The sequence below is a fragment of the Alkalihalobacillus sp. FSL W8-0930 genome, from assembly GCA_037965595.1.
Taxonomy (GTDB): Bacteria; Bacillota; Bacilli; order Bacillales; family Bacillaceae_D; genus Alkalicoccobacillus.
In genome coordinates, this window is record CP150183.1 from 3053972 (window position 1) to 3284657 (window position 230686).

Here is a 230686-nt window from a genome sequence, read left to right on the forward strand (position 1 = left end):
TTGTGCTCCTTGATCTAATACGCCTTCTGAATGGTCTAGCCAGTTTTGTGCCTCTGATATGTTTCGTTTAAACTGACTAACTTCTGATGCAGCTTGACGGTGCTGTAACCCCTTCATAGCGATAACTGGATCTTGAGACACACGCGTGATTCGTTTCCCAGTTGTTAATTGGTCCTGTAGCTTCCCTAACTGTGAATATCCTTGATTAATATGCCTCATTGTATTAGCTGAAAGCATCTGTTGAGTGACTCTCATGTAATCTCCCCCTTCCTAGCGTCCGACTACGCCCATTCCATTAATGATTCGATCAAGCATTTCATCCGTAACAGTAATCATTTTTGCTGCAGCATTATAGGCATGTTGCAGCTGAATCATCATTGTTAATTCTTCATCCATCGACACATTACTAACCTCTTGACGACGACTATCAATCGAAAAGAGAAGCAAATCTGAGTTCACATAGTTTTGTGCGGCTTGTTTCCCTTTTGTACCCAGTTGACCAATAAAGTCGCGATAAAACGTACCAATTTGTTTAGACTCTTCGCCAAACGATACTTTTACATCTCGTATAGAAGAGATAAGCTGTGCGTTTGTGTGATTACCTGTAATGGCTTTAGGTACACCGTCCTTGAAATTGGCACCATCATTTAGAAATGCTTGAATGGCAGCATAATCTGCAGGCGATGCATTAAGAAGGCTTTGGTATGCAGATGGATTCTCTAGTGCTTCTACATTTACCCCAAGAGATGCAATGTTGTTGCCATTTGCTAGAATCTCTTGATTCACGGTAAATGTAAACGGCATTCCTTCATCCGAGAAGTCAAAGAAATTTCCACCGAGCTCTATTTGGCCGTTGGCGCTAGGAGATTTGTATCCAATAGAGTGCACTGCATTTACTTCTCGTGCAAAGGCTTGAGCGACTTCAGTTAGTTGATTTAGGGCCCAAACATAGTCTCCCTCTATGGATTCTGCGTCATCTCCCTCACTCACATAACCAAATGCCTTGATCAGTCCCGACCATTCACCTTTTGCAAGATTTTCACCAGTCAGCTTAACGGTTTCCGTGCTTTTTGTAATCGTGATACCCGCAACGGCACCAAACGTAGATTCCGTTTCATATTGAATGGAGACCTCAGCCAAGTCACTAGGGTTGTTATAGGTAACTAGATTTACTTCAGTCCCATCAGCACCTAACATCTTAATGGTTGCCGCACCTTCAGCCACTGGACTAGCTTGACCTCCACTTGGTGAACGGGTCACAGAAATATCCATCAGATTAGATAGTTCATCGATTAGTGCATCCTGTTTGTCATATAAATCATTTGGAATATAACCATGAGGTTCTACACTTCGAATTTGAACGTTGATCTGATTGATGGCATCTAAGAGAGCATTTACTTCTCTTCCAGTCGCATTGATTTCTTCTTTTATTTGATCTCTCGTTTCTACGAGGTCACGAGCAGCCCCGTTAAAGCTTTCTACGATCGTATTCGCTTCCTCTTTCAAAACGCTTTGGTTTTCTTTCCCTGAAGCAAGATCACTCCAAGCATTCCAAAATTGATTAAGCTGCTTTGAAATATTACTAGATTGCGCTTCAAGTTCTGGAGATTTGAATGTCTCATTAAAGATATCTTCCATCCGTTCAAAACTTTTGTACGATGCGTGCCAAAAGCCTGAATCACTAGCCCTGCTTCTGAACTGAACATCTAAAAATTGATCACGAACTCTTTGAACGGACCCACCTTCAACTCCAGTCCCAATTTGTCCTGGAATAGATGGCTGATTCATCCCTGCTGTTGGGAAGGCACTGGTTGGACTTAAATTTACACGCTGTCTTGAATACCCAGGTGTATTAGCGTTTGCAATATTGTGGGCGGTTGTTTGCAGACCGTATCGTTGTGCATTCATTCCACGTTTTGCTGTTTCTAACCCAAAGAATGTAGATGACATACATGCCTCCTGATCTTATGCTTTTGAATCAAATAAAGAGTAGGTTGAACTTTTTTCAAGTTCTTGATGCTTTGCATTATATTGAAAATCCTCTGCAGACGGCGTTAATAAGTCTAATGATAAATGAACGTATTGCAAAGCATCCCCGATAAGCTGTTGATTTTGTTCGTTAACCATTTTCACAGCTGAAAGAACGTCAGCTAATTCATTTGTTAATTCCGTTAACTGTGCTTTTTCATCCCCATTCACATACTTAAGTACGAATGAGAGCGTATCTTTTACTGGTGATACTTGTAATGAATGGAGAAACGCTTTAACCGCTTTTACACGAATCGCCTCACACAGATGAATACTACGCACAATGTTTGATTCATCTTTTACTGCGGCTTGAAGGGTTTTTATATCCTGCTTCACTAAACTTTCTTTTTTCTTTTCAGCAACGAGAATTAATTGATTATGAAGGTCGATTAACTCTTGAATGCGACTCATCAGTTCTTGTATCAACATTACTAGCCACCTTTATTGCTTCCAGTAGTCATGAAAACGTTCCGCTACTTTTTTTGCATCTACTTTGTACTCACCAGACTCAATTTGTTTCTTTAGAGCCTCTACTCGTTCCGCACGTTTCGCTTCTTCCTGCTTACTTACTTGAAGATCCAACGCTTCAGATGAAATTTGAATTTGATCATTCTTTTGGGATTTAGAAGGCATTGAATCATCTTGTCCATTAACTTTTGACTGACGCGTGGCGGATGTTGACTGAATGGATGAATAAGGATTAATTTTCATCGTCAATCCTCCCTTATGTTGAATTGGTATATTTACAGAAACTGGTTTAATCTACTTTGCTGTGCTTGATGATCCGAGTTCTTTTCTTCTTGGTCCTTTTTACTCAATGAAGCAATTTCACCTTCTAATTCTTGTTTGCAGGATCTACATAGTCGATTCATTTGAATTAATGTCCCACACGATTCACAAGGATATCCTAAGTTAGGAAACGATGTAACAATCAAACGTCCCTCTCGTATAAATTGGCGAACTTTCTTCTCAGCTACTCCTGTATGTTCACAGACCTCCACTAACGTTGCCATACGATTTTGCTTTTTTCTCATATATGAAGATACACTTTTATAATCCTCTTCCTGTTTTCGATAACAGGGGGTACAAATGGGTCTTAGATTTTGAACAAATAACGATCCACATTCCGAACAATTCGCTAAGTTATTCACGAAATACACTCCCTACTTACATGTTACCTTGCTACGGTTAAAGATGCGACCGTTTCGACACCTGCTTCTTTTAATGTTTTGGCAGCCTGCCGCACCGTTGTGCCTGTAGTATAAATATCGTCTATTAGGACAACTTTTTTTAATAGGTCTTTTTCAGCGATTTCTTTTACATAAAAAGGACTATGCGAAACAAGAGCAATTCGCTCATTTCTTGTCTTCTTACTTTGCTTGTCACGTTCTGATCGCGATAGCGTAAGCGTTGGACAACGCCAATTCTGAATCATAAGATCCACCTGATTAAAGGTCCGATCCTCTAAGCTCTTTTGACTTAATGGAATAGTAGCTACAGCGTAATTAGCATACTTACTTTTATAGACTTTGTATAGTAGATTTCCGAAGTAGGAAGCGGCAACCGCATCTCCTTTAAACTTAAATTGTGCAAACCATTCTTTTAAAAAGGCATTGTATTCTAGAATGGAATAGTTTTCTTCAAGTAGACCTTTAGTCTCGGTCCCTTTTATCCATCTGATGCAATCAAAGCAAGTACAATCCTTTTGTAATCGTACGCTCAGTCCATCTAATGAACGTGAGCATACCTGGCACCGTTCTCCATTAATCCACCTCAATTCGTTGGAACATTCATAACACAATGGATTGGGGTGCTTCTTCATAACTAACAATGACCAACTTGGTTTGTCAAAATAAGAAGATAAACACTTTAAACATCTATTCAATCGCCAGCCTCCTTAGCATTCATTTGCTTAATATGACGGACTGCGCTTCGCATAGCCTGTGTTTTTCCATAATGGAAAAACACAACATCCCCTGTTGGAAAGTCCTTATGCCTCCCAACTCTCCCGGCCATCTGTACAAGTGCAGCTTCTGTAAATAAATCCGCTTCTGCACCGATCACCGCAATGTCAACCTTTGGAATCGTGATCCCTCGTTCTAAAATTGTTGTAGTAAGGACAATTGGAATTTTGGCTTGTCGGAACGCCTCTACCTGTTTGTGGCGATCAGATGATGCCGAATGTACGGCTGCATGTGAGAGGTTGTGTGTTTGTAGGATAGAGGATACTTGGTGGAGGACTCGTATAGAGGGAACAAAAACGAGTGCCGGAGCATTTCTCCGGTGATGGTCAAGAATCCAACGAAAGATCTGAGAGGGTAACCTTTTTTTCAATACTTTCTTGTGCCATGCTCCACACCATACAAGTCGGGGAACAGGAAGATCATACCCATGATAGCGTCTAGCAATACGTGTTACTTGGAGATTTGGAGTCTCTCTTAATGCTTTAGAGGGGGTGGCACTTAGTAGAATGATCGCTGCGTCCTTTTTCTGCGCTTGTTTTACGCCGTATTGCAAGCTTTCATCATAGGTATATGGAAACGCATCCACCTCGTCTACAATGACCACATCAAACGCCTGGTAGAACCTAAGAACCTGATGAGTGGTGGCAATAATTAATGGCGCTGTAGGATTCACCTTTGTTTGTCCTCCGTATATCGCTGATTGTGCCACCTCTGGAAAGACGTGTTGAAAACGTGGGGCTAACTCTTTTACAACATCTGTGCGGGGCGTCGCAATTAGAACTCGTTTTCCTTCTAATAACGCGGTTTCCACTCCTCGAAAGAGCACTTCGGTTTTGCCTGATCCACAAACTGCCCATACTAATAATGAAGATTGATGTTGAATTGCTTGAATAACTTGATCAGATGCATGTTGTTGTCCTTTGGACAAGGTTCCTTGCCAGGTAAGTGGTTTATTTGGAATGACATAAGTAGGAGGAGAAGCGTTCCAACTATATAAAGAAGTTGTTGAGGAGATTCTTCCTAATGCGAGACAGTGTCTGCAATAGCAAATGGTTGAAGTAAATAAGGGAGATTGGTAGTAACCAAACAGCGAAGCAGTATGGTTGCCACAACGCTTGCATTGCGTGCGCGAGCCTTGTACCAAAATGCCCTGCGAACGTTTGAGGTAACCTGATTGCACGTGTGCTTCGAGAACATCTTCATGAAAGGGGATTTCTTTTTCAGTTAGCCTTCGCCCGGCTAAGTGCCGGCGCAAAGGCTCCCAAGGTACTACGACCTCATGATTTGTAGGGCAAAGGCTTCACACTCCTAGTTTTCGTTTCGCCAACCAATCCCAAGACTACCTTCGCCAAGATGCGTTCCAATAACAGGTCCAAAAAAGCTAATGTTAATCGTAGCTTCAGGGTGTACTTCACGTAACGTATCGCGAATGTCTTCAGCTTTATCTGAACGATTCGCATGAATGACGGTGATTTCTGAAATTCCTTTTTGATCTGCAGATTCTTTTAACAGCTCAAAGATTCGAGAGAGCGCTTTTTTCTCCGTTCGTACTTTTTCAAATGGAACAATTTCTGCATTCTCGAAATGGAGGATCGGTTTAATCTTCAACATATTACCGAGGATCCGTTGAGCTCCACTTAATCGGCCACCTCTATGAAGATGGTTTAGATCATCTACCATGAAATACGCTGATACTTTTTGTTTTAGTTGATCTAAGTGAACGATGATTTCATTAGCAGACTTTCCCTCATTCGCTAGCTTTGCAGCTTCTATCACAAAGTACCCTTGAGGAGAACAACTAATTTCCGTGTCAAACCCAACAACCTGAATCCCGTCTACCATATCTGCAGCACTTAATGCCGTTTGATAGGTTCCACTTATTTTTGAAGATAAATGGATCGTAACAATATCTTCATACCCTTCTGCCTTTAGTTGTTCAAATAACTCAACAAACCGGCCAATTGCAGGCTGTGACGTTGTTGGCAGGGCATCTGTCGCCGCCATTTCTTGATAAAATTGATCTGTACCTAAATCAACAAGCTCCTGATAGGCTTCATTTCCAATCACCACATTTAACGGAATAATATGAATGTCATATTCGTTCACATGTTCTTTTGTGATGTACGCTGTACTATCTGTAACGATCGCTGTTTTTTTCATATGGTTCCTCGCTTTTATTGTGACAATCCTAATCTTATCCTAATGTACCTTGATTTTTCACCTGTTTCAAGACTATCGACAAGAAAAGAGAGAATTCAATGATGCTTGAATTCTCTCTCTACTCCCCTTATCGAACAACAACGTACCCTTTTTTAATCGCTTCTACTACAGCTTGTGTACGGTCATTCACGCTCATCTTTTGTAAGATGTTACTAACGTGGTTTTTGACTGTTTTCTCACTAATATATAATGTCTCACCAATGGCACGGTTACTTTGACCATCTGTCATTAACTGAAGCACTTCACACTCACGACGAGTTAAAATGTGTAAAGGCTTGCGGTATTCAACTTCTCTAAAACCAATGGATTCCTCATGCTCTTCGTCTTCTTTTGCAAGTCTACGATATTCTTTAATGAGGTTATGAGTAACCTTAGGGTGAATATATGCTCCTCCAGAAGCAACGACCTTCACTGCCTCAATTAACGCTTCAGCATCCATTTCTTTTAATAGATATCCGGATGCTCCTGTTTTTAAGACATGAGTGACATACGTTTCATCGTCATGAATGGAAAGGATTAAGACTTTCACATGAGGAAAGGCTTTTACTAAGTCTCTTGTTGCCTCTACACCATTCAGCTTTGGCATATTAATATCCATTAGAATGACATCCGGGCTATGCTGTCTGACTAAAGATACAGCTTCCTCTCCGTCTTCTCCGTCTGCTACAACTTCAAAATTGTTTTCTAGTGCAAGAATACGTTTTACACCTTCTCTAAATAGCTGGTGATCGTCGATAATAACGATTCGTATGTTTTTTTGTTCTGCTTCATTCATTGGTATCACCTCTCTGGAAACCCTCTTTGTAATCGAATCATCTCTTATTTTTGCAATATATGTTGTTTAATTGATTGGAATATGAATAAAAACAGTCGTACCCATCTTTAATTTGGAATGAATCTTAAGTTCACCTTTTAGCATATTCACACGTTCTTTCATTCCAAGTAATCCAAACGATCCTTCTTTTTGCTGATCAGGATCAAATCCAGTTCCATCATCCCGAACAACGATGATCACCATTGTTGGTTTGATTTCAATCTTCACTTGAATTTCTTTAGGACTTGCATGCTTGTAGGCATTTTGAACAGCTTCTTGAACAAGACGGAACATTGCTACTTCAAAGTGCTGAGATAAACGATGTTCCTTCCCGAAATGACGAAAGGTAACAGGAATGTTATGTCGCTCTTCAAATGTAGTAAGGTATTTTGACAAGGTAGGCACTAACCCTAAATCATCAAGTGCCATGGGACGTAAATCATAGATAATCCGTCTAACCTCAGCCAGTGATGCCTTCACCATTTTTCGAAGGTCACGAATCTCAAATAATGCTGCGTCCATACCATCTTCTAAGAAAACTCGTTCCACAAGTTCCGATCGCAAGAGAACATTTGCCATCGTCTGTGCTGGTCCATCATGAATCTCACGAGAAAGTCTTCTTCTCTCTTCCTCCTGAGCTTCTATTATCTGCAAGCCGAAAGCTTGTTTTTCTCTTGCATCCTTAAGCGCTTCCCCAACCTGTTGCAGATCACTTGTTAAAAAGTTATAAACAACCGTCATCTGCACAGCTAGTTGTTCAGCATGCTCAATGGTTTCATTGAGACTAATTAATCTTCGCTCGATATCATCTCTTTTCTCTCTTAACTGCGTTTCTTCTTGATGAAGTACGGCTAATTTCACTTGATACTCATTTGCTTGTTCATAAACAGCTTGAACTTCTTCACTACTATATCGGTTAAATGCTCGACTAACTTCAGCTAATCGATTTCTGGCAAATTTAGAATGCATTTCAGTTTTATCATGCTTCTCTATAATGTCAGCTACTTTTATCCGTACATCTTTTAATTGACTTTGTAATGTCTCATACTCTTGTCTAGACGTCTCACCTATGTTAAAAATCTTTTCACGGCTTGTCCCTACCGAGTCTAATGTATGAGTAATAATGTCATCTAGCATATTTTTATTTGCAATCAGTAGTCTCACTCACCTTTAGCGCTTTAAAGGAAAATCTAGGACCTAGTACCTGACCCATTTCCTTGCGCCCGTCTACATTATTAGCTATCCTTATCATACAACACTAAAGTATAAGTTGTTCTCTTAATTTTTACCAAAAATCGATTATATTAGTCTTTATCTAGTCGATTTAACAGTGTTATCGTAACAGACCATTATTACATGCTGATTTCGGCTATTTGTAAAACTATGAAAAAATGAAAGAGGAGAAGACTGATGCACCCTACTTATCTGACCACACATGATAATAGGTCTCATGAAATCATCATCCAGAAGTCCCGTTTCATCTCACACTTTAAGCATACGCCATCTGAAGCAGAGGCTCAGGATTTTATTTTAGAGATAAAAAAACAACATGCTAGCGCGAATCACAATTGTTCTGCGTACGTAATTGGAGAAAATAACGACCTACAAAAAGCAAACGATGATGGAGAACCTTCGGGTACAGCTGGCGTTCCTATGCTAGAAGTCTTAAAAAAACGAAATGTACGGAATACAACCGTTGTGGTGACCCGTTACTTTGGCGGGATCAAGCTAGGTGCTGGTGGATTAATTCGTGCATATAGTCGATCTGTCAGTGACGGATTAGATGCCGTTGGTATGATTCAACGTCTACTCGTCCACGAAATATCCATTTCATTTGATTATGGTTGGTTGGGAAAGATGGAGAATGAGCTTAGAAACTCATCCTTCCAAATTAAATCCTTTGACTATGCAGATAATGTTCAAGTAACCCTCTATGTTGAGCCATCTGATCTACCTTCTTTTAAAGAGTGGATCATTAACTTAACAAATGCCCAGGCCAAAATAACCGAAGGAACGATGACGTATTTGGACCTGAACTATTCTACGTAAGCTGCTGAATCATAATTCTCACAGCTGTTTCCATTTCTTTCATTGAAAGACTAGGACTTTTTGTTTTGAGTCGCATATCATGGGAATAAGGAATATGCACAAAACCTGCTGGAGAATGTAAGCCGCGTTCTTTTAATGAATGCAACATACTATACATCACTTTATTACAAAGGTACGTTCCGGCAGTGTTTGAAATACTTGCTGGAATGTCTTGCTCACGCAAAGCTTGTACAAAGGTATGAATAGGCAATGTGGAAAAATAACCGGCTGGACCCGATGGTATGATCTCTTCATCTTCTAATTTAACGCCTTTGTTATCAACAGCTCCTCCTTGTACATTAATAGCAATGCGCTCAGGCGTGATACTTGAGCGACCAGCTGCTAGACCTAGCATAATGATTGCATCTGGTGAAAGCTCACTTTCTGTTTCAAGCAGAACTTTAGCCGATTCATCAAATGCGACCGGTAAAATTTTGCTCTTCACATGGTACTTTCCGATTTGCTCGCCATCTAAGGCACGGGCTATAAAATCGGTTGGGTTAGATGGATGATCTAAAAATGGTTCAAAACCTGTTAACAATAAAGTTTTCATAAGCTGAACAATCCTTTCTATCTCTCTGTATGTATGTTTATGTAAGATTGTGAGTATCACCATTCTACGACTCTTTTTAGCTAAAAAGCAAGATATTTTCAGAAACGAAGGATCACGTAAAAACCGCGAGGCAGTAGCACTCGCGGTTTTTAACGTCTTTATGATTTACTGTCAAATGCATCTCGTAATCCATCACCAATAAAGTTAATGGCGAGAACGACTAAAAGGATACTCAATCCTGGTGGTAGCCATGTTTCAGGGTTATTTCGTAAAACCCTAATACTTTGAGCTTCTGAAAGCATATTTCCCCACGTTGGTGTGGGTTGCGGAATTCCTGCTCCTATGAAACTTAAACCAGATTCAATGATGATCATAATTGCCATCATAATCGTCGCATTAACAATAATGGGTCCGACTGCATTTGGAATAAAATGCTTGCGAATAATTCGGAAATCGGAACAACCAATACTTCTAGCACTCATAATGAAATCCTTCTCTCTGATTGAAAGAAAGGTTCCCCTGAGAACTCGAGCAATGTTTGGCCAGTTCGTTAAGGCCATAACTAGAATAAAAATCGTTATACTCATCCGTTCTAAAATTGAAACAACAGTTAACACCATGAGTAGAAACGGAAAGATTAGAATCAAATCTGTTAGGCGCATAATGATTCCATCGATCCATTTACCATAATACCCTGCAATTGCCCCGAGTGTTCCACCTACAATAACCGTAGATAACATCGAGAAGAATCCGATTAATAAGGAAATCCTTGCTCCGTATACGAGCCTGGAAAAGTTATCTCGTCCCGATCCATCTGTACCTAAAATATGTTCAGCGCTCGCTCGCTGTTCAACATTTAATAAGTCTGCTCGAGTTGGATCATGGGTTGCAATGAGGTCTGCAAAAACGGCTACGCACACCATTACGATCATGATAATCACTCCGGCAATGGCAAGCTTGTTCTTCAAAAAGCGCTTTAAGGCTAGCTGAAAGGGACTTAAACTTTTCCCTTCATCAGGTAACTTTTGTTCAACAATAATATCCGGTTGTCTTGATAGTTCAGGCTCCATGAAGATTCACCTCAATCATAACGAATTCGTGGATCAGCCACTGCATATAACACATCAGCAAGCAGGTTCCCAATCAAAGTAGTCATAGCAAGAATTAGATTAATCCCCATAATCACCGGATAATCACGGTTTTGGATGGAGCCTACAAACAATGTACCTAACCCCGGATAGTTAAAAACGGTTTCAACTAGAACGGCCCCACTTAATAATGTACCAAACTCTAAGCCGAGTAATGTAATGATCGGAATAAGGGCATTACGTAGCGTATGTTTATACAAAACAGAACGATTTCCTAAGCCTTTTGCTCGTGCTGTACGAATGAAGTCACTTCCACGAAGCTCTAGCATTTCTGTTCTCATATAGCGCATGTAAATCGCAGTACTCGCCAGTCCCAAAGTAAAGCCTGGTAGAATCATATGTTTTAACTTGCTCGCAATGTAATCTAACCCTTCTAGATTCGGCGCTGAGATCGAACCTTGAGAGGGAAGCCAACCTAAGCCAAATGAAAAAATATAGATTCCAAGTAAGGCTGCAAAGAAATTGGGAATAGCTAGACCAATAAAAGCAAACGTCGTTGCAGAATAGTCTGCGATCGAATATGGTTTCCTACTGGAATAGATTCCAATCGGAATAGAAATGATAATGGTAATAAATAATGAAAAGATAGATAGGTTAAGCGTATTTTCGAGTCTGCCTCCAATTAAATCAGAAACGGATCTTCCGGTATGGTGCATAGACATCCCTAAGTCACCTGTTACCGCACGTTTAGCCCAATTAAAATATTGAATATGTAGGGGGTCATTTAAGCCGAGCGCTTCTCTCCGCTCCTCAAGGACTTCACGAGGAATGTTCGGATCTAAATTTTCACCACTTAATGCATCACCCGGTGCCAGATACGCCATAAAAAACACAACGATACTTGCTAAGATGACCATTGGAATAAATTGAAGCACTCTTCGAATGATATACTTCGTCAATGTTGTTCACCTCTTTTATAATGAGAAGACGTATGGATGAATGCCATACGCCTCTCTGTTGGTGTACTACTCAGTCCACTGCCATAAGTGAGTGTCATCTTTAAACGTAAATGGTTTAATCGTAATTCCATCTAGCTTGCTGTTCCAAGCATGAATTTCATTTTCAGAGTAAACTGGAAGAACTGGTAGTTCGTCTACAAAGTTCTGCGCCCACTCAACGTATTTCTCTTGACGATACTCTTGTTCAAAGGCAAACTCTGGATTAACTGCGTCATCTAGCAACTGATCAGATGCTTCGTTGTCCCATCTTGGGTAGTTGTATGGCGCTGTTGATTTGTAAAGTGAAGCCGGATCCGGGTCACCAGAGCTTAGCGACCAACCAGCTAAGTACAAATCAACTTCAGTGTTATTCATTTCAACTAGCTCAAAGTGAGCCGGTGCCTCACGTGGTGTTTTAAGATCCACTTTTAGGCCAACTTCTTCAAGGTCCTGTTGAATGATTGGAGCCATTTTTTCACGTGTTTCGTTTCCAACTGGGTAATCAAGGTTTAGAACAAGCTCGTTCCCGTCTGGATCTTCACGGAAGCCATCACCGTTTGTATCAACGTACCCTGCTGCTTCTAAAACTTCTTTAGCTTTCTCAGGGCTGTACTCGTACCCTTCGATCGCGTCAGGATTATACGCCCACGAAGCTTCTGGGAACGGTGCATCTAGAACACTTCCACGGCCTCCAAGTAGTCCGTTTCCTTTTTCTGGATCTCCTACAATTCCTTGACGGTTAAAGGCGTAAGCAATCGCTTGTCTTAACTCTTTATTATCAAGCTTTTCGTTTACTTCCCATGTAGATTTGTCAGTAAGTGATTCATCGGGACCATGGTGTAACTTGAAGCCCATGTACTGGTAGCCCAACTGCGCTTGTTCAAAGATTTCTACACCATCAATCTCTTCGATTGTTGCTGCATCTTGTGGTGCTAGATCACGTGGGATGTAATCTAATTCACCATTTTCAAGCATTCCAGCTGCAACCGATTGACCTACAATCTTCCACGTAATCGTGTCTAGATGAGGTGCACCAGCATAGTAATCTTCGTTCGCTTCAAGAATATATTGTTCACCTTCCATATATTCTTTTAATTTAAAGGCACCTGTTCCAATAACAGCTCCACCATCGCGAGATTCAGCTACTTCTGGAATTTCAGCAACAGGAATATCGGCAAACACGTGCTCAGGAATAATGGCAAGAGACGTATCAGCTAATGCTTTTACACTAGCTTCCTTGAATTTGAAAGTGACGGTATAGTCGTCAACCTTTTCAATGCCTTCAAACTCATCAGCTTCACCTGAACTGTACTCTTCGTATCCAACTAAACTATCAACATACTCAACACGTACACCACCAGCTGTGATGTAATCAGGATCTGCTAGACTCGTAAATGTGAAAACAACGTCATCAGCAGTAAAGTCTTCGCCGTCATGCCACTTAACATCCTGACGTAGGTTGTATGTTAGCTCAGTATTGTCGTCACTGAACTCCCAGTCTTCAGCAAGCTTAGGTATAAATCCGAACTCGTTGTCCTGGCTCACAAGTCCTTCGTGGGTAATGTCTAAGATATGTGCATCATATAAAGCCGTATAAAAAATAGGGTTAAATAAATTCTCAGGAGGTGAGAACATAGCAAGATTTACGTTACCGCCTTCAACAGGGCCACCTTGTTCTGTACTATCTCCCCCACCATCAGACGTGCCTCCTCCTGTATCGGAAGGACTATCTACTGTATCACCAGAGCAGGCTCCAAGAATAAGCCCTAAAGAAAGTGCACCACTTATGACGTACCAAGAATGTTTGTTTTTCATCAAATCCCCCTCACTTTTTCGTTACAATATTTTGCGCATACATCGTACGAAACCCTTTAAACCCTCACCTCCTTAAAGCATAACTACCTTGTTAATTAGCCTTCGCTTCTTGGTTGTCAGATGAATACAAATGGCAGGCTGTAAGTTGTCCATTTCCTTGATCAGTGAGTATCGGTCTTTCTTCTCTGCACCGATCGTGAACACGTGGGCAGCGAGTATGGAAGGCACATCCTTTAGGTGGATTAGCCGGACTAGGTAGCTCACCTGCAAGTGCCACTTTTTCCCGTTTTATAGTGACGTCAGTAGATGGTACTGCTGCAATCAAAGCCTGTGTATACGGATGAAGTGGTTGTTTGTAAAGGGTATGCTTATCAGCAATTTCAACGATTCTACCCAAATACATGACAGCTACCCGATCGCTAATATGCTTTACTACGCTTAAATCATGCGCGATGAACATATACGTTAAGTTAAACTCCTTTTGCAGGTCTTGCATTAAATTCAACACCTGTGATTGAACCGATACGTCTAAAGCTGAAACAGGTTCATCACCAATGATAAATTCAGGATTTGTGCTTAGGGCTCTTGCAATGCCAATCCGTTGTCGTTGACCACCAGAGAACTCATGAGGATATTTAGAATACGCTTCTCGAGGCAGACCAACTTTTTCTAATAGCTCTAAGGCTTTCTCTTTTCTACCTTGTTTGCTAGAGATCGTTTTATGTACAAGCAATGGCTCTTCTAAAAGCTCTCCAATACTCATCCGAGGATTCAGAGATGCATAAGGATCTTGAAACACCATTTGCATGTCTCTACGCAACTTCCGAGCTTCCGAATTTTTAATAGTGCTAAAATTCTGTTCATTAAAGATAATTTCGCCCTCAGTAGGATCAATTAGCTTTAGCACCATTCGACCAAGTGTAGACTTGCCGGATCCAGACTCTCCAACGATCCCTAGTGTTTCTCCTTTGTAGATGGTAAAGCTCACATCATCAACGGCTTTTACATCACCTACTTTACGTTGTAAGATACCTTTATTAATAGGGAAGTACTTCTTTAACCCCTTTACCTCTACTAAGGGTTGTTTATCTACTGTCATACTCCCACCGCCTCTTCTTTATAAAGAACACAACGCACTGACCGATGTGGCTCCAAGTCTAGAAGTGGAGGCATGCTTGCTGTACATTCGTCAGTTGCGTGCGGGCACCTCGGAGCAAAACGACATCCTTCTGGAAATCTGTGAGCTGCCGGTACGGTTCCGGGTATCGCATCTAACCGCTCTTTTTGTTCATCATCAATCTTTGGCATACTATTTAAAAGTCCTACCGTGTAAGGATGCTTCGGATTTGTGAAGAGTTCATAGGCTGTTGCTTGTTCAACGACCTGTCCCGCATACATGACCAGCACTCGATCAGCCATTTCTGCAACCACACCTAAGTCATGAGTGATTAACAAGATAGACGATTGAAATTCTTCTTTTACTTTAATCATGAGATCGAGTATTTGCTGTTGAATCGTTACATCTAATGCTGTTGTAGGTTCATCTGCAATGAGAAGCTTTGGGTTACACGCCATGGCTATCGCAATCATGACCCTTTGTCTCATCCCACCTGACAATTGATGTGGAAATTCTTTTAGCATTTCCTCTGCTCGGCCAAAACCAACTAGTTTTAAAAGACGGATGGTTTCTTCCTTAGCTGCTTTCTTGGATATCTTTTTGTGCTTAATTAAGGTCTCAGCAATTTGATTACCTATTGTAAATACCGGATTAAGAGAGGTCATCGGCTCTTGGAAAATCATCGACATTTCATTTCCTCTTATTTGATCAAGCTTCCGATCAGACAACCCAATTAACTCTTCGCCTTCTAGCTTTACAGAACCCTCAATCTTAGCCGGCGGTGAAAATAACAAACCCATGATGGTTAAGGACGTAACACTTTTCCCGCTTCCCGACTCTCCAACAACTGCTAGTGTTTCACCTTTGTTCACATGAAAGCTAATATCATCAACAGCCTTCACCAATCTTGTTTTATTCGGTTCAAAATAGGTTTTTAAATGACTGACTTGAAGAAGTGGCTCTGACATCCTGTCCCCCCTCACATCACATATATTCTACTAATCTGTAATATATGAAAACGAATCCTTATATTGTTTTAATTCAATACTTAAATCGGATGTAATAATTCCACTGATTGATGCTAACTTTTTATTCACAAACTGAATGAGCTCTTCTTTATTCCTAAAATAAGCCTGAACGATGAGATCATACTGTCCAGAGAAAGCTGCTGTAAAACGTACTTCTGGTAGGTTACTTAATTCTTCTGCTACCTGGTCCTGTTGACCAAGCTGAGTCTTTACCCAAATAATGACTTGAACCTCTAGCCCTACACTAGCTGGATCCATATGAATCATAAATTGAAAGTACTTTTTTTCCAACATCTTTTTAACACGCATACGAACTGTTCCTTCACTTACTTGTAAACTGGACGCAATGCGTGTGAAAGCAGATTTTCCGTTTGTTTGTAAGTGCATTAAGATGGCTCGATCCACCGCATCAATCTTTTCCATAAACCCTCCTTTCAGTTAAACCCTTACTCTTTTTAACAAATTCTTGAATTGTTTTTTAAATTATAATAGATTTTCACACAGTACGCAATATTCTTTTTATTTAAATAGTATTTCTTTAGTAAATTTTCTGACAAAATAAATTTTATCTCTTCTTTTTCGTATAATTATAAGTTTTTAGTTACGATTAATTCATCTTGGTTAGTTAGTAATGCGAATTAAATATAAGCAGGCATTCTTAGATATTTTAACAAGATACTAATTCAGTCCATAAAAAATAAGAAAACTATCTTAAAAGATAGTTTTCTTAGACGTAATTATTCAGTTACATAGATATCACTTAAGTTGACTCCAGTTCCATCACCGATCGCGTAATTATTAACACGCTCGTTAACAGCTGTTAAATTAGCTCTGTATAGAGTAGGAATGGCTGGAACTTGTTCAACCATTGCTTCTTGCCATTGATTGTAGATATCAACACGATTTGAAACATCAAATGCTTCTTCCGATAAACCTTGTTTAATTAAATCAGTTGTTTCATCACTAGTCCAACGAGTATAGTTAAACGCTGAATTTTTACCCCAAATTCCATCAGGATCAACGTCGATTCCCACACCCCATGCTGCAGAATACATATCAATATCAGGATCATCAGCTTCTACACGGTCATAGAATGAGTTGAATTCTTGTAAGCGCCCGTCAACAAGGTTTACATTTAGACCGATTTGTTCCCAAGCATCCATATAATAATTCATTAATGGTTCATTGACTGGGTCTCCACTCATTGCTGCAAGATTAATGGACAACTCTTCACCATCTGGAGTCTCTCTAAAACCATCATCATTTGTATCTACATATCCAGCATCATCTAAAAGCTGCTTAGATAATTCAGGATCAAACGGGAAACCTTCATTCGTTTCATCATGGAATTCAGGGTGAGAAGGCGGGATTAATGTTGTTGCTTCCCATCTTAAGCCATAATAGAACTTATCTCCAACTTGGTTATTATCAATCGCATGGGCCATTGCTTTACGTAAGTTTACATCAGCCATTTTGGCATCAGGATCTAAAACATTTTCGCCAGCTTCAGCGTCCCATTTACCTAGTTTGAAACCGATATAGCTATATGCCCGATCTGTTGTACCTAAGAATTCAACGCCTTCCATTTCAGCGTTATCAGGGTAAGAAGAAACCGGAAAGTCTTCTACGATATCAATTTCGCCAGATTCTAAAGATTGTACAATGACATTTGGATTAATAACTCTCAAAGTCACTTGATCTAAATGCGGTGCACCTCTCCAGTAATCTTCATTTTTCGTATAAACTACAGACTCACCTGGAACAATACTATCTACTTTATATGGACCAAATCCAATTGGATTTTGACGAACTTCTGGAGATTCTGCAATAGAGCCTACTTCCATGTCACCAAAAATGTGTTTTGCTAATGGATAGTTCCAAAGGCCTCCTGTAATTAAAGAAGGTGTTGCGTTAATAAATGTAACTTCTAGTGTTTTCTCATCAATCACATTGATACCAGAAATAGAATCAGATTCTCCATCATGGTATTCATTCATACCTTCAACATTAGCGATTGAATCATCATAACGAATACCAGTGTAGTCAGGGTGTCCAATCGTTTCATAAGCAAAAGCCCAATCTTCTGCTGTTACAGGCTCACCATCATGCCAATTTACATTATCACGAATTGTTAGTGTGAATGTTTTATTATCATCTGACACTTCATATGATGCGGCGCCGTCATTTGTATAGACATAGTTTTCATCCCAATCCAGTAATGGATCATCAAACCATTTAAGAACTTCAGCATCAGGGTTACCTTGATAGAAGTTCCAGTTAAGAATACCTTCAAAAGCTGTATCAGTTGCTAAACCATACGTGATCGATCCGCCTTCAACTGGACTGTCTCCGGATTTGATGTTCTCAAAATCATCAATTGAGTAAACATCTCCATTGTCTGTTTCCTCTGCTGAACTCTCGTCGTCACCAGTTGCTTCAGAATTGCTATCCTCGGAATCATTACTGCAAGCAGTAAGTGCTAGAGCCATAGCAAAAGACGGTACTAGGATTCTTTTAGACCAAGTAAATCTTGACATGTTGTTTCCTCCCTTTTTATCCTCTTCTTTGTTTTGAGTCCGTCGCACGTTTTAACGCTTGACCAACATTATTTATACACAGCATCAGTACAAGAATTAATAAAGATGCAGGTAACCAAATCCACCATCTGTTCTCCAATGTTTGGGGATCGGTCGCATAACTAACTAATGTACCCAAACTTGGTGTAGACTCTGGAAAACCAAAGCCTAAGAAAGATAAACCTGACTCGAGCCCAATATTAGCAGCTAACTGCAGAGTCATTGTTACAATAATAATAGAACTTAGATTCGGAAGTACTTGCGTGAACATAATCTTTAAATGAGAAGATCCTAATGTTCTAGAAGCGTGTACGTAATCAAGCTCCTTCTCTTGTAAACACTTGGAGCGAATCAATCTCGCAATCGGCATCCATAAGAAAGCCGTGAATATTGCCGAGAATGAAACCACACCATACGTTGGAACAATAGCAACAAATACAATAACAATCATTAAGAATGGGAGAACCATAAAGAAATCTACAATCCTCATAAAAATATTATCAATTATTCCTCCGAAATAACCTGCAATTAACCCAACAAGAATGCCGATCGTTCCAGAAGCTAATGTAACTAATAAACCTATGGAAATGGAGTTTTTCGCCCCTATGATTAGTTGTCCAAAAACATCTCGTCCACCTTTATCAGTTCCGAGTAACCAATCAGATGAAGGTGGTTTATTAATAGAAAATAAGTCTACTTTAACGACTTGAGCTTGATCTAAAAAGAAAGTGACGCTATAAACGGTTCCTGCTAAAAGGATGACAAGCAGTAATGAGATTAAGGCTACTTTATCTTTTACAATCTCTTTCCATATGACTCGTAATCCTGAAGGACTTTTCTCCTTTTTTTTACTTTCTGTTGCTTCTATTGCAGTTGACAAGATCTTCACCTCTATTTAATCCGAATACGCGGATCTACTATACTGAGTATAATATCTGATAACAATGTACCGATTATAGATGCAACTCCAAATAATAATACTAGAGCTGTTACAACACTATAGTCTCTTAAATTAATGGATTGAAAGAACAACTGTCCCATACCAGGATAGCTATAAATGTTTTCAATAAAGATTGTTCCACCAATTAATCCAGTTATTTCGTAACCAAAAAACGCCGCAATCGGAAGAACAGAATTTCTTAAGATATGTCTGTTATAGACTCTAGACTCTGAAGCTCCTTTTGACCTTACAGTTAATATAAAATCTTTTTGCTTCGTATCAATGATTTCACTTCTTAGATACTGCACAGTCGAAACCGTTGTTAAAACAGCAATAGATAGAGACGGTAAGAATAGATGATTGAATTTATCAATTACGTAGCTAAAGGTACCTGGCGTTGCCCCTGGCGATACACTTCCGCCTGTCGGAAACCAACCTAATTGGAAACCAAACAAGTAAAGGACAAGTAACCCAACAATAAATGTTGGTGCTGCAAACCCTACGTAGGTGTAACCACTGATTAGGCGATCCGCAATTGAATCATTAAATCGACCACTTGTAATGCCTAATGGTATAGCCATTAGATAAGTGAAAATTAAGGAAAGTAAAGAAAGCCAAACGGTATTCCAAAGTTTTTGATCAATTAAATCAGTCACTGGAATCTTATGTCTGAAGGATTGACCAAAATCTCCTTGTATCGCATTGGTAGCCCATCTAGCATACTGCTGATACCAAGGATCATTTAAACCTGCATTTTCCCTCAATTCTGCAATTGTATTAGGGTCAACACTAGGATCAATTAAACCAGTAAACGGATCTCCTGGCATTGCCTTCGCCATAAGAAAGATTAATAAGCTTAATACTATAATTTGCGGGATCATTATTAGAATTCGTCTTACTATAAACTTCCACATATCATTCACCTTTCTCAGGCATTGCCACTAGATGTGTATTAGTAAGAGGTCTTAGATCATACACTTCACCTTCAGGATTAAAGTAATCCTTTAAGGAATCGTTATACTGATCTCTTACTTCAAATCGTAACTTCGCTCTCATATCTCTATTCTCAGGGTTAATATCTGGAATGGCTGCAATTAATCGTTTCGTGTAAATGTGCTGAGGGTTATTAAAGATATCTTCGCTAGTACCTTCTTCTACTAATCTACCTTTATACATAATCCCAATTTTATCGCAGATGTGCTTAATAATTCCTAAGTCATGACTGATAAACAGATAAGTTAGATCTAGTTTACTTTGGATTTCCTGTAAAAAATTTAGAACCTGCGCTTGAACTGAAACATCCAATGCCGATACAGGCTCATCCGCTATAATAAGCTTAGGATTTAATGCAATTGCTCTCGCAATTCCAATTCTTTGTCTCTGGCCACCAGAGAATTGATGAGGGTATTTATATATACTCTCAGGGTTAAGCCCGACTTGTTCTAAAAGGTCCAGAACTCTTTTCTTTTCTTCAACTTTAGAAAGCTTTTCAAAATTTCTAATCGGTTCAGCTATAAGATCGATAATACGTTTTTTTTGATTAAGCGAAGAATAAGGATCTTGAAAGATCATCTGCACATCACGACGCAGATCGAACGTACTTTGCTTTAAGCCTTTCGTAATATCTTGTCCCTCAAACTCAATAGAACCAGATGTGATTGAATTGAGGCCTATAACTGAGCGACCTGTTGTTGTTTTTCCTGATCCTGATTCACCCACCAAGCCATATGTTTGTCCCTTCTCAAGCTTGATACTCACACCATCAACAGCTTTAACATGACCGACTGTTCTTCTGAATAGTCCGCCTTTAATAGGGTAATGAATTTTCAGATCATTCACTTCAAGAATTCCCATGTGCTAACTCCTCCTCCTTAACAACAGTTGGAAATTCAAAGTGTTTATAGCAGCTACAACGCACAAAGTGGCCGTCAGAAACTTCATGTAATTCAGGATTTTCTTCATGCTCTTCGTCTTTTACCCACGGGATTCTAGGCGCAAAACGGCATCCAACTCTAGGCATTTTTTGAAGAGAAGGTACCATCCCCTGAATCACATGTAATTTTGTTTTTACTTCATTTGCGTTCGGTAAAGAATTAAGTAAAGATCGTGTATACGGATGCTTCGGATTATTAAATAGTTCGATAACCGGAGCTATTTCTACTACCTGTCCAGCATACATAACGGCGACTCGATCAGCCATTTCAGCAACCACACCTAAATCGTGAGTAATTAAAATGACACCCGAATTCATTTCATTCTTTAATGTCTTAATAAGATCTAGAATTTGAGACTGTATTGTTACATCCAAAGCAGTTGTCGGTTCATCAGCGATAAGAAACTCAGGATTACATGCAATTGCAATAGCAATAACCACTCTTTGTCTCATTCCTCCAGATAATTCATGAGGAAACTGGTTAAATACATATTCTGGTCGAGGGATACCCACTTGATTTAATAATTCAATGACTTTTTTCTTTCTTTCATTTTTCCCAAGTTTAGTATGCAATAAGAGCATCTCAGAAATCTGATCTCCTACTTGCATAAGCGGATTCAAAGCATTTAATGGATCTTGAAAGATCATCCCAATTTCTTTACCACGAAGTTTATTTAACCTTTTATCAGGAATATTAGCAATATTCTCGCCCTTATAATTTATCTCGCCCTGGATATTGGTATTCAGTTTGTTATGAAGACCCATAATCGAAAAGGCCAATGCACTCTTACCAGAACCAGACTCTCCAACAATTCCTAAAATCTCGTTCTTGTTTACACTAAGCGATACATCATCCACCGCCGCATAGTATTCATCGTTGATACGGAAAGAGGTTGATAGATTCTTAATGTTTAATAATCCGTTATCCAAGTAATCCACCCCGATATTTGTAAATGTGGTTATTTTCAAATAATTTAGCTTCTATTAAGCCATATAAGAGAACGTATCTTTATATTTCTTTAATTCAATACTTACATCTGCTGAAACAATTCCGTCTAGCTTGGCAAGTTCCTTATTCACAAAATGAACAAGGTCTTCGTTACTTTTAAAGTACGCTTGTAGAATTAAGTCATGCCTTCCTGAGAACGCAGCAACAAATCGAACTTCAGGATACTGGTTCAAATGTTTTGCTACAGCTTCCTGCTGTCCAAGCTTCGTTGTAATACCTATAATCGCTTGCACTTGCAAACCTATCGCATCGGGCTCGATATGAATAATAAATTCAAATACCTTGTCCTGAAGCATGCGACTAATCCTAGTACGGATTGTCCCTTCACTCACTTCAATTTGCTTAGCGATTTCTGTATACGGCCTTTTACCGTTTTCTTGCAGTAATTTAAGGATGGCAAAGTCCACGTCATCCAATTTCACCATACGACCACTCACTTTGCACTAATATATTTAGTAGCTTAATACTTTAAAAACTACGTTTAATAGATTTATACGAGAATTTTTTGCAAATTTCGTAATTGGTATTTTTTTATTATAAAAGGTTCGTACAAGGAATGCAATATTCAATCTTTTTAAAATAGTATTTTTTATTGGAAGATTTTCTAACTAGTTATATGAAATCCTAGAAAATCGTACTGCTTTCAAGCATTTTTTGATTATCTTTTCGAATCTGGAGGATTAATTTACATTATGCTACGAATTCACAACATAGAATCTCTACGCAACAAAACACGATATTATACGAGAATAACAATTGCGGTTTTTTGAATTTATTTTACTTGTAACAACGTTTGTTATCGTAAATATCCGTGTTTCTTCATTATAATGTGAAAAATAAATAGTTCATTAAAAATCATAGTAAATTTACTGGGGTATTAGAAACTAGTTAAAAAGAACTATTTTCTAAGATTCGACGATTTTCGAAGGGATATCTCTTAACTTTTTTTCTATAAATACCGATAATAGTCGTAGGGGACTAGTTATATAGGTTCCCTAATTACTATAATTTATGAAGAGGTGAGATTCATTAACATTCGTCATGTTGTCACAGGCACTTCACCCATTGTTTTAGCTTTTATGATGTCTTCAGTACCATTTCAATCTGCCTTAGCTAATTCAACGTATAAAGTCACTCAATACGATCTTGACTTTAACAATGTCGTCGAAAAACAAGTGAAGGCAAACGCCCAAACGGATAAAAACTATGATGTGTTTATTCATTCTGATGGCGTAAACCTCGATGCTGGTGGTAAGTCTGGAACATCTAAGGGAGCTTGGAATGTACGTGGTGGGGCTAATTCACAGTCATGGAAAGTTGGTCAAACAAGTAATGGCCAGAAACTAACGATTCTGGGTAGTAAGAAAGCAAATGATGGATCAACTTGGTATCAAATCAAGTATGATCGCACATGGAAGAATGCGAGTCCAGAGGACGTGGCTCATTATCTTAACCCAAACAACGTAAAACCAGGCACAAGTAACTTTTATCAGTTCTTAAACCTTAGCGAAACGGCAAACTTAAGTGCACAGTCTATTAATAACCAGCTATTAAATGGAAAGGGTTCTTTATCTGGTCAAGGACAAGCCTTTATCGATGCTGCAAAAGCGAACGGAGTAAACGAGATTTATCTTGTTTCTCACGCATTACTTGAAACCGGAAACGGAACTTCTCCACTCGCAAAAGGGATTAGTCACAACGGAAAAACGGTTTATAATATGTACGGAATTGGAGCATATGATGGCAATGCTGAAAAAGCTGGCGCAGCGTATGCCTATAATCAAGGTTGGTTCTCAAAAGAATCTGCTATTATCGGTGGGGCTAAATTTGTTGGTAACAACTACATATCTAAGGGACAGAACACACTTTATAAAATGCGTTGGAACCCTGATGCACCTGCCACACATCAATATGCAACAGACATAGGATGGGCAGAAAAGCAAACGTCCCGAATGGCTAGCATGTACAACTTGGTTGATGATTACACCCTTCATTACGATATCCCTCAATACAAAAATCAACCAGGAACATCCCCTGATTATACGAAGATTGATGACGACCAAAAGAAAGACGGAACCCCTGGTACAACAACTGCAAATTTAAATGTTCGTTCTGAGCCAAGTACAAGCGGTAACCGATTAACGTTACTTCAAAGCGGCACAAAACTAACGATTATTAGCAAAAAAGATGGTTGGTATCAAATCCATGCAAACGGGATCGACGGCTGGGTTTCTGCTGAGTTTGTAAAAGTAAATGCTGAACAACCCGCAAATACACCAAAACCAGGTAACGATCAAGCGGATCCGGTTAAACAACCTGTGATTGGTTCTGGTACAACAACTGCTCGTCTAAATCTTCGTTCTTCAAACAAGATTGAAGCGACTAATATCATCACCACACTCAATCAGAATCAAAAGGTTGATGTCTTAGAGAAAAGTGGTAGCTGGCTAAAAATAAATGCATCTGGTAAAACAGGCTGGGTTTCTGCTCAATATGTAAAAACATCTGAGACTGGCACAGCTAAACCGTCTACACCTAATCAAGAGGCAAAACCTGGAGATAAAGTCATTTCAACTGGAACAACGACTGCTCGCTTAAATCTTCGTTCATCTAATAAAATTGACTCAAAGAATATTGTGACAACACTTAACAATAATCAAAAGGTCGATATTTTAGAGAAAAGCGGTAGCTGGTTAAAAGTGAACGCGGCTGGCAAAACGGGTTGGGTTTCTGCTCAATACGTGAAAACAACTGATACCGGATCAACTAAACCATCTACACCTAATCAAGAGGTGAAACCTGGAGATAAGGTCATTTCAACTGGAACGACGACTGCTCGTTTAAACCTTCGCTCATCTAATAAAATTGACGCAAAGAATATTGTGACAACACTTAATAATAATCAAAAGGTCGATATTTTAGAGAAAAGCGGTAGCTGGTTAAAAGTGAACGCAGCTGGCAAAACAGGGTGGGTTTCTGCTCAGTATGTAAAGACGAGTTCTGCTGCTCCTGCACCTAGTAAGCCTGCTTCTCCTTCGGTGGAAAAAGCTACCGGTACCGGGACAACGACTGCTCGCTTAAACCTTCGCTCTTCTGCTAAGGTAGCGCCTAATAATCTAGTTACAACACTTAATAACAATCAAAAGGTTGATATTTTAGAAAAAAGCGGTAGCTGGTTAAAAGTGAACGCGGCTGGTAAAACAGGTTGGGTTTCTGCTCAGTATGTGAAGACGAGTTCTGCGGCATCTGCACCTAGTAAGCCTGCTTCTCCTTCGGTGGAAAAAGCTACCGGTACCGGAACAACCACTGCTCGTTTGAACCTTCGCTCTTCTGCTAAGGTAGCGCCTAATAATCTAGTTACAACACTTAACAACAATCAGAAGGTTGATATTTTAGAAAAGAGCGGTAGCTGGCTAAAAGTAAATGCAGCTGGTAAAACAGGCTGGGTTTCTGCTCAGTATGTGAAGACGAGTTCTGCTGCTCCTGCACCATCTGCACCAAAACAAGAGACAAAACAAGAAACAAAAGCATCAACTAGTAAGACAGGTACAACAACAGATCGCTTAAACCTTCGTTCTTCTGCCAAGGTCGCTTCAGACAATTTTATTGTTACATTGGCTAAAGATACAAAAGTAGAAATTCTCGAAAAGAAAGGCGATTGGTATCAAGTAAAGGCTGCTGATAAAAAAGGTTGGGTTTCAGCTGAATTTATCAAAGAAAACTAATCCAACATTAAACCCATGCATCTGATGAGATGCGTGGGTTTTTGATTGATGCTCTTTGTTGATTTTGTTCTCTCTTCGTTGATTTCGCTCTCTCTTTGTTGATTCAGACTTCTCTTCGTCGATTTCGCTCTCTCTTTGTTGATTTCGCACTCTCTTCGTCGATTTCGCTCTCTCTTTGTTGATTCCGCCCTCTCTTTGTTGATTTCGCACTCTCTTCGTCGATTTCCTCTTCTCTTCGTCGATTTCGCTCTCTCTTTGTTGATTCCGCTCTCTCTTTGTTGATTTCCACTTCTCTTCGTCGATTCCGACCTCTCTTCGTCGATACTGCCTCCTCCTTCATCGATTCCCACCTTTCCTTCGTCGATTCCGCTCACCTACAAAACAAAAAAAGCCAGGGCGCACGGCACCCTAACCTTTCTCCTCACTCATACTTCTTAACAAGCTGCATTTTTCCCAATGCTTTTCGCAGTGGTTTTCGTTGCTTTCCAATGAGGCCAATTCCTTCAGCAAACATCAAGATTCCGAACAGGATGACGACAAGGAATACGAGAGAAACCCAGTTTGCTGTTTGAGAGAACAGCACCGCCACTCCGCCAAACAAAAACGAAATCCCATAAATAATGAATACGGTTTTCCGATGTCCAAATCCCATGGCAAGCAGACAATGATGAAGATGGCCTTTATCTGGTGTTCCAATGCTTTGATGATTTAGCGTGCGTCGAATGACTGCAAAGGTTGTATCAATTAGTGGCACAGCCAAGATAAGCAAAGGAACGATTAAGCTAAACATAGTGACACTTTTAAATAATCCCATCATCGAGATAACTGCCATTGCATATCCTAAAAACATGGATCCTGTATCTCCCATAAAAATCTTGGCTGGGTAGGAATTATAGAATAAAAATCCAGTTGTACTTCCGAGTATCGATAATGAAAGCACAATGACACTTGCATAAGCAATTGGGTGTCCGAGGGCCATGACTAACATCGTTAATACAGCAATCGTGGTTACACCGGCTGCTAGGCCATCTAAGCCATCAATCAAGTTTACAGAATTAATAATCGCTAAAATCCATAAAACAGTGACAAGAAAACTCAAGAAACCGAACTCTATATTTCCGACAAACGGAATTTCAATATACTCAATTCTAATACCAGAAGACGCTGCACAAATGGCTGCCAGTGTTTGTCCACCAAATTTGGTTTTAGCTCCTATTGCAAACTTGTCGTCTACAAGGCCTACTATTGCAAGAATGAAAGCTCCACCGACTAAAAATAACATGTCATCCTGCGCCTCACCAAGCTGCGGCCAGAGGACCGTCACACCTGCAGCCACTCCTATCATCATCGCAATTCCGCCGATTCTTGGCATATTTCCTTTATGTACTTTCCTATGATCCGGTTTATCAACAAATCCCCATTTTTTAGCGAGTATAATGACGACCGGAACGGTTGCGATTGTTACAAGAAATGCTACGATCAACCCCAGCATATACATCTGCATTCTGATTCACCTCTACCCAATTTTCGAAGCATATTTGATCTTTCATTTGCGATGCCACTCTATACCCAAACAATAGCAAAGCAAATGGGCATTGTGCGCAGATTTACAAACGTTTAACTAAGGGTTTAGAATAGCGTATTTGCCGTTTACAATTTCTTAAAACCGTGCCAAGCATAGCTCGCAAATACATAACATGCTTTCCAAAGAGGGAGACCCTCATTTTCCCTATAAATACTCCAATTTCGCTTAGCTGTTTTAAGCTTGTTACTTGAGATAGAGGTTGAAACCTTCCTATAGCACGCAAGCTCTTCATCAAGCCCATACGCCTGATGTCCACTTTTCAAAATGGTCAGCCACAAAACAAAATCCTGCCTTGTTTTTATTGTTGGCATTTGTACCTTTCCTAACACGTCAATATTTAACATGACCGTTAAACAGCCGATAATCGTGTTTTTTAATAACTGATCATACGTAATGACTTCAGGAGCTGGTACAACCTTATCTCGTAATTCTCCCGATTCCTTCATAATTCGATAACTGGTAAAGCTAAAAACATACTGATTAGCTTCCATAAACATTAGTTGTTTTTCAATCTTTTCCGGCATCCAAAGATCGTCGCTGTCTAAGAAAGCTACATACTTCCCATTTGCACGATTAATTCCTTCATTTCTCGCACCTGCTGCACCTTGATTACTGTTTAATTGAACGACATGAATTCTTGAGTCCTTATTAGCATATGAACGTGCAATCTCTACACTGCTATCAGTTGATCCATCATCAATTAAGAAAAGCTCCCAATATGGGTACGTTTGTTTCTGTACTGATTGAATGGTCTCTTCTAAAAATCTCTCTGAATTATAAACTGGAGTAATAACAGATACTAACTCTTCCATCATCTTACTCCTCTCGAGATGTCCTCTAACAACCATTGGTCACCAGGCTTAGAATACGTAAAATCGTGATGAGAGGTTTTGTTAGGCTCCCATGTAACGGTTACTTCACCCTCTTGAAACTCATCTTCAATGATTGGAGCTTTTGATGTGTTTGTTGTGATCAGTGCATCAATCTCTGAAACATCGGCTCCTTGAAGCCATTGTGTTAAATGATTTATCATGCTTTCACCCATAAATAGCTGGAGCTCTTGTTCTACCTGACTCAATGGTAAATCCCTCTGCTGAAGTTGCTTTACTTTAAACCGTGTCGCCTCATGATTTAATCGGATAGCCATTAGATCATCCTCACTAACTGTGACAGTAGGCAGCTCACCTGGAATCGAATGAACAGAATCCAACCCACGATCTAGAAAGAAGAATCCACTAATGAATAGAAGAACAAGCGGAAGCCAAAGTAACGTGTACCATTTTTTCATCTCTGTTGTTCCCTCCTTTGGTCGTAAAAAAAGGGGATAGAGTACACGAATTTTACGTGTACTCTATCCCCTCACTCACTTATTGATAAAAAGAGTAGGTCTCCCCCAAGCCCTTCTTAATATCCATATGCGGTGTCCAGCCCATTTGAGCTTTTGCTTTATGATTGGTTAAATAACTATGTTTAATATCTCCCTTACGTTCTTCTTTTATTTGTTTCTCTAGTTGGAATCCTGCTACCTGCTCCATTAAGTCAATCGTTTCAAGTAAAGAAGTAGCTTTTCCTGTACTAATATTAAATACATCATTATATGATTCGTCACTTGCTAAAAGATTGGCCTCAACAATATCAGATACATGGACAAAATCTCTTGTCTGCTCGCCATCTCCAAATATCGTAAACAACTGTTTTTTCAAAGCGCTGTTCATCAGGACACAGATTACGCCGCCTTCTCCTTTAGGATCCTGGTATCTTCCGTACACATTCGCATAGCGGAAGATCGTATATGGAATGCCGTATAAAGAAGCATACGTTCTGATGTATTCCTCAGGGTTGTATTTTGAAATTCCATACATGGATAATGGACGAATTGGGTGTTCTTCATCTACTCCCAAATACTCTGGTGTACCATATATCGCTGCAGATGATGGATAGATCAAACGGCATCCAGGTACCGTACGACATGCCTCTAGTACATTAATCGTACCTAGAATATTAATGGATGCATCATTTAACGGATCTTTAATGGCCGATTGTACGTCAATCTGTGCTGCATGGTGATTAATTAGGTCTGGTTTTTCTTTTTTTACGATCTCTATAAATGCTTCCTCGCGTATATCTACACCGTATACTGTACATTCACTTAACCACTTGAACTCTGTGTCTGCGGCTTTTCGATCCACCACAACCACTTGATCACCGCGTTTGAGATAAGCTTCAACTAAGTTTCTGCCGATGAAGCCTGCTCCCCCTGTTAGAAGTACTTTCATAACTCTCTCCCTCTAATTCAATTTTCATACGCCCAATCGAATCATAATAAAAGCCAAGATCCTTCATTACTTGTGGCTCAAACAGATTTCTACCATCTATAACGATCGGCGATGTTAATTCTTGTTTTAACTCTTCTAAGTTTAGATCTTTGAATTCTTTCCAATCTGTGATAAAGATCACAGCGTCCGCGCCACGAACAGCATCGCGCCATGTATCTGAAAACGTGACATGCGGCAAGTAACTAGCTGCCTCTTTCATGGCAATCGGATCATATGCGATGACATTTGCTCCGGCTTCCATGAGCATTGGAATAATATCACGGGCAGGTGCTGAACGCATGTCGTCTGTATTTGGCTTAAATGCCAATCCCAATACGGCAATTTGTTTCCCCTTTAATCCAGCAGCACCAAAGGCACGCTCTGCTTTACGGACCAATCGTTCCCTCTGTTCAAAATTCACTGTCTCAACAGCAGGAACAATTTTGAGTGAATATCCTGCGCGTTCTCCCATTTGGATAAACGCTTGAGTATCTTTTGGGAAACACGATCCGCCGTACCCTATCCCTGCTCCAAGGAACGCCGAGCCAATTCTCGGGTCAAGTCCCATGACTTCTGCAACCTTTGTCACATCAGCATCTAATTGTTCACATACATTCGCCACTTCATTAATAAAACTTATCTTTGTCGCTAAAAAGGCATTTGATGCATATTTGCTCATCTCTGACGTTGCAAGATCGGTAATCACAATTTTTGTGTTAAACGGTTGATGAAGCTCCACCAGCAATTCCTCAGCTCGTTTTGATTCAACTCCAAGTACTGCGCGTTCCATATTCATCGTATCATAAATGGCCGATCCCTCACGTAAAAACTCGGGATTTGACGCAACATCAAATGCCATTTTACCACAATACTCCTGTATCCAGCTTTTAATCTTTTGCCCTGTTCCGACTGGTACTGTACTTTTAGTTACAATCACTTTATATGATGTAAGGTTTGTGCCAATCTCCCTTGCGACCGCTTCTATAAATGAAAGGTTTGCCGATCCATCTTCATTCGCCGGCGTTCCCACAGCAATCACAATCACTTCCGCTTCCTGCATCGCTTCAGCGAGATTGTTTGTAAAGTGCAAACGTCCATTTTGTTGATTTGATAAAAGTAATTCTTCGATACCAGGTTCGTAAATAGGAGAACGTCCCATTTTTAGCTGTTCAACCTTTTTCATGTCCTTGTCTACACATGTTACCTCATGACCTACTTCACTATAGCAGACTCCAGAAACAAGCCCTACATAACCAGTTCCAACGATACAAATCTTCATTGTTTCACCCCAACCTTTCTTGGTCTCAATGATTCATGTGTGAACTCGTCTTTCTCAAGCATCCTGCGCCTCCCAAGCTCTGCACAGAGAATCGTAATCATAACAATCACCCAAAACCGTGGTGAGACAAAGTCAGAACGATAAAGTGATGTAATCCCTAAATGAAACCATAAGATCACTGCGTACTGATAATACACATGGTGATTTCGCTTTTTATATAAGTGGATAAAAAAGAAGATAAATGCGAGAAGAAACGCCCCGCCTCCGAGTATTCCGTGTTCAAATAGTAAGTCTACAAACACATTATTGGATGTTGCACTCAATTTAGAACCGTAGGCGAGAAATTTCGTTTCTGCTAAAAATTCATAGCTACCAGGTCCAAAACCAAAGAGCGCATTCACCCATGAGTAATCAAACATCCATACAAATGGATACACTAACATGTATAAGCGACTATGGTTTGTTACATCAAATAAGACATCAAAGCGCCCGATAATTGGCATTAAAAGCTCTAATACGAGACTCCACTTCCACCAGATAAGTAGTCCTAAAGGAATAAGTGATGCTCCCACTATAGCCACGACTTTCTTCCACTGAATTTTTCTAGACGTAATGACAATCCATAAAGCAAAAAGCCCAACCATTAATAAGTTTGCATATCCACTGATGGAAAAAGAGAAAAATAGAACAAATAGAACAGGTAGTATCCATAGCCATAAGGAGCGTTTTCGTTTAAACAGCATAAAACCAATAATTAATCCGTCCATAAGAAAAGGAACAAGAAAGCTTGGCTCCTCTGTCAGAGACGTTAACCTGAAGTTAACTAAAACCTCAGTCTGTACACTATGTACCGCTGATCTTGTTTGAAGAGCCGGCATCGGATATCCAATGGATAAGTGAAGAAACTGCCAAATACCAAAGAGTACCAAAACTCCAACGCCAGATACATACGCTTTTCCTATCAAATCAAGTTCACTTTTGGTCATCTTTTGTACCAGCAATAGAAACATTAGGATGATTCCAATATAAATGCTTCCATTCACAATTCTTCGCGGCATCGATTGCTGATAGTATTGGACAAACTCTTGTGACAAGATGTACGTCAGATTATACGTGGCTGCACCTACTGCTAACAGAGCAGGTATAAACAGGGCCCACATCACCCAGCTGTTTGGTTCCTTTAATTCTTTTGGTACGTTCTTGGATGGATTCCATTGCGTAAACCAAACAAAAAGGAGTAAACATAAAACGACAAAACTCGTTAAAACAGATGTAGCAATCGGCAACGCTTTTTGATACTGACTAACAACTGCAAACGGGGCAAAGAAAGCCAGAATCAGCAATGCGACCGTTTGTAACTTTAATTGATAAGGTTGTATGGTGTTTTTTAGTTGTGTCATCATAGTCTGGGTTTCCTTGTCTTTTTAGGCTGTCATCATCATAGCACGCCACAATTACCACTTTTGTTAAGTGACCGTAAAGATTACATAAAGATCTCGTCTATATAGGTATAAAATGTCGGTTTCTTTGAAACCTCGTTCACATGAACTATCTATAGCTTTGCCGAAACAAAAGGATTTAACCGTTGCTTCGTGCGCCTTTACCTTCTTTACAAACGAAATGAGGCCAGCTTGCGCGCGTTCAAAAAGTGGGTATACTTATATTCGAACCTAGTATGAAGGGAGCAAGACTGTTGAAATATACAATAGGTATCACGATCCTATCTTCTTTACTCTTCTTAAGCGCATGTGGACAAGAGCCCTTAGTGATTCGAAGTACACTAGAAGGCGACCAATATGTTCGTAATAATATCGAGTCATTTACATCCGATACCTTTAACCAGCTTATGCTGTCTGATCAACCAATCGATGAAACAGCAATTAATCAATTACGAACAATCATTAGTGAGAACGAACAAACGCGTTATACGCGCTACGACGATGAACTCTACCGCTATGACCCTACTGGTGAATTGCTTTACTACACAAAATGGACAGAAGAAAACGGAGAGTATAAGCTAGCTGCTCTTGAATTTCCTGAGTGACGTACAAATAAAGAAAAGGCTGTACATAACTAAAAATCAATACAAAAATGGCGAATGATTCGATTACTGAATCATTCGCCTTTTGTGATTTTATTTGAACAAGCGGAGGGAGAACCCGAGACTCCTGTGGAAAAGTACGTGGTGAAGACACTGTAGCGGCGTTCTTTCCGCGGAAGGGGCTGAGGCCGTACCCACGGAAAGCGAGGGATTCTCCCGCAGCGGATAATATGTTATGTTCGTGTTTTGCTATCCACGTTACTATGTCCCGCCCTCTTCTTTATTTCGCTACTTTTTCAGAAAAGCTTAGTGCCACTGCTTTTGCATAGGTTTGAAGGGGGCGCTTCACGTGGCGTATCTTTTTAGCAAACAATGCAGTGAGTAGAATAAGATCAACCGGCTTTCGGTACAAGGCAGCAAACAATGCGCCTTTACTAATCATCGTTCTCTCATCTAATCGTGACGCTTGAGTCGGCTTCAAGTGATATACAATCACTTCAGGCACATAACTAATCGTGTAGCCGGCTCTGTGCAACGCAAAAAGAAAAATGTTCTCTTCTCCGCTAGGATGCTTCGCTCCAAGACCAAAGCTTTCATTAAAGGATAGATAGTTTTGATCGATTGTTTGCGTATCAACAAAGATCTCGATGGAGGACTTTCGAAATAAGTCTCTTGAACGCACCTGATTCGCTTCCTCAGTTGGATAAGACTTATAGGTCTGATTTGTGGTCGGATCAAAGATTTGAAAACAAACCACCTGTGCCTGATGTTGAGCGAAAAAGCGCTCAACCTTTTTAACAGCATGAGCAGGGTACCAACAATCATCATCTGAAAAGGTCACATAGCGCCCTTTAACAGCTTTTAGTCCCTCGTTCCTCGCATAGGACAAGCCTCGCTTTGATAGCTTTACTTGTTTATGTAAAAACGATCGTTTAGAAAGTAGCTCTGATACAACCTCGTGATGATCCTGTGATACAACAATGACTTCAAATTCAAGGCTCGTCTGATTTTCAAGACTATCAAACAATCGATTTAATTCAGGCACCCTTGTACCAAGTGTTGGAACAATAATACTTAACATATCATATCCCCCATCCATCTTTTAAAATAAACGTTCATATGCCGTCACACAATTCTCTATAGAAAACGTTGATGCTCTTTCCTTTAAAAGCTCCTCTGGTTGCGGATGCGCAAGCGCGTATGTGATCGCATCTGCCATCTCCGCTACCGCTCCGACGGGGACAAGCGTACCAAGTCTTCCCTGCTCAAGAATTTCCGCAGGACCACTTGGACAATCAGTTGCAACAACCGTTGTTCCCATCGCAAACGCTTCAATCAACACATTGCCAAACCCTTCCCATGCAGACGATAAGACAAACAAATCGGCTTGCTTCATATATGGATAGGGATTGTTTTTAAACCCAACAAAATCAACCAAATCGGTCAGTTTAAGCTCTTTCGCAAGTGCCTGGAGTGAGTCCATCTCCTGACCATCTCCAACAAGTAACAGTCGAACCTCCCTCTCATCACTCACCTTTTTAAAAGCATGAAGAAGAGTTGGGTAATCCTTTTGAACATGAAGTCTACCTACTGAAACAAGAACCTGCTTCCCCTCATCAAACCACGGATGATGAACCGTCTTTGCTCCGTTTTCAATTAATTCAGGTGTCACAATGGGATTATAGATAACATGTACCTTTTCACTTGATACACGAGAGACCTTCCGAATATCCTCAGCTACCCCTTTTGACACACAGACGATGTCATCAGCAAACCGATACATAAAAGAGATGCCGCGCTTTACATTGTTAAACTGCGGAAGCCTTCGCGCCTGCTCCGTTATATTCACATGACTACTAACAATGACCTTTGTTTTCACACGTGTTAATTTCTTGGCTGTTAACACAATTAAATTAATGTAGTCCTTCGCAGAAATCAGAACATCTGGTTGGTGCACTTTTAAATAGCCGCGTATGGCTAGCAAGCTTGAACGTAAGTTGGCTTTATCTAGATGAATAAGGTTCACACCGTCTGGAATCTCATCCACATATTCACCCTTTAGCTGAACAACAAGCAAATCAACTTTATATCCTTTATCAAGCAATCCATTTATCAAGTGAAGAGTCAAACGCTCAACTCCTCCCCCATCAAGGGAATATAAAATAAACGCAATCTTCTTCATGTCTCTAGCCTCTTTTCCTGGTGCTTAATCGCTTTTGAACGATCGCTCTCACACCTAATACATCAAATGCCAAGACGAATACTATATAGATAAATAATCCGATTGAAACTTGTACGAATAGCCACACGATTCCTGTCTGCTCCCGCATAAACCAAAGTGCAACCCCCATCACTAGCGATGCACATAAAATCTTAACAAAATCTTTACCCGGGAATGGAAACTCACGAATGGAAAGATTCATAAAAACCAAGCTCAACACAATTGCTACTACATACGCAATCACGGTTGCGATCGCAGCACCACGTAAGCCGAACTCAGGAATAAGCATAATAGTGAACACCACATTGAGCACAGCTGCGAGAAGCACAGGAATGACTTGAATAGACGTTCGTTTATGTAAATGAAAGATAATATCTACAGCGTATAATTTAATTCCTTTCAGAAAAGCCCCTACAGCAATAATCGGCATGATCAGTAAGGCTTCTTCTCGAAATCCTTCTCCTAGCATCAAGCCCACCACGTTTGGAGTAAGAACCAGTAGCCCGACCATCGCAGGCAAAGCAATAAGTAAAAGTAAGCCAGTATTTTCTTTTACTTGAACTAATGCTTCTTTCTCACCCTTCTGTTCCATCGTTCGTACAGCCAGCGGAAATGCGGCTAAATTAATGACTAGCATTAATGTAAAAATCGTTTGTTCCGTTAAATCATACGTTGCTGAATACGTTCCATTTGGACCGACACCAAGCATGGCACTAATGATAAAGCGATCCGAGTTATGAATCACGACACCAAGCAGCAAGGTTAACGCAAGTGGCACACCGTACCCTGCAAAGCCTTTAACAATGCGCGGATCATAGGATGCCGGACGCAGACCCATCCCCCATTTTTTGTAGGTCGGCCAAGCAAGTGTCACAACAAATGCGAGAATTAATCCCCACAGAAGCCCAAGTTCATCAAAGCCAGCTACAATCAGAAGCACCCCAAATGCCAGAGCCAGCACCGAACGTAGGAACGAGAGGTATCCGTAAAGTTTGGGATTAAACTCCGAGCGAAGCAAATTCAAATTCATCTGATACCAGGACTGACACCAAGATAAAACAATTGCTAAGACAATATGAATCCAGCCTAGCCCCTCAAATAAAAAGTAAAGCGGTAATCCGGCCAAAGCTGTGAGAAAGGCCAGTGCCAGAAAGCAAAGCTTGACCGTATCTAAAAACGACCGCTGTCCTTGATACTGAGGGTAATAGCGAAGCAAGCTCACCTTCAGCCATTCGAATACAACCGCATTCACCATTGCTGCAATGGCAAAAACCAGCGCGTACCTTCCATATTCAACGTCCGTTAGCAGCCTCGTATATACAGCAATCGCTGCAAACCCGACCAACGCCGGGATCCCGTGGGAAAGTAAATAAGCAAACGCATGTCTAGCTAACAACCGACTTCCTCCTCCAACAAACAACCTGTATCACCCAGTATGGTCACAAACTGATTGTAGCAGAATCCCCCAACGAAAAAAAAGCACCTCCCAGTTATGGGAGGTGCGCCGTCTTTACAGCATTTACACAGGATTTACAATCCTCATATTCACTTTATATTACGGCTTTAAAATATCCTCAAGCTGAAGATATTCCTTCATTTTCTTAATAAGCTCAGGCTTTAACTCGTCACGTTGCATGGCAAACTCAAGAGTTGTCATAACGAAACCAAGCTTCTCACCCACATCATAACGTTTCCCTTCAAAATCATAGGCGAATACAGGTTGAGCTTCATTTAAACGCTGGATCGCGTCCGTTAATTGAATCTCGCCACCAGCACCTGTTTGTTGATCTTCAAGGTATGTAAAGATCTCAGGCGTAAGCAAATAACGACCTAAAATAGCGAGATTCGATGGAGCCGTTCCAAGCTTCGGCTTCTCTACAAACTGGTTAACCTTGTATAAGCGCCCGTCCTGGCTGATCGGATCAATAATACCGTAACGATCCGTCACATTCTCTGCAACCTGCTGAACGCCAATAATTGAAGAACCAGTCTCATCATATTGCTCAATCAGCTGTTGTAAACAAGGCTTTTGGTTCTGAACAATATCATCACCTAAAAGAACAGCAAACGGCTCATCCCCGATGAACTTACGCGCACACCAAACCGCATGCCCAAGACCCTTCGCTTCTTTTTGACGAATATAATGAATATCAACCTTAGAAGCTTCCTGAACCTTCTCCAAAAGCTCAAACTTTTCCTTCTCAATCAAATTCTGTTCCAACTCAAACGCATGATCAAAATGATCCTCAATCGCACGCTTTCCTTTACCTGTTACGATGATGATGTCTTCGATGCCGGATTGAATCGCTTCTTCAATAATATATTGAATTGTCGGCTTATCGACAATTGGTAGCATTTCTTTCGGCATAGCTTTTGTTGCAGGAAGAAAACGAGTACCAAGTCCCGCAGCAGGAATAATAGCTTTTCTTACTTTTTTCATGGTTTGCCTCCTAGATGATAACAGTTCATTCAATCCTTATCATACCATATTCCTACATTGATAAAATATGGATAGTGTAATTTATTTGAGTATTTTTTTTATTTTTCTTTTTAACTTGCTATAAAATGGGGTTTGCGTACTTCCATTAGCTTTTGTTTTCAGTTTTCTAACTTTTATGGATTGATTCCCATGGCTTGTTGCATAGCTTTCTAGTTCTCTTAACTGATTATTTCTTGATACTTCGAGAGACAAATTTGTTTCTACTTGGCTTGAAACTCTAGCAATGGATGTAAGCTCTCCAACCTTACTAATTAATTTCAGATCATAAATCTCATCTGACAGGTCACGTAGAAAAAAGTCATCTGCTATACGACAGACGAAAAAAGTGGGATTCTTAAGTTCATTAATTTTATCGTTTAAACAAAAGTCATAAGACGATACATTAAGACATATCTCAACTGGTATGAAAAATGAATCCTCTTTATTTCGAGCGATTAGCTCAAGAAATAATTGTTGCGATTCGGGGTTTATATGCGAATGATTAAGAACTCCTTTAGCTAGCAACCCGTCTTCTCTAATTTCAATTCCAGTAATAGCAGCAGTAAAAGTATTTAATTTATGAAAGGATATCCCCTCTACTTGGGCTATCTCTCTGGCTTTAGGGAGACGAGGGAAAACTTTATCATAGTATACCTCCATATTGCTTCCATTTCGCTCATCGTACCAATATGAAATCAGATCATTAATATTACCATACTCTAAAAGTCGAATAAAAATCTTTTCTTGACTTGTAAAAAGCATATAATATGTCTCAAATTGATGCTCGCGAAGCAGTTCTCCGAGTGTATGCATAATGTGCTTCTTATCTTCTAGTAATAGTGGCCGTTTAATAGCCGACTGTAGCTCAACTTGAAAAATTCGACGCCAATATTGATGGTAAATCCTTCTTTTTTTATCTTGAGGAACATTAAGACCTCTTATCGCTTGTAAGCATTCCTTCATAGGACTTACAAAGATTTCACCAGACATCGGTCTTTTAGTTAGCTGCACTCGCCCAGTCGCTTGATAATTAGTCAAATAATAACAATCATAGTCTTTAACAAGCGCGATAGAATTAGAGTAAGCATAAGCCTGTACTAAGAATGTTTGGTCTTCACCTAATGATAAATGCTCTGGAAAGGAAATAAAATGATCCCTTAGCAAGCTAACTCGGAATAATTTTTGGCAGCTAGCAGTACTTAAAGCGTTAGAACCTATAAATTCAAAACATTCTTCATTACGTTTAAATACCGCAGTAGGGACGCTTCGATTAACTCCTACGTATTTACCGATTACGATGTCACTATCATACTTTTGTACTTTCGCGTCCATTCTTTCTAAAGCCTCTAGACCAAGGTAATCATCTGCATCTAAAAAGAAAATATACTCTCCACTCGCAGCTTCGACTGCACGATTTCGTGGACCACTGGGTGAGCCACTATTTTTTTGATGAATAACCTTTAAACATGAGTACTTCGCTTCATACTGATTAAGCATCTCAACACTTTCATCGGTTGAACCATCGTTCACACAAATAATCTCTATTCTATCAAGGCCAATTGTTTGATTGAGTACGCTATGTAAGCACTTATCTAAAGAGCTAGCATCATTAAAGACGGGTATAGCAATAGTGTATTTCAAGAATATCTCAAACTCCTTCATTTTAAGCTAAGAATTTAAATATACCATAAGATTGACCTGAGCGATTAATTGTCCCTTAAAAGGGACACTTTCACATCATTCATCCTTATGTTATGCTGTATTTCGACATATTTTTCAAATATTCTTTATAAAAGTAATTCTCAACTATTATATAGTGCAATTCTAAACATTTTGTAAAATCAATCAAGAAAGGAAGATCATAGGTTGGAGTCTGAAGATTATACACAACAAGAACTACCCAAAATGTCGTATTACTTTATTTCTGGGAATATCCCAGATGAGTTTGGTGGATTAACTAAATCTCTTCTTTTACGATCAAAATTGTTTGGAGAATTAAAAAAAGCGTCTACTCATTTCCTAACGTTCGGATTTGACGCTCATTTTAGAGAAAAAGAAGAGCAATTCTTTCAAGAAGATAGGATTCACCTTGAACAAACAAAACTTGTTAATCTATATGAAACCTTTTTAAGTGACGTCTCCATTGGTAAGCGAACCTATACTGAAAAAATAGATCTTGATAGCTTAATTTCACATAAGAAAAAACCAGTCGTCTTTCAAAAAGTTGGGCAATTGTTTGGTTCTGCGCTCCCCGAATATGAACTCACCGCTTTTAATGATAGTGATCGAATTCAATTCGTTGACTACCCTACCGAACTCAAAAGAGAAGAATACCGGAAAGATGGCTCATTAGCAACTGTATCCTATTATCAATCCGGAACTGAACACCCCTATTTAGTTGAATTTATTAATAGCAATTATCTAGTGTACCTAGATAAGACCTTTACATTGCACCCTGAAAAAGAAGAGTATGTACTTTCTAAGATTAATTGGTATTCAGATCAAGGCTTACTAATGTTTAACCGTGAAGGTGAAATAAGACAACATTGGATTGATACCATTCAAAAGGCTTCAAATGAGCGCAAGCTATTTTTAGTAGACAGTCGTCCTCAAGATCGTTACATTTTTGGGACTAAAAAAGATAAGAACACTTATTATGCTGCAATCATCCATAGTAAGCACTATGGGGAAAATAAGTTCACTATTAAACAACGATTTAAAGAACTTATGTCAAAACGATTATTATTGGATGCTGTTTTCTTTCTAACAAATGAACAATTGAGAGACTTTCAAACCCTTACTGGACCAGACTCTTCATTTTTCTATACGCCTCATACACTCGGTAAGAATTTAGATCCAAATGTCTTGAACATTTCAAGGCCATTTAATAAAGCAGTGATAGTCTCAAGATTAACGAATTCAAAAAACTTGAAGGACTCTATTCATGCTTTTGCAAAAGTAGTTAAAAGCATCCCCGAGGCGACATTAGATATCTACGGTTCCGGTGAAGAAGAAGAAAGTTTGGATTCCTTAATTAAAGAACTTAACCTAGAACAGCACATTACTCTAAAAGGTTATACTAATACACCTGAACTTATTTATCAGGAAGCAACTCTTACATTCTGTACATCAAAATTTGAAGGTTTCGGTTTGTCTAACTTGGAAGCACTGAGCAATGGTTGTCCCGTTGTTACATATGACTATGATTACGGTGCTCAAACCCTAGTACAAGACGGAGAAAATGGTTATATTGTGAAACCAGGTGACATTGATGCTCTCGCAACTAAAATGATCAAAATAATGAACGATGAAAACCTGCGAAAAAGTATGGCCGAACAAGCATTTGAGTCAGCCAATCGATTTACTCCAAATGCTTTTATTAATTTTTGGTGTGAATCACTAAATAAGATGATCGAACAAGCGGATCGTAAGAGAACCCTTATGAACGAATGGAACGACAAAGCTTTTGTACTGAAAAAAACAATAAAAGATGCCAAGCAAATTCAGTTCAGTATTCAACTTGATTCTTTAGTTCACGGATCTGAACATATAACTCTTGTAGGTCTCGATCGAAAATTCAAAAATCAAATTATCAAAGCCTCATTAACACAAAATAATGGTGAATTGTTGGTTTTTTCAAGTCATACTGATACACAAAATATAAAACCCATTCTACCAAATGAACTTGATGTTATCGATTTCTACATTTGTATAAATGACTCTACAGGCGTCATGATACATCAACGATTAAAAAGTGATATCCTGACTTATGAAGAGTTCTCATGGGTTAAAGAAATGACTATCCAGCCATACGAAACTAAGTTCAAGAACTATTCATGGCGAATAAATTAGTTACATACCCAAATTTGTTAAACCCGAAACTAAAATTTCGGGTTTTTAACGATTATTACCAAGACATATTATTACATAATCTTATGCTACTCTAAACTAGCTTTCCTTATATAACTCCTTTAAGATGGAGCAAACAGTTTTTATTTGAAGTATGAAAGGAAGATTTAATTGAACAATAGCAGCACCTATTTACAAACTCATTTGCCTGAAATGAGTTATTATTTTATATCTGGCAACCTTCCTAATCAATATGGCGGATTAACAAAATCCCTTTTGTTGCGTTCAAAGTTGTTTGGAAGTCTCAAACAAACTCAAACGTCCTTTCTTACTTTTGGATTTGATCTTTCTTTCCACAAGAAAGTTGAAGCCCTATATAAGAAAAAAATCATTGATCCTGAATATACAGATGTTATTAATTTATATGAAGATTTCCTAAGTGATGTAGCAACAGGTAAAAGAATCTATGAAGAAAAAAAGAGTACAGAGGAAATTCAGAGGTTAGCTCACCCGAATAAGTTCCTGAATAAATTTAAGGAGCTTTTACGTAGTCCAAAAGAGAAGCTTGATGTTAACTATTATAAAAACAACAAACATATTCGTTCTGTGCGTTACTTAAATCAAGAAGACCAGCTTATTAAGAAAGAAGATTACGAGGAAAACAATCGCATAGCAACGGTCTCCTACTATGAAGCAGGTAGTTCAGATCCTTATCTAATAGAATATTTAAACCATGATCAAATTGTCTATTTAGAAAAAAGGTTCATTAAAGATCCTAATACTAAGGAATCCGCTCTTTCTGTTATTAATTGGTACGCGGATTCAACTGTTCTATCTTTTACAGATGAATCTGATCTTAGACGATACTGGATCCAATCTATTCAAGCTGATTCTGATAAGCCAAAACTCTTTTTGGTGGACAGTCGACCACAGGATAAGCATGTTTTTGAGGTACCAAAAGCTAAGAATAGCTATTATGCTGCCATTATTCATAACAAGCACTATGAAGATCACAAGTCTCATATTAAGGGACGCTACAAAAAGATGATGACTCATCGGTTTGATCTAGATGCTATATTCTTTATTACAAAGGAACAGCTTCATGATTTTACTCAACTGACAGGAAAGCAGTCTAATTATTTCTACACACCTCATACCATAGATCGTGAACTTGATGTGAGCGTACTCTCTAATAATAGAAATCCTAAAAAGGCGGTCATTATTTCAAGACTTGCCAAAATGAAAAATGTAGAAGATGCTGTGAAAGCTTTTGCTTTAGTTGTTAAAGAAATACCATCAGCAGTTCTTGAAATTTATGGTTCTGGTGATCAAGAAAAAGTAATTAAAACGAAAATTGAAGAACTTAATATGCATGGTCATATCTTATTAAAAGGACACACAAGTAATCCAGATGCAGAATTCCAGTCTGCTGCCCTAACAATTTCTACTTCACATTTTGAAGGATTTGGCTTGTCAAATATGGAGGCCCTAGGAAATGGTTGTCCAGTTGTGACGTATGACTATGATTATGGCGCTAGAAGCATGGTCAAAGATGGATATAATGGATATATCGTAGAACAATATAATGTTGAAGCATTAGCAACTAAGATTGTTGAGCTCATGAATGACGAAGCCAAACATGATGAATTCGCTAAAAATGCATTTGATTCAGCATCAGCTTTTACACCAGATCAATATATCACTCATTGGTCTAAAGCCCTTAACAAAATGATTGAGCAGAAACAGAACCGTATAGCTGAAGAATTACAAATGAAAGGACTTTCCATTAAATTAGTTGAGATCCCTACGTCAGAAAATCAAAAAGTACTCTTTAAAATGGAAAGCAACCAACCGATTCTCAATGCTAATATGACCCTAATAGGAATTGACCGTCGATTTAAAGAAGAAGTTATACGTGTCTCAGTTAATGATAACCAAGACCATTTATATGCTCAGATCGAATCAAGCGACATAGGGTGGAAAACTGTTACATCCAATAATGTGAAAAAGATTGATTTTTATGTAGAGATTGAGAATACAGATGGAGTTAAGATACTTAAAAGAGTTTCTTCAAAAGTCGTAAAAGATACTGTTTCATTAATTTTCGAAGATCGAGAACTAGAATCTTACTCAACTAAACATCTAAACTATTCTTGGACTGTATAAACCAACAAAGAAGGTACCCTAGAGGGTACCTTCTTTGTTGGTTATCACTCGATTTATAATTTTTGAAGAAGCATTACCATCGTCTAAATGACAGAACTTTTCATTAAACTTCGATACCAGCTCTTGATACTGAGTATACACTGGATCAATGTCTTCAATCGTTTGAATGACTTCATCAGAGGTCATTAAAACAGGACCCGGTGCTTCTTTTTCAAAATCAATATAAAATCCACGTAGATCATTACGATACTTGTCCAAGTCATACGTATAGAACAGAATAGGACGGTTTAAGTTAGCATAATCAAAGAATACAGACGAATAATCAGTGATTAAAATATCTGAAACCAAATACAGTTCCGCAATATCGTCATAGTCGGAGAAGTTATAAGCGAACCCTTCCAAGCCTTCAACATTAAGATTATCTGCAATAAGGTAGTGCATTCTTAACACAACTACGTACTCATCGCCAAGTCGTTCCTTCATTTCAAACAGGTCTAGCTTGATATCGAACTTATACTCACCCTTACCATAAAATTCGTCGTCACGCCATGTAGGAGCGTACAACACGACCTTCTTATCAGAAGGTAATCCAATGCGTTCCTTAAGTTTCGCAATCGAGGTTGGGTTGTTAATCTCTTCTTTATAGAAAAGATCGTTTCTTGGATAGCCTACATCCAATACATCTTTATTGAAATGGAAGGCCCTCTTAAAAATCTCTGTAGAATAATCATTTGGAGAAACCAAGTAGTCCCATCTTTGAGCTTCTTCATAGAAATTCTTCTTATAAGTGGAAGTAGATGTACCAGGCATATGAACTTCCTTCATATCAGCTGCTAAACGTTTTAAAGGAGTCCCGTGCCACGTTTGAACGTATACCGTTTCATCACGCTTCTTAATGTACTTAGGAACCCGCGCATTAATGACCCAATGTTTTGAGGTAGCCATGTAGTAATAGTATCGCAAGCTCAGTCGTTTAACTTTCTTACCATTCCCTACAATCTCTTTAGAGGACGGATCATTAAAAGCCCATATACATGTGTAGGAAGGATCCACTCGCTGAAGTTCCTCATAGATTGCTCTTGGGCTACAAGAATAGCTTTTCCCTCCAAAACTTTCAAATACAATATTCTTGTTCTTAATAGGCATCTTTGAGAAGATTTGATTACCAATCTGTTTAAACAATTGCTGCTTACTTTTCGTTTTTACTACACTCTTCCACCCTGCCAATGAATGTCTTCTTTTAATCCAACTTAAGGTTTTAGTATAATCATTCTTAAGATGAGCCTTTAACTGTAACGAGCCAATCTTTCCACTTCTAGATAAATGATCATCCTGCAGCCCTTGTAAACATTCTTTTAGCTCTTCAAAAAAAGGACGAAACTCTTCTTCTCTTTCTAATGCTAACGAAGACACATTCTTAAAGTAATATCTTAGAAAAAGAATGTCTAAATAACGAATATTATTAATTGGGGTTGGTTGTAAAGGTTCTTCTTCTAGTTCCTCGCTTACTCGATTATAATGATCTTTTTTAGCCATTAAAGCTAAGAATTCCTTCAGGTGTTTCTCAGTTGCCTCTAGGCTTAGACTTGGTCTTTCAATAGGATCTATACACTCTCCTCGAATATATAAAGGAAGATTCACATAAACTATGTTATCTACCATTTGTGCTGCACGAAGAAGAAAATCCAAGTCAGCATAATATTGATAACGATCATCAAATAAAAACCCATTATCAATTAAGAAAGAACGTTTCATTAATATACTTGCTACTGACTTACGTGAATATATTTTTGTTCTCTTGTTTCTCTTCCACTTAAATGTTCTCACGTTTAAAGTTTCAATAGGCTTTACACGATGTGATCCCTGTACTCTTAATGCAATCATCGGAGAATCACTTACATTATTCATAACCGAAAGCATAGATAAAGCATCTGGAAGAATATAGTCATCTGCATCTAAGAAGAAAATATAATCTCCCGTAGCCTGTTCTAGTCCTTCATTTCTAGCATGAGCTAACCCTTTATTTCTTTCCAAGAATAAGGTTTTTATTTCATTTTCGTTATCCAAAGTCCTTTTAATGATATCCCTACTCATATCAGTAGATCCGTCATCAACAATTATTAATTCAATATTAGAGTAGGTTTGATTTAATACTGAGTGAATGCACCTGCCAACATAATCCTCTTTATTATAAACTGTTACAATTACACTTATTTTATCGATATTTTGCTTCATATAAATTGTCCCACCTATATCGGTCTTATTTAAAAATAGAGGCTCGCGAAAATTCGCGGGCCTCTCCTATTATCCATTATTGGCCATATAGAGTTCATCTTTAATTTGCGAAGTAGAGATTCCCGTTGTTCTAGGCAGATAAACTACTTCACAATGCTCCTTCAAGAAATCAAATTTACCTTCCCAATCGTCACCCATTACAAAAACATCAATATTGTGATTTTTTACATCTTGAATTTTCTGATCCCATGTTTCCTCAGGAATGACTTCATCAACATAACGAATTGCCTCTAGAATCATTTTACGGTTTTCAAAGCTGTGATACGCTTTTTTATTTTTAATTGCATTGAATTCATCAGTAGATATGGCTACAACTACATAGTCCCCCAAATCTTTTGCTCGTTTCAAAAGATTAATATGTCCCCAGTGTAGTAAATCAAACGTGCCATATGTTAGTACTTTTTTCAATGGTATTCCCCCTAATCTTCAATATTTTTTATCATTTATCAATAAAACTTTAATAATCTTTACAACACCCTAACAGTATAACATAAGGATCTTAATAGAATCATGGCATTTTCTACATAAAGTTACGGAACATTCTATGATTCGTTTTTATTCTTGCTTAAAAGTTCTTACTGTTACAATAGCTCTTAATACAACTTTAATTATTAAAAAGATCAGAAACCCGGTAATTAAATATGGAATAATTGTTATATTCATTATTAGCTCTAAAACAGTAAAAATGACTAATAATAGATAAAAACCAGGCAGACCTAATATAAATCCTGAGAACTCAAATAAGAGTGACTTATTTCTAATTTTTTGTACAGGATCCATTTGTTCATGCTTTGCAAATGTTAAATCATAAGATAATGGCAGTAAAAGCGACATGATAATACAGACAATAATCACATACAAAACAACTGATTGAAAAGTGGTTACTGAGAGTAAACCCGTCTGAATAAGTAAAGTTACTAAAAACGAAAGAAATACGGGTAACGTTGCAGCTCTTATTAACATATCAATAAAGTATCCAAGTTTAGACGTCTTTCGCGTTAATCTTGCTAGTTCCCCGTCTACACAATCAAACAAGTACCCTATGTTGTAGGTTATAAAAGCTAAGATAAAGCTTGTCGTTGTACCGAGAATCATGCATAAACCTGACAATAAAACAAAAAAAACACTCATCCAGCTAACTGTATTTGGTGAAAGGTTCAACTTTTTAAAAAGCAGTGTAATATAGATAGACATACGCCTTAGCACATACCATGACCATAAATCTTCCTTTGGACTATACGGTTGTACCTGACGTCTTACTTCAATAATTTGATCTGAATCAAAGAAAAACGTAGTTAACTTTTCTGATGACAAGGTTACAGCTCCTTCTTAATTAATCATGTACAACTTATTTAAATATAGCTTCAACAGATTCTCTTGCTGCCGAGCCATTATCTAGATAATTGAAACGACTAACAAATGGTTTTAGTGAAGAACTAACTTTCTCCTTTTTTAGTTCCTCAATTATTTGTTGAGTATTCATAACTAATGGTCCAGGAGCTTCTTTTTCCAAATCAAAATAAAAACCTCTAATTCTACCACGATATAATTCAATGTCATACGTAAAGAAAAGCATTGGTCTTTTTAAGATTGCATAATCAAAAAATACAGACGAGTAATCTGTTATTAGTACATCACTAATTAAATATAGCTCAGTGATATCGACCCCTCTTGAATAGTCAAAGACAAAACCACGGTATGACTCTAAATCAAAATGTTCTGCTACAAACGAATGCATGCGAAGAATAATCAGATACTCTTCCCCTAGCTCTTTTTTCATTAAGTCTAAATCAAGCTGAAGTTTGAACTTGTACTTTCCAGGTCCATAATACTCATGATCTCTCCAGGTTGGAGCATACAAGATTACTTTTTTATCTACCGGAACTTTATACTTTAACTTTAATGCTAGTATGTCTGTGGTATTGTTTCTCTTAATTAATTCATCGTTTCGGGGATAACCTTTTTCAATAATTTCCCCATGATAATCAAAAGCCCGCTTAAAGATTTCTGTAGAATATTTATTTGGAGAAAGGAGATAATCCCAATTTTTTGCTTCCTTATGGAACCCAGCAATATATTTTTCTCGGTCCGTCCCAGGCATATGCACTTCCTCCATATCTGCTACTAATCGTTTTAATGGAGTTCCATGCCATGTTTGGATATACGTTGTGTGTTTTGGTTTTGGAAGCCATGAAGGCATTCGACTATTCGTTACCCAATAACCAGCCAGAGCCATTTTGAAAAACCATCTTAAAGATAATCTTTCTACATAAGGGATACCTGCTTCATCAAAAGAAGCCTTACTTTGTTTATTTACACTCCAAAGCAATTCGTACTCTTTTTTATGCTCGTCCATATATTCAAACATTGCTTTCGGATTACAGCTATATTGTTTCCCAGAAAAACTTTCAAACATCACCAATTTTTTTTGCGGGGGGAGTAAAGATACTAAAATGAAGAAGCCCTTAGAAAACTTTCTTGCAATAGATGCCTGCTTTAGACGTTTTATAAATAATTTCATGATGTTCTCCTTTAATCTCCTTTTCAAAAAAGAAACCTCTGTCACATTAAAGTAACAAGAGGTTAAAGGCTCTTTAAAAATCTTCTTGCTTCTTAGCGAATATACCCACTTTTTTTGGCTTTTTAACTTCTCCTTCTGATTTAGCCTTGTTAATGACAACAAGAACCGTTCTAAGAAGGATAATGAAATCTAACCAAATGGAGTAATTTCGAATATAGTGCAAATCAAATTTAAGTTTTTTGTCAACATTCGTTGTATACTTACCCATAACCTGAGCATATCCCGTTATACCTGGTTTCACTGTGTTTCGATAATTAAACCACTTATTGTCTTTCTGGAATTGATCAGCGAAGAAGTCTCTCTCAGGTCTTGGACCTACTAAGGACATATCCCCAACAAGAACGTTAATTAATTGTGGAAGTTCATCAATACGTGTTTTTCGCATAAAACGTCCAATTTTCGTAATGCGATTATCTCCAGATTGAGCTAGCGTTGGGCCAGTTTGTTCTTCAGCATTTTCTACCATTGAACGGAATTTTAAAATGTGAAATTGTTTATGGTCCTTACCAATCCGCTCTTGTTTAAAGAAAATGGATCCACCATCTTCAATTTTAATGACAATTGCAGCTATGAATGAGACTGGTAATGTAGCAACTAAAATCGCTAATGATAACACAATGTCAGTAAGACGTTTCATAGCTAACTGAGCCACAGGAAGAGTAAATGGTTTGACTTGCATCACCATTGTGTCGTCAAGTGTTGTGACTGATGTATTCATCACCAGCAATTCATTGACTGTTGGTACAATATAAACAAGCTTATTGTTTTTCATCGCATGGAAGATAATTCTGTTCTTTTTCTCATCTTCAAGAGAGGAACTTAAGAAGATAAAATCATAATTTAGAAGTTGTGTTTTAAGTTGTTGAACATTTGACTTCATATCATAATACTTAGCTCTTCCATTGTTCGAGAGAAACTGAGAAAGGTTATCTTCCATTTCATGGAACTCGGATTCTGCTCCAATAAACATTAGTTTACCTTTTTTTGAGAGTTGATTATATTTCGTATATAATACCTTCCATGTAAGCATCAATCCAAATGCAAACACATGTGCCAAAATAATAACAAGTCGCGGTAGTGCAAACTCTCGAAACAAGAAAGAAGCAGTCATCGTTAGCAACATAATAAATGTCAAAGACACAGCCAGTTTACGTATAATGTCCCAAATATCATACTGCACGAGTCGGTCTACCTCATATATACAGATAAAAACAACACTAATTAACAAGATCCATGGAATAACGGACATAAAAGCTTCAATATTTCGTGGCGCTGTACTTTCGTATCTCACAGTAAAAGCTAAAACATATGCCATAATTATAATGAAAAGATCTATGCAAATCGTGAACCCTCGAGCAAACTTATTGGGAAAGATATTTAGCATATAAATAACCCCTAGATTCATAGTCTAAGGGTTATTTTAACACAGTATTTACAGAAAGCCTCTTCTTTTTTACAATTTCCATTAAAACTTCACAGTTCTATACATCAGGCTATATTCGCCTACTTAGACTCATATAATTCAATCATTTTGTGAATGTCACCCTCATCTTCTACCTTACCTCGGTTTATGACAACAGCTCGATCACATAATTTTTTTAATGGTCCCATGCTATGCGAAACAATAACAATGGTTTTACCAGCTTTTTTCATTTCAAGCATTTTTTCATTACATTTCTTTTTGAAATCTCTATCACCAACAGCTAGTACCTCATCAATCAGAACAATATCTGTTTCAATGTGTACAGCTATTGAAAAACCTAATCGAGCTTTCATACCTGACGAATAAAACTTAACAGGCGTATGAATGAACTCATCAAGTTCTGCAAAGTCAACAATTATAGGTAGGAGCTTTTCAATTTCTTGCTTTTTCAATCCATAAATTGCACAGTTCAAACGTATATTCTCTAGCCCAGATAAATCTCCGCTTAATCCCGCACTTAATTCAATCAGAGGCATTAAGGATCCATTTACTTTAATTTCACCACTATCAGGTACAATCACACCTGAAATCACTTTAAATAAAGTACTTTTCCCAGCACCATTTTTTCCGATGATGGCGTACCCTTCACCCTTCTTAACGCTAAAGGTTACATCTTCTAGTGCTTGGAATTTATCTATTGTTTTTTCTCTTTTAAACAGAGAAATTAATTGTCCCTTTATCGTTTTTTCAGAAGGTTTACGAAAAGCTTTTTTTATATGATTCACTTCAATTGCATTACTCACCTTACATCACCTCTCCAATCTTACGACTCATCACTTTAAAGAAAGCCCAGCCTGCAAAAAAGAGGGTAAATGAAACAATAATTGTATAAGCAATCATTCCAAAAGTTGGCGTAAGCTCTCCCCCATGAAAGATCCATCGGTAAATTGTCAATATTGTAACCATTGGATTCAACTGGAACAGTATGAAATATCCGCCTAATTGTTCCTTAACTTGTAGGAGTGGATACATGACTGCAGATAAATACATCCATCCACGCATAAGTAATCCTACAATAAACTCAACATCTCGGAAGTAAACATTAATACATGAAAAAAGAAATACAATTCCTAGCAAAAGAACTGTTTGTAATAAAATCACAAATGGGAGTACAGCTAAACCTATTAAAGGAATAGATCCATTAATATAAAGTGAATATGCTGCTACTAACAACAAGGAAATAAGTAAATTCACAAGACTCGACGCTGTTACAGTGATAGGAAACAGTTCTCTAGGAAAATAAATTTTCTTAATTAATGAGCCATTCGCTGTAAGACTCTTTGTTCCTCTTGATACTGAATGTTGTGTGTACATAAAAGGAATTAAACCCGAAACTAAAAAAAGAGTATAATTTTCAATTGAAACTCTTGCAATAACCATAAAAACTAAAGTAAAAATCAACATCAGGCCTAATGGTTCTAGTAGTGTCCAGAAATAACCGAAAAATGTATTGCGATACCTAATACGCAGTTCCTTATGCACAAGAAAATATAAAAGTTCTTTATATCGAAAAATTTCTCTCATTAAATCTCAACCTAACTTAGTTTGGAGTTTTTACATACAATGTTATATCATCAATTAAACCTTTTGTCACTTTCCTGCTGGCTTTTCTGATTGATTACCCAATATTCCTTTTTAAAATGGGCTGAAAAACTCCCAAAGCCTCTAAAAAAGTGAAGACAAAAAAATGTGAAGATACCCGGCACAAAATACTTTATTCCATTTTTTTTGGCTAACTCGATCATAGATAAAGCTGCTGCAAACAGATATAGAAGGATCATACTCATAAAACACCATCTAGCTACCGGGTGAAGTATAGCCGCAATCGTGACTAAAACTCCGAATGAGAATGCATACAAAGGTGCTTTATGACGCCGTCTTAAACTTCCCGGACTTACACGGTTAGCCATAATATTCCACACACCATCACCTAAAGATTTTTTTATCAAACCACTAAGAGATGGTCTTACATAATAGGTTGATTGAATAGACGTAGATAGATAAAATTGTCCGCCTTTGTCTTTCATACGTTTATGAAATTCAATATCTTCATTTCGTTTCAGATGCTCATTAAAGTAACCTACTGTCTCAAATACCTCTTTTTTATAGGCTCCATAAGGCACAGTATCAACAAAGCCTTCCCATACGTCTTTTGTCGTACGGAATTTGGAATTGCCAACTCCAAAGCGATGGGAATAAACGTATTGATTGATCTCCCCTTGGAATCCTTCCCCTTTTGATACGATAATTCCACCTACACAATCCACTTCTGGTTTTCTATTAATTAAGTGTATATAGTTCTCGAGAAAATCGTCAGGTACTAATGTATGACCATCTACTCTTAGGATGTAATCTCCTCTAGAGGCTTTAATTCCTAAATTCCAGCCAGGTGGTAATGTTTTCTGCGGGTTCGATATGACCCTTATAAAGTCTTTATTCTTTTTTAGTATGGGTTCTATTACTTCTAGCGTTTTATCCTCTGATTGGCCATCTACAATAATAATCTCATATTGATTCCTGTTTAAGGTCTGATTAATCAGCTTTGTCAATAACTCTTTGATATAATTTTCTTCGTTTCTAGTAACGACTAGAACTGAGATCGTAACATTAGACAAAATCCCTACACCTTCTTTTCTAAAACAATCGCTTTTTAAAACCTTTCTTTAATAGAACGTTAGTTATATAATAAATTAGATCTTTATACTCAGAAAGGAATGTTCATCCTGAAAAATTTAGCATTTGTTTTAACAATTATTTTGTCAATTGGAATTATCGCTTTCGGATACATATCTTATCAAAACAAACTTAATGATTTAGCAACTAATGCCGAAACAGACGTTACTAATAATACCACAAATTCATCAAATGAAATAATAGAGTCAGAAGAAAATCACTCGTTCGGTGGAATACTTGGTGACACGTATGAAAATGTTGATACAAACGAACTCAACATTGTTTTCTTTGGTTCCAGTGCTCTTGAATCTGTTCTAGATGATCCAGCAGATGCTGATATCTGGCCTGATCTTTTAGTTCAAGCCATTGAAAGTAAGAACCATCCAGTCACATATAATATTATTAATGTAGAGAAGCAGTCGACTTTAGATATCTTAAATTCTTCTGACATTGATTTACTTGTTGAATCTAATCCTGATATTGTTTTCTTAGAGTCATTAACTTTAAATGATAATGGTTTACTTCTTATTGAAGAATCTGAGGATAATTTGAATTTACTCTTAACTCAATTAAATGAAGAATTACCTAATAGTAAAATTATTTTATACCCATCTAATCCACTCTTGAACCCGGTACAATATTTATCACAAATCCAGTCTTTAAATCAGTTTGCTGAAGAAAATTCTATTTTATACGCTAATCACTGGGGAACTTTTCCAGAAGTCACAGACCCTCAAATAGAAGAATACTCTAAGAGTGGTATCCTTAGCGAAAAAGGTCATCAGGAGTTAGCCAAATTTATGGAAGAGTTCCTAACTAAGTAATAATCAATCGTATAGATGTCGTTAAATTTAGCTATGAATTTTAGATTCATGGCTTTTTTTGTTGTATACTGTCTCAATTTTTCAAGCTACAAAATGTCCTATAATCCTCCTCCCAAAAGTTTATATTTTTCGACAAAAAGACTTGTCCACATGACAACAACCGACTGTGACGGCTTTTTCGTTCATTTATACACAGGTTGTGTATAATATCTATATATTGTTTTTTTGATGTTTATCTTATACTATATGTGGTATAGTTCTTTAAAGATTGATTGGAAAAGGAACGTGATATGAGATGCAAATCATATACGATTCAAAGACTGGTAATGTGAAACGGTTCGCGGATAAACTTTCTTTTCGGGACAAGCAACCATTACATCAAGATACACACATAGATGAGCCCTTCATCCTCATTACGTATACGACTGGCTTTGGTAATGTGCCAGAGAGTACAGAGGCGTTTCTAGCAAAGAATGCAGACTTCTTGGTAGGTGTTGCAGCAAGCGGGAATCGGATATGGGGGGCCAATTTTGCGAAAAGTGCAGATACAATTTCTGCACGGTACAACATTCCTGTGTTCAGGAAATTTGAGTTAAGCGGCACGTCATCAGACGTAGAAGGATTTACACAGGAGGTCAATCATGCTACTACAAAAACAAAACAGCATTCCACGTTGGGTTGAGTTAAACAACCAAATTATGATTCGCAAGGAAGGGCAATTCCAGTTTGATAAGGACTTAGAGGCTGTACATAGCTATTTTGTTGATTATATCAATCAAAATACAGTCTTTTTCCATGATCTTGAGGAAAAGATTAAGTATCTTGTTGAGAATGACTACTACGAGGCACACATCATTGAGATGTACACAATGGAAGAGATTAAGGAAGTGTATCAGCTTGCTTATGATAAGAAGTTCCGTTTCCCTTCTTTTATGAGTGCATTTAAGTTCTACAATGACTATGCATTAAAAACAAATGATAAGAAGAAGATTCTTGAGCGCTACGAAGACCGCATTTCGATCGTAGCTTTGTTTTTTGCTAAAGGTGATGTGGCCAAAGCGAAGCAATATGTTGAGACAATGATTAATCAAGAATACCAGCCAAGTACGCCTTCATTCTTAAATGCGGGTCGTAAGCGTCGTGGAGAGCTTGTTAGTTGTTTCCTTCTGGAAGTAAATGATTCGTTAAATGATATTTCAAAAGCCATAGATATTTCGATGCAGCTATCTAAGCTAGGTGGCGGTGTGTCTCTGAACCTTTCTAAGCTTCGTGCGAAGGGTGAGGCTATTAAAGATGTTGAGAATGCAACCAAGGGTGTTGTCGGTGTGATGAAGCTTCTTGATAACGCGTTTCGTTATGCCGATCAAATGGGACAGCGACAAGGATCTGGAGCTGCTTATTTAAATGTGTTCCACAGTGATATTAATGATTTCCTTGACACTCGTAAAATCTCCGCGGATGAAGACGTTCGCGTAAAGACTTTATCAATCGGTGTGGTTATTCCTGATAAGTTCGTTGAGCTTGCACGTGAGGACAAGGATGCGTATGTATTCTATCCACACACGATCTACAAGGAATATGGCACTCACATGGACGAGATGGATATGAATGAAATGTACGATCAGCTTGTAGATAACCCGCGCGTTCGTAAGGATAAGATGAACCCACGTCGTTTGTTACAGAAGCTTGCTATCCTTCGTTCTGAGTCAGGCTATCCTTATATTATGTTTGCTGACAATGTGAACAACGCCCATGCAAACAATCATATTAGTAAGGTAAAGTTCTCTAATCTTTGCTCTGAGGTTCTTCAAGCCTCTCAAGTATCAACATATGGTGATTACAATGAAGAGGACGAGATTGGTTTAGATATCTCTTGCAACCTTGGATCCATTAACATCATGAATGTGATGAAAAATAAATCTCTTGAGCAAACTGTAGCCATTGCTACGGATTCTCTAACTCACGTATCTGAAACAACAAACATTCCAAATGCTCCAGCTGTCCTGCGTGCAAATCATGCCATGCGTTCAATTGGACTTGGGGCAATGAACCTTCATGGTTATCTTGCTCAGAATCAAATTGCTTATGAAAGTGAAGAAGCTCGTGATTTTGCGAACACGTTCTTTATGATGATGAACTTCTACTCGATCAAGCGTTCAAATGAGATTGCAAAAGCAACTGGACAAACGTATCATCAGTTTGAGGGATCTACGTATGCTGACGGAAGCTACTTCACTAAGTATCTTGAGAACGACTATTCTCCACAATTCGAGAAGATTGCTACATTATTTGAAGGTATGCATGTTCCAACAAAAGAAGATTGGGCACAGCTTGCAGAGCGTGTAAAGACAGATGGTCTGTATCACAGCTATCGCTTATGTATCGCTCCAACTGGTTCAATTTCTTACGTACAATCTAGTACGGCATCCGTTATGCCAATTATGGAGCGTATGGAGGAGCGTACGTACGGTAACAGTAAAACGTACTACCCGATGCCAGGACTTGCCCCTTCAAACTGGTTCTTCTATAAAGAAGCCTATGATATGGACATGTTCAAGGTAGTCGATATGATTTCAACCATTCAAGAGCACGTTGACCAAGGAATTAGCTTTACCCTATTCCTGAAGGACACCATGACAACTCGTGATTTGAATCGCATCGACTTGTATGCTCACCACAAAGGGATCAAAACGATCTACTATGCAAGAACAAAAGACACTGGCCAAGAAGGCTGCCTATCGTGTGTCGTATAAAATAGAAGCAAATATCCATCAAAGAGGTGGCTCGGTCACCTCTTTTGTTATGTAAAAAGAAATAAAGGAGATACACAATCATGAGCAGAGTATTTGATGCAGCAAACTGGTCGAAGCATGAGGACGACTTTACACAAATGTTCTATAACCAAAACGTAAAGCAGTTCTGGCTTCCTGAGGAAGTCGCGTTAAACGGAGACCTTTTAACGTGGAAGTATCTTGAGGAAACTGAAAAAGATGCGTACATGAAAGTTCTAGCAGGGTTAACCTTGCTTGATACGGAGCAAGGGAACACAGGCATGCCGATTATTGCCGATCATGTTGAAGGTCACCAGCGTAAAGCGGTTCTTAACTTCATGGCAATGATGGAGAATGCGGTGCACGCAAAGTCATACAGTAACATCTTTATGACTCTAGCTCCTACTGAGACGATTAATGAAGTATTTGATTGGGTGAAAGATAATCGTTTCCTTCAGAAAAAAGCAAACATGATTGTTGAAATCTATGAAAACATTCAAGCAAATGATGAGATCTCTCTATATAAAGGGATGGTTGCTTCTGTTTATCTTGAGAGCTTCCTTTTCTATAGTGGATTCTACTATCCTCTTTACTTCTATGGACAAGGGAAATTGATGCAAAGTGGTGAGATCATTAACCTGATCTTACGTGATGAAGCGATTCACGGCGTGTACATTGGTTTACTTGCTCAAGAAATCTACAACAAGCAAACGCCTGAAGTACAGCTTGAGTTACAAGGGTACGCACATGAGCTTCTAAAATCACTTTATGACAACGAGCTAGCTTACACAGAAGATATCTACGATCAAGTTGGACTTTCGTATGATGTGAAAAAGTTCATTCGTTACAATGCAAATAAAGCGCTAATGAACTTAGGCTTTGATGCGTATTTTGAAGAAGAAGAAATCAATCCAATTATCCTAAATGGTTTAGATACAAAAACAAAGTCTCACGATTTCTTCTCGATGAAGGGGAACGGCTACAAGAAAGCAACGGTTGAACCTGTCCGTGATGACGATTTTATGTTTGATACGCAAAAGTAGGCGTTACGCCTTTTTTGCGTCTTACTTTTGTGGATTCAGGAAGGAAGAGTACAGATGGGAAAAATGGACGAGCAAATCCTAGTTGCCCCCAGGGAATCCGTCTTCAATTCTGAGACGTTAACATTCCAAGGGTTAACTGGTGAGAAAACAACAACAGATGCAATCATGAAGCAAATCAAAGAAACCTATAAAGAAATGCGCCGTGGTGACGCGGAGGAAGATCCTAGCTTTAAGCAGCCGATCCCTTATGTCGTCATTCGCCGCGGAGACGAGTTCTTTGCATATGAACGCTTAGCTGGTGGCGGTGAATCTCGCCTGCACAATAAGCTTTCACTCGGGTTTGGTGGTCACATGAACCATATTGAAGCAGATAGCTTTGATGACGTACTGCGAATCAATACAGACCGTGAATTAGATGAAGAGCTTGAGTTAGCTGAGGACGATAAGGTTTCGATTGAAACGATTGGCTTAATTAACGACGATGAATCTGAAGTTGGTCGTGTGCATATTGGAATCCTTTCCGTTTTAGATGTGAAGGATACAGCACAAGTTAGCGTAAAAGAAACCGATCAAATTGCAGGGCACTGGATGAACCTTGAGCAATTAGCGGATGAAGATCAATATGGTCGTATGGAGACATGGTCTCAGTTTGTCGTTGATTTGTTGAAGAAATAAAAAACAAAAGGATCAGATCCCATACTCGGGATCTGATCCTTTTGCTAACTGAATGTTATCTTTTAGGCGCTCTGTATCCAGCACTCTCAGCTTCCGATTCTGAACAAAAATATTGTACTACATTTGTTGTCCGATCATAGTAAGTGCTCCCAGGTACATGGTAAATGCCGCTTTCACTTCCTTTAATATCACAACTTGCAGATTCATCTGAAGGACTCTGACTCTTCTCACTTTTTTCGGTGTTACTAGTTTCTTGAGCGGATGCCTTTGCATCTTTAATCTCAGCTTCCTTCGATTGAATCTCTTTGTTGAGGGTCTCCTTTTCACTTTCAAGCGTTGAAATTTGAGAAACAAGTTCTTTCTTTTCTTCTACTACATTTTCTTTTTCACTTTCTAGGTCCTTGTTTTTGAGTGCTAAGGCTTCAATTTCCTCTTCATACTCCTGAATTTTATCTTCTAATTCTTCGATCGAAGTTTGATTAGCAATCTCTTCCTCAAGCACTTTATATCTCTCTTCTGATTCGTTTACTTTCTCTTTTAGTTCATCGTTCTCTACTCTTAATTCAGTGATTTGTTCATCCTGTTCATCTGTTAAGGTTTGAAGTTCCTCTAAGTTTGGTCCGGCTGATACATTTTGAACTTCTCCACATCCACTCAGCACCATAACTAAAAGTAATGCCGCTAATACAGATTTCCACTTCAGAATTACTTTAGATCCGTTCATTATTATTACGCCCTCATCTCTATGTAATATTTTCTAACAAACACTTATCTATCATAGGGTGTGGGTTGGAAAATGAATATAGATTCGACAAAAGTTGTCATAATTTTCTATATTTATAGTATGAAGTGGTTACTCATAAAACAAAAAAAAGCAAACTACCAGTATTGATAGTTCGCTTCTTACAAGCTGAGTTCTATTAGTCTATTTTTAATTCGCCAATCTCTTCAACACTTCCGCCAACAGCTCAGTCCTCTCGACCAACGTCTCAATCTCCAAGTACTCTCCCTCGTTGTGCTGATTTCCGCCTTTTGGTCCAAGTCCATCAATGGTTGCAATGCCCATCGCTGATGTGAAGGAAGCATCTGAGCCTCCACCGGTTGAGATGTCTGTAATCTCTAGGCCGATTTTTGCACCTACTTCTTTAATCGTCTCAAGCAGCTCGATGGTCTGAGTGTTTTTCTCCATAGGAGGTCGTGTAATTCCGCCCTCTAAGTGAATAGATGTTCCCTCAATATCTGGAATGGAGCAGATTTCTTCGATCTTCTTTGCGAGGGGTTCCGCTTGCTCCATTTTTGTGATACGTATGTCGATCTCAGCTGTAGCTTTAGGGGCGACAGTATTAACAGATGATCCCCCGTTTATAAGACCCACGTTCACACTAATACCATTCTCATGATCAGAGAGCGCGTGAAGCTTGATGACTTTGTGAGAAAGCTCTTCGATTGCACTCCGGCCTTTTTCAGGCTCAATTCCAGAGTGTGCTGCTCGACCACTGACTTCCATTTTATAAAGTCCGCCCCCACGTCGTGATGAGACGAGTGAGCCGTCTGTTCTTGCGGGTTCCATGACTAGAGCGTATTGCATTCCACTTGCATGCTTTTCAATGACTGCTCTTCCAACTGGCGCGCCAATCTCTTCGTCACTTGTAAATAGAACTTTGACTGATTTCAACGCATCGGCATGATCCTGTAGCAAGGCTTTTACCGCAAATAAAGTAGTAACATGACTTCCTTTCATATCAATGACACCTGGCCCGTAGGCGATATTCTCTTTTATTGTAAATGGTCTTTCACCCGCTGTCCCTTTTCCAAAAACGGTATCCATATGTAAAACAAGGAGCGTCGTAGGGTCTGTTGCTTCTTTATGAGTAACGATTAGTTGGTTTCCGAATTCTTTTTCTTCATTCACTTGAGTATCAAAATCTAGTTCGTCAAACTCCTGTTGCAAGATTCGGACGATTTCATCGACACCTTGTTTATTATAGGAGCCACTATCAACGTTCACTAGCTTTTCTAACAGCTCCAGCATGGCTGATTCTTCAGATTGTAGATATTTTTTCACTGTTACCACTCCTATCTATTCTTCTATCATTCTAACATAATAAAAAGAATAGAAAAAAGCTGCCTTACGATCGACCAGTCTCTGTAGACTCATCATTCGTAAGACAGCTTCACTACTTAGAAAAAGCTCAGCGTAATCTTAATCCAACCAACAATTGCAACCCATAACGGCAAACTAAGTAAAGTCCCCCAGAAGACACCTTCAAAGAAATTTCCTTCATGCTCCATCACGACTCCCCCTTTTATAAGGAGTTTAGACAATTATATGCAGCTCTATTCAAATTAGTATAGAAGTTTACGTAGGCTTGTACAGTTTCTCTGGTCTTCCTACCACACCATATGTCACATCACTTTTTGCATCTCCTCGTTCGACTAATGAGGCCAAATACCGTCGTGCTGTGGATCGACTTACACCAAACGCATCTACAACTAGTTCGGTTGTCGCTTCCCCACGTGATTGAATAAAGGTCAATATTTTGTGATAGGTGATTTGATCAATTCCTTTTGCAAAAGGAACTTGGGTATAGTCTTCTTGTTCACTACCAAGAAAGAGCTGATCAATGTTTTTTTGATCTAATTTCTTCTGTTCACTTGCCCAGTGTGTAACGGTGGATCTAAACTGCTTGTAGCGAGTAAGCATCTCTTTAAAGCGCTTGAACATAACAGGCTTTGTTAAATAATCAAAGACACCATATCTTAATGTCTCAACGATCATCTGAACATCTTGTTCTGCGCTAATCATAATGACATCTACTTCCGGATATTCTAATTTAAGTGTAGGTAAAAGCTCTACCCCATTTATATCTGGAAGGTAAATATCTAGAATAACCAGCTGTGGTTCATAGACTTCTAGCAGCGTTTCTATTTCTTCTTTGGAAGTAGCAACACCAACAACACGAAAGTCTCCCACCTTTTCAACGAATCGCTTATTAATTTCTGCTACCTTCAGATCATCTTCAATGATTAATACATCAATTTCTTGAGTATGTTCCATAGGTAAGACTCCTTTCATCCTACATTCTTTTCTAGAGGAATAATGACTTTAATCGTTGTGATTGCGTCACACTTTGATTCAGCAGTTAGCGTTCCGTTTAATTCTCTCACCATTGATTGAACAATCCGCATTCCGTATCCGTGTTTGCCTTCTGTCTTAGAAGAGTATCCAGTCTGAATAATGGATTCAAGAGTGTGCTCACCAAAGCCAGTCCCCCAGTCACTCACTAAGACAACCATTAAATCTTCTTTATACGTAAAAGATACACGGACTTTCTTTTGAAGAGCTTTGGGTTTTAGAACCGAATCGATTGCATTATCGATGACATTACCGAGCAATGTAAGTAATGGGTGGCGTTGTTTTGGGCCCAGTTGAATCGGCTTAGGCGGGAGATCAACGGTCCACTCAATTCCTTTTTCTTCAGCCTGATGCTGTTTTCCGATCAGTAACGCTTGAAGCCAGGCATCACTCTTATTCGCTTTTAATCCACTCAATTTAATTTTGTGAGAGTGCGCTTCCTCATTTATATAATCTATGGCCTCTTGATAGGATTCAAGCTGCAGGAGCCCAGATAACACGTGAAGCTTGTTCGAAAACTCGTGTGTTTGTGCCCTTAATGCATCTGCATAGGCTTCCGTTTGACTTAGTTGTTCGGTTAATTCCAGAAACTCTGACGTATCGCGCAAGCCGAAGACTGTACCCATCCATTCACCTGTTGCATTTTTCATTGGCACTTTCTGAACAACAATTCCTTTCGCAATGGAGATGGCTTCGTGATCTCTCATTGTATCGTCACTTTGAGCTAGCAACTCCGCTAAAACATGAGATTGCATAAGATTTGATAAAGAATGTTCTACATAGGTTTTTGTTGGATCAAGACCCATCAGCTTCTTTGCTCGGCCATTCATTAACGTGATCTCGTTCTTCTCATTGATGGCTACTAACCCCTCGCCAACCGATTCAACGATTGCTTGTTTCTCTTCATAGAGGCGACCGATTTCTTGAGGTTCCATTCCGAGCGTAGCACGCTTTAAACCTTTTGTTATGGCAAATGTACCGAGTGCGCCTAGCCCCAATGTTCCAATTCCTACAAATAAAATAACTCGTTCATAGGCAAGTGCCGTTGTGTTAATACTTTCAGCTAAAAAGCCAACAGATACAAAACCAGTTATTTCTCCGTCAATAAAAACCGGTGCCTTCCCGCGAATAGATAATCCTAAAGAGCCTTCTGCCTTTGAAATAATGGAACGACCTTCAGTTAAAACAGGTTCGTTGTCTCCTCCAACTGCTGGTTTTCCAATTCTGGAGGGGTCGGGATGGTAATACCGTATGCCTTCTTCATTAGCGATTGTTATAAATTCTGCTTCACTTACTTCATAAATGTCATTTACCGTTTGATACATTGCTTCCGCCGGGTTATCCGCTTGAAACGCATCCAGAACTGTTTGATGAATGGCGACGGTTTCAGCCAAGTCTAGCGCTCGTTGCCCTATTTCTTTTTCCAGTGCCTCTTCAATCATTTTCTGAGAGGAAAAACCTAATATACATATAATAATAAGAATAAATGAAAAGATTAATAGCATTAATTTTGTTTGAAAGCGCATAACTAAAACCTCTTTCAGCGACTGAATCATTATGTAATAGTATACCATTCATTAACACATAGCTGGATACATCAAAAAGGAGAGCCCCAAAAGGGACTCTCCTTAAACCTGCTGACGTTACTTCGTCAGACCGCACATGTGCAGGTGGTTCTTCATGCTGCGACGTCTCGCAACAGGGGTAAACCTCGTACAATCAACGTTCACTGAACCACCTCCTTTCGATTGATTTAAGTATACTAATGCTTGTCCTATTTGTAAAGACTTATTTTTCTGAATATTTACATTGTATTCATGTTAAAAAAATGGTTTAAACCGTTCGTAACTTGGGAACTATAGTAATAAGATCAATCGAGGGAACTAATCTCCGACTTGATTAAAGAAAATAAAAAAAGACAAGGTATGTCCCTGTCTTTGTAACGTATGAGTTTAACGTACTAAATGTTAACGAATGCGTTGTAACGAATCATTTACCTCTAACCCTATAATATGAAAATATAGGGCCGAAGTCAACTATTTATTCGTGTTGTTCTATCATTTTCTGACAGAAACAGATTCCACAAGGGGCGTAACCATGTTACGGCCTTTTTCTGTTAGAGCTAAGCTAGGCTTGACTTCTCCGGTTGTTAAGTCCTTATTAATTGTACCGATTAACTTACGGACTTTTAACAAATCGATCAGCTCACTAGCGGAATTTGCCGGAATGGAGAATTTAAGAGAGTATTGATTCCGAAGCCATGGTGCTCCAAGATATAAGTCACTGTCCCCATATTTTTTCTCCCACTCATCAATAAATTGGAGTGACTGATCTACGTATGCATCTAATTCATATTCTTGTTCTTCTAATTTAAGAAATGTTCCTAAATCCTCACTATGATGCGAGTAATTTGTAATATCAGTATGTTTAGGTGCTGCCTCAGATAAATAAAAGAGTTCTACTCGTTTTCCTTTGTACATAAGTCTACTCATAATAGGAACCATATCACTGTCTGCGGTGACAAATACATAGCATGAGATGCTCTCATCCTTAAAGGTACTTTCAATGGCATCAATACAAAGCTCAATGTCAGATGAATTCTTCCTAGAGTCTCCATCTTTATCGTTAGAATAAACATGTTTAATTTGAATACGTTGTTTTTGTAAGTCTGTTAAACTTGAACGAATTCGTTGAAAGTCGGCATATGCGCGAAATGTACGGACGCGGTCCTGGCCGTACCGTTCCCAGAGACATTGAAACAGGTTTTTACTTTTCTCTTCGTGATTTGGATTGTGGTTATAGCGATTCATTAAAGTCCAGTATACATTGTCATAATCGACGAAGATCGCTACATTATCATCTGGTAAGTGTGCATCGTAATTAGAATGTAGTAATGCATCTAGTTTTTTAATAAATTGTTCGTTGGGTTGATCTTTCATTGTTGGTGGTGCTCCCTTCTTGTTCTAGTAACAAGGATTCTGATTTTATAGAGTTATTTCCTGTTAAATGGTTCCAAATCATTGTGTATTTGTGTATGATAAATAGGCTCTAATATCTTGAAAAGGAGAATGATACCTTTGTCTACTTCACGCATTCTTAAATGGATAACTGGTGGTGGTGAGGCAATTTTGGCCATCCCGATTCTCGGTGGTGCTCTAGTTATTTCCAGCTATTATTCCGTCTTACCTCTAATGCTTGCCTTGCACATCACTACATTAATTCTATCCAATAAAGATGGAGGCGATACGTACCCAAGTATTTTAGGGATCGTAACCTCTTGTATTGCCTGGATACCGATTGTTGGGTTTATTATGCACACGATTACGGCCATTTTACTGTTAGTTAACGCGGCTAAACGTGATTCAGCAAGCGTAAAAGAAATGAATGGACCTTTGTAATGTACATAAAGGCTCAAAACGAGACGAATATTCTCTTTGGATATTCGTCTCATTTTCTATCACCCGTGGAATCCTCTATCTTCATTGATTGCAGAGATCTTTCTCATCTCTTCATCTGTCAGACTAAAATCAAAAATATCTGCGTTCGATTCGATTCGCTCTTCTTTACTTGATTTTGGAATTGGAATAATGCCTCTCTGAACGTTCCATCTCAGAATGATTTGAGCCGTTTCCTTGTTGTACTTCTCTGCTATCTCTGAGAGCAGTGGATGTTCTAGTAATCTTCCTCTCATTAGTGGGGACCAGGATTCCAACACAATCTCATGCTCTTTGCAGAACGCTTGTAGACCTTCTTGTGAGAGTAAGGGATGTAGCTCCACTTGATTTAAAACCGGCTTGATGTTGGCTGTTCTAAACAGTTTCTTAAGATCCTCTTCTGAGAAATTACTTACCCCAATCGATCGAATCTTGCCCTCGTTCACAAGCTCTTCAAGAGCTCTCCAGCTCTCTGCATTTTCCTCTTCCGTTCCTGGCCAATGAATGAGAACTAGATCAATCGTCTGTAATCCCAATTTCTCATAGCTTGCAAGCACGGCCTGCCTTGTTTTCTCAAACCCGAGTTCTGTTTTCCATACCTTAGTCGTAATGAAAATCTCATCCTCTGGAATGCCTTGAACTACCGCTTCTCGAATCGCTTCTCCAACTGCTTGTTCATTTTCATACATTGCAGCTGTATCGATTAAGCGATATCCATATCTCAGTGCTTTATGGACTGCCAGAGACGCTTCCTCATCGGTCATTTTATATACACCAAGGCCAAAGATAGGGATCGTGTGACCATCGGATAATGGAATGGTTGATTGTAGCGAAGTCATAGTAGAAGCCACCTTTATTTTTAAAATAGTTTATCTTGTTATGTACGAATACTTTCCTATATACCCGTTATCTAAAAACAGTAACTTAAATACTACTAATTCCATAAAGAAAAGATAATCCCTGCAAAAAAATAACGTTAGGCACATTTGCCCAACGTCATTTCTTACAATTATCCTGTCCAGCCTGTCATTTGCGCATAAATTAGGAACATTGCCCCTACTGCCATATAGATGATAAATAACGGAAGGAAAAAGCGAACCCATTTTGCCCAGCTAATTCCTGCAATAACTAATGCAGCCATAAAGTAGCCAGAGGTAGGAAAAAGAATATGAGCAAAACCATCTCCGAACTGGAATGCTAGAATGGCCGTTTGTCTCGTGACACCTAACATATCAGATAAAGGAGCCATGATTGGCATCGTAACAAGTGCTTGTCCACTGCCTGATGGGATGAAGAAGTTAATCACTAGTTGCACGCCCATCATGCCAATTGCACTTAGCGTACTAGGAAAATGTCCAACAACGGAGCCGAGTGCATAAACGAGTGTATCCATGATTTGGCCGTCCTCAAGCACGATAGCCACAGAGCGAGCAATCCCAATAATGATGGCACCCATTAATACTTCTCGAAATCCTTCCGTATAGGCTTCACATATTTTCGTTAAAGACAGCCCTGCGATCAATCCAACAATAATCCCCATAAAGATAAATAGTCCCGACATCTCAAGCATAAACCACCCTAGCTGTGTAACGCCGTAAAAGACAACAGCAGCAAAGATCGGTAGGGATAGAATAGCAAACAGCTGACGTTTGTTCATATCTTTTAACGGTTGATTTAATGCATCCTTATACGTTCGGCGATTCGTTTTGTCTTCATCGTACGTTAAGCTTTGAGCCGTATCCTTCTTTACCTTTCGCGCATATCTCATCACATAGATGCTTCCGATGATAACAATAACGACTAAGACGATGAGTCGTAATTGAAACCCGGAGTAGATTTCTAACCCAGCGATCTGCTGGGAGATTCCAACTGTACCTGGATTCATCACCGCTGCTGTAAAGCCGAGTGCTGTTGAAATTAAAGCAATCGCCGCCGCAGTCATCGAATCATAGCCTAAGGAAATACATAATGGTATTAAAACAGGTATGTAGACTAATGATAATTCTGGTGTCCCGATTGTAGTAGAGATCATAGCAAACAATGAGATCAGCACAGGAATAACAAGAATACTCTGATTTTTAAAGGTTCGAGCGAGGCGATCTACCCCTATTTCAATGATTTCTGTTCTCCGAAGCACCATAAACGTCCCACCAATAATAAAGGTAAAGAAGATAATTTCACTAGCATCCTGCATGCCTCGGGGGATGGCTAACATAAAATCCATGAATGATAATGGCGATGCGTCAATCTCAGTAAATGAATCAGGATCAATTGATTCCCTTCCATTTGGGCCGGCTACACGCTCAAACGAACCCGCTGGTACAATATACGTTAAAATAGCTGCGACTCCGCTAATTAAAAATAATAGCACGTAGATATGCGGCATGCTCCAACTATTTTTCTTTTTGATCTTTAATGGGGTAACCTTTTGTGGCTCCATCCTCCCACTCCCTTATTTCGAATTATCACTCATTTTAGCTTAGAGGGTTTTATGGCGCATTGGATGGTTCGCACAAAGGGTACGCGCTTCTTTAGTTCATTTATCTAAAAGGTTTGGTAGGGCACCGACCTCCGCTTACCTCAGCCGTATTATACCCGTTAGAAGATCTAACAATAAAAAAAAGAACAAGTCTTTTCATTCAAGACTTGTTCTTAGCGCATTATACCTTCTCAAGAATCAATGGAACCACTTTTCCTGCATTCACATCGATCAAACCGTGATCCGTAATTTTTAATGCCGGGCTCACCGGTAATGATAATGTGCTCATCGACATGATCGGGTTATAGTGCTTATAGCCAAGCTCTCGTAAAGCGACACATAGCTCTTTCACTTGTGCGGCTAGCTGCTCAAGAGGCTCTTCGGTTAGAATTCCTCCAACAGGAAGAGGAACTCTCGCCTGAACTTTCCCTTCCCATACAACACAGATCCCGCCCTGCATTGCAATCACTTCATTGGCAGCCTGCTTCATATCTTCAATGTTTTCCCCCACAACAAGTAAGTTATGATTATCGTGGGAGTAGGTAGTAGCCACAGCACCGTGCTTGATGATATCTCCTGTAATTAAACCATGTGCTCTGGTTCCACCTTTTCCATACCGTTCAAATGTAGCAATTAATAAGTGCTCGGTATCCTGCCATTGTAGCAGACCATTCTGAACGTCGATTGACTCGTGTACTTCGGCTGTAAACGTTGATCCATCTTGCACCTTCATAATTCGGGCCGTGTAGGATCCATCCTCTTTGTTTACATGTACATTAAAGTCTTCTGACGTTAACGTTTCAAGCTGAACACTTTTGTAAAAGTTTTCAGGAAACTGCTTTTCACCGACTTTGGCAGCTTCGTTTTGATTGGCTAAGACGCCTGACTTGTACACAGCCGCAAGTTCAAATTCTTCTAAATTTGAAAGCAAACAAAAGTCAGCTATTTTACCTGGTGCGATCACACCTCGGTCTTGCAATTTCATGCGTTTAGCAGGTGTGTACGTACTGGCATAAATCACATCTTCTGCTTTCATACCCATACTCATTGCTTTTTTGACAATATGATTAAGATGCCCTTTCTCTTCAAGATCATCTGCCATTACGTCATCTGTGATAAAACAGAAATGCTCACTAACGTCATGCTCGCATAAGTATTCAATCACTTCAGGTGTCATTGATTTTTCTTGAATTTCAATAAACATGCCAGCTTCTATTCGAGCTTTCATACCTTCTATTGTTTGATGTGTGTGATCAGAATCCACACCAGCAAAAATCATCCGATGTAAATCTGTATCTAGAAGTTTTGGTACATGCCCTTCAATAATTGTCTCCGGATAATGTGTTCTCATGTGCTTAAGAAGCTGTTTGGTTTTATTGTCGCCCTCTGAGATAACATCTACATAGTTCATAATTTCGCCTAAGCAAATGATCTGATCTAATGTCATTAAATGATCAATATCTTCTATTTCAATAGAACCGCCGGTCGTCTCCATAGAAGTCGCAGGTACGGAGCTCGGAATCGAATAAAACATATCGATTTCACATTGCTTACTAGCTTCAATCATTTCCGTTACACCTGTTACTCCAAACACGTTGGCCATCTCATGCGGTTCAGGAACGATCGTTGTGACGCCATTTTGAATCAATGCACGAGAAAATGTAGCAGGGGTCACCATTGTACTTTCAATGTGAAGATGAATATCAATAAGACCAGGCACCATGTAATAGCCGTGACCATTTACATGCTGCTCTGCTTGAAAGTAACTCGTATCTTTTTCACCGATATACATAAATCTTCCGTCTTTAATTGCAACGTTTGCTGTCTTGAAGCTCTTCTCATAGCTGTTAAACACTTTTACGTGTTCAATGAGTGTATCTATCTGCATGATGCTATCCCTCTCCTCCATTAATCAACTAAGACAAGCTTTTCTTTTGGAAAATGAACGGTTACCTGTTCACCAGAAGTGAGTGTCTGTGCGCTTTCTTGATTAATCGTGAAGTCGCCAAGATCTGTTTGAACAACATACTGGTGGCTGCGGCCAAGGAACGTACTCACTTTAATACGGCCGTTCACCTGGTTTGGAGAAAGTAGCTCCCCTTTAAATGGTAAGATGCTCAGGTAATCTGGACGAATGGCCCCGATCATACTTTGCGGACTGGCTGCCTGCTTCGCCTCAGCCACATGAAAATCCAGCCCTTGAGCCTTCATCACAAATCCACCTTCAGCTTCTTGCTTATCTGAAAATGAAATAAAGTTCTTAAACCCGATGAAATCAGCGATGAACTTCGTTTTTGGATATGAATAGATCGTAGAAGGTTGATCCAGCTGCTCAATTACACCTTTGTTCATGATCGCTACCTGGTCGGAAATGGAGAAGCACTCTTCCTGGTCATGCGACACATACACGGTTGTAATTCCAAGCTCTTGCTGAATGCGACGAATTTCCACTCGCATGCTTTCACGCAAGTTCGCATCTAGGTTACTTAACGGCTCATCAAACAATAGAAGATCCGGTTTAATCACAAGGGCTCTTGCAATGGCCACACGCTGCTTTTGACCACCAGATAACTCCTGTGGGAAGCGTTGCTCAAAGCCTGAAAGGTTTACAATCTCAAGCATTTCCTGGACAAGCTTTTTTGTTTCTGCCGTTGTTTTTTTGCGTAGTCTTAATCCAAAAGCCACATTATCAAACACGGTCATGTGCGGAAACAACGCATAGTTTTGAAAAACAAAGCCAAAGTTTCGTTTACTTACAGGTACACGAGTAAAGTCTTTGTTCTTAAATGTGAATCGACCTTCTTTTGCTTCTAAAAATCCCGCAATCAAACGAAGAGTTGTCGTTTTCCCACAACCACTAGGTCCAAGTAAAGAAATAAGTTTTCCTTCTTCAATATCTAAATGAAAGTCCTTCAAAATGTCTTGTTTTTGATAGGCAACTGAAATTTGATCTAATGTAAGTAAAGCCATTTGATGATTCCTCCAATTATCGTTTTGTAAAGTATGCGACACCCATTAATCGCTCGATGAAGAACATTAAGCCAGCCGTCAAAATCATCAGTAGAACAGACACTGCGGCAATCGTTGGATCAAAGTAATTTTCAACGTACGTCAACATTTGGATCGGTAGCGTACTAAATCCAGGTCCAGTCATAAAGACAGAGATGTCTACGTTGTTAAACGATTCAAGGAATGCGATTAATACGGCTGCAATAATCCCTGAACGAATATTTGGGAGAACAATCTTAAAGAATGTTTCCACATGGCCTGCACCCAAACTTAAAGCCGCTTCTTCAATCGAGAAGTCAAAGTTAGACAAACTGGAAGAAATCACGCGGATAATAAATGGCAACATAATAATCGTATGACCGATGAAAAGACCAGCGTAAACCGGAAGTCCATAAGAAACGATAATGTATCGTAAAAAGGTAAAACCAAGAACAATCCCTGGTATTAATACAGGCGAGATAAAAATGGCATTTAACAGCTGCTTTCCTTTAAAATCATATCTACTTAAGGCATAAGCTGCCGGTATTCCTATAAGCAATGCCATCAAGTTTCCAGCGAGTGAAACAAGAATAGATATTTTAAAGGTTTCTAAAAACATCGAGACTTTAAAGATGTTTTCATACCAATTAAGTGAGAAGCCCTCTGGTGGAAACTTCAAAACACTGCCTGGTTCAAAGGAAGTGATAGAGATGATCACCAGCGGTCCAATTAAAAAGGCAAAAACCAACCACGTAACAAGGGCTAAGACCCAGTTCTTTTTCATCAACCTCTACCCCCTCGGATTTAATTTCAGTGCAATTTTGTTAATGATTAAGATGAATAACACCGTAACAGCGATCATAATGACACTTACAATCGATGCAACATGCCAGTCATTTAACGTCACAGCATTTTGATAAAGGAATGTAGAGATCACGCGCTGATTCCCACCGAGTAAGGCAGGCGTCGTGTATGCTGTAAAGCTCCCTACAAACACAAGTGTGCAGCCAATCATTAGTCCTGGCACACAAAGTGGCAGAAGAATTTTCCGGAAGATCGTGACTTTTGAAGCTCCTAAGCTTTCTGCAGCCTCAAGTAAATTACGGTCAACATTCTCTAAGATCCCAACCAATGTCACAATCATTAATGGTAGAAACAGATGCACCAAACCAATATTCACGGCGATTGGTGTATACATAATCTCGAGTGGCTCTGAACGAATGCCTACTCCGAGTAGAAATTGATTCAGTAGTCCATTTCGACCAAGAATAATCATCCAGCTGAACGAGCGAACGACCGGGCTAACCAATAACGGAAACACAGCTAGTAAAAGCATGAGTGCTTTTGTGCGTGCGCGTAATCCTGAGATATAGTAGGCTGCGGGAAATCCAAGAATAATACAGAAAAGGGTCGTTAATAGACTGACACGAATGGTTGTCCAAAGGATCTCCATAAAGTAAGCATTTTGGAAGAAGTTCAGATACCCTTGAAAGGAAAAGCTTCCTGCATCAGAAAACGTTCCTGCAAACGTTAATGCCAATGGAACGATCATAAACAGAGTTAAGAACAAGACACCCGGTAGCAATAATAAGTAAATATATTTTTTCTTCACGCTGTTCCCTCCTCCATCGGTATGCGGATTGTTTGAATAAACAGGTCAAGAAAAGCATCTGCGTCGACTTCAAGACTGACTCCGACATTAGGTGATTGTCCAAGACGATTTTGAAAATCACATACTGTTTGGCCATCACAGATTCGACTTGTTGTTTCTACATCTACATACAGTTCTTTCTTTTTCACTAGGTTTGGTTGAATCGCTACAGCTACGGCAAGTGGATCGTGCATCGCACATGCTTTTACCCCATTGCGTTCAATGTAACGTTTCATATAATCTGACGTACTTTGTCTGATGTACTCTCCGTACTTTGTTCCATCAAGCTGTTTTAAGTGCGCTTCTGTTAAGAGCGCTTTTCGAGTCACATCAAGCCCCACTTGAGTGAGCTTTTTGAAGCCAGCGTCTAAGACAATCTTAGCTGCCTCAGGATCCACAAACATGTTGTACTCAGCGACTGGTGTAATGTTTCCCATGTCACTCACAACACCACCCATAAAAACAACCTCTTCCACATAGGTTGGAAGCTCGGGACATAGTTGAAGAGCTTCTGCCAAATTCGTTAAGGGTCCGGTCATAATAAAAGTCAAAGGTTTCTCTGACGATTTAGCAAGCTCAATCATATAGCTCGGCGCATAAGCGTGCTCAGGCTTTTTTGTAGGCGTCATGTCTGCTAGCGCCCCACCAATTCCGTCCGCTCCGTGAATCCGGTGCTCAAAATGAGTTGATCTCTTTAAAGGTTGATTCGCACCCGGTACAACCGGGATATGCATCGCACCTGTCATCTCAACAATTTTGCACGTATTTAAGGTTGCCGTCTCAAGTGCTACGTTTCCGTTAACGGTAGTAATCGCTCTGACGTTCATTTCATCTGAATGGATGGCGAGTAATAAACCAAGCGCGTCGTCTACACCTGTATCCACATCAATCAGTACATTCCGAGTCATTTTATTCACCTCTACAAACAAGAAGGCGCCCGACAAGTTGTATCCGGCGCCCTATGTCTTTTTTAGTTACTTCGCAATCTCTTGATTCCAGCGTTCAATCCAGCCTGCGGAGTTTTCGTTTACTTCAGCCATGTCTAGTTGATTTAATCCATCAATCACGTCTTGACCATACGTGATTCCTTCAGCTTCTTCATCCGTTAACTCAACCGTTGTATTAACTGGAGAATCAATTTTTGCTTTAGCCATTGTTTCCTGAATGTCATGACTGAGTTGGAAGTTGATGAATTCTTCAGCCAATTCTTTGTTTTTACTATCCTTTACAATGTTCACAGTGTTCATAACAGCATAGCCGCCTTCACTCGGTGCAACAAATTTAGCAGCTGGAATCGCTTCTTTTAAGTCATTAAAGTACATTTCCATAAATGGTCCTGCTGCGATTTCACCTTGAGAGAACATATTCACAAAGTCAGATGTCTTATCGTATTCTTTTACAATGTTTGGAGTTAGCTCTTCAAGCTTCGCAAACGCTGCATCTTCATTAAACGAATCTTCACCAGCTACTTTAGACGCAGCATCTAAGAACATTGGACCCGTTGTTGTTGTAATGCCTGGGATTGTTAGGTTGTTGGCAAGGTTTGCATCCCAAAGATCTGCCCAAGATGTGATGTCTCCATCTACTTCATCGCTGTTATAAGCAATCCCGAATTGGCCAATCGTATAAGCTGGACCGTAGTCTTCACCAAGTGGTGCTTTTGCAATATCATAGATCTCATCTAGGTTTGGAATGTTGCTGCGATCAATCGTTTCAAATAAATCATCATTAATGGCTTGTTGTGCGTAAAAATCAGACAGATAAACCACATCAATATCAGCTGTTCCTTGGCGAATCTTATTTAAACGCTCTGCGTTATTTCCTATATCTAAAACAATTTCAACGTTATGTTCAGCTTCAAAGGGTGCGTATACTTCTTCTCTAAAAAAGTCTTCAGAGAAACCCCATGTTGAAACAACTAATTTAGTTGGGGAGCCAGTTGAACCTTGTGAATCATCTGAACTTCCACAAGCAGTTAAAGCAATAGTAGATAAAGCAACGATTGTTGATGCACCAAGCAATTTTTTCATTTTTATACCCTCCGAATGATCTAGTTTTGGATTATAAAGAATAGGATTCCCAGCTCAAGCTAAAAGTTCCCATAAAAAAAGAAAAAGACACTCTCGCAGAATAATCGTGCATTCTACAAGAGTCCCTTTTCCTTGTGTACAAAGATTCGGTTACGCTTGTCTAACATATGACGGTTTCTTCTTCAGATAGATCCGAACAAGAAATCCTTATTTTAGAATGATGTTCGTAAATGCCCACTGTGTTCTTGCATCAAAATCACGCAGTACAACATCAATTGGAAAATCAGTCTGTTCATTTAACTTTTGTAAGAGCTTCTTCTTATATAGAAGGGAAAGTTGAAAATCCACTTCTTGTTTTAAACTAGGTACCTCTCCTTCAAGTGCAGTTGAACGGGGTGACCGCCGATGCTTTGCTTGAAAAGTAATAATGTCGTTCTCAATGGTTACCTTGAGTAAGGTGGTTCCCACTCCGAACATTTCCTTTGATACCTCGTTATAAAGATGCGCTAATAACTTCTTTGTTTCATTTGATTGCAATATCACACCATCACCTACTATGAGGATAATGAAAATCACTTACAAGTCATATTATACATAAGATCTGATAGTTCGGCAAGATAATGTTCGGATTTATTCTTCATTTAAAGTCAAAATAAGAGTTTTTACGACTTTTTATACGCAAAAGACGGAAATTGAATGTCATATACATCCATTCGCATTCATATACTATACAGGAAAAAGAAACTTGTACAAATTTTGCAAAAAACATATACAAGTTCCCATGATTTCGCTAGAGTTAGAGGGAATGATGTTAAAAAAGAGAGGTGAATAAGCGAAAACTAAATGGTATCAACCATTCTTATCAAAGATTAGTTTATTGGAGGTATACATATGGGTTATTTTATTGCGTACTTAATCGTGTTCTTACTAGCTGCTACTCCTTTTTTTGAAGCCCCTGCGATCATTCCAGTTGGTTACGTGGCTGGATTAGATCCTTATTTAACATCCATTATTGCGTTCATTGGGAACTTACTAACTGTATTACTAGTTATCGTTTTTGTCGAAGCCATTCAAGGCTGGAGAGAGAGAAGACGAATTAAAAAAGGCAAACCTGAAAAAACCAAAAAAAGCGAGCGTGCACAACGTGTCTTTAATAAGTATGGCTTGCCAGGTTTATGCTTAATCGGTCCAACCGTTGGAAGTCACCTCACTGCGATTATTGCGATGTCGTTAAGTGGAAGCAAAATAAAAACCGCTATATGGATGACCATCTCACTTGTCGTTTGGTGCGTAGGGATGGCTCTGTTCACACACTATGGTTTCTCAAGATTATTTGAAAATAATGATGTAACCAATACGTTACGTGACTTTATTAATAACTATTAAGCGTTTGGAGCAGTGGGTGAGATGTTCAGAGGAACATCTTATCCGCTGTTTTTTTGTGGGTGGATGTATTCCATGCTTGAACCGATGTATTTGCTTTTTTCTCGATGTATTTGATGCTCGAAACGATGTAATTCCCTTTTCCTCGTTGTATTTCATGATTAATCCGATGTATTTGCCCTTTCCTCAATGTATTCCAAACGTATCCCGTTGTATTAAAGCTACCTTTCTTACTATACTCTCTCTTCTACTTGCTACCACTCGCTCAAAGCAAAAAACCTAGCAATAGCTAGGTTGCGCTTACATTCATTTTCAATTTAAAAATCTATTTAAAACAGTCCCATGTACTTTTTCTTTTTCACCCGTAGTGGTTCTTCCGCATAGATGCTGTAGTCATTTATAAGTCGTTGGGCATTTTGCTCAAAGTATGTAGCGCCTGAGCCATCTCCTTGTCTGTACAAGGTATCAAATGCTTTTGTAAAATCGCTACTTCTCGTTTTTGATTGTATTGAGGACGACATTAAAAAGTGCACAAGACGATTAGCAATTAGTTGCTCAGAGAACTTTCGTGTATACCCACTTACTCTTCCAGTAAAGCTAGAGGCATTTAGTTGTGCCAGAGCTCCCGCTTTTACTAGTTTATAGAGTAAATCCGGTTGTTCAATAATCTCTTTATGCCGTTCTGGGTGTGCCAGAATCGGTTTAACTCCTTGTAACTGCAAGTTATATAAAATATCTGAAATGCGGGGATGAAGTCTCTCGCCCCCTAATGTAATAAGCATATACTGAGTATCATTTAATGTAAGGAGTCTACCTTCCGTGTAAGCACTGGAAAGATCATCGTCCAGCTGGATGCTTTGACCCGGGACTACACGAATGGCTAAGTCTTGTTCTTTTGCTACATTATTTAATAAGCTTATTCGTTCTCTTATATCAGCAGGCGAGATTGTATCCTGATGCAATCGTAATATAGGTGCGGCAATTAATGTTTTGACTCCACTTTCTTCAGACTTTTGAAGGAGCTTGACCGCTTCTGTTTCACTTGGTGATTGCTCAGTAAGATCGGGCAATATATTCACTAAGTAATCAATCATAAATCTCTTTATCCCCCTTTTTACTACACTCTTTGGTAGCGTTCACGATCATTTATAAAAGTATGTATAAAATATTATAACGAACAAATCGTTCTTCATCAAGAACATTCAATTACATAATATCTCAGAAAAACAAAATATAGTTCCACTAAAATTTTACTTTACATGATAAAATATGATAAATCATAGAAAAGGAGCTTCAGAATGAAGAAAATCAACCTCATCGCTCGTCTTCTCTTCATCCTAGGTATTATCTCATTATGTGTAGGTGGATTAACTATTCTACTCTTTATGTATCATCTAACAAGTATTGGAGCTATATTTGAGTTTTTTGGTTCATTTTTATTTGCTTTACTATGCCTTGCCTTATCTTTTCTTATTATAGGATTTATTTTGTTTGGGTTAAGTGAACTAATTGAACAGCAATCTATAACAAATCACCTTTTGGCAAAACAGTCAGCGATCGATCTCACACATTTTCATGCGAACTTAATTAGTGAGCACCAAACAAAGTCACAGACCGAAGAACCAGCAGAGGGCTATCATTTTCCTGAGGCAGACGCACCCCCACTTCACCATTCGATCCGTACCAAACGGTTATTGAACGTAGATTGGTACACAGCAGATTCAGATCCGCATTGGATTAGTCATACAATTGATAAATTAGGAGAAACAGTACATACCATTACAGCTCTCCCTCAAAATGATTGGTATGCAGCGACCACTTCAACGAACACACATCTCGTTAAAATTGACCGAGATCGAACGAATGAGGCAGCACGTGTGGAATGGAAGGATTATCCTGACCTACTCGAATGGTGGAACACGTACCAAACGAAGCAATCAGATAACAAATGAAGCAAAAAAACACCCCACTTTATTGGATTTCTCCATAAAATGAGGTGTTTTTTTACGTTAAACCTGTGAAGCAGGTTCCATATCTGATTGTTCTTCTTCTTTTTCCTTTGTAGCGACCTTTTGGTCACGGAAATCTTCTCCGGGCTTACTGCGTTTCATAAAGAATGAAAGCACAAGGGCAATAAGCGCCACAAACACAGTTAATAGAAATGCGTCATTAATTCCTTCAACCGTTGCTTGGTTAACAAGGTCTTGACCAACTAAGCCGGAGCCTGCTAATTCATCAACATGAGTTGTTGTGCGAGTCGACATGATGGTTACAAGTAGTGCGGAACCGATCGCACCTGATACTTGCTGCAATGTATTATTCATGGCTGTGCCGTGTGGATTGTATCGGGCTGGAAGCTGATTTAATCCATTTGTCATAACCGGCATCATCACCATAGACATTCCAAACATTCTCGCTGTATAAAGTAACATCAACGTTGTGTACGTTGTGTCCATCGTTAAACGACTGAACATGTAAGACGTTAGAATCGTAATAGTTAGTCCTGTTACAGCCAGCACTCTTGCTCCATATTTATCAAACAACTTCCCAGTAATCGGAGACATAATACCCATCAGTAAGGCCCCCGGTAATAAAAGAAGCCCTGAATCTAACGGAGAAATTCCACGAATGGTTTGAACATATAATGGAAGTAAAAGCATGGCTCCAAACATAGCCATCGTTAAGGTGATTGAAATGATGGACGACAGAGCAAACATTGGATAACGATAAATTCGGAACTCAAGCATAGGTACTTCCAGCTTTAATTGACGAAGGATAAATACAAGTAATGCAATTCCCCCTACGATCAACGTAAGGTACACTTCTGTCGCACTCCATCCTTTGTCTCCAGCAGATCCAAATCCATAAAGAATTCCACCAAAACCAATACTTGAAAGAACCACCGATAAACCATCCAGCTTAATTGGCATTGATTCTTTCTTATCGTGTAACAAGAAGATCGCCACAACTAAAATAATTAAAGCAATCGGAAATGTTACGTAGAAAAGCATCTTCCATGAATAATGTTCAATTAAGAATCCAGATAACGTTGGACCAATAGCTGGAGCAAAAATCATGACTAGACCAAAGATCCCCATGGCAGCTCCACGTTTTTCAATCGGAAATCCGTTTAACAGGACATTCATGAGCAACGGCATCATGATCGCTGAACCCGAAGCTTGAACCACACGAGCAGATAATAGCACCGGGAAATCCCATGAGATGACGGCCATTAATGTCCCTAGTGTAAACAAGCTAATGGCTGTGAGGAACAAGCCACGTACCGAGAATTTTTGAATCAGAAATGCAGTAATTGGAATTAAGATCCCATTTACAAGCATATAACCTGTAGCCAACCACTGAACCGTTGAAGCTGTTACTTCAAAGTCATTCATAATTGATGGTAGAGCTACGTTTAGCAAGGTTTCATTTAAAAGTGAAATAAAAGCTCCTAATAGCAAAATAACGATAATGCCATAAGGAGGACGTTTTGTTTCTTCTAATGTTGTCATTTATACCCCTCCATAACGACTGTTCATTTTTTTATACCAGCGTTATACTGAACATATATTACTCCTGTCTTTTCTAAAAAGCAACAAGAGATTCTTGCTTTTTTTAGCTAAATCATGGACTCTTATTAATGGAAGAGGTGGTCAAAATGAACAACCGCAGACAAGACGTAATTGAGGGCGCACATCAGGTATTTGCTGAGAAAGGATTTCGCGCAGCTTCCATTCAACACATCCTGGATCGAAGCTCCATTTCTAAAGGGACTTTATATAAATACTTCTCATCTAAAAGTGATATTATTCTAGCCGTCTTTCAATGGCTTAACCATAAGATTGAAGAAGCAAGAAACGAAGTATTGCTCTATCGTAATCCAAAGGACCTTGAAACCTTGAAAGAGCAAGTCATTCTTCAAATTAAGTTATTAGAGGAATATAAGATGTTCGCATTATTTCAGGAAATCTTCTTTTCTGATGACTTAGAGTTAAAGCAGTACATTCGTCAGCATCAATTATATGAGTTGAAATGGATGCACCACCGGCTAAAGGACATATTTGACGAGGAATCCGCTCCATACTTACTCGATTGTGCGGTTATGGTTACGGGTATGTTGTATATGCATTTTAGATATCACAATCATTCACAGGGACAAACGGGGCGAGATCGGGAAGCGGTCGTTTATTATTGCATGAACCGATTAGTGGAATTAGTTTCTCAAGTAACGAAAAGTAAAGAACAGCTGTTAGATCCAGTATTACTTGACAAGTGGGTACCTGAAGCGACAAGGAAGATGGATACATTAAAGGAAAAGGTAGAAAGTGACCTATTTCAATTAAAGCAATCGATTATGAAAAGCTCGAATGAAGACGAACTAAAAAAGCACAAGGAACGCTTGGACTTTCTCAGTGATGAGCTTGTCCAGAACGAACCTCGTACTTTTTTAATTGAGAGTATTATTGAATCACTTACCAACGATTCAAGTCCTACTTGGCAGGAGCAGCTAAGTACGTTTAAACTCTCTGTTTCCGACTATCTTCATGAATGCTTATAAGTCCCAGAAGGTATCAAAATCTACTTTATAGTTCATGTCTTGAAGCGTAATGATGATTCGTCTTGCGCTTCTTACACTTGGCTCCCTGTCTTCTTTGCAAAGTCTACGTACTGTTTCACGACTCACTCCACACATATTAGCCATTCTCTGTTGAGTAATCTCATGTTGAGACAAGAATTCCGCAAAAGGAGTCTCAGGTTGGGTTGTCTGATACATTCAAGCACCTCCAAGTTTTAGTCTGCCAATGAATCTTTATACATTGATTATAACGTGGATTTGCATAAAATGGACGAGCGACCTATGACTTTGTAGTTGGGAAAATGAGCAGACAAGCTACATGGTGTAGCCGAAAAGTATTAGAGAATGTACAAAAAAGAGGGTGTGACAAAACTAAAAATCGACAAAAAATTGGCGAATGAATAGACCGTCTAATCATTCGCCATTCATATTTTGAGAAAACGAGCGTAAGGAGAACCCGAGACTCCTACGGAACAGAACGCGGTGAAGACACTGTAGCGGTGCTTTTTCCGCGAAAGGGGCTGAGGCCGTTCTTGTGGGTGCGAGGGATTCTCCTGTAGCGGATGTGGTGCTATGTTCGTGTTTTTAATCGTCGATTTAAGGTTATGTCTCGCCCTCTTTTCTCTATAAAACCTCTTTAACTTCATTCAGTGTAGGCATACCCGTTTGCGCACCGAATCGCATGACGGATAAGCCCGCGGCTGCGTTTGCAAATTCAATCGCATTCGTTATGTCTGCACCGCTCGCTAATTTGTACGCTAATGCTCCATTAAATGTATCTCCTGCGCCCGTTGTATCAACAACCTCTACCGAGCGACCTTTCACCACTTTAGATTCCTCGTCTTCTTTTTCCATATACTGAACGCCTTCACTTCCTAAAGTCACAATCACACCTTGCAACCCATCACGTAAGAGCGCGTTTATTCCCTCTGTTACACTTGTTTGCTGTGTAAGGTGCATCAGTTCTGTTTCGTTTGGCGTCAGATAATCAACATGGGAAAGTAATGTATCATGTAGTTTGTGAGCCGGTGCCGGGTTTAGGATCACCTTCGCTCCGAAACCTGAAGAAACTTCTGCTGCGTATTCAACAATGTCCATCGGAATCTCAAGCTGAATGACAACTAAATCAGCAGCTTGTATCACTTCTTTTGCTGCATCTATATGACTTTTGGTTATGGAAAAATTTGCTCCTGGAACGATGATAATTTGATTGTCTTCTTCAGCTACCGTGATTTGAGCAATCCCTGTTGTTTCGTTTTTCATCACCTGAATCCAGTCTGTTTGAATGTTTTCATCTTGAAGCTGCTGGAGAAGAATTTTCCCTGTTGCGTCATCACCAACTGCTCCAACCATACTTACTGTTGCTCCAAGTCTTGCACATGCAACAGCCTGATTGGCTCCTTTTCCTCCTGGAAGCTGATAAAAGCTCCCTCCAGAAATCGTTTCACCCTTCTTGGGAAAACGATCGGCCCGCGTGACCATATCCATATTTATACTTCCAATAACTACAACCTTAGGCTGATTTGTTTTCACTTTACGTCACCTGCTTTTTCATTTTTCACCCATAAAGAATACCATACTCTTCTCCCGCCGCCTATTGGCACTTGCGTCATGGGACTGTCACATACATAAACAATCGGCATACGTAAGATCTGATACACTAAGAGGATGTAAATGTAAGAGGTGACTTATGAAACGTAAAATCGCAGTTCTTTGTTTTTTTGTTTTAATTGGTGCACTTGTATATGTGTATCGCCTGAACTTACTTGACTGGGTTCAGGATTATGGTCAGCGGTCGGTGATACTGACGACCATGTCCGCAACTTTATTTGCGTTATTCCCCGTTATTCCTTACCCCATTATTGGAGGAATTCTCGGAGTTATATTCGGACCGGCACTAGGAAGCTTTGTGACTTGGGTGGGTTCTTCCCTTGCGTCTATCCTTATGTTTATCGCCATTCGGTTTGGGTTTAAGGACTGGGGTCGACGGATGCTCTCGCGCTATAAATCAGTTGAGAAGCTAACTGAGATCTTTGAACGAAATGCATTTATGACAATTTTTATAAGTAGATTGATTCCCGTTATTCCTTCCATTGTGGCAAATGCTTATTTTGCTTTAAGCAATGTATCACTCAGGGTCTATGCGCTCGCTTCCACCTTAGGAAAAATTCCATCGATGATTCTTTTCGCCACCGTTGGCAATGCACTCCTTACCAATCCAGGTGACTTATTATTTGTTGGGCTTTACTACGGAGGGTTCTTACTTGTGGTTTATAGCGTCTACCGGATGTGGAGAAGAAGAGGGAAAGAAATCTAGAAAAAAAGGGCGTCACCCTATGTGGTATCGCCCTTTTTGCGTTAAAGTTGTTCTTTCTTATCAAGCGTACGTAACGTTCGATACAAGACAGAGGTTGCTGTTTGCACATCTTCCTTGCTTGTCCATTCTTTTGGGTTATGGCTAATTCCATCCTTAGAGCGAGCAAAGATCATACCCATTGGCCACTTCCCCGTAAATTGCATGCCATCATGACCTGCTCCACTTGGTAATGTCACTGGCTCTATACCTTCCTCAATCAAACTTTCTTTAATCGTCTCCTGAATAGCCTCTGCACAAGGAGCAGGAGAGATCCGTTGTAGCTCTTCAATCTCTAATGTAAGCCCACGCTCTTTTGCAATTTTGTCTGCTGCTTCTCTTATTCTTTCCTCTGCCTGATTGCGTACATCTTCCTTCACATGTCTAAGATCCAGTGTCCATTCACTATAACCTGGAATCACATTTGTCCCACCTGGTTTTACTTGAATTTGACCTACTGTCGCTACTAAATCTGGAGTGGAGCGGGCAATCCGTTCAATCTCAGCAACAATTAAACTGGCTCCTACCAACGCATCACGTCTCTGATTCATTGGTGTTGATCCCGCGTGTCCAGCTTCACCGGTGCATTTTAACCGAAGCCAACAAGGACCTGCAATTCCACTAACAACACCCGCTGCAACACCTGCTTGCTCGAGAATCTTTCCTTGTTCAATATGTAATTCAATATAAGCACGCACTTTATCTAATGTCGCATCCGCAATGGATTCAGGGTGATAGCCTTGTTGTTTCATCGCTTCTTTGATGCTCACTCCATCTGCATCCTTCATCGTAAGCTCATCCAACGTTAAAATGCCAGCAACGGCTCTGCTACCAATCATCCCTAAGCCAAAACGAGATCCTTCTTCATCCTTAAAGGCCATGACTTTGACTGTATGTGTAAGATCGATGCCTTGTTCAGTTAAAGATTCAAGAACTTCAAGCCCCGCTAACACACCAAGCGGTCCATCAAAATTCCCCCCATTTGGCACACTATCAACATGTGAACCAATGAGGATCGTCTCATCACTTTTCCCTTTTTTCACACCGTACAGGTTTCCCACCGAGTCGTACCCCGTTTCAAGACCCGCCTCTTCCATAAAAGACTTAACACGTTCATTCGCTTGTGCTTCAAGATCCGTATAGGAGTATCTTGTGACACCTCCATCCTCTGTTGCTCCGATTTCTGCAAGTGTCATAAGCCTGTCCCAGATTCGTTCCCCGTTCACCTTACTCATGTTCATCATCCCTCTTTCCCACAAACAAAACAAATTATATGAATGTTCAATCTTTCTTTAGTGTAGCATGCTTCGCTTTAATTAGACAAAAAAGCGATTTTCCATCACTCACATAAAACCTGAGACAAAGTGATCAATTAAGAAAGAATGGCGAATGATTCAACGAGAGAATCATTCGCCATTCGATGGTTCACAAAATGAGCGGGTGTGAACCCGACACTCCTACGAAAAAAGTACGTGGTGAAGACACTGTAGCGGCGCCCTTTCCGCGAAGGGGCTGAGGCCGTACCCCGCGGGTGGGAGGGATTCTCCTGGAGCGGATATTGTGCTGTGTTCGTGTTTCACTATCCACATTAATGTTTTGTCATTCTTTCGGAGTAAGCTCATCCTCGCGAAGATGTCCAGAACGACTCACTTTTGTATCTAAGTACTTTTTGTTAAACTCTGACACATCACCCCATAAAGGCATTCTTCCTTTAAGAGGAAGTCCAGCGTTCTTAAGAGCTTCAACCTTTTTGGGGTTATTTGTCATTAACGTCACTGGTTTTGAACGTAGTGTGTGAAGAACCTTGATCACATCATCATAATTTCTAGAGTCATCGACAAATCCAAGGGCATGGTTGGCTTCAACCGTGTCTAACCCTTCTTCCTGTAAAATATAAGCCATAGCTTTGCTGAACAACCCAATGCCGCGTCCTTCATGATTAGCCAGGTAGAATAATGCACCTGTTCCGTGCTCTGCAATCATCTTCATCGATTGTTTTAGCTGGAAGCCGCAATCACATCGCTTGCTGCCAAAAATATCGCCCGTGTGGCAGATTGAATGCATACGAATAATGGCATCCTCGTCAAAAGCAAAGTCTCCATAGGTTAACACACTTGATTGTTGAAATTCAGCCAGGTTATCACCAGAAAGCTTTTCAAGCATCCGGTCAAAATCCTCCGTAACCTCCTGACAATGCAACCAGCAATACCATTGGAATGTGACGGTTTCTCCATATAAATTAACAGGAAGCTGAATCGGTCCAACTAAGTAAATGGCCCCTACTTCCAATGGAATCATTTGAACCTTCTCTTCTATACTTGATAATCCGCGTTTGTCTATTTTAGTGTCACTCATGAGGATGGTGCTCCTTTTTGTTATGATTAGATTGTCTATAATTAGTATGGTGATCAGAATGTACGTTTATCATACTGTATGTCCTGATACCTGACTAGTAGACACTTTTATGAAACCTAGTTTCAACAAAGTGGAGCCCCCAGCGAGTCAAATTGATTGATGTAGGTTGATGATATCCTTTAACGCCGCGCTTGCTGCTCCAACAGGGCTCGACGCTCCTCCTGCTACAACGAGTTCTCCCATTTCCTTTGTCGTAAAGACGATTCCTTTATTTGTACCATGAACGCTGGCCAACGGATGAACATTCGTTAACCACTCAGGCTTCACAGATAGAATAAGTTGATGATCCTCATACGTTGCCCTTGCCACTAAACGAACGGTATACCCTTTTTGAGTGGCGTCCTCCACATCCTCATGTGTCACACTGGTGATTCCTTGAATGGAGACGTCATTCATATAAAATGATCCGTTAAACAAGCTATTCGCAAGGATCACTAATTTACTCGCACTATCAATTCCCTTTATGTCATTGTCCGGATTTGACTCGGCAATCCCAAGTTCTTGAGCCTTTTTAAGCGACTCTGAAAAGGGAAGACCTGAGTCCATCATATGAGACAGCACAAAGTTACTTGTCCCATTTAATACAGCTGCTAACTCTGTAATCGTTGTTCCTGCTAAACAATAATCCGCGATATCGTATGTAGGTAATGCCGCTGCTACGGCGCCACTGAACTTAACCTGTTTGTTTTTGGACGCAGCCAAGCTCATGATTTCCTGAAAATGATAAAGAAGGGCTCCCTTCGATACAGAGACCACGTGTAGTCTATCATGTATCGCCTGCTTGATATATGTATAACCAGGTTCTCCGTGAGCATGATGAGAAGGCGTACACTCAACGAAGAGATCGCCTACAAAGGTATACTCCGTTTGCAGGGAGAGGTCTTTTGATTGAGCATAAGCGAGTATGCCCTTTGACCCAGACTCCTGTTGAAGCAACCCGTTTAAGTCTAAGCCGTTCTGATCTTCGAGTAACCCTTCTCTTGCAATTACACCAACGACCTTCAGATCTAACTCATATTTTGCCTTATACTCACCTTTCTTACTTAGTATGAGTTCTAGTAGAGCGCGACTTACAGAACCAAATCCACTTAAATAGATCTTCATTTGCTCTCCCCTTTTCTTGTTAGAATAAGAAATTAACAATCGATGCACCATTTTACTTGTGATATTTTGCTTCATCGTGGATGATAGACTAAAGAGAGTTCATTATTCAAAAGGAGTTCTACACATGAGTACAACAGTTCCCTCGAATTCGCTTCAGATTCTTCTGCGAGCATCAAAAGAAACCATACCAAAAGCCAGGCAGCATCTTAAGGACTGGAAAGAGGTCGGCAACCAAATTCCTGATCAAGAGATACGAGAACAAGCAACCTGGACAATTAGTGATAAGACCTTTCACTGTGAAGGCGGTAGCATCCTCGGCTTTTTAGCTGGTGAGAACCAGGATGCATACATCAAATTTATGGTTGCTTATCAAAGCATCTGTGACTATTTAGACACGCTTTGTGATAAAAATGATCGGCACAACCAGGACGACTTCCGTTCTATTCATCATGCCTTATTAGACAGTTTGAGTCCAGGAGAGCCCTTCTCTGATTACTATGAGCACCGTCAGCCATTTGACGACGGAGGGTACTTAAAGAAGCTTGTAACGACTTGCCGCGAAACCATTAAAACATTCCCTGGGTTCGTTACTATGCAAGAAGATATGAAAGAAGTCTCTCAATTTTATATTGATTTTCAGGTATATAAGCACGTTGAAAAAAGCTTAAGAGAACCACTTCTTATGCATTTTTATGAAACAAACAAACATCTCGCACCTTCTATGCGTTGGTACGAATTTGCTTGTGGAACAGCCTCGACATTAGGATTATATTGTCTAGCTGCCTACGCGGCAAAAGACGTTCGTACAAAAGAGGAGTCAAAGCAAATCAAAGAAGCTTATTTCCCATGGCTACAAGGACTTCATATTATGCTCGATTATTTTATCGACCAAGAAGAAGACCGGGCCGAGGACGAGATGAACTTTACCAGCTACTATGAAAGCCGAGATGATCTTGTGAACAGAGTTCAATTACTTGATCAGGAGGCGACCTCTAGGTTAAAGAAATTGCCCGATGCCTCCTTCCACCTTTTAATCAAACGTGGGCTTTATGCCATTTATCTTGCTGATTCCAAAGTGAAAGCAAATCCTCGCATGCAGAAGGATGCAAAAGTCTTGCTCAAACTTGGCGGAATGCCGGCTAAATTTTTCTATTATAATAAGTGGATGTTTAAACGCAAGACATAAGAAAAGACGAATCCTCGCAATCGGGGATTCGTCTTTTTGCTTTTTATCCTTATTACTCATTTGGTCCTTCATAGGCATAACGGCCACGATAAGGCTTTGTAATGTATTCATTTTCTTCTACAATTTTATTTAACATCACGTAGAGAGAGCTTTCATTATAAACAATATTATTACGCTCCAGCTCTGCGCCAATTTCTTTTGCATTTAAAGAAAGATTTGAATTTTTTAGAGTTTTTACAATAAATGGTTCGATTATATCTCGTTTTGCGCGTACTGGTCTTTGTTGGTCTCTTGGCAATACATCTGGTTTAATCTCTGAATAAGAAGACGATTCAGAAGTCCCATCACGAAGGTCAAGCTCGCGTAAACGTGTATAAATCACGTTAAACTCTTCTGCGCTTGCTTTTCGTTCTTCAAAAATTTGTTCCATTCGTTGTTTTAATGCATCTCTCTCGGTGTACAAAATGGTTCTATTCTCCCTTCGTTAATCACTTCTTTTATTTTACCTAAAAATAATCGTAAGATAAATATAAAAATAACGAATATTAAATAGAAAAAGTATCCAATTACTTTCAATAAATTGTACAACTATGATGATTTTTTAAAATCTAAACGCTTTACTTCAAGGCTTGTCCCTTTTTTAGACACGACCCAATCATCTGGAATGGATGGAACATAGGCAATCGTATCTTGTAGGATCGTTTCCACAGCTGTGAGCACTAGAGCTGATGTAGCTTTCTCAACGGACTCATGTACCTTCCGCAATGCAAATAACACAGCATTTATCTCAACAACGAACAGAATCTTCTCTTCTTCATTTACAAAAAGGTGCTCTTTTACACGTTCACGTAACTGTTCAATACTCACACAAAGATTTGAAAGGTACTCTTGGTACTCCCTAACCATTTCATAAAGAAACGTACTGGCATTGTCAAAAGATTCTTCATCTCTAGAATAACGTCTCATAAAACTCGCAAACGTCTTCAGAAAATGAGTGTGGCCCTTCGCTTCTGCTAATGCCTTAGCAAGACTGGAAGCAAACGAAAGAGCTTCTTCCCTCATCATCAATTATTACTCCTTTTTCATGTCCAGTTCATACAAAAAAATAGACCTCCTATGTATTTCAAGGTCTATGAACATGGTCAAGTGCTCAACCAGGATTCAGCAAGTATCCCTAATCCCTTCCTCCTTTTTATCGGTTTATAAGAAGGGATTGTTGAGATATGATTCTTGGATGAACGGAATGGAACATTGGTTTTCTATTGTCTTAATTAATATGTCTGCAATATCTGGTAATAGTCTGATTGTGTGTAAAGAGTGAAGAGGAACCCAGACAACACTCGTTTGATATGGATCTGGTTCACTCGGTAAAGAAGGGGTTTGTTCTGATGCCATCTCACAGAGAAAGAATAACTGAAGTGACGGAATATCACCATAACGAAATGAGGCTTGCTGCGGTAGATATTCGTACACAGTTATAAGCTCGCCAACACTCACATCTATACAGGCTTCTTCCTTCACCTCTCTCTTTACTGCATCCTTTATCGATTCACCTGACTCCACTCCACCACCGGGAAGATTATAATGAATCCCTTGTTTATCTTGATATTCGATTAATAAGAGAGCTTGATCATTAACAATGATGGCGCCAGCGCGCGTGCGGAATGGGGTTGGCATGGTGAGGCTCCTTTTTTAGGGTCATCATAAAAAAAACTGTAGAATCCATTAAGATTTACAGTTTTAGGTGAATAGTTCTAATTCAATTTTAGTAATCGCCTTTATCTAGTGAAGAAATGAATGATGTTGTATCTACATCCTGCCCCAATACCACAAGACTCACTGCACTCAATACTACTAGTGTTACGAAAAATTTTCTTTTCATATTAACTCCTCCAATATATTTTTATTTGTTGGTGTTTCTTTATGCTTCTTTAAATACTTAAACGCGTTTTCGAAATCTTTTTTACCCTCAAAGAAATCGGCTATTTCAAGAGCCATCTCGGAATACTCAAAAAATAATTCGTTACTGTAGAGTACTTGTAAGCCTTCTTCTACCATATCCATTCGACTATATTGATAAAGTCCTCTAGTAATCGTAGACTTAGCAATTTGCTCAACCAAGTTATACTCTAAGGCCTTTTCCTCTGCTTGGTCTAAGAGTTTTTTTGCATCCTTAGACTCGCCTAATCTGAACATTGTATTAGCTAGATTGTACTTGTTCTGCACTTCGGTAACTGTGCCACTAATCTCTTTTACTTCTAGACTTTCAAGCAAGAAGTGTTTTGCTTCATTAAATTTCCTTTGTCTAATTCGATTAAGCGCCAATCCTCTGTTTACCATTGTGTGGAGACGAGGATAAGAGTGAGAACATTTAAATATTTCAGTATAAACGTTTTCCGCTTTTTTATAATCTTCTAATTCAGTTGCTATATAAGCAATTAGAAGTTTGGTTTTTAGATATCTTTCCTCAAATTTTCTATTACCCTCGAGTGCCTCTAAGCCTTTTTTTATGAATTTTATAGAATTCTCATAATCATCTAATCTATAATAACAAAACCCATATCTACTATAAAATTCACCTATTTCAAACTTATCATTTGTATGGTTGAGGTAATTGTGAGCTATCTTGAAAATTCTGAGAGCAGATTTAAATCTTGATTTATAGATTTCGTACTGAGCCGTCATATAATAGTATAAGTATTTTAACCTTTGATCTGAAGCTTCTGTTTCAATCTTCATTCTCTCAAGTTCTTCAGGCGATACTTCAGTGTTCAACTTTTTAAGCATCAAGTCGTGGCTCAATAAGATCAGCTTATAATGATTAATTACTGTTTCATGTTCTCTCATTTGAGTAAGCATTTCCTCAGCGATTGTCTTGCTTTCTTCAGCCTGTTCAATGTCATTAGCTACAATGCAACTGTACCATTCAACAAGTTTAGCCCCAACCACTTCGGGTGCTACTAGTGTTTGCATCAACTTCCTCCTTTCTTCCAGATATTATAATCTTTTACGCTCCCAATTTATAGGGTAACTAGACGTTTCCCAACCTACTTAAGGTTAGTTTTTGATTTAGAAGAATCCTTTTTGGAATTCGTAAAAACCCCTAACTAACTCAACTTTTCTACTGCTTTCACAACCTCATCTAAATGTACGCAATTCGTATCAATATCAGGGTTTACTTGATGTGAACCCATCAGAATCGTTCGCATCCCTAAGCTTTTCGACGGTACGATATCCTTAGTGAGATCGTCTCCAACAAAGATTGCTTGTTCAGGGAGCACCTTCAATTTTCCCAACCCATGTAAGAAGATTGCTGGGTCTGGCTTTTTGATACCTAACTCACCCGACGTAACAATGACATCCATATATGTAGTGATACCGAGTGCGTCAATTTTGTCTCGCTGGTAAAAGTCACGACCGTTAGTAATAATCCCCATTTTGTAGTCCCTTCGCTTTAATTCAGAAAGCATACGCGTTAAACCAGGAAAGGCCACACTCTCCTTAGGAAACTGATCATTTAAGTCTTCCAGCATGTCTCTTGATAAGGAATGATGTAATGAAAAATGTAGACACAGTTTTTAATAGACTTCTCTTTTGGGCATGACGATCTCATGTAATCTAGTAAATTCAGTGATAAATGCTTCCTTATCCTCTACATAAGGTGAAAGATTAAAAAGCTTATATTGTCTTGCTGCAAAGGTAAGCAAGGTCTTGTGTTTGTCCAGTAGGGTCTGATCTAAATCGAATAAAATCGTGTTTCTCATCGTGACATCCCTCCAACTCCTTTTACCATATCATGGGTAAAACCGAACAAAAACATTTTCCTTGCTTTTTATTTAGTATAGGGGGTAAACTATCTGCATACATATTAGTTTAGGGGGTGAACTAGTTTGAACAAGCCTAAGCTTTCTGAGGCCATTACACTTTTTTCTGATATTTTATCTTACGGACAGCAGACGCTTTTTAAGGAGATTTCGTCAAAGAATCTTAAAGTACTCTCTGTTGAGCAAATTGATCTATTGAGCCTTCTTGCTTCTCGTGGTCCTTTGAACTCCACTCAAATCGCATCATTTCTCGGGTTGCACAAAAGTGCGATCTCTTCACGACTTAAGAAATTAGAGGAACTCGAGCTCATTACTTTGCGAAAGTCCGACGAGGATTTTAGAGTGAAATTCGCGGAATTAACAAGTGAGGGCGAAGCAGAAATCCAAACCTGCCAAGAGTTGATGCTCGAATACTTTGGCAATCTTTTTAGTGATTTTAAAGAAGAGGATTTAACGTACTTTATCAAGATGCTGGGATTGGTAAAGGATCGTTTATTAACAGAGAATCCAGATCAAAAATAACGATATAGATGAGGAGAACGAATGAAAACCATCTTACGCTTTAAATGGGGAGTAGCTGCCGCACTACTTGTGCTAGCTGTTTTATTATTTATCACTGCACCTCCACTAGCTGATTTAGTGGAGGAAAAAGGTTCTGTTCAGCTGGATGATTCCTATAGCTCAAGTCAGGCTTCGGCTATTCTCGATGCAGCAGGAGAAAATGAACAAACAATTAGTGTCGTCGTTGAGTTCAACGATACGCTAACAGGAAATGAAGAGGCGATTCAATCTTTAATTGATAACATCGAAGCGCGATCATTTGATGCGCCAGTTGAAGTGTTATCCCTCTTTGAATCAGATGAAATCCGTGATCAAGTGGTGTCAGAGGATGAGAGTGTCGCCTTAATCCCCATTACCATCGATGGAACAAATGATGATGTGATTGCGATTGGAGATGAACTAACAGATTTAACAATTGATAACGGGAATGTCTACGTTACTGGAGAAGCGCTTTTAAACCATGATGTAGATGTTACGTCACAAGAGGGCTTAGCAAAAACAGAGCTTATTACAGTCATTCTGATCTTTGTTCTATTGCTTGTTGTCTTTAGAGCCGTTGTCACGCCGCTTGTCCCTTTGCTATCAGTCGGAATTACATATGTCATCAGTCAATCCATTGTTTCCTTTTTAGCTGACTGGTTTGATTTTCCGATCTCGAATTATACGCAAATCTTTTTAGTGGCTGTCCTGTTTGGGATCGGGACAGATTATTGTATTTTACTACTTAGCCGCTACAAAGAAGAGCTGGCTGCAGGTCATGATACGCAAACGGCGATTTTAAACACGTATCGTACAGCAGGAAAAACGCTGTTTTTTAGTGGATTAGCCGTATTTATCGGATTCGCTGCCATTGGTTTTGCTGACTTTACCATCTATCAATCAGCGGTTGGTGTAGCCGTAGGAATTGCCGTTTTACTACTTGTTTTGTATACATTTGTTCCATTTTTAATGGCGGTCTTAAAACAGAAGTTATTCTGGCCTTCTAAAAAGGTTGGATCGCATGCAGATAACAAGCTATGGGGATGGTTAGGCAAGCTGTCGATCTTTAGACCTGTGGTCTCCCTAGTGATTGTAGCTGTTATTACGATTCCTTTTATTTTCATTTATAATGATGACATTTCGTTTAACAACGTAGATGAAATTAGTGCAGATGCTGACTCTGTAAAAGGTCTAAGAGTCATTGAAAGTGGATTTGGAATTGGAAATGCGCTTCCGGTTCAGATCGTTATCAATAGTGAAGAGGATATTGTGACTCCAGACATACTTGCCAACATTGAGGCCCTATCTCGTTTTGTTGCAGGAATGGATGAGGTAGACAAAGTAATCGGAATTACCCGTCCGGCTGGAGAAGAGCTCGAGGATCTGTATGTCGATCATCAACTAGCTCAGCTAGGAGAAGGACTGGATGAAGCCGTAGATGGCACAGACCAGCTTGAGGACGGATTAACACAAGTTTCTGACCAATTACGCCAGATCAGTGAACAAGTATCAGGAAGCACAGGAGAGCAGTCTAATGGCTCTTTAACGGAGGCTGCAACCGGACTTGATCAAATGAACGAACAAATAGGTGGGATCTCACAGCAGCTTCAACAAACACAGGACGTGCAAACGGCTGCTGCTCAGTTAGCTGGTATTCAAGAAGGTCTTACACAGGTAAGCGCAGGTCTAACAAATGGTGCAGCAGAGCTTGAAGGAGCGAGTGCACAAGTAGGTGAGCTTTCTGGAGGATTGGTCCAACTCGCGGATGCTGTGGATGACATCTCAGATGGAGTAGCGGAGCTTCGTACTGGCTTAGAGGAATCTGCGACTTTCGCAAATGACGTTGCTTCTGCTGATTACGTTCGCGGCACAGGAATCTACATTCCAGATGAGCTACTGGAAAACGAGGACTTTGAAGAAGTCATTGATATGTACACCTTCTCGGATCGCCAAGGGCTGACACTTGAAGTGAACCTTAAAGCCGATCCATATTCTATCGAAGGAATTGATGCAACACGAGAAGTAAAAGAAGCAGTTGCCCAGTTTGTACAAGGGACACCTCTTGAGGATATGCAGATTGAGTTTGCTGGTGTATCGAGTATTAATAGCGACTTGGAAGAAATCTCTTCGGCTGACTTTACTCGTACGGTCACAATCATTATGGTTGGGCTTTTCATCACGTTGATGATTCTGCTTCGCTCATGGACACAGCCGATCGTCATCATCGCCGGTTTATTGCTTGCTTACTATACCTCTCTAGGTATTGCTGAACTCGTGTTTGTGCACATCATGGGCTATGCAGGGTTAAGCTGGGCTGTTCCATTCTTTGGCTTTGTAATGCTCGTTGCACTTGGAGTGGATTACTCAATCTTCTTATTCGACCGCTACCAGGAAGAAAAGAAATTGGGGGTGCGCGAAGGATTAATGAAGTCAATGGTGAAAATGGGTTCTGTTATCATCACTGCAGCGATTATTCTTTCCGGAACATTCGGAGCGATGATGCCATCCGGTGTCTTATCACTTATGCAAATCGGAACGGTTGTTGTAAGTGGATTGATGCTGTTTGGCCTAGTGATCCTTCCGTTATTCATTCCAGCTGTTATTAGCTTAGGAGAAGCGAAAGAGAAAAACGTAGAATGAACGTGAAAAACCAGTGAGCGGACGGCTCACTGGTTTTTTTAGTATGTGGTAAATGCGCTAAAGGCCAGAAAGACAAGAAGGATATACCCAACAAAAAATAAAATCATTAAACTCTGTAGAATAATACTAATAATAGCTAATACTCTTGTTACTCCTTTAATACGTGCATATCCAGGATGATCCACATCCTTCACCCATTTTAACGCAATGATTGATAGAATAAATCCAACGATCGCTATAGGCATGGTGCCTACAACCATGACCAGAGCGCCGAGTACTGTAGTGCTTTGTTGTTGCTCGGTTAAGGGAGAAACCGGACCATCATATCTTGTGACTTCTTCTGTTTCTACTTCTTCATATTGGGTCATGTTCACTTACTTCCTTTTCAATTAATTTGAGTTTTGAAAATAAAAATAGGCAACGACAACAACTGCTGCGATGATGGCTAGTATAACGAGTGTACAGCCACATCCCATACCTCCGCCGCCACGTCTGTAACCCCCACCGTATCGATCGTATCCATAGCCACGATTACCTCCGAACATCCCTCCACGGGAGCTCTTACTGCTACCTCCTGTTGTAATACGCTTTGTTCCTCTTGAAGATGGACGTGAAGATGGACGCCGACTGGATGAGCCTCTACTTGACGAACCTCGACTCGATGAACCCCTACTGGAGCCTCTGCTTGAACCCCTACTTGATGAACCTCTGCCTGATGACCTTCTCGACATGCTCCTCACCTCTACAAATGATTTTTAAACGATACCTCGCTTTTTTCTTATAGACTATTTATTGCTGATCAAAACCTCTTTTAGTGAAAAATAAGAATTCTTCTACTTTTTTCCTATAGTTATTTATCTTGTGTACGACTCTACTAGCTATTTGGTTTCAGTTTTTTTCTGTAGCGGACAAAAGACCAGACTTAAGACGAATGATCCTTGGGTCGATCATTCGCCTTCTCACTAACTTATTCCTATGCATGCTGTTTATACAAATTGGCGTAAAACCCTCCTTTAGCGAGGAGTTCATCATGGCTCCCCTGGTCCACAATACTTCCTTGTTCCATCACAAGAATCAAATCAGCATCCCGAATGGTCGAGAGGCGATGAGCAATGATAAAACTTGTACGCCCCTTCATCAAATGAGCCATTGCTTCTTGAATATGGTGTTCCGTTCTAGAATCAACATTCGCTGTTGCTTCATCAAGCACGAGGATGGATGGATTAGAAAGGAGTGCTCGAGCAATTGTCAGGAGTTGTTTCTGCCCTTGAGATATATTGGATCCTAATTCATTCAAGACCGTTTCATATCCATGAGGCAGCGTTCGAATAAAGTGGTCCGCATGTGCAGCACGAGCCGCTTGTACAATCTCATCTTCTGTAGCCTTTTCATTTCCATAGGCAATGTTTGCTTTAACAGTTGAACTAGAGAGCCAAGGCTCTTGCAAGACAAGACCAAATTGCGCGCGTACATCCTCTCGTCTCATTTGCTGAATGTTATTTCCGTCTATAGTTATTTGCCCTTGATCCACATCATAAAAACGAAGCAACAAATTCATTAAGGTTGATTTTCCAGCACCAGTTGATCCAATAATCGCTACCTTCTGTCCTTGACCCACCTTTAAATTAATATTTTGAAGTAAAGGCTGGTTTTCTCGATAAGCAAAAGACACGTCCTCAAATGTTATATTACCTTTCGTGTGTGTATGATTTAGCAAAACATCTAATTCCGATTTTTCTTCTGGTTCATCTAGTATCTCAAAGATTCGTTCTGCTGCGGCAACGGTTGATTGAACCACATTTGTGATATTGGCTACTTTCTGAATTGGTTGAGAAAAGAGCCGTACATACATGATAAATGCTTGGATGTCACCAATTGCCATCCTACCTCCTGCCACAAAGATCGCTCCGATCACACAGACTAACACGTATACAAGATTCCCAACAAAGCTTAAAAATGGTACCATCAGACCCGAAATAAATTGCGCACGCCACGTCGAGTCATACAGTACGGTATTGATCTTCTTGAATCGGTCAATGGATTGTTCTTCCCTACCAAATGTCTTAACAACTTGATGGCCTGTATACATTTCCTCCACATGACCATTCAGAATCCCAAGGACTTGTTGCTGTTTAATAAAGTAATTTTGTGAACGTGTCACTACATGTTTTGTAATCAGAAGGCTTAATGGGAGAATGAGCATAGTGATCAGCGTTAAAAGAGGGCTGATGGTTAACATCATAATGGTAACCCCAATCATTGTAATCAATGACGTGATTAGTTGCGTCAAACTCTGTTGTAAGGTACTACTGACCTTTTCTAAGTCATTAATAGCACGGCTTAGCAGATCTCCCCTAGTCCTTGTATCATAAAATTGCAGGGGTAACCGGTCCAGCTTTTCATTCATTTCCTGTCGCATCATACGAGTAACCCTCTGGGCAATCCCTACCATGACGTATTCTTGAACATAGGTAAAATAACCACTTAGTAGATAGAGCCCACCAAGCACAAGTAAAATTTGCAACACTAGAAAGAAGTTAATCCCATCACCTGTAACACCTTGAAACAACTCTGTAACAGCTAAACCAAGAATTTTCGGACTCAGAATCGTAAAGGCAGTGCCAATGATCGCTGCAACACTTAGAATGGCTAAGCGCCACCTGAATGACCCTACGTAACGAAGAAGCCTTAGAAGACTCCCTTTCGTGTCTTTCGGTTTTTGGGTGGTTTCTCTTTTTTTTGTAGGAGGGATTCGTTGTTTATTGCTCATGCAGTTACCTCCTCTGCCTGCTTAGCTGCGACCATCTCTTGATATACCGTGCAGTGCTCAAGCAATTCTTCATGCGAACCAATCCCTGCAACGGATCCCTCTGATAAGACGACAATCTGATCTGCCTGTTTGATCGATTCCACTTGTTGTGTGGCAATGATTACAGTGGCAGCTTCCGTCTCCTTCTGAAGAGCTTGGCGGAGCAAGGTATGTGTATGAAAATCAAGCGCAGAAAAACTATCATCAAACAAATAGAGTGCGGGTTTTCTCACTAGCGCACGAGCAATAGCTAAACGCTGACGTTGCCCACCGGAAACATTCGTTCCTTGCTGAGCTAAAGTAGAATCATATCCGTCTTTCAATTCTGAGATAAACTCCGTGGCTTGCGCTATGCTAGCTGCATGTTGGACTTCCTCATCTGTAGCTGATTCATAACCATGACGTATGTTTTCGGCAATCGTCCCTTTAAAAACAAAGGATTGTTGAGGCACATACCCTATCTGTGCTCGCACATTCTCATACGGTATATCACGAATGTCTACACCATCTAAGAGAATTGAGCCTGCGTCACCCACAAATAACCGAGGAATGAGCTGAATTAAAGTTGATTTCCCTGCACCTGTTCCTCCTACGATGGCTGTTGTTTCTCCTGGCTTTGCCGTAAACGAAACTTCTTGGATGACAGGTTTCTCCGCTCCTGGATATCGAAACGATACTTGTCTAAATTCAAGCTGACCTTTTCCTGCATCGGTATGCCACGTTTCTCTAGTTCCTTTGCTCTCAGAAACCGTATCTAGTACTTCAAGAATTCGATTTGCAGAAACAGCTGCGCGAGGTATAGCGACTATCATGACGGAGGCGATTGTTACAGCAAACATCATCTGCATCGCATACTGAATAAAAGCCATCAATTCACCGACCATGAGTGAGCCACTCTCAATTCGAAACGCTCCAAACCAAATGAGAAAGATCAACGAGAAGTTTAAGACAAATATCATAATTGGCGTGAGCGAGACCATGAGCTTGTTCGCATTCATCGCTGTATCTGACACATCCACATTCATCTTGTTAAATCGGACCTGCTCCTGATTCACGCGATTAAATGCACGAATTGTTCGAAGCCCTGTTAAACTCTCCCGTAAGACTAATGTGAGTCGGTCATTTTTTTGTTGTAATGATTTAAACAACGGAACCGCCTTCTTGGAGATCAAGAATACAGCTCCAACGATGATTGGTAGTGGTGCTATCAACCACATAGAAAGGACGGGATCAATTGTTAGTGCCAGGGTCACAGCTCCAATAAACATGAGTGGTGCCATTAACATGACCCGCAACAACATGGTCAGCACCTGTTGCACTTTCATGATGTCGTTTGTTGTCCGTGTAACTAACGATGCTGTTCCTAGCTGATAAAAGTCCTGAACCGACATACTCTCTACATGAGTAAAAACTTGATTACGTACCCTTTGTCCAAATCCTGCAGATACTTTTGAAGCATAAAACACACACAGGATTGAGAACACAACACCAACAGCGGAGACACCTAACATCCATCCACCTGTTTGTAGGATAAAAGCACTGTCCCCTTCAACAATACCTACATCTACAATTCTCGCCATTAATGTCGGCAGTACTAATTGTGCTAAAGCCTGTAAAAATGTGAACGCGATAACCCAGACGATCTGGATCCGAAATGGCTTTACATAGGCAAACAACCTCATCATCTCTCTCACCTCCAATACTCTTCAACTATGTATACAACGAATAGAAATAACTATAGCCGGGGCAAATGTAACCCCGGCTACTGCATCAACCTGTATGAAACCGATCGCTTTCACACACATTGTTCCTATTTAAATGGGGTCTCAAACGACTTAAAGCAGGTTACTGACATCAATATCGAGATTGCCAGATTCGTTCCCACTCTCGTTCAGGATATCTCCTAAAATTTGCGTGATATCATTCATCTCTGGTCACCTCCTTATTTTCGTTCAGCTTCTGTTTCAGTTATTCAAGTTATAGCAGGTTGCTGACATCAATATCGAGATTGCCAGATTCGTTCCCGCTCTCGTTCAGGATATCTCCTAAAATTTGCGTGATATCGTTCATCTCTGGTCACCTCCTTATTTTCGTTCAGCCTCTGTTTCAGTTATTCAAGTTATAGCAGGTTGCTGACATCAATATCGAGATTGCCAGATTCGTTCCCGCTCTCGTTCAGGATGTCTCCTAAAATTTGCGTGATATCATTCATCTCTGGTCACCTCCTTATTTTTTTCAGCTTCCGTTTCAATTGTTCAGATTAAAGCAGGTTGCTGACATCAATATCGAGATTGCCAGATTCGTTCCCACTCTCGTTCAGGATGTCTCCTAAAATTTGCGTGATATCGTTCATCTCTGGTCACCTCCTTATTTTCTTCAGCTTCCGTTTCAATTGTTCAGATTAAAGCAGGTTGCTGACATCAATATCGAGATTGCCAGATTCGTTCCCACTCTCGTTCAGGATGTCTCCTAAAATTTGCGTGATATCATTCATCTCTGGTCACCTCCTTATTTTCGTTCAGCTTTTGTTTCAGATGTTTAGATTAAAGCAGGTTGCTGACATCAATGCTAATGTTTGCGGAGTCATTCCCGCTCTCATTTAGAATGTCGCTTAAAAGTTGAGTTACATCAGTCATATCTCTCGCCTCCTTTTTTCCGTTTCATTAAGCTAACGGAAGAATTAGATTCTTGGATCACTTTTTGAGAAACTTTTTTAAAATTTCTTTCGCAATCTATAGCAGACGACTAATCTCTACCTCTAGTTTGCCAAATTCATAGTCTCTCTTACCAAGAGTGTCTTTCAAGATTTGCGTTGCATCAATCATGATGTCGCGCCTCTCTTACTCTTTCATAAAAGCTAACGAAACAATAACGAGATTGGATCACTTTTTTGAGAAACTTTTTTTAATCTTTTTTTTCTAGTAGACTTATAACCGCTGGTGTGTCAGTTCTTTTTTGATCATTTTCTATTCATTATTCGGTAATCTTAGACGGTTCAGACTCTCTCCCCGCTTCATCAACAGACGTGATGTAATAACTATGCCTAGCTGTATCAGCGTCCACAAACGTTTTCCTTTCATTTGCACCTACTCGCCCTACTTCTTCAAATTCATCATTCATCCCAGCACGGTACACCACATAACTCGCAATTCTGTCTTCTCTTACCGCATGCCAGGTCACGAACGTTCCTCTAATCTCCATATTTGTTGGAGAATCAGGCCGTACCTCTTTTTGTTCCTCCATCTGTTCTGTTTGAAGATTTGGCTCAGAAAGTCCGGACGCTCCTTGTTGATCATCGTAGAATTCTTTTGCGTAACCATAAACAGCCCAGAGCGAAAAAAGAGCACATAAGACAAATACCGACATTTTCTTCATCCATCTCACCTCTTATCTATATAATGAAAACGTGAGAATTGCTGACTTAGATCACTTTTAGTGGTGAATTTATTAGGTTTATATTTTTAGGGCGGCATGTAAGAAGTTTTATTTCTTCTTACAAAGGCCAATCATTCATATAGTCCTGCTACTCATTCATTAAAATACTCTTTCAACCAATACTACGAACATTTACACCCAAACAAAAAAAGCCCGCATCAGCGGACTTCCTTAGTAGACTGGCGTTCAACCAGTTTCGGTTCATAGATAATGGACTCAATTGGTTCGGGCTGAGGCAGTCTTTGATTTTCAATTAATTGAATGATCATTTCTGCTGCTTGCTCTCCCATTGCCAGCTTTGGATGCTGGATGGTTGTGAGTTTGACTTCCGTGGCTGTTGCTAGATTTGAGTCATCAAATCCAACGATTGAGATGTCATCAGGCACACTTAATTCGTGCGAACGCAGCACATCCAATAGATCCACAACAAGCTGATCGTTGTAGGCGACAAGACCTGTTGGCTTAGTTGTGCGATCTTTTAGGATACGCTCTAATTCTGCCTTTGGTTTATCTTTCTTTTCTTCTGAATCATAATCGATGATATTATCAGGCGAAATTGGAAGCTGATGGGCTCTATGCGCTTTGATATAACCTTTTTTACGTTTGGCTCCTTGACGGTCATCCGTTTTGAAGAAGCCTAAGATATCTGTATGGCCTTGTTTAATTAAATGCTCGGTTTGCAGGTAGCCACCTTTTTCATCATCTAAAATGAGACAAAGTGGATCAAGCTCATCATAAAATGCATTAATCATCACATACGGTATGTTAGCGCGTTCAAGACTGAAGTAATAATTAATGTTTGGATTCGAGCGAGCACTTTTGGTTGGCTCGATGATGGCTGCATCTACCCCCAACGATAAAATGCTTTCAAGCACCTTTTTCTCTGTTTCTACATTATTATTCGTACTGTACAAGCTGACCTGGTACCCCTTTTCTGCTAAGTAGGGTTCAGCCCCACGAATAATAAGGGGGAAAATATAATCCGAGATATAGGTGGTGATGATTGCAATATTCTTCGGACTATTTATAGTTAATTTCTCAATGGTTCGATCGGCACAGTATGTACCAGAACCTTGAGAGCGGTAAAGCCAACCATCCTTAACTAAGTCCCCTATGGCAATTCGGACTGTGTGACGGCTCACGCCAAATTCCTTCATAAACATACTTTCTGATCCTATCTTTTTATGAGGAATATAGGTGCCATCAAGAATACGTGACTTTACCACTTCTATAATCTTGCTATATTTTGTCTGCATATGGTTGACCTCAATTCTCTGATCACTTATACGAATAGGCTACCATACTTTGTTGATCGGAACAATTCGCTTATCTACTGAATTTAAATGCAAGCTCATTCCACTTCAATTCATTCTCAATGCCCTGGATGGTCGTATTCTCGTTAATCACTACCGCCTCAATTCCAACAAGCTTCGCCCAATCTAGCAATTGCTCTGGTGTAATTTTATACGACATGACCGTATGATGTGCTCCTCCAGCATGAATCCAGGCTTCGGCTGAGGTTTCAAGTGAAGGCTTTGGCTTCCAAAGTACCTTTGCCACAGGCAGTAATGGAGTCTCATGCTCTGATGCTACAGCTGTTACTTCGTTGATGACTAAGCGGAAACGGTCTCCTAAATGAATAAGAGATGCAACTAAGGCTTCTCCTTTAATGCTGTCAAACACCATGCGTGCTGGATCAGATTTCCCTCCAATGGATAGTGGATGAACTTCAATTCTTGGTTTTTCTGAAGAAATTGTCGGACATACCTCAAGCATATGGGAACCGAGAATCATTTCGTTTCCTTCTTCAAAGTGGTAGGTGTAATCCTCCATAAACGACGTTTGTTCATTGTCTGCCATCAGCTTCATCATGCGCAGGAGAGCGGCTGTTTTCCAGTCACCTTCTCCTCCAAATCCGTAGCCTTGCTGCATCAATCGTTGAACAGCGAGACCTGGCAGCTGACTTAGCCCGTGTAATGTATCAAAGTTTGTTGTAAAGCCTCCGAAGTTTCCGTCCACAAGAAACCTTTTTAAGCCAAGCTCAATACGTGCCTGTTCCATGATCGCTTGTTTATCAGCCTCAGGATCAATCTCGTATTCTTGTTCATACACTTTATATAACTCTTCAACCTCTTCGTCCGTAATAGCATCCACCACTTCCACAAGATCCCCAATACCATAACCTTGTACGGACCAACCAAATGTTAGCTGGGCTTCTACCTTGTCTCCTTCAGTGACGGCTACCTCGTTCATGTTATCGCCAAAACGAGCAATACGTATAGATTTGCTTTGAATCGCAGCAGCCGTTGTTCTCATCCACGTACCCATTCTCTCTTGCACTCGTTCATCTGCCCAGTATCCTGCAATGACCTTTCGTGGGAGCTTCATTCTTGCACCAATAAAACCAAATTCACGGTCGCCATGAGCAGATTGATTTAAGTTCATGAAGTCCATATCAATGGAATCCCATGGGATGTCACGGTTAAATTGAGTGTGCAAGTGAAGGAGCGGCTTTGTGAGCAAGTTCAATCCTGCAATCCACATTTTTGCTGGGGAGAATGTATGCATCCATGCAATGATTCCTCCACATGCATCATCAGCATTTGCATCCGCACATAATCTTGTAATTCCCTCTGGATTTGTAGCTACTTCCTTTAACTTTATCGTAAATGCAATGGACGTACTTTCATTTAATGCTTTAACCATTTGTTCGGTATGACTCTGTACCTCTTGAATCGCTTCCTCTCCGTACAAGTGCTGACTCCCTGTCACAAACCAGTATTCAATCGTTTTTTGTTGTGTCATCTTGTTTCCTCCTCAGTTGTTTGAATGTGTAGGTGTTGAATCCTTCTTAGCCTTTAGTGCTTTTAATCGTTTCATGACATCGTTCTCTCCACGACCAAAGTAGTCATGTAGCGTTGAATACTCTTTATATAGTTCAGCATAAGTGGAGACGTTTTCAGGAATAGGTTTAAAGGTCTCATCACGTACCCGACTCATTGATTTTGCAGCGTCCGTAATTGAGTCATATCCCCCATATGTTGCACCCGCTGCCACTGCCGCGAACATCGCAGCACCGAGGGCCGGTGTTTGTGAGGCAGCACTTACCTTAATCTCTACGTTTGTTACATCTGCATAAATCTGCATGAGCAGTTTGTTCTTCTGAGGTAATCCCCCGCATGCATACACTTCATTAATTTCAATTCCATTTGACTGAAAGGCCTCAATGATTTTCTTTGTACCAAAAGCTGTAGCTTCAAGTAATGTTCGATAAATCTCTTCAGGTTTTGAATGTAGAGTTAATCCTACAATGACTCCACTTAACTCTGTATCTACGAGAACCGACCGATTCCCATTCCACCAGTCAAGCGCAAGCAATCCTGTTTCCGCAGGGGCGTAATGCGCTGCCTTTTCTTCTAAATAAGCGTGGATGTTCATTCCTGCTTCCTGCGCTTCTTTCTCCACTTTTTCGGATACCGCATGACCCACAAACCAAGCGAAAATGTCGCCAACTGCTGATTGACCAGCTTCATAGCCAAAGTATCCAGGAATAATCCCGTCTTCAACAACCCCGCACATACCTTCCACTTCTTTTTCTTCTTCACCAAGAACCACATGGCAGATGGACGTTCCCATCGCCATAACCAGCTTCCCTGGTGTGACAACGCCGACACCTGGTGCGGCGGCATGTGCATCTACATTCCCCACTGCAACAGCCGTTCCGGGTACTAAGCCCATTTGTGTAGCCATTTCCTCCGTTAGCCCACCTGCTCTCGTACCGAGTGGAACAATTTCTCCTCGGAGCTTGGTAGATGCTACGTTTTCCAGACGAGGGTCAAGGGCTTTAAAAAAGTCCTCACTTGGAAAGCCGTCTTGTTTATGCCAAATCGCTTTGTAACCAGCTGTGCAACTATTACGAACGATCGTGCCTGTCATTTGTGCGATGACCCAGTCCGTTGCTTCAAGGAACAGATCAGCTTCCTCGTACATCGCTGGATCCTCATTTAATACTTGCCAGATCTTTGCAATCATCCATTCAGACGAGATCTTCCCTCCGTATCGTGCAAGAAAGGCCTCCCCGCGCTCCTCGGCAATTCGATTGATCTCGTTTGCTTCATCCTGTGCTGCGTGATGCTTCCATAGTTTTAGCCAGCTATGCGGACGGTCTTTTAGCTCATCCTTTAAACAAAGGGGTGTTCCTGCTGCGTCAACTGGCAGCATTGTACACGCCGTAAAATCAATGCCTACCCCAATCACATCTTCCGCACTCACCCCAGCTTGCTTTAAGACAGCAGGTACGGAAGTTGTTAATACCTCAATATAGTCACTAGGGTGCTGAAGCGCCCACTCTGATTCAAGCGGCTGATTGGTTGAAGGAAGCGTTCGATCAATCACCCCGTGACGATATGGTGTGACATGTTCGCTCACTTCTGTCCCATCGACCACATTTACTAATACGGCTCGTCCTGACTCTGTTCCAAAATCCAATCCAATTGTATACGTACTCATTGGTATCCTCCTTTAATTTCGCTGTCCATAATAAGCGTCTTTTCCATGCTTTCTGAGAAAATGTTTATCTAAAAGGTCCTGCTGCATATGAGTTGCATTTGGGTTCAATGCAAGTGTATTTGTCGCAATCTTGGCTGTTTCTTCTAACACCACGGCATTATGCAAAGCTTCCATGGCATCCTTGCCCCAAGCAAATGGAGCGTGAGCATGGACAAGCACACCTGGCATCTGGTCATAGCGCTTCTCTGCAAATGTCTCAACAATTACATGCCCCGTCTCAGCTTCATAAGCACCCTTTATTTCTGCTTCTGTCATTGGTCTCGTACATGGAATCTCCCCGTAAAAGTAGTCAGCATGGGTCGTTCCAAATGCCGGGATTCCCCTTCCTGCCTGGGCCCAGCTTGTTGCGTGAGGAGAATGAGTATGCACAATCCCACCAATATCAGGAAAGGCACGATACAACACTACATGGGTTGGTGTATCAGACGAAGGATTCAATTCACCCTCGACAACATTACCCATCAGATCAACAACAACTAAGTCTTCTTTCTTTAGCACGTCATACTCAACGCCACTTGGTTTAATAACCACCAATCCACTTTCACGATCGATTCCACTCACATTTCCCCATGTGAATGTAACCATGCCATGCTTTGGTAGAGCCAGATTGGCTTCAAGTACCTGTTGCTTCAAATCATTCAGCATTCTCTTTCTCCTCCTATCCTTATACGTACAAGTATCTATAATAAGAAACGATCAAGACCGCTTCTTATTCATAATGTCAAAGGCAACTGCCGCTAATAGAACAAGTCCTTTGATTGCTTGCTGCCAATCAATACCTAATCCAAGAATGGACATTCCATTGTTCATAACACCCATAACAAGTCCACCGATGACGGCACCAATGATGGATCCTACACCACCATATGCTGATGCGCCTCCGATAAAACTTGCCGCAATCGCATCAAGTTCAAACAAGTTTCCTGCTCGAGGAGTGGCGGCATTAAGTCTGGCAGCAAAGATCAAACCTGACAGGGCTGCAAGCACCCCCATATTAACAAAGACCATAAAGGTGACACGCTTTGTTTTAATACCAGATAGTGATGCAGCCTTCTCGTTTCCACCTACTGCATAGATGTGTCGACCGATGACTGTCTTTTTCATAACAAAAGAATAAAAGGCTATGAGTACAATCAATAGAATTAGAATATTTGGGATTCCACGATAATCCGCTAGAATGTACGTAAATACTCCAATAACCGCTGCCATCCCAACTATTTTTAATAGAAACAAAGACCTTGGCAGAGCATCAAACCCATTTTTCAACTGTTTTCTTCTTGCTCGTACTTCAAGAAAGACAAGCATCCCTATCAGTACGATTCCAATAACTAGTGATAACAAATGAATGCTAGAGCCGTTCAATACATCTGGTAAAAACCCAGCACTTAATTGCTGAAATGCAGGAGGGAAAGGAGCAATTGATTGTCCTTGTAGCATAATTAATGTAATCCCACGGAAGATTAACATTCCTGCAAGAGTAACGATAAAGGCAGGTATTTTCACATAGGCAACCCAAAACCCTTGCCATGCCCCGACTATCGCTCCCATTAATAAACAAAGAACAACGGTAAAGAAAGGATCCATATTCATTTGAATCATTAGAATGGCAGATAAAGCACCAATAAAGGCTGCGATTGAACCAACAGAAAGATCAATATGTCCTGTGATGATGACTAACACCATGCCAATAGCAAGAATGAGAATGTAGCTATTTTGCAAGATTAGATTCGTTATATTCAGAGGCTGCAACAGAACGCCATCTGTTAGAATTTGAAACAGTAGCATAATAAGAAGCAAAGCAAATGTCATGCTATATTGCCTTATATTATTTTGGACGATTTTCAGAAATGTCTTCATGGAAAGCCACCTCCCGTGTCATCAGCCTCATTAAATCTTCTTGGTTTAACTGTTCACCTTGAACCTCACCAGTAATTCTTCCTTTATTCATGGCATACACTCGACTGCACATTCCGATTAATTCAGGAAGCTCGGAGGAAATGACGAGAATTCCCTTCCCTCTTTGAGCCAGTTCTTGAATGATTGTGTAGATCTCGTATTTAGCACCTACATCAATGCCTCGTGTCGGCTCATCTAGTATTAAAACATCCGGATCAGAGAGTATCCACTTACTCAAAACGACTTTCTGTTGGTTCCCACCACTCAGATTCCCTGTTTCTTGTTGAATGGAAGGTGTTTTGATGTTCATTTTCTTTCTAAAGTCTTCTGCTACCTGTACTTCTTCTGTTCCATTAATCAATATCTTGTTAGACAATTTTTTTAAGCTTGCGAGCGAAATGTTCTCTTTTACATCATTCATTAAAATGAGCCCATATGATTTCCGATCCTCTGTTGCATAGGCCAAACCTGATTGGATAGCTTCACTAACAGAAGAAAAAGAAGTAGGTTTGTTGTTTAAAAGGAGTTCACCACTTATCTTTGAACCGTACGAACCACCAAACATACTCATGGCAAGTTCTGTCCGTCCCGCTCCCATTAATCCTGCGATGCCTACTATTTCTCCTCTTTTTACATGAAACGCTGCATCAAAAATGATCTGACGTTCACGCTGAATCGGATGAAAGACATTCCATTTATTCACTTCAAGAATGGTTTCACCAGGTATACCTGAATACTCTGGATATCTGCTAGAGAGACTTCTACCAACCATTCCGCGAATGATTCGATCCTCATTCACTTCATCTTTTTTCACATCAAGTGTTTCAATGGTTTGCCCATCACGAATAATAGTCACTTGATCGGCAATCTGTTTAATTTCATTTAACTTGTGTGAGATGATTATTGATGTAATTCCCTCTTGCTTGAGCTCAAGTAAAAGCTTTAATAAGTTTTGACTGTCCGTTTCATTTAAGGAAGCGGTCGGTTCATCTAATATAAGGAGCTTCACGTCCTTTGCTAGTGCTTTCGCAATTTCCACTAGCTGTTGCTTTCCTACCCCAATATGCTTAACCTTGGTCTGCACGGGTTCTAGCAGATTCACTCGTTTAAGTAGCTCTTCAGCTAACCTACTTGCTTGATCCCAATCCACTAGCCCGTATTTACCCCGCTCATTCCCTAAAAAAATATTTTCAGAGATTGAAAGCTCCGGGATAAGAGCCAGCTCTTGGTGGATGATTGCAATCCCTTTTTCCTCGCTCTGTCTGACATCTTTAAACTGACAAGGCTCGTCTTGAAAATAAACGTCTCCCTCATAGCTTCCGTACGCATAGACCCCACTTAACACCTTCATTAATGTAGACTTGCCTGCTCCGTTCTCACCACATAACGCGTGAATATCACCTTGTTTCACTTGGAGATTTACATGATCAAGTGCCTTTACACCAGGAAACTGCTTCGTGATATTCTTCATATCTAGAAGAATGTTTGACATGTCCCTCTCTCCCTTTTCTGAGTGAGGGGTTCTACTCTTCTAGAACCCCTCAACGAGTAGGTGCTAATTAAGCTGGTCTGCTGTGTAATAGTCACTATCAATTAGAATTTCTTCGTAATTATCGATATCTACCACAACAGGCGACTCCAGGAATGAAGGAACCACTTTTACATTGTTGTCGTAGGTATCCGTGTCATTCACCTCAGGTTCCTCGTTGTTCAGAACGGACTCAGTCATCTCCACCGCTTTTTCAGCTAAGACCCTTGTATCTTTAAACACGGTCATCGACTGTTCTCCAGCAATAATGGCATTAACGGATGGGATATCTGCATCTTGACCGGTGATAATTGGCATATCATCCGCCGTATATCCAACGCTTTTTAATGAAGCAAGTACACCAATACTTAGAAGATCCGCTGGAGCTAAAACAGCATGTAACTCTTCACCACCACCATAATTTGAGCTTAGTAGATTATCCATTCGACTTTGAGCTGTTGCGCCGTCCCATCGTAGAATAGAGATTTGGTTAAAATCGGTTTGACCACTGCCTACTATTAATTTTCCTTCATCTAAATAAGGTTGAAGAATAGACATTGCACCATTAAAGAAGAAATGAGCATTGTTATCATCAGGTGAACCTGCAAACAATTCAATGTTAAAAGGACCTGCTTCATTTTCTAAATCGAGTTGGTCAACAATGTACTGGCCTTGCATCACTCCAACCTCGTAATTATCGAAGGTCGCATAATAATCAACATGCTCAGAGTTCATGATTAATCGGTCATATGAAATCACTGGGATTTCTTCTGCATTTGCACTTTCCAAAACACTTGTAAGTGCTTCTCCATCAACTGCAGCAATGACTAAAGCATCTACGCCTAACGTAATCATGTTCTCAATTTGAGATACTTGGTTTTCCACTACATCCTCGGCATATTGAAGCTCTGTTTTATACCCTAATTCTTCAAAATAGTTGACCATGTTATCCCCGTCTGCAATCCACCGTTCTGAAGATTGCGTTGGCATGGAAATACCAACTGTTAATTCTTCTTCACCTCCGCCGTCTCCACCAGAACTTCCCTCAGAACAAGCGGCTACCATTAATCCACCGACTACCACTAACCCTACTAAGCCCAGCTTTTTCATAAAACTCATCCCCCTAATTGGTTGTCCTCCAAATGATAGCGCTATCATTTGTACGGACATTATCGATTTAGATTTCGATCGGATTGGTTCTCAACTAAACTAGTACGTACAACTAATATAAATCGAATAGCCAAAAAATACAATAACATCACCTAAAATTTTTTTCGACAGGGTTTCAATATACAAGCTTGATCAACAAATTTTATGAAGCCTTTGGGTAAGTTATTCCATGGTAGCAGTAGAAAAGCCCAATGAATCTGTAACCTGAAGATTCATTGGGCTTCTAGCACGGTGCTTTTTAATCCATTTTTTAAACATTAAGTGTATTGTCTGAACTCTTCCCTCTTTTTTCTTTGATCTCACTTCTAAGAGTAAAGACCACACATGCAATTCCAGCCAGAATAAATAAGGCGGAGATTGGGTTTGTGAAAAAGTCGGCTGCATTTCCTGATGTCATGAGTGCTCTTCTCATATACGTTTCAAGTAAAGGTCCGAGTATAAATCCAAGGATCATTGGAGCAATCGGAAATCCATTTCGAACAAGGAAAAAACCAACAACTCCAAATAAAATCATAACCCAGATATCAAAGATTGAACTATTTGTTGTATAAGCTCCGACTATTGTTAGAACAAAGATGACTGGAAATAGATATTGCTTTGGAACGGTTAGTACACGAGTGAAAAGCTTCATTCCAAACAACTGATACAAGAACACCAATACCATTGCGACAAAAAAGGCAATAAATACGACGTAAACAATATCAGGGTTACTCGTGAAGAACAACGGTCCGGGTTGAAGTCCGTGAATCATAAATCCACCTAAAAGAATCGCCGTTACCGTGTCACCCGGAATCCCAAGTGATAGCATAGGGATAAGCGAGCCGCCGACACTTGCTGTGTTTGCTGATTCCGATGCGTAGATTCCTTCCGGTGCTCCCTTTCCAAATCGTTCTGATGTCTTAGAAGCCTGCTTTGCCTGTGCATACGCAACTAAGTTCGATGTACCACTACCAAGTCCGGGTAAAATACCAAAGGCAATCCCAATGAGTGATGACCGAAGAAGGTTCCACCAGTTCTTGACGATCTCCGTAAGCGAGAAAGCAAAGCCTTTTGCCTTAAGGTCGATATCCTGGCTTTTAGAATCTCCGAGGATCTCAATCAATAGTTGAGAGATTGCGAATAATCCCATAATTAAAGGGAGAAGTTCAAACCCACCCTTTAACTCAAGGATTCCCAGCGTATAGCGCTGCAAGCCATCAATTGGCGCGAAGCCAACAAGCCCTGCCGCGAGTCCAAGAAGTCCGGCTGTTACTCCTTTTAACATACTTCCCTTCGCAAGCACTGCAACAAGTGAAAGGGCAAAGAAGATTAAGGCAAAGAATTCAAATGGCCCCATCTTTACAGCTAGTCTTGAAATAACAGGTGAGATGGTTACAAGAGCGATGAAGCTCAACGCCCCACCCACTAATGATGCAATGACTCCTATTCCAAGCGCACGCAGTGGCTCACCATTTTTAGACATTGGGTACGCATCAAAGGTTGTTGCGATAGAAGAAGGAGTTCCTGGGATCCCAAGCAAGGTGGAGGCAACAAGCCCTCCTGATACACCGCCCAAGTGTAAACAGATTAAAAAGGCGATTCCGGGTACAGGGTCCATTCCAAAGGTAAAGGGTACAAAAAGTGCCATACCCATCGTTGCTGTTAATCCTGGCACTGTTCCAAATATCAATCCAATCAGCACACCTAGTGCCATAAGCAGGATGACGAACGGAGTGAAGGATGCAGATAAACTTTGAATAAATACGTCCATGTTGCTCCTCCTTTATAGAAGCCCTGCAGGTAAAATGACATTCAGTAATTGTGAAAACACCACATATATGATAGCGGTTACAATAAACCCATTAATTAAACTTTTCCAAATGGTTGTTTTGTCTTTCTCATTCGTTAGGTACCATGTTAGAAAACTGAGGAATACAAACGTACTGATGATGTACCCAAGCACATTAAACAACAAAGCATACGCAAGAAGCGCAATAAAGCTGATCACCATTCGTTTGCTGTTCTCGTTTAATTTAAAGGTAAGTTGCCTAGCACCCTCACTTTTATAAAAGGCGAGTCCAACTCCACATACTATGAGTGCAATCGAAACCACTCGAGGCAAAAGTCTTGGACCTGGATCATCCGCTAACATCATAAAAGACATGGCGAATGTATTCAAAAACATGAGTAAACCGAGCCCCGCAATGACTATACCCATGACTCGTTCTTGTGTTAGATTCATTCCCATCACGCCTTATCATTCAATATCTGAAAAAAGTTCATCTGCGATAAGCTGAGCTTTTTCCATTTCTTCTTGAGAAAATAATCGTGCTTCCTCAGCGTCCATTAATGTGTGCTGCTGGAACGTCTTTTCGAGCTCCTCGTTGTAATCCTCATCTTGTGCAAGCTGCTCTGTCGCATCATTCCACTTTTGAACAATCTCATCCGGCATATCCTTAGGACCATATAAGGAATGGACGATAGGGAATTGAACATCATATCCCTGCTCCACTGTTGTCTCAAGCTCAGGAGCCAACTCATCACGTTCGTCCGAGAGTACCCCTAAGGCTCTAAAGTCTCCGGATTCAATGTAATTTAATACATTACCAACACCTGTTACAGCGAGATCGATTTGTCCTCCAAGAAGTCCAGTCATCCGGTCGGACTCACTACCTACATCAAGGATTTTAATTTCCGTATCAGATTCAATGCCTAATAATTCTCCCATAAAGTGTGTGGTTCCTCCGATTTGGGAGCCATAAATGATTTCATTGGGATTTTCCTTCGCATAGTCTACGAGGTCATCAAGTGTTTCGTAAGGTGAATTGGCACTGACAACGAATACCTGATTCACAGATGAATAGGTGCCGATGGCTGTTAATTCATTTGTACTGTACTCGAGCTGACGTACGGCATGACCAGTATGAAGGGCTTGGTGATTAAAGAGGAGACTGTATCCATCCTTATCTGAGGAACGTACATTTTCAAAAGCAAGAGCGCCTCCAGCTGTAGCTTGATTGACAATCACTATGTTTGCTCCAAGGTATTTAGGTAAGTGTTTAGCCATCACACGAGCGGCTGTATCCGTTTGCCCTCCTGGACTTGCCGGCACATACACTTCAATGGTTTTGTTTGGATAGTTGGCGATATCAGCCTCTGTTGCCTGTTTCCCTTCAGAAGAGGAACAGGCAGCGAGGAATAGAAGACCTATTCCAAGTGCTGCCACCTTTCCGTGCTTCCTCATGAGTCTCCCTCCCTATCCTCTCGTTTGGGATGTTCGATCCTGCAGCTGATGAACAGAAACATCGCCCCAGCTTAGATCAGGCACTCGATATTTTTCAATTTTATTCCAATCAAGATCTACCCCAATTCCGGCAATCTTCCTGTCTGGAAGACGAAGGAATCCATTTTCATACTGAATTTTGTCCGTGACAATATCATCAATATATAGCTCTGGACCTGTTGGGTCAGATGTATAATTTAAGTGTGGTAGAGCGCTTCCAAAGTGAGCCATAGCCGATGTTCCAATCGAGAGCTCTTGTGTCGTTCCAATTAAGACACTTTTCCCGGCTACTTCAGCTGCATAGGCTGCTTTTCTAGCTGCTGTCAGTCCACCGATAAAGACTGGAGCAATGTTAAAGATATCAACAGAATCCTTTTTGATCATTTCATATTGCTGTCTTGGGCTCCATACATGCTCACTTACAGGGAACTCGCACTGAAGTCTAAAATGATTTAACCCTTCAAAGTCATTCCAGAATGCCGGACTCTCTACCAATTCAAAGTGATACTTCGAAAGGCGTCTTGTAGCCCGAAGCGCATCCTTCCAATCTAGCAAGTGACTAAAATCTAAGGATTTGATGGTGACTTTTCCAGCAAATTCAGAATAGACACGATCCAGGAATGCTTCATCTGCATCTACGTTTTTCCCAACATAAAGACGGAATGTATCAAACCCTTGTTCAAGTCGGTTTCGTACAATCTCAATATTTTCATCCACTTCATCCATAAAACGATGACGGAAAATTGGGTAGCACACTTTAAATTTCTCGCGTTGACGTCCACCTAATAGATCAGACATCGACACGCCTAAGTATTTTGAACATACATCATATAGTGCTGTATCTACGCCGTTTCGGATAAAACTACCTTTTTCATAATAATAAAGCGCTTGCGGAAAATTTAAGTCGAGCTCGCGATTGATATCTGCTGTATCAAACGGATTCTTACCAATTAAAATGGAATCAAGAGTAGCTTCCAGATCTTTCATATCAACTGAATAACGAGGAAGGTGAGAGAAATCGGACATTTCTCCGATTCCCACCGCTCCTTCATCTGTTTCCAGCTGCACAATCACGTGTTTATTCACAAATCCAGTGTGGCGTGGAACACCAACTGCAGTAAGCTTTACTTTTGAAATCTTCATCTTAAATCCCCCTCATTTATCCTTTGATAAAAACGGTTTTTACTTCTGTAAAGAATTCAATGGCAGCTGTTCCTTGCTCACGAGAGTGCGAGCTCGATTGTTTCATCCCACCAAATGGCGCTTGTAGTTCAACTCCAGCACTTTCCGCATTAATCCGGACAAGTCCTGCATCAATATCTTCAATAAATGTCATCATGCGAGCAATGTTCGTTGTGAAGATCGAAGCACTTAAACCAAACTTCGTATCATTTGCCACTTCAATGGCTTGTTCCAGACCATCTACCTTAATTAGAGCAAGAACTGGTCCAAAAATCTCTTCTTGAGCAATACTCATCTTCGTATCTACTTCATCAAAGATCGCAGGCTCTACATAATACCCGTCAGCAAGCTCTCCATCTTCTAAGCGGCGACCACCGAATAATAGGTTGGCTCCTTCTTCCTTCCCTTTTTCGATGTAAGAAAGTACGGTATCAAGCTGGCCTTCACTGACACTTGGTCCCATCCATGTATCGGAGTCAAGCCCGTCTCCTACTTTTAATTCACTCACTTTTGCAACTAATTTTTCTTTAAATGTTTCATAGACTGCTTGATCGACAATCACTCGACTTGTTGCGGTACACTTTTGTCCAGTTGATTTCAGTCCTCCACTTATCGTGGCATCGACGGCCAGATCTAAGTCTGCATCATCCGCTACGATAACAGGGTTCTTTCCACCCATCTCAAGCTGATACTTTCCACCTCTAGCAAGAACAGCTTGGCCAACCTGCTGACCAACACCATCAGAACCAGTAAATGTGATGCCATCAACCTGCTTGTGATCAGCTAGTCCCTGACCAATAATGGAACCTGAACCCGTAATATAGTTTACGACTCCTTCAGGGAATCCAGCTTCAGCAAAGCACTCTATCACTTTAGCTGCTGTAATAGAAGCTTCTGAGGCCGGTTTAAGGATGACGGTGTTCCCATAGATTAATGCGGGTGCCATCTTCCAAATTGGAATCGCTACAGGGAAGTTCCAAGGTGTAATAACTCCTACAACGCCAAGAGCCTTACGAGTTGTGAACATAAACGCCTCAGCATCGGTTGATGGAATGACGTCTCCAACCTTTCGCATTCCTTCACCAGCATAATATCTTAGAATGGCTACTCCACGAGCGGTTTCGCCTTTTGCCTCAGGGAGGGTTTTACCCATTTCCTTAGTCATAACCTCAGCTACTTCATCTGTTCTTGCTTCAAGAATATCAGCTACTTTATACAGATAAGCACCTCTTGCAGCTCCAGTTAACTTACGCCATTTCTTCAGTGCCACAGCAGCTGATTGTACAGCTTGATCCAAATCCTTCGCCGTTGATTTTTGGAACCGCCCGACCACTTCTTTTGCACGAGCCGGATTCACACTTTCTCCTACTTCTCCGGTCGATCCTTGTATCCACTCACCATTGATAAAATTGCTGTACGTTACTGCTTCTGACATGTTCCACACCATCCTTTATGAATTTTGAGTTGTTTTTAGTCCCCACGTTTCGAGTAGTGCTTCGACTTCTGCATGATCCGATTCATTTAAAGCTGCAACAGGCTCACGTGTTTTACCAGCCGTTAACCCAACTGCTTCCATCGCTTCTTTAATTACAACCACGTTGTTTCCGTTATTGTATTTAGCGCGCAAGTCTTCAAACGGAAGCACATGTTCCCATACGTCCCAGGCCGCCTCTGTATTGTTCGCTCTAAGCGCCTCTAGTAATTCAAATGATTTACTCGGCAGGATGTTGACTAGACCTGAAGTAAATCCAACCGCCCCCGCATTCCAGTAGTACGGTGCCCACTTTTCAGCTGTCCCACATATCCAAGCGACGTTATGTGAAGCTGGTACCTCACGCACAAGTTTAGTAAAACGCGGCAAGTCATTAATTGCATATTTCACACCAACAAGTTTGTCGAGTGGAGCAAGTTCCTTTAAGACGTCATCTGATACATTTGGATCTTTGAAATAAACAATGGCTGGTAAATCAACCTGCTCGATAATGGAGCGGAAATAATTAGCTGCTCCTTTAGAAGTAATATACGGATGGACAGGCATATGAATCATAATGGCATCTGCACCCGCTTCTTTGGCAAAGTTACCAAGCTCCACAGCCGTTGGTACAGCATATCCAACCCCTGCGACAACTAGCGCTCGACCATTTACGTACTCTACAACTCTTCTGGTCTCTTCTTTTGCTTCGTCAATCGATAGAGCGTAGAACTCACTTGTGTTTCCACATGGCACAACAACCTCAAGTTTATTCTCCATTAAGAACTCAATATTTTCCTTAACCCCATCCCAGTTCACACTCAAATCATCATGAAAAGCAGTAATAGGAATGGCTGAAATCGTCTCTAGCTTTTTGGCGAATGTTGTATAATCCATGTCGTCCTCCCTTTTTTGTATGCGTTATCATTTTATTTAATAGAAGCCAAGCTCCTATTGTTCCTTCTGATGAGACAGGATGAATTCTGTCGTTCGTAAAATATGCTGCTTCATTAATTTCTCAGCCAGATCACCATCTCGACTTTTGATCGCTTGGAAGATTGCTGAGTGCTCTTCATATCCCTCAATGATTTCTTTCTGATAGGAAAGAGCTCGTTTTCGAAATGCATGGTCAAATGCTTTGACGTTGTTTAGCATATTCTTAATCATTGCATTCTCGGCAAAATGGACAATCATTTCGTGAAAGGCTGTATTGTGCTGTACTAACGCTTCCGCATCCTCGTTTTCTTTTAATTCCTGCATCGTGTTAATCTGACCTTCTAGCATCTCAAGCTCTGAATCAGTCATTTTCATCGCTGCTAATCGACAGCAAAGTCCTTCAATCGATGCACGAAGCAATAGAATTTCCTCGATTGACGTATTGGCGTATTCTGACACATAGGTTCCTTTTCGCGGAATGGTCTGAACAAATCCCTCATTTCCAAGAATCCGAAATGCCTCTTTAATTGGAGTCGTACTTATTCCCATTAACTGAGACAGCTCACGTTCTTTTAAATGATCTCCAGGCAAAAAATATCCACTTACAATCGCCTCTTTAATTTTCTCTACTGCAATTTCGCGCAAGGACTTAACACTTTCAACTCCTGAACTAAAAAAGTTCGCCGCATCCATCTGCTTTTTCATGATGACTCCTCCAATGATATCTGATATATCAAATACTATCGATGAAGTCTGTACCTGTCAATCTCTCAATTAACGACACTCTTTTTAATAATTAGTCCATCTGATATATCAGATATTATATTTATAATAATTCTGATAATTAGGTGTGTCAATACATAAACAAAAAAGATTATGCGCTTACAAAGAATCTTTAAATCCCTTACAGTGAAAGAAGGATGTCCAAAGGAGTGGCAGAATGACGTTTTTACTTATTTTTACGGGTCTCATATGTCTGATTGGTCTTATCGTTACGATTATTTATGTAAATATAGTTGATCAGAATTACAGCAGTGAAAAAAGTTTTCGAAATTTGTCGTGGATTTATCTGTTGATTATCCCCATTGCGATATTGATTGTAATTGGGTTGGCTTATTTGTTTTTGGCTTGATGAGAACATGTAGTACTTAATCAAATAACCTTAAAAAAGAGGGCGCGACATAACATTAATGTAGCCAGCAAAATACGAATATAGCACCAAATCCGCTACAGGAGAATCCCTCGCTTTCCACGGGAACGGCCTCAGCCCCCTCCGCGGAAAAAGCGCCGCTACAGTGTCTTCACCACGTTCTGTTCCGTAGGAGTCTCGGGTTCTTCCTCCGCTTGTTTAAATTAAATCACGAAAGGCGAATGATTCTGCAATCGAATCATTCGCCTTTTCAAATTGATTTTAAGTTATGTCTCAGCCTCTTTAAATCTTTTTAAGACAAAAACACGGTTTCTACATTTCTTTCAGCAAATAGTGAAATTTATTTCTATCTGGTCGATATATCTCTAGGTAGAAATAACTAATGAATTAGAGGAGATAAAGAAATGAGATTATTCAAAAATATAGGACTTTCATTTAAGATAAATGCTTTAGTTTTGTCCCTGTTAATTATCTTTGGGGGAACATTGGGTGTTGTTGTATATAAAATGGTTACTGACGGGATTAAGGAAATGGCCCTCGAAAAGGCTCATTCTGATCTTTTGTTATCTTTCTATGCAATCGATAAAGAGATACCTGGCGAATGGCAAGTAATCAACGAAAGGCTTTACAAAGGAGAAACGGTTCTAAATAATAATGATGAACTAGTTGATCAAATTGCCGAAATGACTGGCGGCACGGTCACAATTTTCCAAGGTGACACTAGAGTTGCAACAAACGTGAAAGTGAACGGGGAACGGGCTGTTTCAACTCAAGCATCAAACGAAGTAATACAGACTGTACTCAAAAACGGAGACAAATATTTTGGAGAGGCAGATGTCGCAGGGGTAATGACCCAAACTGCATATCAACCAATCAAAAATACTAATGAAGAAATTATAGGAATGTGGTACACAGGCGTTTCTCAAAGACTAGTCGATCAGACAATCTCTTCAATACTACTCAGCCTAAGCGTAATCGTTGTGGTGGGCGTAGTAATCGCTGCACTTATTGTACTTGGGTTCACAGCTCGATTAAAAAGACGATTGAATAATGTAGGACATGCATTAGAAAATGCTGGTCAAGGTACTTTTACTGTTTCACTTAATGATTTTGTTAATGATGAAGTCGGGCAGTTATCTAAATACTATGAACAAATGAGGCTTAACCTTAGTACTCTCGTAAAAGACGTGGTAGTAAAATCTGAACAAATTGCCTCTTCTTCTAATCAGTTATCCGCAGGAGCAAAGCAAACGAACCAAGCAGCTGAAGAAATCACACAGGTCATTCAAGAAGTCGCCGCCGGTTCAGAAATTCAGATGAAACAGACTCATCAGGCTACAAGATCAGCTGAGAACATTGAACAAATGGTTAAATCAATACAAAGTCTTGTAAGTGACGTAGATTATAGTTCAAAAGAAACGAATGAAAAAGCAGAAAACGGTCTAAAAATTGTAAATGACAGTCTATCACAAATGAAATTAATAAAAGATAGAACAGGTGAAGTTTCAACAGTTATTAAACAACTAGGTAATCAATCCACAGAGATTAGCAAAATGATTTTGTTAGTCACCGAAGTTGCAGAGCAAACGAGTCTGCTAGCTTTAAATGCATCAATAGAAGCAGCACGTGCTGGAGAGCAAGGTAAAGGATTTGCAGTTGTTGCTTCTGAAGTACGAAAACTAGCTGAGAGATCTCAAGTATCTGCTAGCCATATTGAACAACTAATAGAACGTATTAACAGTCAAATTAAACTCTCCATTCAAACGTTTGATGACGTAAATACTGCAGTGAATGGTGGAATGAATTTAGTCGATCGTGCAGGTGAGGAATTCACTCAAATTACCGGAGCTGTCAGTAACGTTTCTAGTCAAATAGACGAGGTATCTCAATCATTTACCTACGTTAATGATCATATTATGGATATGGTTGGTAAAATAGAAATCGCAGCAAAATTAGCTACTGATGCATCTAGCCATTCACAACAAGTAGCAGCGGCAGCCGAAGAACAGGGTGCATCAATGGAAGAAGTTGCGAGTGCGTCAACTCACTTAACAAACATTGCGGGGGACTTACAAAACTCTGTAAATAGGTTTAAACTTTAGGGTTTATACAAAAATACTACGTAAAAAGATGATACAAAGTAAAAGCAGCGATGGATTTGTTATGCCAAAGCTGCTTTTTTTAACTAAATATATGAAGCAACAATTTGTTTTCTTTTTATTTATTTTGATACAAACGAATGATTTTCTCCATATGGATTGTCATTTGTTCCTGTGCATGCGTCATTAACGTGCTTAAATGTACTTGTTGGTTTTCTTTCACCATGTCTGCAATTGTGCTCACTGCGGTTAATGAAATTTCCGTGTTAACGTTAATCTTCCGGATGCCATAATCAATCGCTTTTAATACTTGATCCTCTGGCGTACCTGACCCACCGTGTAGTACTAATGGAATTTGAACCTTCTCCGCTATTTCCTCGAGCAAATCAAATTGAAGCTTCGGCTCTCCTTTATACATCCCATGAACCGTTCCAATTGATGCAGCAAGGAAATCGACGCCTGTTTCTGAGACAAAGCGTGCAGCCTCAGTTGGATCTGTTAATCGGCCATCTCCCTCTTCTTCGTCTGAGAAGTCTCCCTTTTCCATTGAACCAATTTCTGCTTCAACATGTACGCCATGCGCATGTGCGAGCTCAACAACCTCTTTTGTTAATCGGATATTTTCTTCTAATGAATGAGGTGAACCATCAAACATCACAGATGTAAAACCGGCTGAGATTGCTCTCTTAATGGTTTCTAATTCATAACTATGATCTAAATGTAGAGCCACTGGAACACGTGCAAGCTCTGCTACTTTAATTGTGAATGCAGCAAACGCTTCCAAATTCATGTAATCCTTATACCGCTCTCCGTATGCAATTAACACTCCTTGATCTGCCTGCTCAGCCGCTTGAATTGCCGCTTGTACCGTTTCCGCGTTATAGCAGTTAAACGCCGCAATCGCCGCTTGTTCTTGCTCCGCTTTTATTAAAAGTTCTTTCGTAGAGATAAACATAAAGACCCCTCCGTTATGTAGTTTTATTACAATAAATCCTATGATAACGCTACATTCGACATAATTCAACTAAATTTATGTAGTAAAACAAACAAAAAGTCTTGTGTAAGCGATTTTATTGTAGTAATATTACTACGAACACGGAGGTGATTAATCGTTGTCCAGTTTTCAACAACGTATTGAATCAAAAAAAGGAACCATTACAGCGTCTGAACGAAAAATTATTAATCAATTGAATCAACATGATAAACCATTCTTACTTTCTATGAATGAGTTATCTCTATTAAGTAACGTAAGTGAGCCCAGTGTCGTGAGACTATATCGCAAGCTTGGTTATGCAAGTTATCAAGAATTAAAGGTTGCTCTCGCTCAAGAGCTCGCTGAGTCTAAAACGAATGCAACCGAAACAAATGATATACAAGTGGGTGATCAAGCAGATGTTGTCTTTGAAAAGATATCCGATCAAATTAGCTCTGCCTTATCAATGACCCAGGATCAAATGAATGTCACAACCATTGAACAAGCGATTCTTGCTCTGCAACAAGCAAAACGCCTTTACTTCTTTGGACAAGGCTTATCAGGGACCATTGCGGAAGATGGTGCTCATAAATTTATGCGTTTAGGTGAGACCACACTTTCTGTGAAAGACCCTCACTATCAAGCCATTTACGCAAGTCATATGAATGAGCAGGATGTTGTTGTAGCGATTTCACATTCGGGTGAAACCGTTGACATTATTGACGTAGTTGAAATAGCTAAGAACAATGGAGCTAAAATCATTGTCATTACATCTAACCGCAATACGACTCTTGCTAGCATGGCGAACTTTCTTCTTCTAACTCAAGCAGCAGAAACAACAAAACGCTCTGATGCCATGGTTTCAAGGATTGTCCAGCTTACGCTCATTGATACATTGTATACACGTATGGTTGCTCTCGGTGGCGAACGATTATCGAGCAGAGTAAACCAGTCAAGGCTCGCCGTAACACGCATGAAAAAATAAGCTTCTAAATGGAAGCGCTCATAAAATGGAAAGTAACTTCAAGAGGTGACACATATGCTTACAGGAACAGGTTTAATTATTGGGTTTATCGTAGCTTTGATTGTGCTTTTTGTTCTTATTATTAAGTTAAAATGGGATGCATTTATTGCGTTACTTGTTGTAGCAATTGGAATTGGACTCATTTCAAATATTGGCGTTCGTGATTTACCTGGAGTCATAGCTGATGGATTTGGAGGAACGTTAGCCGGGGTAGGGATACTAATTGGTCTTGGAATTATCTTCGGCCAATTCCTTGCTGCATCTGGTGCGATTGAAAAGATTGCATCGTCAATGATAAGAGCATTTGGAGTGAAACGATCACCCATTGCGTTATCTGCAACCGCAACCACTGTGGCTATTCCCGTTTTCTTTGATGCAGCCTTTATCATTTTAAATAAATTGGTTCAAAGCTTATCTATCAAAACAAAGATATCACTTGCTACATTTGTTGCCATATTGGCAATTGGATTAATTGTCTCACACAGCTTAATTATTCCAACACCAGGTCCACTGATTGTTGCGGATAATACAGGTTCTGACATCGGTGTGTTCTTCCTTTACGGATTGCTTGTTGCGATTCCTGCCACGCTAGTCGGTGGCGTACTTTATGGTAAATTCATCGGCAAACGAATACCAAACGGAGATCGTCTAAATGATATCACAGAGGAAATCGAAGAAACAGAACCAGTAGCTGGCAGAAAAGAAATGCCGACTTGGCTTGCTTATGCCATGCTTGCCCTACCAATTGTTTTGATTCTATCAAACACGTTAATGAACGTTGTATTTATAGAGAATCCTGAACATATCATTCCTACGTTCTTTGCTTTTATCGGTGATAAGAATACAGCCTTACTTATTAGTGTCATTGTTGCACTCTTTGTTTTTAGGCCTTATTTGAAAGAAGATTCAAAGACTGTTATGACACAAGCTTTTGAATCGTCTGGGATGATCTTATTAATTACAGGTGCAGGTGGTGCATTCGGTAAAGTTGTTCAAGAAACAGGGATTGGTGATTTACTCATTGGTATGATGCAAGGCGTAAATATGCCAGTACTTTTACTTGCTTTCTTATTCGCGCAATTATTACGCGCAGCACTTGGAAGCGCTACCGTAGCCCTAATTACAACGTCAACTATTCTTGGACCAATGGCAGTAGAACTAGGTGCTTCACCAGTGTTACTTGGACTTGCTATTTGTGCAGGTGGTATTGGATTATCACTACCAAATGATTCCGGATTCTGGGTTGTAAGTAAATTCGGACGTCTGACGATGATGGAGACACTCCGTGTATGGAGTTTAGGTGGTTTCATTGCCGGTCTTACAGCATTAGGTTTTATCTACTTCTTAACAATGTTCCAAGCCGTTTTACCAGGTTTATAAAATAAGAGAGAGATTATACAAAAAAGGATGGAGATACACATGAACAAACGCGTTGGATTTATTGGATTAGGTATTATGGGAAGCCCTATGGCACGTAATTTACTTCAAAAAGGATTTCAAGTGACGGTTTTCGATTTAAATCAAGGGGCTGTTGATCAATTAGCAACGGAAGGCGCAACACCTGCAACCTCAGGTAAGGAAGTAGCTCAGAACAGTGACTGCGTTATTACCATGTTACCTAAAGGCGAACATGTTCGTATGGCCGTTTTTGGCGAGAACGGTGTCATGGAGGGTGCATCAAAAGGCTTGGTAATTGTGGATATGAGTTCTGTTTCTCCTGTAGACTCTAAAGAAATGGCCATTCTTGCTGCAGCACAAGGTGTTCACTTCTTAGATGCTCCTGTAAGCGGCGGAGAACCTAAAGCGATTGATGGAACACTCGCTATCATGGTTGGTGGAGAAGAAGCACAGTTTGAAGAAGTAAAGCCTGTGCTTCAAGCGATGGGTTCAGATATCGTATTAGTTGGAGACAGCGGCTGCGGAACAACGGCTAAACTTGCTAATCAAATTATCGTGAACTTAAATATTGCTGCTGTATCGGAAGCTCTGACACTTGCTTCTAAAGCAGGAATTGATATTGATAAAATGTACCAGGCTATCCGTGGAGGACTTGCTGGAAGCACCGTCATGGATGCTAAAATTCCGATGATCCTGGACCGTAACTTTAAAGCAGGCGGACGAGTTGATATTAACTTAAAGGATCTGACAAATGTGATGAATACCGCGCATGAATTATCTGTTCCACTGCCGTTATCAAGTCAGCTCCTTGAGATCTTCCATTCGTTAAAAGCAGATGGAAAGGAAGCCTTGGATCACGCCAGTATTGTCCAGCATTATGAGAAGATGGCAAACGTAACTGTAGAAAGAAAGGAGCAATAATTATGCAAAACCTAAAAGCATCCGAACGATTAGACCAAGTCCCTTCCATAAATAGAGAAGTTGTTCAAGACCTTTTATCAAAAGAACTAGTGGATTCCGCGTATAAAATTGTTGTGTTAGATGATGATCCTACTGGTATTCAAACGGTACACGGGGTATCTGTTTATACGGATTGGACAAAGAGTTCCATTCAAGCGGGATTCCGCGAAGATAACCGTATCTTCTTCCTACTGACAAATTCACGTGGATTCACTTCTGCGGAAACAACAACGGCTCACACTGAGATTGCCCAAAGAGTACAAGCTGTTTCCGATGAGGAAAACGTTCCTTATGTACTGATCAGCCGGGGAGACTCTACGCTACGAGGGCACTACCCACTTGAGACCGTTACATTAAAAGATTCGATTGAAGCTGCTTCTTCCACTCGTTTTGATGGAGAAGTGATCATTCCCTTCTTTAAAGAAGGCGGTCGCCTAACGATTGATAACGTTCATTACGTACAGTACGGAGACGAGCTTGTTCCTGCTGGAGAAACAGAGTTTGCGAAAGATCGTACGTTTGGCTTCCACTCTTCTCACCTCGGAGAATGGGTCGAAGAAAAAACAAAAGGCAAATTCAAGAAGGAAGATTCAATTTATATTTCGCTTGAGACATTAAGAGCAAATGATGTAGAAGCTGTGAAACATCAGCTGCTTGCTGCAACTGATTTTCAAAAAATCATTGTTAATGCAGTGGATTACGTAGATGTTGAAGTCTTTGTTACGGCCTTCCTTCAAGCGTTAAAAGAAGGCAAGAAGTTTCTATGCCGTAGCGCATCTGCCCTAACAAAGGTGATCGGAGGGGTAACAGACAAAGCCCTATTAACGCGTGACGAGTTAATTACAGAAGAGACAAATCACGGCGGACTGATTGTTGTGGGATCTCACGTTCAAAAAACAACCGAGCAACTGAATGAGCTGATTGAAAGCGGACTAGTAGAAGCGATTGAATTTGACGTCCACCTTGTGTTAGATGATGAAGCGTTTGCCAAAGAAGTGGAGCGAGTACGGACAACGATTGAACAATTGATTACATCAGGAAAATCAGTGGTTTATTACACTAGACGCGAGCGATTAGATCTTGGAGAGAACCGTCAAGAAGAAGAGTTACAGCTTTCTGTTAAGATTTCTGATGCCGTGACTAGCATCGTCAGCGATCTATCGGTTCAGCCAAATTACATCGTTGCAAAAGGTGGCATCACCTCTAGTAGCGTCGGTACCGTTGGACTATCCGTCAAGCGTGCGGAAGTTGCCGGTCAAATTAAGCCAGGGATTCCTGTATGGAAAACCGGTCCCGAGAGCAAGTTCCCAGGATGCGCATACATTGTGTTTCCTGGAAATGTCGGACAAGCCGAGACACTTAAAGAAGCTGTAGAAGTGTTGGAAGGGAAATAAAGAGAGGAATGAGGAGAACCGCGGGAGACCGCGGTTCTTTTTTATGTGTGGGGTGCGTATCGATAGCTATCGCATGGATCTTCCCTCTATCACATCCATCCCGCTTCCTATCGCATGGATCTTCTCTCTATCACATCAATATCGACTCCTATCGCATGGATCTTCCCTCTATCACATCAATCCCGCCCCCTATCGCATGGATCTTCCCTCTATCGCATCTATCCCGCTTCCTATCGCATGGACCTTCTCTCTATCGCATCTATCCCGCCCTCTATCGCATGGATCTTCTCTCTATCGCATCTATCCCGCTTCCCATCGCATGGATCTCTCCTCTATCCCATCTATCCCGACTCCTATCGCATGGATCTCTCCTCTATCTCATCTATCCCGACTCCTATCGCATGGATCTCTCCTCTATCCCATCTATCCCGACTTCTATCGCTCCACATCTCAACCGAACAAAAAAACCACCGCCTCATCCAGAAGCAGTGGTTTCAATCTTATAAGGTTCGGTCTTCTTCTAAGTATTGCATCAGTTGTTCAGCCCAAATTCTGTATCCTAAGTCGTTCGGATGTAAGCCGTCCGCCAGAGTCTGCTCAAGGGTTAATCCTTCTTCTTCAAATTCGGTTAACAAGGCACTATACATATCTGCGTAATTCCAGCCTTGGCTGAGGATATAGGCTTCCGTACTTTCAAGATACTCTTGATAATTTAATCCGATGTCATTGTAATCTGTATCAAGCTTTGTTGTGGCCGGGTTTGGTGATGTGAGCAGAATTTTGCTTGTTGGTAGAGCTTGTTGAATCTGCTCCACAGCCAATTGGATTGACTCATTTGTATGGTTTAATGGTTCATTTTTACGATGGCTATTTAAGATTGAACTTTCTATAATGATAAAATTAGGTTCTTCCTCTATCATTTGCTCAAAGCTTCCGTTATCAAGAAGGTTCTGTATCGTCGCTCCGTTTACTCCATAATTACTTATTTTACTTTTTTCTAATACTTTCTGAGATTGTTGAATGGACTGTAGCATGAGGCTAGGCCAATTTTTTGAGGTTGAGCTTGCTCCTTTTCCATTCGTCACACTGCTTCCGATTACTGCAATTTGAACGTGATCATGCGTTAACGCCCAATAGTGTAGATAATCGAGGTAGCTAACTTCTCCGTTCTCAGGATTCAATCGGTCTATTGTTTCAGCTAATTCTTCGTCGTCTGCTGCAACTGCCTGGCCGTCTAGATTCTGAATAATATTAAGAATGAGAAGAGATAGTCCAGCAAAAGCAAGTAACGCAATACCGATTCGTTTCAAGCTGACGCCCCCTTAACACATAGTTTCACATGATTATACCATATTACTCCACGATAATTTGGTTAAAGCTTTGTAAAGATTAGACTTTTTTCTTTTAAATAAACGTTTGTTTAACGATCATTTCTCCTTATCCCAAAGCGTTTTCCCTATTTGGTATTCCTTCTGCATTTGTTCTGCTGGGACCATGCTTCCTCCTGTTGCCCAGACTAGATGAGTGGCGTCAGTTAAGTTGTGTGGTGCATGATCCTTCTGTAATTGTATCATTCCCGCAAGTCCCGCAACGGCCGATGGCTCAAGCTGAATCTTCTCTGTATCCATTAACAAGGCTTGTAGCTTATAGAGCATTGAATCGTCAACGGTCATGATACCTGAGATAAGCGGCTCCATTAGTTTCCCAACGAATCCCGAGGCCCGTCCAACAGCTAGCCCATCAGCTATGGTTTGATTATCGATTCCAAAATCTTGTACTGACACTTGGTCGTGGTAGCCCGTCATCATGCCTAGTACCATACAAGGGGAATGTGTCGGTTCAACAAAAAAGCAGTGAACATGCTCACCAAACTCCTGCTTTAATCCATAGGTGACACCGCCTGGACCACCGCCTACTCCACATGGTAGATAGACAATTAATGGGTGCTCCGCGCTCACTTCAAGCCCTTGCTCTGCAAGCTGGTCCGCAAGCCGCTTAGCCGCTGTCGCATAGCCAACAAAAAGAGTCGTTGAATTCTCATCGTCCACAAAATGAGTGATCGGATCGGCTTCTGCTTGTTTCCTTCCTTCCTCCACTGCTTTGCTATAGTCAGAAGTATATTCAATGACCTCCACTCCACGTGTGCGCAGTAGATCTTTTTTCCACTGCTTTGCATCTGCCGACATATGAACCGTAACCTGAAACCCTAGTTTCGCTCCCATGACACCAATACTTAGCCCTAAGTTCCCGGTAGAACCTACGGCAATTTTGTAGGAAGAGAAAAAAGAACGGAAAGATTCATCCGCAAGGACCGAGTAGTCATCTGTTTCCTTAAGTAGTTCGTGCTTAAGGGCCAGCTCCTCGGCATGGGCTAACACTTCATAGATTCCCCCACGCGCTTTAATCGATCCTGAAATCGGTAATTGGTGATCGCATTTCAGCCACAGCTGTCCGGAAATAGTTAGATCAAACTGTTTTTCAACTTCATTCTCAGCAAGCATCACGCGTTGAATAGGTGACTCAATAATCCCTCGACTTTCTTGTGTCTCTGGAAAGACTTTTGCTAAATAGGGAGCAAAGCGCCTTAAGCGTTGCTCTGCCTCTTCGATATGTAAATGGATTAGCTCATCATCCGTTTTCTTTTGATTTAACCATGTAAGAGGCTCTGTTTTTATTAATTCCTCTAGTTGAGGAAACTCCTTCTTCCATTGTTCTAGATCCTTATCTAAAATCACATGACTCATCGAATCAACCTCCAAAATAAAACTGAAACCACTTTTACCTACATACAGTATATAGGTAGAACACACATTAAGAGAAGGAAGTGGCTTCGTGAAAAAATTAATCATTAGCCTTTGTATACTTGGCTTTGCCTTAACCGGTTGTTCTGATAGTGAACAAGTAGCTGCAGAGTTATCTGATGTTCCTTCAGAGATCGAAGACAAAGTTGATCCTACCTTACGTTTACAACTTATTTATGGAGAAGATCCCGATAATCCGTATGTCATTTATCAAACTGAGTCCCTTGAGGTTGACTATACTGTTGAGATCACTGATGATACGTACATCCTAAAATTAAAGGAAACGTCCGAGCAAGCTCCTGAAGATTCTTTACACATTTATCAGATTAAAACAAGGGATACAGATACTCTAAGAATTTATGTAAATGATAAAGAAGTAGCATTTGATGTTATAGTTTCTTAATACAAAACTAGGAGACTTGGGACATAACTAAAAATCAACTTAAAAAAGCGAATGATTCGATTGCAGAATCATTCGCTTTTCGTGATTTTATTTGAACAAGCGGAGGGAGAACCCGAGACTCCTACGGAACAGAACGCGGTGAAGACACTGTAGCGGCGCTTTTCCCGCGGAGGGGGCTGAGGCCGTTCCCGTGGAAAGCGAGGGATTCTCCTGTAGCGGATACCGTGCTATGTTCAGGTTTTACTCGCTACATTCATGTTATGTCCCGCCTAATTATCCATCACAACTTGTCCGTCATAAAGCTCTACTTTCTCCTCCACGTTTGCCTCTTGTAATCGTGGATTACGAATGGTGATGGCCAGTATAAAGGATACGAAGCAAAGTGCTGCGATGATCATAAATGTTGGGATAAATCCACCCACGATTGTAAATATCATGGACCCTGCTAAAGCACCAATTCCAAAGCCTTGATAAATCACACCATAGTTACGGCTTTGATTTTTCATGCCGAAATAATCGGAAATAATTGCGGGAAAGATCGTAATATTGCCACCAAAGCTAAAGGCAATGACTGCAACACAAGCGAAAAACAATCCAAAGTTTAACTCTGCAAAGCTTAGAACAGCAACTGCCAGAGCTGTGATCAATAGCGTTCCTGCAATAATGTGCATACGTTCCATCTTATCTGAAAGGGCACCGAGCACAACACGACCCGTTGTGTTAAAGATTGCTACTAATGCAACAGCATTAGCCGCCGTTTCTGGACTGAGACCAGCTAAACTTTCGCCTGCGTCTTTTACAACACCAATTAGATACAATCCACTCATACACGCTGTAAAGAAGATGATAAAAAGCATATAGGACTGTTTTGTCTTTAACATGTCTTTTACGGTATAGTCTTTTAATCGTTTATCATTCGCAACAGACGCTACGATCTTTGCTTCTTTTACAAAGACGGCTCCACCTACAATTAAAGCAAGCGCGCATAATCCCCAAAGTAAAAAGGTTTGTGTCACTCCAAACGTGGTTAGAAATGCACCATTCACATATCGGAACAAAAAGCTTCCTGTCCCAAACGCCCCTACTGAAATCCCTGATATCAGGCCTTTTCGTTCTGGAAACCACTTAATTAGATTAGATAAGGAAGAAATATAAGCGGTACCGTTTGCAAAACCAACAACAACTCCTGCTAGAATGTATAGCATCCAAAGTGATGTCACAAACGAGCTTAGGATAAGCCCAAAACCAAGCATAAGTCCTGAGAACATTAAAAGCTTTCGAATCCCGATCTTCTCTTGTATCTTGCTTGAGAATAACGTCGCAAAAGCCAATGCGAAGCTTGTAATAGAAAACGTAACAGTAACTGCATTTAAGTTCCAGCCGTTTAATTCGGCTAATGGTTGATTAAATAAACTCCATGTATAAATCGTTCCGAGTCCCATTTGTACGAGAACGGTTCCAAAAATGATCCATAGTCGGTTAGTCTGTGTTGCGTTCATTCTACGTCCCCTCTTTTCATCCGGTAGTAACATGATCTCTATAGCTAAAGTCTAGCACCGGATGAGCCTTACGTACGCAGATTGGAATGAACTGCACAGAGGGAAGTATGAATGGTTTCTATAGTCGCATCAGCTGTTTGAATTCCTTCGCCTTTCCTCGACTGACAGGAATCTCTGCCTGGAATTGATTAAATTTTAAAAGGTACGTATTGTGGAACCAAGGGACAATCTCATGAATTTTTGTCAGATTCACTGAGTATGAGCGGTGACAGCGATAGAATAATTCCCCTGGCATCTCCGCTTGAAAAACCGAGATGGTTGATGGGATGGAATACACGTCTTCCTTTGTATAAATGAGTGTTTGCTTCTCACTGGCTTCCGCATAATAAATATCCTCGACAGGAATAACATAAATCTTATCGTCTTTCCAGCCATTTATCCGTTGAATAATATTTGTGTGGATTTGCTTTGCAGCCTGCTCATTCTCCTTCAAAAAATGACTTTCCAGCTTTGAAAGCATTGCTGCTACACGTTTTTCACTGTATGGCTTTAGGATGTAATCAAAGGCCTCAAGCTCAAACGCTTTAACCGCATGCTCCTTGTAAGCCGTTGTGAAAATGATCGCAGGTTTTGCTTCAAATTTACTAATATGACCTGCAAGCATCATGCCGTCAAGAGATGGGATATTGATGTCTAAAAAGATGGCATCAGGTTCATGGCCCTGCAAATACTTCAATACTTCAAGCCCATCTTCAAAACAAGCTAGAACCTCAATTTGGCTATGTGTTTCAATTAAGTACTGCAGCTCTTTCTGAGCGGGAATTTCGTCTTCTACGATGATTGCTTTCATTTGGTATCCGTCCTTTTTGCTACATCAAAATAGATTAACGTGCCAGGATTTTGTCTGCGAACCACTAAGCCTTCTCCGTAGATCAGCTTGACTCGCTGATGTACATTGGAAAGCCCAATTGATTTAGCTGAAACCTTGTCTGCATAAAGCTGGTCAATAATTTCTTGATGAATTCCAACCCCGGTATCCATCACAGTGATCCGTACGGTTTCTCCTAGATCCTTCACACGAATCGTAACGTCCCCTTGTTGTTTCCCTTTTTGCACGCCATGATTAATGGCATTCTCAACTAATGGTTGAATTAACAGACTGGGTATCCGTACATCTACTGGATCAATATCATAGTGTACCTTTAGTCGTTCGCCAAACCGTGCTTTTTCAATTTCAACGTAATCTTGTACTTGTTCAAGTGCTGTTGAGATCTCAATCATTTCATCGGTCAGTTCAAGATTATAACGTAAATATCCTGACAGATTTATAATTAGCTCCCTGGCATGACTTGGATCTGTACGTGTTGTCGAGGCAATGGCATTAAGCGCATTAAAAAGAAAATGCGGATTAATCGTTGCTTGAAGGGCCTTTAATTCCGCTTGCTCTGCTCCTGCACGGATTTGTTCGATACGTGAGATTTCCATTAATGTCGAGATGATTTGCGCGAGACCAACTGCCATGGTCTGCAGTGAATCAGTAATTTTGTTCGCTTTTTGATAGTAAATCTTAAGGGAACCCGTAACCTCATTATGCTCTTTAAATGGAATAATGAGCAGACACTGAATCTGTGGTGTATGATGGTCGGCCACCTGATTACGGATTGTGATCTCTCCACTTCGGATCGATTGTTTGGTCAACTCACTGTTAATTTTGCTTCCAGCGGTGTACCGTTCTTCCCCGTAGCCTACATAAGCAAGCACATGATGCGTATCCGTAATCGCAACGGCATCTGCTTCAATGTCATCCTTAATGATTTGACAGATGGTGTGGAGTGAATCGTGATTGATTGACCGGAAATAAGGTAACGTTTTGTTTGCAATCTCAAGCGCCATCTTGGATTGCTCCGCTGCCACACGATCCTTCTCTCCTTCAATATTTAACACAAGCAAAATAATGAGTCCTATACTTACTTCTCCCAAAATCATAGGAAGAGCAATAATTGACACGATTTCGACTCCTAGCTCAAACGGCTCAGCTAAAAGCAGGATTAAGCCCATCGTTAGCATTTCACAGAACATCCCTACAGCAATTCCAACGAGCCACCAGTTTTTCTTCTTTACTTTAAAATGGACGATTCCTGCCATGATCCCTGCAGTAATACTTGTAATTAAGCACGGAATCGCTGTCACTCCACCAATGTCGATTACGTATCGATGTACGCCCGAGACGACACCAGTGATAATCCCGACCCAAGGACCAAAGAGAATTCCTCCGGCTACAATCGCAATCGTCCGCACATTAACAAGGGACCCTTCTACTTCAATGCCAGAGTACGTTCCAAACAAAGCAAACGCACAAAATACAATCGTCACAACCGTTAATTCACGCGGTGAGGATAACTTGTCCTTTTGCAGTAACTCCCGAAAGCCCGGGATCTTCGTCAGAAAGTACAAACAAATTAAGAGTAACGCCGCGCGTTCAAGTAAATGAATAAACATCTCTAGATACGAATTCATGATCGTCTCCTCTAAAACTAATTTAACCAGTTTATCAGATTTTAACTTTGTAAGCCTAATCATTATGGACAGCGCTGTTTGGATCCATATAAAAAAACAGCAAGCATCTCTCAATGCTTACTGCTTTCCTGTTTATTTTGAAGTTGGAGCGAGTTCTACTGCATCCTTATAGGCTGCGATTAGGCTACGCTCGTCTGCAATATTCTTACCCGCAATATCAAATGCAGTTCCATGGTCAACTGATGTACGAATGATTCCACCTTTAAGACCAACTGTGATGTTCACTCCAGCTTCAAGCCCCATAACCTTGATTGGAACGTGACCCTGATCATGATAGCACGCTACCACCATGTCAAAATCTCCACGTACTGCGCGGAAAAATAATGTATCAGCAGGATAAGGGCCTTCTACATTAATCCCTTCCTCTTGCGCTTGTTTGATGGCCGGGATCAGCTTTTCTTCCTCTTCCCCTTCGCCAAACAATCCGTTCTCACCCGCATGAGGATTGATTCCACATACGGCAATTCGTGGGTTTTGTACACCTGCATTTTTTAAAGTTTCATCAGCAAGAGTGATAACCTTGTTCGTACGTTCTGGGTTGATCATATCAATTGCTTTTCGCAATCCTACATGTGTGGTTAAGTGAATCACTTTTAATGTAGGTGCAGATAGCATCATTGAGAAGTCCTTCGTACCTGTTAGCTCAGCTAAAATTTCTGTATGACCCGGATACATATGTCCTGCTTTTTGCATCGCTTCTTTATTAAGTGGTGCCGTACAGATCGCATGAATTTTTGATTCCTTTGCTAACTCAACAGCCTTTTCTACATAACGAAAGGCTGCATTTCCTGCTTCTTCACTCACTTGACCAAAGGGAAGATCCTTTGGAAGAAGCTTGAGATCTAATACTTCAATCGTTCCTGGTTCAAACACACATTCTGTTGGATCCTTCACAGGAACGACGTTTAATTCGGTTTTGGTAATCGCTACAGCACGCTCCATTATTTCGTAATCTCCAATAACTAGTGGACGACCACTTTGAAAAAGCTCGCCGGTAACAAAGGCTTTAGAAATAATTTCGGGTCCAACTCCTGCTGCATCTCCCATAGTAATACCGATAATTGGATTCTTCATTTTATCGCACCCTCCATAAAAAATTGATAAATCTTGCTAAATGTCTGCTCCGTACCAAATGCTCCGGCTTTTGTAATTGCGTAGGTACCCTCAAGAGAACCCGTAAACATAGAGATCGGAATGCCAGTTTCAAACTCATCGATTAGATTGAGCTGACTAATGTCGATTCGTTTACATAGTGCTTTCGCTGTATCTCCACCAGTCATGATGATCGCTTGAAACGAATAGGTTTGAACAAGGTTTTCTCCAACTGCTGCAAGCAGTGCCACAATACGCTTGCTGATGATCGAAAGTGAGATGTTATGCTCTTGCGCATACGCATACACTACATCAATTTCATGTCGCTCTGTCCCAGAATAGATGACAGGAGTTTTCAGATCTTTAAGAGCTGCATGTGCCTCTTTGTTCACTCGTTCGAATTCCGTCGCTCTAACAAACTCATCCTCATCTACTGCTTTTAGGGCATCCATTTTAATACCAACAGCTTGTTCCTGAATCAGTAAATGCTGTACCTGTTTACGGCTAATATCACTCATGCTTCCAATTAGATATAGGATCGGTTGGTTTGGTTGTGTTTGCTTAACCTCACGTTTTCCTCCATTACTTTCGATCGTTAATGCAGAGGAAAGACCTGCCGAGCCTGCGAGAAGAATTTGATCAGTAGATCCTTGTGCAAACTGGGCGATTGTCTTTAAAGTGTGCGAGCTTGTTGCATCACAGATGAAAATACATCCTTTTTCAGAGTGATTTTTCTTAAGCCATGCCTTAATCTTGCTTGGGCTTTTTGTCCATAATTCCTCTGGAACCTCTACAAGCTCTCCTTTAAACTGCCTTCCAATATGATCAGCAATTCGTGAGTCCTTGACCGGGTCAGCCTCATTTAACGCAAATTCTGTTTCACCAATTGGTGTCCCATCTACGTATAAAAGCCCCTCACTAACTGTTCGTCTACTTTCCGGAAAACTAGGAGTTAACAACACATAATCTGGTTGGTTTAGCTTGATTAGCTCAGCAAGCTCCGCTCCAACATTACCTCGTAAAGTCGAATCCACCTTCTTGAATAAAAGCTGCGGTTGATAAGGCTCTAAAACGTGTAAGGATGCTTTTATCGACTCTCGAGCTTCATACTCGCTCATCGCCCGACTATCGGTATCAATCACTACAGCTTCTAACGATTCAAGCGTTTGTTGTTGTACATTATTTAGCCAGACAGCCGTTTTCAGCCCGCTTTTGGCAAGCTGAACCCCGCTATCATTTGCTCCAGTTATATCATCCGCTATAATTGCGACTTTCATTATGTTCACTCCTCTGATGTTACAGGGCCTTGCTTTCTTTCTAATCGTTTAGCTAAAAAGCCAACAAAGATCGGAAGTAAAATGGCCGTTGTTACGACACTGGCTGCTACTTGTACAGTAGCAAGTTCTACGTTGTACGCAAAAGCTGTACTTGCTGTAGCAATGGCGGCTGGAGTGGCAACGGCATTACCTGCTGTTGACCCTTCTGCGGCACCAATAAGTGGGTTCCATTTAAAGATTTTAAATGCCCAGTAGCCGGTAATCCCTGTTATTAAAACAACCAATACACCAAGGAAAATACCAGGTAAGCCACCTTCTACGATAGAAGAGAAGCTGATGTTCATACCTAAGGCGAATGCAAAGAATGGGATAAGCATATCTGCCCCCTTGCCAAGAAAGGTTCTCATATCTCCATCAATATTCCCAAGAATGAAACCAATAAGGATCGGCAAAAGAACACCTATAAAGGCTGTAATTTCGAAAAATCCACCTTGAAGACCAACAGCTCCTAGTACAGATAGCGTTAACATTGTGAACAAAGGTCCATCATTCATCGCAAGCACAGAGTATGCTGCTTTGTCTTCACTTTTACCATACTGCCCTGCGAGCGCAACGTACAATCCACCATTTGAATTTGTCATTGCCGCAATAACAGCGATAGGGGCAAGTCCAAGGAATAGGCCTTCTGCACCGCCTGCCAGAAGGAAAATAATTGCACCAACGGCTCCCCCAAAAATCCATTTAACCATTAATAGCGTGAATCCCTTTCCAAAAGAAACACCAAAACTTTTTACGTTAATTTGAGATCCTGCACATAGAAGAAATAAGGCAATTAGTGTTGAGGCACCGTTTACAAAAAGTGCTTCAGTAAAGTTTCCAATCCGTAACGCTTGGGGCATAACCGTATTAATAAGGGCTCCAAGTAATAGAGGAACAACCATCATTCCACCTGGGATTTTCTCGATTGATTGTTTTAGTCTCATCAGCTTACCAACTTCCTGTTCTATTTTGCAATACTTTTTTCTAGAAAATAATTCAGCAAACGTTTACAGTCATAAATATACACCCAAATTAAAAAAAAACAATAAAAAAACTAAAATAAGTTGCTAAATGCAACACTATTTTAGTTTTCTCCAGATGGTTGTACGATTCACATTAAGTCGTTTAGCCGTTTTAGATTGATTAAATCCTTCCTCTTTTAACACTCGTTGAATGATTTCACTTTCCATTTCATCAAGCGTTTTACTTAGATCTAAACAAATAACGCCATCATGTTCATGGTTTAGCTGTTTCACCTCAAGATGAATATGCGAAGCTTGTGCTTGTTCAACTTCCTGAAAAATAAGGTCTCTGAATGATACAAGTGAGTGCCTTTGAGATAGCTCTTGCATTTCAGCTGCTGTATTTTTCAATCCTATGACTTGTTTGCCAAATCGGCTGTTGGCCCGAGAAATAAACGTACGGATAAAGCTAGGGTCTTGTTCAAGCCTCGCAGTCAGTGACGGCAATTCTAAGATTCTGTCTCTAAACCATTCCTTCTTCACATGATCATCACAAAAGAAAATAACTGGCCCCTTATACCTTGTTGCAGCATCTATCCATTCTTTTTGCTTCGACTCAGGCAATGTATGAAGATGCGACAAAAATAGTGGCATCTGTGTCTGAAATAACTCGCCCATTTCAACCTGTTTTCGCAAGTCACACTCCAACGCCCATCGGTTCGCTAAAATAGCTTCTGTAACACAGCGTTCGCCAGACCCTTCTTCTGCCAGAATAAGAATTGGCTCTTTACTCTCAACCAGTTGGTCAAATCGATTCACCAATTCTGATTTTGTCCCTAGAACTAACGGGAGGGTAAGTCCATCTGTTTGAAACTGACTACAGAAGCTCGGAATCACTTGTTCGATTTCCCGAATGTAGATGATGAAGTAACCTTTTTTCCCTAATGGTTGTACTTTTAATTGATAAGGTTTCTCCTCGTCATATAACGTAAGAGTCACTTCATTTGAAGGCATTTTATTCTCTAACTGCTCAAATAATTGTTTTACTAAATGACTCACATCTACTTGGTGTTCGAGCCATTTTAAAGAGTTATTTTTAAAGCGTATTTCCTTGTCTCTTACCACTAAAAAGGATTCATCCATTTCTGTAGCTAACGCCTTGAACAATTCCTTCTCTTCATCATGAAAAAGATGCACTTGGCGAATGGTCTCAGCCTGTTCAAATGCTTGCTTAACGGATTCAACCCCCGATGTGATTAAAATCCCTTCCACGCCATAACGCTGTGCAAAATCGTTTGTAACTGTGTCTCCTATAATGATCCTACGTCCTGAGGCTTTAGCTTTGATGACGGCCGGTTCAGCTTCAGCGGCAGAATGAATGGACGTAATGGGAACTTCTATTCCAAGCAACTGAGAAATTTCGTTAAAATCACTTGAAATGTTCTCAAAGGCAATGATCTCAGCTTCTTCCTTATCATCCTGAATTAATAACAATGTTCTTAAGATGTCATAGCCTGAGATTGGAATTTCAACGACCTGCTTATCTGTATGAGCTTTAATGACATTAGCTGTTCCTCCACGACTAATATAGAGATCTGTTTTGTCATCTACCTTCTGGATAATTGGAATAGCTTCTTGAAGATCAGCAAGGTACACATTATATGTGAAAGGCTGTTGTTTTTGGATCACGCGTTTGACTGTTTTTTGAAGTCCTTCGTAAGGCGCGATAACGGTTATATGCATGTTTTTCATCTTTATCAACCCCCATTCTTCTTAGTATAGCGAATTCATCGGTAAAGTACGAGAATGTATAAAAGGCGAAACAGGTTTCACCTCGCCTGTTTCGCCTTAATGTTATTGAATCATTCCACTTGCCTTAGATTTCTCTGCTGTGGCTTGGATTCGGTTGTGTAATGGTTTTTTGAGTAATAGTCCAAACGCAATGGCGATGATCCAGAACAGGAACAGAACGCCAATGTTTGTCCAAACGATAGATGGCACAATTCCACCTACTGCTTCTCTTAACAATCCAGCTGCATACGTAAATGGCAGGAACGGGTTTATCATTTGGAAAAATGGTGGGGCCACTTGAATTGGGAAGGTTCCTCCTCCACCTGATAGCTGCAAGACCATTAGAATGATACCGAGCGCCTTACCAATATTTCCGAATACAGAAACAAGCGTATACACAATTGTCATAAACACCTGACTGATCAAAATACCAAACAGGACGTAAAGAAACTTATTATCCACATACGCACCAAGGATAAAGATATTTCCTAGTGTCACAATTAACCCTTGCCCAACACCCACTACAAGGAACGTAACCAGGCGACCGAAATACACATGGACAAAATTAAATCGTTTTTCTGGGTCTTCTACGTCGGCTCTCAACAGGTTTGCCAATAGCAATGCTCCAACCCATAAAGCAAGCGATGTATAGAATGGCGAGCTTGCTGATCCGTAGTTCGGAATTGGAAATTTACGGTCTTCGTTTAGTATGACCGGATCTGCAAAGAACTCACTCTCTGCTTGTACATCGTTCTTTAATAACTCTATGATTTCTCCTAAATCATAGTCTTCATCAAAATCACGTATCCGATCTGCCGCATCCTTCACCGCTTCCTCCATGTCAGGAAGTTGATTCCGGACGACGTCAGCGATCTTATGGACAGATTCTTCTGCTTCTGGCAAACGGTTTTGGACGAGATCTGATAGCTTACGAATCTGATCCTCCGCTCCAGGCAAGTCATTTCGAACAAAATCCGCCGCACGATGAATTTGATCCTCCACATTGCCTAGATCATTTTGCACAAAGTCACTTGCTCGATTAATAACATCGATAGCTCGTGGCAGTTCCTCGTTGATCGCTTGTGCCACTTCATGCACACGCGCACCAATTTCAGGCATCGCCGCACGAATTTGCTGGAGCTCCTCTTGACCATAATCCGCTATGCCAGCTGCATCATTTAAGATTCCTTCTACGTTTGGCAGCATTTCTGTTGCTTCTGTTAGGTTATCGGATGCGGTTTGTGCTGTTTCGCGGATTTGACCAAGCGCTGAATTAATCGTGTCGGCTCCACCTGATTCAAAACGAGAACGAGCGGCTGAACTGCGTTCGTTTGCTGCGTTTGCTCGTTGGTCCAGTTCATTTAATACATCCTCGGCTGGCTGTTCTCCATTTTCAAGTGCGCTTTGCACACGCTGCACGGATTCTTGTGTAGAAACCAGCTCCGTTCGTAGAGACTGCAGCTGACCAATTTGATCCGCTAATGGACTTCCTGGTAAAAATTCCTCAAGCTCTTGATACAGGTTAATCGTTTGATCAAGCATTGAGATGGCAGAGGAAATACGATCATTCAAGTTTGCTGCGCTTTGAATTGCTTCTTCTGATGGCTCAGCCTCGCGTAATGCGCCTGTAAGCTGAGCGGCTGCAGAGGTTGTTTGCTCCACTAGACGCAGGTTTTGTTCAATAGCAGGTGCAATCGCTGCAAACGCCTCATCATTTTCATCTAAAAAGGTCTGGAAGCGATTCACATATCCTAAGCCTTGATCAGCCACATCTTCTACAATCGGCAAGGCAGCCTGTGCCCGTGCGATCACATCCTGTGCTTTTTCAACCTGTTCAAGCGCTGTATCTAGCTCTGTCGCAATCTCATCAAAGCGGCTATCCACTTCTTGAACAGCATTGGCTGCCTGCTGAATCTCAGGTATGCGTTCCTGAAGCTCAAGTACGCGGTCCCCAGCTTGTCTGATTTCTGGGAAACGTTCCTCCAGTTCTAAAATCTGATCGCCTGCTTCATTAATCTCAGGTATCCGCTTCTCAAGATCTACAATTTTTTGACCCTGCTCTCGAATTTCTGGAAGAGCTTCTTCAAGTCGTAACGCCTGATCACCTAATTCGCTGATCTCAGGTAGTCGATTTTCTAATTCAAAAATTTGATTCTCTATATTTCGAATCGTTGGCAGCTCTTGTTCAAGCTGTACGCCAATCTCGTTAAATTCATCGAATATCGCTTCTGTCGCTGTCTGAACGAAATTTTCATTGATGTCTTCGACGATCGTTGAAGCTCCTGCTGATGTCATCTTTGGTGCAATTGCATTAATTTTTTCATTTACACTATAATCAAGCTCCGGTTTTTCCGGCGAGTCAGTCAGAACACTACTAATTTTCTCAGAGAAGTCAGACGGGATGTGGATGCTTGCATAATAATCCCCGTGAATCACACCTCGTTCGGCTTCCTCTTTAGAGACAAATGTCCATCCCAATTTATCATTGTCGGCTAATTGATCAACGAGTTCTTCTCCCACATTAAAGGGTTCTCCGCGGACCTCAGCACCTTCATCCTCATTTGTAACAGCAATAGCGAGTTCAGATGTATTGCCATAAGGATCCCACGTTGCCTTTAAGTTAAACCATGCATATAAAGAAGGTAGTATCATTAATCCAATAAGTAAAAGCATAACAATTGGAGTTCCCTTAATGTTTCTCCAGTCCTGTTTGATCACTTCTAAGATGCGTTTCATACAAGCATTATCCTTTCTTATGTAAGCGAACAATATAAAAAACAGCGCCCAGGATCCTGGCCTTGACGCTATTCATAAATAGTATACGACACTTCTTCCCGCTTACTCATAAAGGGGATTATACCACATGGATACGAGAAGGGAATCCCTTAAAAATTACATATTTTTACGGAAATCGTACATAATTAATGCCATCTATAAAGACATATTGATCTGATCCTGTGTCATAGCCATCTGTCACATTGATCACCACGAGCTCAGGTGTAACGCGCTCAATAAATCCGACGATAAAGTTTGTATCTGTTGCAATTTCCACTCGAGAATCAAGCCTGTTAGCAAGTTCTTGATAAAAATAAGGCTTATACACTAAATTAACCTCCTCTCTACCGTTTTACGTACGGATTGATTCAACTTTAGCGATTCGAACAAAAATCTCTGTATCCAACGCATCCATTAGAACCACATAATCTTTTTTCACACTGACAACACGACCAGATACATATCCAAATGTTGTAAGAACTTCTACGTCCGCTCCTACTAGTAAGGTTAGTAACCTTTTTCTAGTGGTTGTTTTATCGATGGACGATGGCCAAAGCAGGATGATGAAGAATGTTTTAAGCAAGAACCACATACGGATAAAAAACATGCTCTCCCTCCTTTCACAATCTTCTTTAGTAGATGTAAAAGAAGAGAATTTGCTTGTTTCATTGTCCTTGTGGTTCCAAAATTCCATGCTCGCCTGCTTCATATAAGGAGGTCTCTTATTTGGATCAATTGTTAATACTCATTATCTACCGCCCTCCCTTTCATACAGTGTTAGCAACCCTTACTTCCATTCGTGCGCTTTCTAATCAACAACAGTCAATTTGGCTGATCCATACTTCACCAGAAAAGATTCCCTCTCTTCCACATGATGTTCATCTTCTAAAAGTGAAACCGAAGAATCTGGGGCAACAAGTGAATGAACTTCTTCACTCTCAACACCCAACTCATTCTGCATTGATTCTTTACTCAGGTGCACACGCTTCAAACTATGAAGTCTCCACAGTCATGGTTAGCGGTAACGAGGAGCAAGTCTGGCTTCAAAAACAAGCATGGACTCGTTCTCCTTTTCCCGAAACTCGTTATCTCCCATTCAAAGAGGCATTTCTTGCGTATTGGCTGAATCATTTACCGAAGGACATTTCCTTTCACCCTTTAACCAGACTGCCTCCAAATCGATTGCCTACCACAGAGCGAGCAAAGCAGGCGTTTTTGGCAGCATATGAACGTCCTAGGGACCAACTCACTTGTCCAGTGACCGTACTTATGGCTCATTATAATCATGCAGATACAGTGGATGCGGCCATCGCGTCGTGCCTTGTGGGAAGATTTGTTCCGAAGCAAATCATCGTTATTGATGATGCATCAACAGATTCCTCAAGAGAACACCTTGAAGCATGGAAGCACCCAGCCCTTCAGATTCACTTTTTAAAACAAAATGGCGGTAAGGCTTGTGCCTTAAATGAAGGATTAACTCAAATTCGTACGCCGTTCATCTTAGAGCTTGATCCTGATGATTGGCTCGACCCTGATGCGTTTACAAAAATAAGTGAGAGCCTTGTAGCTTGGCCTGAGGATTCACCCCTTCTCTATGGAAACTTCAGAAGATGGAACAGCACCAGCCATGAACTTCAGTACAAAGACATCGCCAAAGGCAAACCGATTGAGTCAAAGGCAGAGCTATTGACCTATCGACACCCGCTTGGTCCACGGTTATATCGCACAGCCTCCTTAAAAAAGATAGGCGGATTTCCGGAACTCACATACGAGGATGGACGATTATACGAGGATGTAGCGGTTTTGTATAGGCTCCTTGAGGTTGGCCCCTTTCATTATGTAGACCAGACTTTCTACAATGTTCGGAACCACCCAGATAGCATCACGCAAAAAAACCATGCCAAGTGGGATGGTTTCTTAAAGCATTTAGAAAATCTAGATCAAGATAAAAGTGAATGATATAACGACACTAACTGGCTCTCCATATGACCCCAGCTATATCGTTCCTCCATAATTCTTCTTCCGTTTCTCCCCGCTCTTAGAATAAGAGAGCGATCTTCGTTCAGTTTCTGGAGCAGTGCTGCATAATCTGTAGCACTCGCCTCTTTTGCATCCATAACAAAGCCACAGTCATGTTCCTGAATAAATTCTTTCATTTGCACACATCGATTGACAATAGGTGGGATGCCACGTTCAAAATAACTGAATAGCTTGTTAGGTAACGAATACTCACGATTAAGTGATGTAGACACATCCACATCAATCCATCCAACATCAACTGTATCAAGGACGGCTGGAAGCTCATCATACGGAACCCAGCCGCTCCAGCTCATACGCTCTGAGTCCATTTGACCAGACGGGCCACCAATGACTTTAATGTGAAGATCCCAAACACGCGTTAACCGATGAATCTCATAAAGCTTTTCCATACTGCCTTTATGCTGATTCATTGCTCCTACATAACCTAACACTAAAGGTGCCCCAGTCGAATCCCCCTCCTGCCAAGGAGAAAGCGGAGGTGCATTGTATAAAACAAGTGTCCGAACATTTGAACACAAGCGTTGGATTTCTAACTCGATCTTTGGCGAAACCGTAATAACCGCATCAACCGTTTGAAACATTTCTCTTAAAAGCTGTTTGAGCTGTTGATGCCTCAGTCGACTGATGGAGCGATCGCGTGGGTCCAAATCTAGCTCATGGCTGTCATAGATGATGCGGCAGTGTTTCTCTTGCTCTTTCAATTTGCGTTTAATCATAATTGCCTCATAACACGAACTTAATTCGTGCGCATGATAGATATCAGCACATTCCCGCGCACCAAGCTCTCTAAGCTTTGAAGAAAATGGATCCACTTGACCTGTTTGAAGGTAATGAAGCTGATGAGCTATGGGCTTAGCAACCGGCTCCTGCTCATACGTAACAAATCGAACGCCTTCATAGACAAAGAATGTTTCTAAAAATGTATCCTCTAGCCATTTTCCACTAGGCTCAAACAAATACCCTTGCTTTCTCGGTACAATAAGTGCGACCTCAAACCCATTTCGCACCAGGCTTTTCGCCTCTTTATAAAAGATTCTTGCGTCCAAAAACGGATGCTCCGACACTAGAAAGCAGACCTTTCCCCTCAATTACAACCATCCTCCTCTAACTTCCTACCCAAGACCCCGAGCAAACGTCGTGGCATGAACAAGCTAGATACATATTATTTATTATCGAATGATAAGTAGAGAAAAATGGTGCGTTCGATAGGAGGATAATATGAAAATACTCACTGTCATCGGGGCACGGCCCCAGTTTGTAAAGGCATGTATGCTATCGATTTGCTTTCAGAATGATCCTGATATGAATGAAATTGTTGTTCATACGGGACAGCATTATGATGCCAACATGTCTGATATCTTTTTTGATCAGCTTCAAATGCAAAAACCGCAATACCATCTTGGTGTTGGCTCAGGAACACACGCGGAACAAACGGGAGCCATGCTTGTTAAGATTGAAGCCATCATACTCAAAGAAAAGCCTGATGCCGTGCTCGTATATGGCGATACAAATTCCACACTAGCTGCAAGTCTGGCTGCTTCAAAGCTACACATCCCCATCATACATGTGGAAGCTGGCCTTAGAAGCTTTAACAGGCGGATGCCCGAGGAAATCAATCGGCTTCTAACCGATCATCTCTCTACATTACTCTTTTGCCCATCGCAGGAAGCTGCTGATCAGCTTACGAAAGAAGGCATTCAAAAAGGCGTTTACACGACAGGCGACATCATGTATGATGCCGTTCTTCACCACCGGTATGAAGCCAATAAACAATCCACAATTCTACTTAAACGAGGACTTATACCGAAGAAATATTATGTTGCGACCATTCATCGAGCGGAAAATACAGACTCACCCCAAAAGCTCACGGCCATTATGAATGCTTTTGCACAGGTAGACCTGCCAGTTATCTTACCTCTTCACCCAAGAACAAAAAAAATGCTAACGGAGCTTAAACTGGCTAAAGCGAAAAATATTCACCTGATTGATCCCCTGCATTATTTTGATATGCTTTCTCTTATGAGTCAGGCTAAAGCGATTTTGACCGATTCTGGCGGGATTCAAAAAGAAGCGTATATGCTTAAAGTCCCGTGTGTGACATTACGAGATGAAACAGAATGGACTGATACTGTTCGAACGGGCTGGAATCAGCTTGTTGATGCAAGCGACGAAAAAGCCATGATTCAAGCAGTGAAGCAAGTGACGGTTCCTCCCACTCACCCACCACTATTTGGGGACGGGCAATCAGCCAAGCAGATGTGTGAGCTTATTAAGAAGCATTTAAATAACTCAATAACTAAAAATAGAGGCGGGGACATAACATTAATGTAGCGAGTAAAACACGAACATAGCACCAAATCCGCTACAGGAGAATCCCTCGCTTTCCACGGGAACGGCCCATAGCCGTCAAGTTAAGTAAAATCGGTTTAACTATAGACGATTCTTCGTTAGGATGGGGGTTTAACCAGTCCTAGGGAGGGATCGTTTGTGTCTTTAAAAGAGGAGTTCAGTACGTTTGCGAAAACCGTGTTGGACGTTTTATCTGTACCGAACCTTCGCCAATCTGCCCGAGATGTTGGGTTTGTACAGCGTCTAAAGAAATTAAAACCTGAGGATTTCCTAAGTATTTGTTCCTTTCTTCCTCAACCCGTCGGTGCGACAGAGTTAACACAGCTTTGCGGGGCTCTTTCACGTGAATCCAATACCCACCTTTCCAAACAAGCCTTACATCAACGCTTCGATGAAAAAGGAGCGGCTTTTTTGAAGCATGTGTTTTTTCAATTGGCGGCCAAACAAGAGTTGATGGCCATGCCACCTCTTCCTGAGACCCCGTTTTCTCGGATCCGCATCTTAGATGCGACTTCATTTGAACGACCAAAGAAAGATGGTACTTCTTCAGATGGAGCGAAAATTCATTTAGAGTATGAGCTATATGAGGGGAAATTTTTGCATACCTTACTTTCCGGTTCAAGAGAAAGTGACCATCACGCCGCCTATGCATTAGCCGATACGATTCAACCAGGTGATTTGATCATCCGTGATCTCGGCTACTTTTCTGGCGACCATTTGAAACAAATCGATCGTGCAGGCGCTTCTTATATCACGCGGACGCCGGCCAATATGACCTATTGGACTAGAGATGATCAAGGGGAACGAATCCAAATCAAACCAGAAGAAGATGCGAAGCAGCTAGAACCGGGAGCGATCAAAGATTATGGGGTCATCCAATTAGGGGTCAAAGGAAAGAACACCCTTCAAACCCGTGTCATCGTGCAACGATTGACAGAGGATCAACAAAACAAGAGGAAAGCCGGTTTACGAAAAAGAAGACGGAAAGGGGGTCATACCCAATCCGCCGACAAAAAGGATCATACCCAAATCCTTGCCACTAACCTAACACAGGAAGAAATGGATGTGCAAGCATTGTATCCGATGTATTCCTTACGCTGGCAAGTCGAGATTCTTTTCAAAACGTGGAAATCCCTTTTCGCCATTGATCACGTGCGCGCGATGAATCCAGATCGGTTTCTCTGCCACATGTATGGGAAACTTATACACATTCTGCTTTCCTCGATGGTGGCGTTTCAATGCCGGTTCTATCTTCATCAAAAGCACCACCTCGAAGGCAGTGAATACAAGTGTATCCATCATGCCAAAAGGGCTATAGAAGAGTCAAAAGGATACGCTCTCTATCATCGTTCTTCATTAGAAGACGTTCTAGAAAATATCTACGAGAGCATTTACCGACATGGACGAAAAGACCATCGCCACCGCCATCAAAGTCCCTATGACATCTTACAGATCGCCTATGAAACACATGCGCGTGTGGAGTAAAACGGTAGAATCCGGTGCAAAAAAAAATAGAAAAAGAGCCAATCTACCCATACGTACCCTGATGGAAAATACTAGATCCACTACAAGAGAAAGGATGAGCTCTTTCTTTTTCCTTTCTTAACTTGACGGCTATGGGCCGTACCCATGGAAAGCGGAGTTCCCACTGCACTGGAGCGGAACCCTTTTTCAATTAAAGATAAAAACTCGGAGACTGCTTTGACAAAAGGGTTTGGTAGATCTGGAGCATTCGTTTCTCCATCTGCTCCCAGCTATATAGTTTTTCCACAACTGCTCGTGCATTTGCACTCATTTGCTCAAGCAGATCTCGATTATGATGTAGGTATAAAACCGCCTCCGCATAATCAGCGCCCGTTGCATGCTGCTTGTTTAACACAATTCCGCATTGATGTGTCTGAATAAATTGTTCCATATCATGTAGCTTATTCACAATGACTGGTATGCCATTGTTCAAGTAACTAAAAAACTTATTTGGCAAGGCATATGAACGGTTTAATGAATGATTCAAATCTTCAAAATCGATCCAGCCAATATCAACGTCGGCCATCTCAGACGCAATCTGCTCAAACGGAACCCAGCCAGTCAGGTGAATATGGTCTTTCACCTCTTCTGGAATGTCTAATGTCTGGTGATGCAGCACACCACCGATGATTTTAAAGGTAAACTCATCGATTTCCTTCGCGGCATTTGCAGTCATTTCAAAGATCTTGTCACTACTTCCTTTTTTCTTATCCGCAATGTGACCCTCATATCCAACTGTCAGCTTTTTATCCTTCTTACCTTTTGGTTTGTACGCTTCATTTAATGGTGGAGAGTTGTATAAAATATCGATCGGAAGAAGAGGCTGCTTTGTAATATAGTAGGCTTTAATAGAAGGTGAGACGGTAATTAGATGGTCAATTTCTTTTAATAAATCATCAAGAAGCTTCCCCATGGCAACCAGTCGTGGGCTCATGTCAAACGGATCAGGAATTAGGTCGTGACTATCAAAGATAAGTGGGACTGACACACCCGTTTGGGCAAGCTTACGTTTAATACCAATCCCTGCAAACAATGAACCCACCTCATGCGCATGATACACATCTGCTTTTTCCTTTAATCCCAGCTCAACAAGCGGGTTCGTAAAAAGCATAGCCGGGTCCTTAATCTGCTCATGCATATGCTCCACAGTTGGTTTAAACGTTTCAAAATCATAGGTGACAATCTCAATTCCCTCATAGGTAAAGCGTTTCTCAAGCAGCTCTGATTCAAATGGCTCCTTGTTCACTTTAAAAAGCTTCCCCTTAATTCGAGGTACAATCATAACCACATCATAGCCATTTTTCTTAAGTGATTTTGCTTCCTTCTGAAAAATACGAGTATCTAAAAAAGAGTGCGTATGAACAAGAATACATACTTTCGGCATGTGATTCCTCCCTCCAATTCGTTAAGTGATAATCTCTTTTATCTCTTTCATTTTTTGAATAAGCTGATTGGCACGAATAGACGTTGTGTGTGTACGGTGAATAAAATCGTACCCGCTTTTCACAATGACTTGTCGCTCTTTCTCATGAGTTACATAATACTCAACTACCGCTTGGACGGTGCTCTCAGTCGCTTCCGCAAAGTGAACTCCTGGCACAAAGCCAAGATCCTCAAGCTCCGTAAAACTAGGTGCCACTAAAAGAGTGCTACTCGCAAGCGCTTCATAATATTTTTTCACTGGATATACATGAATCGAAGGACAGGTGATAAAAAGCTTAGACTGATTGATTAATTGCGCGTAGGAGTGCCCAACCGGTGTAGAGGTCTCAAGGGGAAAATGCTCATACCCTGGATGTGGCCTCGTTGTAAACTCAGGGTGTGTGCGGAAGATCTTCTCTACATGTTGTCTAAATGGATACACCTCGTTAATTTTACCAAGCAAAAGGATACCCAGCTGCTTTTTACATTTTCGATCATAAAAGACGGATGGTTCTACAAAGTGAGGAAACCACTCTGTTCGATTGGCGTATTCAGGGTATGTCTTCATGCAGGCATCCCTTGTCACACTAAACAAAAACGTGTGACGATGCTTTTTTAAAAATAATCTTCTTTCCTCTTTAAACCTGTGAACATCGTTTATAAACACCGCCGAAGGGATGCCTACCTCATGTAACCCGTGAATAATCGGCTCAAAACGGGGACCTATGTCTTGAACGATTAAGATAAAATCAGGCCTCCACGCCAAGCTCTTAAGAATTTGGCGAATGTGACCAGATTGTCTCCACGTAACAAGCTCCACTTTCCTTACAAGCTCCTGTTCAAGATAAAAGTAATTACGATCAAGATACGTGGATGTATCCTTTGCAATCCATAGTACCTTCACAACTCTCCCTCCCAACCAGCCTTATTCATGGTATGTCTATGGTGCTTTTATGGATTCAACCATGACCCTTGTTCACAAAAAAACTCGACATTCAAACGAATGCCGAGTTTTTTATCCATTTCGTTCCAGTTCATCAACGTATCTCTTCGCCTCTGCTAAAGAAATCGGGTGAACGGTACGCAGTTCTTTAATTGCTTTAATCTTTTGTCCCTCACGTAGCAGTTGGCGTAACCGATCATTTAACGGTACGTCTTGCGAGATTCTCCGGTCAGTCTCTTCAGATCGTTCATGAGTGGAGCGATTCGCTTGATTAGCGCGAAGGTTTTTAATCACAATCCATTGAGCGACGACAACAATAGCTAATATAAGAATAATAATCCGTTCCATTTATTCTCACCCTCCCCCTCTTATCGTAGCAAACTTTTGGGCTTACGAGGAAGTGGAAGACTTCTGATCAACCTTCTCGTCAACAAACTGAATCTCTTCCTGAACATCCTGACCAAGCAGTTTCTGCACCCGCGCTCGTGCCTGAGCCTTTGTTGAATCATCTATATAGGCAGCCACTAAAAGAAGTGCACCCGTTAATGCCACCATATCATCGGTATATCCGATGATTGGGGTCATATCTGGAATGAAATCAATTGGCATAATAAAATAACCAAGTGCACCTAGAATCGTAGACCTGGCCTTTAATGGAAGATCCGGTTTTCTAAACGTATAGTAAAGCAAAAAGACAGTATAAATTCCCGCTGCGCCAACCTTTTTTGCATATTTCCTAACCTTCATCCAAAATGACTCTTCCGAAAACTCATCTTGGTATGCCGCAAGATTGTTTGGGTCTTCAAGTTCAGTACGTTTCTTCATTGAAACACACCTCCACATATACTATACCCGCATGAGAACGCGCGAACACATTATAATTCTCGTACACCATGACCAGCTCGACTCACATAAAATTCAGGAATATAGCCGATCTCATCCTTATATTGCTTCTCCACTATTTCACGGAATTCTGTTAGGTTATCTTCGTGCACGAGGCTTATCGTACAACCGCCAAAGCCTGCTCCTGTCATACGAGATCCAATGCAGCCCGGCGTGTTCTGTTGGATGCGAACGAGTGTGTCGAGCTCGAGTCCTGTCACGTCATAATCGGTGGCAAGTGACTGATGTGAAGCATTCATCAGCTTACCAAAGGCATCTAAGTCACCTGAACGTAAAACCTCCCTTGCCTCAACCACTCGTTGATTTTCCATCACAACATGGTTTACACGTTTACTAAGTAGCTCATCCTGTAAAAATTCTCTGCATTCATTCCATGAAGCCGAGGTCAGATCGCTTAAGGTTTCAAGCATCACTCCGTCATTCTGAAGAACACGAAGCGCCCACGCACATTCACTTTGACGTTCATTATATGCGGAATCAGCAAGTGTACGCTGTTTATTTGTATTAGTAATCACCATGTGATACGTTCCAAGGTCCAGAGGCACATGGTCATACGTAAGACTTGCTGTATTTAAAAAAATGGCATGATCTCTTTTTCCCATTCCTACAGAAAATTGATCCATGATCCCACTCTTAACGCCTATAAAATAGTTCTCTACAGCCTGACACACCTTAGCGAGTTCAATCTTAGGCCAGTGAGCACCCGTTATTTCTGAGATTGCGTAGGCAGTTGCCATCTCAAGCGAAGCTGAGGAAGAAAGCCCGGCTCCATTCGGAATGGTTCCTTTAACTAAGATCTCTGCTCCAGGAAGCTGAAATCCTTCTTCCTTAAATGCGGCGAGTACGCCTTTTATATAATTGCCCCATCCATGTGCTTCGTCATAGAGGAGTTCCTTACCACTAAACTCTACTCTTTCTTCAGTGTTTGCACTGGTTAAGTAAAATTGTCCATCTGTCCGAAGTCGAATCGCCATATATGTACCCAGCTCAAGTGCCGCCGGGAAGACAAATCCTCCATTATAATCTGTATGTTCACCAAGTAAGTTCACACGACCAGGCGCGAAGAAGATTCGTTCTGGCGCAAGGCCATTATAGGTCGCCTCAAACTCTCGGTGTAGGTTCATTAGTTCTTGCATCGTTGTCCACTCCTCAACATTCCAATTAAAAAGTAAGCGCTTACCATAATAAGAATATCAAGTTATAATGACAAAAGAAACAGATAAGCTCTGCACGGTTTAAAATAAATAATCGGATTAAATCTCTCTACTTTTGATATACTGTATAAATGCTCTTTTCCCATTTTGTTTTTAGTAGGTGACATATGTTTAAGAATGTACATTGGTTAACGATTTTTTTTGTTGCAGCTGCAACCGCCATCTGCGGCGAGCTTCGCATTGCCCCTTTTGGTACGGAGTTTCGCTTTGGACTTGGGAGTAGTGCATTCTTTTTGCTTCTTTTATTATTTCCTTATCTTCCTTATATCTGGACTGGCTTGGTAACGGGACTTGTCGTTGTTATTTTCCGGACTCTTACTAGCGGCCTATTCATTAATGATCCATCCATGTTCTTTGAAGCATGGACCATCCACTTCTCAGCCTTCTTTTATTATCTTGTGTTTGGGATTGGGATGTTTTTTCTGCCAAAAAAGCTACCTGATAAGAAGCTTTTGTTATTCGGGCTTTTTGTGATTGGTGTGGATGTTTTATCAAATATTGCAGAGATAAATGCTAGATTTTTCTTCCTACAAACGAACCCACTGCTTGCAACCGAGTGGCTAACCCTAGTTGTTGTTGCAGCCATTCGAGTGTACTTTGTACTTGGGCTGTATGGCGGGTTGAAAATGCAACAGATGAGCGCAGTACATGCCGAGCAGCAAAAGCGCTTTGAACAAACGTTAGCTGTCAGCTCCACGTTGTATGGAGAAAGCTTCTATATGAAAAAGATGATGAACGATATTGAATCCATTACTGGTAAGAGTTATCGCTTGTATCAAAAACTCCAAGACCTTAATCTACCAATACCGGCCCGAGAAGCCCTCTTTGTTTCTGAAAATATACATGAGATTAAAAAGGATGCACAACGGGTGACATCAGGGTTAATGAAGCTCCATGATAGTAATAAAATCTTTACTACACTGGATTTGTCTGAGGTCATTCACTATGTGGTACTCGGAAACCAGTCATATAGCACGTGGTTAAATAAAGAAATTACGTTTACAACGGACTTATTAACAGATTATAAAACGGATCAGCACTTAGCTTTACTTAGTGTGTTAAATAATCTTACCTCTAACGCAGTAGAAGCTATTTCTGAGGTGGGCACCATCTTTATTCAAGTTTCGGAAAAAGATGATCAAACGATTTTCACCGTCACAGATGACGGACAGGGCATAAAGGAGCAGGATGTTTCTTTTGTGTTTGAAGCGGGTTACACAACGAAGTATCATATGAACGGCGAAGCCTCTACAGGAATCGGCTTGTCGCATGTGAAACACGTCGCCGCCTCATTTGAAGGAACCATCGATGTGAACTCACCTGTAACGGGAGGAGCACAATTTGTTCTGACTCTCCCAACTTACCGATTAAAACAGGAGGACTCCTCATGATTTCGTACTGTATTATTGACGATCATAAGGCAACCAGGCGTATGATTGAACAAATTATTGAAGATGCAATGCTCGGCACAGTCGTCGGAAGTTCATCAGGTGGATCCGAGGGAATTGAACTGGTGCTGAGCACAAATCCACATATGGTTCTAATTGATCTACTGATGCCAGAACTAGACGGAATTGGAATGATATCCGAGCTTAAAGCGAGAGGGTACAACGGAAAATTTGTGATGATCTCACAAATCGATAACAAGGATATGGTCGGAGAAGCCTACAAGATGGGGGTTGAGTTCTTTATTCATAAGCCGATTAATATGATTGAGGTTGAATCGGTCTTAAACCGGATCAACATGCAGTTCACCGTTGATCGCTCCCTTCTTCAAATTCGTCAATCCCTTGCAAACTTAGAACAAGTACAGCCAATGATGCTTCCATCAACAAAAAGTCATTCTGCCAGAGATACAGCTCAGAATCTATTAATGGATATGGGCCTGCTTGGCGAGCGTGGCTCACAGGATTTACTTGGAGCCATCGAATTGTTGATTAAACTCGAGCTCCCTACCTTCCCTCCGTTAAAAACGCTCTATTCGTTACTTGCCAAGGAACGCGAGCCAGATGTCGATTCAGTTCGTGAGGGCAAAGCGATTGAACAGCGAATCCGTCGGACGGTGACAACCGCATTATCCAATATGGCGTCGGTTGGTTTAACAGACTACGCGAACCCAAGGTTTGAATATTACGCTCCGCTGTTTTTTGACTTTCAGGATGTGCGTTTGCGTATGCAGGAGCTTGAGAGGGAAACCGAACAAAGTCGCGTGAAAATAAACGTAAAGAAATTCATACAAGTACTCTTCTGGGAAACCCAGGAGAAAATGAAAGGAGCTCAAAGCTAAGGCTTTGGCTCCTTTTTTTATACGTATTTGGCTTCAAATCTGCGAGCAATTAATGACAAAGTATAATTCACAATAAAGTACATCATCGCTACAATGAAGAGGACTTCAATAACAATGTTTGATTGCCCACCATAAAGAATACGCGCGTGGTGCATAAGCTCTGGAAGAGTGATAACCACCGCAAGCGAGGTATCCTTAAGTAAAGCGATAAACTGACTGACTGTCGGTGGTACCATTCGTCTTAACGCCTGTGGCAAAATGATATGCCATAAGGTTCTTGTGTAGGATAACCCTGACGAACGAGCGGCTTCAATTTGTCCCTTGTCAATGGAGTTTAATCCACTTCGGACAATCTCTGAAATGAGCGCTCCTTCAAACACAGTTAAACCAACTACTGCTGCAGCCACCACACTCATGTCGATGCCCACTTCAGGCAAAGCAAAATAAATAAAGAATAAGATTAAGAGTAATGGCAGGTTACGAATCGTATCAACCCAAACCGCCACAATTTGTGATAGCACCGGTATCTTCGCATAACGAATCACGGCTAATATAATTCCGGTTATAAAGCTAAAGACAATAGCTAGTCCAGCTACTTGAAGAGTAACAAGGAAGCCCTCGAATAAATAGCTAAGATTGGATGCTGTTAATGCTTCACCAAAATTCATTTATTCCCCTCCTAGTAGCTTCTTGATACTCTTTTTTCTAGGTAACGAACGCCAAAACTAAGTGGAATCGTTAACACCAAGTAAAAGAGACCAACAAAAATATAAGTGCTAAATGCTGCAAATGTCTGGCTATTAATTAAATCGCCATAATACATAAGATCCAATCCCCCAACTACACCGAGGATCGACGAGTTTTTAACAAGGTTTAATGTTTGGTTGCCAAGCGGCGGAATCACCATCTTTACAGCCTGCGGTAAAATAACATGCCACATCGCCTGTAAATAGGTAAGGCCTGATGATCGCGCTGCTTCCATTTGCCCTTTTGCAATCGACTTAATTCCTGCACGGATTGCCTCTGCTATGAATGCTGCCGTGTAAACAATTAATCCAAGTGTTCCTGCCGTAAACCCTCCTAAACGAAAGCCCATGTAGAACACAAAGACAATCAGCAAGAGCGGGATGTTACGAATAAATTCAACATAGATCGCACCAACGAAGTTTAATGGCTTAAATGGAGCAATCCGGAAAATTGCAATAATGGCACCAAGCACAAAGCTCCCGATCAATGCTAAAAAGCTAGCAAAAAGAGTAATCTTAAACCCTTCTAAAAACATATCAAAGTAATTAATGAGAATTGAAAAATTAATCATGACTTAAACCTCCCGCTTGATAAACAAGGTAAGAGCTTCACACTCTCACCTTGTTCAAAAGTCTTATTCGCCCTCAGGAGACTCCCCAATCCACTCTTCATAAATCGCCTCATATTCGCCGGATTCTTTAAGATCCGCTAGGACTTCGTTTACTTTCTCTGTGAACTCGTCATCGCCTTTTTTAATTGCAATACCGTATGGCTCATCCGTGAAGGTTCCACCAACGACCTCGTAGTTATCATCTTGTTCAGCCATACCGTAAAGGATGGAGTTGTCTGTAGTCAGCGCTTGCCCTTGTCCTGCTTTTAGTGCAAGGAATGCTTCCTGGTAGTTTTCAAGCTCAAGAACGGTCGCTTCTGGCTTCAGCTCAAGTAAGTTTGCTCCAGATGTTGCCCCTTTAACAGCAAGAACCGTTGTATCTCCGTCTACATCATCAATGCTTTGAATGTCACTGCCTTTTTCAACAAGTAACGATTGACCCGCTTCAAAGTACACATCAGAGAAGTTAACCTCTTTTGCACGCTCTTCTGAGATCGTCATTGTTGCGATGATCGCATCAATTTTTCCGTTATTTAAAAGTGGAATACGTGTCTTAGACGTAACTTCCACAAATTCAATCTTATCTTCGTCACCTAAAATATCTCCAGCAATGGCTTTAGCGATATCAATATCAAATCCATTGACTTCACCAGAAGCGGGATCCTTTAAACCGAACAGATTCGTATCGAATTTTACACCGACGACAAATTTGTCACGATCTTCAATCTTAGCTAGTGTGCTTTCTCCGTCCTCTGATGCTTCCCCTGAGTTTCCACCACATGCTGCTAATGCGAGTACCATTGCACCTGCTACTGAACCGATCAACCACTTTTTCATATTCATTACCCCTCTCAATAATTAGATTAATGTAATAAACGACTGAGGAAATTGCGTGAACGTTCTTCACGTGGATTTGAGAAAAACTCAGCCGGAGTTGCTTCTTCTACAACGCGCCCTTCATCCATAAAGATGATGCGGTCCGCTACTTCTTTGGCGAATCCCATTTCGTGTGTAACCACAACCATGGTCATTCCTTCTTTAGCCAATGTCTTCATGACTTCAAGTACTTCTCCAATCATCTCTGGATCCAGGGCCGATGTAGGCTCGTCAAACAGCATGACCTGAGGCTTCATCGCAAGACCACGTGCGATCGCCACACGCTGCTGCTGCCCACCTGATAGCTGCGAAGGATAGGATTCTGCTTTTTCAGGAATGCCTACTTTCTTGAGATACTGCATCGCCGTTTGTTTCGCCTCTTGATCGGATTTCTTCAACACTTTTTTCGGAGCTAACGTAATATTCTCAATTATCTTTTTATGAGGATACAAGTTAAAGTGCTGGAACACCATGCCGATGTCACGACGCATTTTGTTGATATTGACTTTTTTATCATGAAGAGCAAACCCATTTACATTAAGCTGCCCGTCAGTAATTAATTCAAGACGATTGATACAACGAAGCATGGTACTTTTACCAGATCCGGATGGACCAAGGACAACCACAACTTCTCCTTTTTCGATCTCGATGTTCACGTCCTTTAACACGTGAAAATCACCATAATACTTGTTCACATTTTTAAAAGAGATCAATACTCTCCCCCCAAACCTTTTATAATGACAAAAAGTTACTTAATGGCATCCTACCGAAATGACTAGTAAATCCTACAGAAACCTACAGAAAAAACACTGTCAGATAATCTAACACACTTTACTTTTTAAGTGCTTTCAAGGTAATAAAAGGATAATTAGCGGATGGAACATTGCAAAAAAACCTATGTTCGGAATTCGAGCTTCGGTCATCGCTACCGGGATGGGGGCACCATGTCCATGGGCGGGCGGTGAACTAAACCGGCTTCGCCAGGTTCATTTCTCCTTTGCCCTTTCCTCCCAAAGGAGTCGGCCTCCCCACCCCGTCCGCTTTTTTTTGAGGATTTACAAAATTTGGGTAGTAGATATAAATAAGAAATGATTTGGTTTGTGCCTGGATTTTGATTTTATCCTCTAGTTGGGTATCTGACTCTTCTTTGTTGATTCTTTTCTCCCTTTGTTGATTCCGTCCTCTCTTCGTTGATTCCGCCTTCTCTTCGCCGATTACGTATTCTCTTCGTCGATTCCGTCCTCTCTTCGTCGATTCTGTCTTCTCTCCGTCGATTCAGTCCTCTCTTTGTTGATCTTTACCCACCAAGCTTTATATCTTCGTTGAAATTAACAGCGTGATGCCACTTTGATTTGTATAAACAGCTGAAGAAGTTGACTGTAGATATGCATACATTCAGTTGGGAAGGCATCAAACGTAATGAGAAAAGAACCTACGCTCAGAGTTCGGGCTTCGACCGTTGCTACCGTGATGGGGGGGCTCGCTTTCCATGGGCGGGCGGTGAACTAAACCGGCTTCGCCTGGTTCATTTCGACCCTGCCCTTTCCTCCCATAGGAGTCGGCCTCCCCATCCCGTCCGCTTTGTTTTGAGGGTTTATGAATACGAGGAGTAGATAAAGAGATTTAAGTCGAGATTGAAAAGCTTATGGTCACTTAGATATTATTGTATTCTTGAACACTCTCAATTACGATAGAGTCACTACGACACAAGGGAGAAAATGGATAACCGAAGAGATTGAAGAATTAGAAGATCAAACTTAGGAGGCTAAACGTGAAAAATATGATAAATAAACATTTTAATTTTCTTTTAAAGAATCCTATTATATTCTCTTTTATCATTGCTGCTGGGGGTGGCTATTTCTATTTTTGTGGTCATTTGCTTATTACAACATATTTATTAGGAAACAATTTTAGATTTATGGATTTTCTAATTAATCCATTACCTTTACCTTATGGACATATAATTGCAGTTGGTGGTTTTATTCTGTTTTTATTGATTACCTTCTTGTGTTTAGCTACTTACTCAGTATACCAATTAGAAAAAAGTAATTTTGAGAAGCCGTTCTTTTTAGTAATCACTATACTAGCTTTATCATTTTTATTAACCAATGCATACACTATTACGACAGATTTAAATTATTTAGGTGTAGCTTTAGGTATTTTAGGATTAATTTTTTTCTTTATGATTCTTACTGTGTTTTATGTAGTTAACAATCTACTAATAGGTGTTAGCGCTTGGTTATACAGCAGTATACTTTACACATTAGCAATTACTTATACGCGGATAACTACACCTGAATTAAACCTTTACTTCTTTTCATCTGCTATTATCATTTACTGGTTGTTAATTCTAATAGTTCATTTTCTCAATAAAACAAATAAGAATAGTTATGCAAACTTGATCGTTGCTCTTCCAATAAATATTATTGGTGCAATGTTAGTTGTCGCCTTTATAAATTTCACGACTCAAATCACCTCTATTATATTGATCTGTTTATTTACAATAATCCTTTCATTCTTATTAAATATCATTACTAAAGACCTCAATCTGAGAATTAGCAAGGTTTTTGTAGAAACAGATGGTCTATTAGCAAAACCTAAAACTTATGTATTAATCTGTGGCTTACTCGTTCTTCTTTTACCAATATTAGTGATTTTATCTGGTAACTTTGCTAGCAATATTACTAATCAACCTGTAAGCACTATTAAAATAGACGGTTCTGTAACAGAAGGAAGATACATTGGAACCAATAATAATATTCATTACTTTATACGAGACCAAACAATAATTCGAACTCAAAAATCAATCGAAATTGAATGAGGATTAAATGATAGATAGCCACGCCCACATTAGAGTTGGCCGGAGCTCTCTATAAGTAGAGCTCTAATCCAGCAACATGAATTTATGCATCATACCAAGCGGACGAGACGAGCGAACGACTCCTAAGAGAGAAAAGGACAAAGCTGAAATGAACCTGGCGCAGCCGGTTTAGTTTAGCGCCCGCCCATGGAAAGCGTGCCCCCATCCAGGTAGCGTTCGCCGAAGCTGCTATCAAACTCCTTCTCCTTCCACAACTCAAAAAAACCGCCACCCTCTCACAAGGTGGCAGTTCCGCAATTCCATCCTATTCATCCAAACCAGCAATAAATCGTTTAAACGCTTTTACCCCTGCTTCGTCTTGCTTAAAGACTCCGCAGTGACTCATTGCTTGAGAGAAGATATGTCCGACTTCCTCTTTTAATAGAGGTAACGCTTCTTCCTTTGATACAGAAGACTGCCTGCTCACTAACTCTCCTACCCACGCAGCATGCTTCGATAGCTCCGGATGCTCGGCAAGCGTTTCATCCACTTTGTCAGCCTCCATCACCTCAGCTAGCTGCAGAAGCTCTTGCTTCAGACGTCCTGGTAAAATCGCTAGTCCCATGACTTCAATTAATCCAATGTTCTCTTTTTTAATCGGGTGCACTTCTGCATGAGGATGGAATAAGCCAAGTGGGTGCTCTTCGGTCGTCCGATTGTTACGTAGCACCAGATCTAGCTCATAATCCTCGCCCCTGCGCCTTGCAATTGGAGTTATCGTGTTATGTGGTTCCCCGTCTGTTTCTTGATCGATCTCAGCTTCAAGATCTGTATACTTCCGCCATTGATCGAGAATATACGCACCCGCCACTTCCAGACGGTGACGGTCACTCGCTTGTAAACGAACCACAGACAACGGCCATTTTAATAGACTCGCTCTTACTTCAGGATAGTAAGGCATGGTAAAGGTATCTAGCTCCTCCGCCCGCGCCATCGGAAACTCGTAGTGCCCCGCTTGATAATGATCATGCGTTAAAATCGATCCTCCTACAATCGGCAGGTCTGCATTGGAACCAATAAAATAATGAGGAAACTTTTCCACAAATTCAAGCAAGCGTCCAAACGTCTGCTGTGTGATTTGCATCGGTCGTTTCTCTTCAGAGAGAACAATCGCGTGTTGATGATAGTACACATAAGGCGAAAACTGCATCAGCCACGATTCTCCTCCAAGCTCAATTGGAACCTGGCGAAGATTTTGCCTAGCCGGGTGATTCAAGCGACCCGCATAGCCCACGTTTTCTTTATGAAGCAATCCATCCGGATACGAACTTGCTGCAAGGGTTCGACTTTTCGCAATGTCACGAGGATCAAGCTCGGGCTTAGACAGATTAATGGTCACCTCAAGCTCGCCATACGGCTGAACGGACGTCCAAGATTCGTTTAAGGCGACCCGGTCCATACGAATGTAATTTGTATCCTTTGACAGCTCATAGAAAGCCGCTGTTGCTTCAGCTGGTCCCTTTGAGTTGTATGTTTCATAAAAAGAGGCTGTCACTACGCTCGGCCACGGGGTCAGACAACCCATCAGCTTTGTATCAAACAAGTCACGCTGAATCACGGTGTCCTCAAGCAACTCATTCTGGATCGCCCACTCTGTGATCGGTGCAAGGATCTCAGCCACTTTCCATTCATCGGAAAAAGCAACGTCTTCCGGTTTCGCTTCATCTAATTCTAATACTTCAAGTAGTCGGTTTCTTGCATATACTCGGTCACCTTTGCCTAGAAGATTCTTCTCTGTTGCGAATGTTAGTAACCGTTCGATTGATTGATGAATCGTCAAGACAAACTCTCCTCTCGCTTTCAATTACGTAAGTTCATGTACCCCTGCACCTGCATCACTGACATAAAATTCAGGAGACAGACCAATTTCTTCCTCGTATTTCGTTGCGACCTCTTTAAAAAAGGCATCGAGTGTATCCTCACGTACCAGGCTGACTGTGCATCCGCCAAAACCAGCACCTGTCATTCTAGACCCAATACAACCGGGTACCTGTTGTTGAACGTGGACCAAGTAATCAAGTTCCCTACCTGTTACCTCATAATCTTCGGCAAGTGATGCGTGAGATTGATCCATTAACGTTCCAAACGCCTCGAGCTCCCCATCCTTTAACACGCGTACTGCTTCTTTCACTCGCTTGTTTTCCGAGATCACGTGAGAGACGCGATTGCGGATGATTGGGTCATCTATTTTATCTTTATGCGCGTGCCATTCTGTTTCTGAACACTCACTTAATGATTCAATCTGAAGGCCAAGCTCCCTCAGTTGTCTTAAGCCTTCCTCACACTCGGAGCGGCGTTCATTATACTTGGAGTCCGCAAGCTCTCTACGCTTATTTGTATTCGTAACAACAACCTTATAATCCCCTAGTATAAGGGGTACTTTTTCATAAGTAAGGGTAGCTGTATCAATAAAGAGGGCATGTTCTTTTTCACCGAGTCCTACGGCAAATTGATCCATTATTCCACTGTTCACACCCATAAACTGATTCTCAACATGCTGACTCAGTTTAGCTAATTCTACGCGCGATAGACCCGCACCAGTTAGCTCGGACACCATAAATGCGGTGACCATTTCAAGAGAAGCTGATGAAGATAACCCTGCCCCGTTCGGAATGTTTCCCGATACATAGAGGTTTACACCCTTTAATGAGTAGCCTTTCTCTTGAAACGCATGAAGAACCCCTTTTATATAGTTCCCCCACGAGTGAGACTCATCGTAAGTGAGATCATCCTCACTAAATTCAACCTCGTTCTCCATGTTTTCGCTAATCAATTTAAAGTTCCCGTCTGTACGTTGCGCAACAGCCATGTAGGTCCCTTGTGTAAGAGCTGCCGGAAACACAAACCCTCCATTATAATCTGTATGTTCCCCAATTAAGTTCACTCGTCCCGGTGCAAAAAAAACACGCTCAGGCTTGTTCCCATCAAAGTGCTCACCAAACGCCTTCACTACTCGTTCCTTCTCAGACAATGAAATCCATCCTTTCATCAATTCAAAGAATGCAGGAGTCATTCGTACTCCCGCATGTCTTTTTTTCTATTTTTTTAAGATCATGTATTGATAAGGTTCCACTGTAAGTGTGCGATGCTCACTTTTATCTGTAAGCATATTTATAAATCTCTCTTCTTGTGGTAAGTCTAGCGTTTGTGGTTGTTCTGTAAAGTTCATGATAAACACATAGTCTGTTTGCCCATCCGTACGTTTTTGAACGCTTACTCCTTCTGGGATCTCTGTGTTTAGTACACGGCTTAACGTTAATTCTTTTGCTAGCTTCTGATAAAAATCATCGTAGAAGCGTTGTTCGTTTGACGAGGCGATGTAGTAAGCCCTTCCATTTCCAACGTTGTTAACGGTTACAGCTGGTCTTTGATCATAACCACCTGATTCAAAACGAGCGAGCACTTCCGCATCATTAGCATGAATACGCTCACAATAATCAGTTACTTGATAGGTTTGGCTATCCGTTTTGAGAACGATATTGTGACTCGGATACAAACTATCAATCTCCTCAGCCCACACACCTAATAGATTCTTTAGCGGACCTGGAAACCCTCCTAAAAAGCATAAATCATTTTCATCAACAATACCACTCCAATATGTTGCGATAAATGTTCCGCCTGCTTTTACAAAGGCTTCAATACGCTTCGCAACACCTGGTTTAATCATATAAAGCATTGGACCGACAAGTACCTTATACGTTGAAAAGTCTTTATCCATTGTAATGATGTCTGTTGGAATACCTTGCTTCCAGAAGCTATGGTAATGAGCCTGACACTGCTCCGAATACTTTTTGTTTACATTATTTAATGCCTGCGCGTCATCAATCGCCCAGTGGTTTTCCCAGTCAAAGATGACAGCTACTTCAGGTTTAATGCTTGTTCCTGCGATCGGTTGAATGCTCTTTAGTTCTGCACCAAGCTTTGAGACTTCTTGGAAAACACGAGTGTGCTCCGTGCCGGAATGATCCACAACCGCCCCGTGGAATTTCTCTGACGCCCCGCGCCCCTGTCTCCACTGGAAGTAAAGAATCGAATCCGCACCGTGTGCGACCGACTGCATCGCCGATAAGGCGTGTACTCCATCTTCTTTTCGTTTATTAATGTCATGCCAATTTACAAGACTCGGTGTATTCTCCATAATCAAAAACGGCTGGCCGTCTTTTAGAGAACGGTATAAGTCATGAATAAACCCTACATCCGATGCTAGTTTTGTTGTTGTCTGTCCTTCAATATGCCAAGGTGGATACGCATCCCATGTGACCACATCCATCTCTTTCGCAAACTTGTTATAATCGATTCCAAGAAACGGTCTCATATGTGGGTAATTCCCCATAAAGTTTGTAGTAACAGGAATACTTGCGTCTGCTGCTCGCAATGGTACGATCTCTTGTTTAAAGAAATCTATTGTTTGATCGCTGACAAATCGGCGCCAATCCAGATTCATGCCGTGAACCATACTCTCACCATGCGGAGCTGGAGATTCAACCTGTGACCATTCGTTAAACCGGTGACTCCAAAATCCAGTCCACCATGCCTGATTCAATTGTTCTAGATCGTTGTTGTATTTCTTTTTCAACCATGTGCGGAAGGCATCCTGACATAAGTCACAATGACACTCTCCTCCGTACTCATTTGAGATATGCCACATGATAAGCGCTGGGTGACTCGCATAGCGTTCAGCCAGCTTTTCATTCATGATCCGGACTTTTTCTCGGTAGACAGGCGACGTGAAGCAGTGGTTATGACGCAACCCATGTAAGTTACGCACACGGTTTTTCTCCACTCGAAGAACTTCTGGATATGTCTCAGACATCCATGCCGGACGTGCTCCACTTGGCGTAGCTAGAATAACGTGGCTGCCTTCCTCCGCTAATCGATCCATAATCTCATCTAACCAACCAAAATCAAATTCTCCCTCTGAACGTTCTATGGCACTCCAACCAAAGATATTTAATGAAAACGTATTTGTATTCGCAAGCTTCATCAGGCGATAATCTTCCTCAATGATCTCCGGCATATGCAGCCATTGATCCGGATTATAATCTCCTCCATGCATAAAGCCCTTTACGTTTTTGTGTACAAGTGGATAACGCATCGTATCACTTCCTATAGTAAAATTCGTTTAACCCTTTGTTCCACCTTGAGTTAAACCTGAGACAAACTGCTTTTGAACAACTAAGAATAAGATCGTAACTGGAAGCGCAATTAGTAACGCACCTGCTGCGAATGTCGTATAGCTTGCACCCATTGGATCAGACACTAAGTTATACAATCCGATTGGCAATGTGTACATTTCGGGCGTACGGACAATCACGCTCGCTAAAATAAAGTCACCAAGTGGACCTGTAAATGAATTAATCGCTACTACCGCGAGTATTGGCTTTGCTAGCGGCATAATAATTTGTAGGAAGATCCTGAAGTGCCCCGCTCCGTCCATACGTGCCGACTCATCCAAATCCTTTGGAATGGAATCCAAATATCCCTTCATTAAATACGTGTTCATTGGAATCTGTCCGCCTGCATAGATCAAGATCAACAAAAAGTGACTGTTGATCAAACCAAGCATTTGAGCAAGTACAAAAATCGCGATTAGTGCTGAGAACTGCGGGATCATTTGCAAAAGCAAGAACAGCATCAAGCCATTTTTTCTTCCCTTAAAACGAAATCGAGAGAACGCATATCCTGTAAAGCTAACGAGAACTAACGTCAACGCCATCGTAGCAAGCCCAATTTTCATTGAGTTAAGATACCACTGTAAGTAGAGAATTCGATTGGATGTAAACAGCTCCACATAGTGTGCGAGCGTTGGATTTTTTGGAATCATAGATGTACTGATCAAGCTGTTCCCTGGATTAAAGGATGCACCAATCGCCCAAAGAAGAGGATATAAGATCGCTACGACAACGACCACAAGTACCGCGTACGTCGCACTCACACGAAGCCTAGTTGATTGTTTAGTATTCATGCTACATCATATCCTCCTCTTTAAATGAATTCGTGCGCTTAAACTGCCACAGGGCAATTGCGATAACAAAGATTGATAGTAGGATCGTAATCGCTGCAGCCAGTGCGTATTGTGAAGACTGCATTGTCAGTTTGTAGATCCAAGAAACGAGAATATCGGTACCACCTGCAGTAGATCCGGATACTGGTGGTCCACCGCCATTAAATAGATAGATAATGTTAAAGTTGTTGAAGTTAAACGTATATTGCGTAATTAAAATCGGCGCAATCGAATACAACACCAGTGGCAGAGTAATTAAGCGAAACTTACTCATCACACCTGCTCCATCAATCGTTGCCGCTTCATATAAGTCCTGCGGGATCGATTGCAGAACCCCTGTAGTCATAATGAATACAAAAGGAAAACCAAGCCAGGTTTGCATAAAGATGAGCGCAACCTTACTCCAGAATGGATCAGTCAGCCACGGCTTAGGATCAATTCCAATAAACGCGAAAATATCATTATTAATCGCTCCGAATGTATCATTGAATAACCCTGCAAAGATCAGGATTGTGACAAACCCAGGAACAGCCCAAGGCAGAATGAGAATTGTACGGAACAAGCTTTTAAGCTTAATTTCCTTCTGGTTTACAAGAACAGCAAGCCAGATTCCAACTGCACATTGCAGTGTTGTCGCAACAAGCGTCCAGATAATGGTCCAGCCAAGTACATCAAAGAACGTAGAACGCCAAATATCCACTGTAAAAATATTTGTAAAGTTTTGCAGCCCAACCCAATCAAACAAATTCGCTGGAGGCGAATGATACAGATCATAGTTTGTAAAAGCTAATGCAAAACTAAATAAAATTGGAAACACTACGGTGAAGATAAGTAGGAAAAAGCCCGGTGTACTCATTAAGTACGGGAAGCCTTGATCTAAAAGCTGATGATACTGCGCACGAACAGAGTTTAGTGGAATACCCTTATCACGATTCCGTCCATTCACGTATGCGTCCTTCATCATGAAGTAATAGATCATAATCCCAATCACTGCAACAATGACAGCAATGATTCCTTCCGCTAATAAGAACACAGAGTTATCTCTAGGTGTTTGAACACCTAGCGTAAATAATCCCCAAAATCCCATATTAAACAAGTCTTTAAACACAATGATAAAGGCAACCCCGAGAACAAAGAACACAGATCCTTTGGCGATTTGCCGATTATAAAACTGTCCGAATCCTGGAATGATGGACAGAGCCAGCGCTCGTTTTCGATGTTTAGTTGAAACCTCGCGTTGAACCTCGTATTCGATCAATTCACACACCTTCTTATATTGGTTTCATGTGAGCAAGAAGACGTAAGTGATCTCACTTACGTCTTACTCCGCCCCTTACATTATCTTGAATGGTTCGCTTCAATCTGTGATTGAATGGTTTCAACGGCTTCATCAAACGCCTGGCTGACATCTCCACGATCCGTTGCGATCAGTCCAAGTGCATTATCAACTGGCGTCCACACTTCTGCCATTTCTGGAATGTTAGGTGTTAATGTTGCATACAAGCTTTGCTCAGACATCGCTGCTGCATTTTCATTATCTGTCACAAGCGGATCCTCCATTAACTCAATAATTGGTGGAATCTCCTGTGTGATTTCAAAACGCTTTTTCGAGTTTTCGAAGTTTGTTAGGAACTCAACAAATTCCTCAGCAAGATCGGTATTTTTTGAATAGGAAGACACATTATAGCTCTTTACGCCAAGGAACGAGCTCATGTTCTCGCCATTGGATAACTTCGGAAGTGGAGCGACTCCATAATCAACCCCCGCCTCTGCATAAGGACCAAACGACCAAGGTCCAGAAATAACAGCCGCTGCTTTTTGTTCAGTGAACAAAGAATCCAACACGTTAATCCCCTGCTCGCCAATAATTCCTGCTGGGAACAGCCCTTCCTCAAAGAATGTCTTAATGTATTCGCCACCTTCAACCGCGCCTTCATTATTTAATCCAATGTCTGTCACGTCATAGCTACCATCAGATTCCTGAGGGAACACATAGCCGCCATATCCCCCAATGACACTTTGCGCGTAGTAGATGCTATCCCATTTCGCAAGGAAGCCATACTGTCCATCCTTTGTCACTTCTGTTGAAAAATCATGCCACTCATCTAACGTTTCAGGAAGATTGCTCTCATCAACAAGCTCCTTGTTATAGAAAAGAACGGACGTTTCAACAGCCTTCGGAAGACCATAAACTTTTCCGTCTACCATTTGTGATAACATCGTTTCCTCTGTAAATGTTGATTTCACCTCATCCGATACCGTTAACTCCTTAAGCAAGCCTTCTGTCACAGCAGTCCCAATCTGATCATGGGGAACAGTGATAACATCCGGGCCACTACCAGACGGACCATCTAACCGTAGATCCTCAATTTGACCCGCATATCCCTTTTCAATCACTTCAATCTCAACATCATGCTCTTTCTCAAACTGCTCCACCGCGTCCGCGATCCCATCAGATTTCTGTATATCTTCCCAAACAATTAATTTATCTGTGCCAGTCGAAGCCGCATCAGTTGTAGTCCCGTCGTCCTCACCAGGTCCACACGCAGTTAAAGCTACTGCCACAGCGGTTAACGCACTCACATGTAGAAATTTATTCTTTTTCATCTTGCATCCCCCTTAAGTCTCTTTAAAGTAAAAAAGAAAACGCTTACTAAATGTAGAATAGCAACTTTTAATAAAATAGTAAACAGTTTTTATTAAATAGTTTAAGTAAAATATTTTACTTATTGAAGTTTGGGTGCGCGCACCTTACTGCGAGCGGCGCGTATTTTTCATCTAACTCGCGCACCTCTTCCCCATTTCCGCGCACTTTCCACCTAACTCGCGCCTTCTTCCCCATTTCCGCGCACTTTCCACCTAACTCGCGCACCAAACTCCCATTCCCGCGCACTCCCCAACTCAGCTCACAAAAAAAGAGCCACCCTCAAAGGGTAGCTCCTTGCTCTAATCGTTCCGTCCTCTCAATCGTGCTCTTTCTAAAAACAGGGCTGGAAGAGATATATACCGTTTTTGCAATTGTTCGCTTATCCACTAGCCTTTCCATCATTAAATCCATCGCTGTTTCACAAAGCACATCTGTATGAATGCGATAGGTGGTTAAAGGTGGCGATACGTATTTTGACACATGACTGTCATTAATACTAAACAGGTTCACCCGCCCAGGCAGGTCAAACCCGCGCTCGTTCAGTGCTTGTAGACAGCCAACTGCAAGGGTATCACTAGCAATGCAAAAGGCAGACGGAAGGTTATCACCGAGTTCGTCTATTGCTTGCTGCATCAGCTTATATCCCTGCTCCACAGAAAACCGGTTTCCAATAAAAATGGCTGATTCCTCGAGCACATCAAATCGATCAGCATAAAGTCTAAAGGCTGTTTCGCGTATATCCGGCAGCCTCATGTTTCGGTCAATATCAAAGTCGTCCCCGCCGATGAAACCAACGGATGCATGTTCATTATCCACATAAAATTCAACCATTCGCTCGATAATGTGCGAGAGATTCGGCTTCACTGAGTCAAATCGTTCTTCATCGGGGGACGTATCAATGAACACAACATTTGGGGCGATCTTGTACAAGTGATCAAGCTCACCTTTCGTAAAACGGCCAATGGCGAGAATTCCTTCTGTAGCCGGGTCTACTGCTTCAATGCCATCTTCAATCGTATAAAGTTTCAGGTTAATACTCCGTGCTTCAGCTTGTTCATGAATGCCTTCGCGTATTTCTTGAAAGTACACATCTTCTAGCTCTTCACGAGCGGTAAACCAATACATAAAGGCAATTTTCTTTAGTGAATGTTTAAATGCCTTCTTTTTGTACCCAAGTTGGTCTGCAGCTTCATAAATTTTTTCACGTGTTTTATCCGTAACTGAAAGATTGGGATCTTGATTTAACACTCTCGAGACTGTAGCGATCGACATTCCTACCTTGTTTGCGATATCTTGAATCGTCACTGCCATTTAAACACCTCACCGCTCTTTTTGATCTCCCCCTATTATAAACATAATATTCATTTAGTAAAATATTTTATTCAATAGAATGCTCCCGCTTCTCACGACTATACGCATAACTCCCTTCATACATCGTCAAGCGTCCATCCTCAAGCCAGCTTGTTTTTGGAAACAGTTTGTTTAAAAAGTAGCGGTCATGCGAAATGCAAAGAATGGTCCCTTCAAATTCAGCTAATGCGTCTTCTAACACTTCCCTTGAATCGATGTCTAGATGGTTCGTTGGCTCATCAAGTAACAAAAGATTGTTCCGGTCGTAAATAAGCTGAGCCATGCGCAGCCTCATCCGCTCTCCACCACTTAAGCTTTTTACTTTTTTAAACACATCCTGACCATAGAAAAGAAACTTGGCAAGCTCTGCTCGTGCCTCGCCTTCGGTCATCACCACATAATCCCGGAAAGCATCAATGACACGTTCATCACCTCCGCCCTCTAACCCGTGCTGAGACAGGTAACCAATCGAGACATTGGCCCCGACTTTACATCTACCTGCATCCGGCTGCAGCTCTTCTAAGATCAACTTAAAAAGAGTTGATTTTCCTGCACCATTTTCACCGACAATCGCTAACCGATCCTGATACGTGAGTGAGAGGTTTACGTCTTTTAATACTTCACGATCCGCAAAGTGTTTTGAAACAGAATCGAGCTGAACAACGTCTGTTCCACTTCTGCTTCCCTGCTCGAAATCAAGCTGTACCTGTTTACGATTCATCACCGGCTTTTTCACACGTTCAATCCGGTTCATCGCCTTTTCCATACTTTTTGCCTGACGGTGCATTCCGGCATTTGGTGGATTGGCGCGGTTGGCCCACTCTTTTAGACGCTTAATCGTCTCACGCATTTTCTTCAGCTTTTTCTGTTGATCCTGATACTGCTGGAATTCAAGAAGAAGTCGTTGCTCCCGCTCCTCCACGAATCCTGAGTAATTCGTCTCGTAAAAGGACAATTCGCCACCGTCCACCTCAATAATTCGTGTCACTGTCTCATCTAAAAAAGCTCGGTCATGCGAAATCACAACAACCGTTCCCGCATATTGATTCACCCAGTCGGTTAACCATTCTGTTGCCCTTAGATCAAGATGGTTGGTCGGTTCATCAAGCAAGAGTAGATCAGGCTTCGTTAACAGAAGCATGGCAAGACCTGCCTTTGTTCGTTCACCTCCACTTAGCTCACTCCACTTACTTGAAAGCAATGACTGTACCCCCAAACCCGCACTGACTCTACGAATATCAGCATCCATTTCATAGCCGCCTTGTTCGGCGAACTCTACCTGAAGTGTTCCGTATTTCTCCAGACAACGCTCTAATGCTTTAGGATCAGTAATCTCTTGAAGCTGTGTCTCCATCTGGCGCATGGACGCTTCCTTTTCGATTAAGCCTGTAAACACCTGCTTTAATTGCTCCTGTAGAGTTCTATCTTCAATGAAATCAGGCTGTTGTTCGAGCGCTCCTTTTGTGACACCTTTTTTCCAACCGACTGATCCACTCGTTGGTTCTGTGATGCCTGCGATAATGTGAAGGAGGCTCGTTTTCCCTTCTCCATTGCGACCAACGAGGCCTACTCGTTCGCCCTGTTTTATTTCAAGCGATAGATTTTCAAAAATCACGTGTACTCCGTATGTTTGAGATACATCCTTCATATAAAAAATAGTCATTTCATTCTCTCCTTCTCTATGAGAAAGAGACAAATGTGCATACCAAAAAAGGTGGCAGAGTCTCTCTGCCACCTTCACCGTCTGTGGGCATATGTCTCTTCCGTTGGGATTTCCTATACAGTTACCTTAGTAAATTGGACAGACTGATCCAATTTTGTAACTGCTGCGGAAAAAAGAGCCCGACAAATCAACAAAAATGCCAAGAAATCAGACTCACTCCCAATCGAACGATTCATACTCCCACCTCCTATCACGTATTTCTTTTATCTTATCGAACCATTGACCCTTTGTAAACAATAACCTTTTCTTAAGAAACCATCCAGTTGACTGTTCCAATAATAAGGCCCCAAAGTGGAATGTTAATGAGAATACCATAGAACAATCCACGGGCAAATCCTCTTTGTTGCACCATCGTGAATCCCTCCTTGTTGCTGTATATCATACCCGAAGATCGAGTCGTTCGAACAAATTAAGGAGGATTTACATGATTTTTTGAGGAGTTTAGTGGTTTATTCCTTGATTTACATACCAATCAATTGTTTCCTTTAATCCACTACGAAAATCACAAACCGGCCGCCACCCAAGCTCTTCTCTGATCTTTGATGCATCAATCGCATATCTTAAATCATGCCCTAACCGGTCAGGTACCCTTGCGATCTGACTCTTTGGAACCTGCATCATAGTAAGAATCTCTTCTACAAGATCCTTGTTGCTCCATTCATTGTTTGCCCCGATATTGTACACACTTCCAGGACTACCTTTATGAAGAACACGATCAATGGCCGTGCAATGATCATATACGTGAAGCCAATCGCGAACGTTCTGCCCCTCCCCATACAAAGGAATTTGCTCTCCATTCATCGCTTGATTAATCACAACTGGAATTAGTTTTTCCGGATATTGATTCGGTCCATAATTGTTGGAACACCGCGTAATCCTTGTATCCATACCATACGTTTCATAGTAGGACCTCACAAAGAAGTCAGCACTAGCCTTACTTGCAGCATAAGGACTGTTTGGGGCGAGCGGTGTTTCTTCTGTAAACAATCCATCGCTCCCAAGTGTGCCGTACACCTCATCCGTCGAGATCTGCACAAAGGTTTTCACATGGTGTGCCCGTGCACATTCAAGTAAATTCTGTGTCCCAAGGACATTGGTCTCCACAAACCTACTCGGTGCATGAATACTTCGATCGACATGCGATTCAGCAGCAAAATGGACCACCGCATCAATCTCGTAGCTTGAGAAAAGCTGTTCCATTTTCTCTCTATCTCGAATGTCCGCGTGGATAAAATTGTATCGATCTGTACTTGCAATGGACGAAAGATTCGCTACGTTTCCCGCATACGTCAATGCATCAACATTTATAATTTGATAGTCAGGATACTCCCTTAACATATACCGAATAAAGTGGCTACCGATAAACCCAGCACCACCTGTTACTAAAAGCTTCATACAATCTTTTCCTCCTCTAACACCTCACGAAGTATCGGCAGCTGTTGATCTTTCTCTGATAAAATAGGCGTAGATGTAGGCCACTTAATCGCTAGCTCCCGATCCGCCCAATTCACCCCGCGCTCCATTTCTCGATTATACAGCTGATCTACTTTATACAAAACCTGTGTATGTGGAGAAAGTGTGCAAAACCCATGCGCAAAACCCTTTGGTACAAGTAATTGTTGATGATCATCTGCCTGAAGTGTCACCGCGATCCATTTTTTAAAGGTAGAAGAAGTTGGCCTAAGATCAACGACTACATCATAGACCGCTCCAGATAAAACGCGGACCAGCTTCGTTTGCGCAGCTTCTCCGATTTGTAAGTGAAGCCCTCTTAACACGCCAGACTGAGAAGAATATGAGTGATTATCTTGAATAAACGTTGTGGAAATTCCTACCTCGTGCCACGCAACTTGTTGATAACTTTCCAAGAAAAAACCACGCTCATCATGGTAGACGGTCGGCTCAATCAGTTTCACGCCCTCTATCTCAAGCTCGATTACCTTCATATTGAGACAATCTCGTAGGATCGACTTAAAATCAAATCAAGATTAATCTCTGCTGCAAGCTGATGTGCCTGAGCTAACGACTCATGAGTTCCTGCGTCAATCCATTCACCCTGCACATACTGGTAGCCAAGCGTTTGCTTTGCCAAATAAGCTAAGTTTACATCCGTGATCTCGAGCTCTCCCCTGGCTGACGGAAGCAAGGTCTCAATGATGTCAAAGACAGAAGGCCGGTAGAGGTAGAGCCCGGTCACCGCATCATTTGATTGAGGCAGCAAAGGCTTCTCATCAATTGATGTCATTACACCATCAACAATTGTCGCCACCCCAAACCGTTCCGGATCCTCCACTTTTTTCAACATCACCATCGCCTCAAAACGTTCATCGTTCTGAAATTGGCGTACCGCACTTGATATTGGCTCAGTAAACAAGTTATCCCCAAGCAAAACGGTCACCCCATCACACCCGACAAAACCTCTCGCTAACCGCAACGCATCCGCGATTCCACCAGGCGACTCCTGCACCTTGTACGTCAGATTCATCCCGTACCGTTTCCCGTTCCCAAGCAAACCAAGAATCTGTGCCCCGTCCCGCTTGCCAACAACGACTAACACATCAAGAATGCCCGCTTCCTTTAACCGTGCAAGCCCATGCATAATCATCGGATATCGCCCAACCGGCAGCATATGCTTATTAATGGACGCCGTCAGCGGAAGCAGCCGCGAACCCGTGCCCCCCGCCAAGATCACACCTTTCATGAAAAGATCCCTCCCAGATTTATACGTTAGTCGTAGTTTATGCAAGTTGGGCACAGAGGGTACGTTAGCAAGAGGATTGATGCCTATATTAAGAAAGGGAGCTCCTTTAGCAAGAGAATCCAGGACATATGTAAGACCTTTTCCTATAATACATCCGTTCACCTCACATTTACATCACGTTCCTCCTCAATAGCAAGACCAATGATTCGTTTACTAAGACGCCACGACATGAAAAAACTCCGACCCAAAAGTCGGAGTTTCCTGCATTTATTTTTTGTATACCGGAACATCAAGGTTCAATGTGTAAGAACCAATGCCCTGATACAGATTGTACATGCTGTGAACCTGCTTAGAAGCCCAACCAATATCTGTTGCATACTGGTGCGACGCACGGCCATTTCGAACCATAGCATCTGGATTCCAACGCATTTTGTATAATGAGTTTTGACCAGATTTCACATAGCTGTTACCAATGAAAGCTGCTCCACCAACGATAGATTTGTAAGGTGTTGTCCAGCCTTGATCGTATGCGTACTTAGTACCACATTCAATTGGACAGCTATCCTTCGCACCAATGCCGTACATGTTGTAAACTGTTACGCCATTATATTTCACGCCTCTAGCAAGGGTAGACGATCCGTTCCCTGTCTCAAGTAATGCGTGAGATAATAAGTACACATCATTAATACCGTGTGTACGTCCAGCATCGATAAATGCTTTACCTTGTCCTGCAAGAATTCCTTTTCCACGCAAGTAATTGTTAAGAGCAGCTTCACTTGCCCCACTTGTTTTAGCTAGGTCTAGGAATTGGAACTGCTGTACTTTATCATTAATAAAGTTATTCGGGTCAAGATAGTACACGATATCTTGTTTCTTAGCATCGACCCAGAACAATTGATACCAGCTACCACTCGTGTTGCGAATAGAAAGTCGCTGACCATTCTTTAATTGTCCAACCACTGGATAATTTGTTCCAGGGCCACTACGAACATTTAGCGCAGAAGCATTAACAACATAATTGTTCCCACTTCTTGTTACGTAGTCCTTATGCACATACTGTGTATAACGATCCGTTTGCGCATTAGCTCCAACCTGCATGTTGGCCGCTTGGTCTAGGGTGATGTTGTAGCTTGTCTTATTATCTTGTTTAGTCGTTAAGTAACTTGAATGAATCCACACCGTACGATTATTTAATGTACCTCTGTACCATGTGTTACTTCCTACTTTTTCAGTTAAGTGAACGCGGAAAACTTCATCTTTATAGTTGGAAAGACTATACACTTTGTCTTTGGATCCGCCCCATGCTTTTGTAAGAGCATCTCCATTACCTTTAATGATGAAAGATTTCTGCTTTTTATCTACACCTTTGTGCGTGCGGGTATTCACTTCAGAAGCTTTTACCCAACCAACTGTTCCTTTTGTTGCACTTGGTTGATTGCTGATTAAGTAGTAGGTTTGACCTAAATACGTAGCTTCCTTCTTAATGTAGTAAACAGCGTCTACTAGTTGAGAAGTGTTAAGAGTTGATGTATCACCTAGCTTTTTATACACCTTTGCACTCTTATATAAGTGTCCGAGCTTACTTGTTGATTTCTCTTTTACATCAAGTGTATCAACGTACGAACTGTGAAGCCATACCGTACGATTATTTAATGTTCCACGGTACCACGTGTTATTTCCTACTTTTTCTGTCAGGTGAACATTAAATACTTGGCCACGATAATCAGATAGTTTGTAAACAACATCGTTGGATCCGCCCCATGCTTTCGTATGGGCATTCCCTACACCTTTAATATAAAAATTCTTACCCTTCTTATCAACACCTGTATGTGTACGAGTGTTGACTTCAGAAGACTTAACCCATCCTAGTGTTCCATTTTTTGCACTTGGTTCTGTACTAATCAGATAATAAGTACTTCCATCATACTGAGCTTGACGCTTAATATAATAGACAGAATTAAGTAATTTAGATGTATCCAGTGTAGATGAACTACCTAACGCATGATATACTTTAGCATTCTTATAAAGATGACCTAAACGACTTGTTGATTGTTCATTCGAAACCGTCACTCTTTCCACAAACGCACTGTGGATCCAAACCGTACGATTGTTTAAGGTTCCTCTATACCAAGTATTGTTTCCAACCTTCTCTGTTAGATGAACATTAAACGTCTTCCCTTTTTGTGAAGAAAGATCGTAAACATGGTCCTTTGATCCGCCCCATGCTTTAGTGTAGGCTTTCCCAGTCCCTTTCACTTGGAACGCGCGTTTTTCACGATCTACACCTTTGTGTGCGTGGGTCGTTAACTCCGAAGACTTAACCCAACCAACAGTACCTTTTGTTGCACTCGGTTCTTTACTAATCAAATAGTAAGTTGCTCCACTATATGACGCCTCTTGTTTAATGTAGTAAACAGCATTCGTATACTGAGACGTATTCAATGTATTAGCATCGCCCAAGTTTTTATAGATCTTAGCATTGCCTTTTAAATGACCCAATCGACTCGTCGACTTTTTTTCAGGCTCTTCTTGAACGACCATCATAGAGAACATCATCATTGGGCTCTCTTCAAGTTCTTCAAGAACAAGTTCGTCTTCTGTAACTTCTGCTGCTGCTTCTTCAGTCACAACATCATCCGCTGCTTCCTCTTCAGTCACAACATCATCCGCTGCTTCTTCTTCGGTCACAACATCATCCGCTGCTTCTTCTTCGGTCACAACATCATCCGCTGCTTCTTCTTCAGTCACAACGTCATCCGCTGCTTCTTCTTCAGTCACAACATCATCCGCTGCTTCTTCTTCAGCTACAACATCATCTGCTGCTTCCTCTTCAGCTACAACATCATCTGCTGCTTCCTCTTCAGTCACAACATCATCTGTTGCTTCTTCTTCCGTTGCAACATCATCCGCTGCTTCCTCTTCAGTCACAACATCATCTGCTGCTTCTTCTTCAGCTCCAACATCATCTGCTGCTTCCTCTTCAGCTATAACATCATCCGCTGCTTCTTCTCCATCTACAGCAGTATCCTCTTCAGTCACCATTTCTTCGTTCGCAGCTTCCTCTTCTTCAAGTTGAAGAAGGGATAAACAGTCCTTAAGAGTGGAAATTTCCTCTTCTGTTAATTCAAGCTGATCCAGATCAAAATCCTCTAAATCATCCTTCTTGATTTCGTCCAAATCGAACATATCTGACAAACAAGCATTCACATGCTCTAGCTCATATGTATCATCTTCAATCTCGATTGGTTCTTCAAAATCATCAGGCGTGCTTGTCACAGTAGACTCTGCAAGCGCAGCATAGGGTGACAAAAGGTTAAACAAAAGCAAAAAAGCAACGAATAAACTCAGTATTTTTTTCATATCAAACCCCTTCCATTACTAGTTAAAAAGATGCATATCTTAGAAACCAGACCAATTATACTACAGAAATTGGCATTTAGTCCGGAAAAATGTGAAAAAAGATCAAAAATAATGTTTGATATTTTAACCATATGTAATATATGCAGTCTATTATTGTATCGGTCGCTTCGCGTACTTCTTTACACCTTAAGGAAAAAAACAGAAAAAAACACAGCTCCACTCAGGAACTGTGTACCTTCTTCTTGCGTGACAACCACCAAATCATCGATAGAATTCCAATTAACCCACCAACCGTATCAATCACTACATCTCCAATTAACCCTTGGCGCTCTGCACTAAAGTATTGTCTCGTCTCATCAATACTCGCATAAATCAAGACCGTAAAAAAAGTAATGAGCGCGGCCACTCTTACTCGAACAAAAAAAGCGAGTAACCGAGTGGCAAGAAATCCAACCAGTGCGAACACTGTTACATGAGAGGCTTTTCGAATGAAAAATTCTAAGAATCCTGCAACGCCATTCGCTTCAATGCTTCTAACCTGATACCCATATGTAAATGAAATTTTGTTTAAAAATGTATCCTCTAACCAGTGAATTGGCAGCTTATTTAATGTAGGTCTAATATCCTGATTCGAATAAGGTTGGGAGGTTGAATAATAAATAAGTCCTATCACCCCAAATAGTAGAACTGCTGTAATGAATAGCTTCGTTCGTTCGTTCAATCGATCACCGTACTTTCTTTATATAAGTCTTACTTATTGTACCAGTAATCATAAAAGGATGGGGAAGAATGACAGAAAACTTCTTAGACATCAAAAAAACCTCGATCCTAGTAGACGAGGTCTGATCCAACCTATTTACCTTGCAATGAGCACGGGGATTTTCGCATGCTTGGCTAATTTATGACTAACACTACCAAGAACAAGTGTCTGCAAGTCGTTTCTGCCACGACTTCCAACAACTAAACAGTCGTAATCATGTTCTTTTAGATAGAGTAGAACCATTCGAGCCGGTTCCCCTCGAAGATAAAAGCTAGATGAAGAAATTCCCTCATGATGCAGATAATCCATACTTTCTGCTACCATTCGTTTGGAGAGCGCGTCTGCTTCTCGGTTATCACTATAACGCAAGATTTGAGAATTATCTTTTACATCGACACAATACACAAGATCAATATGAACCTCAGACTTATACGGTTCAACCATTTTTACTGCTTTTTCTAACCCTTTTCTAGCATGCACTGATCCATCCGTCGCTACCAGTATTCGCTTAAACATTTTACACGCCCCAATCACTTTCATTTTGAAGTTGAATAACTGGTCATACACTTTATGTATACCCGATTTTTTCGTTTTTACACACGAAGAGGTCTGTTACCAAAAAGTATAAGTAAATGAATAAGGTAAAATGCATGATAAATAAGAGACTTAAGACCATATAATGAACCCTATACCAAGACAGAAAAAAAGCACACCAACTACTGTTGATGTGCTCAAAACAAAGGTTTACCCTGTGATAATTGGACCAATTGGACCATCAGCAAAACGATGGAATGTTACGTGTCCTGCACTGTTTGCTTCGTTTGATGCGTTAACAATTGTTACTGGGAACGTGGATAAGTTGTTAATTGTAATCGTGTCACCTGCTGCATAGCTTTGTACACGAACAATCGTTAACTGACCTCCACCAGCATCCGAGTTCGTACCAGGCGCTACTGGTGTAGCCCCACCGTTAACAATTAACGCAAATACCGGGTTAGCCGGTGTTGTCGCTGCAGTGTTAATCGTTACACTCGTGTAATATAGACCTGGTGTCACAATTGTAAAAGTGCCCGTTGCTGCTGTATACATAACACCCGATAATGAAAATGGGTTCAGACCTGTTACAACTCCACCAACTGCAACCGTTTGAGGCTGCATGTTACTGTTAAAAAACGGCTGTAACGTTTATCCGGTTGGACCAGGCGGACCCGTTGGACCTTGTTCTCCTGTATTCATCCGATCATTGGGCAATTCGTCTAACTTACAACCTTACTCCAGATCCCGGACCAACTGGAATTCCAAGTGTATAGAAAAGAATAAGCAACAACGTCATTCCAACTAAAATACATACAGCATACGGAAGAGTAAGTGAAATAAATGATCCAAATCCCGCACCCTTATTGTATTTACGAATAAATTCCAGCGTGATCATCGTATACGCAGACAACGGTGTAATCATACTTGTCGATGAATCCCCCACCCGATACGCCATTTGCGTAAACGCCGGATCGTATCCAAGCTGAATGAACATCGGAATAAAGATTGGCGCAAAGATCGCCCACTGACCCGATCCACTTGTAATCACCAAATTCATTAAAGAAGTCATTTGAATAAATAAAATAATAAGTCCTATTCCTGTAAAATTGACAGCCTCCAAAAAGTCCGTTCCATTAACCGAAACCCACAGACCGATTCCCGACCATTGAAAGAACGCTGTAAACTGACCAATAAAAAACACAAGAACAATGAAGTTACGCATACTGCCAATAGCCTCACCCATATAGTGAGCCACATCTTTCATGCCTTTAATTCGTTTCATTTTTAATCCATATGTAATCCCAATCAAAGCGAACAAGATCAAGAGATACACAACAATCCCATCTAAAAACGGAGAAGGAACCAGTCCCCCTTCTTCATTTAATAAGATACTATTTGGAATAAACATACCGATACCAAGAATCGCAATGTAGATCAAAGCTACCAGACCCGTCAGCTTGAGCGCCTGTGTCTCTTCCTTTGACACCGGCTCCGTCGAATCAACCGCATCACCCGTATAGGCTCCAAGACGCGGCTCCGTTAACTTACGAGTCAGCGTTCCCCCAATGATTGTACACAGAAGCGCACCAGCAACCATGAAATAATAGTTACTAATCGGCGTAACCGTTCCTGTCATATCTAGAACAGCCATCGCCTCATTCGTAATTCCAGCAAGCAACGGCTCATTTGATGTAATCAAAATACCCGTCGCGTACCCACTCGACACCCCAACAAACCCAGTCACCACACCAGCAACCGGATGACGTCCAAGCGAATAATAGATGATTCCTGCAAGCGGAGGTACGATCAAGTAAGCAGAATCAGCCGCCACCGTCGCAAAGTTCCCCATAAAAAAGATCGCATATGGCACAAGCCACACCGGAGCTGCCATCATTAGCTTCTTAATAAAAGCAGATAACAACCCAACGCGTTCAGCCAAACCAATCCCAAGCATAATCGTCAGCACGAGCCCAAGCGGTGCAAATCCCGTAAAGTTCTGCACAAGCGTACCCGTCATAAACGTAACCCCGTCACCACTCAGCAAGCTACGAATCTCTGTAACCTCACCCGTCGCCGGATTTGTCACCGTCACACCAGTCAACGCAAAAACAGTTGATAACACAAACAACAACCCAATCAAGATCAAAAAGATCGTAATCGGTTGCGGTAGCACATTCCCTACCTTCTCCACGCCAGCAAGCGCGCGCTGAAACACCCTCTTCATCATATCAACTGCTCCTCCTCACCCTTGTTAGATAACCTAACATTCTGATAACTCAATCAATAGTTTTCTATTCTAAAGGGAGATGAGGGAGATTGCAAATATTATTCGACACGATTCTAGGAGAATCATAGATAAAAAGAGACTTACCAAGAAAGACGGATCTCTTATCAAGGTGAGACCTCTATTACCAAGGGACAAAGATCGCTTAGTAAGAGGAATGCAGTTAACATTAAGAACGAATTACCCTCTACCAAGAAGCAAACACTTTTTGAGAAAAGGAAACAATTGAAATCGGAATTGAATAGCAATCTAGAAGAATTTTCAAATACATTCGGATGATGGAGGATTTACCAATAAGTTCATAAATGATAATAAGGAAAAAAGACATTTTACTAAGAAACTCAAACCCTCACCAAGAACAATGCAACATTCACTAAGCCCTGAGACATCTCAACCAAGAATAAACCCCTCATACCAAGGAAGAAGGATCTCTTGTCAAGATTAGGCCTTTGTTACCAAGGAGCAAAGCTCGCTTAGTAAGGTGAATGCAGTTAAAACTAAGGACAATCAATGATTAATCAAGAAACTATGAAAGCTTAACTGAAACTCAAGATAGTAAAAACAGAAAAATATGTTCGAAACAACGATAAGAGGATTATAAACTAACATGCAGAAATGAAGAGACTCACGGAGTAATGAAAGAACAGAATGATGATACATTTAATTCGGGTAAAAGAAAACACAATAATGCAATTAAGTAACAATTGTACTTAATATATCTAAAACCTCTTCCATCGTTTCATCCGGCACTTCTTCAATTACCTTTATATACTTTTTTCGTGACCGAACGTTAAGACTTTTAATATGATGGACAAGAATAACTCCTGTCGTTTGAAGAGAATCTGGCAGTTTGACCTCAAAAGGATTGCCTCTAATGGTATTCGTGATAGGACATAATAAGGCAAAAGGGGTGACTGTATTAAATGCTTCAGGGGAAATGACTAATGCAGGAAGATATCCAGCTTGCTCATGTCCACTTTGTGGGTCGAAATTGATCATAATGACGTCACCCCGTTTAAGACTCATTACCACATCTCATCCCCCTCTGGATTTCCCCAATTAAGTTCTTTATGCTCTTTCTCTGGGTCATATTTTTGTAAGAGATCGTCTAATGTCTGTTTTTTTCTAGCCTTTCTGATAACGATGGTGTTATTAACTAACTCGAGATCAAGTATAGTACCATTCTCAATGCCTAATATCTTTTTAAAAGATGCAGGAATCCTGACTCCGGAGCTATTCCCCCATTTTTGCAAAACCGTTAATTCCTTGTTTGGTTGAGTAGCATTCATCATACGCATTTCTTTCCTTCCTTGGGATTTATCGCTCATAAACATAACCTCCTTATTTGTATATCTTTATGTATATACATTATGAAGGGTATCCTTTTATAGTTCAAAGTATAATTGAATGAGTAAACATATCTTGAAAGTGCTTGTATTCCTGTTTGAGCTGCATTCTATATTTATCTTTAGTTGATAGTATACTAAAGTGTTCCTTAAAGTCATTTAGGTTTCGTTCAATTGAAATATATTTATGGGTACCTTCAATGCTTCTCACATACTGAATTTGTCCTAACGTTTTGATGACCTTTTGCTTAAACTCAATAAAATCATTAAAAGTTAAAAAGTCGTAGTCTAGAATATCGAGATAATGCTGATTTATTTGTTTATGGATGGATAGAGGTGCCCTTACTGTTTTCTGCTTTAGAATGACTCCTGTAATCTTCTTATGAGCATGTCTATTATAAAATTGCGTTTTATCGGGGTGGATCGTAAGCTCGTACTGCTGTGCAATTGTAACGATTCGATTTAGAAAAGAAGGGGTAATTTTACGGTTTGAAGAAAAGGTGAGATCATCTACATAGATGCTGAAAGTCATATTTCTTGAAAGAGCCAATGCATTCAACCCATTAAATAAATCAAAATAAACTAAGTAGCTCAAAATAGAGCTTGTCGGAAAGCCCTGTGGTAGCCTCGCTACTTCGTTCTCATCTTTATAAGTGACAAGCAAGGTCATAATCTTTGCCACATCTTCACTCATTTTGAATTTGTCTTTAAAGAACTTGTACACAAAGACTTCAGAAGTGGAAGGGAAGAAGTTCTTAATATCCATCGTGCAAATGTGCGAATGACTGTTATGATAACTAGCATTGCTTAGGGCATTTTTTTGCTTAACTCCAGAATGTAAGTATGGAGGGAAATTAATTATTTGAAGAAGCTGGTTAATTTTTCGGAGGATTCTTTTGTACTGTTTAGAGGGATTCAATAATGTGCGCGTTTTATTATTTTTTGTTAAGGAAAATTCAGTACAAGTAAAATGCAAATCAAGATGCTTAAAAAATGCTGGACTGTCTATCCCGAGAATAGCAGCCAATCTCTTTTTACTCTTTAACTGATAAAAAGCATGATTTTCCGGTATTCTCATGAATATCACCTTATTCTTTTGATATAAAAGATTAGAGATCACAAATTCATATATCATTTTAATTGCGAACCCTAAAACAAAACCTAAAAACATGTCTAGTAATTTAGATACTAGCAATTTCGAAAGTTTACGCAGTCCTTTTAAAAGCTTAGACCTTAACTTTCCTTTTCTCCCATGCTTCTCTTTCCTACACGGTATTGTTTCAAGGTAATGGTTCCGGTCTCTACCAATAGATTTATCATCCATAGGCTAGTTCCTCCTTCCTAACTATGTAAGGTTCAATCATACTGAACCTCCTCTGCTAATTGTTAGTGGAATGAAACTAATTGGGTAACCATTTTTCTCTAATCTTCGTAGCTCTGCGTATCTAGGCATACTTAATCCTATTTGGCAGCATTAATAATAATTGATGATTTGTTTTCTGCCTCTTAGGCATGTGTCGACTGATCAAGTTGAGCCTTACTATATATATGGTGCCTATTTGCTTATCACGTGCTTTAATAAACTCCCGGCAATTCCAATACGTTGTACGGCACGTTCTCGCAAGCATTCAGCCATTCAGTCGGCGCTTCCTAGAGGACATTTCGAACAGTTCATCTCGCTTATCCTAGGAATAAGCTATAATTTCGCAGAATTTTCCCAATTAAATGACCGTAATATGATTCTACCTAAATCTGTATACGATTACAAGCTGTTGACATTTAAAAATAGTGAATCAATACACTTCATCACAAACACATCCAATTAAACCAACAAACGGAAAAAGTTTGATATACTTGTTTGTACAATTACTTACATTGGAGATAAACCATATGACAGACACTTTCTTTCTACAAAAAGTAAAAGACCTTCTACAAATGCACGCTCATGGACTCTTAGGTAGAGAAATCATGCCGGAAGATATTCTCATAGATTCGGTGCAACCAAAAGATCTTTTAAATGTGTTAACACTCTCTATGGCATTAAACTATCAGCGTAATTCCTATAAGCTTTGGGAGTCTGTGGTCCATGCGTATAATTACGTTAAGACCAACTGGATATTTGACCCTTCGATCGTAGTTACAAAAGAGCTAGGTGAAATCCGCGATGCACTCCTTACCCACCGTGTCGGCCTACAACCGAACCGGCACCCAGATATCTGGAAAAGAGTAGCAAGTGGCATAACAAACTCTTCTGAGCGAGGAGACGTGTATGGACTCATTCAATCTGCTAATGCTGATATTTCTATTTTAAAAGAAATGATGCAAGTACATAGAAAAAGTGAGTTTCCATACCTCTCCGGACCGAAGATTTTTAACTACTGGCTTTATGTGATTGAGAGCTACACAGACATTGTCTGGACCTCCCGCCACTTAATAACCATTGCTCCAGATACACACATTCTAAAGGCATCCGTAAAGCTGGGTTTATGCTCGAAAGAAGTTTTAAATGGTCGGGAGATTGACCGAAACACCGTATCCTCCGCTTGGGAGAACGTTCTTTCTGGAAGTGGCCTTGCTCCCATTGATGTTCATACACCCTTGTGGCTATGGAGTCGAGCTGGCTTCCCTCCGATCCAATCATCAATCGACACCACTAGTCATTCCATGTATAGTAAGACGTAACTTACATAAAGGAGGATTGTTAAAGATGATGCCATCCGGAAGATTACGCCAGCAAACGTTGAACAAGAACTAATTAAATCGTTCAATGGCTCTGTTTTCACAAATAGAGTAAACGGGAGTAGTCTGCACATTTTTAATGATCTTCTACCGATTTAAAAAAGGCGGAGTCCATCTGCCTTTTTTCTATACTCGTTTACTCCTCCACAGACTGCGTATGTCTGTGCTTTTATTAACACCAACACTGGAGGACAAACACATGAATACACAAAAACTAAAACAACTAGCAGCAAGCAAAGGGCTTAACATCCTTGAAAGCAGTATCAAACTCAACGAATCAGGAGTCGACTTTCAAGTAGCTTATGCCACCGATCAGCAAGGAATTAAATGGAACCTACGTATACCGCGTCGACCTGAGTCGATGAGACATGCCACTAAGGAGAAAAAAGCATTAGAGATCATTCAAAGCCAAGCAAGCTTCGAAGTGCCTCATTGGCAGATATTTTTTGATGAATTAATCGCCTATAAACAACTAAAAGGCCAACCCACAGCGACGATTGACTTGGAAAAACAACAATATAAATGGACCTTTGATGAAACGAATGTACCAACGGCTTATTATCAATCACTCGGGAAAGCATTAGCAAACTTACATGCTCTAGCTCAAGACTCATTTCAAAAAATTGGTGTGGAGACTCTTCACCCTAGTGAACTTAGAACTTCAATGAAAAAACGAATGGACCGAGTAAACAGCCAATATGAAATTAATCCTGCAAGATGGGAACGTTGGCAAGCATGGTTAGCAAATGATCTAATGTGGCCATCCCACGTCGGAGTAGTGCATGGCGATCTGCACCCAGGTCACCTGATCGTTAACAACCAGCACCAAGTTAAAGGAATTATTGACTGGACGGAAGTAGGAGTCGGCGACATATCTGTGGACTTTTTGTCTCATCAACCTCTATTTGGAAAAGAAGGTCTAGCCAAGTTCATTGATGCTTACGATAACGCAGGCGGACGAACGTGGTCACGGATGGACGAGCATATTGTAGAGCTTTTAACCACGAGCGGGATCACTGTTGCGGAGTATGCGGAGGTGACGGGTGTTCAGGAGATACGGGAGACGGCAGCGTATATATGGCGGAGGGGTACTAAAAGTGGGAAAGATCGTGAAAGTAGTTTAAATAGTCAACATCAAGAGTTTTATCTTCTAAAACTCTTGATGTTACTCTCAAAAGATAATTAAATTTAATATGACATTTGCTGATCCATGATTTCTTGAACAGATAACTTAGAAGACTTTATGATTTCTAAAGACTTAGTAGTTAGTTCGCCATCTTCAGATAAGATAGGTGTGTCAATAATACCTTTTACGACTTGAGCCATTAAAAATGTACGATGGATGATCGCTTTTTGTTCAGCATTATAATCTGCCCAGTTAAGTCCATTTTGAAAGAGTATGTCTTTCATTTTTTCATTGTATTTAATAAAGTGTTTGTTCACGCTTAGTAATGTATCATGAACAATTGCAACTCGATCTTGAATGTTATCTAGATTGATAATAAATAATTTAGCTTCTTCTCTAAATGTCTCTGCTTTAACAAGTGATGCCTTCGCTTCATTTAGTCTTTTCTTAGCAGCAGCTGAGAGAACGGTTCCAGCGACAGCTAATGCTGGTCCGAGAACAAGTCCACCTAATACCAATGTACCTCCTGCTATTCCAGCGCCACCTGTTGCTAGTGCTCCGCCTCCAAGCCAAGCTAATGTTGCGTTCGTTGCTGCCACTCCGCTTAATCCAGTTATAGCAGCTCCTGTTGATGCTGTTCCTAAAGCCATTGTTGCTGAGTAGGCTCCAAAGGCAACGGCTGCACCAGAACCAACAGAAGCAATCCCACCACCAAGTATTTTAGCAAGTTGGACTACACTAAATTCTAATTCAGTTAATAGTTCCTCTGAATCACTTTCTATATTTAGCTCATCTAGGCCTTGAGATGTATCATTTAGTTCAATATTTTTAATCCGTTTGAACACATCGACAAAGCCTCGAATAGAAGTAGAGATGACTTCCATTTTATAGCGCCCATATTCATCAAGTTCATTATTTGCCCTTTCTCTGGAAGCGTGAACATTAGTGTTCCATTCTTCAATAAGATCGTTTGCACTACCAAATACTTCTTTACTTTCTTTAGTCCTGTCTATTGCTTGTTTACCTTTTACAATTCCAACTGCCGCTGTAATTGCTGCTGGCACTAATAATAATGGTAATGGCATGCTTTCCCCTCCAATTTATAAGACAAATGATTGTGTAGAATCATTCATAAATTTATCAAATTCTTTCGATTTCACATATTGAAGTTCAATCTGAAATTGGGCCGCAAGATTCTCCCAACCTTTTATAAAACGGTCATGGTCAGGACTTTCCATTGATTCGGATATTGTATCAATACATTCCATTAATCGATTTGTTTTATCCGCTAAATACTTGTCACACATCTCTTTTAAAGCTTTTTGCCTTTTAATTAGATCTGTTTTCACTTGGTAAGCACGAATCTCTAACTCTTTTAATTGTAGCGTCGAGTCGGTTGCCTCTTTCATGATTTGTTTTACACAAGAGTAAACAGTCGTTCCCACAAAGAATCCCACAGCCCCTGCAACCATTGGTCCTAAGAATGCTGATAACACAAGAGATCCTGCACCACTAGCAAAGGAACCTATGAATCCTGCAACGGTCTTGTCGCTTAAATCAAGAAATAAGTCTCTCAACGTATATTCAGGAGTTCGAATATATTTAATGATCAAGTTAGAAAGTTCTAATAAGGAAGAAGTGACTACACTTGATTTTGAAACAGACTTAACTAATTGATGTTGTGAAGCCGTTAACCAACCTTTTAATAGAGAACTTACATATGTAACGGAGTAGGCTGTACCAAATGCAAAACTAGCTTCCTTCAGTACCACTTTCGCAGCCGCGATATAATCCGGTTTCTCTTGTTTTGATAGCAGGACGGTTTGATGAACTAAAGACGTTAGTGCAGCAATAATGGCAGAATCTCTACCTTGTTTAAAAGCGGCCTGATGCGAAACTTGATTCACTCTTTTAATCGTCTCTTTTAAAGGCTGTTTCCTAAACTGCTCTGCTTGAGCTCTGGTTACTTTACTGTCTCTAAGACGACTTTCAACAGACTCACATCTACCAAGTTGTTCTCTCTTACTAGCAAGTTCTTCTGGCTTATCGAGTTTCTCTAGAACCGAGATCTGGTTTTTCAAATTCTGCTTACGTTGTTTAAGTAAGTCCAGGCTCTCTACAAACTGGTCTGAAGGGATATCTAAGAATTCTGCTTTTTTATATTTATCAAACTCTTTCTTACTTATTAATTTATGAACGTTTGTTTTCGCATTCGCTCTAAATTTCATTTGTGAAGTATTGAGCCATTTCCCATTAGAATCTAGCAAAGGTTGACCATTCAAATCCACAGCCATTTGATCAATGGAGGTATGATTAACGGAACCTATACCATCCGTTCGTCTTACACGATTCGAATTCTTATTCAGAATGTTATCTGCATTTGTTTTAGACTCACTAAAGATTTCAGCCGAAAAACCAGCTTGTTGAAGGATATTTTGATGGCTACTGCTTTTCATCTGTGAAATATCCTTTAATCCTTTCACATGCTTACCATTTAAACCTGTGTATCCTCTGTATCCCTTGATATACTCCGCAATAGCCTCACCATGTCGAGAGGTTCGTTCCTCTGCTAACAACATAAAAGAAACTGACGATGCCAAATCCATCACACTTGTTCGTTTCAATGAACACACTCCTTTAAGAAGTAGTATCTCCATAAAATGCAAAAATAAGGATATACAAGATAAAGAAATAAGACTCCGGAAGAACCGAAGTCTTATAAGTAGGATAAATTATCCAAGAAGTTGAAGTACAGATTGTGGAGCTTGGTTTGCTTGAGCAAGCATAGCTTGAGAAGCTTGAGAAAGAATGTTGTTTTTAGTAAAGCTCATGATTTCTTTAGCCATATCTACGTCACGAACACGTGATTCAGCCGCTTGTAAGTTTTCAGAAGTGTTATTTAGGTTAGAAATTGTGTGCTCAAGACGGTTTTGTACAGCACCTAATTTAGAACGTTCAGATGATACTGTTTCGATAGCATTATTAATTGTAGTGATAGCTGAAGTAGCTTTGTCACCATCGGTAACGTCTAGTGAATCTCCATCAGTACTTCTTAATGAAAGAGCGTCTGCACGCATATCATTGATACCAACTTTGATATTTTGACCACTGTTTGCACCAATCTGGAAGGAAAGAGATTTTCCAAGATCTGTTTGAGCATCTTCAGCTTTTTTGAAACTAATAGTTACACTTTCGCCAACTGCCATATCAGTTAGTCCTTCAATACCGACAGTCGTAGCTCCAGCAATTCCAGCTATTGTTGCTGCAGTCTCATCAAGTGCATTCAGAGCAACAGCTGGTGTACCATCTGGTTTAGAAAGATTAAATTGGGGTTCCCCATCTTCAGTGTTAATACGTGTGATTGTAATAGTACCTGTGTATGAATAGTCCGCACCCGTGTCTAAAGTTAACTTGATATCAGCCTGACTGTTATTTTGAATTGAAGCACTACCAGCAGAAGCAGGTTTTAGTCCTTCTTTCTCACCATTTAAAAGTTTTTGATTGTTAAACTCAGTAGAGTTTGCAATACGATCAATTTCATCTGTTAATTGGCTTAACTCTTTTTGAATTTCATTACGATCAACTTCAGTATTAGTATCATTTGAAGATTGAGTTGCTAGTTCACGCATCCGTTGAAGGATGTTATGAGTCTCAGTAAGAGCTCCCTCAGCCGTTTGGATCAAAGAAATACCATCTTGTGCGTTACGAGAAGCTTGATCCAAGCCACGTACTTGAGCACGCATTTTTTCAGAGATTGCAAGACCTGCAGCGTCATCCCCTGCACGGTTAATACGAAGTCCTGAAGATAGTTTTTCTTGAGATTTTGCACCTGCAGTTTGGTTTGCGCCAAGTTGACGGTGCGCGTTCATTGCGGATAGATTGTGATTAATAATCATGTGTTGTTCCTCCTTGAGTTTTGACCCGTTACACATCCTTGTGTTGGGTTGTTGTTTGGTTGTAACAGCCTGTTACGGCGTGTTCTTATTTTATATCGGACTTATTGTGAGGATGTTTAAGGAATTTTTAATTTTTTTCTTGAAAAAAACACATGAATTGGGTAGTGACTCCAATCCACGTGCTCTTCTTATTTACAGATCCACACTATTCACTGTATCGATTTTCACTAGTTCGTTTAGTAACCAAGTCTCGTTCGTTTCGTCATAGATTGCTTTATATGTTCCAGTAAATGTTTTTTCACTGTCACCATTTTCGGGATGGTAGATTTCATAGACTTCTTTTGTTTGAATGGTGTAGCTTCCGTCTTCGTTTTCTGAAAGGCTTGTTACTTCTGCTTCTTCAAAGCTTTCAGTGATATCACGGTCATAGTAATCAAGAATGGTTTTCTCCAATGATTTTTTGAAATCAGCTGTTCCGACTTCGTCAAGATCATCTGGTTCGCCCCAGTTCACAGCGTATACGTAGTTACGACCGTAGTTTTCCATTAAACTAAGTGCCCCGTTCTCCGACAGTTTGTTCTTTTGCCCTTCTGAGATCGAAGCCTCTGTTGACGAGACTTCATTTTGCTCGTCACGCGTGAAATCAAGTGTTTCGGTTGGCTCGATATAACTTGCATAGCTTTCAGATGTTAGGCTCCAGCCATCTTCACTGTAGACGAGCTCATATTCTGCTTCTTCTTCTTTTGGTTGGATACTTGGTGTGTCGCCTTTATAGTACCAAGACTGCTCCCATACGTTTTTAACGGGCACAGTCGCTTTCCAAATGGTTCCAACTGGAGTCAATCTTGCGTTTTCCCAATCAATCCCAATTTGATTTAAATACCCCGCATAAAAGTAATTATAGTCAATTGAATACTCAAGATCATCTTTGGTTTCTTCCAACAGATCTCCACTTATAAACTCTAATTTGTCTGCATCTAGTTCCTGGAAGGCCGCTCTTCTTGAAAGTAACGCTCCACTGATTGCACTTTTTAATTCCTCTTTCATCTCATCATTAGGTGCGAGAGATGCATAAAATGTTGAATCGTCAATGGCAGCCGATTGACTGGACAAGGTTCCAAATGGCGTATCAGATTCAATACGATAAGATACCGATCCATCTGTCAGTAAAGGTCCAAACTCGAAGTATCCAGAGGTCACATCCAATTCCTTTTCCAGATCTTCTAAAATAAGCTTTGTACCTGAGATATAGTTTTCGGCAATAAGTGTAGCTGTATTTAAGTCAAAACCCATGTAAGGATAAGAACTACTGTACGTATCCATTTCTACTTCTTTTTCATTCACTCCAAAATCATTCTCCACTTCACCGGTAAGCTGGTAGATTCCAGGTAAGTATTCGCCAATCGAGTACTCCCCATTATCATACGACCAATCAACAGTTTCACCGTCAACAGCGAGAGAAAGGTCAGGCGTGTCGCTCTGAACATATACGGGTGATGCTTCCAACACAAACGCATACTTATCAAAGAATAACCACGTTTTCCCTACTTTTTCATAGGTAACCGGGAAGTCTTCATAGTAACTGTAATAATAGTACTCACTTTCTAACTCCCATTTCGATAATGTACCAGATTCCATTTCCCATTTTCCTGCGAGCTCTACCAAAGCATCTTCGTCCTGCTCCATGTAAGCAATCAGAGATCCTGCATGCTGGTCCGTCACCTTTAAATCCTTGTTACTTGAAGCCAGATGCTTCTTCACTTTTGATACGTTACCTTCGTTTAGTGCCTCAACAAAGGAATCAAGCACCTTTTCTTTGTCTGCCATGGCTTTTCCCGTAAAAATAAAAGCCGTTGCCAGAACAACGACACCAACTCCTGTTGCTGCCAAGACGATTGTTTTCTTGCTGATTGGTGTTTTGCCGGTACTCGTTGTAACGGGTTCAGGTAATTTCGTTCCGCATTTACTGCAGAATGTTTGGTTTTTATTTAGATGATTACACTTAGGGCATTTCTGCATGGTGTTCACTCCTGGATGTTAGTTAAAAGATTAGTTTTCCTGCCTTGGTTAATGTGACATCTACGTCCCAGTTAAACCAGCCACTTTGCTGATCCGTCACTTTTTTTATGTAACGTACCCCATTGTCTTGTAATTGAATGGTAATAACGCCAGTGCTGTCACTATGACCTGCAAAATCATATGAAAAGTGAAGCGCGTTATTTTCTAATTTAATTGAATGTTCTTCATATGTTTCTAATTGTTTTCCATAAGGAGTCGCTTCATCGACTCTTACATCAAACAGATCATCTCCAAGATACGTTAATTTTACGGAGTGAAATCCCGTTGGTTGATCTACATAGTCCGTCCAATCATATTCAAAGCTTTGAAGGTCATCTAATGAGACGTTCGTAGGGACGAATGTTTCCATAATGGGATCATTAATATCGTAAGGCTTATCTTCCTCTAATGTTGTCATTTCAGTAGTATCTGCCACGACTAAACCACTGCTCGTCTTCTTTTGTCAGCTCAACTTCCCACACATAAGCAGAGATGTCTTCAAACTGTTCTGGAAGAAAATCTAAAAATGAAACGTGGATAGTGGATTCGTCTTGATTGTTTACTTGAAAACGATTGTCCAATTCATTAGGAACAGAGTAATCTCCTGCACCACAATCACAGGTATAGGCATAGACAGTATCTAAAAATGCATCTGATTGAATAAATGCATCTGAAAGCCCTGTATCAGCCAAATCAGCCTCGGCTTCTGATCGAATCGTTTCTTGAGATACCTCTGGTCTGTAAACAGGGAACTTTTTTTCGTCATACCATTTGTTACGGAATGTATCAAAGATCACTCGCAAGTCATACACTTCACTCGCAACAATCTCCTTCACTTCTCCATCCGTAAGCTCCACAAACTCAGGTTCCGGCTCTTCCTCTTCCAAAACTACCTCTTCCACCAATTCTTCAACTAAGTCTTCTTCTGTCTCAGCAACAGCTTCTTCGCTGGTATCCACGACTTCTTCACTCACTGGTTCTGCCTTTTCGCTTGTCTCACTTTTCCCCGTACATGCACTTAACACAAGTACCAGGGAAAGGAAACTAAGGGTTGCTAGTTTCTTCATCGGTTCACTCCACTCTTTTTATGCAAAGAATTTTTGTTTGATTTGATATCCTGTCCATGCGGCTGCGCCGGCCATAATAGTAGTAAAGATGAAGCCTAGTATAGCCGAAGCTCCAATATCTGCTGTGTTTGATAGGAAATAGATAGAGAACGAAGATAGCCAAATGAAAATCATGTGAATGAGTCCTGCAGAGACTGCATATGCACCAATTGAACGACGCAATGGTACTTGCTGCTTCGCGATCCAGAAGAATCCTGCAAGTCCATGTGCAATGAGAGGAACAATAAACAAGATTCGTGCCATTCCTGCTAATTCATTAATATCTTCTTCTTGAAATTCATCACCGATCGAAGACTTCGCTCCCGTTAATGTGTTATAGCTAATGGAGTAGCTTTCATAATCTGCATTGACATCCGCTGAAATGGTCAGGAAATGACTAACATGCCAGTAGTAAGCGGCAAGTTGCGTCGCTACAACTGGAGTTCCAGCATCACTTGATCCACTATCTGTAGCAGTAGTCAGTCCAGCCACTCCCAAGAGTAGTGCAACACATAAAGCAGAATGGAGCATTGCGCGTTTAAATGCTGCTAGATAACTAAATTCATAGAATTTACGGCCGATTGTTAAACCAATGAGCATAAATAACGCACTGATGACAAAGGCGTGAATGATTGCACTAAAAAATCCATAGGACGCTGTTGCGGACACGGACACAAATCCACCATCCATCACTTCAATCGACCTGGACGCAAATAAACTAAGAACAGCTAGGAGAAGTGAATAGATTGCTGCTGGAATTACGATTGTGCGAGTTAGTTGCACAGGTGGGATTCCTCGAGTCTTCCTCCCTAACAACAAGCCGTTCACTGTAAATACAAGAGCTGGGACGATTAGATAAAGGATAAAACCTCCTTGCATGACAAGAGACACATCTATAAACCCACCGTCTACACTGAACACTGTGCTCACAAAATGAAGAATAAGAAGAATATCTAGGAATGAGAAAATACTTACTCCTAAGCTACCCATCCCAAACAGTTCATCAGCTAGGATTTGATTAAATAATCCTGCTACCATAGCGGAAAGAATACTCAATACAATAAGTGCAACTACAGGGTAAATCGCTAATTTTAAAATTGAAATAGGTTCTGATGTTCTCTGCACAAGAGCTGCATTTGGTGTATGTATAGGCTGAGATTGATGACTAACCGACTCAACCTTCTCCGTCGCCATCCCACAATGGGTGCAATACAGGGCATCACTCGTTATTGAATGGCTGCATGCTGTACAATGAGCCAGTTTTTGCGAGCTAAGAATGGGGCTTTTTGTTTCTTTCACTGAAGTCTCAAGCTCGACTCCATCATGTTGGCAGTACAAGGAACCTGCCGCGTTTTTTGTTCCACATTGTTTACAGTACATAGCTTCCTCCGTATCTTCTTAGATGGTTGTTGAATTTGTTGTAGCCGTTCCGCAGCAAGGGCAGAAGTTAGCCCCGTCTGGCATATCTGTTTTACAGGTTGGGCAAGGTGTAACAGCTGTTGCCAACGGTTGATCCTGCTTTTTCATTTCTGCGCCACATCCGCCGCAGAACGCTGCATTCGCATCATTCTCTTTTTGACACGTTCCACATACAGCAACCTCTGTAGATTGTTCGTTTAATACAGCAAGTTCTTTATTCTTTTGAAAAATGAATGTGTCCTGTTGAACAATCTCAGCGCTTGCATCTTGTAGGTCACGATCATGAACAGATCCCTCGCGTAGCTTTTTGTATGTCAATTGCCCTAGCTTGAGTAAAGCCTCTGCTTTTAACCTTGACTGCTCTTGAATCTCACGTTTGATTTTCATTGACTCTTGAGTCGTTTGGATTTTCTGCTTTCCTTGATCAATTCCACCTTGAACTTTGGAGAGACCTTCCTCCATTTTTTCTTTCCAGCTTGATGACATTTCAATCCAATCCCCTTCCATTTTAAAAACACATTTTTCCATTATACAAAAGGACTGTGTAAAAGTAACCATTTATTTAGTACAGTTTGTAAAATAAAGTGGCAATATGACATTGATTCCAGTTTAATTATGTATCTGGAAAACCTTGATTTTATAGGCGTTGGTAACACTTTCTCATATTACGGTGATACTGTACTTTTGTAATTAAAAAAACCGCACGAGTGGTGTGCGGAATATTGCAATTTTTCATTAACTGTTGCAAGCTATGTGATGAACAACTTGTATTTTTCAGTTGATTAGGCTCAGCTGAACTGGTACTGAAAGCTTGAACACCTTTCAGTTAACGAGAAGTGAGGGCGTGGTACCTCTTACTTCTCGTTTTTCAGTTTTAAACAAAAAACCCGCATGTCACTCATGCGGGTTTTCCAATAGCTACTACGCTGCTTTTATTTCCCCATCGGCGGCGTCCCTAGAACGTCCTGATCAAACCGTTCCGGAATCAACACCTTGTACATCAATACACCAAGATCTCCGTTGTCACTCTCATGACTAAAATAATCCACATACCCTTTCCGCTTATACATATCCAGCAGCCACGGGTGTTTGCGGCCTGAGGTGCCAAGCACATAAGCAGGTACTTTAAATGTGTTGATAAGTAGCTCGTTTTCCACATAATCCATCAGCTTGTTGCCGACTCCTTGTCCACTTAGATCAGGGGCGGTCGCGAACCACCAGACAAAAGGATACCCGGAAACGGGTGTGGTGCTCTCCCACGGGAATCGGATCGTGATCGTTGAGACAAGTCGACCATCGCGTTCGAGCACAACGGCTGTGGATTTTTCTATATTTTCAGTGACCATCTCAAGCGTAGCGCGAGTCGATGGCCAGTCGATGCCCATATCGGCAAGTGGTTTAAAAGCTGTGTTCATTAATTCAAGAAAAGCAGGCGCATCCTCTCTTGTGGCGATGCGGAAAATATCGTTGCTCATGGTAGGTCCTCCAATGTCAAAATACGTACTTATGTATCCTACCAAGTTAGCGTGTCCATCTACAAGAAAAAGCAACCATCCGGGTTGGTGGTTGCTCGGCTTGTTACTGATCGGATTGATTCTTGTCTTGTTGTTTGGCTTCAAAGAGTTGGTAGGCAATCATTAGAAATAAACCGCCATAGATGCAGTATCTTACAACTGGTTCTCCGATTATAGAAATGACGTCTGCAAATTCTAGGATTCCCACTATGAGGATAAGGACTACTAATACGATTCTAGTTGTTGAAAGTTTTCGCATGTGCTCACCTTCTTTTTCTAGATATAGATCTATTCCCCACTGACTTTTCAGTAAAACTAGAGATGGGATAAAGGACTTGAATTTGTTACAAAGATATAATAATAATTAATAATTTATGAATATGGTATGAGGAATTTATTATAGATTAGACATAACAAGACCATTGGAGCGACTTACACCTATGAACAACATCCTCTACTTAAAAAAAGCTCAAGTAACAAATGATCTAATTAGACCAAGGATTGTCTTACCAACACACGCAGTTTCAAAGAAGGAAAAAAGAAAGATGTTCCTGTTAGCGACTCTCCCTTTTTTACTATTTCTTCCTATATCCTTTCATCTTTTCACTCAACAAGGAACACATGCTGCATTATTCGGGTTAGCATCTGTTAGCTCAATTATTATGTATACATATTTCTCAAACGCTGCCCATAACCAGCGAATGAAAACTTCACTTTTAGCCCACTCAGACGAGATCCTTTCAACAAGTACCATCCGATTTAAAAGTAGAAAAATCATGACTAAGTTAGGTCACTTTGATAGATACACAACATCAAGGAAGTGGGTAGTCATTACCGCAAAAGGCATTGAGAGTGTGATTCATGATCCTGTGAATGACCTGCTCTACATCAGTTACTCTGATCAACGCTTCATCTATGCGACAAATTATGAGAACCTAAAGAACTTTTTAGACGGATGGATTGATAAATCGCATCCCTTCTCGAATGACAATATTGAAGAGTTTATCGTCTTACATACACCATTTAGTAAAGTAAGATCAGCGTATGTTGAATTAAAGGACAGCCGTTCATTTATGGTTTATCCAAATTCAAAAGGATACCCTGTTGTGACTGAGCAGACTCATAGTGATTTTATTCCATTAACCTAAAGACTAAAGACATAACCTTCTTTTCCGTTGGAGAGGAAGTTTTTTTTATTTATAAAGCTAGATAATATGCATAATTGCTTTAAAAAACAGCATGCATCTAAAAATTTACCTATACTTTTATAAAAAACAGGGTATACACCTAGTGCATTCTACCTAAACGAGGGAGCTTGAGAATTTGTATGAATAAAAATAAATGAGTTCATTGTCAAATTTTGTGCAAAAAATGTTTTTTAGATCAAGTCGATACATAAAGTAGATTGGCAATGAGAGGATGAACGAAAGATGAATCAATTAGAGCGTTTAGTAGATTCGGCAGAGGATATTCAAACAGTGTTTGGTAAGGATATTCTCATAGCCATTACAGACCGTGAAAAGTTTCTTAAGTTTTTACCTAGTTCTGAAATTGACTTATATATTCCAGTGGGGAGCCCTATTGCAAAGGATGATCCTAATGCCCGGAAGGTTTTCGCTGGAGAGCATACAGCTGAGAACTTGCCGAAAGAGGTATATGGCGTCCCTGTATTTGTGCGCGCCTTTCCTGTTAAAGATGAAACAGGTCAAGTGATTGGACAGTTCGCAGCAGTTCGTTCATTGGAATCAAAACGACAGCTTGATGAGTATATGCATACAATCGGTGGGATTATTGATGGCCTTCAAGAGGCTTCAAAGGTTGTCGCCGATCACTCAAACCAATTAGCTCAATCAAGTGAACAGATTTCGCACCAATCGACTCAGTCATTAACGTTGACAAATCAAACCGTTGTATCAGCAGAAGAAATCACAAACATCCAACGCCAGACGAAGGTGCTGGGCTTAAATGCATCCATCGAAGCGGCTCGAGCTGGAGAAGCCGGAGCAGGGTTTGCCGTTGTTGCAGGAGAAGTACGAAAGCTATCGGATGAAACAACAAAAACAACCGGTAAAATCAATGAATCTCTCGTAGATATACAGAGTCACATGGAGGCACTTGTGTCGAGAGTAGGTAAAATTAAGCAGGCATCTGTTGAGCAGTCAGGACTCGTCACTGACTTTAGCCAGCTGATTAATGACCTTGAGCAGGTGAGTTCAGAGATGAAATCTTATTTTGAGAAAGTGAGTGCGAACTAGATGAGGTGGGCCTTCTCTCCGTTGTGGGGAGGGGGGTTTTTTTGTGGTTGGGGTAGGTAAGATGAGGTGAGGATTTTGAGCAATGAGCATTTCTCGTTTGCCTTCGATTTTGAGCGTTTCTAGCTTTTTTGAGCGGAGAGGCTTCGGTTTTGCTCATTTCTAGCTTTTTTGAGCAGAGTGCCTTCTTTTTTGCGCATTTCTTCCTTTTTTGAGCGGAGAGCTTTCGATTTTGAGCATTTCTTGCTTTTTTGGGCGGAGCCCACTCTCAACTCAGCTTGCGCCAACGTCCTTATTCCCTCGCACTCCAAACTCAAAAAGCCACAACCATCTCTCACAAAAGGTTTTTATCGCTAAAAACAAAACGTGAAGGAGAAATGGTCATGACTTACATTCAGTATAGACTACGTGCGTTCATTCTATACATCTCGCATTCTATTAATTTTAATCTCTTAGTTTAAGCATTTTGGCATACGCATTGCTCATCCCCGCGCACTTCACATCCATCTCGCGCACATCCTCCTCATTCCCGCGCATTTTCACCCCAACTCGCGCACTCCACTCTCATTCCCGCGCACTTTCACCCTCACTCGCGCACCTCACCCTCATTCCCGCGCACTTTCATTCCCACTCGCGCACCTCACCCTCATTCCCGCGCACTTTCACTTCATCTCGCGCACCTCACCCCCATTCCCGCGCACTTTCATTCCCACTCGCGCACCTCCTCTCGCGCTCCCATACCTCATTCCCGCGCACCCACTCCGCACTCCCCCATACCCCACATCCTGCTCCCACCCACAAAACAATAAAAAACCCCGCACCAGCGGGGTCCCCTTCTTCATCTTCATCTTCAACCCTATCTCCCTCACCTTCAACTCACCTTCGTCGGAAAATACCTCCGCTTCAGCCTCGTTGAAGTAAGCTCCAACAACACAGCCACGATCAGTATCGCGTACGTAATGAACCCGACTTCCCTCAGATCAAAGTAAAAGCCTGATGCCATAAACAGCTCGAACCCAATTCCGCCGGCTCCGGCTGCGGCGCCCATGGCGACGGCGACGCCGAAGTTGATTTCGAAGCGGAGGAAGGTCCATGAGAGCAGGTAGGTGAAGGTCTGCGGCAGGACGGCGTGGGTGACGGTTTGCCACCAGCCGGCGCCGGTTGCGCGCAGGGCTTCGATCATGCCTTTGTCTACTTCTTCAAAGGATTCGGAGAACACTTTGACGAGGTAGGCGACGGAGTGGAAGAGCATTCCGAGTATGGCCGCGGCGCTTCCGAGTCCTGCAGCGATCGCGAAGATGAGCACCCAGAGTACGGTGGGCACGGCGCGAATGAATGCGACGAACACTTTGATGAGCTGGGCGACCCATTTTACAGAGAGGTTATCGGCTGACCAGAGTGCAAGAAACAGCGCAATGACGGCTCCGATTACGGTGGAGAGCAAGGCCAAGGCGAGTGTTTGCACAACTTGGTAGGCAGCGTGGCCCCAGCCGAAATGACTTAGGCCTGGCTGGAGGAACATCGTTTTCAGGTTGCTCGCTGTTTCGGTGACCGCACGCACGAACTCAAATCCTCTATAGTCAAAAAAGAAGAAGGCGAGAATCGTTAATAGTCCCAGTACACCGATCGTCCACTGCAAGACGCGGTCCACTTTGTTTCCAACTTTGATATTAATTTTGCCAACACGCGTGCGTTTAATATGTTCGGAGGCGATCATAGTATCACCTTCCTAACTTTATTCGATGTGAGTTCAATACAGATAACGGTAATAATGATTAGCATCGTAATTAAGGTAACAGTTTGATAGTCGAGCATTTTGTAATAGAGATCAAATGAGTAACCGATGCCAGTCCCAGTTAGTAATCCGACCAGTGTGGCGCTGCGAATATTAGTTTCGATCATAAAGAGAATCCAGCTGACCATTTGCGGTAATGTTTGTGGCATCACTGCTTTGCCAACCACTTGGAAGTAGGTTGCGCCTGTGGCTGTGAGTGCTTCATATGCACTAAGTCCGGCTTCATCAATGACTTCGATAAAGGCACGAGTCAACAGTCCAACCGTTCCGATAAAAAGAGCTAGAAATCCTGTGATCGAATTTTGTCCAAATGATAGTAACAGAATGAGTGCCCATGCGACCACTGGGATGTTCCTTGCAACCGAAGCAACAAAGCGAGCGAAACCGCTTAGCAGGGTGTTGCTTGAGGTTGTATTGGACCCGGCAATCCCTAGAAAAAAAGCGACTACTGCCGCGATTGTTGTAGCTGCAATCGACATGAGAATTGTCTCGATTAAGCGATCAAGGATGCCCGGCAAGCGCTCGAGTGTTTCACTTGTGATCCAGAGATTTTCAATGATCCACATAAATGCTGCGGGGATGGTCGTAAATCCTTCAATGAAATTAAAGGCGGTGAGATGAGCGGAAAGCCATGTGATCCCAATAATGATCAGGAAGAACGTAAGGCTTTTCCACTTCCGCCGTTTAAATTGTTGCTCATTCACCAACACACACATCCTTACCCTGTGATTAACTCTTTTGTATCCATCCCGTACACATCACTAATGAAGCTTTGCGTGAGCTGGATAGGCGAACCTTCAAACACCAGTTTTCCACTGTTTAAGCCAATGACCCGGTCGGAGTAGCTTTGCGCGACATCCACCTGATGCAGATTGACGATACATGTAATGCCCATTTCTTCCGTGATCAGTTTTAAATAATCCATAATCACCTTAGAGGAATGAGGGTCTAAGGAAGCAATCGGCTCATCACAGAGAATGAGCTTTGGATTTTGTACAAGCGCACGACAGATTCCCACTCGCTGCTGCTGCCCTCCACTTAGCTGATCACAACGCTTGTACGCGTGCTCCTCAATGCCGAGCTTTTGCAGCAAATAAAAGGCGCGCTCTTTTTCTTCTTCGGTGAAAATGCCTAGCACTCCTTTGAGCGTGGACTTATAACCAAAGCGTCCGTGCAGAACATTTTCAATGACTGTCAGTCTCGGAACTAAATTATAGTGCTGGAACACCATACCGATGTCCGTTCTTGTTTTACGCAGATCTTTGCGATTTAGTGCGCGAATGTCTTTTGAATCAAAGGTAATGTCGCCGGCGTCCGCTTCTATTAAACGGTTTAGGCAACGGAGAAGTGTAGACTTCCCCGCGCCAGAAGGTCCGATCACAGATAGGAACTCTCCCGCCTTTGCCTGAAATTGTATATCATCTAAAACGGTTATATTAGCTTGGTAAGATTTACGAAGTCCTTTTACATCTAAGAGAACCACTGATTGTCACTCCCTTTTACTTGTTTGATAACTCGCGAATCGGGTTAAACCAGTCATCCTCTACAGGAAGAAAGCGTTCGTTTTCTGTTTTGAAAAATAGTGCAGATTCCTCAGAGTCTTCTGGAACAAAAATTTCTTCGTTGTCCGCTACCTCGTCCGTTGAAAAGAACTCTTGCAGCTTGTTAAATGTTTCTTCTCCAAGCATGTCGATGTTCGCAACAAATGGTGCGTTAAGAACTGGAGTGACACTGATTAATACAAATTCGCTACCTGCTACGGTGTTAAACGGCTCAGCAGCATCGTCTTTTACTTTGTAAACTGATCCCGGACGATTATCTTCGCCTTCAACAAGCTCTACATAGTTCTCTACACATGAATCACAGAACGCCGCAACGTCAGCGTTTCCATTTAATAGATTTACAGCAGATCCTTGGTGAGAGTTGCCGAATAGAACTTGAGAAAACAGTGCTCCGCCTTCCATCAGGTCTTCCTCGCTTAAATCTTTATCTTCAAATTGAGCCATGATTCCAGATGCAGGCACCTTGAATCCTGAAGTGGAACTGTTTGATACGAAAGACATTGTCTTATCTTCAAGCTCATCTAAATTGTATTCTTCTCCATCTTTCCATGCGTCCTCGTCATCTACATTGACTGCAAGCCAGCTGTAGTAAACCGCATCGTCGATTGTACCGGATGAACCAGATTGAACGACAAGTGGCTGAATAGAATCACTGCGATCATTGGCCTCTATGTATCCTTGTGCGCCCATGAATGCCATTTCCGCGTTATCGTTAACAAGCGTCTCAATGGCAATCGCATAGTCCGTTGTTAGTTGGTGATTCACTTCACGTCCTGTGGCTTCTTCAATAATCGCGCCAATAGCGTCGCGTGATGAAGTCATGTCTTGTCCAGATTCATTTGGGTACCACACAAAGTTAATCGGATCATCATTGTCTGTACTTGCTGACGCTGATGTGCCGCCTCCTTCATCTCCATCCGAACAAGCTACGAGTCCTGCTGTTAACATTGCAACTGCTGCTAAACCAAATCTCTTTCTAAACACGTTTCATCCACCCTTCGATCAATCGTTTTTTGGCCATGCTATTTGCCACTTCATTTAACCATAATTTTCTTCGTCCTATTGGAAATTTACTTAATTACCAATGTTCTTTCATCTTACGTTTACAAAGTTGAAGAAAACGGTCATCGTTCGACAAATTGGACGCCTCACTTCCGATCGTAACAGGGGTGCCAAAGGAGCCGTGGTAATCCGATCCTCCGGTTAAAAGTAGATCGTAGTCGCGTGCAAGCTCATCAATTTCCGCATGGTCTGTGGAGGAGTGATCAGGGTGATTTCGCTCCACCCCGTCAAGCCCAATTTCCACAAGCTCTGGGATCAGGTCATAGGAATCAAGCTGCCCGGGATGAGCAACAACGGCTAGTCCGCCGTCCTCTTTAATCGCACGAACCGCGTCAAAGGCGTCAGCGTAGATGATGTCACCTGCCGCGGGACCATCTCCTTTAAAAAGAGAGCGGTAAAGAGTTTGGTAGGAGGGGGAGGAAAATGGGGCGTCTGTGAGGTGTGCCATGATGTGCTGTTTGTAGATGGTTTCACTTGGAAGAGCGAGGCGCGCGACCTGCTTATGTTCAACCGAATAACCCGCCTCGGCAATCCGCTCCATTTGCCACAATGAATGGGCATGACGACGGTCTAACAAGGGCTGGCACAACGCCTGAATTGCAGATGCCGCCACGCTGAACGCATAGCCCAGCACGTGCACTTTCCGGTTGCGCTTAAAGTCATATGCCGAGATTTCAATGCCCGAAATGACTTCAATCCCAACCCTCCGACCACGCTCAATCGCCTCCCAAACCCCAGCGACCGTGTCGTGGTCCACAAAGCTCAGGTGCGTAACCCCCTGCTGCTGTGCCTGATTCAGTACCTCTTCTACGGAATCAGAACCATCCGAATAATGGCTGTGAACGTGGAGGTCTGCCTTCATCACAGCGCCCCCACCCTTTCGCTCATATCAAACACGCGATCACATAAGCCGTCCATGAACTCTAGGTCATGAAAAATCCCAACTAAAGTCGTTCCACCGAGCTTAAGCTTTTGCAACAGCTCCCGCACCCGTGCTTTTGATGCTTCGTCCAAGCTTGCGGTTGGTTCATCAAGCAGGAGCAGTCTCGGCTTCTTCACCGATGCAATCGCAATGTTTAAGCGCAGCTTCTCGCCCCCGGAAAAGGTATTCGGGTATGTGTGCCAAAGCTTTTCGTCGAGTTCAAAATGCTGGAGCACCGAGGTAGCTTCCTCGGCTGCCACTTCCGCCGATTCCCCCATTTCAAGCAGAGACTGCTGCACAAGCTCAAGCGAGGTCGTCCGCGGCATCACGGATAAAAATTGTGACACATAGCCAATTTCATGCTTACGTAAATAAATGATCTCCTGTTCGGTCGCTTGGCTTAAGTCGAGGAGACCAAACGCCTCTGAATCAAACCAAATTTCGCCTTCATCTGGCAAATACGTTCGGTACAAACTTTTTAATATAGTTGATTTCCCGCTGCCGGACTTCCCGGTAATGCCAAGAAACTCACCCTTTTCCACAGAAAAATCAATACCACGAACCGCTTGAATGGTCTGCTGTAAATGCGAGATGCCAAATGTTTTACCAAATCCTTCAACGTGTAAAAGGGGTGTCGTCATACTCACACCTCACTCAACGTTGTGCGCGGGTTGTAATACGTTTGCGACGTCACTTGGCCCCGGACGATAGCGGTCGTAACAGTTGGGTGACCATCCGCCAATTTTTCAATAATCAACAGATCCGCCCTGAGACCCGGCTTAATCGTGCCAATCTCATGCTCCATCCCAACAGCTTTTGCTGGATTCCTTGTTACGAGGTGGAATGCCTTATGAAGTTCTAACCCATATTGTTCATGTAACGTAAACACCGCATGAAGCAGGGCAGACGGGTAGTAATCGCTACACAAAATATCCGCGCATCCTTCTTGAATCGCAGTCGCAGCCGAGAGATTACCAGAGTGCGAGCCACCGAGCAGGATGTTTGGCGCGCCAACAACAATGTGCAAGTCGCACTCTTTTGCCTTTTTCGCCACATCTAGCGTAATAGGGAACTCACTAATCGTGGTGCCAATTTCCTTTACGAGGTCAATCTTTTGCACATCATCATCGTCGTGAGAAGCCACACGAATATCATGCTCGCGGGCAAATTCTGACACTTCTTTTAGTCGCTCAAGCGTCAGCACCGGCGTCTGCAAACGCTCCTCCACAATCGAATGCACCTCTTCATCTGTAAGGTCGCGGTAGCCTTTTAATGTATCGCGGTACACCTCAAGATCCCGGTACTGCCCCTGGCCCGGGGTGTGATCCATAAAGGAAAGCAAGTGAACCTTCCCGTCTTGAATGTTCTGTTTCAACCGGTCCACTTCATCCAGATTATCAATCTCAAAACGCGCATGAAGTCGGTGATGAATCAACGTTTCTCGCTCATGAGTCTGATGAATCGCATCAATTAATCGTTGGACATTTTCCGGATAGCGCATCGGCTTATGTGTGAACACGTCCTCACGATATAAGGAAAGGGAGTGATACATCGTTGTAATGCCATTCCCGATTAAAATTCGCTCCGCTTCGCGTAAGCTCATATGAACATCCATCATACTCGTTGGACGTGGCGAAACAATCGACTCAATGTAATCCGAGTGAATGTCTATAAAACCAGGCGTAATGTAGCCGCCTTGCGCATCAATCCACTCATCAGTTGGGTCGTGAACAAGCTCTGAGGCAGGGATCACATCCAGAATTTCATCCCCATTTACCAAAACTGCAAATCCTTCAAGAATCGTTTCCTCTAGCACTAGCTTTCCGTTATGAATCACAAGCATATCGCTGCCCCCTTTTATAGCATGGAATACACAAGCTGCTGCGTATACGCACCCTGTGGATCCTCTAGAATTTGGTCTGTTAAGCCTTGCTCAATGACCTTACCGTTCAGCATTACCAGTGTCCGGTCCGCAAGCATCCGAATGACCGCTAGATCATGCGATACTACCAACATACTGATTCCCAGCTCACGCTGAATCGTTTTGATGAGATCAAGCACCTTTGCCTGTACCGACAAATCAAGCCCCGTTGTTACCTCATCTAAAAAGAGAATTGGCGGATGATTTGAGAGCGCCTTCGCAATTTGTACACGCTGCTGCATTCCACCAGAAAAATGCTTTGGTGCTTCTTTTTTTCGGAACAATGGGATCTGCACATGTTCAAGCAGCTCCTCCGCTCTTGCCTCCATCATGCCGACATTCCGTCCCCCAGCCGCGATTAACTTTTCTGCAATGTTGCCAATCGCTGAATAGTTCATATTGAGTCCGCGGATGGGATTCTGATACACCATGCTAAGAAGATGATTGCGGATGTAGCGCTTTTGCTGGTTTGAAATCGTTAAGCTGTTCAAATGCTCGAAGCCCTCGCGATAGATCAGCATCGCCCCTGAGCTCGCCACTTCATCAAAATAAAGACACTGCATCAGCGTTGATTTCCCGCTGCCACTTTCCCCGACAATCCCTAAAATTTCACCCGGAAAAAGATCAAAGGAAATGTCCTGACACGCGTACACCGTGCCACAGTGAGGGCAATAATTTTTCTCAAGTGCACGCGTAGATTGATCAAAGCAAGACGTACATCCCGCACCGAATTGTTTATTCAGTCCTTGGACTTGTAAAATTGGTTGACTATGCATGCTCCACCTCTCCTTTTTGTGAGGTTTGTGCATTCAGTTGCTCAATACAATAGCTCGTATCGTTGCACTGATAGTCGGTCACACCCGTCACCTCATCATAGATTTCATCTAAAAAGACATCGTCTGCGCCACAAAGCTTGCAGCACTTCCCATCAAATGATTCTGTGGTAAAAGGATAATCCTCAAACGCCAGGGAGCGGACATCGGTATATGGCGGCACCGCATAGATTTTTTTCTCACGACCTGCCCCAAATAAGATGAGCGCTTCCGATTGATGAAGCTTTGCATTATCAAAACGTGGGATCGGGCTTGGTGCCATTACATAGCGATTGTGCACAAACACCGGATGATCCGCGCCAGTTGCCGTCCGCCCATATTTCATCACCTGCTCAAACAACTGAAGCCACGCACCACTGTAGTCCTCTTCTGAGTGTAGAACTCTCGTTTTCGCCTCACTCGCTTCCACGTCCCGGAGCGGCTCAGGTGTTGGCACCTGTAAAACAAGTAGCTGATCTGCCGTGAGTGGAACCTCGGGAATTCGGTGTCTTGACTGGATGAGTGTCGCCTCGGCCGTTGCATCCGTGACCTCCACACCTGTTGTTTGCTGGACTAGCCGTTTAATGCTGACCGCGTTCACCGATTCATCCGAGCCTTGGTCGATCACCTTAAGGCTGTCCGTTTTACCGATGAGTGACAACGTAATCTGCAATCCACCTGTTCCCCAGCCGCGTGCAATCGGCATTTCTCTGGATGAGAATGGTACCTGAAACCCGGGAATTGCCACCGCTTTAAGTAATGCCCGCCTAATTTCCTTTTTCGATCCTTCATCAAAAAATGCAAAATGGTGCTCTGTGTTCACGATTGCTCCTGCTCCTTCCGTACCTCGCGCGCACGATCCAGTTTCGATTGGAACGTCACATAATGCGGCAGTTTTAAATGAGAGATAAAGCCTGAAGCCTCAACCGAATCAATATGTAAGAGCACAAACTCCTCATCATGCGTTGGAAACGGCGCTTCCGGATGGTCCAAACACTGATCTAAAATGCTCATCGCTATCGCCTTCGTCTCGTTTTGCCCGTAACAGAGCCCGTATCCAATCTCAAAATCCAGCGTATCTCCTGACGTGGTTGGTACAAACGACTCCACCTCCGTCACCTCTACCTCACCGATATAATACGGATCATCAGCGTAATGCGGATGCGCAATCGTTAGCGGAACCTGCCCAACGCGAACCTCTCCCACCGTCGGATGCACCTGCCCGTACCCTCTAAGTGATGCGTATCCAAGCGAAGTGACCGCACCCGTCTGCCCTCTTGTCAGCGTTTGAAGCCTCGCACTACGAGGAGCCGGGAAGGTTAAGCTTTGCTTTGTGATGTCAAAAGGAGCCGAGTTGTCGTGTTGGTAGGTTGGGAATAGCCCCTGCTCCCTCAGGTAATCCACCACTTTTGGATAGGTTCGTGCGTTTTCAGATTCAGGTTGGGTTTGCTGGTACTTTGTGATTTTTTCTAGGATGTCCTCGTGTGTTTCCGTTTGAAGCTCGGGGTCGAGAAGCCGGTGCGTGTAATCCGTGGTAGCTCCAAGAATTTGTCCGCCCGGGATGTCTTTGAAGCTCGCCGAAATCCGCCGTGACACACGCATTTGGCTTGTCTCAACCGTCTCCGTATAGTGGAGCCGAGGGAGCGTCGAGCGGTGGGCTCTTAAGATAAAAACTGCCTCCTCCATGCTGCCCTCCGCCTGCTTAATCGCAAGCGCCGCAAGCTCTGGGGCATAAAGACTACTCTCAGACATCACCTGATCCACCAGTGCTTTCATTGCGTGGAGGATGGTCTGAACCTCTAGTAGCTGCCCGCCTTTGATTCGGTTGTATTGTAGCTGTTCGATTGATGCCTTAATTGCGTTAGTCCCTCCTTTTACCGCAACATAGCCCATTTACATAACCTCCTCCATGAGTGTCGTCCGCGGAATTGCCGCAATTTGCCCGGCCGTATCGACGATGATCAAGTCGATGCCGAGCGGGTATTCCTGATTTTTAGCTTGGCGGATTTGGTGAAATGCGGGTGGGAAGTGGAATGTAAGCTGTGTGGTCGATTGGATCCCCGGTCCCTTTAACCGCCATGTTGTTCCTTCTGAAATGTGTGGCGTTTGGATGATGATCGTTGCAGATTGGTGCGGATCGATAAGTGTTCCATTTTTCGCTTCGGTTAGTGCCTCTTGAATGTGGTGTGGCGGGGTGGCGGCTGAAATGAATAGGAAGTCCGCATTGCTTGGATCTACTTGTTGCGCTAGCGTGTGGAGCGCAATCGTTTGTTGGAGTTGCTCGTCGAAGCCCGGGAGCATGTGGTAGCTTACTTCCCGATCTAGAAGTGTGTGCGCCAGCATGGCCGTTGCGTTTTGCGAGTTATGCAAACGGCTAATTTTCCCCGGACGCGCCATCGCATCCAGCACCGTCCGAAATGCTCGTTGCGTATCATGTACCATATCCACCTGCATCTATGTCCGCCTCCTCTATGTACTCATCGTGTCAAAAGACACCTTTGTTTTTAGTAACTGTGCGTGTTCGAGGTTTCTTTTGTGTTTGAGGGTGGCTGCTTCCTCATGTAGACGTTGCGCCCAGGCTATCGTTTCCGGAAGCTCGGCCACAAACGCCGCGTCGATGATTGCCAAGTCGCGTGCCCGTGTTGGTTCCGCCCCTTTAATAAGGCCGATGCCAACACTGCCGTTAATCTCCACCATTGCCTCCGTGATCAGCACCTCACCCATATAAAACAGCGAATTCTTCGCCGACTCCCGCATCTTCATCATCGCGAGCCCCTGCCTCGGTGCCAGTAGCTCAATGACCTCGTACGCTTGAATGATTTCCTCCGCCAACTGGTGCGCAACCTCTGGCGGCGACTCTATTAACACTTCCGTCCGTTTTAGGCGATTCATCATAACCCCTCCTCTACACACTCATCTTAACTTGGCGCCAAGTGGCTGTGTTTTAAGAGGGTTTGAAGGTTTTGTAAATGGGGGTTTACATGTGTAGGGGGATGGGGAGAGTGTTTCACTTTGCGAGGGGATCGTTTCACCTCGGACTCTATCGTTTCACTTTGACAAACACTACCGGCACCCTAATGCTCTAATATCGCTGCTAACGCTCCAATTTCACTTCCTAATGCTCCACTTTTCCTGCTAACGCTCCATTCTCACTTCCTAATGCTCCAATTCTCCCGCTAACGCTCCATTCTCACTTCCTAATGCTCCAATTCTCCTGCTCTGTCACATCGATCCTGCTCCCATCGCATCAATCCCGCGCCCTATCATATCAATCCCTCCTCCATCGCATGGATCCCGCGCCCTATCACATCAATTCTCCCTCTATCCCATGAATCCCGCCCTATCACATCAATCCCTCCTCCATCGCATGGATCCAGTGCCCTATCGCATCAATCCTCCCTCTATCCCATGAATCCCGTGCCCTATCACATCAATCCTTCCTCCATCGCATCAATCTCGTTCCCATCACATCAATCCCGCCCCATCCCCACCAAAAAAACAGCAACCATCCTCACCCCAGATGGTTGCTGCTCACTTAATGATCCAATTCATATGTAAATTTGTCCCCGCGGTACAGTATCTCCGTTCGCTCCAACAGCTCTCCGCTCGCTTCATCCATTGTGCTGCCTGCAAGTTTTATGAGCGGGACAACAGCTGAGCATTTTAGTCGTTCCTGATCGTTAGCCGATGGAAATTGGACGCAAAGCACGGACTTTCCATTTGAAAACGTCGTGTACCCGCACGACTGGTAGTACGCAAAAGTGGATGTAATCCCCGGACCATCTTCCTCAATCTTCGGGAACAACCTTCTACTTATAAACGAGATATGAATGGCAATGGGCTCTCCGTCCAGCACACGCAGGCGAGAGATCTTAAACCACTCATCCGTCGACTCCGTTTCAAATACCTCCGTCCGCAAATTGTACCCAGCCGCAAGCATTTTCTCGGTAAAGCTTTCGCTAGCAGACATGTGCAGCTTCACTTGTTTCGAGGCTTCTTTGACAAAACGTCCTTTTCCTTTTACCGAGATAACATATCCCCTGCTTTCTAGCTGCTCGTAAGCTTTCCGCACGGTTAACCTGGGGACCGCGAACTGTTGGACCAGCTCATGCTCAGACGGCATTTGTCCGCCTGGTTTGATGTTTCCGCTCTCAATCATCACCAGCAATTCGTCATACACCCTCGACTCACTTTTCCCAACCATCCGCGTCCCCTCCTCATGTTTCTATTATACCTATAAAAGCAACACCCCTATTTTAAAAATAGAGGTGTTGCTTCTATTAATCTACTTCATTTGTTTCGTTCAGCTCAGAGATTTTCCACGTTTCATCGCCTTCATCGTAGACAACTTTATAAGAGGCTTCGAACGTTCTCTTTGTGTAGTCGCCGTCCTTTGGGCTAATCTCGTATTCTTCTTTTGTTTCAACTGTATACGAGTCGTCATCGTTCAACGTCACATTTGTTGCTTCCCCTCTACCTAAACGCTGTCTAATTCCACGTTCATTCACATCCTTCATATATGCATCGACTTCCTCTTGATAATCAGAGGTCACCTGGTCCTCTATGTGTGTAGCATCTCCACTATTAATTCCATTCACATAACCACGCACAAAACTTGAAATCAGTCGATCTGCCTCGCTATCCGTCAGTCTAACTTTCACGCCTTCTTCAATCGATGCTTCTGTGGAAGACTCTTCATCCTGCTCATCCCGATCAAATCCAGTTGTTTCTGTTGGTTCGACTTCATTGTACTGGGATTCTCTTGATTCAACCAGCCATTCGCCGTCTTCATACTTTAGCTCGTAGATGGACGAATGATTAACTTCATCAAGGATCGGATCGTCTCCCTCTTCGTACTCCGTTTCTTCCCATTTTTCATAGGCGGGTACTCGAATATTCCAGCCATGATGGGTTTTCTCCAGAGACGTGCGATCCCAGTTAAACCCGGCTTCTAGCAGGTACCCCGCATAAAATGTATCATTTCTCCAGATTGATGTATTTTCAAAACCTGATTCAATGTCCGACTTGATTGAATCAGATGCATACACCAACTTCTCAGTGTCCTTCTCCTGTTTAGCTACACGCCGACTCAATAAATAGTCATGCATTACACTCTCTATCTGCTCCTTCAACTCCTCATTCGGAGTAAACCTCGACGTAAGCTCCAAACCATCAATCGGGGTGGCTTCACTTTGAAGCGTACCAAACTCTTCCGTATCCGCGGCGATATAATAATTCAAACTGCCATCTGTTAAAACCGGACCAAATTCAAAAGGCGTACTTGTCACAGGGAGAGCCTCGTCACTTCCATCCACATGGAGCGTGGTGCCCTCAAGCATATTGTTCACCTCAAGCGAGACCGTCTTAAGATCAAACTCCAAATTAGTAGAAGAGGCACGATACAGATTCACCGTCGACTCCTGTTCATTCGCACCAAATTCATTTTCGACGGCACCCTTTACCTGGTAGGTTGCAGGTAAAAAGTCACCTAAATACAAGTCACTGTCTGATTCCTCAGGTTCAACCGGCTCCTCATTTAACTGAAGAGTTACATCGCTCACGTTCGATCTCACCGTTAATGGCTGTGCCTCCAACACAAACTCGTAGTTATCAAAGAACAACCACTTCTTCCCGTTTTGTTGAAAGGAAACGGGGAACGATTCATATCTTCCATCATAATAAGAAACCGAACGAGCACTATCCATCACATCAGATTCTGCAATCCACTTCTGGATCAGCTCTCCATGTGCCTCACTCGAATTGTCCAGCACATCAAAGAAAGCCTCCACGTGCTCATCATCTACATCCTGATCCGGATGGTTTGAGACCAACTGCTTCTTCACCGCAGCCTGATCCCGCTCCGCTACTGCCTCAAGAAAGGAATCAAGTACATTCTCCTTATCTGCAGCGGCCTGCCCACTAAAGAAAAGGATGCCTCCAAGAACAACTCCACTGCCTCCAATGACATACCACTTTGTTCGACTCGCTTTCGGCCCCTTCGCCTCGCGTGTCTTCCCTCCGTTCAAATTCGCTCCGCACTTTGTACAAAAGCGTGAACTCTCACTTATTTGACCCTGACACTTAGGACATGTTTTCATATGGATCACTCCAGACTCACCCGGTAAATTTGATTCCATTTTTATACCAATTCATTATACTAAATGGCTCTTTATGATCAACCTATATGACGAAAATTGGTAAAAAGGTTATTACTATAGAAATAAATTCTGAGCATTCGACAAAATCCCACCAAACGAAAGTCCTGCCTCATTCTCCAACCAAAGGAGGGGACGGCAGGATCTGCGTATAGTAAAAAAACACCCCTATCTAAATAGAGGTGTCTTCAAACCTTACTCTATCTCAAATCCATTCTGTCTACTTTCTGTACAGTTTGCATAACTATAATCACTGCTACAGCAGCTAGGATCGCCGGTAGATAGAGTAGATTGATAAGCGAGAACTCCGTGCCTAAGGACGAGTTCGTGATCAAAATGATGATCAGGGAGGAGACAATGGTTGCTGGAACGGAGTGTTTGCGCATGCCGAAGTATACGGGCACAAGTGAGGTTCCTGCAGCAACAATATTAAAGAGCATCATACTAAGTAGTTCTGGCCAAATGGATTGGCTGGTTAGATTTAGATGATCAGCAAAACCAAACAACTCATTTAGCCCGATAAAGCTCCCTACAACAACAAGGGTAGAGATCACCATTGCACTCAAGGTCAATGCAAAGATGAGAAGGATCTTTGCGATCATGAGACTTTTCCGATTGATAGGATATGAAAAAAGAACAAGACTGGTGCGGTTCTTAAATTCGTCAATGACTAATTTAGAAATAAGCACTGCGGCGAACACGATGAATGTGGCGCGAATGAGGATGCCACTCGTCATGTAAAAATCACTCGCTGTCCGGTAGACGACCTCACCTTCTAGTTGTTCAACATAAATGAGAAGGATTAGCATGCTAACAATTAGTACGTTTGCAAGAATGGATCCTTTAATGAACCAGGCAATTGGATGTTTTTTTAATTCTAGCTTCATTAAATACTTCATGATTTTACCCCCGGCTTAGCTAGACCCACTCTTTTTATAAAATAGTCCTCAAGTGTAGTTTGTTTCGTTTGAATGGATAGAATGTCGATGTCTTCCATTATCAAGGCTTTGGAGATTTGAGCACGAGTGATCTGAGTCTCAAAGATTCGAATAGCTTGCTGGTCAACCACCTTAAAGTTTGTGATTTTCAGTTGATCATGTAGGGTTAATGCTGCTTTATTTGGTTGATTAGTGACAAGCTCAATATACTCTGTATTTTGTTCCTTCAGTTTTTTCATTGAGGTCTCTTCAAGTAACTTGCCGTCCTTTATTAAACAAATGGTATCGGCAATTTGCTCGATTTCTCCGATAATATGACTAGAAATCAGGATCGTCATTCCGTATTCACGGTTCAGCCGTTGAAAGAGCTGCCTCATTGAATGGATACCTTCTGGGTCCAGGCCATTAATGGGTTCATCTAAAATTAACAGATCCGGCTTGGTGAGAATTGCTCGTGCTACACAGAGTCGTTGCCTCATTCCAAGAGAGAAGTCTTTCGGACGTTTGTCTCGTGCATCCTTTAAACCGACCTGTTCAAGGGCCTCATCAATAGAATGGTTATTGTGGTAACCCATATACGCACAGTGTAGTTCAAGATTTTCATACGCAGTCATTTTCTCATAAAAAATCGGATACTCAATCATGCTACCAATTCGACTTAGATAGGAAAACGATCCTTCTTTAATCATTTCACCAAATACAAAGATCTCTCCACTAGTTGGCTTAATGAGATTCGTCAGCATTTTCATGATCGTGGATTTCCCTGCTCCATTTGAACCAAGAAAGCCATAAATCTCGCCTTTTTTTATGTTTAAAGACATGTCTGATACAACGTTTTGTCCAGCATATCTTTTCGTTACATCTCGTGTTTGCACAATGTATTCCATCTTGTCTCCTCCTTCACTTCTATGAGCTTATTGTAGGGCCTAAGCATTTCATTTCTCTTAAGCAAATCTCACAAAAGTCTCAAGAAAAGAAGGAGCCACCCCGGGTTCGCTTTAATGTGCAAGTAAAGGATGTTTTTTCATACGGAATGGAATGAACAGTAATGCTCCCTTTCATCTGTTCAATCAACCGCTTAGTGATCGTTAATCCAAGCCCACTTCCTTGGAAATCCTTGTTTCTCGATTCCTCCAATGTAAACATCCGCTCAAAGATTAACTCTTGATCTGATTCGCGAATACCCGCACCACGATCAAATAATTCAAGGGAGACGGTGGTTTCAGACTCTATTAGCCGAAGTCCGATGACTCCTCCATCTGCTCCGTAACGCAGCGCATTAGAGATTAAATTATCAAACACCCGTTTTAGTGCGTCTACATTTGCAAGCACATACACGGCGTGGTCTGGAAGATCAAGTTCCACCTCAAGTCCACGGCTTTCAATCATGTCATAAAAACGTAGCAGCTGCTGCTTACAGACCTCCGTCGCATTTACTTCAGCGAGCTCGATCTCAACATCCCCTGCCTCAAGCTTCGCTAGATCAAAAAAGGTTTGAATAAATGCAATCATCTCATTCACTTTTTCTTCCACTTGCGTAAGGATCCGTATACGCTCTGCCTCAGATTGCCCTGGCTGCATTTGCAGCATTTCCACATACCCTGCAATAACGGTTAACGGTGTTTTCACATCGTGTGAAATGTTTGAGAGCATACGTTTCATGGACTGTTCCATCTGAACAAACTGTCCTCTTTGTGCCCTGTTGCTTTCAACAAACTGGTTTAATTGATTTAATAGCTCAATGATCTGTACATCATCGGTTCTTACAAGAAACAGCTGGCTATCGTCGGAGTGAACCGATTCTTCTAGCTGACGAGTGATCTTTGTAAGCTCTCTTCTTCTCATTCGATTTACATAAGATAGATAGAATATAGCCGCAATTAATCCCATGATCACCAAGAGTAGAAAGATAATCATTTGAACTCACCAAGCTTGTAGCCAATTCCCCAAACCGTTTTGATATAAGCTGGTTTAGCAAGATCGTTCTCGATCTTTTCTCGCAATCTGCTTACATGTACATTGATAACATGCTCATCGCCATAATAATGATCGTCCCATACAGCCTGGTAGATTTGCTCCTTGGTCAGCACCCGCTTTTGATTCTCAAGTAACAGCTTTAAGATCTTCCATTCCTTTGATGTAAGTGAAATCTCATCTCCGTTTTTCCTTACGACCAATCCATCCAAGTCCATCTCCAGCTCGTGAACACGAAGGACCGATGGAGTCTGCTCATCACTCTCTTGATACGTTGTAGAACGGCGGATGACTGCTTTTACCCGCGCTACAAGCTCAATCATAGAGAACGGCTTCGTCACATAATCATCCGCTCCAAATCCTAGACCTAACGCCTTATCCGCATCACCATCCTTGGCTGACATAATGATGACTGGTGTATAGCTTTTCTCTCTTAGCTGCTGAAGCACATCCATACCATTTAGCTCAGGTAGCATCAAATCAAGTAAGACTAGATCATAGGATTCTTGTCTCATCTTCATCACAGCCTCAGTTCCTGTAAACGCCGTATTCACACGAAACCCTTCATTCACTAGATACGTTCGAACCATGTCGCTAATCGCTCGGTCATCCTCTACTAACAAAATCTGTCCCATTTCAATAAACGCCTCTTCTCATCATTGTCTGTCTCTTAAAAATAAACCAACCTTCATAACAAAGACAACATAGAGTTTATCCTCTCCTTTTAAACAAACGTTTATTTAGTATTAAAAATAAGATATTGTAAGCGCAACCTCTTAATTCTACGTAAGTGTCATGTCAGACTTAGGATGCACTTTTAAGACCAGATCTCAAAATACCTTTCAATCGTCGTGATGCTTTCGTTATACTTTTCGTGGAAGTGCCCACACATTCTTACAGATCAAACCAAATTTAACCTTACCCTATCAAATACCTAGATTTACTGTTTTTTAAGGAGATGAACCATTATTTTTTATTATCGTTTAACGTTTAACAACGGAAATAAATATTACTTTAAGTCAACTACTTATCTTGAAACCCCGCATCGGATTATCCATTTTGCGATTGATAGTGGATTTATGTACAAAAATGATCGAACGCTCGTTCGAACAGCACGGCGCGTTCGCTCCGATCAAGTCACTGAGCCAGTCAAACGTATTTAAATAAAAACGGGCACTTCCACACATAAAAACCAGCCTATCTCTACATAGGCTGGTTTCTGTTTCCCTTATACGGCTTGCGCTTCCTCAATAATCTCTAAAAGCACACCCTTCACAATTAACCGTTGCTCCCCCGACAACGTGCATGTAATCAATGTAATTTCCGCTTCATCTGAATCATCGAGCACATCTAGTTGAGTAGGCTCAACGATTGAGATGCTGTTCACTTCATACACATACGTTTTTCCATCGGAAGTTAAACGAACTTCATCCCCATCACTTACGTTTGAAAGTTGTCTGAAATGACGATCTCCACGATACCCGCGATGACCGGCAATGCTGAAGTTTCCGTCTCCAGGTGTTTGATTCGGATTGATCTGAGTTAAAGCAAGGGCGAGATTTTCTTCTGTCGTTTCTCCGAGAACATATTGTTTAAGCTCAATAGAAGGAATTTCAAGCGTCTTAACCTCTTTTAATTCTTCCTCTGTCCACTGTGTAGTCAGCTCCTGGCTTGATCCATGGAGAGGATCCACTTCAAGTGAGGCAAGTGCGCCTTCAAGTGCCGATACACCTTTTGTTTGCTGCCACTCATGGTAGAGAGGAATGGAGACAAACACCATTCCTACTACGATGAGAGCAAGCCCGATTAGTGACTTCCCTTTTCTCAAGAGAGCTCCCTACTTTCCGGTTACTTTTCTTGAACGTCTGCTTTGAATCATCACTCCCGCTCCAATCAGAATGAGTAGCACCCCTGCAAAAAGATACATGAGATAAGCTTGCTCTCCTGTTTGAGGAAGAGTACCTGCTTTTGATCCTGACGCCGGAGTGGCTGCTCCTGCTTTCGGACCGTTCACTACAGGAACAATATTGTTCTGACCGTTGTTCCCTGTATTGTTTGATGGAGCTGGTGGCTCAGTAGGTTCACCAGGTGTCCCAGGTGTTTCTGGTGTTTCTGGTGTTTCTGGTGTTTCTGGTGTTTCTGGTGTTTCTGGTGTTTCTGGTGTTTCTGGTGTTTCTGGTGTTTCTGGTGTTTCTGGTGTTTCTGGTGTTTCTGGTGTTTCTGGTGTTTCTGGTGTTTCTGGTGTTTCTGGTGTTTCTGGTGTTTCTGGTGTTTCTGGTTCACACGGATTTCCTGGCTCTCCTGGTTCTCCTGGCTCTCCTGGGTTACCCGGCTCCCCTGGTTCTCCTGGTTCTCCTGGGTTACCCGGCTCTCCTGGCTCTCCTGGTTCTCCTGGGTTACCCGGCTCTCCCGGCTCTCCTGGCTCTCCCGGCTCTCCTGGTTCACACGGATTTTCTGGTTCTACTGGCTCACACGGATTCCCTGGTTCTCCTGGCTCTCCTGGTTCTCCTGGTTCTCCAGGGTTACCCGGTTCCCCTGGTTCTCCCGGTTCTCCTGGCTCTCCCGGTTCTCCTGGATTCCCCGGCACGCAAGGTTCTTCTGGTACTTCTGGTGTACGTGCATTTGTAATGATGCGTTCGATGACTTCGGTGCTGGCCACCCCAACCTCAATCACATGTCGAGTTGGGTCTAGCTCATAACCTGTTGGTGCTTGTGTTTCGATTAACACATAGGTTCCTGGTGCAAGTTGTTCTTGGAATTCTCCATTTTCATCTGTCTGTAAATAGCCTTTAATGATGTTCCCATTTTCATCTTCTAAACGGAAAATCGCTCCTTCGAGTGTACGCTGTTCGTCGTTCTCATCCACTTTAACAATTTTTACCGTTCCCTGTTGTAGTGTGTTTTCAAATGTCTTTTCTACAACGGTTTGCTGGTTCTTCTCAATCGTAAATGTGATTGGTGTTTCGTCTAATTCATAATGCTCTGGTGCTTTGGTTTCCACTAATTGATAGTTTCCTGGTGCAAGCTGATCAAGTTTCAGCTGTCCGTTCTTATCTGTCACTAAGCCTGTTTCAAGCTCAGTACCTTCTCCATCAAGCAATGTAAATTCAGCGCCTGTGAGCGTTACATTAGGATCAACCGAATCTACCTTCTCCAATACAAATGATCCTGGAGTCAGTGTATTTTCCGCTTGCAGCACAAGTGCGGCATCCTGACTTTTCACCACTTCAAATGCAATTGGTGCATCGTCTAGTACATATCCAACTGGTGCTTTCACTTCGACAAACTGATAGCTGCCTGGCTTCAAATCACTTACGGCAATTCGTCCATTCTCATCTGTCGTTAGTGATTCAATGACCACATCTCCATCAGATGTTTCCAATCGGAACTCTGCTCCCTCAAGGGCTGAACCATCAACACTATCGACTTTTTCAAGAACAACGCCGCCCTTCGCAAGTGTGTTCTCTGCCGTAATGACAACCGCTTCTTCTTGCCCTTTTTCTACAACCACTTCATACTCTGATTCTTCTAGCACATAGTGCTCAGGTGCTTTCGTTTCCACAAAATAATACGTGCCTAGAACAAGCCCATCCACCACGATGCGTCCAAACTCATTTGTTACTAGATTTTCGTGGACTGTCTCGCGATCAGCGTTTTCTAACGTAAACTCCGCTCCAGCCAGTGTGACCTCTGGATTGTCAGCATCTACCTTTACAAGCGCCACAGAACCTGGTGCAAGTGTATTGGTAAATGACTTTTCAGCCACGGTTTGCTGACCTTTTTCAATTGTAAAAATGATTGGTGTTTCGTTTAATACATAGTTCGTTGGTGCTTTGGTTTCAACTAATTGATAATCACCCGGAGGTAAGTTCTCAATGGTTAACTGACCATTTTCATCGGTTGTGAGACCTGTTTGAAGCTCTTCACCTGACTCATCAAGTAGCTTGAATTCTGCTCCTGCAAGTGTCAGTGACTCATCAACAGAATCTACTTTAGATAATGTAAATGATCCTGGTGTTAATGTGTTTTCCTTCGTAAGCGTTGGTACCTCAGCTTGACTGCGCTCAACGGTTACTGGAATTGGCGTTGCATCCAGCTCATATCCAAATGGTGCTTCAACTTCCACTACCACGTACTCACCTGGTAATACATTTGCGAAGTTCACTACGCCTTCTTCATTTGTCACTTCTGTAGCGACTATAGCCCCATTTTGATCTTGAAGCTCAAAAACAGCTCCAGGTAGGACGATAGAAGAATTGAGACTGTCGGTTTTCACTAATGACACCTGACCGCGAATCAGTTCATTGGTGACCGGCACTTTTTCTACTGTCGTTGTTTCACTACGTTTAATTTCAAACGGAATTGGTGTTGCATCTACTTCAAAATCCGTTGGTGCTTTTGTTTCAACAAAGTAATAGCTTCCTGGTGCAAGACCTTCCACAACCAGTTTGCCTTCCTCGTTTGTCACAAGATCTTTTTGTACAAGATTACTCTCTGCATCAAACAAGCTAAATGTTGCTCCTGCTAGCGTTTCGCTTGAATCATGTTTGTTCACTTTAATCAATTCAACTGATCCCGGAACGAGCGTGTTTGTTGCTTTAACCACTTTCACTTCTTCTTGACTCTTTATTATTTCAAATGGATATGGTTCATCATTCAGTACATAATCAGCTGGTGCTTTGATCTCTACAAACTGATACGATCCCGGCTTCAGCCCTTCGACTACAATGCGTCCATTCCCATCTGTGACGAGTGTTTCTTCAATTACTCTCCCATCTGATGTTTCTAAGCGGAACTCAGCTCCCGCAAGCTTCTCACCTGATCCATCGTCTTCTTTTTCAAGAACAACAGATCCAGTTTTTAGCTTGTTCTCAGCCGTAAACGTTGCTGCATCCTCTTGGCCTTTTTCGACCTTCACTTCAATCTTTGATGCATCTAGCTCATAATCAGTCGGTGCTTTGGTTTCTACGAAATAGTAGGTACCCGGCGCAAGATCTCCGACCACAATCCGACCGTTCTCATCTGTGACAAGATCTTCTTTAATGACCTCATCATCCGCGTCTACAAGTTTGAATTCTGCTCCAGCTAGCGTAACCGCCTCATCATCAGCATCTACCTTCACTAAAGCAACGGAACCTGGATTTAATGTGTTTGTGACTGGAACAAGTTCAATTTTCACTTGCCCACGATCAATCGTAAACGAGATGTGCTCTCTATTTTCTTGATAAAAATCAGGTGCACTTGTTTCAACAAAGTAATAGTCGCCTGGCTTCAGGTCATGAACCTCAAGCTGCCCATTCTCATCTGTCACAAGCTCAGTTTGAAGCTCTTCTCCACCACTTGTGAATAGGCTAAATACGGCTCCTGCAAGTGCTGTGCCATCCTTGTCATCTGTTTTCTCAAGTAAAACAGATCCCGGTGTCAGGTAGTTCTTCACTGTTTCCTCAAACTGTACCTTAGTCTTTTCACTTGGTTTAATCTCAAATGCAATTGGGTCTTTCAGCTTCTCATAATTCGCAGGTGCTTGCGTTTCAACCAGCTCGTATTTACCTGGTGCAAGGCCTGTAATTTCAAGATGTCCAGCTGCATTGGTTTCAAGTCCTTCGCGTAGCGCGTTGCCCTTTTCATCTAATAGAGTAAACACAGCCCCAGCAAGAGCCGAGTGATCCTCTCCATCTACCTTCTTGATTTTCGCACTACCAGTAATAAGCGTGTTTTTCTTATCTGGTAGCTTCACAGTCTCTGTTTCTCCAGCCTTCACTGTGAAATCAATTGGTGTGTTATCAAGCTGATAGTGTTGTGGTGCCTGTGTTTCAATCAATTGATAGGTGCCCGGTCGAAGATTTGTCAGCTCAACCACACCATTTTCGTTAGACTTCACATCCTCCTGTACCACTTGACCATCTTTCGTAACGAGCTTAAAGACTGCTGCTTCTAGTCCATCGCCAGTCACTGAGTCGATTTTCTTTAGTGTTGCAGATCCTTTTTGAATTTCATTGGTTTTCTGAACCTTTGTTACTTCTGTTTGTTTCTCTTCAATGTTAAATTCAATCGGTTTGTCATCTAATACATAGTCTTGCGGTGCTTTTGTTTCAATGAAGCGGTAAGTCCCTTTTTCAAGATCCTCGTAGAATATTTTTCCCTCTTCTACTTTCAGGTTCCGAGATACGACTTCCCACTTATCACCTTGTTTCTTTTCTAAGGTGAACTCTGCACCATTTAGCGCTTCTTTTGTTTCTTGGTCTACTTTTGTGAGTTCGACGTGTCTAGTAATCTTCTTGTTTTTAACCTTAAATGGTTTTTTTGTATCTTTGGTAAATTCGATGGTTTTTCCATTTTTCTCGTCAATCCCGACCGCATATCCTTCTGGTGCCTGGTCTTCCTTCAGGATATACGTATCGTAACGAAGGTTGTTAAAGCGGACAATGCCATCCTTACCAGTTGTACCAGTGCGCAGAGCGAATTCTCCTGTGCGATCATAAAGAGTAAATGTTGCTTCTGGTAACACTTTACCAGTCTTAGCATCTATCTTCTTCACTTCGATATTTCCGCGTTCTCCGCTTCCCGAACCGCCACCTGTTGTGAGATTTACTTTAATGCTTTTATTTGATTCCACCATCTCATTAGTAATTTGTTCACCATTAAACTTAGCTTTGTTCGTAAGAGTCTCTCCATCAACTGCGTCGATATACGATTGATACTCTAAAATGTAGGCAGATGTCATTCTGTGTTTAAACGAAAGCTCAAAACGTTGCGATCCATCATCTTCTGTTTTGATCACAAGATTGTAATCCTCGCCTTCCTTAAGCACATCGCCCTTAGAAACATTTCCATTCGTATCAACGTTTGTTGCATACAGCTTAAATGATTCCTTCACTAAGCTTTGCTTACTGCTCTGTTCATCACTTACGACAGCATTGGATACAGTTGATTGAGCAAAATTAATATCAATCTTCCAGTTGATCATTGCACCATTCTGTCCGCCGGTCTTGTTGACGTAACTGCCACCATGGTTGATGCTAACACGTGCGTCGAGGTTAAAGACTTGATCTCTACTTGTGACAACGGCACGGTTATCATAGTGACTAACGATTAGTTGTTCATCCAGGCTTGTTTTGTAATCAATCCAATAGGAATCAGATCGTTCACCCGGGAATGTCACAACAAACTCGTTACCTTCTACTTTTAATTGATAGTCTTTACCTTCTGTTAATAAGTCTCCTTTACTAACACCATTTCCACCGCCAGTTAATTTCATTTTATAGACGGTAATCGTTTCAGGAAGTAGCTTTTGACCACCCTGGATTTCATCTCTCACTTCGATATCCTTCAGATTTTTGAGGTCGTAGTTCACACCGACTTCCCAAGAAATTTCTTTGGTTGTGGCGTTGTATCTACCGTTTTTAAAGCCATTGTTACGTGTGTAACGATCCGGGTCAAAACGTGCATGTGCATCCTTCTTTACTGTTTCACCCTTCTCGTTAACCCATGTTACTTTTGCTTGGTTTTCAAACTCCCCGTTTTTATTCGTTAACCCATCATAACGAAAATCTGTTTCATAGGAAATTTCGTAAGGGACTTTAACAGGATCTTTAAAGGTAAGAGTAAACCCTGTATCTTCATTTACAGTAAAGAAATAGTCTTGATCTTTTACTAGGAACTCACCGGTTTCTATTTTTTTAATTCTAATCGTATCTTTGAATTCATCTGTTCTTAACGTTAATCCCTTGTTTAGGAACGTATCGTGAATGACCACTTCTCTCATCTCATAGGAATCACGGTTCAACCCAATGTTCCATCTTGCTGTTTTGTTGGTGTAGTTGATGTGAGAATGCCATTTGTTAATGACTTCTTGGTTGGTCCATTGTCTTCCTGTTCCTGTTTCACCGCCATTGGTTACTGTATTTACAAGTTCTTTTGAATCAATCTGACGTTCTTTTGATTTTGTTTTATACGTGATTTTATATGCATTCTGAATATCTTCGGTAAATTGAAGGTCGAATCCATCATTAGTCGGGATCACAGAGTAGTTTGTTACGACCTTTTTTTCTCCTTCTCCACCGTTTTCGTTAATTGTTACTTCTTCTACTTTTACCGAATCACTTATTAATTCATGTGAATCCGGTAAAACATCTGCCAGCAGTGCATCCTTTTGATTAATGGATCGCTCATTATAGTTGTACATGATTTCCCATGTGACAGTTTGACTGTTCGAGTTATAGCTAGCATTTCGCTTTTCTAAAGCTTTACCACGTCTTGTCTCCACAGTCGCGTGTGCTTTTAACTCACCCTGATCACTAGTCAACACAACATCATTCTTGTACTGTGTCGCCACACGGTCTGTAATGGCCGTTTCATACACCACTCGGTACGCATGCTTTAACTCTTCGTTAAACGAAATCTCAACCTTCTCTTCGTTCACTGTATACTTACTTGAATCAAGCTCTTCACCCTGACTCACGCTACCATCTACGTTTACGTTTAACTTGTAAACTTTCACTGTACCAGGTGAGAGTGTTAGATTTTCTCCCAAAGTATCCTTTAAAGTAGCTTCTTTTAGCGTGGACAGCGACTTATTAAAATCAACGGTCCAACTGATGTTCTGTGCATTGTACGCACGATCCGCTGTTCCTTTTTTACTAAGATCTGCGCCCTTTGGTGTTTCGAATAAAACAGGAATCGTTTTAATCACTTGATCAAAGATTTTAAAGACAATCTCTCGTTCCACCGTACCTTCAAGCTTCTCAGTGATTTTCGTTTGGAAATACAAGGTACCTTTAATATTTGATAATTGTTCAATGGTTTCATTAAATGTGACAACGACTGTGTTATCCATTGCCAGCGTAAATGTACCAACACTGTCTCCATCAAAGTCCAAATTACCAGATACTACGTTAAAGACTTCAAACTCTTCTGGTAATTCAAATGTGAAGGTGGACCCACTCGCGTATCCATGTCCGTTTGGCAGTTCCCAGTTCATATAGATGTTCGCGACACTTCCACGCACTGGACGATAATCCGGATTGTCATCACGGTGAATTGGTTTACCTTCCGCATTTTTCAGTTCAACATTTGTGATGATATTTTCCGTAATCTCAGTCACAACCGCCGCAGCTGCAATGGAGACTTCTTCGTCTTCAGCCTCTTCTGCTTCTTGCTCTTCTTTTGTTGCTTCAGCTGACTCATCGCCTTCAGCTTCTTCCTCTTTCACTTCTTCTTCAGCTGCTTCTTCCTGCTCTTCTTCTTTTACTTTTTCTTCAGCTGCTTCTTCCTGCTCTTCTTCTTTTACTTCCTCTTCAGCTGCTTCTTCTTGCGCTTCCTCTTTTACTTCTTCTTCTTCAGCTGCTTCTTGCTCTTCTTCTTTTACTTCTTCCTCAGCAGCCTCTTCTTCCACTGCTTCTTCCTCAACCACTTCTTCAAACGTAACATTCAACTTTTGTTCATCCGTGCTCCATTTGAATAAAAGGTCTTGTGCGCCGCTAAGCTCTTCTACCTTTTCCTCATTCCACTTGGAGTCTAAGCTGATGACGCCAACAAACGCTGCCTCTTGAGGGAGAATGGTCAATGCAATCTTCTGGTTGACCACTTCATAGGTACCGATGACGGTTCCATCTTCTGTATGTAAATCACCTGATGTTTCCCCTGTTAGAGTCACTTCTTGCGGAACCTCTACTTCTTCTGTCCCGTCGTTCTCACTTGCCTCACTAGAAACGTTAATCAGTGTCTTAAATGCATCTTCTTTTGAGACGGTTTGCTCCTGGAGCGATGTCTCTTCCCCATTCACCAAATCAACCTCTACATTGAGCTCGTTCGGATTGTCTGATTCCTCAGCCAATGCAATGCCCGAGCTTGCAAGTACGGGTTGAAAAACAAAAAGGAGAGCGAGTAGGAGTATCATCCCTTTTTTCTTCATATATCTTCCTCCTTATTAAGTTTTCAGACTTATTATAATTGCACAAATTTCACCAGAATAGCATTACTTTTGAACTTGATGTAATCGGTTACTTAGACCTATTCATTTTTTCGAATCTTAAGTCGATTTGCTTATTACTTCCACATTTCCTCTGCATTTTACAGATCTTACTAATCAGGTACTATAGACCGATACTATATACCCATTTAAGAAAAACATAAAAAAAGAACGAATTCTGATCAGAGAATCCTCGAAATCGGGACCATCCTCTCAAAATTTAGAACCGAATTAATCTATTCATTTTTAAGCCGATATATACCATAATTCGAATTCTTTTTTCGAAGAAACTAAGAGAGAAAGAGAGTGATAGGTGGTTGAGAACGATTAGAGGAAAGTTATTTAGTGTGTTTGGAGCAGTACTTTTATTATTTGCGGGATTATCAGTGTACTTGGTGATTTCCCTGATTCAAACAAATGATCGAATGGAGACGATGCAGGACGTTGACTTTGAACTCGTGGTGCTTCAGGAGCAAATGGCAAGCAGCATGAATGATCGCTTAGCATTGATTAGAGGCTATTTTATGTTTGGAGAAGCTGACTTTTTAGATCGATTTGATGCAGTGAATGAACGAATCGCCGAGACAAAGGAACAACTAGTAGCCTTATCTTCCAATGAACAGCTACTTGCAACCATTGAAAAATCGGACCAATGGCTTGATATCATTGAAAATGAAGTACTACCTTTATACCAATCAGGTGATACGGAAGGCGCAAGTGAAGTGATGCGCAATTCAACAACAATGATCGCACGCGATATCACTAGTAACTTTCAAGAGCTAGCAGAAAATCGCCGTGAGAGTATGGAAGCAAGCTTTGATACAAACAAAGCTGAACTGCAAACCATGCAAACACTAGTGATTACCATTGTCACATTGTCAGTTCTTATTATGATTGTTCTAGTGTTATGGCTAGCACGATCTATTACCAAGCCATTAAAACAATTAGTAGGCGAAGCCAATCTTATTGCTAACGCCGACCTTTCCAGTCCGCCTATCGAGATCCAAACAAAAGATGAGCTCTCTCTACTCGGTTCTTCATTTAACGAAATGAAAGCATCACTTCAACAGCTTATTGGACAAACGAGAAATGTTGCAGAAAATGTTGCTGCTACTTCAGAAGAGCTTTCAGCTAGCTCTGAAGAAACATCTGCAGCCACTAATCAAATTGCAGATACCGTGCAATCGTTAACACATACCGCTGATACAAGCGTCACGTTATCTAGTGAAAGCATGCAGGCATCCACACTAATGGAAGAAAAAGCGCAGCATATTACAAAAGCAACTCAATCTATGAAAGCGGATTCCAAAGAAATGGGTATGCGCTCAAAAGAAGGCCGAGATACGGTCGCACAAGCCATTCAACAAATCGAATCGATTAACCGTACGGTGGCATCGTCATCTAAGACGATGAACCAACTAGATGACCAAGTAACCGAAATTAGCACCATCTTAGAATTAATTACATCTATATCTGATCAAACCAACCTATTATCGTTAAACGCAGCCATCGAAGCCGCTAGAGCTGGCGAAAGTGGCAAAGGCTTTGCCGTTGTGGCTGGAGAAGTCCGTAGCCTAGCCGAGCAATCCAAAGAATCCGTCACAAAAATCGAAGCGATGATCAAAGGCATCCAGCAACAAGCCAAATCAGCCGCAACCGATATGCAAAAAGGAACAAGCGAAGTCGAAAAAGGCACACAGATGATCAAAGGCGTCGACCAATCCTTTGAAGCCATCTCCGCCTCCATCGACAAAGTCACAAACCAGATCCAAACCGTCGCAGGCTCTGCCGAAGACATCGCCAAACAAACCACACAACTGAAAAGTCACATCACCCAAATGAACCAAGCCTCCGAAACCACGCTCGCCGGCACCGAAGACGCCGCCGCAAGCACCGAAGAGCAGCTCGCTGCCATGGAAGAAGTAGCCGCGTCTGCGCAAGGACTCGCCGACTTGGCTGGAGATTTGAGAGATGAGATTTCGAGGTTTAAGGTGTAGTGGAGAAAGAAGTTGGATGGTCCTCCTGCCGTTGTTGGTGGGGGGATTTTTGTGTGGGGGTGGGGGACGTGGATAGTGCGCGGGTTCCTTCAATTGTGTGCGACTTTGGCGTGGGGATGCGCAGAAAAGACAGTTTGGGGTTCACGATGTATTTTCCGCTGAACCGATGTATTCAGGCTTTTCACGATGTATTTCCCCTCAACTCCGATGTATCTCCCCACTTCTTCTTACTATCATCCTTCACTACTCTCAAAACCACTCCCTACACATACGAAAAAGCGCAGATTCACCAATCCACGCCAGTTTAATATATCGTTTTCCCATTCCACCCCATCTAAATCCTATCTATCGCCAATCGCTGTCTTGAGAACGTTCGCCCTTTGAATGATTACTAAGAGGAATAAAAACAAAGAAATATATGAGATTAGACAAAAGTAGGCAAAGGACGAATCCGAAAAATTGAATGGTCATGCCATCACTGGTGAAAGTGACAGGTATGATAAAGTCCTTCTGCAGCAGACTTCCTAATGCCAGCATAACAAAATAAACAAATAGGATGATTGCAAGCTGTGTGAAAAACGTTGATATGCGGACTGTAACCTCTCCTTCCTTAAAAGCTCTACATACATTATATAAAATTCATGATTAAAAACACCATCATACTCGTGATCATCAGGAATTGAGTGGTTCCAAAAGCTATTTTCGTTGCCGAGCCTTGGATTCGCTTATATAACATAAAGCTTAAAATAACCGTGGAACAGAGAAGGAGTAACAATGCAATTACGTAGAGATCAAATATCATACAAACCAATCCACTTACCAAAAAAGCAGCGCAACCCAAGTACTGTTTGTTCAACATGTCTGCCCACCCCATACTAAATCATTTCCTACAATTGTAACAGAAGATCTCCCGCCTCACCGATCTTATCTAATCTCCAACTGGCTCCATCGCTCGCAGCTCCTCTTCTGTAAATTCAACCGTCCAGATGTCATCCGCGTGAAACATCACCATTTCCCCTTGATAAATAAACTCTGCTTGCCATTGTCCAATCGTTTCAATCGTTATGAGACCATCTGAATGTCGCACCACGGGTTCAAGTGACTCGACCCACTCAACTCCACCGCCTCCATTTAAACTAAAGGTCACTCGCACGGGTACAAATTCATCATCTGAAGGCTCAATATCAAAATGTATAACCCGATACAGCTCATAATCAGGAATTTCCCTCTCTGGTGCTTTGAGTAGAATGCTAAAAAAGTCACCCTCCTCTCCATCTGAGTGATGTAAGATCTCAAAATCAGATATGCCCTCTGCCTGATACTCTTCAATATAAGCGAGTAATCCTTCAATCTGATTCTCATCTAGATTTGCAATTCGATCCCCAATGTCTTCAGTGTAGAAGTTTACAGCATAATCCTCTTCAAATTCCTCCAAACTCTTCTGACTGCTACAGCCGATCAATAATACTGATAGTAGTACAACTCCAGACATCTTCTTCATCGAATTCCCCCTTTCACTCCCTCTACCCTTTTATTTATAAATAAACCAATTATTTGTTAACAAGACAGTCTTAACCGCCCGCCACTTCTTAAAAATCTTCCCTTTTTATTTGATCATGTGATTCATTTTTATTACCATTCTAGTTAACAAACCTATGTAAGTGAGGGCACAAAATGAAACATCATAAAAGTCCGATTAAGACAGATAAGTCGCTTGAAAAGAGAGCAGTTAGAGGAAATCTACTCTTGAACATCTTTTTATTCCTTCCTATATTCTTAATGAATCTCGTTGGTGTGTTTGAAAGGTCATTTTTCGCTGATGATCCTATTTATTTTGTTGTTGTCGCAGCACTTGATCTCGTATTAATTCTCTTATTCAGCACAAACGTTACTGGCTCGAAAGGCTTTGAGAAATTCGTATACATGACAATGAGCATTCTTTTAATCTTCTCTCTTATCGGTTGCTCCGTAAATGTCATCCTATATTAACTAGGAGGTCCCAAGTGAAATTCATCAACATTCATTCCCCTAGACTTATACCTCGCATTCACACTCTTTCCATCAGCTTTTCAGTGATCCTCTTAACTTTAAACGCACTGTTTAAAGAATTGTCATTGTCTAAACAAAATTAAGTGCCGTATATAAAAAAGAGGCTAGTATCTGAACTAGTCCTCTTCTCTTCTATTCAAAATTCCAAGCATAAAAAATCCATGGATCATCAAGTTCAAAATGATATTCCCACGTTCCAGCGTAATCCATATCATAAATATAGCCATCAGCCGCAATGAATGCCGTCTCGGGTAATTCATCTGCACTCATACAATATTCCGCCCAGCACACGCCCTCAGCCTTTAAGGGAGCGTATTTGAACGGGCTAGATACTGATTGAATCGTGATATCTGAAAATTTTGTTTCAGGGTCAATGTCTACACCAAGATCTGACCCAAAATACTCCTTCCAAGGTAACCCTTTCCCATCAACCCAACCTTCATAGCCAGGCTCACTTTGTATTGTTCCTGCGTCTTCAGGTTCTGTTGACTCCGTGTCGTCCTCACTCGAATCCGCTTCAGTCATCTCCACATCAACTAACTCTTCATCAACATCGTTTGATTCGCTCGCCTCAGTAGTACTAGTATCTTCCTCTTCCTTAATATTCGTCTCCTCAACCTCGTCACTCGATCCAGCTGATGTTACTAATTCATCAGCACTATCAATCTCTATCTCAATATTTTCTTCTACAGGCACTGCTTCTGCTTCTTCATCCTGATCTTCCTTCACTTCAACAGGCTCTCCTTTCTCAGGTTTGCTTTTGGTCACTTCTGATTGACCTTCTGAGCTACACGCTGCTAATAAGAAAGCACAGATAACAAATAATAATAAATGACTATATAACCTCTTGTGTTTACTCATGATGTTCTCCTCTGTCTAGTAAAATAGCATTACCTTACCATTATAACAGTTAAAATCCATTTATTAGAGATAAATACGTAGATATCCTTCTCTACCTTTTAATTGATCAATTGAATTATGTTCTGTTATGTTTGAATAACTACAAATTCTAGGAGGGGTATGCAAAATGAGTAGATTAAAAGAACTTGGACTTGTTTTTGAGAATTTGGATGGAGTCAGCGGAATAAAGCCAGAACAGATTGGCGGCTTTTATTTAGGTGAACTGAAGACCTTTTATAATCGAGGGAGTCGAATTAGTATTCAAAAGAATTCTAAAGCATCCTCTCTTATTCTGCAGCTCCGATCCGATGTGAACAAACTACCTTTACATATGGAAGGAGGCACTCTTGCAGAAAGAATTATGGAACATCAAGACCTTGTCTATGTTGAAATTACGGATGAGCGAGGAAACAAAGAAGAAATCTACCTTCCTTGGGGTGGACACTCTGATTATACAAATGCCTATCAATCCGTTCATGTAAATCCTGAAACAAACGACCTATACATTGTTATAGATCCTGTGAAATCGGTAGAGGACCTATTCCCCGATCAAATGTACGATACAGACACTAATTTTTGGAGAAGCTACAAAAGTTAATAAAACAGGAGAGTTAAAGTCTTTAAAAAGAACGCATCCCTCACAAGATGCGTTCCTTTTCTTCTTTCTACTCATACTCCACCTAAAAAGGAAAAAAGAAAACCACCAACGCAACCACAAGCAGCCCCAAATACACATAAAAACGAACAGTCTTCTTAAACTCTCTCATCTTCACCACTTTAATTAAGAGAGCAACGGAAACAAGCACTCTAAATAAGAGAGAGGCTACCATATAGGTCGTATCTGTATCAAAGTCATCCCAACTATTTATAGCGGATACAACGGCGAAGGCCGCGTAGACAACAACGATCCCAAACCACAACCAACCCTCCACAAACAAATAACGATCCTTCCTTCTCTCAATCGTCTCTTGTTCCAACGTAGCCACCTCCAACTATTGATTGTCTCGCATCCACTCTCCGTGCGCTTCATCTATGCGATCAATTCGAATGAGGAAGTCCTGGTTGTCATCATCCTCTGAGCCAATGCCGATTGTATCCTCATCTTCAAAATACGCTTCGAACACTCCATTAAATTCGCCTTCTGTTGGATCTAGTAGCTCTAAGATAAATGAACTGTCATCTCCTGAGACGTCAATCTCTAAATCGAAGCCCTCGTCCGTTTCTCTAATCTGATAGTCTTCCTGGCTCTCCGAATCTGGTACTTTATGTACAAGACTAACCGTTTGATCGTCGCTAAAGGTTAAATACCGGTTCTGTTTCTTTCCATCGGAAACAGATTGCCAGGATCCAATAATCTGCTCCTCATAATCTACACCACAAGCAGTGAGTATGCTCATGAGGAACAGACCACCAAGCATTGCGCTCCATCTTTCTCTCATATCAAACGCCCCCAATCATAAGCCTTTCTCTCCCATACCCTTCGATAATCGTCATCAATCTCCATTATTTCCTTTTTATTCATAAAATGAAAAAGCCACCTCAGACTCTGAGATCGCTCCTCACCACGGAAAATATCCTAAAACATACAGGCGGTATCCAATATAACCACCAATTAATAACACAAGTAAGCCCAAAACACCTTTCC

Annotated in this window: 203 protein-coding genes (2 of these 203 cut by a window edge); 37 read left to right on the forward strand and 166 right to left on the reverse strand. The window is 41.2% G+C overall.

The annotated features are described in order from the left end of the window. The 10 genes from flgL (NSQ54_16095) to NSQ54_16140 form a co-directional block, all read right to left on the reverse strand. Nucleotides 1-255, reverse strand: the 5' portion of a protein-coding gene (gene flgL / locus NSQ54_16095) for a flagellar hook-associated protein FlgL (protein ID WYP25826.1). It extends 903 nt beyond the left edge of the window; only the first 255 of its 1158 coding nucleotides appear in the window; it begins with the start codon at nucleotides 253-255; its stop codon lies off the left edge, out of view. Nucleotides 256-270: 15 nt separating this feature from the next. Beyond that, nucleotides 271-1950 carry a flagellar hook-associated protein FlgK gene (gene flgK, locus NSQ54_16100; GenBank protein WYP25827.1) on the reverse strand — a complete coding sequence of 560 codons (1680 nt, stop codon included), beginning with the start codon at nucleotides 1948-1950 and terminating at the stop codon, nucleotides 271-273. Between the two features lie 15 nt (nucleotides 1951-1965). Beyond that, a complete protein-coding gene (locus NSQ54_16105; GenBank protein ID WYP25828.1) occupies nucleotides 1966-2457 on the reverse strand; it encodes a flagellar protein FlgN in 492 nt (163 codons plus the stop codon). A gap of 12 nt (nucleotides 2458-2469) precedes the next feature. Further along, nucleotides 2470-2739: a flagellar biosynthesis anti-sigma factor FlgM gene (gene flgM, locus NSQ54_16110; GenBank protein WYP25829.1), complete on the reverse strand. Its 270-nt coding sequence runs from the start codon at nucleotides 2737-2739 to the stop codon at nucleotides 2470-2472. 32 nt (nucleotides 2740-2771) lie between these two features. Beyond that, entirely contained in the window at nucleotides 2772-3188 is a 417-nt protein-coding gene (locus tag NSQ54_16115) for a TIGR03826 family flagellar region protein (protein ID WYP25830.1), read from the reverse strand. Nucleotides 3189-3202: 14 nt separating this feature from the next. Next, the gene (locus NSQ54_16120) at nucleotides 3203-3913 is read right to left on the reverse strand and encodes a phosphoribosyltransferase family protein (protein ID WYP25831.1); all 711 of its coding nucleotides are present in this window, start codon (nucleotides 3911-3913) and stop codon (nucleotides 3203-3205) included. Further along, nucleotides 3910-4920 carry a DEAD/DEAH box helicase gene (locus NSQ54_16125; protein ID WYP25832.1) on the reverse strand — a complete coding sequence of 337 codons (1011 nt, stop codon included), beginning with the start codon at nucleotides 4918-4920 and terminating at the stop codon, nucleotides 3910-3912. The genes NSQ54_16120 and NSQ54_16125 overlap by 4 nt, the downstream gene beginning before the upstream one ends. A 380-nt stretch (nucleotides 4921-5300) precedes the next feature. Continuing rightward, nucleotides 5301-6152, reverse strand: a complete 852-nt coding sequence (locus NSQ54_16130) for a DegV family protein (GenBank protein WYP25833.1) — start codon at nucleotides 6150-6152, stop codon at nucleotides 5301-5303. A gap of 127 nt (nucleotides 6153-6279) precedes the next feature. Continuing rightward, a complete protein-coding gene (locus NSQ54_16135; protein ID WYP25834.1) occupies nucleotides 6280-6987 on the reverse strand; it encodes a response regulator transcription factor in 708 nt (235 codons plus the stop codon). 66 nt (nucleotides 6988-7053) lie between these two features. Then, on the reverse strand, nucleotides 7054-8178 hold the full coding sequence (locus tag NSQ54_16140) for an ATP-binding protein (protein ID WYP28578.1): 1125 nt from the start codon (nucleotides 8176-8178) through the stop codon (nucleotides 7054-7056). Nucleotides 8179-8433: 255 nt separating this feature from the next. On the opposite strand from NSQ54_16140, the gene NSQ54_16145 reads away from it, so the two are divergent. Continuing rightward, nucleotides 8434-9075 (forward strand): YigZ family protein, encoded by a 642-nt coding sequence (locus NSQ54_16145; GenBank protein WYP28579.1) that lies wholly within the window; start codon nucleotides 8434-8436, stop codon nucleotides 9073-9075. Here the strand turns inward: NSQ54_16145 and pcp are convergent. From pcp to NSQ54_16210, 13 genes are all read right to left on the reverse strand, one after another. Then, nucleotides 9068-9667: a pyroglutamyl-peptidase I gene (gene pcp / locus NSQ54_16150; protein WYP25835.1), complete on the reverse strand. Its 600-nt coding sequence runs from the start codon at nucleotides 9665-9667 to the stop codon at nucleotides 9068-9070. The two genes, NSQ54_16145 and pcp, sit on opposite strands and share 8 nt — an antisense overlap. Nucleotides 9668-9825: 158 nt before the next feature. Beyond that, nucleotides 9826-10737: an oligopeptide ABC transporter permease gene (gene opp4C, locus NSQ54_16155; GenBank protein ID WYP25836.1), complete on the reverse strand. Its 912-nt coding sequence runs from the start codon at nucleotides 10735-10737 to the stop codon at nucleotides 9826-9828. A gap of 11 nt (nucleotides 10738-10748) precedes the next feature. Next, entirely contained in the window at nucleotides 10749-11714 is a 966-nt protein-coding gene (locus tag NSQ54_16160) for an ABC transporter permease (GenBank protein ID WYP25837.1), read from the reverse strand. A gap of 66 nt (nucleotides 11715-11780) precedes the next feature. Then, nucleotides 11781-13568 carry a peptide-binding protein gene (locus NSQ54_16165; protein ID WYP25838.1) on the reverse strand — a complete coding sequence of 596 codons (1788 nt, stop codon included), beginning with the start codon at nucleotides 13566-13568 and terminating at the stop codon, nucleotides 11781-11783. A 91-nt stretch (nucleotides 13569-13659) separates the two neighbouring features. Beyond that, a complete protein-coding gene (locus NSQ54_16170) occupies nucleotides 13660-14667 on the reverse strand; it encodes a dipeptide ABC transporter ATP-binding protein (protein WYP25839.1) in 1008 nt (335 codons plus the stop codon). Beyond that, entirely contained in the window at nucleotides 14664-15653 is a 990-nt protein-coding gene (locus NSQ54_16175) for an ABC transporter ATP-binding protein (GenBank protein WYP25840.1), read from the reverse strand. The genes NSQ54_16170 and NSQ54_16175 overlap by 4 nt, the downstream gene beginning before the upstream one ends. A gap of 30 nt (nucleotides 15654-15683) precedes the next feature. Continuing rightward, complete coding sequence (locus NSQ54_16180) at nucleotides 15684-16136, reverse strand: Lrp/AsnC family transcriptional regulator (GenBank protein WYP25841.1); 453 nt, start codon at nucleotides 16134-16136, stop codon at nucleotides 15684-15686. Between the two features lie 314 nt (nucleotides 16137-16450). Next, nucleotides 16451-18250, reverse strand: a complete 1800-nt coding sequence (gene opp4A / locus NSQ54_16185; GenBank protein WYP25842.1) for an oligopeptide ABC transporter substrate-binding protein — start codon at nucleotides 18248-18250, stop codon at nucleotides 16451-16453. Between the two features lie 16 nt (nucleotides 18251-18266). Continuing rightward, complete coding sequence (locus tag NSQ54_16190; protein WYP25843.1) at nucleotides 18267-19169, reverse strand: ABC transporter permease; 903 nt, start codon at nucleotides 19167-19169, stop codon at nucleotides 18267-18269. Nucleotides 19170-19180: 11 nt separating this feature from the next. After that, on the reverse strand, nucleotides 19181-20143 hold the full coding sequence (gene opp4B / locus NSQ54_16195) for an oligopeptide ABC transporter permease (GenBank protein ID WYP25844.1): 963 nt from the start codon (nucleotides 20141-20143) through the stop codon (nucleotides 19181-19183). Between the two features lies 1 nt (nucleotide 20144). Next, entirely contained in the window at nucleotides 20145-21083 is a 939-nt protein-coding gene (locus NSQ54_16200; protein ID WYP25845.1) for an ATP-binding cassette domain-containing protein, read from the reverse strand. Further along, a complete protein-coding gene (locus tag NSQ54_16205) occupies nucleotides 21070-22092 on the reverse strand; it encodes an ABC transporter ATP-binding protein (protein ID WYP25846.1) in 1023 nt (340 codons plus the stop codon). Before NSQ54_16205 ends, NSQ54_16200 begins: the two co-directional genes overlap by 14 nt. Nucleotides 22093-22146: 54 nt before the next feature. Further along, nucleotides 22147-22596: an Lrp/AsnC family transcriptional regulator gene (locus NSQ54_16210; GenBank protein WYP25847.1), complete on the reverse strand. Its 450-nt coding sequence runs from the start codon at nucleotides 22594-22596 to the stop codon at nucleotides 22147-22149. 594 nt (nucleotides 22597-23190) lie between these two features. On the opposite strand from NSQ54_16210, the gene NSQ54_16215 reads away from it, so the two are divergent. Then, nucleotides 23191-25896: an SH3 domain-containing protein gene (locus NSQ54_16215; GenBank protein ID WYP25848.1), complete on the forward strand. Its 2706-nt coding sequence runs from the start codon at nucleotides 23191-23193 to the stop codon at nucleotides 25894-25896. Nucleotides 25897-25999: 103 nt separating this feature from the next. On the opposite strand, the gene NSQ54_16220 is transcribed toward NSQ54_16215, so the two are convergent. From NSQ54_16220 to NSQ54_16250, 7 genes are all read right to left on the reverse strand, one after another. Continuing rightward, nucleotides 26000-26236 carry a hypothetical protein gene (locus NSQ54_16220; GenBank protein WYP25849.1) on the reverse strand — a complete coding sequence of 79 codons (237 nt, stop codon included), beginning with the start codon at nucleotides 26234-26236 and terminating at the stop codon, nucleotides 26000-26002. An 81-nt stretch (nucleotides 26237-26317) separates the two neighbouring features. Next, nucleotides 26318-27400 carry an MraY family glycosyltransferase gene (locus NSQ54_16225; GenBank protein WYP25850.1) on the reverse strand — a complete coding sequence of 361 codons (1083 nt, stop codon included), beginning with the start codon at nucleotides 27398-27400 and terminating at the stop codon, nucleotides 26318-26320. Between the two features lie 146 nt (nucleotides 27401-27546). Further along, nucleotides 27547-28293, reverse strand: a complete 747-nt coding sequence (locus tag NSQ54_16230; protein WYP25851.1) for a glycosyltransferase family 2 protein — start codon at nucleotides 28291-28293, stop codon at nucleotides 27547-27549. Then, nucleotides 28293-28769, reverse strand: a complete 477-nt coding sequence (locus tag NSQ54_16235; protein ID WYP25852.1) for a hypothetical protein — start codon at nucleotides 28767-28769, stop codon at nucleotides 28293-28295. Before NSQ54_16235 ends, NSQ54_16230 begins: the two co-directional genes overlap by 1 nt. A gap of 79 nt (nucleotides 28770-28848) precedes the next feature. Further along, complete coding sequence (locus NSQ54_16240; protein ID WYP25853.1) at nucleotides 28849-29757, reverse strand: NAD-dependent epimerase/dehydratase family protein; 909 nt, start codon at nucleotides 29755-29757, stop codon at nucleotides 28849-28851. Further along, on the reverse strand, nucleotides 29705-31075 hold the full coding sequence (locus tag NSQ54_16245; protein WYP25854.1) for a UDP-glucose/GDP-mannose dehydrogenase family protein: 1371 nt from the start codon (nucleotides 31073-31075) through the stop codon (nucleotides 29705-29707). The genes NSQ54_16240 and NSQ54_16245 overlap by 53 nt, the downstream gene beginning before the upstream one ends. After that, nucleotides 31072-32478 (reverse strand): hypothetical protein, encoded by a 1407-nt coding sequence (locus tag NSQ54_16250; protein ID WYP25855.1) that lies wholly within the window; start codon nucleotides 32476-32478, stop codon nucleotides 31072-31074. The genes NSQ54_16245 and NSQ54_16250 overlap by 4 nt, the downstream gene beginning before the upstream one ends. 290 nt (nucleotides 32479-32768) lie before the next feature. Here NSQ54_16250 and NSQ54_16255 point away from each other — a divergent pair, with 290 nt between their 5' ends. Next, a complete protein-coding gene (locus NSQ54_16255; GenBank protein ID WYP25856.1) occupies nucleotides 32769-33119 on the forward strand; it encodes a hypothetical protein in 351 nt (116 codons plus the stop codon). A 277-nt stretch (nucleotides 33120-33396) separates the two neighbouring features. Here the strand turns inward: NSQ54_16255 and NSQ54_16260 are convergent, their stop codons facing one another. The 5 genes from NSQ54_16260 to NSQ54_16280 form a co-directional block, all read right to left on the reverse strand. After that, nucleotides 33397-34197 (reverse strand): glycosyltransferase family 2 protein, encoded by an 801-nt coding sequence (locus tag NSQ54_16260; GenBank protein WYP25857.1) that lies wholly within the window; start codon nucleotides 34195-34197, stop codon nucleotides 33397-33399. 21 nt (nucleotides 34198-34218) lie between these two features. Further along, nucleotides 34219-35298 (reverse strand): glycosyltransferase, encoded by a 1080-nt coding sequence (locus tag NSQ54_16265; protein ID WYP25858.1) that lies wholly within the window; start codon nucleotides 35296-35298, stop codon nucleotides 34219-34221. Between the two features lie 4 nt (nucleotides 35299-35302). Next, the gene (locus tag NSQ54_16270; GenBank protein ID WYP25859.1) at nucleotides 35303-36733 is read right to left on the reverse strand and encodes an oligosaccharide flippase family protein; all 1431 of its coding nucleotides are present in this window, start codon (nucleotides 36731-36733) and stop codon (nucleotides 35303-35305) included. A 159-nt stretch (nucleotides 36734-36892) separates the two neighbouring features. Further along, entirely contained in the window at nucleotides 36893-37777 is an 885-nt protein-coding gene (galU, locus tag NSQ54_16275) for a UTP--glucose-1-phosphate uridylyltransferase GalU (GenBank protein ID WYP25860.1), read from the reverse strand. Nucleotides 37778-37858: 81 nt separating this feature from the next. After that, the gene (locus NSQ54_16280) at nucleotides 37859-39457 is read right to left on the reverse strand and encodes a glycosyltransferase family 2 protein (protein WYP25861.1); all 1599 of its coding nucleotides are present in this window, start codon (nucleotides 39455-39457) and stop codon (nucleotides 37859-37861) included. Nucleotides 39458-39682: 225 nt separating this feature from the next. Between NSQ54_16280 and NSQ54_16285 the strand changes: the two genes are divergently transcribed. Both NSQ54_16285 and NSQ54_16290 read left to right on the forward strand, forming a co-directional pair. Further along, nucleotides 39683-41668: an alpha-glucosyltransferase N-terminal domain-containing protein gene (locus NSQ54_16285; GenBank protein WYP25862.1), complete on the forward strand. Its 1986-nt coding sequence runs from the start codon at nucleotides 39683-39685 to the stop codon at nucleotides 41666-41668. A 168-nt stretch (nucleotides 41669-41836) separates the two neighbouring features. Then, nucleotides 41837-43831, forward strand: coding sequence for an alpha-glucosyltransferase N-terminal domain-containing protein (locus tag NSQ54_16290; protein ID WYP25863.1), 1995 nt, complete (start codon nucleotides 41837-41839; stop codon nucleotides 43829-43831). Between the two features lie 18 nt (nucleotides 43832-43849). Here NSQ54_16290 and NSQ54_16295 read toward each other — a convergent pair whose 3' ends face one another. The 8 genes from NSQ54_16295 to NSQ54_16330 all read right to left on the reverse strand — a co-directional run bounded on the left by NSQ54_16295 (nucleotide 43850) and on the right by NSQ54_16330 (nucleotide 52805). Further along, nucleotides 43850-46066 carry a bifunctional glycosyltransferase family 2 protein/CDP-glycerol:glycerophosphate glycerophosphotransferase gene (locus NSQ54_16295; protein WYP25864.1) on the reverse strand — a complete coding sequence of 739 codons (2217 nt, stop codon included), beginning with the start codon at nucleotides 46064-46066 and terminating at the stop codon, nucleotides 43850-43852. 69 nt (nucleotides 46067-46135) lie between these two features. Then, nucleotides 46136-46534 (reverse strand): glycerol-3-phosphate cytidylyltransferase, encoded by a 399-nt coding sequence (gene tagD / locus NSQ54_16300; protein WYP25865.1) that lies wholly within the window; start codon nucleotides 46532-46534, stop codon nucleotides 46136-46138. Between the two features lie 147 nt (nucleotides 46535-46681). Continuing rightward, nucleotides 46682-47440: a CDP-alcohol phosphatidyltransferase family protein gene (locus NSQ54_16305; GenBank protein ID WYP25866.1), complete on the reverse strand. Its 759-nt coding sequence runs from the start codon at nucleotides 47438-47440 to the stop codon at nucleotides 46682-46684. Between the two features lie 34 nt (nucleotides 47441-47474). After that, nucleotides 47475-48647, reverse strand: coding sequence for a CDP-glycerol glycerophosphotransferase family protein (locus tag NSQ54_16310; GenBank protein ID WYP25867.1), 1173 nt, complete (start codon nucleotides 48645-48647; stop codon nucleotides 47475-47477). A 73-nt stretch (nucleotides 48648-48720) separates the two neighbouring features. Beyond that, the gene (locus NSQ54_16315; GenBank protein ID WYP25868.1) at nucleotides 48721-50091 is read right to left on the reverse strand and encodes a sugar transferase; all 1371 of its coding nucleotides are present in this window, start codon (nucleotides 50089-50091) and stop codon (nucleotides 48721-48723) included. Nucleotides 50092-50210: 119 nt separating this feature from the next. Beyond that, nucleotides 50211-50933 (reverse strand): ABC transporter ATP-binding protein, encoded by a 723-nt coding sequence (locus tag NSQ54_16320; GenBank protein WYP25869.1) that lies wholly within the window; start codon nucleotides 50931-50933, stop codon nucleotides 50211-50213. Nucleotide 50934: 1 nt separating this feature from the next. Continuing rightward, complete coding sequence (locus NSQ54_16325; GenBank protein WYP25870.1) at nucleotides 50935-51714, reverse strand: ABC transporter permease; 780 nt, start codon at nucleotides 51712-51714, stop codon at nucleotides 50935-50937. A gap of 50 nt (nucleotides 51715-51764) precedes the next feature. Next, the gene (locus NSQ54_16330; GenBank protein ID WYP25871.1) at nucleotides 51765-52805 is read right to left on the reverse strand and encodes a glycosyltransferase family 2 protein; all 1041 of its coding nucleotides are present in this window, start codon (nucleotides 52803-52805) and stop codon (nucleotides 51765-51767) included. 99 nt (nucleotides 52806-52904) lie between these two features. Between NSQ54_16330 and NSQ54_16335 the strand changes: the two genes are divergently transcribed. The 5 genes from NSQ54_16335 to NSQ54_16355 all read left to right on the forward strand — a co-directional run bounded on the left by NSQ54_16335 (nucleotide 52905) and on the right by NSQ54_16355 (nucleotide 58176). After that, nucleotides 52905-53687, forward strand: coding sequence for an SGNH/GDSL hydrolase family protein (locus NSQ54_16335; protein ID WYP25872.1), 783 nt, complete (start codon nucleotides 52905-52907; stop codon nucleotides 53685-53687). A 295-nt stretch (nucleotides 53688-53982) separates the two neighbouring features. Continuing rightward, nucleotides 53983-54369 carry a class Ib ribonucleoside-diphosphate reductase assembly flavoprotein NrdI gene (nrdI, locus tag NSQ54_16340; GenBank protein WYP25873.1) on the forward strand — a complete coding sequence of 129 codons (387 nt, stop codon included), beginning with the start codon at nucleotides 53983-53985 and terminating at the stop codon, nucleotides 54367-54369. Continuing rightward, nucleotides 54329-56440 (forward strand): class 1b ribonucleoside-diphosphate reductase subunit alpha, encoded by a 2112-nt coding sequence (gene nrdE / locus NSQ54_16345; protein ID WYP25874.1) that lies wholly within the window; start codon nucleotides 54329-54331, stop codon nucleotides 56438-56440. Before nrdI ends, nrdE begins: the two co-directional genes overlap by 41 nt. Before the next feature lie 80 nt (nucleotides 56441-56520). Then, entirely contained in the window at nucleotides 56521-57501 is a 981-nt protein-coding gene (gene nrdF, locus NSQ54_16350; GenBank protein WYP25875.1) for a class 1b ribonucleoside-diphosphate reductase subunit beta, read from the forward strand. A 54-nt stretch (nucleotides 57502-57555) separates the two neighbouring features. Then, nucleotides 57556-58176 (forward strand): hypothetical protein, encoded by a 621-nt coding sequence (locus NSQ54_16355; protein WYP25876.1) that lies wholly within the window; start codon nucleotides 57556-57558, stop codon nucleotides 58174-58176. Nucleotides 58177-58231: 55 nt separating this feature from the next. Here NSQ54_16355 and NSQ54_16360 read toward each other — a convergent pair whose 3' ends face one another. From NSQ54_16360 to NSQ54_16380, 5 genes are all read right to left on the reverse strand, one after another. Continuing rightward, the gene (locus NSQ54_16360; protein WYP25877.1) at nucleotides 58232-58900 is read right to left on the reverse strand and encodes a hypothetical protein; all 669 of its coding nucleotides are present in this window, start codon (nucleotides 58898-58900) and stop codon (nucleotides 58232-58234) included. A gap of 207 nt (nucleotides 58901-59107) precedes the next feature. Next, nucleotides 59108-60241 carry a M20 family metallopeptidase gene (locus NSQ54_16365; protein ID WYP25878.1) on the reverse strand — a complete coding sequence of 378 codons (1134 nt, stop codon included), beginning with the start codon at nucleotides 60239-60241 and terminating at the stop codon, nucleotides 59108-59110. A gap of 294 nt (nucleotides 60242-60535) precedes the next feature. Next, entirely contained in the window at nucleotides 60536-61234 is a 699-nt protein-coding gene (locus NSQ54_16370) for a DUF977 family protein (GenBank protein ID WYP25879.1), read from the reverse strand. A 14-nt stretch (nucleotides 61235-61248) separates the two neighbouring features. Continuing rightward, nucleotides 61249-62838 (reverse strand): sensor histidine kinase, encoded by a 1590-nt coding sequence (locus tag NSQ54_16375; protein WYP25880.1) that lies wholly within the window; start codon nucleotides 62836-62838, stop codon nucleotides 61249-61251. 531 nt (nucleotides 62839-63369) lie between these two features. Next, nucleotides 63370-64251 carry an NYN domain-containing protein gene (locus NSQ54_16380; protein WYP25881.1) on the reverse strand — a complete coding sequence of 294 codons (882 nt, stop codon included), beginning with the start codon at nucleotides 64249-64251 and terminating at the stop codon, nucleotides 63370-63372. A gap of 138 nt (nucleotides 64252-64389) precedes the next feature. On the opposite strand from NSQ54_16380, the gene NSQ54_16385 reads away from it, so the two are divergent. Further along, entirely contained in the window at nucleotides 64390-64710 is a 321-nt protein-coding gene (locus NSQ54_16385; GenBank protein ID WYP25882.1) for a hypothetical protein, read from the forward strand. A gap of 59 nt (nucleotides 64711-64769) precedes the next feature. Here the strand turns inward: NSQ54_16385 and NSQ54_16390 are convergent, their stop codons facing one another. The 9 genes from NSQ54_16390 to NSQ54_16430 all read right to left on the reverse strand — a co-directional run bounded on the left by NSQ54_16390 (nucleotide 64770) and on the right by NSQ54_16430 (nucleotide 74434). Next, entirely contained in the window at nucleotides 64770-65585 is an 816-nt protein-coding gene (locus tag NSQ54_16390; GenBank protein ID WYP25883.1) for an aldo/keto reductase, read from the reverse strand. Between the two features lie 170 nt (nucleotides 65586-65755). Further along, nucleotides 65756-67186 (reverse strand): YfcC family protein, encoded by a 1431-nt coding sequence (locus tag NSQ54_16395; protein WYP25884.1) that lies wholly within the window; start codon nucleotides 67184-67186, stop codon nucleotides 65756-65758. A gap of 220 nt (nucleotides 67187-67406) precedes the next feature. After that, entirely contained in the window at nucleotides 67407-69113 is a 1707-nt protein-coding gene (locus NSQ54_16400) for an adenine deaminase C-terminal domain-containing protein (GenBank protein WYP25885.1), read from the reverse strand. 20 nt (nucleotides 69114-69133) lie between these two features. Further along, nucleotides 69134-70195 (reverse strand): ABC transporter ATP-binding protein, encoded by a 1062-nt coding sequence (locus tag NSQ54_16405; protein ID WYP25886.1) that lies wholly within the window; start codon nucleotides 70193-70195, stop codon nucleotides 69134-69136. A gap of 16 nt (nucleotides 70196-70211) precedes the next feature. Further along, nucleotides 70212-71000 (reverse strand): ABC transporter permease, encoded by a 789-nt coding sequence (locus tag NSQ54_16410; GenBank protein ID WYP25887.1) that lies wholly within the window; start codon nucleotides 70998-71000, stop codon nucleotides 70212-70214. A gap of 3 nt (nucleotides 71001-71003) precedes the next feature. Then, nucleotides 71004-71825, reverse strand: coding sequence for an ABC transporter permease (locus tag NSQ54_16415; protein ID WYP25888.1), 822 nt, complete (start codon nucleotides 71823-71825; stop codon nucleotides 71004-71006). Then, complete coding sequence (locus NSQ54_16420; GenBank protein WYP25889.1) at nucleotides 71822-72772, reverse strand: nucleoside hydrolase; 951 nt, start codon at nucleotides 72770-72772, stop codon at nucleotides 71822-71824. The genes NSQ54_16415 and NSQ54_16420 overlap by 4 nt, the downstream gene beginning before the upstream one ends. 66 nt (nucleotides 72773-72838) lie before the next feature. Continuing rightward, nucleotides 72839-73894 carry an ABC transporter substrate-binding protein gene (locus NSQ54_16425; GenBank protein WYP25890.1) on the reverse strand — a complete coding sequence of 352 codons (1056 nt, stop codon included), beginning with the start codon at nucleotides 73892-73894 and terminating at the stop codon, nucleotides 72839-72841. Between the two features lie 207 nt (nucleotides 73895-74101). Next, the gene (locus tag NSQ54_16430) at nucleotides 74102-74434 is read right to left on the reverse strand and encodes a DUF2294 domain-containing protein (GenBank protein ID WYP28580.1); all 333 of its coding nucleotides are present in this window, start codon (nucleotides 74432-74434) and stop codon (nucleotides 74102-74104) included. 351 nt (nucleotides 74435-74785) lie between these two features. On the opposite strand from NSQ54_16430, the gene NSQ54_16435 reads away from it, so the two are divergent. Next, nucleotides 74786-75280 carry a small multi-drug export protein gene (locus tag NSQ54_16435; protein ID WYP25891.1) on the forward strand — a complete coding sequence of 165 codons (495 nt, stop codon included), beginning with the start codon at nucleotides 74786-74788 and terminating at the stop codon, nucleotides 75278-75280. A gap of 326 nt (nucleotides 75281-75606) precedes the next feature. Here the strand turns inward: NSQ54_16435 and NSQ54_16440 are convergent, their stop codons facing one another. Next, nucleotides 75607-76371 carry a CpsB/CapC family capsule biosynthesis tyrosine phosphatase gene (locus NSQ54_16440; GenBank protein ID WYP25892.1) on the reverse strand — a complete coding sequence of 255 codons (765 nt, stop codon included), beginning with the start codon at nucleotides 76369-76371 and terminating at the stop codon, nucleotides 75607-75609. A 204-nt stretch (nucleotides 76372-76575) separates the two neighbouring features. Between NSQ54_16440 and NSQ54_16445 the strand changes: the two genes are divergently transcribed. After that, on the forward strand, nucleotides 76576-77229 hold the full coding sequence (locus NSQ54_16445) for a hypothetical protein (GenBank protein WYP25893.1): 654 nt from the start codon (nucleotides 76576-76578) through the stop codon (nucleotides 77227-77229). A gap of 57 nt (nucleotides 77230-77286) precedes the next feature. Here NSQ54_16445 and NSQ54_16450 read toward each other — a convergent pair whose 3' ends face one another. Then, nucleotides 77287-78789: a DHA2 family efflux MFS transporter permease subunit gene (locus NSQ54_16450; protein WYP25894.1), complete on the reverse strand. Its 1503-nt coding sequence runs from the start codon at nucleotides 78787-78789 to the stop codon at nucleotides 77287-77289. A 146-nt stretch (nucleotides 78790-78935) separates the two neighbouring features. Between NSQ54_16450 and NSQ54_16455 the strand changes: the two genes are divergently transcribed. Beyond that, complete coding sequence (locus NSQ54_16455) at nucleotides 78936-79835, forward strand: TetR/AcrR family transcriptional regulator (protein WYP25895.1); 900 nt, start codon at nucleotides 78936-78938, stop codon at nucleotides 79833-79835. Here the strand turns inward: NSQ54_16455 and NSQ54_16460 are convergent. Then, nucleotides 79830-80051 carry a helix-turn-helix transcriptional regulator gene (locus NSQ54_16460; protein ID WYP25896.1) on the reverse strand — a complete coding sequence of 74 codons (222 nt, stop codon included), beginning with the start codon at nucleotides 80049-80051 and terminating at the stop codon, nucleotides 79830-79832. The two genes, NSQ54_16455 and NSQ54_16460, sit on opposite strands and share 6 nt — an antisense overlap. A gap of 426 nt (nucleotides 80052-80477) precedes the next feature. Continuing rightward, nucleotides 80478-81386: a ribokinase gene (gene rbsK, locus NSQ54_16465; protein ID WYP25897.1), complete on the reverse strand. Its 909-nt coding sequence runs from the start codon at nucleotides 81384-81386 to the stop codon at nucleotides 80478-80480. 157 nt (nucleotides 81387-81543) lie between these two features. On the opposite strand from rbsK, the gene NSQ54_16470 reads away from it, so the two are divergent. Next, nucleotides 81544-82170, forward strand: coding sequence for a TVP38/TMEM64 family protein (locus NSQ54_16470; protein ID WYP25898.1), 627 nt, complete (start codon nucleotides 81544-81546; stop codon nucleotides 82168-82170). A gap of 41 nt (nucleotides 82171-82211) precedes the next feature. Here NSQ54_16470 and NSQ54_16475 read toward each other — a convergent pair whose 3' ends face one another. From NSQ54_16475 to NSQ54_16485, 3 genes are all read right to left on the reverse strand, one after another. Beyond that, nucleotides 82212-83441: a Zn-dependent hydrolase gene (locus NSQ54_16475; protein ID WYP25899.1), complete on the reverse strand. Its 1230-nt coding sequence runs from the start codon at nucleotides 83439-83441 to the stop codon at nucleotides 82212-82214. 364 nt (nucleotides 83442-83805) lie between these two features. Beyond that, nucleotides 83806-84561, reverse strand: a complete 756-nt coding sequence (locus tag NSQ54_16480) for a GTP cyclohydrolase II (GenBank protein WYP25900.1) — start codon at nucleotides 84559-84561, stop codon at nucleotides 83806-83808. Nucleotides 84562-84708: 147 nt separating this feature from the next. Beyond that, the gene (locus NSQ54_16485; GenBank protein ID WYP25901.1) at nucleotides 84709-85725 is read right to left on the reverse strand and encodes a homoserine dehydrogenase; all 1017 of its coding nucleotides are present in this window, start codon (nucleotides 85723-85725) and stop codon (nucleotides 84709-84711) included. A 124-nt stretch (nucleotides 85726-85849) separates the two neighbouring features. Here NSQ54_16485 and NSQ54_16490 point away from each other — a divergent pair, with 124 nt between their 5' ends. Then, entirely contained in the window at nucleotides 85850-86911 is a 1062-nt protein-coding gene (locus tag NSQ54_16490) for a tetraprenyl-beta-curcumene synthase family protein (protein ID WYP25902.1), read from the forward strand. A 52-nt stretch (nucleotides 86912-86963) separates the two neighbouring features. Here the strand turns inward: NSQ54_16490 and NSQ54_16495 are convergent, their stop codons facing one another. The 6 genes from NSQ54_16495 to NSQ54_16520 form a co-directional block, all read right to left on the reverse strand. Next, nucleotides 86964-87374: a hypothetical protein gene (locus tag NSQ54_16495; GenBank protein ID WYP25903.1), complete on the reverse strand. Its 411-nt coding sequence runs from the start codon at nucleotides 87372-87374 to the stop codon at nucleotides 86964-86966. Nucleotides 87375-87499: 125 nt separating this feature from the next. Continuing rightward, nucleotides 87500-87976, reverse strand: a complete 477-nt coding sequence (locus tag NSQ54_16500; protein WYP25904.1) for a hypothetical protein — start codon at nucleotides 87974-87976, stop codon at nucleotides 87500-87502. Nucleotides 87977-88111: 135 nt separating this feature from the next. Further along, a complete protein-coding gene (locus tag NSQ54_16505) occupies nucleotides 88112-88588 on the reverse strand; it encodes an NUDIX domain-containing protein (protein ID WYP25905.1) in 477 nt (158 codons plus the stop codon). Between the two features lie 201 nt (nucleotides 88589-88789). After that, a complete protein-coding gene (locus tag NSQ54_16510) occupies nucleotides 88790-89884 on the reverse strand; it encodes a hypothetical protein (protein ID WYP25906.1) in 1095 nt (364 codons plus the stop codon). Nucleotides 89885-90018: 134 nt separating this feature from the next. After that, a complete protein-coding gene (locus tag NSQ54_16515; GenBank protein WYP25907.1) occupies nucleotides 90019-90444 on the reverse strand; it encodes an HAD-IA family hydrolase in 426 nt (141 codons plus the stop codon). A gap of 45 nt (nucleotides 90445-90489) precedes the next feature. Next, complete coding sequence (locus tag NSQ54_16520; GenBank protein ID WYP25908.1) at nucleotides 90490-90675, reverse strand: hypothetical protein; 186 nt, start codon at nucleotides 90673-90675, stop codon at nucleotides 90490-90492. Nucleotides 90676-90801: 126 nt separating this feature from the next. On the opposite strand from NSQ54_16520, the gene NSQ54_16525 reads away from it, so the two are divergent. Continuing rightward, nucleotides 90802-91257, forward strand: a complete 456-nt coding sequence (locus NSQ54_16525) for a MarR family transcriptional regulator (protein ID WYP25909.1) — start codon at nucleotides 90802-90804, stop codon at nucleotides 91255-91257. 21 nt (nucleotides 91258-91278) lie between these two features. Continuing rightward, nucleotides 91279-93915 carry an MMPL family transporter gene (locus NSQ54_16530; protein ID WYP25910.1) on the forward strand — a complete coding sequence of 879 codons (2637 nt, stop codon included), beginning with the start codon at nucleotides 91279-91281 and terminating at the stop codon, nucleotides 93913-93915. Nucleotides 93916-93953: 38 nt separating this feature from the next. Here the strand turns inward: NSQ54_16530 and NSQ54_16535 are convergent, their stop codons facing one another. From NSQ54_16535 to NSQ54_16625, 19 genes are all read right to left on the reverse strand, one after another. Further along, nucleotides 93954-94283 (reverse strand): hypothetical protein, encoded by a 330-nt coding sequence (locus NSQ54_16535; protein ID WYP25911.1) that lies wholly within the window; start codon nucleotides 94281-94283, stop codon nucleotides 93954-93956. A 21-nt stretch (nucleotides 94284-94304) separates the two neighbouring features. After that, nucleotides 94305-94460, reverse strand: a complete 156-nt coding sequence (locus NSQ54_16540) for a sporulation protein YjcZ (protein ID WYP25912.1) — start codon at nucleotides 94458-94460, stop codon at nucleotides 94305-94307. A 428-nt stretch (nucleotides 94461-94888) separates the two neighbouring features. Beyond that, nucleotides 94889-96685, reverse strand: coding sequence for an ABC transporter ATP-binding protein (locus NSQ54_16545; GenBank protein WYP25913.1), 1797 nt, complete (start codon nucleotides 96683-96685; stop codon nucleotides 94889-94891). Next, nucleotides 96682-98409, reverse strand: coding sequence for an ABC transporter ATP-binding protein (locus NSQ54_16550; protein WYP25914.1), 1728 nt, complete (start codon nucleotides 98407-98409; stop codon nucleotides 96682-96684). Before NSQ54_16550 ends, NSQ54_16545 begins: the two co-directional genes overlap by 4 nt. Before the next feature lie 1288 nt (nucleotides 98410-99697). After that, nucleotides 99698-100099 (reverse strand): hypothetical protein, encoded by a 402-nt coding sequence (locus NSQ54_16555; GenBank protein ID WYP25915.1) that lies wholly within the window; start codon nucleotides 100097-100099, stop codon nucleotides 99698-99700. Between the two features lie 218 nt (nucleotides 100100-100317). Continuing rightward, nucleotides 100318-101415: a GntR family transcriptional regulator gene (locus NSQ54_16560; GenBank protein WYP25916.1), complete on the reverse strand. Its 1098-nt coding sequence runs from the start codon at nucleotides 101413-101415 to the stop codon at nucleotides 100318-100320. Nucleotides 101416-101485: 70 nt separating this feature from the next. Continuing rightward, nucleotides 101486-102964 carry an L-arabinose isomerase gene (gene araA, locus NSQ54_16565; protein ID WYP25917.1) on the reverse strand — a complete coding sequence of 493 codons (1479 nt, stop codon included), beginning with the start codon at nucleotides 102962-102964 and terminating at the stop codon, nucleotides 101486-101488. A gap of 12 nt (nucleotides 102965-102976) precedes the next feature. Next, nucleotides 102977-104668: a ribulokinase gene (locus NSQ54_16570; GenBank protein WYP25918.1), complete on the reverse strand. Its 1692-nt coding sequence runs from the start codon at nucleotides 104666-104668 to the stop codon at nucleotides 102977-102979. 12 nt (nucleotides 104669-104680) lie between these two features. Continuing rightward, nucleotides 104681-105373, reverse strand: a complete 693-nt coding sequence (gene araD / locus NSQ54_16575; protein ID WYP25919.1) for an L-ribulose-5-phosphate 4-epimerase — start codon at nucleotides 105371-105373, stop codon at nucleotides 104681-104683. Between the two features lie 51 nt (nucleotides 105374-105424). Continuing rightward, a complete protein-coding gene (mmsB, locus tag NSQ54_16580) occupies nucleotides 105425-106585 on the reverse strand; it encodes a multiple monosaccharide ABC transporter permease (GenBank protein ID WYP25920.1) in 1161 nt (386 codons plus the stop codon). Continuing rightward, nucleotides 106554-108116: a multiple monosaccharide ABC transporter ATP-binding protein gene (gene mmsA, locus NSQ54_16585; protein WYP25921.1), complete on the reverse strand. Its 1563-nt coding sequence runs from the start codon at nucleotides 108114-108116 to the stop codon at nucleotides 106554-106556. The genes mmsB and mmsA overlap by 32 nt, the downstream gene beginning before the upstream one ends. A 63-nt stretch (nucleotides 108117-108179) precedes the next feature. Beyond that, entirely contained in the window at nucleotides 108180-109262 is a 1083-nt protein-coding gene (chvE, locus tag NSQ54_16590; protein WYP25922.1) for a multiple monosaccharide ABC transporter substrate-binding protein, read from the reverse strand. 310 nt (nucleotides 109263-109572) lie between these two features. Then, nucleotides 109573-111072 (reverse strand): tripartite tricarboxylate transporter permease, encoded by a 1500-nt coding sequence (locus tag NSQ54_16595; GenBank protein WYP25923.1) that lies wholly within the window; start codon nucleotides 111070-111072, stop codon nucleotides 109573-109575. Between the two features lie 12 nt (nucleotides 111073-111084). Beyond that, nucleotides 111085-111543, reverse strand: a complete 459-nt coding sequence (locus NSQ54_16600) for a tripartite tricarboxylate transporter TctB family protein (protein WYP25924.1) — start codon at nucleotides 111541-111543, stop codon at nucleotides 111085-111087. A 15-nt stretch (nucleotides 111544-111558) separates the two neighbouring features. After that, nucleotides 111559-112545, reverse strand: a complete 987-nt coding sequence (locus NSQ54_16605; protein WYP25925.1) for a tripartite tricarboxylate transporter substrate binding protein — start codon at nucleotides 112543-112545, stop codon at nucleotides 111559-111561. Nucleotides 112546-112557: 12 nt separating this feature from the next. Next, nucleotides 112558-113727, reverse strand: a complete 1170-nt coding sequence (locus NSQ54_16610) for an enolase C-terminal domain-like protein (protein WYP25926.1) — start codon at nucleotides 113725-113727, stop codon at nucleotides 112558-112560. Between the two features lie 16 nt (nucleotides 113728-113743). After that, entirely contained in the window at nucleotides 113744-115201 is a 1458-nt protein-coding gene (gucD, locus tag NSQ54_16615; protein ID WYP25927.1) for an alpha-ketoglutaric semialdehyde dehydrogenase GucD, read from the reverse strand. Nucleotides 115202-115216: 15 nt separating this feature from the next. Beyond that, nucleotides 115217-116134, reverse strand: coding sequence for a dihydrodipicolinate synthase family protein (locus tag NSQ54_16620; GenBank protein ID WYP25928.1), 918 nt, complete (start codon nucleotides 116132-116134; stop codon nucleotides 115217-115219). A 54-nt stretch (nucleotides 116135-116188) separates the two neighbouring features. Then, entirely contained in the window at nucleotides 116189-116878 is a 690-nt protein-coding gene (locus NSQ54_16625; GenBank protein WYP25929.1) for a GntR family transcriptional regulator, read from the reverse strand. A 930-nt stretch (nucleotides 116879-117808) separates the two neighbouring features. Here NSQ54_16625 and NSQ54_16630 point away from each other — a divergent pair. Beyond that, on the forward strand, nucleotides 117809-119425 hold the full coding sequence (locus NSQ54_16630; GenBank protein ID WYP25930.1) for a methyl-accepting chemotaxis protein: 1617 nt from the start codon (nucleotides 117809-117811) through the stop codon (nucleotides 119423-119425). A gap of 115 nt (nucleotides 119426-119540) precedes the next feature. Here NSQ54_16630 and NSQ54_16635 read toward each other — a convergent pair whose 3' ends face one another. Continuing rightward, nucleotides 119541-120377 (reverse strand): class II fructose-bisphosphate aldolase, encoded by an 837-nt coding sequence (locus NSQ54_16635; GenBank protein WYP25931.1) that lies wholly within the window; start codon nucleotides 120375-120377, stop codon nucleotides 119541-119543. A 157-nt stretch (nucleotides 120378-120534) separates the two neighbouring features. On the opposite strand from NSQ54_16635, the gene NSQ54_16640 reads away from it, so the two are divergent. Genes NSQ54_16640 through NSQ54_16655 form a run of 4 tightly spaced genes read left to right on the forward strand, consistent with a single transcriptional unit; the run spans nucleotide 120535 to nucleotide 125171 of the window. After that, nucleotides 120535-121380, forward strand: a complete 846-nt coding sequence (locus NSQ54_16640; protein WYP25932.1) for a MurR/RpiR family transcriptional regulator — start codon at nucleotides 120535-120537, stop codon at nucleotides 121378-121380. A 54-nt stretch (nucleotides 121381-121434) separates the two neighbouring features. Next, nucleotides 121435-122799 (forward strand): gluconate:H+ symporter, encoded by a 1365-nt coding sequence (locus tag NSQ54_16645; protein ID WYP25933.1) that lies wholly within the window; start codon nucleotides 121435-121437, stop codon nucleotides 122797-122799. A 39-nt stretch (nucleotides 122800-122838) separates the two neighbouring features. Then, entirely contained in the window at nucleotides 122839-123738 is a 900-nt protein-coding gene (gene garR / locus NSQ54_16650) for a 2-hydroxy-3-oxopropionate reductase (GenBank protein WYP25934.1), read from the forward strand. Between the two features lie 2 nt (nucleotides 123739-123740). Then, nucleotides 123741-125171, forward strand: a complete 1431-nt coding sequence (locus NSQ54_16655) for a four-carbon acid sugar kinase family protein (protein ID WYP25935.1) — start codon at nucleotides 123741-123743, stop codon at nucleotides 125169-125171. Between the two features lie 500 nt (nucleotides 125172-125671). Here NSQ54_16655 and NSQ54_16660 read toward each other — a convergent pair whose 3' ends face one another. Then, nucleotides 125672-126481: an SGNH/GDSL hydrolase family protein gene (locus NSQ54_16660; protein WYP25936.1), complete on the reverse strand. Its 810-nt coding sequence runs from the start codon at nucleotides 126479-126481 to the stop codon at nucleotides 125672-125674. A gap of 117 nt (nucleotides 126482-126598) precedes the next feature. After that, nucleotides 126599-127915 carry a D-serine ammonia-lyase gene (locus tag NSQ54_16665; GenBank protein WYP25937.1) on the reverse strand — a complete coding sequence of 439 codons (1317 nt, stop codon included), beginning with the start codon at nucleotides 127913-127915 and terminating at the stop codon, nucleotides 126599-126601. An 88-nt stretch (nucleotides 127916-128003) separates the two neighbouring features. Here NSQ54_16665 and NSQ54_16670 point away from each other — a divergent pair, with 88 nt between their 5' ends. Beyond that, the gene (locus NSQ54_16670; protein WYP25938.1) at nucleotides 128004-128375 is read left to right on the forward strand and encodes a hypothetical protein; all 372 of its coding nucleotides are present in this window, start codon (nucleotides 128004-128006) and stop codon (nucleotides 128373-128375) included. 269 nt (nucleotides 128376-128644) lie between these two features. Here the strand turns inward: NSQ54_16670 and NSQ54_16675 are convergent, their stop codons facing one another. The 10 genes from NSQ54_16675 to NSQ54_16720 form a co-directional block, all read right to left on the reverse strand. After that, nucleotides 128645-129874 (reverse strand): OFA family MFS transporter, encoded by a 1230-nt coding sequence (locus NSQ54_16675; protein ID WYP25939.1) that lies wholly within the window; start codon nucleotides 129872-129874, stop codon nucleotides 128645-128647. Nucleotides 129875-129992: 118 nt separating this feature from the next. Further along, nucleotides 129993-130724: a LytTR family DNA-binding domain-containing protein gene (locus NSQ54_16680; GenBank protein WYP25940.1), complete on the reverse strand. Its 732-nt coding sequence runs from the start codon at nucleotides 130722-130724 to the stop codon at nucleotides 129993-129995. Beyond that, a complete protein-coding gene (locus tag NSQ54_16685) occupies nucleotides 130721-132391 on the reverse strand; it encodes a sensor histidine kinase (GenBank protein WYP25941.1) in 1671 nt (556 codons plus the stop codon). The genes NSQ54_16680 and NSQ54_16685 overlap by 4 nt, the downstream gene beginning before the upstream one ends. 132 nt (nucleotides 132392-132523) lie before the next feature. Further along, complete coding sequence (gene pdxA, locus NSQ54_16690; GenBank protein ID WYP25942.1) at nucleotides 132524-133525, reverse strand: 4-hydroxythreonine-4-phosphate dehydrogenase PdxA; 1002 nt, start codon at nucleotides 133523-133525, stop codon at nucleotides 132524-132526. After that, nucleotides 133522-134820 (reverse strand): four-carbon acid sugar kinase family protein, encoded by a 1299-nt coding sequence (locus tag NSQ54_16695; GenBank protein WYP25943.1) that lies wholly within the window; start codon nucleotides 134818-134820, stop codon nucleotides 133522-133524. The genes pdxA and NSQ54_16695 overlap by 4 nt, the downstream gene beginning before the upstream one ends. 5 nt (nucleotides 134821-134825) lie before the next feature. Continuing rightward, a complete protein-coding gene (locus tag NSQ54_16700; GenBank protein ID WYP25944.1) occupies nucleotides 134826-135803 on the reverse strand; it encodes a 2-keto-3-deoxygluconate permease in 978 nt (325 codons plus the stop codon). Between the two features lie 135 nt (nucleotides 135804-135938). Further along, nucleotides 135939-137573: a PrpR N-terminal domain-containing protein gene (locus NSQ54_16705; GenBank protein ID WYP25945.1), complete on the reverse strand. Its 1635-nt coding sequence runs from the start codon at nucleotides 137571-137573 to the stop codon at nucleotides 135939-135941. A gap of 102 nt (nucleotides 137574-137675) precedes the next feature. After that, nucleotides 137676-140348, reverse strand: a complete 2673-nt coding sequence (locus tag NSQ54_16710; GenBank protein WYP25946.1) for a YhgE/Pip domain-containing protein — start codon at nucleotides 140346-140348, stop codon at nucleotides 137676-137678. 166 nt (nucleotides 140349-140514) lie between these two features. Further along, complete coding sequence (locus NSQ54_16715; GenBank protein ID WYP25947.1) at nucleotides 140515-140715, reverse strand: DUF2642 domain-containing protein; 201 nt, start codon at nucleotides 140713-140715, stop codon at nucleotides 140515-140517. 24 nt (nucleotides 140716-140739) lie between these two features. After that, on the reverse strand, nucleotides 140740-140994 hold the full coding sequence (locus tag NSQ54_16720; GenBank protein ID WYP25948.1) for a DUF2642 domain-containing protein: 255 nt from the start codon (nucleotides 140992-140994) through the stop codon (nucleotides 140740-140742). Between the two features lie 119 nt (nucleotides 140995-141113). Here NSQ54_16720 and NSQ54_16725 point away from each other — a divergent pair, with 119 nt between their 5' ends. Then, nucleotides 141114-142346, forward strand: coding sequence for a glycosyltransferase family A protein (locus NSQ54_16725; GenBank protein WYP25949.1), 1233 nt, complete (start codon nucleotides 141114-141116; stop codon nucleotides 142344-142346). Here the strand turns inward: NSQ54_16725 and NSQ54_16730 are convergent. Then, complete coding sequence (locus NSQ54_16730) at nucleotides 142328-143473, reverse strand: glycosyltransferase (protein ID WYP25950.1); 1146 nt, start codon at nucleotides 143471-143473, stop codon at nucleotides 142328-142330. The two genes, NSQ54_16725 and NSQ54_16730, sit on opposite strands and share 19 nt — an antisense overlap. 172 nt (nucleotides 143474-143645) lie before the next feature. Between NSQ54_16730 and wecB the strand changes: the two genes are divergently transcribed. Together wecB and NSQ54_16740 are read left to right on the forward strand one after the other, a co-directional pair. After that, on the forward strand, nucleotides 143646-144758 hold the full coding sequence (wecB, locus tag NSQ54_16735) for a UDP-N-acetylglucosamine 2-epimerase (non-hydrolyzing) (protein ID WYP25951.1): 1113 nt from the start codon (nucleotides 143646-143648) through the stop codon (nucleotides 144756-144758). A gap of 156 nt (nucleotides 144759-144914) precedes the next feature. Beyond that, the gene (locus NSQ54_16740) at nucleotides 144915-146261 is read left to right on the forward strand and encodes an IS4 family transposase (protein WYP25952.1); all 1347 of its coding nucleotides are present in this window, start codon (nucleotides 144915-144917) and stop codon (nucleotides 146259-146261) included. 190 nt (nucleotides 146262-146451) lie between these two features. On the opposite strand, the gene NSQ54_16745 is transcribed toward NSQ54_16740, so the two are convergent. From NSQ54_16745 to NSQ54_16765, 5 genes are all read right to left on the reverse strand, one after another. Continuing rightward, a complete protein-coding gene (locus NSQ54_16745) occupies nucleotides 146452-147684 on the reverse strand; it encodes a glycosyltransferase (GenBank protein WYP25953.1) in 1233 nt (410 codons plus the stop codon). A gap of 21 nt (nucleotides 147685-147705) precedes the next feature. Further along, a complete protein-coding gene (locus NSQ54_16750) occupies nucleotides 147706-148626 on the reverse strand; it encodes a glycosyltransferase (protein ID WYP25954.1) in 921 nt (306 codons plus the stop codon). 111 nt (nucleotides 148627-148737) lie between these two features. Continuing rightward, the gene (locus NSQ54_16755) at nucleotides 148738-149013 is read right to left on the reverse strand and encodes a hypothetical protein (protein ID WYP25955.1); all 276 of its coding nucleotides are present in this window, start codon (nucleotides 149011-149013) and stop codon (nucleotides 148738-148740) included. A gap of 42 nt (nucleotides 149014-149055) precedes the next feature. Further along, nucleotides 149056-149490 carry a YkvA family protein gene (locus NSQ54_16760; protein ID WYP25956.1) on the reverse strand — a complete coding sequence of 145 codons (435 nt, stop codon included), beginning with the start codon at nucleotides 149488-149490 and terminating at the stop codon, nucleotides 149056-149058. 50 nt (nucleotides 149491-149540) lie between these two features. Next, nucleotides 149541-150704 (reverse strand): galactokinase, encoded by a 1164-nt coding sequence (locus NSQ54_16765; protein WYP25957.1) that lies wholly within the window; start codon nucleotides 150702-150704, stop codon nucleotides 149541-149543. A gap of 185 nt (nucleotides 150705-150889) precedes the next feature. On the opposite strand from NSQ54_16765, the gene NSQ54_16770 reads away from it, so the two are divergent. Together NSQ54_16770 and NSQ54_16775 are read left to right on the forward strand one after the other, a co-directional pair. Then, nucleotides 150890-152173 (forward strand): sensor histidine kinase, encoded by a 1284-nt coding sequence (locus NSQ54_16770; protein ID WYP25958.1) that lies wholly within the window; start codon nucleotides 150890-150892, stop codon nucleotides 152171-152173. Continuing rightward, on the forward strand, nucleotides 152170-153069 hold the full coding sequence (locus NSQ54_16775) for a response regulator (protein ID WYP25959.1): 900 nt from the start codon (nucleotides 152170-152172) through the stop codon (nucleotides 153067-153069). Before NSQ54_16770 ends, NSQ54_16775 begins: the two co-directional genes overlap by 4 nt. A gap of 17 nt (nucleotides 153070-153086) precedes the next feature. On the opposite strand, the gene NSQ54_16780 is transcribed toward NSQ54_16775, so the two are convergent. The 4 genes from NSQ54_16780 to NSQ54_16795 all read right to left on the reverse strand — a co-directional run bounded on the left by NSQ54_16780 (nucleotide 153087) and on the right by NSQ54_16795 (nucleotide 156015). After that, entirely contained in the window at nucleotides 153087-153737 is a 651-nt protein-coding gene (locus NSQ54_16780) for an amino acid ABC transporter permease (protein ID WYP25960.1), read from the reverse strand. Nucleotides 153738-153748: 11 nt separating this feature from the next. Beyond that, a complete protein-coding gene (locus tag NSQ54_16785; GenBank protein WYP25961.1) occupies nucleotides 153749-154387 on the reverse strand; it encodes an amino acid ABC transporter permease in 639 nt (212 codons plus the stop codon). A 63-nt stretch (nucleotides 154388-154450) separates the two neighbouring features. Next, nucleotides 154451-155263: a transporter substrate-binding domain-containing protein gene (locus NSQ54_16790; protein ID WYP25962.1), complete on the reverse strand. Its 813-nt coding sequence runs from the start codon at nucleotides 155261-155263 to the stop codon at nucleotides 154451-154453. 26 nt (nucleotides 155264-155289) lie between these two features. After that, entirely contained in the window at nucleotides 155290-156015 is a 726-nt protein-coding gene (locus NSQ54_16795) for an amino acid ABC transporter ATP-binding protein (GenBank protein WYP25963.1), read from the reverse strand. A gap of 1058 nt (nucleotides 156016-157073) precedes the next feature. Here NSQ54_16795 and NSQ54_16800 point away from each other — a divergent pair. Next, entirely contained in the window at nucleotides 157074-158123 is a 1050-nt protein-coding gene (locus tag NSQ54_16800) for a hypothetical protein (protein WYP25964.1), read from the forward strand. A 304-nt stretch (nucleotides 158124-158427) separates the two neighbouring features. Here NSQ54_16800 and NSQ54_16805 read toward each other — a convergent pair whose 3' ends face one another. The 19 genes from NSQ54_16805 to NSQ54_16895 form a co-directional block, all read right to left on the reverse strand. After that, on the reverse strand, nucleotides 158428-159942 hold the full coding sequence (locus NSQ54_16805; protein ID WYP25965.1) for a UDP-glucose--hexose-1-phosphate uridylyltransferase: 1515 nt from the start codon (nucleotides 159940-159942) through the stop codon (nucleotides 158428-158430). 24 nt (nucleotides 159943-159966) lie between these two features. Beyond that, a complete protein-coding gene (locus NSQ54_16810; protein ID WYP25966.1) occupies nucleotides 159967-161175 on the reverse strand; it encodes a galactokinase in 1209 nt (402 codons plus the stop codon). 24 nt (nucleotides 161176-161199) lie between these two features. Beyond that, a complete protein-coding gene (locus tag NSQ54_16815; protein WYP25967.1) occupies nucleotides 161200-163257 on the reverse strand; it encodes a beta-galactosidase in 2058 nt (685 codons plus the stop codon). Nucleotides 163258-163284: 27 nt separating this feature from the next. Next, nucleotides 163285-164127, reverse strand: a complete 843-nt coding sequence (locus NSQ54_16820; protein WYP25968.1) for a sugar ABC transporter permease — start codon at nucleotides 164125-164127, stop codon at nucleotides 163285-163287. Nucleotide 164128: 1 nt separating this feature from the next. Beyond that, complete coding sequence (locus NSQ54_16825) at nucleotides 164129-165421, reverse strand: sugar ABC transporter permease (GenBank protein ID WYP28581.1); 1293 nt, start codon at nucleotides 165419-165421, stop codon at nucleotides 164129-164131. A gap of 83 nt (nucleotides 165422-165504) precedes the next feature. Then, entirely contained in the window at nucleotides 165505-166773 is a 1269-nt protein-coding gene (locus NSQ54_16830) for an extracellular solute-binding protein (GenBank protein WYP25969.1), read from the reverse strand. A gap of 319 nt (nucleotides 166774-167092) precedes the next feature. Beyond that, a complete protein-coding gene (locus tag NSQ54_16835) occupies nucleotides 167093-168124 on the reverse strand; it encodes a LacI family DNA-binding transcriptional regulator (GenBank protein WYP25970.1) in 1032 nt (343 codons plus the stop codon). Nucleotides 168125-168191: 67 nt separating this feature from the next. Beyond that, nucleotides 168192-169826: an ABC-F family ATP-binding cassette domain-containing protein gene (locus NSQ54_16840; GenBank protein WYP25971.1), complete on the reverse strand. Its 1635-nt coding sequence runs from the start codon at nucleotides 169824-169826 to the stop codon at nucleotides 168192-168194. Nucleotides 169827-170327: 501 nt separating this feature from the next. Beyond that, complete coding sequence (rfbB, locus tag NSQ54_16845; GenBank protein WYP25972.1) at nucleotides 170328-171281, reverse strand: dTDP-glucose 4,6-dehydratase; 954 nt, start codon at nucleotides 171279-171281, stop codon at nucleotides 170328-170330. Further along, entirely contained in the window at nucleotides 171278-171832 is a 555-nt protein-coding gene (gene rfbC, locus NSQ54_16850) for a dTDP-4-dehydrorhamnose 3,5-epimerase (protein WYP25973.1), read from the reverse strand. The genes rfbB and rfbC overlap by 4 nt, the downstream gene beginning before the upstream one ends. After that, nucleotides 171829-172587 carry a sugar phosphate nucleotidyltransferase gene (locus NSQ54_16855; protein ID WYP25974.1) on the reverse strand — a complete coding sequence of 253 codons (759 nt, stop codon included), beginning with the start codon at nucleotides 172585-172587 and terminating at the stop codon, nucleotides 171829-171831. Before NSQ54_16855 ends, rfbC begins: the two co-directional genes overlap by 4 nt. A 267-nt stretch (nucleotides 172588-172854) precedes the next feature. After that, the gene (locus NSQ54_16860; GenBank protein WYP25975.1) at nucleotides 172855-175947 is read right to left on the reverse strand and encodes a GW dipeptide domain-containing protein; all 3093 of its coding nucleotides are present in this window, start codon (nucleotides 175945-175947) and stop codon (nucleotides 172855-172857) included. 220 nt (nucleotides 175948-176167) lie between these two features. Beyond that, nucleotides 176168-176668: a VanZ family protein gene (locus NSQ54_16865; GenBank protein ID WYP25976.1), complete on the reverse strand. Its 501-nt coding sequence runs from the start codon at nucleotides 176666-176668 to the stop codon at nucleotides 176168-176170. 135 nt (nucleotides 176669-176803) lie between these two features. Next, nucleotides 176804-177223: a universal stress protein gene (locus NSQ54_16870; GenBank protein WYP25977.1), complete on the reverse strand. Its 420-nt coding sequence runs from the start codon at nucleotides 177221-177223 to the stop codon at nucleotides 176804-176806. A gap of 228 nt (nucleotides 177224-177451) precedes the next feature. After that, entirely contained in the window at nucleotides 177452-177865 is a 414-nt protein-coding gene (locus NSQ54_16875; GenBank protein ID WYP25978.1) for a hypothetical protein, read from the reverse strand. Between the two features lie 103 nt (nucleotides 177866-177968). Then, nucleotides 177969-179471: an AbgT family transporter gene (locus NSQ54_16880; GenBank protein WYP25979.1), complete on the reverse strand. Its 1503-nt coding sequence runs from the start codon at nucleotides 179469-179471 to the stop codon at nucleotides 177969-177971. A gap of 750 nt (nucleotides 179472-180221) precedes the next feature. Then, the gene (locus NSQ54_16885; protein WYP25980.1) at nucleotides 180222-180554 is read right to left on the reverse strand and encodes a type II toxin-antitoxin system PemK/MazF family toxin; all 333 of its coding nucleotides are present in this window, start codon (nucleotides 180552-180554) and stop codon (nucleotides 180222-180224) included. Next, nucleotides 180554-180856 (reverse strand): AbrB/MazE/SpoVT family DNA-binding domain-containing protein, encoded by a 303-nt coding sequence (locus NSQ54_16890; protein ID WYP25981.1) that lies wholly within the window; start codon nucleotides 180854-180856, stop codon nucleotides 180554-180556. The genes NSQ54_16885 and NSQ54_16890 overlap by 1 nt, the downstream gene beginning before the upstream one ends. 64 nt (nucleotides 180857-180920) lie before the next feature. Next, a complete protein-coding gene (locus NSQ54_16895) occupies nucleotides 180921-182198 on the reverse strand; it encodes a reverse transcriptase family protein (GenBank protein ID WYP25982.1) in 1278 nt (425 codons plus the stop codon). 566 nt (nucleotides 182199-182764) lie between these two features. Here NSQ54_16895 and NSQ54_16900 point away from each other — a divergent pair. Both NSQ54_16900 and NSQ54_16905 read left to right on the forward strand, forming a co-directional pair. Next, the gene (locus tag NSQ54_16900) at nucleotides 182765-183556 is read left to right on the forward strand and encodes a hypothetical protein (GenBank protein WYP25983.1); all 792 of its coding nucleotides are present in this window, start codon (nucleotides 182765-182767) and stop codon (nucleotides 183554-183556) included. Between the two features lie 256 nt (nucleotides 183557-183812). After that, on the forward strand, nucleotides 183813-184799 hold the full coding sequence (locus NSQ54_16905) for a macrolide 2'-phosphotransferase (protein ID WYP25984.1): 987 nt from the start codon (nucleotides 183813-183815) through the stop codon (nucleotides 184797-184799). Between the two features lie 2 nt (nucleotides 184800-184801). Here NSQ54_16905 and NSQ54_16910 read toward each other — a convergent pair whose 3' ends face one another. From NSQ54_16910 to NSQ54_16955, 10 genes are all read right to left on the reverse strand, one after another. Continuing rightward, nucleotides 184802-185824, reverse strand: coding sequence for a hypothetical protein (locus NSQ54_16910; GenBank protein WYP25985.1), 1023 nt, complete (start codon nucleotides 185822-185824; stop codon nucleotides 184802-184804). A 15-nt stretch (nucleotides 185825-185839) separates the two neighbouring features. Continuing rightward, nucleotides 185840-187363 (reverse strand): hypothetical protein, encoded by a 1524-nt coding sequence (locus NSQ54_16915; GenBank protein WYP25986.1) that lies wholly within the window; start codon nucleotides 187361-187363, stop codon nucleotides 185840-185842. Nucleotides 187364-187471: 108 nt separating this feature from the next. Further along, entirely contained in the window at nucleotides 187472-188635 is a 1164-nt protein-coding gene (flgL, locus tag NSQ54_16920; protein ID WYP25987.1) for a flagellar hook-associated protein FlgL, read from the reverse strand. Between the two features lie 192 nt (nucleotides 188636-188827). Beyond that, a complete protein-coding gene (locus NSQ54_16925; protein WYP25988.1) occupies nucleotides 188828-190654 on the reverse strand; it encodes a hypothetical protein in 1827 nt (608 codons plus the stop codon). Between the two features lie 22 nt (nucleotides 190655-190676). Then, nucleotides 190677-191129, reverse strand: coding sequence for a hypothetical protein (locus tag NSQ54_16930; GenBank protein WYP25989.1), 453 nt, complete (start codon nucleotides 191127-191129; stop codon nucleotides 190677-190679). Then, nucleotides 191113-191760 (reverse strand): hypothetical protein, encoded by a 648-nt coding sequence (locus NSQ54_16935; protein ID WYP25990.1) that lies wholly within the window; start codon nucleotides 191758-191760, stop codon nucleotides 191113-191115. Before NSQ54_16935 ends, NSQ54_16930 begins: the two co-directional genes overlap by 17 nt. An 18-nt stretch (nucleotides 191761-191778) precedes the next feature. Then, a complete protein-coding gene (locus NSQ54_16940) occupies nucleotides 191779-193179 on the reverse strand; it encodes a zinc ribbon domain-containing protein (protein ID WYP25991.1) in 1401 nt (466 codons plus the stop codon). Between the two features lie 18 nt (nucleotides 193180-193197). Further along, the gene (locus NSQ54_16945; protein WYP25992.1) at nucleotides 193198-193704 is read right to left on the reverse strand and encodes a zinc ribbon domain-containing protein; all 507 of its coding nucleotides are present in this window, start codon (nucleotides 193702-193704) and stop codon (nucleotides 193198-193200) included. A gap of 446 nt (nucleotides 193705-194150) precedes the next feature. Further along, nucleotides 194151-194693 (reverse strand): GNAT family N-acetyltransferase, encoded by a 543-nt coding sequence (locus tag NSQ54_16950; protein ID WYP25993.1) that lies wholly within the window; start codon nucleotides 194691-194693, stop codon nucleotides 194151-194153. A 103-nt stretch (nucleotides 194694-194796) separates the two neighbouring features. Next, nucleotides 194797-194991, reverse strand: coding sequence for a hypothetical protein (locus tag NSQ54_16955; GenBank protein WYP25994.1), 195 nt, complete (start codon nucleotides 194989-194991; stop codon nucleotides 194797-194799). 181 nt (nucleotides 194992-195172) lie between these two features. On the opposite strand from NSQ54_16955, the gene NSQ54_16960 reads away from it, so the two are divergent. Together NSQ54_16960 and NSQ54_16965 are read left to right on the forward strand one after the other, a co-directional pair. After that, entirely contained in the window at nucleotides 195173-195880 is a 708-nt protein-coding gene (locus NSQ54_16960) for a hypothetical protein (protein WYP25995.1), read from the forward strand. A gap of 282 nt (nucleotides 195881-196162) precedes the next feature. Then, nucleotides 196163-196987 carry a methyl-accepting chemotaxis protein gene (locus NSQ54_16965; GenBank protein WYP25996.1) on the forward strand — a complete coding sequence of 275 codons (825 nt, stop codon included), beginning with the start codon at nucleotides 196163-196165 and terminating at the stop codon, nucleotides 196985-196987. An 868-nt stretch (nucleotides 196988-197855) separates the two neighbouring features. Here NSQ54_16965 and NSQ54_16970 read toward each other — a convergent pair. The 20 genes from NSQ54_16970 to NSQ54_17065 form a co-directional block, all read right to left on the reverse strand. Next, the gene (locus NSQ54_16970; GenBank protein ID WYP25997.1) at nucleotides 197856-198701 is read right to left on the reverse strand and encodes an ABC transporter permease subunit; all 846 of its coding nucleotides are present in this window, start codon (nucleotides 198699-198701) and stop codon (nucleotides 197856-197858) included. Beyond that, nucleotides 198698-199483 carry an ABC transporter permease subunit gene (locus NSQ54_16975; protein WYP25998.1) on the reverse strand — a complete coding sequence of 262 codons (786 nt, stop codon included), beginning with the start codon at nucleotides 199481-199483 and terminating at the stop codon, nucleotides 198698-198700. The genes NSQ54_16970 and NSQ54_16975 overlap by 4 nt, the downstream gene beginning before the upstream one ends. A gap of 14 nt (nucleotides 199484-199497) precedes the next feature. Further along, a complete protein-coding gene (phnC, locus tag NSQ54_16980) occupies nucleotides 199498-200262 on the reverse strand; it encodes a phosphonate ABC transporter ATP-binding protein (GenBank protein WYP25999.1) in 765 nt (254 codons plus the stop codon). Between the two features lie 16 nt (nucleotides 200263-200278). Then, on the reverse strand, nucleotides 200279-201325 hold the full coding sequence (locus NSQ54_16985) for a PhnD/SsuA/transferrin family substrate-binding protein (GenBank protein WYP26000.1): 1047 nt from the start codon (nucleotides 201323-201325) through the stop codon (nucleotides 200279-200281). Nucleotides 201326-201419: 94 nt separating this feature from the next. Then, nucleotides 201420-202265: a PHP domain-containing protein gene (locus NSQ54_16990; GenBank protein ID WYP28582.1), complete on the reverse strand. Its 846-nt coding sequence runs from the start codon at nucleotides 202263-202265 to the stop codon at nucleotides 201420-201422. Beyond that, nucleotides 202265-202966 carry a phosphonate C-P lyase system protein PhnL gene (phnL, locus tag NSQ54_16995; protein ID WYP26001.1) on the reverse strand — a complete coding sequence of 234 codons (702 nt, stop codon included), beginning with the start codon at nucleotides 202964-202966 and terminating at the stop codon, nucleotides 202265-202267. The genes NSQ54_16990 and phnL overlap by 1 nt, the downstream gene beginning before the upstream one ends. Nucleotides 202967-202968: 2 nt before the next feature. Then, nucleotides 202969-204168, reverse strand: coding sequence for a phosphonate metabolism protein PhnM (gene phnM / locus NSQ54_17000; GenBank protein ID WYP26002.1), 1200 nt, complete (start codon nucleotides 204166-204168; stop codon nucleotides 202969-202971). Between the two features lie 14 nt (nucleotides 204169-204182). Continuing rightward, nucleotides 204183-205022: an ATP-binding cassette domain-containing protein gene (locus tag NSQ54_17005; protein ID WYP26003.1), complete on the reverse strand. Its 840-nt coding sequence runs from the start codon at nucleotides 205020-205022 to the stop codon at nucleotides 204183-204185. Continuing rightward, the gene (locus tag NSQ54_17010) at nucleotides 205015-205881 is read right to left on the reverse strand and encodes an alpha-D-ribose 1-methylphosphonate 5-phosphate C-P-lyase PhnJ (protein WYP26004.1); all 867 of its coding nucleotides are present in this window, start codon (nucleotides 205879-205881) and stop codon (nucleotides 205015-205017) included. The genes NSQ54_17005 and NSQ54_17010 overlap by 8 nt, the downstream gene beginning before the upstream one ends. After that, a complete protein-coding gene (locus tag NSQ54_17015; GenBank protein WYP26005.1) occupies nucleotides 205878-206951 on the reverse strand; it encodes a carbon-phosphorus lyase complex subunit PhnI in 1074 nt (357 codons plus the stop codon). The genes NSQ54_17010 and NSQ54_17015 overlap by 4 nt, the downstream gene beginning before the upstream one ends. After that, entirely contained in the window at nucleotides 206952-207512 is a 561-nt protein-coding gene (gene phnH, locus NSQ54_17020) for a phosphonate C-P lyase system protein PhnH (GenBank protein WYP26006.1), read from the reverse strand. A gap of 15 nt (nucleotides 207513-207527) precedes the next feature. Further along, nucleotides 207528-207950: a phosphonate C-P lyase system protein PhnG gene (phnG, locus tag NSQ54_17025; protein ID WYP26007.1), complete on the reverse strand. Its 423-nt coding sequence runs from the start codon at nucleotides 207948-207950 to the stop codon at nucleotides 207528-207530. Nucleotides 207951-208593: 643 nt separating this feature from the next. Further along, nucleotides 208594-209262, reverse strand: a complete 669-nt coding sequence (locus NSQ54_17030; GenBank protein WYP26008.1) for a GntR family transcriptional regulator — start codon at nucleotides 209260-209262, stop codon at nucleotides 208594-208596. A 76-nt stretch (nucleotides 209263-209338) separates the two neighbouring features. Next, nucleotides 209339-211156: a hypothetical protein gene (locus tag NSQ54_17035; protein ID WYP26009.1), complete on the reverse strand. Its 1818-nt coding sequence runs from the start codon at nucleotides 211154-211156 to the stop codon at nucleotides 209339-209341. Between the two features lie 257 nt (nucleotides 211157-211413). Continuing rightward, nucleotides 211414-212112: an ABC transporter permease gene (locus NSQ54_17040; protein ID WYP26010.1), complete on the reverse strand. Its 699-nt coding sequence runs from the start codon at nucleotides 212110-212112 to the stop codon at nucleotides 211414-211416. Then, entirely contained in the window at nucleotides 212109-213038 is a 930-nt protein-coding gene (locus NSQ54_17045) for an ABC transporter ATP-binding protein (protein WYP26011.1), read from the reverse strand. The genes NSQ54_17040 and NSQ54_17045 overlap by 4 nt, the downstream gene beginning before the upstream one ends. 79 nt (nucleotides 213039-213117) lie before the next feature. Then, complete coding sequence (locus NSQ54_17050; GenBank protein ID WYP26012.1) at nucleotides 213118-214068, reverse strand: sensor histidine kinase; 951 nt, start codon at nucleotides 214066-214068, stop codon at nucleotides 213118-213120. After that, nucleotides 214065-214760, reverse strand: a complete 696-nt coding sequence (locus NSQ54_17055; protein WYP26013.1) for a response regulator transcription factor — start codon at nucleotides 214758-214760, stop codon at nucleotides 214065-214067. The genes NSQ54_17050 and NSQ54_17055 overlap by 4 nt, the downstream gene beginning before the upstream one ends. Nucleotides 214761-215353: 593 nt before the next feature. Then, complete coding sequence (locus NSQ54_17060; protein ID WYP26014.1) at nucleotides 215354-215953, reverse strand: class D sortase; 600 nt, start codon at nucleotides 215951-215953, stop codon at nucleotides 215354-215356. 9 nt (nucleotides 215954-215962) lie between these two features. Then, nucleotides 215963-224038: a SpaA isopeptide-forming pilin-related protein gene (locus tag NSQ54_17065; protein WYP26015.1), complete on the reverse strand. Its 8076-nt coding sequence runs from the start codon at nucleotides 224036-224038 to the stop codon at nucleotides 215963-215965. A 374-nt stretch (nucleotides 224039-224412) separates the two neighbouring features. Here NSQ54_17065 and NSQ54_17070 point away from each other — a divergent pair, with 374 nt between their 5' ends. Further along, nucleotides 224413-226092 (forward strand): methyl-accepting chemotaxis protein, encoded by a 1680-nt coding sequence (locus NSQ54_17070; GenBank protein ID WYP26016.1) that lies wholly within the window; start codon nucleotides 224413-224415, stop codon nucleotides 226090-226092. A gap of 928 nt (nucleotides 226093-227020) precedes the next feature. On the opposite strand, the gene NSQ54_17075 is transcribed toward NSQ54_17070, so the two are convergent. Then, the gene (locus tag NSQ54_17075) at nucleotides 227021-227593 is read right to left on the reverse strand and encodes a hypothetical protein (protein ID WYP26017.1); all 573 of its coding nucleotides are present in this window, start codon (nucleotides 227591-227593) and stop codon (nucleotides 227021-227023) included. A 173-nt stretch (nucleotides 227594-227766) separates the two neighbouring features. Here NSQ54_17075 and NSQ54_17080 point away from each other — a divergent pair, with 173 nt between their 5' ends. Next, a complete protein-coding gene (locus NSQ54_17080; GenBank protein ID WYP26018.1) occupies nucleotides 227767-228081 on the forward strand; it encodes a hypothetical protein in 315 nt (104 codons plus the stop codon). A gap of 192 nt (nucleotides 228082-228273) precedes the next feature. Here NSQ54_17080 and NSQ54_17085 read toward each other — a convergent pair whose 3' ends face one another. Next, the gene (locus NSQ54_17085; GenBank protein ID WYP26019.1) at nucleotides 228274-229002 is read right to left on the reverse strand and encodes a hypothetical protein; all 729 of its coding nucleotides are present in this window, start codon (nucleotides 229000-229002) and stop codon (nucleotides 228274-228276) included. A gap of 166 nt (nucleotides 229003-229168) precedes the next feature. Here NSQ54_17085 and NSQ54_17090 point away from each other — a divergent pair, with 166 nt between their 5' ends. Beyond that, a complete protein-coding gene (locus NSQ54_17090) occupies nucleotides 229169-229639 on the forward strand; it encodes a hypothetical protein (GenBank protein WYP26020.1) in 471 nt (156 codons plus the stop codon). An 82-nt stretch (nucleotides 229640-229721) separates the two neighbouring features. Here NSQ54_17090 and NSQ54_17095 read toward each other — a convergent pair whose 3' ends face one another. The 3 genes from NSQ54_17095 to NSQ54_17105 all read right to left on the reverse strand — a co-directional run. Continuing rightward, nucleotides 229722-230018: a hypothetical protein gene (locus tag NSQ54_17095; GenBank protein ID WYP26021.1), complete on the reverse strand. Its 297-nt coding sequence runs from the start codon at nucleotides 230016-230018 to the stop codon at nucleotides 229722-229724. 15 nt (nucleotides 230019-230033) lie between these two features. Then, entirely contained in the window at nucleotides 230034-230480 is a 447-nt protein-coding gene (locus NSQ54_17100; protein ID WYP26022.1) for a hypothetical protein, read from the reverse strand. A gap of 120 nt (nucleotides 230481-230600) precedes the next feature. After that, nucleotides 230601-230686, reverse strand: the final stretch of a protein-coding gene (locus NSQ54_17105) for a DUF6366 family protein (protein WYP26023.1). The gene runs 136 nt beyond the window's last position; the window shows 86 of its 222 coding nt (coding positions 137-222); its start codon lies off the right edge, out of view; it ends in the stop codon at nucleotides 230601-230603.

What these genes read in the sequence shown, in the direction of transcription:
- flgK (WYP25827.1), bottom strand. Translation starts at nt 1,950, where the DNA reads ATGTCATCTACATTCTTTGGGTTAGAAACAGCAAAACGTGGAATGAAT.
- NSQ54_16105 (WYP25828.1), bottom strand. Translation starts at nt 2,457, where the DNA reads ATGTTGATACAAGAACTGATGAGTCGCATTCAAGAGTTAATCGACCTT.
- flgM (WYP25829.1), bottom strand. Translation starts at nt 2,739, where the DNA reads ATGAAAATTAATCCTTATTCATCCATTCAGTCAACATCCGCCACGCGT.
- NSQ54_16130 (WYP25833.1), bottom strand. Translation starts at nt 6,152, where the DNA reads ATGAAAAAAACAGCGATCGTTACAGATAGTACAGCGTACATCACAAAA.
- NSQ54_16135 (WYP25834.1), bottom strand. Translation starts at nt 6,987, where the DNA reads ATGAATGAAGCAGAACAAAAAAACATACGAATCGTTATTATCGACGAT.
- pcp (WYP25835.1), bottom strand. Translation starts at nt 9,667, where the DNA reads ATGAAAACTTTATTGTTAACAGGTTTTGAACCATTTTTAGATCATCCA.
- opp4C (WYP25836.1), bottom strand. Translation starts at nt 10,737, where the DNA reads ATGGAGCCTGAACTATCAAGACAACCGGATATTATTGTTGAACAAAAG.
- NSQ54_16165 (WYP25838.1), bottom strand. Translation starts at nt 13,568, where the DNA reads ATGAAAAACAAACATTCTTGGTACGTCATAAGTGGTGCACTTTCTTTA.
- NSQ54_16170 (WYP25839.1), bottom strand. Translation starts at nt 14,667, where the DNA reads ATGACAGTAGATAAACAACCCTTAGTAGAGGTAAAGGGGTTAAAGAAG.
- NSQ54_16175 (WYP25840.1), bottom strand. Translation starts at nt 15,653, where the DNA reads ATGTCAGAGCCACTTCTTCAAGTCAGTCATTTAAAAACCTATTTTGAA.
- NSQ54_16180 (WYP25841.1), bottom strand. Translation starts at nt 16,136, where the DNA reads ATGGAAAAGATTGATGCGGTGGATCGAGCCATCTTAATGCACTTACAA.
- opp4A (WYP25842.1), bottom strand. Translation starts at nt 18,250, where the DNA reads ATGTCAAGATTTACTTGGTCTAAAAGAATCCTAGTACCGTCTTTTGCT.
- opp4B (WYP25844.1), bottom strand. Translation starts at nt 20,143, where the DNA reads ATGTGGAAGTTTATAGTAAGACGAATTCTAATAATGATCCCGCAAATT.
- NSQ54_16200 (WYP25845.1), bottom strand. Translation starts at nt 21,083, where the DNA reads ATGGGAATTCTTGAAGTGAATGATCTGAAAATTCATTACCCTATTAAA.
- NSQ54_16210 (WYP25847.1), bottom strand. Translation starts at nt 22,596, where the DNA reads ATGGTGAAATTGGATGACGTGGACTTTGCCATCCTTAAATTACTGCAA.
- NSQ54_16220 (WYP25849.1), bottom strand. Translation starts at nt 26,236, where the DNA reads ATGAAGGAGGAGGCAGTATCGACGAAGAGAGGTCGGAATCGACGAAGA.
- NSQ54_16225 (WYP25850.1), bottom strand. Translation starts at nt 27,400, where the DNA reads ATGCAGATGTATATGCTGGGGTTGATCGTAGCATTTCTTGTAACAATC.
- NSQ54_16230 (WYP25851.1), bottom strand. Translation starts at nt 28,293, where the DNA reads ATGGAAGAGTTAGTATCTGTTATTACTCCAGTTTATAATTCAGAGAGA.
- NSQ54_16235 (WYP25852.1), bottom strand. Translation starts at nt 28,769, where the DNA reads ATGAAAAAATGGTACACGTTACTTTGGCTTCCGCTTGTTCTTCTATTC.
- NSQ54_16240 (WYP25853.1), bottom strand. Translation starts at nt 29,757, where the DNA reads ATGAAAGTACTTCTAACAGGGGGAGCAGGCTTCATCGGCAGAAACTTA.
- NSQ54_16245 (WYP25854.1), bottom strand. Translation starts at nt 31,075, where the DNA reads ATGAAGATTTGTATCGTTGGAACTGGTTATGTAGGGCTTGTTTCTGGA.
- NSQ54_16250 (WYP25855.1), bottom strand. Translation starts at nt 32,478, where the DNA reads ATGATGACACAACTAAAAAACACCATACAACCTTATCAATTAAAGTTA.
- NSQ54_16260 (WYP25857.1), bottom strand. Translation starts at nt 34,197, where the DNA reads ATGTTAAGTATTATTGTTCCAACACTTGGTACAAGGGTGCCTGAATTA.
- NSQ54_16265 (WYP25858.1), bottom strand. Translation starts at nt 35,298, where the DNA reads ATGAAGAAGATTGCGTTTATTTTATATTCCCTTGATGGGGGAGGAGTT.
- galU (WYP25860.1), bottom strand. Translation starts at nt 37,777, where the DNA reads ATGAAAAAAGTAAGAAAAGCTATTATTCCTGCTGCGGGACTTGGTACT.
- NSQ54_16295 (WYP25864.1), bottom strand. Translation starts at nt 46,066, where the DNA reads ATGAAGCAAAATATCGATAAAATAAGTGTAATTGTAACAGTTTATAAT.
- NSQ54_16310 (WYP25867.1), bottom strand. Translation starts at nt 48,647, where the DNA reads ATGAAATTATTTATAAAACGTCTAAAGCAGGCATCTATTGCAAGAAAG.
- NSQ54_16315 (WYP25868.1), bottom strand. Translation starts at nt 50,091, where the DNA reads ATGCTAAATATCTTTCCCAATAAGTTTGCTCGAGGGTTCACGATTTGC.
- NSQ54_16325 (WYP25870.1), bottom strand. Translation starts at nt 51,714, where the DNA reads ATGAGAGAAATTTTTCGATATAAAGAACTTTTATATTTTCTTGTGCAT.
- NSQ54_16335 (WYP25872.1), top strand. Translation starts at nt 52,905, where the DNA reads ATGTTCATCCTGAAAAATTTAGCATTTGTTTTAACAATTATTTTGTCA.
- nrdI (WYP25873.1), top strand. Translation starts at nt 53,983, where the DNA reads ATGCAAATCATATACGATTCAAAGACTGGTAATGTGAAACGGTTCGCG.
- nrdE (WYP25874.1), top strand. Translation starts at nt 54,329, where the DNA reads ATGCTACTACAAAAACAAAACAGCATTCCACGTTGGGTTGAGTTAAAC.
- nrdF (WYP25875.1), top strand. Translation starts at nt 56,521, where the DNA reads ATGAGCAGAGTATTTGATGCAGCAAACTGGTCGAAGCATGAGGACGAC.
- NSQ54_16355 (WYP25876.1), top strand. Translation starts at nt 57,556, where the DNA reads ATGGGAAAAATGGACGAGCAAATCCTAGTTGCCCCCAGGGAATCCGTC.
- NSQ54_16360 (WYP25877.1), bottom strand. Translation starts at nt 58,900, where the DNA reads ATGAACGGATCTAAAGTAATTCTGAAGTGGAAATCTGTATTAGCGGCA.
- NSQ54_16370 (WYP25879.1), bottom strand. Translation starts at nt 61,234, where the DNA reads ATGGAACATACTCAAGAAATTGATGTATTAATCATTGAAGATGATCTG.
- NSQ54_16375 (WYP25880.1), bottom strand. Translation starts at nt 62,838, where the DNA reads ATGCGCTTTCAAACAAAATTAATGCTATTAATCTTTTCATTTATTCTT.
- NSQ54_16380 (WYP25881.1), bottom strand. Translation starts at nt 64,251, where the DNA reads ATGAAAGATCAACCCAACGAACAATTTATTAAAAAACTAGATGCATTA.
- NSQ54_16390 (WYP25883.1), bottom strand. Translation starts at nt 65,585, where the DNA reads ATGACTTCGCTACAATCAACCATTCCATTATCCGATGGTCACACGATC.
- NSQ54_16395 (WYP25884.1), bottom strand. Translation starts at nt 67,186, where the DNA reads ATGGAGCCACAAAAGGTTACCCCATTAAAGATCAAAAAGAAAAATAGT.
- NSQ54_16400 (WYP25885.1), bottom strand. Translation starts at nt 69,113, where the DNA reads ATGCAGATAGATACACTCATTGAACACGTAAAAGTGTTTAACAGCTAT.
- NSQ54_16405 (WYP25886.1), bottom strand. Translation starts at nt 70,195, where the DNA reads ATGGCTTTACTTACATTAGATCAAATTTCAGTTGCCTATCAAAAACAA.
- NSQ54_16420 (WYP25889.1), bottom strand. Translation starts at nt 72,772, where the DNA reads ATGACTCGGAATGTACTGATTGATGTGGATACAGGTGTAGACGACGCG.
- NSQ54_16425 (WYP25890.1), bottom strand. Translation starts at nt 73,894, where the DNA reads ATGAAAAAATTGCTTGGTGCATCAACAATCGTTGCTTTATCTACTATT.
- NSQ54_16435 (WYP25891.1), top strand. Translation starts at nt 74,786, where the DNA reads ATGGGTTATTTTATTGCGTACTTAATCGTGTTCTTACTAGCTGCTACT.
- NSQ54_16440 (WYP25892.1), bottom strand. Translation starts at nt 76,371, where the DNA reads ATGATTGATTACTTAGTGAATATATTGCCCGATCTTACTGAGCAATCA.
- NSQ54_16445 (WYP25893.1), top strand. Translation starts at nt 76,576, where the DNA reads ATGAAGAAAATCAACCTCATCGCTCGTCTTCTCTTCATCCTAGGTATT.
- NSQ54_16450 (WYP25894.1), bottom strand. Translation starts at nt 78,789, where the DNA reads ATGACAACATTAGAAGAAACAAAACGTCCTCCTTATGGCATTATCGTT.
- NSQ54_16455 (WYP25895.1), top strand. Translation starts at nt 78,936, where the DNA reads ATGAACAACCGCAGACAAGACGTAATTGAGGGCGCACATCAGGTATTT.
- NSQ54_16460 (WYP25896.1), bottom strand. Translation starts at nt 80,051, where the DNA reads ATGTATCAGACAACCCAACCTGAGACTCCTTTTGCGGAATTCTTGTCT.
- NSQ54_16470 (WYP25898.1), top strand. Translation starts at nt 81,544, where the DNA reads ATGAAACGTAAAATCGCAGTTCTTTGTTTTTTTGTTTTAATTGGTGCA.
- NSQ54_16475 (WYP25899.1), bottom strand. Translation starts at nt 83,441, where the DNA reads ATGAGTAAGGTGAACGGGGAACGAATCTGGGACAGGCTTATGACACTT.
- NSQ54_16480 (WYP25900.1), bottom strand. Translation starts at nt 84,561, where the DNA reads ATGAGTGACACTAAAATAGACAAACGCGGATTATCAAGTATAGAAGAG.
- NSQ54_16485 (WYP25901.1), bottom strand. Translation starts at nt 85,725, where the DNA reads ATGAAGATCTATTTAAGTGGATTTGGTTCTGTAAGTCGCGCTCTACTA.
- NSQ54_16490 (WYP25902.1), top strand. Translation starts at nt 85,850, where the DNA reads ATGAGTACAACAGTTCCCTCGAATTCGCTTCAGATTCTTCTGCGAGCA.
- NSQ54_16500 (WYP25904.1), bottom strand. Translation starts at nt 87,976, where the DNA reads ATGATGAGGGAAGAAGCTCTTTCGTTTGCTTCCAGTCTTGCTAAGGCA.
- NSQ54_16505 (WYP25905.1), bottom strand. Translation starts at nt 88,588, where the DNA reads ATGCCAACCCCATTCCGCACGCGCGCTGGCGCCATCATTGTTAATGAT.
- NSQ54_16510 (WYP25906.1), bottom strand. Translation starts at nt 89,884, where the DNA reads ATGCAAACACTAGTAGCACCCGAAGTGGTTGGGGCTAAACTTGTTGAA.
- NSQ54_16515 (WYP25907.1), bottom strand. Translation starts at nt 90,444, where the DNA reads ATGCTGGAAGACTTAAATGATCAGTTTCCTAAGGAGAGTGTGGCCTTT.
- NSQ54_16520 (WYP25908.1), bottom strand. Translation starts at nt 90,675, where the DNA reads ATGAGAAACACGATTTTATTCGATTTAGATCAGACCCTACTGGACAAA.
- NSQ54_16530 (WYP25910.1), top strand. Translation starts at nt 91,279, where the DNA reads ATGAAAACCATCTTACGCTTTAAATGGGGAGTAGCTGCCGCACTACTT.
- NSQ54_16535 (WYP25911.1), bottom strand. Translation starts at nt 94,283, where the DNA reads ATGACCCAATATGAAGAAGTAGAAACAGAAGAAGTCACAAGATATGAT.
- NSQ54_16540 (WYP25912.1), bottom strand. Translation starts at nt 94,460, where the DNA reads ATGTTCGGAGGTAATCGTGGCTATGGATACGATCGATACGGTGGGGGT.
- NSQ54_16545 (WYP25913.1), bottom strand. Translation starts at nt 96,685, where the DNA reads ATGAGCAATAAACAACGAATCCCTCCTACAAAAAAAAGAGAAACCACC.
- NSQ54_16550 (WYP25914.1), bottom strand. Translation starts at nt 98,409, where the DNA reads ATGATGAGGTTGTTTGCCTATGTAAAGCCATTTCGGATCCAGATCGTC.
- NSQ54_16555 (WYP25915.1), bottom strand. Translation starts at nt 100,099, where the DNA reads ATGAAGAAAATGTCGGTATTTGTCTTATGTGCTCTTTTTTCGCTCTGG.
- NSQ54_16560 (WYP25916.1), bottom strand. Translation starts at nt 101,415, where the DNA reads ATGCAGACAAAATATAGCAAGATTATAGAAGTGGTAAAGTCACGTATT.
- araA (WYP25917.1), bottom strand. Translation starts at nt 102,964, where the DNA reads ATGACACAACAAAAAACGATTGAATACTGGTTTGTGACAGGGAGTCAG.
- NSQ54_16570 (WYP25918.1), bottom strand. Translation starts at nt 104,668, where the DNA reads ATGAGTACGTATACAATTGGATTGGATTTTGGAACAGAGTCAGGACGA.
- araD (WYP25919.1), bottom strand. Translation starts at nt 105,373, where the DNA reads ATGCTGAATGATTTGAAGCAACAGGTACTTGAAGCCAATCTGGCTCTA.
- mmsB (WYP25920.1), bottom strand. Translation starts at nt 106,585, where the DNA reads ATGAAGACATTTCTGAAAATCGTCCAAAATAATATAAGGCAATATAGC.
- mmsA (WYP25921.1), bottom strand. Translation starts at nt 108,116, where the DNA reads ATGTCAAACATTCTTCTAGATATGAAGAATATCACGAAGCAGTTTCCT.
- chvE (WYP25922.1), bottom strand. Translation starts at nt 109,262, where the DNA reads ATGAAAAAGCTGGGCTTAGTAGGGTTAGTGGTAGTCGGTGGATTAATG.
- NSQ54_16595 (WYP25923.1), bottom strand. Translation starts at nt 111,072, where the DNA reads ATGGACGTATTTATTCAAAGTTTATCTGCATCCTTCACTCCGTTCGTC.
- NSQ54_16600 (WYP25924.1), bottom strand. Translation starts at nt 111,543, where the DNA reads ATGAATCTAACACAAGAACGAGTCATGGGTATAGTCATTGCGGGGCTC.
- NSQ54_16605 (WYP25925.1), bottom strand. Translation starts at nt 112,545, where the DNA reads ATGAGGAAGCACGGAAAGGTGGCAGCACTTGGAATAGGTCTTCTATTC.
- NSQ54_16610 (WYP25926.1), bottom strand. Translation starts at nt 113,727, where the DNA reads ATGAAGATTTCAAAAGTAAAGCTTACTGCAGTTGGTGTTCCACGCCAC.
- gucD (WYP25927.1), bottom strand. Translation starts at nt 115,201, where the DNA reads ATGTCAGAAGCAGTAACGTACAGCAATTTTATCAATGGTGAGTGGATA.
- NSQ54_16620 (WYP25928.1), bottom strand. Translation starts at nt 116,134, where the DNA reads ATGGATTATACAACATTCGCCAAAAAGCTAGAGACGATTTCAGCCATT.
- NSQ54_16625 (WYP25929.1), bottom strand. Translation starts at nt 116,878, where the DNA reads ATGAAAAAGCAGATGGATGCGGCGAACTTTTTTAGTTCAGGAGTTGAA.
- NSQ54_16635 (WYP25931.1), bottom strand. Translation starts at nt 120,377, where the DNA reads ATGTTTATCTCTACGAAAGAACTTTTAATAAAAGCGGAGCAAGAACAA.
- NSQ54_16645 (WYP25933.1), top strand. Translation starts at nt 121,435, where the DNA reads ATGCTTACAGGAACAGGTTTAATTATTGGGTTTATCGTAGCTTTGATT.
- garR (WYP25934.1), top strand. Translation starts at nt 122,839, where the DNA reads ATGAACAAACGCGTTGGATTTATTGGATTAGGTATTATGGGAAGCCCT.
- NSQ54_16655 (WYP25935.1), top strand. Translation starts at nt 123,741, where the DNA reads ATGCAAAACCTAAAAGCATCCGAACGATTAGACCAAGTCCCTTCCATA.
- NSQ54_16665 (WYP25937.1), bottom strand. Translation starts at nt 127,915, where the DNA reads ATGAGTCATGTGATTTTAGATAAGGATCTAGAACAATGGAAGAAGGAG.
- NSQ54_16675 (WYP25939.1), bottom strand. Translation starts at nt 129,874, where the DNA reads ATGAACGCAACACAGACTAACCGACTATGGATCATTTTTGGAACCGTT.
- NSQ54_16680 (WYP25940.1), bottom strand. Translation starts at nt 130,724, where the DNA reads ATGAAAGCAATCATCGTAGAAGACGAAATTCCCGCTCAGAAAGAGCTG.
- NSQ54_16685 (WYP25941.1), bottom strand. Translation starts at nt 132,391, where the DNA reads ATGAATTCGTATCTAGAGATGTTTATTCATTTACTTGAACGCGCGGCG.
- pdxA (WYP25942.1), bottom strand. Translation starts at nt 133,525, where the DNA reads ATGAAGAATCCAATTATCGGTATTACTATGGGAGATGCAGCAGGAGTT.
- NSQ54_16695 (WYP25943.1), bottom strand. Translation starts at nt 134,820, where the DNA reads ATGAAAGTCGCAATTATAGCGGATGATATAACTGGAGCAAATGATAGC.
- NSQ54_16700 (WYP25944.1), bottom strand. Translation starts at nt 135,803, where the DNA reads ATGAGACTAAAACAATCAATCGAGAAAATCCCAGGTGGAATGATGGTT.
- NSQ54_16705 (WYP25945.1), bottom strand. Translation starts at nt 137,573, where the DNA reads ATGAAAAACATGCATATAACCGTTATCGCGCCTTACGAAGGACTTCAA.
- NSQ54_16710 (WYP25946.1), bottom strand. Translation starts at nt 140,348, where the DNA reads ATGAAACGCATCTTAGAAGTGATCAAACAGGACTGGAGAAACATTAAG.
- NSQ54_16720 (WYP25948.1), bottom strand. Translation starts at nt 140,994, where the DNA reads ATGTTTTTTATCCGTATGTGGTTCTTGCTTAAAACATTCTTCATCATC.
- wecB (WYP25951.1), top strand. Translation starts at nt 143,646, where the DNA reads ATGAAAATACTCACTGTCATCGGGGCACGGCCCCAGTTTGTAAAGGCA.
- NSQ54_16745 (WYP25953.1), bottom strand. Translation starts at nt 147,684, where the DNA reads ATGCCGAAAGTATGTATTCTTGTTCATACGCACTCTTTTTTAGATACT.
- NSQ54_16755 (WYP25955.1), bottom strand. Translation starts at nt 149,013, where the DNA reads ATGGAACGGATTATTATTCTTATATTAGCTATTGTTGTCGTCGCTCAA.
- NSQ54_16760 (WYP25956.1), bottom strand. Translation starts at nt 149,490, where the DNA reads ATGAAGAAACGTACTGAACTTGAAGACCCAAACAATCTTGCGGCATAC.
- NSQ54_16765 (WYP25957.1), bottom strand. Translation starts at nt 150,704, where the DNA reads ATGCAAGAACTAATGAACCTACACCGAGAGTTTGAGGCGACCTATAAT.
- NSQ54_16770 (WYP25958.1), top strand. Translation starts at nt 150,890, where the DNA reads ATGTTTAAGAATGTACATTGGTTAACGATTTTTTTTGTTGCAGCTGCA.
- NSQ54_16775 (WYP25959.1), top strand. Translation starts at nt 152,170, where the DNA reads ATGATTTCGTACTGTATTATTGACGATCATAAGGCAACCAGGCGTATG.
- NSQ54_16780 (WYP25960.1), bottom strand. Translation starts at nt 153,737, where the DNA reads ATGAATTTTGGTGAAGCATTAACAGCATCCAATCTTAGCTATTTATTC.
- NSQ54_16785 (WYP25961.1), bottom strand. Translation starts at nt 154,387, where the DNA reads ATGATTAATTTTTCAATTCTCATTAATTACTTTGATATGTTTTTAGAA.
- NSQ54_16790 (WYP25962.1), bottom strand. Translation starts at nt 155,263, where the DNA reads ATGAAAAAGTGGTTGATCGGTTCAGTAGCAGGTGCAATGGTACTCGCA.
- NSQ54_16810 (WYP25966.1), bottom strand. Translation starts at nt 161,175, where the DNA reads ATGACTCCTGCATTCTTTGAATTGATGAAAGGATGGATTTCATTGTCT.
- NSQ54_16815 (WYP25967.1), bottom strand. Translation starts at nt 163,257, where the DNA reads ATGCGTTATCCACTTGTACACAAAAACGTAAAGGGCTTTATGCATGGA.
- NSQ54_16820 (WYP25968.1), bottom strand. Translation starts at nt 164,127, where the DNA reads ATGAATACTAAACAATCAACTAGGCTTCGTGTGAGTGCGACGTACGCG.
- NSQ54_16830 (WYP25969.1), bottom strand. Translation starts at nt 166,773, where the DNA reads ATGAAAAAGAATAAATTTCTACATGTGAGTGCGTTAACCGCTGTGGCA.
- NSQ54_16835 (WYP25970.1), bottom strand. Translation starts at nt 168,124, where the DNA reads ATGGCAGTGACGATTCAAGATATCGCAAACAAGGTAGGAATGTCGATC.
- NSQ54_16840 (WYP25971.1), bottom strand. Translation starts at nt 169,826, where the DNA reads ATGACTATTTTTTATATGAAGGATGTATCTCAAACATACGGAGTACAC.
- rfbB (WYP25972.1), bottom strand. Translation starts at nt 171,281, where the DNA reads ATGAAGCTTTTAGTAACAGGTGGTGCTGGGTTTATCGGTAGCCACTTT.
- rfbC (WYP25973.1), bottom strand. Translation starts at nt 171,832, where the DNA reads ATGAAGGTAATCGAGCTTGAGATAGAGGGCGTGAAACTGATTGAGCCG.
- NSQ54_16855 (WYP25974.1), bottom strand. Translation starts at nt 172,587, where the DNA reads ATGAAAGGTGTGATCTTGGCGGGGGGCACGGGTTCGCGGCTGCTTCCG.
- NSQ54_16860 (WYP25975.1), bottom strand. Translation starts at nt 175,947, where the DNA reads ATGAAAAAAATACTGAGTTTATTCGTTGCTTTTTTGCTTTTGTTTAAC.
- NSQ54_16870 (WYP25977.1), bottom strand. Translation starts at nt 177,223, where the DNA reads ATGTTTAAGCGAATACTGGTAGCGACGGATGGATCAGTGCATGCTAGA.
- NSQ54_16875 (WYP25978.1), bottom strand. Translation starts at nt 177,865, where the DNA reads ATGCAGCCTCAAACGGTTGCAGTTGGTGGAGTTGTAACAGGTCTGAAC.
- NSQ54_16880 (WYP25979.1), bottom strand. Translation starts at nt 179,471, where the DNA reads ATGATGAAGAGGGTGTTTCAGCGCGCGCTTGCTGGCGTGGAGAAGGTA.
- NSQ54_16885 (WYP25980.1), bottom strand. Translation starts at nt 180,554, where the DNA reads ATGAGTCTTAAACGGGGTGACGTCATTATGATCAATTTCGACCCACAA.
- NSQ54_16890 (WYP25981.1), bottom strand. Translation starts at nt 180,856, where the DNA reads ATGAGCGATAAATCCCAAGGAAGGAAAGAAATGCGTATGATGAATGCT.
- NSQ54_16895 (WYP25982.1), bottom strand. Translation starts at nt 182,198, where the DNA reads ATGGATGATAAATCTATTGGTAGAGACCGGAACCATTACCTTGAAACA.
- NSQ54_16900 (WYP25983.1), top strand. Translation starts at nt 182,765, where the DNA reads ATGACAGACACTTTCTTTCTACAAAAAGTAAAAGACCTTCTACAAATG.
- NSQ54_16905 (WYP25984.1), top strand. Translation starts at nt 183,813, where the DNA reads ATGAATACACAAAAACTAAAACAACTAGCAGCAAGCAAAGGGCTTAAC.
- NSQ54_16910 (WYP25985.1), bottom strand. Translation starts at nt 185,824, where the DNA reads ATGCCATTACCATTATTATTAGTGCCAGCAGCAATTACAGCGGCAGTT.
- flgL (WYP25987.1), bottom strand. Translation starts at nt 188,635, where the DNA reads ATGATTATTAATCACAATCTATCCGCAATGAACGCGCACCGTCAACTT.
- NSQ54_16925 (WYP25988.1), bottom strand. Translation starts at nt 190,654, where the DNA reads ATGCAGAAATGCCCTAAGTGTAATCATCTAAATAAAAACCAAACATTC.
- NSQ54_16935 (WYP25990.1), bottom strand. Translation starts at nt 191,760, where the DNA reads ATGAAGAAACTAGCAACCCTTAGTTTCCTTTCCCTGGTACTTGTGTTA.
- NSQ54_16940 (WYP25991.1), bottom strand. Translation starts at nt 193,179, where the DNA reads ATGTACTGTAAACAATGTGGAACAAAAAACGCGGCAGGTTCCTTGTAC.
- NSQ54_16945 (WYP25992.1), bottom strand. Translation starts at nt 193,704, where the DNA reads ATGTCATCAAGCTGGAAAGAAAAAATGGAGGAAGGTCTCTCCAAAGTT.
- NSQ54_16950 (WYP25993.1), bottom strand. Translation starts at nt 194,693, where the DNA reads ATGAGCAACGATATTTTCCGCATCGCCACAAGAGAGGATGCGCCTGCT.
- NSQ54_16955 (WYP25994.1), bottom strand. Translation starts at nt 194,991, where the DNA reads ATGCGAAAACTTTCAACAACTAGAATCGTATTAGTAGTCCTTATCCTC.
- NSQ54_16960 (WYP25995.1), top strand. Translation starts at nt 195,173, where the DNA reads ATGAACAACATCCTCTACTTAAAAAAAGCTCAAGTAACAAATGATCTA.
- NSQ54_16965 (WYP25996.1), top strand. Translation starts at nt 196,163, where the DNA reads ATGAATCAATTAGAGCGTTTAGTAGATTCGGCAGAGGATATTCAAACA.
- NSQ54_16970 (WYP25997.1), bottom strand. Translation starts at nt 198,701, where the DNA reads ATGATCGCCTCCGAACATATTAAACGCACGCGTGTTGGCAAAATTAAT.
- NSQ54_16990 (WYP28582.1), bottom strand. Translation starts at nt 202,265, where the DNA reads ATGAAGGCAGACCTCCACGTTCACAGCCATTATTCGGATGGTTCTGAT.
- phnL (WYP26001.1), bottom strand. Translation starts at nt 202,966, where the DNA reads ATGACGACACCCCTTTTACACGTTGAAGGATTTGGTAAAACATTTGGC.
- phnM (WYP26002.1), bottom strand. Translation starts at nt 204,168, where the DNA reads ATGCTTGTGATTCATAACGGAAAGCTAGTGCTAGAGGAAACGATTCTT.
- NSQ54_17005 (WYP26003.1), bottom strand. Translation starts at nt 205,022, where the DNA reads ATGCATAGTCAACCAATTTTACAAGTCCAAGGACTGAATAAACAATTC.
- NSQ54_17015 (WYP26005.1), bottom strand. Translation starts at nt 206,951, where the DNA reads ATGGGCTATGTTGCGGTAAAAGGAGGGACTAACGCAATTAAGGCATCA.
- phnH (WYP26006.1), bottom strand. Translation starts at nt 207,512, where the DNA reads ATGCAGGTGGATATGGTACATGATACGCAACGAGCATTTCGGACGGTG.
- phnG (WYP26007.1), bottom strand. Translation starts at nt 207,950, where the DNA reads ATGAATCGCCTAAAACGGACGGAAGTGTTAATAGAGTCGCCGCCAGAG.
- NSQ54_17030 (WYP26008.1), bottom strand. Translation starts at nt 209,262, where the DNA reads ATGGTTGGGAAAAGTGAGTCGAGGGTGTATGACGAATTGCTGGTGATG.
- NSQ54_17035 (WYP26009.1), bottom strand. Translation starts at nt 211,156, where the DNA reads ATGAAAACATGTCCTAAGTGTCAGGGTCAAATAAGTGAGAGTTCACGC.
- NSQ54_17040 (WYP26010.1), bottom strand. Translation starts at nt 212,112, where the DNA reads ATGAAGTATTTAATGAAGCTAGAATTAAAAAAACATCCAATTGCCTGG.
- NSQ54_17045 (WYP26011.1), bottom strand. Translation starts at nt 213,038, where the DNA reads ATGGAATACATTGTGCAAACACGAGATGTAACGAAAAGATATGCTGGA.
- NSQ54_17050 (WYP26012.1), bottom strand. Translation starts at nt 214,068, where the DNA reads ATGATTATCTTTCTACTCTTGGTGATCATGGGATTAATTGCGGCTATA.
- NSQ54_17055 (WYP26013.1), bottom strand. Translation starts at nt 214,760, where the DNA reads ATGGGACAGATTTTGTTAGTAGAGGATGACCGAGCGATTAGCGACATG.
- NSQ54_17065 (WYP26015.1), bottom strand. Translation starts at nt 224,038, where the DNA reads ATGAAGAAAAAAGGGATGATACTCCTACTCGCTCTCCTTTTTGTTTTT.
- NSQ54_17075 (WYP26017.1), bottom strand. Translation starts at nt 227,593, where the DNA reads ATGAAGAAGATGTCTGGAGTTGTACTACTATCAGTATTATTGATCGGC.
- NSQ54_17080 (WYP26018.1), top strand. Translation starts at nt 227,767, where the DNA reads ATGAAACATCATAAAAGTCCGATTAAGACAGATAAGTCGCTTGAAAAG.
- NSQ54_17085 (WYP26019.1), bottom strand. Translation starts at nt 229,002, where the DNA reads ATGAGTAAACACAAGAGGTTATATAGTCATTTATTATTATTTGTTATC.
- NSQ54_17090 (WYP26020.1), top strand. Translation starts at nt 229,169, where the DNA reads ATGAGTAGATTAAAAGAACTTGGACTTGTTTTTGAGAATTTGGATGGA.
- NSQ54_17100 (WYP26022.1), bottom strand. Translation starts at nt 230,480, where the DNA reads ATGAGAGAAAGATGGAGCGCAATGCTTGGTGGTCTGTTCCTCATGAGC.